We start from the raw sequence: 230,686 nt of genomic DNA, 5'->3' as shown, positions 1-230,686 counted from the left end.
GCTCGGTCCCTCCGGTTGCGGTAAAACAACACTTTTGCGAATTATTGCCGGCTTCGACTTTCCGAGCGCTGGAACCGTGCGGATTGAAGGGGCCGACAGCTCGGCATTGCCACCGCAAAAGCGCCCTGTGAACACGGTTTTCCAGAGCTATGCGCTATTCCCGCATATGACGGTGGCTGAGAACGTCGCCTTCGGACTGCAGATGCAGAAGGTGGTCAAATCCGATCGCCAGGCCCGTGTCGCCGAAGCATTGAGGCTGGTGCGGCTTGAAAGCATGGCCTCGCGACTGCCGGGCCAACTCTCGGGCGGACAGCAGCAGCGCGTCGCGCTCGCCCGGGCGCTTGCGCCGCGCCCGAAGGTTCTGCTCCTCGACGAACCGCTCAGCGCTCTCGATCTGAAATTGCGCCGGGAGATGCAGGGCGAACTGAAGCGACTGCAACAGGAAACCGGCATCACCTTCATCCTGGTGACGCATGACCAGGAAGAGGCGCTCGCCATGTCCGACCGTATCGCTGTCATGTCGGCGGGCCGTGTCCTGCAGATGGGCGCGCCGCGGGAAATCTACGACAATCCGAAAAGCCGCTTCGTTGCCGACTTCATCGGTGAATCCAATGTGTTGCCGGGGGCGACCGTCGGTCACGGCGCCGATATCATGGTTGCCGTGCGGCCGGAACGGATCGCGCTTTCAATGCTGGCCAGCGGTTTGCCCGGTAAGATCCGCGGCACTATCACCTCCATCACCTATCTTGGTCTGGATACGCTTTACGAGATCACGCTCGACAATGGCGAGCGTCTGCGAAGCCGAAGCCGGCAGTCCATCTCTGGCCTCGATGCCGGCCAGGCCGTCATCCTCGACTGGCCGAGCGATGCCGAACGGCATCTGGCGAACTAGGGGAGGGCAGCATGAATGCACAGCGCACCCTGACGCTCGCAGCTCCCGCTGTCCTGATGATCGGCATCTTCATGGTCGTGCCGCTCCTGGTTGCCGTCGCCTATTCCTTCATGACCGCCAATCCCTATGGGGGCGTCGACATGCCGGTGACGGCGGACGCCTATGTCCAATTCCTGTTCCAGCGGGATTTCGACGACACGCTCGTCTTTTCCTGGAGCTACGTCATAATCATCCTGCGTTCGGTTTACCTGGCCGGCCTGACGACGGCGATCTGCCTGATCCTCGGATTTCCTGTCGCCTGGTATCTTGTCTGCCAGGATGACAACCGCCGCCGCACACTGCTTTTTTTGGTCACCCTGCCGTTCTGGATCAATACGCTGATCAGAACCTATTGTTGGGTACTGATCCTGCGCGATGAAGGACTGGCAAACGGGCTCCTGAAAGCGGCGGGCGTGATCTCGACGCCATTGCCGCTGCTCTACAATGACGCCTCCATCCTGCTCGGGCTTGTCTACACGTTCCTGCCCTTCATGGTCCTGCCGATCTATTCGACGCTTGAACGCATCGATCCGCGCCTGATCGAGGCTGCCTACGATCTCTATGCCAACAGGGGCGCGGTCTTTGCCCGCGTCATCTGGCCGCTTGCAAGACCCGGGGCACTCGTCGGCGCAAGCCTCGTCTTTGCGCCCTCACTCGGCTCGTTCCTCGCGCCCGATCTGCTCGGCGGCGGCAAGAAGCTCCTGATCGGCAGCCTGGTGCAGATGCAGTTTACCTCCTCGCGCAACTGGCCGTTTGGCGCCGCACTTTCGATCCTGGTGACGATTGCCGTTCTGGCAATCTTCGTCAGCCGCTCGAAAAAAGCCGAGGAGGCACGGCTATGAGAGCGTCGCGACCGTTCGACTGGCGCCACACACCGGGCCTCGGCGCCTTTACGACCGTCATCCTGGTCTTTCTCTATCTGCCGCTGGTTATCCTTGTCGTCTACGCCTTCAATGCCAATCAACTAGTGACCGTCTGGTCCGGCTTCAGCTTGCGCTGGTTCGGCGAGGTAGCCGCCAACGAGGATATCAGGCGTGCCGCCTTCAACAGCATCATCATCGCCATTGCCGCGACAATCGCCTCCACAGTGATTGCAACGGCCGGGGCTATCGCCCTCGAGCGCGGTGACCTGAAGGGGGGGCGCGGTCTAGTTACCTCCTTGATCGCGCTCCCCCTGATCGTTCCCGAAATCATCGTCGCGATCATGACGCTGATCTTCTTTTCGGCGCTCGGCATGACCAACGGGCTTTTGAATCTCATCATCGCCCATACGGTCTTTTGTATTCCCTTCGCCCTGCTGCCGATCCAGGCGCGATTGCGCGATCTCGGCACGCGTCTCGAAGAGGCGGCGCGCGATCTCTACGCCAGCGAATGGCAGCTGTTCCGGTATGTCACCTTTCCGCTGCTGCTGCCGGCAATCTTCGCCGGCGCCCTGATGGCCTTCGTCGTCTCGCTGGATGACTTCCTGATCAGCCTGATGGTGTCCGGCGCCGGATCGACCACATTACCCGTCTATGTCTACGGCATGATGCGCCTCGGTGTGACGCCGGAGGTCAATGCCATTTCCACAATCCTGCTCGGCATCTCGCTCGTGCTCGTCACCGGCGCGCTACTGCTCGGGCGAAACAGCCAGAACAACAAACAATCATAACAAAGAGGGTGAACATGAAAAACGCAAAGAGGATGCTGGCAACGGCCAGTCTGCTTGCCATCGTCGTACCGGCTATCGCCCGCGCTGACGCCGGCGTCCTGCATATCTACAACTGGACGGATTACACGTCCGAAGAGATGGTCAAGAAGTTCGAGGCCGAAACCGGCATCAAGGTGACGATCGACACCTATGACTCCAACGAGACGGCGCTCGCCAAGATAAGCTCGGGGGCTGCTGGTTACGACGTGATGATCATTTCCAACGACTTCGTGCCGATCTTCGTCAAGCAGGGCCTGTTCGAGAAGGTCGATGTGGCCGGAATGCCGAACTTCAGGAATCTCGATCCGAAGTGGCAGAAGCGCCCCTGGGATCCGAGGGCCGAATACACCGTGCCCTGGGTCTGGGGGACGACCTCCTATTCCGTCGATACCGCCGCCTACAAGGGGCCGACCGACAGCCTGAAGGCGTTGTTTGAACCTTCCGACGACCTGAAGGGCAAGATCGGCATGTTCGGCTCGCCATCCGAAGTCATGTCGCTTGCGCTCCTCTATCTCGGCAAAGACCAGTGCAACAGCAATCCGGCCGACCTCAAGGCGGTCAATGCGCTGCTCGAAGCGCAGAAGCCCTTCGTGAAGGTCTATAATTCTGACGGCACGACCGAGCGGCAGGTCTCGGGCGAAACAATCATGCACGAGCAATGGTCGGGCAAGGCGCTGGCGTCGCGGCTGCAGAAGCCGACGGTCAAATATGTGTTCCCGAAGGAGGGCGTCATCGGCTGGATGGACAATGTCGCCGTGCCGAAGGGCGCGCCAAATGTCGAGAACGCCAAGAAGTTCCTGAACTTCCTGATGGATCCCGAAAACATCGCCCTGCAGCAGAAGTCGACCGGCTATCAGAGCGCCGTGACCGGCTCCGACAAGTTCCTGCCGAAGGAAACGGGTGAATCGCCGGAATTCAATCCGCCGGAGGACCTGAAGATCGTCTTTGCACCGGCCTGCGAAGAAAAGGCGACCCGTGCCTATGACCGCATCTGGACGACGCTGCGTCAGTAACCGGCGATGTTTGCGACAGGAGCGGGCCGCGGAGGCCCGCCACTTCCCGCTTGAGACCGACGGAGGCAGAGCCTCCGGGCCATGAATTCGAGGACAGAACGATGAATGAGACCGTCAATCCCGCCAGCCTGAAACCCGCTGCCGCGCCGCCGCCGCCGGAGCATCTGCAGGCGCTGAAACCGTTGAGCCCCGATGAGATCAATGTGGTTGTCGCGACCGTGAAGGCGGACCCCGAGCTTGGCCCTGGCGTTCTCTTCGAAAACATCGACCTTCGCGAGCCGACGCCGGCCGAATATCGTGCCTATCTCGATGGCGCGCCGCTGCCGCGCGAGGCCCGCGTCAACATCAACCATCTCGAGGTGCGCGGCGTCTGGCAACTGATCGTCTCGATTGCTCACAAGGCGATCATCCGCCGCAAGCATTTTCCGACCGCGCGCGCAGGCTTCATGGTCGAGCAGATGATGAGCGTGGAGGTCAACGTCAAGAACGATCCGCGCTTCATCGAAGCCTGCCGCAAGCGTGGCATCGCCGACATGACCGGCGTCATCGTCGATTCCTGGTCGGGCGGCAATTTCGGTCACGAGGATGAGGAGGGCCGGCTGATCTCGCATACCTTCTCTTGGCTGCGCGTCCATGAGTTCGGCAATTATTACGCCCATCCGATCGAAGGGCTGAATGCCGTCATCGATGTGAAGACCGGCGAGGTGCTGCGTGTCGACGATTATCCGGATCACCCGCCGATCCCGATGACGCGCTATGACTACGATCCGGAATTCCTCCCGGCTCCAGCCGCACCCCTGAAACCGCTCGACGTCGTCCAGCCCGATGGCGTGAGCTTCACCATCAAGGATCACGCGATCTCCTGGGACAACTGGACGCTTGCCATCGGCTTTACGCCGCGCGAAGGGCTGGTGCTTCACGATATCCGCTATGACGGACGCTCGGTCGTGCGCCGCGCTGCGGTGGCCGAACTCGTCGTTCCCTATGGATCGCCTCTCTACGGTCATGCCCGGCAGAATATTTTCGACGTTGGTGAATATGGCTTCGGCAAGCTCACCAATTCGCTTCGCCTTGGTTGCGACTGCCTCGGTCAGATCCAGTATCTCGATGCACATGTGAATGGCCTCAACGGCGAGGTCGTCACCATCGAGAAGGCGGTCTGCATTCACGAGGAGGACGCAGGCATTCTCTGGAAACACTGGGATTTCCGCACGGGCCGCACGGTCCTTCATCGCGGCCGCAAGCTCGTGATCTCGAGCATCTGCACCGTCGGCAATTATGAATATGCCCAATACTGGTATCTCGATCAGGCTGGCGAGATCGAATTCGAGATGAAGGCGACGGGCATCGTCAACACCAATGCCTGCCATCCCGGCCAGCCGGACAAATATTCCACGGAAATCCATCCCGGCCTCGGCGCGCCGATCCACCAGCATATTTTCTGCGCCCGGCTGGATATGGCGGTCGATGGCAGCGGCAACAGCGTCGTCGAAACCAATTCCTACATGGAGCCTTATAGCGAGAGCAATCCCTATGGAAACGCCTTCCATGCCGTCGACACGGTCCTGAAGACCGAGCTTGCTGCCGCTCGCAGGGCCGATCTGTCCACGCATCGCAGCTGGAAGGTGGTCAACCCAAACAAGCTGAACCATGTCGGCAAGCCCGTGGCCTACAAGCTGCATGCGCCGAACTGCGTCACACCGATGATACAGGAGGACGGCCCTTCGGGTATCCGCTCCAACTTTATCCGCAATCACATCTGGGTCACGCAGTTCAATGAGAACGAGCGCTATCCGGGAGGCGAATTCGTTGCCAATTCCGACGGGAGTGACGGTCTTGCCGAACTCGTGAAACAGGACCGTAATGTCGACAATACCGACATCGTGCTCTGGCACAGTTTCGGCCTGCACCATGTCGTGCGCGCGGAAGATTTCCCGGTTCAGCCCTGCATTTCCTGCGGCTTCTCGCTGGCGCCGGCAGGCTTCTTTCCGGTCAACCCCTCGAACAATCTGCCGCCCGTCGTCAACAAGGCGAGCGTGCTGGCTGGGCAGGGCGGGGGAAGCTGCTGCTGCTGAGACCAGGTGAAGGCCGGCGATATCCCCTGCCGGCCTCCCGCCCCAAGACCCTCAAGATGTCAGGGATTACGGCAATGACAAGACAGGAGACAAGCCGGACCGCTGCCAATTACGGCATGCTGCTATCAGGTCTCTCCGCCTGGGCCGTCCTCTCCTACATGCCGCAAACATTCGGCGAGATCATCTGTCGAGCCGGCAGACTGTCCCCCGACGTTGCCGGCAGCCTAGCGGAGCTCGCGCTTTCATGGCTGGCCATGATGGTCGCGATGACGGCGCCCGCCGCCTTTCTGGCCCGCGCGCTGAACCGTGAGCGGTTTGCGGTTGGCGAGAAACGGATCGAGACGGGTGTGTTCTCGTCGATCCCTATGCTTGTGGCCGTCGCGCTTGCAGGTGCATTCGGCGAATGGATGTTTCGATCGGCACGCCTTGTCGATGATAGCGGCCGTTTCATCGCGCCGGTTTTTGTGCCGGCCGTGCTTGCGTGCGCGGTCCTGCTCCTGCTGCGCGGTCTCTCGCGAAACCGGGCGGCCTGTCGCACGGCCTGCTGTCTCGCCATGGTCCTCCTGCAGCTTGTCGGAGGCGCCACCAACATGGTCTGGATGGCCGCATTGGCTGCCTGGATGGCGCTTGAAAGCGTGTTTCCCTGGCGCCGCGAACTCGCCGTCTTCGGCGCTTTGACACTTTGCTTCGCCGCCAGTTTTTCCCTGCTTCGAGGAAGCGGCTGATGCTCCCACGACCCCAATACCTGCCTGCTAAACAAGAGGAGATTTAGATGGGCTTCCTGTCCTACAATCCGAACGATGGACAATTGATCGGCACCTATGAGGAGCATAGCGAGCGCGAGGTCGAGGAGATCCTGCAGCGCTCGCATGAAACCTGGAGACAGTGGTCCGCCACGTCCCTACAGGAACGAGCGGCATTCCTGAACCGGCTTGCCGACCTTCTGGAGCAGCGTGTCGATGAATATGCTGCCCTGATCGTCGCGGAAATGGGCAAGCCTTTTGCCGAAGCGCAGGGCGAAATCAAGAAATCGGCCTTTGGCGCAAGGCATTTCGCAAGCGATGGTCTTGCCTATGTCAGTGACGAGCCGATCGCCGGCACGCCGGCCAAGATCGTCTACCAGTCGATCGGTCCGATCTTCGGCATCATGCCGTGGAACCTGCCTTTCTGGCAGGTGCTGCGCTTCTTCATTCCGGCGGCATTGATCGGCAATACCGTTATCGTCAAGCACGCGGAAACGGTGCAGGGATCCGCAGCGGCAATCGAGAAGCTGATCCTCGATGCCGGCGCGCCGCGCGGCCTCTATTCGAACCTTGTGATCGACCGCAAGCGTGCCCCGGCTGTAATCGCCGATCCCAGGATCGCCGCTGTCACAGTCACCGGCAGCACGGCAGCCGGCCGGGCTGTGGCCGAGCAGGCGGGCTCGCTCGGAAAGAAGGTCGTGCTGGAACTTGGCGGTTCGGATCCCTTCGTTGTCTTCGATGATGCGGATTTCGACAAGGCCGTGCAGATGGCGGTGGTGTCGCGCTATTCGAACAATGCGCAAAGCTGCATCGCCGCAAAGCGGATCTTCGTTCATGCGCCGATCGCCGAGCGTTTCACCGCCGCCTTCGTCGATGCGGTCAGGCGCATTCAGGTTGGCGACCCCATGAAGGCGGAAACCAAGCTTGGGCCGCTCGCCCGTTCCGATATTCGCGACAATGTTCAGCGGCAGGTCGAGGATGCCGTCAAGGCGGGCGCGCAAGTGCTGACCGGCGGCAAGCCGATCGGCGGTCCCGGCTTTTTCTACGAGCCGACCGTTATTGTCGGTCTTCCGAAGGATGCCGCGGTTGCCCGCGAAGAATTTTTCGGACCGGTCGCCATGCTCTACACCTTCAAGGACGAGGATGAGGCGGTCGCGCTGGCAAACGACACCGAGTACGGCCTCGGCGCAGCCGTATGGAGCGGCAATCCGGACCGCGCCGAGCGCGTCGCGTCTCGGATCGAAGCCGGCGCCGTGTTTATCAATGATTTCGTGCGCTCCGATCCGCGCGCGCCTTTCGGCGGCGTCAAAGGCTCGGGTTTCGGGCGGGAATTGGGCAGCCTTGGCGCGCGTGAACTAGCCAATGCCAAGCTTGTCTGGAAGGGCGCATAATCAAAACTGAAGAGGCCAGCCGGATTGGCCGGCTGGCCTCTCGATCGTCGGTTGGACGATATGACCGGTTGGACTTATTGGGCCGCAGGCTTCAGCGCGGCACGCGCAAGAAACAGGGCGCCCTCGACCGGAGAAACTGTCAGTCTATGGACCGCGAGCCGGGGATGCTCTTGACGCAGCGCCACCTTGAACGCTTCGAAGAGTCGTGACTGATTGACGATGACGCTTCCCGCGACCACCACGTCATTGCCGGTGGCGCCGCGATTTCTGAGTTGGCCGACAAGTGCAGCAAGATCGGCGGCGCCCTGAGCTATGACCTTTGCTGCAAGCAGCGATCCCCGGTCCGCCGCATCGAAGATGGCAGCGCAGTGCGGCGCCCAGTTCTCGGCCGTCGGGTCGTCATTGACCTTGCGGGTCAGCCGCTCGGCATCCTCGACGTCGAAATCCTGGATCAGGGCGGAGAGCAGTCCGTCATCAGGCCGACCTTCGTCATGCGCCTTGAGCGCCGCGCGTGTCGCCTCGCGCACGAGGGCGGCTGCCCCGCCTTCGTCACCGATCACGCATCCCCAGCCGCCTGCCGACAGCGGCTGTCCGTCAGGATCCGTTCCAACCGCGATCGCGCCTGTGCCGGCGATGACGCCGATGCCGGTCGCAAAGCCGGCAGCGGGCACGATGAGCGCTGCGTCATTGACGGCATGAACGCGGTAGCCGCGATCGAGCAGGGCCGCTTCGAGCGCCCGCGCGGTATCCGCACGGTTGATGCCTTGCGCACCGAAGGCGATCGAGGCGGCGGCAATATCTGAAGGCAGATTGGCTTTCAGCCGTGCGGCCAGCCAATCGGCGCCATGGGCCGCGGGTTCTGCATCCCAGTCATGGCTGCTGATGACCGTATCGAGGATGCGATCGCCCGCCAGCGTCTCGACGACCAGATGCGTCTTGGTTCCGCCGACATCGAGCGCGACGAGGCATGTTTTGCCAGTCATGGTCAGGCCACCTTGGTGTCGTTGTGGTGGAAGACGAAAGCGTCGGGATCGAGCCTTCGCGCAATGGCCGTCTCCACTGCAATGGTCTGCATGATGAGCGCCTCAAGGATCGGTCGCTGGGTCACCGACACGCGCGGCAGCGCAATATAGGTCAGCCATTCGTTCGCCTCAGCCTGCACTGGGCCGGCGAGGATCGTATGATGGCCGGCCTTTGTCAGTGTCGTCGCCAGTACTGCCTCCCGCTCGTCGCCGAAGAGAATATGCACGCCCTTTCCGGCCGATTCCATGGCGCCATGAAGATATTGGCGGGTCGACATGCCGGTCGAGGGGATGCGGGCAATCTCGCGCAGCAGAAGCGAGCCGACTTCCGCCGAACCGGCGGAAGACGCGATCGCCGCGCAGTCGACATAGGCGGCGCTTTCCATGCGCGAAAGAATCGCGCTGATCTGTTCCGAAAGCTCGCTTTCCAGCTGGCGGAAGGCGGCCGGAAGATCAGCCCAGCTCGGATCGGCTGCGCCGCCATCCCAGGCTTCGGCAATCATGCCGAGGGCTGCGATCGTGGCGGTATAGCCAATCGTCGAGGCATAGCTGTCTGGAATGGCGCCGAGCGATATATTGGTCGATGAGGCGGTGGCGACCGGCGAGCCCTTGGCATTGACCACCGACATGCGAAGGCTGCGGTCGATCGAATCGAGAACCGCAAGCGTCTCGGTGCTCTTGCCGCTCTGCGAGACGGCGATGACGGGATGGCTCGAGGCCGGGAAGGGGACCGGATATTCGCCGCCGTTGAGGCGCCACGAGTGGATGCCGCGCGAACGCAGCGCCCAGACCGCGGCCGAGCAGGCCGCAAAGCTTGCGCCGATGCCCATGAAGATGGGGCCAGGGCCTTTGAATGCCTCGGATGCGGTTGTGACTTCTTCACCGATTTCGGCAATTGCTCTTTCGAGCGCGCTCGCCTGCGAAGCGCGCGCTTTGGCAAGCGAAATATAACCTTTGACCATTCCGGTCTTCTCCCTGGTCCTGAATTCATCCGCCGGCGCAACATATTGCCGGCTGTCATGCACCTTGAAAGGCGGCCTCAGCCGCCCGCTTTACCGGTGCGTGAAAAGGAGGTGCGCAGGCGATAGCGGTCGCCGGCATAACGGATCGTCGAGGCCATGACCGGACGCCCATTGCCGTCTTCGACCAGCTGGCGCATGGCAAGGATCGGCATGCCCTGTTCGATGCCGAGATGCCGGGCGAGCGTCTTGTCCGCCGCCTGCGCCTCGATTGTCGATTCTGCGCGGGCAAGGTCGAAGCCCGCTCCGCTCAGGAGGCGAAACAGCGACGCCGTCTTGAAGTCGATCGCGGACATGTCGAGCCCGCGGATTGACGGAAAGAACGACTGATCGACTGCCACAGGTACGCCGTCGAGCATCCGGACACGATCGAGATGAAAGACCGGCCCACCGGGTGCGATGCCGAGTTCTTCCGCCTCGTCGAGGCTCGCCGGCGCCTCTTCGGCCCGCAGCACCTCCGATGACGGTGCAAGGCCAAGGCGGGCAGCCGTTTCGCTGAAGGATTCCAGCGTCTGCGGGAATTCCTGATGCGCTTCCGTCGCAATATACCAGCCGCGGCCGTGCGAAGAGACCAGCACGCCGTCCGTCACCAGGCTCTGCAACGCGCGTCGCAGCGTCACGCGGCTGATCGAAAGCCGCGTCAGGAGATCGCGCTCCGGCGGCAACCGGCTTCCCGAGACCAGTTTGCCCGCAGCGATTTCCTTCATGATCGCCTTTGCAGCCTGCTGCCACAACGGTTCCGGAGAATCCGACTGCAAGGGAGCCGCCTGGCCTTCAATTCCGATCATGGGCCTACCGCAACCTTTTCCCACTGCCTGTTTTTCATGGATCGATAGCAGGCATCGATGATCCTGTTGACGATCACGCCGTCTTCATAGGTTTCGGACGGGGTTCTGCCGGCCGCAAAACAATCGATGAAATGGCGCATCTGCTGGGAGAAACCATAGGCGCGGGTCTCCTCGGGCACGGGATAGACCCACCCGGTTTCGGCATCCGCCTTTTCAACCGTGTAGCCCACCGGCTTTCCGACGAAGCCCCAGACGGGGCCGACGGAGCTGTCCGTCACGATGCGGCCTTCAGAGCCGACGAGTTCGTGGCGCAACTGCATGCCGCCCTTTTCGATCCAGGACGATTCGATGGTCGCCAACTCTCCGCCTGCAAACTTCAGGAGGGCGATCGCCGCGTCCTCGCCGGTCGTCTTGTCGCCGTGCACCATCGTCGAACCCCAGGCCATGACTTCGGTTACGGGATTATCCTTGCCGAAGAAGTGTCTTGCTGATTCTACAGTGTGGCATCCCATGTCAAGCAAGGCGCCACCGCCCGCCGTTTCGGCGTCCCAGAAATGCGGAGCATGCGGGCCGGAATGGGCTTCGCGGGCGCGCATCGTCAAAAGCCTGCCGATGCCGCCGGCCTTCACCATCTCGTAGGCCTTGGCGGTATTGGGAGAAAAGACCGAGCTTTCGGCATATCCGTGCCAGATGCCCGCTTCGATCACCACCTTGAGCATGACTGCCGCCTCGGCCTCCGTGCGGGCGAGCGGCTTGGTGCAGATGACCGCCTTCCCGTGCCTGGCGGCGGTTCTCGTCGCTTCGAGATGGATTTCGTTCGGGAGCGCGATGATCACGATGTCGACGGCCGGATCGGCGCAGAGACCATCCATGTCGGAATGAGCAGTCACGTTCCATTTTTGCGCAAATTCACTAGCGCGGGCGGTGCTGCGGGAAAAGCAGGCGCGCAACTCCGCATTGCGCACATCAAGCAGCGCGTCGGCATAACATTCGCCGATAAACCCCGACCCCAGCAGTCCGACACCAATCATGTTTCATCCCTCGATCTATCGCGATGGATCGCGCCATCCTTTTCGATCGAATACCACATAAGACAAAAACTGGAAATAAAAAATATAACTTGTCACAACTGGTATTGAGAGGTATCGTCCGTCATCAATCCCCGGACGATCCTGTAATGAGCCGGGACGGGAGCAGTTTCAAGCGACGAGAATGGGAGATTATCAAATGCTTTCAAAGCATGAATTGCTGAACGGCGCCTTGGTGTCAGTCGCGGCCCTGATGATGGCCGGCAGTGCGCTGGCAGAAGATGTCACGATCAAGCTCGGCAGCTGGCGGACGGAAGACATTGCTGTCTGGCAAGACAAGATCATACCCGCCTTCGAAGCCAAAAATCCCGGCATCAAAGTCGAGTTCGCGCCGGTCAACACCAATGAATATAACGCAGCAATGCAATCCCAGATTGAGGCTGGCGCCGGCCCGGATCTCCTGACCTGCCGTCCCTTCGACGTCAATCGCGAATGGATCGGTCGCGGTTATTTCGACTCGCTTGCCGATTTCGATGCGATCAAGAATTTCGACGAGACATCGAAAGCCGCCTGGACGGATGCAAAGGGTGCGCCCTATTGCCTGCCCGTCGCCGCGGTGCTCGCCGGCTTCTACTATAATATCGATATTTTCAAGGAACTGGGCCTCGAGGTGCCGAAGACGGCTGATGAGTTCGTCAAGGTGCTGCAGAAGATCAAGGACAGCGGCAAGTACGAACCGCTTGCCTACGGTTCCGCCGAATCCTGGCAGCTCGCCTATAACGGCCTCTACAATATCGGCCCGTCCTACTGGAATGGTGAAGAGGGCCGGCTCGGCTTGATCGATGGTACGAAGAAGCTGACCGATCCGGAATTCGTCGAAGCCTTCAAGGCCTTCGCGGCCTGGAAGCCTTTCCTGCCGAAAGGCCAGGCGAGTCTGCAATATGCCGACATGACGCAGCTCTTCACGATCGGTCGCGCGGCGATCCTTCCCGATGGCTCATGGAACATCAATCAGGTGACCTCGACGGGCCTCAATGTCGGCGTCTTCGGTCCGCCGGCTGCTAAAGAGGGTGGCCAGCGCTACCTGCAGGAAATGCCTGACATGGCGATCGGCATCAATGCGGCCGGCAAGCACAAGGATGCCGCAAAGACTTTCCTCGCCTGGCTTGGGACGCCAGAGTTCCAGGAACTCTACGTCAACGCCGCGCCCGGCTTCTTTGCCATGAGCAGCACCCCTGTCACCTATACCAATGCGCTGGCGCAGAAATTCGCCGACCTGAAGACGGGCGCCAAGCTGACCCCGCGCCTGGCGCTGGACCGTCTGAGCGCAGGCAACCCGCCGCTCGATGACGAAATCTGGCGCGTGCTGCAGACGATGATGATCGGTGACGACGTTACACCGGAAAAGGCGGCAGCCGAACTGCAGGCCGGTCTTGCATCCTGGTACGCACCGCAGAAGAAGTAAGAAAGAGCCCCTCGCGTACCGGCTGTCCCGGTATGCGAGGCTTCCGATACCCGCCGGCCTACCCCGGCGCCGAGACTACGGAGATACCGGGTGACACGTCCTGCGACGGCTCGCTGGAGCCTTTTTCTGTTTGTGCTGCCAGCGCTCGCAATCTATCTCGCCTTCGCCGTTCTGCCGCTCGCGGCATCGATCGTCATGAGCTTCTTCGATACGGATAGCCCCGGTGGTCGCGTGTTCGTGGGGCTGGCAAACTACTATTATCTCTTCACGCATCCGGTCACGAGCGCCCGTTTCTGGAACGCGCTCATGAACAATTGCGAATTCTTCCTCATTCACCTGATCGTCGAAGTGCCGATCGGCCTGTTGATGGCCGGGCTTCTGACATCGGGGCTTCTCGGTCGTTCCGAGGGCATCTACCGTACGCTGCTCTTCGTACCGGCCACACTTTCGGTCGTCATCGTCGGCTTCATCTGGCGGCTGATCATCAATCCGCTCTGGGGCCTCGTCGGCTTCCCGCTGCTCGGCAACGAGATGACGGCCCTGCCGACGATCTCGCTGATGTCGGTCTGGCAATATGTCGGCATACCCATGCTCTTTCTCTACAGCGCGCTTCTTGCCGTCCCCGAAGATATCATCGAGGCCGCCCGTCTCGACGGCGCAGGAAACTGGCGGATCTTCTGGAAGATCAAGTTCCCGCTGATTGCTCCGCAGTTCGGACTGATCGTCATCCTGACCTATATCTGGACCTTCAACGGGTTCGACCTGATCTTTGCGCTCAACGGATCCGCCCCCGGTCCGAACTACAGCACCGATATTCTCGGGACGCTGTTTTACCGAACCTTCTTCGGATCGAGCGGCCAGGTCGCCGATCTCGATCTCGGCGCGACGGTGGCAACAGTCATTTTCGTCATCATTCTTCTCGTGACCGGCGCCTATTTCTGGCTGGTCCAGCGCCGCCTCCAGGCCCATCAGATCTAGGGAGCGGAACAGATGCTATCCTCCAGCAAGGTCAGTTCCACCTTCTACGGCACGAGCCGCCACCGCATGTTGCTCGACCGGCTCATCGTCCACGGGCTCCTCATCTTCTTCGTGCTTCTGGCGCTCGGCCCGATCTGCGTCGTCATTCTGAATTCGTTCAAGACGACACCCGCCATTTTCGGCGGTCCCTTCGACCTGCCGACGGCGGCGACCTTCGGCGTCGACGGCTATATTCGTGTCTTCACCCGTGGCAATTTCTTGCTGAACTATCGCAACAGCCTGATCGTTACGGTCTCGACGATCGTGTTGACTGTGGTCCTTTCGGCGCTCGCCGCCTACGGCCTGACGGAATACCGTCTGAAGATCACGCCAGTGATCGCCGCGCTTTTCGTTGTCGGCATCATGCTGCCGATACGCCTCGGCACCGTACCGATCCTGAAGATCATGATCACATGGGGCCTCGTCGATACGCTGACGGCGCTGATCCTGGTCTATACGGCGATGAGCATACCGATCGCGGTCACCCTGATGATGGCTTATTTCCGCACCGTGCCGACGGAGATCAAGGAAGCGGCGCGCATGGATGGCGCGGGCGAATTCCGCACCTTCCGCATCGTGCTGCCAGTGGTCAAGCCCGGCCTTGCTGCAGTCGCGACGCTGACCATGCTGCCGGTCTGGAACGACCTCTGGTTCCCGCTGATCCTGGCGCCTGGCAAGGCCAACCAGACTGTGACGCTCGGTGTTCAGCAGTTTGTCGGTCAGTTTCTCAGCGACTATCCGGCCCTTCTTGCCGCATTGACGCTTGGCGTCGTGCCGCTCGTCGCCCTCTACGTGATTTTCTCGCGGCAGTTCATCAGAGGGCTCAGCCAAGGCGTCGGCAAATAGCGAGGCAAATGGCTGATTGTTTGCGGTTGCGTATCTGTGACTGCTCCTTCTGTCGCTCGTCTCAATCGGGCTCGTACCTGAATGGGCGCAGATCCGCCGAACCGCGGTTTCGCTCGGAAGAAGTGGGGGCGATTTCAAGATCGATCCCGGTGGCGCTTGGAATAGGGAAGATCGGGCCGCGGACGAACGTCGGCCCTGAAGGGACCACTCGGGTGTGGGCGGTCTGACCGGTTCTGCGTCCTGAACTGCGACTATCCGCCATTTGCGTGATCTGAGCTCCGGCACACCTCTTTGTCACCGGCCAATCGTTACGAATCGGCGCGCGGCTTGCGTTCCCGACCGGTTAGGCAGCTCGAAACGGCGAGCGGCGCATCCTGCCATTTCGATATCTGCCATATGTTCATTCGAACGTCTGTCTTTTTGTCAAGGTTCATCCATGTCGGCAAGATGTGTGAGATCGTGCGAAAATGCACGAAGCCCACCGCGATTTTCCCGAATCTCCCTAATTTTGCCGAGCCCGTCGAAGCGTTACTTTGACACGGATGTTCATTTGAACATTAATTGATTGCAATATGAATGTCAGCTGGTAGGGTTTGCGTCGCATTCGGAGCGGGAGGCTCCACGGATCAACATTGGGAGTGAGAGATGAATAAGGCTGCTTGTTATCTATCCGCGGGCCTGCTGAGCCTGTCCTTGAGCGCGCCGGCCATGGCGGCAACCAAGATTCAATGGTGGCATGCGATGGGTGGCGAGAACGGTGCAAAACTGGAGGAGATCGCCAAGGGGTTCAACGCATCGCAAAGCGACTACGAGATCGTTCCCGTCTTCAAGGGCACCTATGACGAAACCCTGACCGGCGCCATTGCTGCTTTTCGCGCCAACCAGCAGCCGGCGATCGTCCAGGTCTACGAAGTTGGAACAGGAACGATGATGGCCGCGCAAGGCGCGATCTATCCCGTGTATCAGCTCATGAAAGACGAAGGCGAGGCTTGGGACCAGAGCCAGTTCATCGCCCCGGTCGTCGGATACTATTCGGACACGAACGGCAACGTCCTGTCCCTGCCGTTCAATTCTTCGACCCCGATCATGTATTATAACAAGGATATCTTCAAAAAGGCGGGCCTTGATCCGGAAACGCCGCCAAAGACCTGGGCCGATGTCGAGGCATTTTCTCGCAAGATCATGCAGTCGGGTGCGGCCAAATGCGGTTTCACCAGCGCCTGGATCTCCTGGATTCAGACTGAGAACCTCAATGCGCTGCACGACAAGCCCTATTCGACCAAGGCCAACGGCTTTGGCGGCCTCGATGCAGAGTTCACCTTCAACAATGACCTGACGGTGCGTCATTGGGACAATTTGAAGAAGTGGCAGGACGAAGGCCTGTTCAAGTTCGGCGGTCCTGGCGGCGGCGACAATGCCCCGCCGATGTTCTATTCGCAGGAATGCGCCATGTACATGAACTCATCGGCCGGTCGAGCTGGCGTCGTGAACAATGCCAAGGGTTTCGAAGTCGGTTTTGCCCCTCTGCCCTACTATAATGATGTCATCCAGCAGCCTCTGAATTCCATCATCGGCGGCGCCACGCTGTGGACGCTGAAGGGACGGCCAGAGGAAGAATATAAGGGTGTCGCGAAGTTCTACACCTATCTGCAAAAGCCTGAGGTTCAGGCCGACTGGCATCAGTTCTCCGGCTACCTGCCGATCACCGAAGCGGCCTACAAGCTCGGCCAGGATCAAGGCTACTACGCAAAGAACCCTGGTTCGGACATCGGCATCAAACAGCTGACGCGCGTGACCCCGACGGAGAATTCCAAGGGTATCCGTTTTGGCAATTACGTTCAGGTTCGCGGCATCATCGATGATGAATTCGCTGCCCTTCTGTCAGGCAAGAAGACGGCCAAGGAAGCGCTCGATTCCGTCGTCACACGCGGCAACGAACAGCTGCGCGATTTTCAGTCCGCCAATCAGTAGTCCCTACCGAAGGGCCGGTTCATACCGGCCCTTCGCCCATCAACCCATCGGGACGTGAGGGCTCATGCAAACCAAACGGACTGTCTTTCCGGGCAAGCTTCTCCCTTATCTGCTAATTGCCCCGCAGATCCTTGTGACAATAGTTTTTTTTCTCTGGCCGGCCGCAACCGCGTTCTGGCAGTCATTCCTGCGCCAGGACGCCTTCGGCTTCAAAACGAGCTTCGTGTGGCTTGATAACTACCGTCGCCTGTTCGCCGATCCGCTCTATCTCGATGCCTTTGGCCACACGCTGCTCTTCGCCGTTCTGGTGACGGGCTTGTCGACGTCGATCGCCTTGATACTGGCGGCTGCCGCCGGCCGCGTGTTGCGCACCTCGCGCCTTTACTCGACGCTCCTGATCTGGCCCTACGCGGTTGCGCCGGCGATTGCGGGCATCCTCTGGTGGTTCATGTTCAATCCGTCGATCGGCATTGTCGCCTATCTCCTGCGATCAATGGGCGTCAACTGGAACCATCTGATAAATCCCAACGATGCGATGGCGCTCATCGTCATCGCTGCGACCTGGAAACAGATATCCTATAATTTTCTGTTTTTCCTGGCAGCACTCCAATCCGTGCCGCAGTCCCTGCAGGAGGCGGGCGCCATTGACGGCGCGGGCCCCGTCAAGCGCTTCTGGACGATCGTCTTCCCGCTGATCTCGCCTACGACCTTCTATCTCGTCGTGATCAACATCGTCTACGCGATGTTCGACACCTTCGGCATCATCCATGCAACAACGCAAGGCGGTCCCGCGCGAGCGACCGAGATCCTCGTCTACAAAGTCTATTTCGACGGCTTTATCGGACTTAACCTAGGCTCTTCGGCCGCCCAATCGGTGATCCTGATGCTGATTGTCGTCGCCCTGACAGCAATCCAGTTCCGATTCATCGAGCGGCGCGTACAGTATTGAGGATAATGACGATGGTCGAAAATCGCCCCTTCCTAACTCTTCTTGCGCATCTGGTTCTGATCGTCGGCGTCGTCGTCGTGGTCTTCCCCGTCTATGTCGCCTTCATCGCATCGACACACGGACCTAACGACTTTCTGTCCGGGGTCGTGCCGCTGACGCCGAGCACGCATATGTTCGAGAACTATTCCACGATGCTGACGGCCGGCATGACGAATGCCGGCGCGCCGCCCATCGGCCCGATGATGCTCAATTCCCTGATCATGGCGATCGGTGTTGCAGTCGGCAAGATTGCGATCTCGATCCTGTCGGCCTTCGCCATCGTCTATTTCAGGTTCCCCTTCAGGACATTGGCGTTCTGGATGATCTTCATCACCCTGATGTTGCCGGTCGAAGTGCGTATCGTGCCGACCTACAAGGTCGTCGCCGACCTCGGCATGCTCAACAATTATGGCGGGCTGATCATCCCGCTGATCGCGTCGGCAACAGCGACATTCCTGTTCCGCCAGTTTTTTCTCACCGTACCGGATGAGTTGATGGAAGCGGCGCGGGTCGATGGGGCAGGACCGATGAAATTCTTCTGGGATATCCTCCTGCCGCTATCGATCACCAATATCGCGGCGCTCTTCATCATCCTCTTTGTACTCGGCTGGAACCAGTATCTCTGGCCACTGATCATCACGACCGATCAGAGCCTTTACACTGTGGTGATGGGAATTCAGCGCATGGCGGCTGTGGCCGACGCCGAGCCGCGTTGGAACCTTGTCATGTCAGCCGTCATCCTGGCAGCACTTCCCCCTGTCCTCGTCATCGTCGCCATGCAGCGCCTTTTCGTTAAGGGCTTGGTCGAAACGGAGAAATAAAAAATGGCAGCGATCAATATAATTGACATCAAGAAGAACTATGGTTCGGTCCCCGCGGTCAGAGGTATCGACCTTTCAGTCGCGGACGGCGAATTCATTGTCTTGGTCGGCCCCTCGGGCTGTGGAAAATCAACCTTGTTGCGAATGATAGCAGGCCTTGAAACAGTCAGCGACGGCGAGATCCAGATCGCCGGACGCAACGTCAACAAGGCGGAACCTGCCGAACGGGACATCGCCATGGTTTTCCAGAACTATGCGCTTTATCCACATATGAGTGTTCGCAAGAACCTTGAATACGGTCTGAAGAATCGAGGCACGCCGAGGACCGAGATCGATCGCCGGATTGCCGAGGTTGCCGAGATCCTCGAGATCGGTCCGATGCTCGAGCGCAAACCGCGTCAGCTGTCCGGCGGTCAGCGCCAGCGTGTCGCAATGGGACGTGCAATCGTCCGCGAGCCTGCTGCCTTTCTGTTCGACGAACCGCTCTCCAACCTCGATGCCAAGCTGCGCGTACAGATGCGCGTGGAAATTCGCCGTTTACAACGTCGGCTGAAGACGACCAGCATCTATGTCACGCACGATCAGCTGGAGGCCATGACATTGGCCGATCGCCTCGTGGTGATGAATGGCGGTCTCGTCGAACAGGTCGGCACGCCGGTCGACGTCTATGATCGTCCCGCTAGCCTCTTTGTCGCGAGCTTCATCGGTTCGCCGCCGATGAACATTCTGCCACTCGAACTGGTCAGGCGAGCGGACGGCGATGGTCTGCTCACGCTGCCGGACGCGACGGATACGCTCGGTATTCGACCCGATGACATATTCACGGAGAAGCCGAGCGAACCGTCTATCCGTCTCGATGCAATAGTCGAACTCCTTGAGCCGATCGGTGGCGAAAGCCATTTGCACATCCGCCTGGAGGAAAGCAATCAGACCGCCATTGTTACCGTTCCGGGAAGACCTGATTTTAGCGAAGCCGCCAAAATCCCGGTTTATATTCGCCTTGCATCCATCCATCCCTTCAATCGCCAGACAGGCAGGCGAACGGACGATCTCTGATCCGAAGCCGCGCAAGCACGACTTCGACAATACTGAACTTTATTTTGAGAAGTGAACATGATGACACAGCATATATTGGCTTCGGACTTGGCCAAAAATGAAATTCAGGCTCATCGCGGCGCATCCGCTGTCGCGCCCGAAAACACGATCGCCGGATTCAAGGCGGCAGCCGACCAGGGCGCAGAGTGGGTCGAACTGGATGTGGCGCTACTTGGCGACGGAACCGCCGTCGTCATTCATGACGTAACGGTCGATCGCTGCTCCTCTTCGAAGGGACACCTCAAGCATATGACAGCCGCCGATCTCTCCGGGATCGATGCAGGGTCGTGGTTCGGCGAGGAATTCAAGGGAGAAAAGATCCCGCTGCTTGCCGATGTCGTACCGGAACTGGGCCGCCTTGGTCTCAACATCAATGTCGAAATCAAGCAGCATCCGCATCAGACGTCGCTCGAGCAGCTGACGAGAACGGTCCACGAGCATCTCCAAATGCGCGCAGCGCATACGCAAGTGATGATCTCGAGCTTCGATCCTGCGGCATTGCGGGCGATGCACAAGCTGGATGCGAACTATGATCTTGCCATGCTCTGGAGCAAGCTTCCCGAGGACTGGGTGGACCGACTTGCAGCTGTGCCGGCGCAGACCATCCATCTCCTTTACAAATCGCTGAGCATCGGATTCCTGGAAGAGGCCGCAAGTCGCGGCATCAAAGTTCGCGCATGGACATGCAACGACCCCCGCCTGCTGACGTCCTTCTGGCCGGCAGGGCTGACAGGTGTGATAACCGATGATCCGAGCCTCTTTCTAAAGTAGGGACAGTCGATGGCGCAGCGCATGATCTCGGCGCGACAGCGTGAAATCCTGGCGTTGATCGAGAGTGAAGGGACCCAGTTTATCGAGGAGCTTGCGCGTCGATACGACCTGACGACGCAGACGATACGCCGCGACATCAATACGCTGTGCGACCTTGGTTTTGCACGGCGATTTCACGGTGGAGTGGATCTTCCGATCGAGGGCAGCAATATCTCGCTCAATGCACGAGCGCAGTTGAACAAGCGCGCCAAACGGGCGATCGCCAGACGCTTGGCAAGTGATATCGGTCCGGATTCGACCGTCTTTCTCGGGGTCGGCAGCACCGTCCAGTTCGTGGCCGAGGCGCTGCGCGACCACAAGGGGCTGACCGTCGTAACCAACAATATCCATGTGGCGCTTACGCTCTGCGACGCGCCGAGCGTCGAAGTGCATTTGACGGGCGGCTTGCTACGTCACGACGACCGCGACGTGGTTGGCGCTGACGTCATCAAGTTCATCGAGAAATTCTACGCCAATTATGCGGTCTTTGGCGCCGGTGCACTGAGCGTGACTAACGGTATCATGGATTTCAGTTACGGTGAGGCGCAGATAACCAATGCTCTGATCGAGAATTCGCAGACGCGCTTTCTCGCGGCCGACGTCAGCAAATGGGAGCGCACGGCGGCTGTTCGCGTTGCTCCATTCAAACAACTCAACCGCTTCTACACGGATCGCTTGCCGGGCGAACCGCAGATCCGGCAAGCGCTTGCCGCAAGCGGCGTCGAAATCGTCACAAGCGGCGAGGAAAATTGATGACTTTTGTTGATCGAACTCCATCTGCTGACGAGCTTCGGGGCGTGCGTTACCTCTTCACCGATATTGACGACACGCTGACGACCGACGGACAGTTGCTCCCGGAGACCTATCAGGTGCTTTGGGACCTGAACGATGCCGGTATTGCGGTTATTCCGGTCACTGGCGGTTCTGCCGGTTGGTGTGAGCACATTGTTCGCGCCTGGCCCGTCAAGGCGGTCATAGGAGAAAGCGGCGCCTATGCAGTTTTCCGCCGAGGGCGCGACGTCGTCTTCGACTATTGGGAGGGACAGGCGATCCAGACCGAGCGTCAACGGCGCCATCTCCAGACGGTCGTCGACATTATCGCACGTGAGGGCTTGGGCTTTCAGATTGCACATGATCAAGCCTTTCGGCTGGCGGACGTCGCCGTCGATATCGTTGGCCATCCACCGGCCGAGGTAGACCGCTTGGCGGCGTGTCTGCGTGACCGTGGGGCAACCGTCGCCATCAGTTCGATCCATATCAACACATGGATCGGCAATTACGACAAACGCTCGATGAGCGAACGTCTCTTGATCGAGGAATTTGGCCTCAGCCCGCAGGCAGTTCCGCTGGCGACGGCTTTTGTCGGCGATTCCCGCAACGATGCACCGATGTTCGGCTACATCGTCAATTCTTTCGGCGTGAACAATGTCCTGTCGATTTTGCCGCAGCTCTCACATGCCCCTCGGTGGATCTCGACCCGGCCAGCCGGCCTCGGCTTTGCCGATATCGGGGAGACCATTCTTGCTGCAGCCAAGCATAGAGAGGCTTAGCGCCGGGGCCAGCCGCTAGGATGGTATCGGTTCCGCTACTGGATCTGGAAAGATTGCCGAGGGAACAGCCGGCGTCCTCACGTCCAGGAGGTAGGTCGTGCGAGCGGGATCGGCAGCCCAGGTCCCTGTTGTTGCGATATCGATTTCAGGGAAATGACCGCCGCTGCTCAAGATGCCGATCTGCCGGCGCGTAAATTCGACCGCCCTCTCGCTGGCCTCTCCGTAACTGCGCGCGTTGCATTTCTCATGACTGAGGCCGGCTGCGGTCCAAGCGCACAAACAAGCCTCAATAGCAGAGTGTACGCAACATCCCTTCAAAATTAAGCTTGCTTTCACAGCTTGGCGCTTGGGGAAGGTGTGATGCGTGACGGCTTTGAGGGCGCACCGCTCGGGACACGGTGGGTGGCTCGGTCGAACAGCCCGAACAGACAATCGCAATCAGGGGCAGGAGCAGAAACAATTTCACTTCTGAATCCTCTTAGCCGAAGCGCGTCATCTAGGTCGTGCTCCAGGCCTCGAACTCTTCGACGAAGTCTGCCTCAATACGGACGAGACGACCAGTTCGGTAAGCTTCGACTCGCTCGTCCTGAACCCCTCAACGCTCGCGACCAGGGACGAGGAGACCTCTTACGAGGCGAACGAACGCATTGTTGCGAGAATTCGAGCCTGCTTGCCAACTTCATCCCGACAAGCGACAGCATAGACTGAGTTTCCACAATCGAAAATCAAATTGAGCATGTACTAAAGGACGCCGCAAGACAGGGCCTGCAGGCTCGTCTCGTCATTGCGATGTGATATCCGGTAGACTTCTATCGATTCCACTAGCGATTGAATCAGAAATACCATGGACCTTCGCGGGCGCTCACAGCCGCTTGAAGGAGTTCAGGATAAAGCACCCGATTTTTGCTCTTGTGGTGCACAGGCTTCAAGGGCGATTTCAATTGGATGAAGCTTGACGGTGCGCTCGATGCAGAGGGGCAGCCTATCCACGAGGATGGCGTGGCCGCCCGGCCTCTATTTCGCCGGGCTGGATTTCGCCTCTATCCGCTAGTCAGGCATAATATTGGTGACCGCCGAGGAGGCACCCCGCCTTGTGGACCGCATCGCAGGACCTTCGTGACAGCCCCCATCGCCAAGCGGTCGTAGCGAAGCGCTGCTGGCATCGGCTACCGACGTTGAGCTGGCCCTATTGCCCGCCCAGTTTCCAACTGTCCCCGGACGGGCAGGCTACGCCATTGAAGCGCGTCATGCCGTCGAGCGATTGCCGGCTGGTTACAAAACGGCGACATCCGTCCGGTCCATCGGTACTGGCATCGATCTGTTCGATAACCCCCGCGCTGCCTGTCGACGGGTTGGCCCAGGCGAGCGCGTTTGCGCCGACAGGACTGCGACCGACAGTATCTGCGATCACTGCTTGATCCGTCAAAGGCGCCTCGTGCGGGATTGCTGACTGGGCGAGGGGCGTCTCAAGAGGCTCGATATGTGAGCATGCCGTCAAAGCTGCAATGCTCATGGCCGTGATGAAGTGCTTCGAGTTCATCGGCTGCATAAAGCCTTTCGCCTTTAATATTTCAAGTTACCAAGCGTTCACATTCTGGGGAGACCCGATTGCGGCCGATGAGATTTATCATCGGCCGGCGACGAACAGGGAGATCCACCGTCGCCGCTTTAATCACTCATCGAAGCAAAAGGTTCCGTTGCGCAGGACGGTCTTGCCGCACGGATCGCGCTGTCAATCGCCTGAAATTCGTGCCAGCGCCTGCGTGTCGATGTATTCGCTGATGGCCGCCACTTTCCCGTTCTCGACGATAATTGTGAGCCGGTCATTCATGAACGGCTTGTTTGTGGCGTTGACACCTGAGTGTCTGTGATGGCGTTCCCGGGAACGATCCACTCGATGTCTTCGGCCGATAGCGGCAGCAACCCTTCCTTGTCGCCGCTGCTCATTGGATTCTCCGGCTTCTCTTGGGTCTGCGAAAACGAGATCAGTTGAATTTGACCAAGTCCTTGAAGATCAGATGACCCCATTTATTCCCGCGCGCCTGCACGAGCAGTCCGCCTTCGGAAAGTCGGCCGAGGTTGATCGGCGCAAAACCGAGATTTTCCGCAAGCGTGCCGATCTGCCTTGACGCGTCCTCGTCGTCGCTCGCCAGGAACACAACCCTCTTGCCGCCGTGGATATCCGGATCTTGTTCAAGGATCCCGGCGACCAGATGGTTGAACCCTTTGACCACCTTGGCGCCTGCAAACGCGTTCGCAATTACTCTAGCGGAAGGCTGCTCTCCCAGTATCTCAAGGGGCAACCCATAGGCATTGGTAACGTCGACGATGATCTTCCCTTTCCAGTCCGACAGCGCCTTTGCGACACCTGCGTGAGCCTCGAAACGGACTGCCAGAAAGATGACGTCCGCCTTGATTGCGTCCGTCAGTGTCTTCGGGATGATCCCAGGCCCAATCGCGGCGGCCTCAGATGCAAAGCTTTCCGGATCGCGAGTGGTGGCAACGGATACTTCAATGCCGCTTCGGGCGAACGCCTTGGCGAGAGCCTGGCCGATCTTGCCGAAGCCGATGATTGCATAGGTCATAATCTTCTCCCTTGGTTCATGAAATTCCCAGGCGCCCCGCTCGTTTTTCGAAGGCGCAAGCAGGCTGAGCGTCAGAGCTGGGCCAGGCCGCCATCAACGGCGACTTCGCTGGCGGTCATGAAGCTGCTGTCCGGCGACGCGAGGAAAGCGGCCACAGCTGCGATTTCTGACGGATCCGCCATACGCTGGAGCGGGGTGATCGACGCGAAAGCCTTCTGCCCTTCCTCGCCAAGCGCATCCTTCGCGAGTTCGGTCGCCGTTGCACCGGGCGAGAGCACGTTGACACGGATGCCTGTGCCCTTCAGGTCCTCGGCCCAAGTCCGGGCGAGGTTGCGCACCGCCGCCTTGCTGGCACTGTAGACGGTGAATGCCGGGGCGCCCGTGGTGCCTGCGCTCGATCCGGTCAGTATGATTGACCCTCCTTGTCCCATGAGCGGAAGCGCTTTCTGCACCGTGAAGATCGTGCCCTTCACATTGGTGTCGAAGGTGTCGTCGATATGCTCTGCGGTGATTTTGCCAAGAGGAAGCGGACTTCCCGCTCCTGCGTTGGCAAAGACGATGTCGAGTGTGCCGCGCTCGGCCTTCACTGCCGCATAAAGACGATCCAGGTCCGCCTCGTCGGAGACCGAGCCTTGCACAGAGAGGGCATTTGGCCCTAGATCGGCCAGGGCCGCGTCAAGCGCTTCCTGCCTGCGACCGAAGATGAAGACGAAGGCGCCTTCCTCGATGAAGCGCTTCGCCGCGGCACGGCCGATGCCAGTGGCACCACCGGTGATAATGGCAGTCTTTCCGTCTAGTCTGTTCATGTTGTGCATCCTTCGGTCTGTTCCGCGGGTATGGAGAAGTGCCCTGCCAAACCCTGAGAACACCAACATAGGGCCACCGGATTCCGGGTGTCAGTGCGCAAGCACGCACAAGGGTGGTGCAAAATCGATCCGGCTTAGTTGGTTAGCCGATTTGATTTCTGTGCATACAGCGGTAGTTTGGACTGCAGAATGGCTACGAGGGCGCACCGCTGCGGTGCCGGAATGCACCATGATTGACTGGGATGACGTTCGCTATTTTCTTGCCGTAGCGCGAGCCGGATCAGTCCGGGCGGCTGCCCTGGTTCTCGGCGTGAACCATTCCACTGTCCTTCGGCGTATCGGCCAGCTTGAGGAGCGTCTTGGAGCGCGGATGTTCGAGAAGCTGCCTTCCGGTTATCACATAACGGCGGCGGGGGAAGAGGTACGCGAGCTCGCGGAGCAGATGGAAGCCTCGTCGCATCAGTTGGAGACCCGCGTCCTCGGTCGCGACCAAAGCGTGCGCGGGCTACTGCGGGTGACGCTGGCCCCGACACTTGCGACACACCTCCTCATGCCTGATTTCGCTGACTTCGCGCGCTCGCATCCGGACATCGAGATGGACATCATGTCATCCGGCGACCTGGCGAACCTGACAAACCGAGAGGCCGACGTCGCGATCCGCGTCGTCTATGACCGCAAGACTCTGCCGCCCAATCTTCACGGACTGAAGGGACCGGATGTGTTCGGCGCAATCTATATGTCTCGCGATCTGCTGCCCGCATGGAATGCCGGCGGGCCTGATCCTGTCCGGTGGATCGTCATAAGCGCTCACGGTATTCCCGAATGGGTCCGCCATGGTGAGACCCGTAATTCAGGCGTGCCGTTCAGGGTCACTGATGCCGAGGCGCAGATCGTCGCGGTGCAGCAGGGGCTGGGAATGACGACGCTGCCTTGCTTCGTCGGAGATGCCGATCCAACGCTGGTGAGGGTACCTGGAACTGACCTGCACATGTACGGCACGCTCTGGCTTCTCACGCAGGGTGAGACACGCAAGACGAAGCGTGTGCGGCTCTTCACCGAGTTCGCCGCTCGCAAGCTTGCCGAGCACGCGTCACTTCTGGCGGGATCGGGTTAGGTGTCACGATCGCTTCGAACTGATATGGCCCGCCGGACGATCCATGGCGGGCGCCCATCGCTCAATGAAGTACGGCAACCGCGGCCACACCAGCTTCATTAGCGGCCCGGAGGATCGCGCTTCTCAGCTCCCAGCTACTGGCCTTTCCGGTCATCACGTCGACACACGCTTTCACCGCAGATAAAAACTCCTCGCCATCGTCCGATGGCCAGTCTTTCAGCAAAGCGTTGGCAGCCTCCTGCACGGTCCGAACGATCAGCCGTCGGCCGGGATCTTTGAAGATGAGGATGACTTGATCAAATTCGGTAGAGGTGTCGAATTTCATGACGCAATACCCCACGGCGATACGATCGGCCAACACGTTTTGAGCGAGAGAGTTAATCGTATGGTTGCAAATTGTCGCGTGAAAAACGCGTGACAGTGCAATTGAGCCGAAGTGCTTGGTCGGACCGCGCGGAGAGTTTAGTGCACGATTGTATCCCGGTTCGCTCGTCAATGCCTCCGGTACGTGCCGAATTTGAAATATGGCCCGAAGAGAGGGTAGTTGTCCTTCCTCTTCAGGGGTCGCGCCGATATTGCCTCTGACCGATACTTCCCCCTGGGTCAATGAGATCCAGCATTACCAGCATATTCACCATAAAGTCGGAGATCGACGCAATCGACTTTATTCGGGTGTTGGTTGACTCGGAATAATAACGTCACTTTTGTAGAGGTCGCGACCGGTGCCGGAACCTGCCGGCAAGCGGAACACCGCCTCGTTGACAAGCCGGTCCGGTGTCTCCTTTCCGGGCGTGGCGCGATCACGCGCGCGTGGAGCAAGGTGCCGTATTTCAAAGCAATCGCAGCCAGGCAGTTCTGCTACCGAAGGCCGTTTCCGTTCCTGATGGTGCAAAATGCGTCGACATCATTGCTAGCGGACGCACACCAACCGTCGTCCGATTATGGTAGGGTTGATAAGCAACCCGCGCGACTGTGGATCGCAACAACCGAATCCCGAAGGCAGCCCCAAGTGAGAACCGCAATCGTCAGCCTTGTTTCTGTGACGATGTTGTTGAGCAGCGGGGACGAAGCGGACGCTCGCCGGAAGGATCGGGATGATAATCGCCCACGCAAAACCTGCGAACAAATGCAGGATCGCTTGTCGCGAACGACAGGCGGCAAGAGACCCGGTGATGAAGTAGAGAAAAAAGCGAAAATCCTAAAGCGGATGCAGAAACGCGGCTGCTCCTAGTCATTGCGACCGGTTTGCGCGCGGCTGTTTCGGTGACTGCCTTGAGCTTCACTCCCGGTCAGACAGGGCGATGTGACGAAATGGAGACCAGGTTCCTGCCATCTGTATTCGGCTGATATCCATCGATCAGTTCTTACGGTGGGCAGGAACTTAAGTCTTCGTCGCGAGCAAGACGCGCGGACCGTACAGCCGGGGACCCAAGCCCTATAGTCCCGCTAAAGCCGGCTGTGCGGTCCGCCTGCATCTGCAATCTGCCTCTTAGAAATTAGATCGGCGGGATGAGTATCCAGAACGGGCGGGCGGACTCGGCCGCCGACGCATCACGCTAGCCCTGACGTCCCGAGTAAAGCTGAAGAATCGTACTCGGTCCCCGATTGGCGATCTGAAGTGCCTGGACGGACAGCTGTTGCTGGGTTTGTTGGGCCGTCAGCCTCGCGGATACTTCTTCCATGTCTGCATCGACCAAGCGTCCGATACCGGATGTCATGCTGGCCTGAAGATGGCTGACGAAATCCGACTGCATGCCCAGGCGCTTGTCGAGGGAGCCAAGGACGCTGCCGCTGGTCGTCGATCGATGGAGCATATATTCGACGCCAACCAGGTATTCGTCGACAGTGAAGCTTGATGTCGTCACATCGACTTCGGCGAGATCGAATTCCAAAGCCCAGGTCGGATTGGACGTGACATTCCCGACCATGACGCGGGCGGCGCGATTGCCTGCTTCCGGAAACATTGTCCGATCCGCGGAAAACGTCAGTTGGTTGCCGGACGTGGTCACCGAAAGGCCCATCCCGGTCGTGACGTATTCTATGACGGTCGCGAGGTCCGCGGCACTTCCAACTGTGCCGTCGGTCGTGCCGAGTGCCGCATCGACGGTCGCACGGTCGATGGTGAAGGATTGAGGCGCGCCAGGACCGACCTGAGCGTCGAAGAAAATCTGCGACGTCGGCGATACGGTGAACGGCTTGGTGAAATCGAACCACGCTTCCGGATACATATTGTCGTGGTTCTGCCTCGGCGGGTTTTCCAGGCCCATGGCGAAGCCTGCGGGATACGAGCTTCCGAGATTGGATACGACATTGGAGATATCGATGCTGGAACCTGGATGACCGGAAGTCTCAAGGGAACCGATCTCAAAGACATCCGTTGCTGTCGTCGAGCCTGTGAACATTGTCTCGTTGGCGGTCGCTTTGACAGCGTTGTCGGCGAATACTTTCTGGAGCACTTTTCGCATCTCTGCACCGTCATGGATCGTGCCGTCGCTCGTGCCTAGCGCGGAGTCGATGACCGTCTTGTCGATCCTCAGCCCGGAATAGGTGATACCTCCCGAAAGTGTACCTGCATCCACGACCAGATCGAATGTGATGTAGTCCGTGGTGCCGAAAGTCGCCGGGCCGGTGAAACTGTGGCTTTCGTGGCCTTCGTGCGCCACGGAATTGATGCCCGTGCTTCGGAAGCCGCCGATGTCGCCGACACCGCCGAGCTCCTTCTGCAGGATGCCGCCGCCTCCGGCGTTCAGCATGCTGGTGTTCTTGAGGTTCACCTTCGTCGTCGTGACGGCCACCGCTCCATTCTCCGAACGGACGAAGGAAGAGGCCACATCGGTTGCAAGTTCGGTGGTTTCCATCAGGTGCGTCGAAGCGTTGGTACTCAGCCAGTTCTGGCCGCTGAAGCTCGCCGATATCACGGCTGCCTGCGCCTGCGCGCTAAGCTGGTTGAGTTCGTCCTGAATTTTCGATTTGTCGACGCCTTTTTCCTTGGCCGCAACGAGTTTGGCTTTGAATTCACCAAGGATGTCGATGATGGACGACGTCGCGGCATAAGCCGTGTCGACCGTCGCTGCCCCCAATTCGATGGCGTCGGATACAGCCGAGAATGCCCTGTTGTCCGACCTCATCGTTGTCGAGATCGCCCAATAAGCCGCGTTGTCTGATGCCTTTTGAATCCGAAGGCCGGAGCTGACTTGATGCTGTGTTTTCTCAAGTCCCGCGTTGACGCTTCGAAGCGTCTGAAGTGCGGCGATGGCGGATGTGTTCGTCAGAATGCTGGTCACGTTAAAGCCCCGTGGGAATAGGCTAGCCCCCGGACTTCAGCCGGTCCGGCGCAGGCTGCTAGCGATGTCGGAACACTTCAACGGTTAACCACTGGGGGTGCTCGTCATCATGGCGAGACCGTTACGCATAGACCTTGAGGGTCGAAACTCATTACTGTGGGTTGCGATTTCAATCGTCCCGCGAATTATCGTTAACGCATTTGCACCCGAGAAGGTTAACGGCAAGCTAACGGGAGATAGTGGTTTCTTAAATGGGGAACTGCGGGATGACGTTTGCGACAAAATCGAATTCTGGTTCGAATTCAACAAGGAGATGGCGCATTTTCTGTTCGACCTCATGCTCGTTGTAAGAATCATCGAGCGAAACCGAGCTTTTCTGCAAAAACCGGGAGTATAGGCGTCCGTTGTCGGCCGCTCCGGCAGAAAACCCGATCCGTTTCAGGCCTTTCGCGGATGCTTCCGCTGCGAGAGTAGCGATAATTCCTTTTCGAAGCCGGTGGTCCGAAAGCGGGCCCAGCTCGATATTGAGATGCAGCTCGCCGTCAGCACCGTTCTTGCCGGACCTTGTCGACAGATAGGTGATGAGCGGGTATCCAAGCCACCAGTTCTCACAGCCTGTCCAAATGCTTTGCATGTTGTCCAGTTTGTCCTTCCAGGCAGCCGGTAGGAAGGTTACCTGGTTCTTTTCCATTCGACAGTAGACGAATTGACCGGCAACAGTTGCGAGCACCTGCTTTCGCTCGGGCTTTTTGCCGAACAATCTTTGAGCCGCGACATCAAAGCCAAGCGCAGGGCTCGGTTTCGCAAGCAGATCAAGAACCTTCTTATGATCCCGATAAAATTGATGTGCCAGATCATTGATGCTGGGAATTTCTTTGCTCAAAGATGTTCGTCCTGATCAAGTTGTATCTGAACAAAATGAATATTTCTCAGATTGAATACTTTCCAACGGATTACCCGGATCGCGGGAAATTACAACTTTTCGCATAGTTTGTTCACAGGCAAATTCGCGCCAGACACCCGGCTCGAGATTGCCAAGATCGGTGCTCCGTTTCTCAAACTGCCTTTCGTTCCGGACCGGACGATTACTTCGCTGTCGGGACGCTTGGCTGCCACGAGAAGTGATCGCCGTCGGCTGCGATGTGACCGACGCCCGGGAAGGGGAAGTGCGGCGTGAAGACGAGTTCCTTGTCCTTCGCTAGTTTCTTCAATGTGTCGATGCGGTTCTTCTCGCCGCCCTTTTCGTCATTGTCGAACCCAACGAGCCATTCCGGTTTTACAAGCGAGATGATCGAGCTGTGCACCGTGTCACCAATGTCCAGCAGCTTCTCCTTGCCGGATACGATTTCATAACCGACATGGCCCGGTGTGTGGCCTTTCAAGCCGACCGAAGTTATCTGCGGCACGACCTCCACGCCCGGATTGAACGTCTTCACATTTCCTTCGATCACCTTGACGACGTCCGCAAGCTGGGCGTTCTTCCTGGCAAACTCCCATTCCGCCGACGACATGCGGATCGTTGCCTTGGGGAAGGCCAGCTTGCCGTCCTTAACGAGGCCGCCCATGTGATCGGGATGTGAATGGGTGATCAGAATGTCGGTAACCTCTTCCGGTTTGGTGCCTGCCTGAGCGAGGGACTGCTGCAGCGCTCCACCGACCCCGGTATCGATCAGGATCACGCGCTCTGGCTCTTTCACCAACAACGCATCTACGCTCAGCGTCACGGTATCGGTCGGCGCACCTGACGCCTTTAGTACTTCACCAATTTCCTCCGGGGAGTGTCCAATACCGAAGATCTTGCCGTCATTGGGCAGTACGAACTGGGCGTCGTGCAACGAAACCAGATCGAGGGAGCCAATCTTGAAGGCTTTCGAGTCCGGCTGCTGCGGAGGCATTTGCGCGGAGGCGGATCCCGTGATCGCCAACGCCAGAGACGAAGCCACGAACAATGTTTTGGAATTCAGCATGACGAGATCCTCTCACTTCGGGAGCGATGAAGTCATTTAGGCTCCATCATCAAGCCAGGCTCCTCGCAGTCTCGCCAAGATATCACCGTTGCGAACCCGGCGGATATAGTTCAAGGAGCTAGGGCAGGAGTAGGGTATCTATCAAATTTCCAACTGTCACCAGACGGACAGGCTCAGACGTTGTCCCGGCAGAGTTTTAATTCGCATCCAGCCCGGATCTTGCATTCGTAAGCTGCAGGCTACGTACTGCGCTCGATGACACTCACGGCAATTGGCGGTTCTTGGCCTCGCTCGGCGCATAGCCGAAATGGGCCTTGAACGCACGGCTGAACGCCGCATCCGACGCATATCCGCAGCGATAGGCCGCCTCGGTTACTTTCAATCCGCCGCTGCGGAGCAAGTCGGCGGCTATTGTGAGACGCCATCGCGACAGGTAACGCAGAGGCGGCTCGCCGACCGCGGCGGTAAATCGCTCTGCAAAAATGGAGCGGGACATTCTTGCGATCTCGGCAAGCGACTGCACGGTCCAGCGCCGGAAGGGATCAGCGTGCATGGCGTTGAGGACCCGTCCAATTCGCTCCTCGCCCAACCCTCCAAGCCATCCCATGTGGTTGGCCTCGATTGCTGCCCAACTGCGCAAGGTACGAATGACCAGGAGGTCGATCAGGCGGGAAATCATCAGGGACGAGCCTGGATCAGGTTGCCGTGCCTCCGCGACCAGGAAACGCGATATGGCTGCGAGCCATGGCGGTGTTCCGGCGTCGCCGCGAGGGATGTGAATCAAGGCCGGAAGCGCGGACATGACCGCGGGAAGCTGGCTTCCCTCGAAGCTGAAAAAGCCTCCGACCAGTTGGCTGACTGGCCCGTCACCGCCATGTCGCAGTACCAACTCGTCTCGATCGAAATGTTCGGCCGCGACCAAGCCGATATTCTCCGCCGGTGAACCCAGGGCGTCGGTGATCACGTGGCCTTTTCCCAATGGCAACAAGACAAGATCGCCCTGATTGACCCGCGTTGGCCTCTCGCCGGCCGGTGTTACCAAGACCTGACCCGTCTCAATGAAATAAAAGTGTGCGGGTCCGGGCTGAAACTGCAGCCCCCACGGTTCTCCGAGAAAAGCGCTGTAAACCAACTCACCGCGTAGACGGATCAGCTTCAACACCTCTGACAGCACGTCATTGCGTGCCGCCGACATCCCAAAGTCCTGCGTCATTCCGGACGATCCATCATGTATTTCGGAAGCAGTGGCATATCCCGACCTCCGGCTTTCCCCTAGTTTTTGCCTGCCGACTGCCGCTGAAATTACCAGCAAAAATGCGAAGGAACAATGAAATGACCGCCGGAAACTCCGTACCAAACTCTACTTCAAACGCCTCCGCCATGGCTGCAGAAAAGCCGCCCGTCATTCTCGTTCACGGCGCTTTCGCCAGCGGCTTTGTTTGGGGGCATGTCGCAGCCAAGCTGCAGGCCGCCGGTCATGAGGTTCTGACAATCGATTTGCCCGGCCGACCGTCAAACCCGATGACCCCCGACGCGGTCAGTCTCGATCTATACCGCGATACGGTGCTCATTGCGCTTGCCAATGCCAATCGTCCCGTGATTTTGGTCGGCCACAGTTTCGCCGGCATCGTCATCGCTGCTGCCGCCGAGCGGGCGTCAGAGAAGATCAAGACACTGGTCTTTGTCGCCGCTTACCTCCCGCATGACGGGGACTCGCTCCTGTCGCTGGCCCAGCAGGATCACGACGCCAAGATCGGGCCGCATCTGAGGATCGACCAGGAAAAGGGGATTGCCGTGGTCGAATACTCGGCGCGTGCCGAACTGTTTGCCAATGACGGTCCGGCGCCTCTGAAGGAGAAGCTGCCGGGCCTCATCCTCGACGAGCCCGTGGTTCCGTTGGTGACCCCCGTGCGCCTCACGAACAGCCGGTTCGGGAAGGTCGATAAGGTCTACGTCCATACCAGCGCGGATCAGGTTATCAGTCCCGCCTTCCAGGCCAGGATGGTTGGCAGCATGCCGGTGCGCCGCACGGTGACGCTGCAAGCGGGCCACCTGCCGTTCCTGACTGACGCTGATGGACTCGCTGCGGCGATCGAGAGCGCGACTGAGTAAACAGGATCGAGAACATTGCTGCGCTCGCGCGGGGCGGATGACGTTCGCCTCCGCACTTCCTACTGACCCTTTGCTCGTGTTCTATATCTCGTCTCGGGCTGGAAAGATCGTTCAATCGGTAATTATGCCTAACCTCTCCGGAATTTAATCAACGGATTGCAGCTGCCGAGCCACATCAGTGATGTCGGCTGCGGTTAAGAAAAGGAAGGAACGAACCTTGATCGTGATCGGCCCCGAAGAAGTGGCAAACAGATTAGGACGCCAGAACTGCATTTCTCTCATGCGAGAGGCCATGATCAGACTGTCGACGGGACAATCCCGGCAGCCTCTTCGCAACGTCATCGATCTCGGCGCCGGTGACCTATTCGGCGTTATGCCAGGTGTCCTGGATGGCGCGGGGTTCGGTGCGAAACTCGTCAGCGTCTTCCCATCCGCGGCAGCACATGGTCGATCGCATCAAGGAGCAATCCTGCTCTTCGACAGAAGCACTGGGGCGCCGACCTGTTTAGTCGATGCAGGTGCGGTCACCGCGATAAGAACCGCCTGCGCTTCCGCTGCGGCAACGGACATATTGGCTCGCGCAGACGCCAAACGGCTTGCGATCCTCGGCACGGGAGAGCAAGCGTGGCAGCACGCTCTCGCAATCCCGCATGTTCGTGAACTTGAGCACATTGCGATATGGGGACGATCGCGGGAAAAGGCGCAATATCTTTGTGAACGTATTCGCCGGGAACTTGCCATTTCTATAGAAGTCGCAACAAGCCCGAGGGCCGCGGTTGAAACGGCGGATATAATCTGCACGACAACATCGGCCCGGGATCCGATCCTCTTTTCTGCAGATGTTCGTGATGGGGCGCATGTCAATGTTGTTGGATCCAGCTACGCTGGACCGGCCGAGATCGACGAAATGCTTGTCAAGCGAGCACGGTTTTTTCCTGACCATCGAGAAGGCGTCATCGCGCAAGGCGCTGAATTCCTGAGGGCGAAGGCGGCCGGACTTGTTTCCGAAATCGATGTTCTTGCGGAGATAGGAGCAGTGTTCGCCGGCGCGTCCGAGGGCAGGGTAAGCAAGGCCGATGTGACAATCTACAAATCACTCGGGTCCATAGTCCAGGACCTCGCATGTGCTGCTTTTCTTCATCACACATACACGAAGGGTGTCGACCCAAAGAGCACCATCAGCGAAGCTTGAGACGCGTTATCAATGTCCTCGAGCGGCGGATCGCTGTAAGGGCTGCTCCCGCCGCAACGACGCAGAGACCGATGGTCAGAATCTGGTTCTGCCAACCCCATAATGGCTCGAGAAGGGATGCCAATCCCGCCACCGTGATCGTTGCCATCCGATGCTGCTTTGCCATCGGGCCGGAGAAGTCGCTGGGATTGCCGGTGGCGCGGCCGAGTTCCCGGACATAGGCCGTCAGCACGGAGAAAGCGCCGGCGGCCCAGCCCAATCCCGGCATCTCGATGCCATAGCCAACGCCGGCGAATATCATCAGGTCGGCGATGCGATCCGGGAATTCGTTCCAGAAAGGACCGTCAGCCTCTCCCTTTCCGCCTTCGACCGCCACCATGCCGTCGAACAGGTTGCAAAGGAGGCGCGCCTGGCAGAATAGAACAGCAAGAAGCAGGTAGCCCGCACGCGGCAAGCCTGTTGTCTGTCCCGCCAGATAGAAAGTGCTGCCGGCAATTGCCGCAGCGAGCATGCTGGCTTGCGAGATCTGATTCGGCGTGATTGCGCGTGCGGCCATCCATCGGGCAATGGCGCCCGCCCATCGGGTATTGCGGCTTGCCAGGGGCCTCCTGTCTGCTGTCTCCATCATGTGTCGAAACCTCGTCTTGCGGAGATCGAATAATTGTAGATCGCGGCATAAGTCGTCGATACAAGCAACGGCAGCGCGATGGTCCGAAGTATTTCCGGCGTACCGCTCGCCGCATGGATCGCCACCAGAATGCTGGCAGAGCCAAGGCAGGCAATTAGCGGCGGGGCCCAAAATCGTGCTGGACCGCTGAAGCGGACGGAAAGCCAGTCGATCACCGATTTCAGGAAAAGCGTCAGGGCGGCGGAAATCGTCCCCTGCACGAGACCGGCATAGAGCGGCGCCGGCATGGCGTGGGCGCGATTGGCGAAGACGGCCCAGCTGCCCATCGCCAGAAAGGCAAACAGGACGTGCACCACTCCGCTGCGCAGAAGACGTTGCAGCAAAACAGGCATCAGAGCGACCACCAGTAGCGGGTAAGATGGAAGAAGATGGGTGCAGAGAAGACGACGGAATCAAGCCTGTCGATCAATCCGCCGTGGCCTTCGATGAGATTGCCCCAATCCTTGACACCGCGGTCGCGCTTGATCGCCGACATCACCAGGCCGCCGAAGAAGCCCATCAGCGTGATGACCAGGGCGAGAAGACCGGCCTGAAGCGGTGCAAATGGAGTAATCCACCAGAGGCCCGTTCCAATCAGCGTCGCACTGATGACACCGCCCACAAAGCCCTCGACCGTTTTCGACGGCGACAGTCTTGGCGCAATCTTTGTGCGTCCGAACAGTTTGCCCCAGACATATTGCAGGACATCGCTGAGCTGGACGACGATCACCAGGAAGGCGATCAACAGCACATTGCGGCCCTCATATCCCGGTATCTTCAAGGTCAGCAGAGCTGGCACATGGGACGCGCAGAAGACACAGATCATCAAGGCCCACTGGACTTCCGCGATGCGGACGAGAAAGCGCTCCGTATCGCCTCGCAATACCGAGATGATCGGCATCAGCAGGAAGGCGTAGACCGGGATGAAGATTGAAAATATGCCGTATTGCTCGGCCCAGAGCAGAAAATACTGGATCGGAACGACAACGAAAAAGGCTGCCGCAAGCGCCCAGTGATCCGCCCTTTTTGTATTGATGAGGGTTACGAATTCGCGAAGTGCTGCGAACGAACAAAAGCCAAACAGGATCAATACGCCGATACGGCCCGCCATGAAAGCGATGCCGATCAGGATGACCATGACCCACCACGCCTTGATCCGCGCGTTTAGGTTTTCGACAGCCGCATTCGAGCCGTTCGGCGAGAAGCGTTGCTGCAATATGTAACCGATGACTGACGCAACAATGAGCACGCCGAAGATCCCGGCTACAAGCGTCATAAGATCGGAGTTCGCGCCACTCATTCCCCACCGCCTACAGTGTTCGGACACAGGGCCAGGAGAGCGGCCTGCATCCGTTCAAGAAAAACATCCTTCTCTTCTCCCGGTGCGATCCTCAAAGCGCTGCCGAAAGTAACCGTGCAGATCAGCGGTATCGGAACGATCTCGCCTTTCGGCATGACGCGGTTGAGATTGCTGATCCAGACCGGCACGAGATCGACATCAGGGCGCGCCATCGCCAGATGGAAGATGCCGCTTTTGAAAGGGAGGAGCCGTGCGTCGGACTGGTTTCGCGTACCTTCCGGGAAGAGAATGAGGGACGAACCGGCATCGATGGCCGAGGCCATCTGCGTAACGGGATCTTCCGTTCGCTTGTCCCGATCCCTCGCAATAAGCACCGCATTGAAGACATCGCTGCCGATGAAGCGATTGAGCCAGGACTTCAGCCAGTATTCGGCCCCTGCGACCGGACGGGCTCGATGCCGCAGCCTTGGCGGCAATACCGTCCAGACCAGAACGAAATCGCCGTGGCTGGAGTGGTTGGCATAATAAACACAAGGGCGGGAGGGCAGCCCTCCCTCAGGCCACACGGCGCGGACCGCCGTGACAGCGCGTGCGAACAGTACGATGACCGTCGCCGCGGCCTTTGTAAGCAAAGCCTTCATTCACCACTCTGCTGATGTTAGCCGGGTCACCAACCGAAACTCTAGCATTGTCATCGGCAGAAGGAAGGAGCTTCGCGGGTTTTCAACCGAAAGGCGTAGACATACTTCGACGGAGGCCGATAGAGCCGAACGCCATCGATGTCCCGGTCGCCTCGCGATCGACGGTCAGTCTTAGACGTGGCCACCATTCGAGGGTTTAAGGGAGAGGCATCACGCCTGCGAAATCGCGCGTCGCCTGATACTGGCGGCGGCGACGTCCTGGCCATCACAACCCCGGCGCACTTCAAAAGCGACAATCAGTGATCCCTGATGACTGGTCCCCGGCCCTCGGCCTGCTCTAGAACTTGGGGAGTGGCTCGCAGATCGATCGTATTCGGCTTCTGGCCTGGCTGCCAGGAAAACCAGATCGCGATCGGGCGCCGGTAATGCCTGTTGAGAGCTTCGGCCGCTTCCTTTTCGAAACGAGTCCGTTCTTTTTGGCTGTCGGTAACATTCCGCTTTTCGTAGATCACAGTATTTCATCCCCCAGACCTAGATATAACTCCGGATCATGCACAGAAAAATCTTGTCGAAAACGGACCAAAGTCCGACGTGAGGCGGATTGTGGTGAAAATTGGAAGGCCGCGTGGAGTTCAATGTGCCTAGAAGCGTGATCATAGACTTGCGTGGCAGAGATTATAGGCGCAGGATTTTCGATGTCCCCGGTTAAATCCTTAATTTAAAGGCATTTGTTCTGGAGATGACGATCGGATCCGGCCACTTATCCTTCGTCGCCTGCCCGTCGACGCAACGACAATTAATCGAGCCGCTCATTTCATCGCTTGATCGTTCTTGTCACCGTAGGAAACAACGCAGTTCCGGCCTTTTTCCTTAGCGAGGTAGAGAGCCGCGTCAGCCCGGCGCTGAAGGTCCTCCGCCGACGCACGGTCACCATCTCGCGACGCCGTTGCCACTCCGATGCTCACGGTGATGTAGGGCATGACGCGAGATGTCGGGTTGGGGAGAGAGGCAGCTTCCACGCGGCTTCGGATTGTCGCAGCAATCGATCTGGCGATGCGGTCATCGGCCCCTGGAAGAAGAACCAGAAATTCTTCGCCCCCGTAGCGAGCGACCTGATCCTGTTCATCTCTCATGCTGCTCTGAATGATGCCGGCAACCTTGACCAGACAGCGATCACCCTCGGCGTGACCAAGGGTGTCGTTGAGCCTCTTGAAGTCGTCGACATCGCACATCAGCATCGCAATGGTATTTGCGCCCTGTTCGTCCTTCCAGCAACGCTGCAGGGCATCCATCATCGAACGTCTGTTCGCGACGCCTGTCAGCGGGTCGGTTCGTGCAAGCAGTTCGAGGCGGGCATTTGCATCCGTCAGATCCGCCAGCCGATTTCGGTCCCGCAACTCGAGCAGGAAGGTCTTCTGGGCAAGGATAATCGCGGTACGGCGCGCCACCACCGTTGCCGCGACGCCTCCTGTGAAAAACAGCGTCCCCGCGATCGCGCTTCCCACAGCGATATCAGGGTTTCGAAGCTGAAACGTGAGATAGATCCCGAGGGCATAAGCAGCAATGGCAATCGCCCAGCTTAACGGCATGGGAAATATGACGATGGCGGTAACGGCCACAAAGAGCATGATGGTGAGGTGCCGTTCATAAAATTCGCCGCCAGTGTTGACGCCTACCAAGGCCACAGAGAGCAGAATCAGAAAAACCCCGGAAAGAAGGAATACGCCGTGTTGCCAAGGCGCCAGGGGCTTTCGAAAAGCGATCTCCGTCACGATGGCAGCGGGGGGAAGGATGGCTGCTGGAAGCAGCATTGGCTCGACGGTTTCGATTGGAAGCAGGATTGCGTTGAGGCCGAGCGCCAGGACATCGAGTACGACAACCCAGGCCATCCAGGCGCGGATGATTTTTGAAGCCTGCGGCCAGGAGCGTTCGCGAAAAAGATAAGCGAGTTCTCCATTGAGGCGAATATCACGCGTGCGCCCGCCCAACTGGCGCTCGACTTCCTCTATAATCGTGGCGCTCAGCCGCTGCAGAAGCTTGCGCGGGTGTGCTCCTACCGATTTGCCATCGGTTTTTGTTTGCTTGGCGTCCATCTGGTGGATCTAGGCAGGAGGCGTCTACCGACAAGACGACGTGCCCCTAGGGTCGGGGAGGACGGCGTTGGCTGCCTAAAGAAGTCCTCTCTCAGGATACAGGGACTGAAAGAGCCTGTATCAGATTGGGGCAGCGGAATCTCGCAAGTTCTCCGCTGCCAGGATGGGCGTGTTGCGCGAACAATAGTGATGCGAGTCCGTAACGGCCCGCTTCGGGATTGTTCCGACAAGTGGACATTCGATAGAATTCATGGCACTGGTTCAATCATGAATTATAGCGCCGCCCATATCCTGCTCCTAGGCACCTTCGCTTGACGAGGGTGGGTTAGCGTGCGCGCTTTTATGATGCAACCCGCCGAAGAGGCGGGTTTTTTATTGCTCTCTTCGGCCAGATCAACCGATAGAGGCAATTGTGGCTTACGATCCAAAGCGTATTGAGCCCAAGTGGCAGAACTACTGGCACACAAACTCAACATTCCGAACCGGCGAAGATCGCTCCAAGCCGAAATACTACGTACTCGACATGTTTCCGTACCCCTCTGGCGAAGGCCTGCATGTCGGGCATCCGGAGGGCTATACCGCGACCGATATCGTCGCGCGCTACAAGCGGATGGCAGGTTTCAACGTGCTGCATCCGATGGGCTGGGATGCCTATGGGTTGCCGGCGGAGCGCTATGCAGTGCGCACGGGTGTACACCCCGCCGTTACCACCAGGACCAATATCGCCAACTTCAAAAGCCAGGTGCAGCGACTGGGCTTTTCCTACGACTGGAGCCGCGAACTCTCCACCACTGATCCCGACTTCGTCCGCTGGACACAGTGGATCTTCCTCAAGCTCTACGAACGTGGCCTTGCCTATCAGGCAGAGGTGCCGGTCAACTGGTGTCCGGCACAAGGGACGGTTTTGGCCAATGAAGAGGTCAAGGACGGCAGATATGTGGAGACGGGGGAGCCTGTCGAGCGCCGCCTCATGCGCCAATGGATGCTCAAGATCACCGACTATGCCGACCGTCTGCTGGAAGACCTGGACGGGCTCGACTGGCCCGAGGGCATCAAAACCATGCAGCGCAACTGGATCGGTCGTTCGGAAGGAGCAGAGATTGCCTTTGCCATTGGAGGGCGCGGAGAGCGCATCAGTGTCTACACCACTCGGCCCGAGACGATCTGGGGAGCGACCTTCCTCGTGCTGTCGCCCCAGCATGCAGCGGTAGCGGCGATCACGACGCCAGCGCAGCGAGAGGCGGTGCAGGCCTATCTCGCCCGCGCTGCGACGCAGAGTGATGTCGAAAAATCGCAGGAGCGCGACAAGACCGGCGTATTCACCGGCGCATATGCCATCAATCCTGCCTCCGGCACACCAATGCCGGTATGGATCGCCGATTACGTGCTGACGGGCTTTGGTACCGGCGCAATCATGGCGGTGCCAGCCCACGATAGTCGCGACCACGCATTTGCACGTGCTTTCGGCCTGCCGATCGTTGAAGTTGTCGCAGCCTCGGCGGAAACCGATATCGAGGAAGAGGCGTGGGAAGGTGAGGGCAGGCTGGTCAATTCGGGCCTCTGGACCGGTCTCGACACACCAACGGCAAAGCGGGCCGCTATTGTCTGGGTTGAAGAGCAGGGCGTAGGGCGAGGCCGCAAGCAATATCGCCTGCGCGACTGGCTGTTTTCGCGCCAACGCTATTGGGGCGAGCCTTTCCCGATCCTGCACCGGGCGGATGGCGCTATTGTACCCCTGCCAGCGGATGCGCTTCCGTTGTTGGCACCGGAGCTCGACGACTACAAGCCTACCGAAACAGGCGAACCTCCACTGGCGCGGGCCGAGGGCTGGATGCGCACGAGTGATCCCGCGACCGGTCTGGCAGCGCTGCGGGAAACCAATACGATGCCCCAATGGGCGGGCTCTTGCTGGTACTATCTGCGCTTTGCCGATCCGAGAAACGCCCTGGCTCCGATCGATCCGGCGGTGGAGAAATATTGGCTGCCCGTCGATCTCTACGTTGGCGGCGCCGAGCATGCCGTGCTGCATCTGCTTTATGCCCGCTTCTGGCACAAGGTGCTCTTCGATATAGGGGTCGTATCAACCAAAGAGCCGTTCCAGAAACTGTTTAATCAGGGCATGATCCTGGCCTTTTCCTACCGCGACGCCACCGGCAAGTATTACCGTCCCGAGGATGTCCGCGAGCGCAATGGCCAATGGTTCGCCGGCGAGATGCCGGTGAGCCAGCAGGTGGAGAAGATGTCCAAGTCCAAGGTCAATGTGGTCAATCCGGACGAGGTGATCGATCTCTACGGTGCCGATTCCATGCGGCTCTACGAGATGTTCATGGGGCCGCTCGACGTTGCCAAGCCGTGGCAGATGTCGGGCGTCGCCGGCGTCAGTCGCTTCCTGCACCGGGTCTGGCGCATGATCGCCAACGAAGCCGACAGCCTGAGCGACCAGATCAGCGATACCCCGCCCACAGGCGATATCGTTCGCCTGATGCACAAGAGCGTGCGCGCGGTCAGTGGGGATATCGACGCGATGCGGTTCAACACAGCGATTTCCAAGCTGATGGAGATGTCGAACACATTGATCGCGCTGGATCAAAGGCCGCGGGCGGCGGTGGAAACTTTCGTGTTGCTGCTGGCTCCTTTCGCGCCCCATATCTGCGAGGAATTATGGTGCATGCTGGGTCACAAGACCTCACTTGCCTACGCCCCGTGGCCGTCATTCGATGAAACTCTGGCTGAAGACGAGCGTCGCGAGTACGCTGTTCAAATTAACGGTAAGCTGCGTCACAAAGTGTTCGCCGCTCCCGGTCTGTCTGCCGACGCGCTTCTGATTGTCGTCAAGAACGATCCGCGCGTAAGTGCGCTGCTCGAGGGCAAGCAAATTAGAAAAGAAATCGCGGTACCAGACCGCCTTGTTAATTTTGTCGTGGGAGATTGATTGCCGCGAACATCTTGGCTTTTGCGCGTTCGGAACCCGGCTTCTGGCTAGCGCTATCGCGTTCTGTGGGCTTCCAGTTCAGCCGACCACCATTTCGCTGAACAGCCAGTCGCGGAATGCTCTGACTTTCCGCTGACGCAGGGCGCCGTCCGGGTAGACGACATAGTAGTTCCATCTGGATTTCAGCGCGAGGTCAAAAGGCCGCACAAGTCGGCCAGCCGCCAGGTCGGCAGAGACGAGCGCGCTCCTGCCCAGGAGCACGCCTTCGCCATGCACCGCCGCTTCTACGGCATAGGCCGCAGACTCGTACCTTACCCCGTTATTGGGGTTGATATCGTCCAGACCCGCGGCCCGGAGCCAGGTCGCCCAGTCGATGCGGAAGTTGTCGTGGATGAGTCTGTGATGCTTGAGGTCGTTGGGTGTTCGCAGCGCATGCTCCCCCTGCAGCAGCTCCGGACTGCAGACAGGCGAAACCTCTTCCTCAGCCAGGAACTCCGATATCACGCCCTCATATCCTCCGGCGCCGTAGCGGATCGCGATGTCAATTCCGTCTCTGATGAAATCCGAAAACGTGCCGGACGTCGACAGACGCACATCGATGTCACGGTTGGCGCGATGGAAGCGATGGAGCCGCGGCACAAGCCACCGGCCGGCAAAGCCGTCCGACGTGCTGACATTGAGGACGCCTGCTGATTTGGGCGCGCTTGCGACGATTGTCGCAGCACCTATCCGATCCAGCGCTGCGCCGATCTCCGCAGCATAGGCGGCACCTTCCGACGTCAGTTGGACGGAGCGGGTTCCCCGTTCAAAAAGCCGGGTGCCGAGCTGTTCCTCCAAGTTGCGGATGGCACGACTGACAGCTCCATGCGTCACATGGAGTTCTGCCGCTGCTTTGGTGAAGCTCAGATGACGGGCCGCAGAGTCGAAGGCCGGAAGGGTGGTGAGAGGCGGAAGTCGTCTCGGCATCGGTTCACCTGTGACTATTGCTCACAAATCCTGCACGAATATTCGTTTGTCGTCCAGCCAGGAGCAGCGCACTCTCGGCCATCGACAACGCCTTTCCCGATCTCGCGAATGGCAACGTCAGGTTCTAGAAATGGAGATTGCTGTGACTATTACTCTCGCTCAAAATGGAAGTTGCGGTCTCAATACCGCTGAGCCCGCCCCGCTATCCATGGCGGCGCTCGAACCGCTTCGTACAGCGACCATCCAACAGGTGGTTCGCTTGGTCGCTCCAATCAGGCACCGCTGGACGATGGGATATCTTGCACGCCTTTCCAACCACCGACTGCAGGACATCGGCTTTGAGCGTGATTGGGATGGGTCATTGATCCAGGCCGGCAATGGCCGGACTGCCGGTCGCCTCGACTGAAGGAGAAGCCGTATGAAAATCTATCCCCATCTCTGGTTCGCGTCTCGGGCCGAGGAGGCCATGGAGTTCTACACGTCGGTCTTCAAGGGATCGAGAATACTCGGGCGCATCGATCTGCCTGATCCTGAGTTGTCGGTTGTCCGCTTCGAACTGGAGGGCCTGCCGATAGCCGCTCTGAACGCTCACTCTCATGTGCCATACAATGAGGCGTTTTCCTTCCTAGTCGAAACCGACGACCAGGCGGAAACCGACTATTACTGGAACGCGTTGACGTCTGGAGGCGGCAAGGAACAGCCTTGTGGCTGGCTGACGGATAAGTTCGGCGTCTACTGGCAGGTCTCGCCATCGATCCTGCTGCGGATGGTCTCCGACCCCGACAAGGAGAAGGCAGGACGGGTATTACAGGCAATGTACAAGATGAAGAAGATCGTCATCACCGATCTCGAGCGGGCCTATCGAGGCTAGGAAGGAGGGCGAGGCCGATTACTTCGACTGTCGGCTGCCCATCACAAGACACGCCGACGCTTCGTCAGATTCCCGGTTATGATCTCGATCGATCACGTGACTTCCGGGAATAGCGCTGGGCTCTGGCAATCTCGCCGGAGGGACCGGAGCACTGCTACTAAGTCACAGCGTTTCGGTTCCCATCAAATGAGGCGCTCCGGCGAGGAAGCACGACCATCTTGCGGTCGCCCGCGGAACGTCATGGGCGGGGCGCCGATGATGCGTTTGAACGCCCGGCTGAATGACGCCTCCGATTCATAGCCAAGACGTTCGGCAATCGTAGCCACGCGCTGCCCTTCCCGCAGCCATTGATGCGCCTGGTGCATGCGCATGCGGGCGACGTACCGAGCGGGTGTCTCGCCAACGATTTTGGCGAAGCGCTCTGCAAACCCGGAACGGGAGGCGCCCATCTTGCGAGCGAGTTCGTCGACCGTCCAGTCATGGGACGGATCGAGATGGATCGCTGCCAGGACCCGGCCCACATCGGGATTGCGAACGGCGGTCAACCATCCAGAGGAGTCGCCGCAGCCGTGCTCCACCCAAGCGCGGATGATCGTCGCGGTCAGAACATCCGCAAGCCGGGCGAGGATTCCGCCAGCCCCGACGCGGTTCATATCGACCTCGCGCATCATCGCATCGAGCAGGGCCGGAATCGAAGGTTCACTGGCCGCAAGATCGCTTGTGCGCATCACATCGGGCATCAGTTGCAGCAACGGATGGCGCTTGTCGACATTGAAACGCATGACCGCGAAGAACAGCAGGTTCTTGCTATCTGCACAGGGGCATTGCAGATCGACGATGCCATCGCAGACCGCCTTGCGCGGCAGGGCTTCGACGGGCGTCGGCACTATGCCTGGCGCACTTGCAAGGACATGGGCATCGCCCCGCGGCAGCAGGACCGCATCACCCGGGTGCATTTCCATCCATTCTCCGTCCGGCGTCTGCACGAATGCCTGTCCGGCCGCAAGAAAATGAAACTGCGCTTCACCCTTTGTCGGAAACGCGGTCGCCCATGGGGCCGACGGCTGGCAGCGGCCGTAGTCGACGCCGTCAAGACGAAGCCCCCGCATCATTTCCGTCAATGCGTCACTCATCGTGTCCTCGTTATTTGGACGAATGGTCATGTCTTGTAGATTTTCTAGCATAGAAACACCAGCGCGAGCCGTCTAGCCTTGTCAGCACAATTTCTGGAGACGGCAATGAACATCAATCCCGAAGCCAACGGCTTCCATACCAGCAACAAGGAGGCCAGTCCGGCCTGGGCAGGCGTCGTATCGCTCTCGCTCGGCGTCTTCGGCCTCGTGACGGCCGAGTTTCTTCCGGCCAGCCTGCTCACACCGATTTCACAAGATCTTCACGTCAGTATCGGCGCTGCCGGCCAGTCGGTGACCATGACCGCTGTGATCGGCGCGATAGCAGGCCCTGCAATTGTCATTGGCACCAGCCGGTTTGACCGTCGTCTCACTCTGCTCGGATTGACCGCCCTGCTCATCATTTCCAGTCTCCTGGCGGCATTCGCCGATGGGCTCGCGACGCTTCTCGTTGCTCGAGGGTTGCTGGGGATCGCGCTCGGCGGCTTCTGGGCCTTGTCGCTGGCGCTCGCCATGCGGCTTGTTCCCGAGCGGCTGATGCCCCGGGCGATGGCGATCATCATGACCGGCGTATCCGTTGCAACAGTTTGCGCTGCACCCGTCGGCGCCTGGGTCGGAGAGGTCTATGGCTGGCGTTTTGCATTTGTCATCGCGGCTGCGGTCGGCGGTCTTGCCTTCATGACCCAACTCCTAACCCTGCCTGCGATGCCGTCGGTCGGCGCTGCAGGATTGGGCACGATGGCCACGGTGCTACGCCGCCCGGCAATCAGACTGGGCCTTCTGACCGTCTTGCTGGTGGTCGCCGGTCATTTCGCCGGCTTCACCTTCATTCGGCCCTTCCTTGAAACCGTGCCACATTTTGGGGTCGAGGGGATATCGGCGGTTCTGCTGGCCTTCGGGATCGGCGGTTTCATCGGCAATCTGTTCGGCGGTTTTGTTTCCGAGCGCAACACGGCACTGTCCATCGTCATCGCGGCTACCGGGATCGCTGCAACAACATTGGCGCTAGCGCTGGCCGGCAGCCTTCCAAGCGTTGCTTTCGTCGCGACCGCACTGTGGGGGTTTGCCTTCGGTGCTCTGCCGGTGAGCGTTCAGAGCTTCGTCACACAGGCAGCATCCGACGAAGCAGAAAGCGCAGGTGCGTTGATGTTGACCACCTTCCAGGTCGCCATTTCGAGTGGGGCGGCTATTGGAGGCCTCACTGTCGAAGCACAGGGGTTGCCCGGGGTGTTCGGCTTTGCAGCTATTGCCGCGCTGTGCGGCGCCCTCGTGATCGGCATCCTCAGCCGGAAAACGGTAGCGGCGGCGTCTTAGCGAAATCTCCACCGTGAACCGTTCTTGCCAGCCTGGAACGGCCTGACTCATCAAGCGTAATTGGAAATGTTCACGGTAGAGATCCTTGATCTGCTGCAATTGATGGCTCCGGCCAATCCGGTCGGCCGGCGATCAGTACGTCAGCCGGCCTGACTTGAAAACTCTATCGGTGCCCTAGGTCGCCTCAATGCGCTAACGCTGTCTGCGGGCCGCCACGCAGGATCAGCGCGAACACTGCTAAGCCCAAGAGTGTGAGACAGAACCCGGCCCATACTGCCGACAGTAAGCCGAAGCCGTTGCCGATGGCCACCCCACCCGCCCAAGCGCCGATGGCGTTCGCAACATTGAGCGCGGCCAGGTTCATGGCGCCCATCAAGGTCGGGGCTTCCGGCGCAAGTCTTGTAAGGCGGACCTGGATTGTCGGTATCGCGGTCATCATTGTTGCTCCCACGCAGAAAAGCCCGACGAAGAGCGTGGGGATGTTCGAGCCGAAGCTGGCCAAAATCGCAAGCACGATGAGGGCGCTTCCAAAGCCGACTACAATGCCGCGCGCCGGGTGCACGTCGGCAATCCTGCCCCCCACCAGGTTCCCCACCGTCATGCCGATGCCAAACAGGGCAAGGGCAACGGGAATCCATTCCGCGCCTATGGCAACGACGTCGGTCACGAAAACACCGATGAATGTATAGACCGCAAAGATGCTCGCTACGCCGAGCGCGGCCACCATCATCATCAACCAGACTGACGATCTGCCGAGAGAAGCGAGCTCCCGGGCGACGGAGCCGCCATCCAAGGAGCTTGTCTTTGGGACCCAGAACCACAGCGTCAGCGTTGACAAGACGCCGAGAGACGCGACGGCGAGGTAGGTGTTGCGCCATCCGAGATTTTGGCCAAGGAAGGTGGCGAGGGGTGATCCGACGATCGTGGCGATCGTCAGGCCGCTCATGACGAGCGCAAATGCCTTGCCTCCGTGTCCGGGCCCGACAATGTACGACGCAACCACCGCTCCTGCCCCAAAATAGGCTCCTTGAGGTACGCCGCTGATGAAACGAGCCACCGCAAACATCCGGAGGTCTGTCGCCAAAGCTGAGAGGATGTTTCCGCACACGAAGAGGGTCATGAGCAATAGAAGCAGCGTTCGTCGGTTCAGGCGAGCGGCGGCTAGAGTGACAAGTGGCGCGCCGATAACGACACCGAAGGCGTATGCCGTAATCGCATTCGTGGCCGCGGGCAGATCGATCCCCAGGCTTGCCGCAAACAGCTGCAAGATTCCCATGCTTGCGAATTCTGATGTGCCGATGCAGAAGCTTCCCAGGGCGAGCGCGAAAAGCGTCAAACCGGCTTTCCGCTGTTGCGCCGCATCGGTGCAGTGCACCTTTACGGCAGAGCATTGGGCGTCAAAGGCTTTATTGAGCATGCTGGCCTCCATCGTTAAAGACGACTGCCTGCCTCCGTCGTGGGATGCGGTTTAGTATCTACTTCACATGGTTTTGGGGCTCGGCGTCTCCCGGATCTTAGGAGGCCGGACGTAGGCCGACAGTTAAGTTTGGTGAAAACCTGAGAATCCGTACATGCGGCAATCAATTGGGCGGCATCAAGCTGCCGCCGTTGCAATCTTTCGGGCGGCTGGTCTTCAACATAGCGATCCTGTGGAGCCTTACGCACGTCCCGCTTGATCGGTAAGTCCAATCCGTCTCAGCCCTTGGAGACGTCCACCGGCTTCGGGGCAACCATAATCCGGGGTCGTGGACGTCGCTTCTTCGCATGCATCGACCGTCACGTCCCGCGCCCGGCTATTCCTGGCATGATCGACCTCTATCGATTACTCGATGCAAAGGGTCTCGGTGTTCCAGCCGTTTGGCAGAGGTTCCGGACGCTGGATTTCGATGTTCTCGAACGTGAGCCCGGCGATATTGTGCGCGAAGAGCGCCGGCATGCCCGCTGGGTAATCGACGAGGCCGACAATTTTTCCGTCGGCCCCCCGGAGCCAGGCATTGCCACGACCCTCGTGATCCTTGGGCGGGGATAGGTCGGCACTCGTGGGGCGCAGGTCATATTGCCTCGCTGTCCCCAGGGAGCCTTCCTCAATCGTCAACTTGATGTTGCTGAGGCTCATTCCCGTAATTCCGCCGCTTCGCTCTGCAAAGAGGTTGATCGGACCCTGGCAGTTCCCCGTCACGTTCTCGATGCGGACGTTGCTCACGACGCCAGCAGGCGTCTCCGGCCGGCGATCGAGCTGCGTAATTGTGAGCGGCTCACCCGAGCCCCAGAAACCATCGGACGTTTCGTGGCAATCGATATCTATGTCCGAGAAGGCAATATCTTCAATAGCTCCGCCATCACGCGAGAAAATGCCGAGGGCGCGATTGGAATCGTGGACCTCGCAACGCGTGAAGGCGACATGGCGGATGTCACCAAAACTCTCCGTTCCGATCTTCAATGCGCAACTGTTGCTCTCGACATGGCAGTCCGAAACTTCGACCTCCTCGCAGCGTGCGATGCCCTTGCCGCTGCGGCTCGTCTTGAGGCAGACGCCATCGTCCGCCGTTTTGATGATGACACGTCGCACGGCGACCTTTGCACAGCTGTCGATGACGATCCCGTCCGTATTCGGGAGTTGTCGATTGTTGAGCACCGTGATGCTCTCGACAACCACATCACGGCAGCGCACGAGGTGGACCGTCCACATCGGCGAATCTTCGATGACAAAGCCTTCCAGCCTGATCTTGCTGCAGTCCTCGAACACCAGGACTCGTGGGCGTTTTTCGCTCGGCGTATAGGTGCCGACCGTCTGGTCAAAGCCGGTGCTGAAGGCGGCGCCCGAGGCGAGGATCTTGCCGTCGCCGACGATCGCGACATCATGGGCCTCCTGCGCAACGATATAGGCGCGATCGGACTTCTCGGCGATGACGCTCACCGAATTTCCTGCATAAAGCTCGTAATCAGGGACGAACTCGAGTGTAGCGCCCAGCCCGATTGACAGTGTCACACCGCTGAACAGGCGAATTGGCCCCGTAATGTGCCGACCCGGCTGCAGCAGAAGCGTTCCCCCGCCAGCGCGCACCAGACTGTCGATGGATTGCTGCAGGTCAGCGCCATCGGGCTCGATTGAAATATCCATTGGCGATCCTCGTTACTCTGGGGATGATTAAGCCACGTCATTTTATTCGTCAACAGGACGAACTAATTCATCCTGTCAATCTTGTTTGTGTTGACACCGCCGAAAACTCGTATTTAATTCGTCATGGTTACGAACAAACGATCGGCCAAAGGGAGATTTGGAGGCTGGTCGTTGCCAGAGTTTGAGGAGCAAAAAGGGGAACCCTATGAAACCGCTCAAGACATTGATGATGACGGCAGGCGCCCTGGCGATGACGATTTCGCTTGCGGCAGCATCCGAACTGAAGATCGTCTGGTATGTCGACAACGACCAGGAAGAGGCGAACACGCGCGCCTTGCTCGATCAGTACACAAAACTCCACCCGGACACGACCTTCGACCTCGAGATCACCCCTTATGATGGGATGGTCCAGAAATTCCAGCAATATGCCGCCTCCGGCATCATGCCGGATCTGTCGCTCACCTCATCGATGGAGCCGGTCATCCGTCCGTTCCTCGTCGACCTCAAAAAGGAGATCGGCCCTGAATGGATCAACGACTTCGTCAAAGGTTGGGGTGATGGCGCCAAGCTCGACGACAAGGTCATCGCCGCGCCGTTGCGTGTGACCTCGACGGGCATCTTCCTGAACGTCGACGCCTTCAAGAAGGCCGGCGTTGCCGTCCCGGACCACGCGACCGGTTGGACGTGGGATGAGTTCGTTCCCAAGATCAAGGAAGTCGCAGAAAAGTCCGGTACTCGCTATCCGCTCGTCTGGGACGTTTCGGCAAGCCGCTGGATCGTTCATGAATATCAGTACGGAAACCACATCTACACGGAAAAGGAACCCGTAAAGGTCGTCATGGACGAGGCAGCGTGGACGAGCACGCTCGACAAGTTCATCGACATCACGAAGGCAGCAATGCCGCCCGGTCTCTGGTCCGGCGCGAGCTCCGACAATCCGAAGGAAATCTTCACAGCCGGTCAGGCCGTAGCCTATATGTCCGGAAGCTGGCAAATCGCCGGATTGGCGGATAACGCGCATTTTGCGTGGCAGGCTGGCCCGACGCCGCGGGGCACGGTCGCCTCGTCGATCTACGGAGGCGACTATATCGTGGCCTTCAACACGAGCCAGCATCTTCCGGAAGCGATCGATTTCATCAAATGGATCACCTCGCCGGAGATCCAGGGACAGTATGCCAAGACCTTCGGCATGATCCCGGCCAATATGAAGGCAGCAGCCGTCAAGTACGACAATCCGGCCGCGACCGAAGCGATCACGGCAATGCAGGCCGAGTTGAACGCCAGCCCTGCCTACGCTGCGACCGACCAGGCCTGGCCGCAGATGCAGGCCGTCTGGGGGACCGTGAAGACAGCCGTCACGCAGGCTGTTGCCGGTCAGGTCACCTCCGCCGAAGCCATATCGCAGATCAAGAAGGCAGCCGATGCCTCGCTTGAGGCTAGCAAGTGACGACGGGCATATTGGAAGACAGCCGTTCGGCACTGGGTCCCCACCCGGTGCCGAAAGGCCTGCGCGGCAGCCTGGCAAGCCTCGGGTGGCCCTACCTGCTCATGGTGCCGACAATGGCGCTCCTCGTTACCTTCACGCTCTATCCGCTGGTCCAGGGCCTCTTCATGGCCTTCTTCAAGCGGGGTGTGGTCGTCGTTCCGCAGGTGCCCAACACGCTGCCGCAATATGTCGGCCTGGATAACTTTATCGGGCTTCTGAGCAATGCCGATTTTCAGGTTTCATTGCTCAAGACCGTTCTTTTCGTGATCATCGCGGTTCCGCTGAACATTGTCGTCTCGTTGGCGCTGGCTCTGCTGCTGGCGCCACAGACCAGGCTGTTTGCCTTCGTCCGTACGATCGTCTTCTTCCCGTCAATGATCAGCCTGTTGATCATCGGCGTTGCCTGGCGATGGCTCTTCGGCCTCAATAACGGCCTTGTGAACTACCTGCTCTCACTGATCGGCTTCGCCCCGGTCCCATGGCTCGAACAGGACACGATGGCTCAGATCGCCGTCGTCATCGCTTGGGTGTGGGCGCAAGCCGGCTTTAATATGATGATCTTCATTGCGGGCCTGACCGCGATTTCCACTGATTACTACGAGGCGGCCTCGATCGACGGCACCAGCAAGTGGCGGCAATTCACCCATATCACCTTGCCGCTCTTAAAGCCGACGCTCGCTGTCGTCCTGGTCCTCTCCTCTATCGAGGCCTTCAAGGTCTACGAGCTCGTCGTATCGCTGACGGGCGGCGGGCCGGGCAAGGCAACGGTCTATCTCATACAGACGATCTACGACACCGCGTTCCAAAAGCCGATGCAGGCTGGCGTTGCGGCCGCCCAATCCGTGGTGCTGTTCATCATCCTGCTTTTCCTCACGATCTTCCAGTTGCGCGTATCGCGGAGCGAGAAATGACACGCATCTATTCTCCCTGGCGACTGGCCTTCGTCGTGCTGACCTTGTTCGTCTTCCTGATGCCGCCGATCTGGCTTTTCCTGTCTTCGTTGAAATCACAACAGGAGATCTTCCAGTGGCCGCCAACCATTTTGCCGGCCCAGCCGACCTTGCAGAATTTTGTCGACACGGTGTCGCGCGCGAAGTTCCTCATCTTCTTCCGCAATTCGGCCATTGTCTCCGTGCTCTCGGCGCTACTGTCCGTCACCATCAGCGTCATGGCTGGCTACGCGCTCGCGAAATTTCGGTTCAAGGGAGACACACTTTTCTTCCTGCTCATCATGTCGTCGTTGATGGTGCCGTTGCAGATCATCATGATCCCGGTCTTTCTGGTGCTGCGGGATCTCAATCTTCTCGACACGCTGGCAGGCATCATTATTGCGCCGGCGGCAACCCCGACCGGGGTCTTCCTCATGCGCCAATACATCACCAATATTCCTGACAGTCTTCTGGAGGCGGCACGACTCGACGGTACGCCGGAATGGCGGATCCTGTGGCGGATCATTGTTCCGCTCGCCATACCTGCGATCGGCACGCTGCTCGCCTTCAATCTCGTATGGCGCTGGAACGATTATCTTTGGCCGTTCCTGATCATCAGTGACCAGGACAAATGGACAGTCCAGGTCGCGCTTGCCAATACGGTCGGGCGCTTCGGTATCAACTGGCCGAGGCTGCTGTCGATGTCGGTGCTTTCGGTGCTGCCCGTGCTCGTCATGTTTACAGCCCTGCAGCGCATGTTGATGAGCGGCCTGATGGCGGGCGCAACGAAGGAATAGGGCCTGCTATATTCCATACTTCAAGGGCCGCCTTTCGGGCGGCCCTTTGGCATTTGCTCTTTCAAAAAAACCGCCTCGGTGGCGATCGGTCGCAAACCTCTAGCGGATCGCGTCCGGCAGCCTATCCTTGTAGGCAAGCGCGGCGGCGGCCGGCATGCTGCTCCATCCCTGAAGCAGCGAGCCGCGTCCCCAGGGGGGCGAGAAATATTCGACCGCTCCCATCCAGCCCTCTTCGAGGCAGGTCTCCCACCAGCGCAGGAGCGGGTAATCCGCGCCGTCCAGACCGTAGGCAAGCCGTTGCTCGGCATAGAGCCCGGAAAGATAGGGCCAGTCTGAGCCATTGTGGTAGCGATAGGCGAAATAGGATTTCTCACGCGTATCCTTGGGGCGCTTGAACGGCGGATAGGCGCAAAGCACGCCCCAGTCTCCGTAAGGCTGTTCGCCATTGTTGCGACTTTCCAGGATCTCCTGGACCTTGGCGAGAACGCCTTTCGCCCGCTCGGGAGAAACCGCCTTGAAGCGAAGCAGCGTCAGGCTGTCGAGCGTCAGATGGTCTTCGACGAAATCTGCCTTTGTCCCGTAGTCCGCGTAAGTGCCGCCCGGTTGCAGAAGCGCCTCGTCCAGCGAAGCACGCGCCTTTTGCGCCACGGCTGCCGCCTTCGACGCAAAGGCTTTGTCGAGCGCGGCGCCGTGCTTTGCGATGACGTCGAGGGCGCCGATCCACAGGCCGAGATCATAGGCGACATAACCGTGACGATAAACGTTGTCGGCCCAATCGCGGTCGTGCCGCGGCTTGATCGGCAAGCCTGTTCCGGTTTCGTCGAAGCTGCAGTAACGATTGAAGATCGCCACAACCTTATCCCAGTAGAGGGAAAGTGGCGAGCTGTCGCCGGTCGCATTGATGTAATCGCCGATCGTCAGAATGAAGAAGAGCGGGCTGTCGAAATGGTCGCTCCACCAATCGCCGGGTCGAAGGTGCTCCTCCTTGATCCGTGGATCTGTCACGCGTACCTTTTCCCATTCCTCGGCCTGTCCTCGTCCTGTCAGGATGACGCCGCTCGGCGCTTCGCCGTTGTCCTGCACCCCTCGTGCCAGAAGATCGATCTGGGCGCGGACGGCGCCCGGTTCCCGATCCAGGAGAGCCTGGAGTGTCCAATAGCCGTCCCGGTAATAGGTGCGAGCCGGCGCGCTGTAGGCCTGTCCGGCGGCAAGGCCGGCAAAGGCGCCGTGCTCGTCCTGTCTTATGCTCGAAAAGGCGGCGTGCAGGCTTTGCGAGATCATGCTGCGCATCAGAGCAGGCGCCTCGGGCATCGCGTCGCAACGCGTGACATAGGCATTGGCCTCGGCAATCAGTTTCGTCTGGTCGAGCTCAAGAGCTGCAAGCGCTTCCCCGATCGTCGCACCGGCCGTCACGAAGATGCCGTCAGGCCTTTGCTCCGCGATGGCGACGCCCCAGCCGGTGCGGGCAATGCGGCGACCCTCTTGCCGTTCGATGGGTTCGCGCTTCGTCGTCGTGCCCCACCATGCGCAGCGCCGGGCAGGGATGAAGGTCCGCAGCTTTGCACCTTTCAAGAAGAGCGCCGGTGCCGACTGCGCCACATAGAGCCCTCCACCATGCGCTTCCACGCGGTTCGGTGCATAAGTGAAAGGGGCGCTCCAGCCGGTGAACGTCAGATTGACGAGCTTGCCCGCGCCCCATAGCGAAAGCTCGATCCTACCTTCCGGTCGACAATCACCCTGCAGGCGCGGGGCCATGAACGGGACGAGCACCGGCGTCGACGAGCGAAGCTGTCCGTCGTCAAGCGGTGTCAGAACCTGTGATTTTGATTGTGCTGCACTCATCGGACGGCTTCCTGTTTTTCTACATTCTCAATTGCCGCATGGTCGGTCAGGCCGAGCATGAGCGCCCCGAGCATGCCGGCTTCAGGGCCGATCCCGGTTGCCTCGATACGTGTTTCAAACGGCAGCAACATCGGCATGTGACGCCTGACGGCATCGACAAACTCGCGACGCGAGCCTATGCCTCCGCCCAGCACGATGAGGGCGGGATCGAAGAGGGCCTGTACGGCGGCAAGGCCGACCGAGGCCGATTTCGCGAGCGTTTCGATGGCGGCGACAGCTTGCCCGTCTCCAGCCAAAGCGCGAGCGAATATCTCGGCGACCGGCAGGGTGCCATCGCCATAGAGGCTGCGCACTGCAGGCGAATCAACCTGATCCTCGAAGAGACCGGCGCGTGCCTGCGGCGCCGCCTGATGAGGATTGGGACCTAGCGGAAGAAAACCAAGTTCTCCTGCTCGTCCATGCCGGCCGCGGAAGAGTTTTCCACCGACGACCAGCCCCATGCCGACGCCGGTTCCGAAGGCGATAAATGCAAGCGAATCCTGATCCTGTCCTTTGCCGAGCGTGGCTTCGGCAAACGCCGCGAGGTTCACGTCGTTCTCAACCACGACCGGGCACGGGAGGGCACGTGCGAGCAACGCAGCGAGCGGCTGATCGGCCGGTATGGCCAAGTGAGGGGAAAGCGAAGCAAGCCCCGTTTCCGGCGAGACCGCCCCGGGTACGCCGACGACAGCCTTAAGCAACGGACCGCGTTCGCGATTTTCCTGCAGCAGCGACAAAATCATCCGTGGAATTTGCCGCAATACAGGAGCGTCCGCGCCATGTTCGGTCGGCTCTTCGGCCCTTGCTAGAATACGTCCCTGCAGATCGGCAAGCCCTACCAGGATCTTGGTGCCGCCGAGGTCGACGCCGGCGACCATGCCTTGAGATCCGCCCGCTTCGTCCGCGCGACGAGTGATTTTTGCCCGTCGCAAGCCAGATGCAATGGTTGAAATATTTGACAATTGCAGTCCTTTTGCGATATTTGTTCGGCAGGTTGACGAATTTATTATGGCCGCGCTTGCGGGCTGTCAACAAGCAGTTTGAAATCGGCGGGCTTTCATGGAAAAAGCAGAACACCGATACAACGATGAAGACGGATCTGGCGGGGTAGCTAGACGATGGTATTGACCGAAAACGCGCCGCCCGTGCTGCGACAGATTTCCGTGCGCGCGGTTATGGACGTGCTGCTCCATGCAGGCCCCACGTCGCGAGCCGAACTTTCAAAGATCACCGGCCTTTCAAAGCAGACGATGTCCGAGGTCATCAGGGCGCTGGAGGAAGCTGGCTGGGTTCGAGAAAAGGGCGTCACGAGCGGGCGCATTGGCCGCACAGCCATCACCTATGAGGTCAATGGGGATGCCGGCTATGCTGTCGGTATCGACATGGGCGCGACGACGACACGCATCGTGCTCGGCAATATCGTTGGGACCGTTGTCGGCGAAATCGAATATCCATCCGACCGTCGCGGCGGCTATCATCTGATTGACCAGGTGGAGGCGATGCTGTCGGACATGCTTGCAAAGATGGGCATTGCCAGGGACTTCGTCCTCGTGGCGGCGATAGCAACGCCGGGTGTCGTCGATCCCGCGACGGGCGCGCTCTCGATGGCACCGAACCTCGCCGATATCACCGATATCGATATTGGCAGGACGCTCAGCGAGAGGCTTGGCTGTCCCGTTGTTCTGGAAAACGACGTCAACGCCGCCGTCATCGGCGAGTCCTGGCAGGGATGCGCGACCGCAATCGATACTGTGGCCTTCATTTCGCTCGGGACCGGTATCGGGCTTGGCGTGCTTCAGGACGGCAAGCTGATGCGCGGCGCGAACGGAGCGGGTGGCGAGATTTCCTATATGCCGTTTGGCGCCGATCCCTATACGAAGGACAGCCTTGAACGAGGCGCGCTGGAATGCGCGATAGCGGCTAGGGGAATTAGCGAGCTCTACGAGCGTTCCGGGGGCAAGAAGGATACCTCCGTCCGGGACATCCTGGCCCTTGCCGAAGAGAACAATCCTGTCGCGGTCGAGGTGATCGGGAAAGTCTCGGACATTGCTGCGCTGCTGGTCGTCTCGGTCAATGCGATCGTCGATCCGAAGATAGTCGTTCTCGGTGGCAGCATCGGCCGCCATCCTCTCATTGCCGAAGGCGTCCGGCGCGGGATTGTCAAGGCGAGCCGTCGTGCCATCGATGTCGAGGCAAGTGTTCTTGGCGGGCGGGCAACGCTGGTTGGGGCCCTCGCAATCGGGCTGAACCACGTTCACAACCTGCTTTTCTCTCCCCAGACCCTGCCGGAGCAGCGGCGCTTGCCGCCGCCGCCGCTTTGATTGTCACGTAGATTTGTTCAACGCGACAACGCTGGCGGCACCGACGTGGTGGGCAAAAATGAGGGTTCCACCACCGATCAAGGTGATATTGTAGGGTCGGATATCCGAGAGGGACCCCGCTGGAAACCCGCGCCGGCGCGAGCTCTGATGAGATCAATTTATTGAAAATCCCGCCTGCAGGCGGAGAAAACCGACAATCGCTGCAACAGAAAATTACGTTCGTCATCTTGACGAACTAATTAGTTCCACGCAGACTATAGGGAACATGAGGGAGGATATCCGACTGCCGGTGCGCTCGCGGCTGCCTTCGGAAGGAACTCAAAAGGAATGGATTCATGGCCGGTCTGAAGTTGAACGATGTCAGGAAGAGCTTCGGCCATCATTCGATTCTCCATGGTGTCGATCTCGATGTGGACGAGGGCGAATTCGTCGTTCTGGTCGGCCCTTCAGGATGCGGCAAGTCCACATTGCTTCGTTTGATCGCCGGCCTTGAAAGCGTGAGCGGCGGGAAGATCATTATCGGCGACGATGACGTGACGGCATCGCCGCCGGGGGATCGCGGGATCGCGATGGTGTTCCAGTCCTATGCGTTGTATCCCCATATGACCGTTGCCAAGAATCTGTCCTTCGGCCTCGAAAACCTCACGATGAGTCGGGCCGAAATCGATCGGCGCGTGACGGAGGCGGCAAGAATGCTCGCCATCGAGCCGCTCCTCGACCGACGCCCGAAACAGCTCTCTGGCGGCCAGCGGCAACGCGTGGCGATCGGTCGCGCGATTGTCAGGAACCCCAAGCTCTTTCTGTTCGATGAACCGCTGTCCAATCTGGATGCTGCACTTCGCGTTCAGACACGTGGCGAGATCAGCCGTCTCCACAAACGGCTCGGCGCCACTATGGTCTATGTGACGCATGATCAGGTTGAGGCCATGACGATGGCGGACCGCATCGTCGTCCTCAATGCCGGACATGTCGAGCAGGTCGGTACACCGTTGGAACTGTTCGAGGCCCCCGCCAATAAGTTTGTCGCCGGCTTCATTGGCTCGCCGCAGATGAACTTCTTCGATGGCGTGCTTTCCGGGGCCGGTCCGGGTCATGTTGTCGTCGACGTGCCGGGTTTCGGCCGCCTGGACATTCCGGCACAGCAGGGAGAGGCGAGCGTCGGCGAACCTGTGATCCTCGGCGTCCGGCCGAGCCATTTCGAACTCGCCAAGGGCAGTGGCGGCGACGGTTATCCGATCGGCTTCGAAGTCGATTACGCCGAAAGCATCGGCACGGATACCTATGTCTATGGCACGGTGGAGGGCAGCGGGACTGCAACGATCGTCCACCTGCCTGATCATGTCGCGATCAAGGATCGAGCAGTCCTGCAGCTTGTGGTCCGACCTGCACGCCTTCATCTCTTTCGAGCCCAAACCGGCAATTCCATTACAAAACCGCCTGTCGCCGCCGCGACTGTCGTGAGCGCCGGAAATGTCGAGGCCTGAAACGCCCCGCCGTTCATAAGGCTGTTGCGATGAGGCGATCCGTCAGGAACAAAGCCTGCCGGTCTGCCGCCGACTGATCACACAATCCGGTTCGGTCTTGAAGTATCCGCACCAGCGTAGAGGGGTTTCCGACAGCATGCGGAAATCTTCGCCGGATTTCGGCCTCAATCGAGACCGAAGAAGCATGGTGAGAATTTAAATCGCAAGGATGCGGACGTGCGCATACTCCTGGTCGAAGATGATTACATTCTCGGCTCCTCGCTGAAACGTGCACTCGAGAAACACGCCTATGGCTTAGATTGGTTCCGCGATGCCGAGACGGCGCTCGACGCGCTGCGCGACAGCCAATTTGGATGCGTGATCCTCGACGTCAATCTTCCCAAGGCGAGCGGCTTTGATGTGGCCCGTTCGCTCAGGAGGGGAGGCAACGACGTTCCGATCCTGATGCTGACAGCGCTCGACAGCGTGCGCGACCGCGTCGCCGGCCTGGACGAAGGCGCGGACGATTACCTCGTCAAACCCTTCGACCTTGACGAACTGCTCGCCCGACTGCGTGCGCTGATCCGGCGACGGCAGGGCCGCACCGAAACAATCATTCGATGCGCCGACGTCGAGCTCGACCCTTCGGCCATGGTGGCCCGCCGAAATGGCGTACAGCTTCACATCCCCGCCAAGGAGTTCCATCTCCTGAGGCTCCTCATGGAGAGGAGCGGACGTTACGTCACGAAGAACGATATCGAGTATGCGCTCTACGACACGGATGTTTCGGTTGAGAGCAACACGATAGAAGTAACGGTCTATAACCTGCGCAAGAAGCTCGGTACTGATTTCATCCGATCGATCCGCGGCGTCGGTTACATGGTCGAGCGGCAGCAGTGACACTTAGCCAACGCCTTTTTCTCCGCATTCTCCCGACGCTCATCATCACGATCGCCATCGTTGGTATCTTCGCCTATCGCAGTGCTACGCGCGAGATCGACAATATCTACGATGCGCAGTTGATCAATGACGCCAACGTACTTTGGTCGTTGATGAAGCATCCCCTCACAAGATTGACGGCAAGACCGACGGTGCAGGTCCCGGATCTTGATTTCACCATGGACAACCAGCTTGCTCTCAACGAGGACGCGGACGACTATGCCGACGCCCATTCGTTTCGCGCCTGGAGGGGGTCAGCGTTGGCCTTTGCCAGCAGCAACGCCTTTCCTGATGAGGTCAAGCGGTTCTCGGCCGGTTTCACCGATGTGACCTATCAGAACGAGCTCTGGCGGGTCTATGCTCTGCCCATCCCGAATAGTGACGTGACGATCGAGGTCGCCGAAAAGATCATCCTTCGGGAAGGCCTCGTCGATAACATCCTTCTCAATCTCGCCTTTCCGCTGCTCATTCTTGTGCCGGTCAGTGCGATCATTATCTGGCTCGCCATCAATAACGGGCTTGCCAATGTCCGGGAGCTGGTCTCGCAGATCCGTGCCCGTACGCCGGATGACCTGTCGATGATCGCCACGAAAGCCCTGCCGCGGGATCTGGCGCCGCTTGTCCACTCGCTCAACAATCTTTTGCGAAAGCTTGGCCGCTCGCTGACGATGGAGCGGCGCTTTTCCGATCTTGCGGCCCATCAATTGCGAACGCCGCAGGCCGGCATCAAATTGCTCTTGCAAATGTTTGATCGTGCCGATTCCGATGAGGAGCGCGCGGCCCTGCTGAAGGACCTCGTGGTCAGCAACGAGCGCGCCATGCATCTCATAGAGCAGTTGCTGCGGCTTGCACGCGTCAGCCATCAACCGGTACAGCTGGAGGCGCTGCCGCTCCGCCAGATTGCGGCGGCAGCCCTGGCGGATTTCGGGGTCATCCTCAATCGCCGGGGTTTCCACGTCGGGCTCGTCGCAACCCAAGACCCGCAAGTCTTGACCGACCGTGCTCTGCTGCGTGTCATGATCGATAATGTCCTCGACAATGCGATCAAATATTCGCCCGCCGGCGGTCGGATCGAGGTCCGCATCGAACCCGGCTCGCGCGGATTTCGGCTCTGCATCGAAGACAGCGGCCCCGGTATCCCGCTCGAGCAGCGGGAGGCCGCCTTTCAGCGGTTCAACCGCCTCGACGCGCAAGCCGGGGAGGGTGCGGGACTGGGATTGCCGATCGTTGCCGATATCGGCAACCGTCTCGACATCGGGATCAGCCTCAGCACGCCTGCCTGGGGCTCCGGCCTGAAGGTGGACCTCGATATTCCTGCCGCATAAGCGGTCAATTCAGTTTCGCTTCATATTCGCCTCATCTCGCCTTCAGTTCGCGAGGCTAAATGCTTCTTCACAGTGAAGGAGCATGCGATGCAGGTGTTTTGCGATTTCGACGGGACCATATCCAAAGAGGACGTGACGGATCTCGTTCTGGACCGGTTTGCGCGCGCGGAGTGGCGCGAGATCGAAGATCAGTGGACCAACGGCAGGATCACATCCGCCCAGTGCATGCGCCGCCAGATCCAGCTGCTTCAGGCAAGACGCGAAGACATCGACGCATTTCTGGACACGATCGAAATCGACAATGCCTTTGGGGCTTTCAAGGCCTTCTGTGAGAAGAACGGGCTCGAACTCGTCATCGTCAGCGATGGTGTCGATCATTTTATCAGGCGGGTCCTTGCCAGGCATGGCCTGGATGACATTCGGATCATCGCAAACAGGCTGGTTTCTCGCCCGCACGTCGGCATGCCTGAATTCGATTTGGGCTTTCCATTCAAGGGCGCGAGCTGCACCGCCGGTGCCGGCGTGTGCAAGTGCGCCCAGGTGAGGCCGTCCGGCAACCATGTCTATATCGGCGACGGCCGCAGCGACTTCTGCGTCTCCCACGAGGGGCTGCTTGTCTTCGCCAAGGCCAAGCTTGCGGACTACTGCCGCGCGAATTGCCTTCCTTTCATCCCCTACAGCGGCTTCGCCGAAATCCAGGCGAGTGTCGCAACCATCCTTTCCAGCCCGTCACGGCAGCCTGTTGTACAGGCCGTGGCAAAAACTGCGTGAGAAGAGGACTTCATGCGTTCCAACCTGAAACTTGCTGCCAATGTGCACCCCACCGCCTCTGAAGACGAGCTGCGACAGCTCGAAGAGACCTATTGCTCCCACGGCGATACGGTTCATTACTCGCAGAAGCCGAAATTCTTCGAAAGCTGCGATGGTTCATTCGTCTTTGACGCGGCCGAAACACCATTTCTCGATCTCCAGATGTGGTATTCCGCCGTCAATTTCGGCTATCGCAACGAGCGTTTGAACAATGCCGCGCATCGGCAGCTGGATCGGTTGCCGCAGGTTGCTTCGCAATATCTCCATCGCGAAAAGGTCGAGCTCGCAGCGCTGATCGCTCGGGATGCCGAACATAAATTCGGTTCGAAAGGTCGCGTTCACTTCAATGTCGGCGGCTCGCAGGCAGTCGAGGATTCCTTGAAGCTCGTTCGCAACTATACCGGCGGCAAGAGCCTGATGTTCGCCTTCGAGGGCGGATACCACGGACGAACGCTCGGCGCGACGTCGATCACCTCGAGCTACCGCTATCGCCGGCGTTACGGCCATTTCGGCGAACGGGCCCAATTCATCGAATTCCCGTATCACTTTCGCGGACCGAAGGGCATGTCGAAGGAGGAATACGGGCACTATTGCGTCCAGAAATTCGCGCGGCTGTTTGAAAGTGAGTACAACGGCGTCTGGGATCCGAAGGCTGGAAAATCGGAATATGCCGCCTTCTACATCGAACCTATCCAGGGCACTGGCGGCTATGTCATTCCGCCGATGAATTTCTTCAAGGAGCTCAAGAAGGTCCTCGACGATCATGGCATCCTGCTTGTCGTCGACGAGATTCAGATGGGCGTCTATCGGACCGGAAAGCTCTGGTCGATCGAACATTTCGGCGTGTCGCCGGATGTGCTCGTCTTCGGCAAGGCAATCACCAATGGTCTTAACCCGCTTTCGGGCATCTGGGCCAAAGAAGAGATGATCAACCCGACGATCTTCCCGCCGGGCTCCACGCATTCGACCTTCGCCAGCAACCCGATGGGCACGGCCGTCGCTCTCGAAACGCTGAAGATGGTGTCTGAAACCGACTTCGGCGCGAGCGTGGTGGAAAAAGGCGCGCTCTTCCTCGAAGGCCTGAAGGAGCTGCAGTCGCGGCATCCTATCGTCGGTGATGTCGACGGCCTCGGCCTTGCCCTTCGGATGGAAATCTGCGGGCCTGACGGGTTCACTCCCGACAAGGCGACGCTCGACTGGATGTCCGACGAAGGCATGAAGGGTGATCTTGCGGTCGATGGCAGGAAATATGGATTGGTGCTCGACGTTGGCGGATACCACAAGAACGTCATCACCCTTGCGCCGAACCTGATGATCAGCCGCGAGGAGATCGAGCTTGCTATCTCGCTGCTCGATCAGCTTCTGACGCGCGCCGAGCGGAGATAGGACCTTGCAGCTCCTCCTTCTCCATCTTGATGATGCGTTGGAGTTGCAGCCAGACTTCGTGCATTCTTGCCAGATGGCCGGGGCGCACGAAGTCGACGACAAGGATAGCGGCCGCGCCATCAGGCTGTGGGGGCGCCGGCCGGACCTTGATACCGTCTGGCGCAACCTGGCGAAGGCCCGGCCCTCAACCGGTGAAGGCGCCCGCCTTTGTTTCATGGGATCGGGCGACTTCCATCATGTGACGGCTCTTCTTCTGTCACAGGCCCTCGAGAATAGCCGCAAAGCCGTCACCGTCATCCATATCGACAATCACCCCGACTGGGTGCATTTCGATCCCGGCATGCATTGCGGTTCGTGGGTCAACAAAGCGCTTGAACAGCCCCTGGTCAAAAAGGTGATAACCCTCGGCGTTTGCAGCCACGACCTCAGGTCACCGGAGCGCAAGGGCGCCAATCTGGTGCCGCTAGCCGACGGACGCCTTGAACTTTATCCCTATAAGCATCCGCCGAGCAAAGTGAAATCGCATTACGGTTCCGGCCCGAGTTTCAGCCAGATCGACGGAGCCCTGCACTGGCAATCGATATCGGAACTCGGCGAGAGCAATTTCCTCGACCGGCTTCTCGGCCGCATCCAAACCGAAGCGGTCTACGTCACGATCGACAAGGACGCTCTCTCCGACGCCGATGCCGTGACCAATTGGGATCAGGGCCGTATGCGGTTACCCTATGTCCTTTGGCTGCTCAGCGAGATCGGTGAACGGTACCATCTCATCGGAGCGGACGTGACCGGCGATTATTCGACGCCGTATTACGGCGGCGATCTCTACACGCGGACGATCAAGAAGGCAGAGGTGCTGATCGACCAGCCCTTCCGTCATCACGACATGAAGGCTGCCCGCAACATCAACAGTGCGGCAAACCACGCGCTGCTCGAAGTCCTGTCGGAGCTTATGGCATGACAACGGGACTGACAGCATGGACGTTCGCCATCATTGCCTTTTGCGTTCTTGCCGAAACCGGCCGTGAGTTGTGCTTCAAGCACGGCGCTGCAAGCGCGCTGCTCGAAACCCTGCAGAAACCGGTCATCTGGCTCGGGATCGTGTTCTGGGCGGTCGAACTGGTGATGTGGACGCGCGTGCTGGAACAGGTGGCGTTGTCGGTGGCCTTTCCACTGATGGCGCTGAGCTATGCGGCGATCGCTTTTGCAGGCGCCGTCATCTTCAAGGAAACCATCAACCTTCGCCACGCTCTCGGCATCGTCCTGGTGACGGCCGGCGTGGTCTGTGTCGGAGCGACGGGACTATGAAAATCTTCGCGCACACGAAATGGGATGTCATGCCGGTGCTTGCCGCGACAGCGCATCTGGCATTCAACATCTATCTGATTGCCGGCTTCTCAAGCCGGCCACTCTGGCTGTCGGCTGTGCTCGGCGCGGTCTATGCCGTGTCGATATCGTGGAACATCAACAGCATCTCGCACAACTTCATCCACACGCCGTATTTCAAGCCGAAGTGGATGAACTATGCATTCAGCCTGCTCGAATCCGTAACGATCGGCTTTTCGCAGGTCTATTATCACTGGGTGCATATGCGCCATCATTCCGGCAACAGCGACCGTCCCAATGAAAACGGCGAGACGGTCGACCTCCTGTCGATCTACAAGCACGGCAAGAACGGCGAGCCGGAAAACGTCTTCTCCTACACCTTTCTCAGCTTCTTCCGCGATGATCTCGGTGACATCCATCGGGCGATTGCGAAGAAAAGGCCGTTCGATGCGAGATGGGGGCGCATTGAACTCGTATCGTTCTTCGCCTTCGTCTTCCTCGCTCTTGTCTATGACTGGAGAGCGACGTTCTTTTTCCTGCCGTTTTATTATTTGGGGAACTGCCTGTCCTCCCTCAACGGCTACTATGAGCATCTGAACGGCGACCCCGATGTTCCAATTGCCTGGGGTGTCAGCAGCCATAACGGCTTCTATAACTGGCTCTGGTTCGGTAACGGCTACCACGCCGAGCATCACTACCGCCCTAAGATGCACTGGACGAAGCTCAGTACCTTTCATGAGCAGATCAAGCAGGAGCAGGAGGCGGCAGGCACGCATGTGATCAGCACCTGCCACGCGCTGGGTTTCATGGCGAAGGAAAACCGCCAGCAGGGAGAATTCCCGCATGTCGGCTGACAGTCTCTCCTTCTTTCTCGAGGGCACGAACGGCAAGGGCGTCATCCTTGTTCATGGGCTGACGGGAGCGCCGGCAGAAATGCGGCTTGTGGCAAGGCAATTCCATCGCCGCGGCTTCAGCGTCTATGCTCCCCTGCTGGCCGGCCACGGCGAAAACGAAGCGACGCTCCGCCGCTCGCGCTGGGAGGACTGGCTCGACAGCGTCGAAGCCGCGGCTGGCTGGCTTAGCGAACGCAGCGACACGGTCTTTGCCGCCGGAATATGCGTTGGCGGCAAGCTGGCGATGATGGCAGCCGATCGCAATCCCCTGTCGATCCGCGCCGTCGCTGTCTATTCGCCCTGCTTCCACTACGATGGATGGGACGTGCCCCGCTATTATTCGCTGTTTTCGCCGCACATTCGCTGGATCTCGCTTATCCCATTCATCGACCGGCTGAATTTTCGGGAGACGACGTCCCTCGGCATCAAGGACGAGCGCATGCGCCGCATGGTGGCCGGCATGACGGGCGAGGGCATGCTTGAAACCTTTCCGGGGCGTGGCCTGATCGAAATGCATGAGCTTGGCCGGACGCTGAAAGCCCGGCTTCCCGAGATCAAGACACCGACCTTGATCCTCCATTCGCGCGAAGACGATCTCAGTGGCCCCTCGCATGCCCTGTATATCGCATCGCACATCGGCGGCCGGCGGGAACTGCGCTGGCTCGACGACAGCTATCACATGATCCATCTCGATCGGCAGCACAGGCGGGTAGCTGACATGACGGCGGAATTCTTCGAGGCAGAATATGCAGCAGCAAGCGCTTAAAGTGCGGTCACCTGAAACGCAGGTCTCAAGCGATCCGACATCGGCAGTTGCGATGATCGTCCCGAGCATTCGCATGCTCGACCGCGATGCCTGGGATGCCTGCTTCCCTGGGGAGATCGAGACCTACGACTATCTGCTTGCGGTCGAGGAAGCCGGTATCGACGGATTCGAGTGGCGCTACGCGATCATGCGCGAAGGCGACGAGATTGTCGCCGCCATGCCGGCATTCCTTTGCCGCTATGCCCTTGAGACGACCCTGGAAGCTGGCAGGTTCCGCAGAACGGTGGAAGGTATCCGCCGCATCTTCAGCGGGTTCCTGACGCTCCGTCTTGCTTGCCTTGGCTCGCCCTGCACGGAGACTGCCTCCATCGGCTTTCATCCTGATATCGCGCAAGCCCGCCGGCCAAAGCTCTTTGCCGAACTTCTCAATGCTTTTGAGGCGCATGCGCGCATGGAAGGCTGCTCGCTTACAGCGCTTAAGGATCTGCCCCACCCCATCCCGTCCGGTCTGGAGCCGGTCCTGGCGGCAAGAGGGTACGCCGAGATCGGTGGACTGCCGACGGCATGTCTGGACATCGGATTCGACACGATCGACGCCTATTTCGCCGCACTGTCCTCGGCGACCCGCAAGGATATGCGGCGGAAGCTGCGGAGCCGGCAGGAGGTACGGATCGAGTATCGCAAGGATTTCAATGATCTTCTGCCGCGCGTTATGCAGCTCTATCGCGAGACTCGCGAGCGGAGCGGATTACAGTTCGAAGAACTGACGCCGGCCTATTTCGATGGTGTACTGAAGGGTATGCCGGGGCGGTCCTTCTGCGCGATGTATTTTGTGGGGGACGACCTGCTTGCTGCCAATTTGCTGATCCATGACAAGGACAGGTTGATCGACAAATTCTTCTGCATGGATGGCCAGAAGGGCAGGTCCCACAACCTCTATTATCTCAGCTGGTGCACCAATCTCGAATATTGTCTCAATCACGGGATTGGCCGCTATCAGAGCGGGCAGGCCTACTATCGCAACAAGGTTCGGCTCGGAAGCCGCTTGACGGCAAATGCGATGTATTTTCGCCATTCCAATCCACTGCTGCAATTCGCTCTCAAAATGATGTCGCCGCTGTTTGCGGCCGATGATGGCGGCGAGGTGACGGCGTGAGAGCGTTGCGGCCGATCTGGCTAATGGTGCCGCTTCTAAACATGGCGCAACAGATATTGCTGAAGCAGAGCGCTATCGATGCAGACAGAGCCGGCGGAACCTGGCTGATCGACATTTTGTCGTCACACTGGTTCCTGGCGGCGATTGGCGCTGAGATCGTTTGCTTTGCCATCTGGATGACCGTTCTCTCCGAGCTCGATCTCAGCAAGGCCTTCCCGCTCTCGGCCATCAGCTATGTCCTCATCATGGGCGTTGCCTGGATCGTCTTCGACGAGCCATTGCCGCTGCTTCGGCTCGCAGGCAGCCTTCTGGTCCTGGCCGGCGTCTGGCTGATCGCAACAGCGTCGAGACCTGCCGGCTGAGCGGTTGAGCTGCGGAATTCAGAAGCTGACGCTGAACGCCTTGGCGAGGGAGATGCCGATTACATTCTGGTTCTCGCTGCCGAGCTTCGAGGTGATCGGGCTGTCGGCAGCATCTCCCGTGAGGCGATCGAAGCGATCATAAATCTGCAGCGTTATGGTCGGGGTCACATCATAGGCGGCGGAGACCGTGAAGCCTACCGACTTCAAGCCGCCCTTGGCATCGAAGGAGGATAGAGAGCCATTCTGCAATGCTTCACTTGACGAAATACCGAAATACTCTCGCATATAGGCGCCGTTGCCGAACGAGGCGCGGGGGCCTGCAGAGAGCAGCCATCTGTCACCGAGCCGCTGGAACCAATCGGCGCCGATATCGATGACGAGACCGCTGCCGTTCGATATGGCCTGCCGGATTTCGGAGCGGAATCGAAGCTGATTGGGGATCGCCCAATATTGTACAAAAACACCGGCATCGATGTCCCAATCCACCGAGTGGATGCCTTTCAAGCGGCTATCATCGGATTGCGAACGGCTGTCGCGAATGCCGACCACCGGACCCGCTTCGAAGCGGCCGAGATCGATAAGGCCATAATCGATATTGTCGTCCGGCGCGCTATTTTCGTCCGGCTCGTCGAAGCGCCTGATGTCGAAAGAGGGTAATGCGCTGAAGCTATCATGCTTCGAGCCCGGAAATTTGGGGCCATACTCGACACTCGCGCCCAAAGTCACGATCCAGGTGCCGGAATCAGGCTGGTTGGATGCGTCTTTCCTGTCAGCGGCAGTCGCCAGTGACGCGGTTGACAGCACGCCCAAGGCCGCAGAAAAAAGCGTAAGCCTCTTGGCTTTCGTTCTCAACGAGATTGATCTCCGGGTAAAGCATCGCCCCCAAGGCGCCGTTACGTGATCGAAAATGGCCGGCTATGCGGGGCTAGTCAAGGTTGACTGTTCGATGGGAGGCTGGGTTCGCGTTCACAATGCAACTCCCGTGTCATCGGTGCAACAGCACGTGCCATGCCGAGGATAGATCGGTTTGGCTTCCCGGGTTCATCAACCAGCGGAGAAATATTCCTTATTGACGTCGCAAAAGGCGGGAAGCTTGCTGACCAAATGCAGGTTGCAGGTCTCTGAATTGTGTCGTTTTCGCATCACTTTCTACAAGGTTGTAAAAAGCCGGTTGGCAACGGCGAATTGGTTCGCTACAAGACGCTAGCCGCTTCAGATCGAACATAGGGAGGCATTGCATGACACCAGCATTCATCCAAACCTTCCCGCGTGGAATGTCCCGACGCTAGGTCATATCCATTCGCGGTCCGCCTTGAGCGCTCGCGACATGCGGTTTTCTCTTTCTCCATAGCCCGATTGATCCGACGGGATCATTTCGTCTCCCGCTCGGGCTGTGCCATTCAACTCTCGATTTTGAGGAACCGGTTGCCGAAACACGGGCCGGGCTGGTTAAAATGACTCGCAAGAAGCTCGATTTCCGCGCCGACGCGTATCGCCACGTGCTCGGCTTTGTCTTTCATCATTGGAGCCATCGGCCGGCATTGGTCGGCATCATCGTAGTGCTGGTGATATCAAGCACGCTTGCTGAAGTCATGGTGCCGGTGTTTTCCGGCCAGATCGTCGATGCCATTGCAGCCGGCAATGAGGCTGATCGCGCCCTGCGCGCCTTTGTCATCGTCGTGGCTCTGGGCCTGACGAGCGTGGCCCTGCGATGGTTCATCTTCAATGGCATTATCCGGCTGACGCTGCGCATTATGGCGGATGTCGTCAATAACGGCTTCCACAAGGTGCAGCGGTTCTCGACCGACTGGCACGCCAACAGCTTCGCCGGCTCGACGGTGCGCAAGATTACCCGCGGGATGTGGGCGCTCGACTCGCTCAATGACCTGCTGCTGATAGCCCTGTTGCCGTCCATCGTCATGCTTGCCGGTGCCAGTATCGTGCTCGGAAGCTACTGGCCGGTCATGGGCCTCATCGTGATTGTCGGGTCGGTCATCTATATCGGTGTGACCGTGGCGCTTTCCATGGGTTTTGTCTCGCCTGCTGCAAGGCTTGCCAATGCCTGGGATACCAAGCTGGGCGGCGCGCTGGCGGATGCCATCAGTTGCAACTCGGTGGTCAAGGCATTCGGCGCCGAGAGCCGCGAAGAGACGCGGCTGGGTCATGTGCTGGCCAAATGGGACAGCCGCACGCGGCGGACATGGAAGCGCGGCACGTCGAGCGGCACGATCCAGGGCTTCATGATGGTTTTCATGCAGGCGGGTATTTTGGGAACGGGCCTGGTCATGTGGCAGCGGGGATTGGCGACGCCCGGCGATATCACCTTAGTGCTGGCGATGTTCTTCGTCCTGCAGGGCTATCTGCGAAATGTCGGCCAGGACATCCGCAATCTGCAACGGGCCGTCAACGACATGGAAGAACTGGTGCTGCTCGACAAGATGCCGCTCGGCATCGAGGACAAGCCCCATGCCGTGCCGATCGAGATCGGCAGGGGCGAGATCGTCTTCGATCGCGTCACCTTCCAATACGGCGCTCATCCCAATCCGCTTTATGAGGACTTTTCGGTCACCATCAAGCCGGGCGAGCGTGTGGGACTGGTGGGGCATTCGGGCTCGGGCAAGACGACATTCGTCAAGCTCATCCAGCGCCTTCATGACGTGAAATCCGGTTCAATCCGCATCGACGGGCAGGATATCGCTGAGGTCAGGCAGGCAAGCCTGCGCGGCCAGATCGCCATCGTGCAACAGGAACCCATCCTGTTCCACCGCACGTTGGCGGAAAACATCGCTTATAGTCGCCCGAACGCATCGCGGCGTGAAATCGAGCAGGCGGCGAAACAGGCCAATGCGCACGACTTCATCATCGGCCTTCCCAAGGGCTATGAGACGATGGTGGGGGAACGTGGTGTCAAGCTATCGGGCGGGGAGCGGCAGCGTGTTGCCATCGCCCGGGCCTTCCTGGCTGATGCGCCGGTGCTGATCCTGGACGAGGCGACGTCGAGCCTCGACAGCGAGAGCGAGGTACAGATCCAGCAGGCCATGGAGCGCCTGATGGACGGCCGCACGACGTTGGTGATCGCACATCGGCTGTCCACTGTGCGGGCGCTGGACCGGCTGCTGGTCTTCGACAAAGGCAAGATTGTCGAAGAGGGCGACCACCAGGCGCTGATCCGGCTCAACGAAGGCATCTATCGCCGGTTATTCGAGCGGCAGGCGCTGGAACTGACCAAGGGTCTGGTGGCCTGACGGAAACACAGGCGGCGGCGCAATCGGGGCCGCCAATCCACTGTTGTCTCAGGAAGCTCTCTTGCCGGGTGTACCCCCGGCAAGAGACAAGATCGTACAAGACGCGAGCCAGTGGCTATTCCGTGCCTAAGTGCCGATGGTGCTGCACGATGTCGCCGGATGCCCTGCCGGCAATTGACCCAACTATTTCTGTGGACCGGATGGGTCCGATGCATTCAAAGTTCTGTCGTTCTACCAATTGGGGGAGGGGAGCCGTCAGCGATGAAGCAGATTTACACGACTCTGGGGCCAAAGCGTCGCGAAGAACTCGGGATGATTCTCCCGCACGAGCATGTGTTCGTCGATCTTAGAACACCTGACCAGCCCGGCTACGGCGAGGCGGGGATAGCCGAAGTTGTGGCACTTATGGTCCCACAGATTGAGGCGATCAAAAGACAAGGCGTTACGCTGCTCGTCGAGTGCACGACGGGTGGCGTCGGAAGACGTGCTGACATTGACCTCGCTGTGTCGAAGGCAGCCGACTTCCCGATTGTCGTCCCGACCGGCAACTATCGGGAACCATGGATACCCGCCTGGATAGCCGAGGCCAGTGAGAGTGATCTCGAACAGTGGATGGTAATCGAGCTCACCGAGGGAATGGAGGACACCGGTGTGCTGGCGGGATGGATCAAGCTCAGCGCTGGCGACGACGGGATTACGCCGCTCGAAGCCCGTATCCTGCGCGCAGCGGCAAGAGCGTCCGTGCGGACCAATGCGGTCATCGGCTCGCATACGATCCGGGGACGCGTTGTGATGGATCAGTTGGACATTCTTCAGTCAGAGGGCTGCGCAGCGGAGCGCTTCATATCCATTCACACCCAGGAGGAAAAAGACTTCGGGCTTCACCGGGCACTGGTGGAGCGCGGTGCGTGGATCGAATACGATCATGTGGGAAGGGCTCCAGACCAAGAATTGGTAGCAATGATAATGCGCGCCCTTGAAACCGAGCTGGGCGAGCACCTGCTCATAAGCCACGATCTCGGCTGGTATGATCCCGCGCTGCCCGGTGGTGGAATCCCGCGACCTTATACGCACCTTGTCGAGAACCTGCTGCCAGCGCTCACAATCGCGGGCGCAAGCCAGGATGCGATCCGCCAACTCACCGAGATCAATCCCTTCGAGGCATTCGCGCGCTGAAGAAAGGCGCAATTCTCGCTTCTGGATGCCGTTGCGGACCAATGAGGGACGGGGCTTTAAGAAATAGGTTTTCTTCCTGCCCCACGGATCAGCGTGTCTCTGCTGACCGGGATCATCAGGCATTTGGCGTGCCCGGTGAAGGCTGTCGTCTCAATGCCTCGCTCCCGCGCAACCGGCGATCACGGGTGCTACGGGTCGTGGTGAGAACATGTGACAAGATGTGAGCAAGATCCCTGAATTGTGGCAGGCGTTCGCCAATTTCGATGAACACATATGGTTAGTGGCTACACAGAGCCGCCTTTTTAGGAACACCACCATGTCTGTATTTCGCAAAATCGCCTTAACAGGTCTTATCTCCCTGACCCTCGCAGTTGGCTCCATCGCAACGCCCGCTTTTGCTCACGGTGGAGGCGGAGGCCACGGAGGCGGAGGCCACGAGGGAGGGGGGCACATGGGAGCGGAGCACATGGGGGGATTCGGTATGGGCCATTTCGACAGGGAAGGAAACCGCGGTGCGTTTTTCGCCCACGACCGCTTCAGGGATCGCGGGCCGTTCTTCCTGGGTAGCAACGACGACTATGATCGCTGCTATTGGCAATGGGACGCCGAGCACCCCGGGCGTCCGTTCAGGACCGAGGTATGCTACTAGTCGATGCGAAACGTAAGGTCCTTCTGACCAGCCGATGACTGGGACGAACCAAAACCAGCAGTCCACCGTGCTTGGCACTCCAGCTCAAACCTTGCCGCAGCGTTCTTCCTATAATGCTGCGGCAACGGCGATCGGCGGAGTCTAGGGCAAGTGTGTCGTGCGCCTCGAAGCGTGCGGCGTCCCTTACAGGTTCGCGGTGACACCAATGTGTCCGTCCATGGCTCTCGGAACTCAATCCATTTCTCTGGCGCGGTGCAACGACGGCCGTGCTTTTCAAGCGATATAAGGTCCAATCGATGTCAATGCGAAATAGCCTCAATCCCGGACATCATGTCGTCGATATCGACGGAATTCAGCAAAGCTTTCATGTCGCGGGCCAGGGGCCGGTCATGGTCGTTCACCCTGGCGGCCCAGGGATCCACTGGCAATATCTTCGCATGGGTTTTTTGGAGCACCATTTTACCATGCTCTACCTTGAGCCGATCGGCACCGGTGGCTCCGGCCGGTTGGCGGAGCACCCCCATGGCTATACCGTCGAACGCTTCGCCAAACAGCTTGGCAGGTTCCTCGAAACACTCGACCTTTCAAACGTCGTGCTTCTTGGTCATTCCCACGGAGGCTTCGTCGTCCAGCAATATACGATCGAGCACCCGGATCGCGTATCGGCGATGATCCTGTATTCCTCGTCGGCCGTGACAGGGAGTGATTTCATGGTGGCGGCAGCAGACGGTGTTCGGAGTTTTGCTGATCGCCACCAGGTGGAGGGGCGGGCGGTGCTGAGAGCGTGGCAGTCGGTTCCGAAAATGTCGAGCGACGAAGACTATACCGAGATCATGCGCGACCTGCTTCCCGCCTATTTTGCCGACGATGTCCACGAGAAGCTTGATCTCGGAGTATTCCGCTTGCGGATAAAGGCGACAATTCTCATCGGCAACAATGAGCCGTTTGACGTCCGCTCAAGACTTCAGGACCTCTCCGTACCGGCGCTTGTTCTGGTCGGAGCGCACGATTTCATATGCGGCCCGAAATGGGCAAGAACCCTGGATGACAGCTGCTCGAATTCGGAGCTGGTGCACTTCGCCCAAAGCGGTCATTTCGCGCACTTGGAACAGCCGGAAGAATTCTTGAACGCCGTCCTCGCATTTTCTGAAGCTCACAGGCTGATCCCGTGATGAAGTTCTGCCTGATCTGCTCTGTCAGCGCGAGAAAATTCATTCAAAAGTAGCTCTCGGAAATTATAGACATCGGCATCCCGGTTGTTTTTCGGTTTGACGATGGATCTTGCTACAGTTCTTCTTCTTCACAAGTGCTCGTTTATAGTCGGCGCTATCTGCTGTTTCTACGTCAGGTGGCGCTCCAGAGAGCCAGGTCTCGATTTTCTGGCGATCGGCGACGGCCTCCTTGCCGTTGCATCCACGCTTGCCGGGGTCGGAGAGCAAGGCATACTGCCATATGAGATCTGGACTCTGGCAAGTTTTTCCATCGGTGTCACAGGTTATGCGTTGATGACGACGGGACTGATCCAGTTGAGCCGTCGCGGGCGAAAGCGTTCGGATTGCCTTCTGGTGGGGTTCGCCCTCATCTTGTCCGTCGTTGTTGGTTTTATGCATTGGTATGCGGATAACCAAACGCGCGCCGCAATATTCAATGCGAACACCGCGGCTTTCCTTGGCATCTCCTGTGTTGTCATCTTGCGGGATTTCTTCCTCGACCGCCTGCCGGCGAGATTGGGTCTGCTTGCGTCACTCGCCGCTGCCATGGGCTTTTCGACGCTGGTCACTGTCGGAATGATCTTTCCGCAGTATGGGCCGGTCGAACCCCGCTATGCGTTTTTCATGCTCATCATTTGCCATTTCTCCGTCGCGCTTTTCGTGGTTGTCCTGGTGCAGGAACGCGCAGAAACTCAGCTCAGACGTCTGGCAAATACCGACGCGTTGACGGGAATCCCAAACCGGCAGCACTTCCTGGCATCCCTTCCGAGCGAGCTCAGGGACGGTGACGCTTTCATCATGATAGACATCGACCACTTCAAGAGCATCAACGATCGCTACGGCCATGAGACGGGGGATGTGGTTCTCGTCGGCGTAGCGCAAGCCATCGCCAATACCGCTGGACCCAACGTCACGTTCGGCCGCCTTGGCGGCGAGGAATTCGCGCTGTTTCTGCGCGGCCAAACGGAAGATGCCGCTGCTGCAGAGGCGGATCAAATCCGCATTGCGGTCAACGGCTTGGCATTTGCGTCCGGTGCGGAAACGATAGTGCCGACTGTGAGCGCAGGCGTCGCCATCTGGAGAGGCGATTGCGATGCACAGAAACTGCGGGATCGAGCAGACCAGGCGCTCTACCTCGCGAAGCGAGGCGGCCGTGACAGGGTCGAGATATATCCAGATCCGGCAAGCATGGAAGAATGTTCTTCAAGCGCGACAACAGCCGCAGACCAGCATTCGACCGAACCCGGGCATCCCCGTCCAGGGGAGCTTGCCGCCTAACTGCAATTGTCAGTCAAGCCGGCTCAATCAGCCCCGCTCCCATATCCTCGTCTCTCACTGGATATAAGCTCACGTTTCAAGCAAGCCGAATGGGGATCGGGCATTCGATGCATCGAGACGATTATGTCGTCAGCGATAACAATGTGCGCCTGACAACCCTGCGGTCGCGCGGCTATCCCGGAGACGTCAATGCTCGCCAAGCGCCGCGGCCTCTCTAGTTATTTGGGTGCGCGTCACAGCATGCGCGGAAGGATGTTGTTGCCCTTGCTCCGATTGAGGAAGCGATGCTTCGGGACCGCGAGCACGTGTAGCGCGATCATGGCAAGTAATGTGGGAGCCAGAAGCCGATGCGGCAGCTGCAACGTCTTGAGGCGCGTATCGTCTTTGGGCAGAAGTTCCGGCACCCAATTCGAAAGAAGACGGCGCCGTCGGCTGGCAGTCTCAGAAAAGAACGAGCGACAGCAAGGACAAGATCAGTGCCGGAAACATGACGACAGTTCCGAGCTTGAGAAACTGCCACGCACCGATGTGCAGCCCTTCGCGGCGAAGGACGGTCAACCACAATATTGTTGCCAGGGATCCCGTGACGGAAAGGTTAGGGCCGAGATCGACGGCGATCAGCACCGCTCCGGCAATCTTGTCTGAGACATGCGCCGCCTGGACCGCGCTTCCCGCAACCAGGCCTGCCGGGAGATTGTTGACGAGGTTGCAGACAACCGCGACAACCACGCCCGCAATGCCGGCCGCCTGTGTTTCCGATGCCGCCGCGAGCAGGGCCAATTGATCGGAGAGCATGGTCGTCAGACCGGTACGATCCAGCGCCTCCACGACGACGAACAGGCCTGCGACCAGAGGCAGGACGCTCCAGCTTACACCCTTGAAGGTCTCGATCGGGCTTTGCCGGGTCAGTGCCAGCACCAGCCCGGTGGCAATCGTGCCGGCGAGAAAAGTCAGCATACCCAAATCGATGTGCATAGCTGATGCCACGATAAGAATGACGGCCGTCAGGACAATTCCCCACCCGGCCAGCCGAGCGCTCGCGGAAAGGATCGGCCGCGGCACGTTTTCAGCAACGCTGTCCTGGGCAAGAGCCTGGCGCTGAGTCCAGTAAAGGCAGCCGAATGTAACAACGATCGAAACGATCGATGGAAGCATGAACGTCGACAACCAGCGCGCCAGGGGCGGCATTTCGCCACCCGCAAAGATCACCAGATTGGCGGGATTGGAGATGGGAAGGACAAAGCTCGCGGCATTGGCAATGAAGGCGCAGATCAGCAGATAGGGCATCGGATCCCGGACGCGGGCCGCCCGGCAGGCCGCGCAGACGGCTGGGGTAAGGACGACGGCCGTCGCATCATTTGAGAGAAAGACCGTCACGACAACGCCAACCAGATAGACAAGCACGAACAGGCGTCGAGAGGAGCCACGGGAGTGTGTTGTGGCGATCGCTGCAATCCAGTCGAACAGGCCTTCCCGGCGGGCGAGTTCCGATAGCAGCATCATCCCGATCAGAAAGAGATATACGTCGCTGCCTTTTAAGACGCCCGTGATGACGTCCTGTGGTCCGATCAGGCGAAAGGCAAAGAGCAGCAAGGCACCGAACATGGCCCATACCGCTTCCGGCCATCGAAACGGACGAACGACCACGCCCATGGCGGTCAGGCCGGCAATGCTCCAGGTAATGGCGTGTTCGGTCATTCAGTCGCTGTTTTCAGTTGACGGGTCGGCTTTTATCAGCCGAGACGGCAGGCGCAAGACAATTATCTCGGCGGTCCTTTGCGTGAGCCAACCGCGAACGCCGAGCAAGACGCCGATTTCACTTGAAGATCGACCTTTGGATATCACCCGACAGATGCGATCATTTCACTGAGGATTCGACCGATAGCCGTTTCGGGGAGTCCAAGGTCGCGAACACTGCTCATGTGATTGGAGCCTTCGAGCCTTTCGCTCCTGACCGACAGTCCTTGCTGTCGCAGGCGCAATGAAAAGGCGTCCGCCTGCTGATGAAACGGCGGCGTTTCTTCAGCGCCGACCGCGATAATGGCGCGACAGCCCTGGTCAAAGGAGTGCAGCATCGGGGAAAGGTCGGCAACCTCTCTGTCGGTAATGGCGATTTCCGAGCGCAGAAATGATGATTGCAGGGGTTTCAGGTCGTAAAGGCCCCCCAGCAGGAGGGCTGCCGACACGCCCGAGAAAGCCTCCTGTCGATGAAACAGGAAGCTCGCAAGATGCGCACCGGCGGAATGACCGCTGACCGTAAAGCGCGAGGCGTCGCCGCCGTGGCTCGCGATGTGTTGGAATACCCATTGCTTGGCTCGCCGAACCTGATCGACGAGCGCCTCCATCCTCACATGCGGCATGAGGGCGTAATCGACAATGACCGCGATTGCCCCTGAGCCGGTAATGGTGTCGGCGACATAGGAGTAGTCGCACTTGGAAAACATCCGCCAGTAGCCGCCGTGGATGAACATGTGCACCGGTCGTCGGTCGCTTATACCGTCGGGGTAAAAGACGTCCACGGTTTCACTCGCGCCTTCTCCGTAAGCGATTTCCCGCATACGCAGCCTTGCTCGCGTCGAAGCACTCCTTGCCTTGATCTCCGACACGATGGCGTCGAATTCCGGCACATGTCCCCGTATGCGGAACGGATCGGTTTCCAAATATTCTTCCTCTCAGCCGTCAGAAACTCGCCGCGATATACTTGGCTTCCATAAATTCGGCGATGCCGTGATGCTGTCCGCCCTCACGGCCGAGACCACTCTGCTTGACGCCACCGAACGGTGCTGCCGGATCGGAAACCAGACCCCGGTTGAGCGCGATCATGCCTGATTCCAGAGCGGAGGAAACGCGCAATCCCCGTGCTATGTCGCGTGTGAAGACGTAAGCGGCAAGACCGTATTCGGTGTCGTTGGCGCGCCCGATTACCTCGTCCTCGGTCTCGAACCTGTAAAGAGGTGCGACCGGTCCGAAGATTTCCTCATGCGCCATCTCGACCTCGTCGGGCATGTCCACGAGAACTGTCGGCGGGTAGAAATAACCCGGCCCGGCGGAGGGCTCGCCGCCGCAGGTGACGCGGGCGCCCTTTGCTTTCGCATCAACGACGAGGCGGTCGATCTTCTCCACGGCTTTCGTCGTGATCATCGGCCCGCATTCGGTAAGGGCATCGACGCCCGGACCGACGTTGAGATCAGACATCCTTTTGGCCAGCCCCTCTGCGAAGGACTGGTAGATCCCCGACTGGACATACAGACGGTTTGCTGCGGTGCAGGCTTCGCCCGCATTGCGCATCTTGGCAACCATCGCGCCGTCGAGTGCCGCATCCAGATCGGCGTCGTCGAAAACGATGAATGGAGCGTTGCCGCCGAGTTCCATGGAACATGAGACGACATGCTTGGCCGCTTCGGCGAGAAGCAGGCGGCCAACGCCTGTCGAGCCCGTAAACGAAAGTTTTCTGACGCGCGGATCCGCGAGAATGGTAGCGCTGAACGTGGCTGGAGTGCTCGTTGTCAGAACGTTGACGACGCCTGCCGGTACGCCGGCCTCCTCATAGATCGAGGCCAGCGCATAGGCCGTTAGCGGCGTCTCGCTTGCCGGCTTCAGAATGACGGTGCAGCCAGCGGCGAGGGCCGGAGCGATCTTTCGCGTCGCCATCGCAGCCGGGAAATTCCATGGCGTGATCAGCAGGCAGATGCCGATCGGCTGGTAATCGACAATGATGCGGTTGGCGCCCGACGGAGCGATGCCGAATTCTCCCGTAATGCGGACGGCTTCTTCCGCATTCCAGCGGAAGAACTCGGCGGCATACGCGACCTCGCCGCGCGCGTCGCGCAGCGCCTTGCCATTCTCCAGGGAGATCAAGGTGGCAAGCATTTCGGAGCGCTCGATCATCAGTTCGAAACAGCGTCGCAAGATCTCCGAACGCTTGCGCGGCGGCGTCGACCGCCAGCCCGGCGCAGCCCGGGATGCGGCCTCTATGCTTGCCTGCGCATCCTCGATGGTGGCGTCCGCAACAGCCGCAAGAAGCGCCCCGGTCGAGGGGTCGGTCACATCGATCTTGCGCCCGCTTTTCGATTGCCGCCAGTTCCCATCGATATAGAGGCCGCGGGCCGTGGCCTCAATGTCTGGCAGGTGGCGGTCGGCCTGTGGCATTTGCTGGGCAATAGTCATTTTGGTCCTCGAATGTTTAGAGGGCAGCGGCGGCAAGATCGCCGTCATAGGCTGCACGAACGAGACGCTTCATGGCGTCGATGTCGAAAGGCCTCGGGTTATTCTTGATCAATCTGTCGATGCTGAGCGCCTGTTCGGCGGTCCAGTCGAGCTTGTCGGCGGTAAGTCCGAGATCGGCCAGTGTCGGTGTGATGCCGATGGCTTGAAAGAGCCTGCGGATCTCCTCGATGGCTGCTTCGGCCATTTCCTGCTTCGTCCTGCTCGTTGAATCCAGACCGAGCGCTTGCCCGATCTCAGCCATTTCGGTCATCGAGGCGGAGCGGTTGTAATTCATGACGTAGGGCATCATCGTCGCGACGCCAAGCCCATGGGCCGTATGGGTCAACGCGCCCGCGGGATACTGGACGGCATGCGCCGCTGCGGTACCGGCCGTGCCGAATGCGCAGCCGGCAGCCAGCGCACCCATCATTACGTCGGCGCGAGCGTCTTCGTTCGATCCGTCCTTGCAAGCCGTTTCCAGGCTGCGTCCCAGGAGCTTGATGGCGAGGAGCGCGAAATAGTCTGTAAGTTCACTCTTGCCGATGAAGACATGGTTTTGTGGCAACAAGGGGTCGGCGCCGCGCCGGGCGGCCGTGAATGCCTCGATCGCATGCGTCAACGCGTCCGCGCCCGCGACAGCGGTCAGGCCCGGCGGGCAGGACATTGTCAGCTCCGGATCGCAGATAGCCGCTGCGGCAATGAGATAAGGGCTCGATATGCCGACTTTCAGCGTCCGATCCGGGTCGGAGATGACGGCAACCGGCGTCACTTCCGAGCCGGTACCCGCCGTGGTCGGCACAGCGATGATCGGGATTGTCGGACCGGGAACCTTGAACTCGCCATAGTAGTCCGAGAGGCTTCCGCCATGGCTCAAAAGCAGGGCGGCGCATTTCGCCATGTCGAGGCAACTCCCCCCGCCTATCCCTATCACCATGTCGGGCTTGAAGCTCAGCGCCTCCTCAACGCATAGCGCAACGGTGTCGCGCGGGACATCCGGCAGGACCCGGTCATGGACCAGTGTCTCGATCGATGCCGCGTTCAATGCGGCGACAAGATCGGCGAATATGGAAGTCCCTGCGAAGCGCTCATCGGTGCAGATCAGCGCCTTTTGGCCAAGCCTCCTGGCGACGGATGGCAGCGCAAACCGTTGGCCCTTGCCGAACAGGATTTCTTTCGGGAGCCGGATAGCCGCAAAGAGGGTCATTGTACTGGCCCTTTCACCAGTTGGGGAATGAAGAAAGACCTTGAGGAAGCGTCGTAAAATTGGCGCGCGATTTCCTTCGCGCTTATCCAAATGACCCTCATGAAACCTCCGATATAAAATCCTATAGGATATGGGATTGCATATCGCCGAGCATCGTGTTAGCGATTGTTCCTGTCAAGAGGCAAAAGAAATACAGGGCCGGAATACGATGATGCTCAATGCCACGCCTGATCCGAGTGGTTTCATACAGCGCAGCAACAGTCTCGCGGACAGCGTCTACGAGGTGATTTTTGCGCAGCTCATGTCTCTTAAGATTGCTCCGGGTGCGCGCATCACCGTCGATAATCTGGTCAAGGAATTCAATGTTTCCCAGACCCCGATCCGCGAGGCGCTCGGCCGCCTCGAGGGAGAGGGGCTCGTCGTCAAGACGCATCTTATCGGTTACAGCGCTGCTCCGCAGATTACCCATCGTCGCTTCGATGAGCTCTATCACTTGCGGTTGCTTCTCGAGCCCGACGGTGCTGCGAGGGCGGCAAGGGCAATGGACGATGAAAAGCTCGCTATCCTCAGGGAGGCGGCCGGCGTCATGGGACGCCGGGAGGGGGCTGATGAACGGCTGCGCTATTCCACCTTCGCGCGGCAGGACGCCGTTTTCCATGACAGGATCATGGAATTTGCCGGCAACGAGCTCATTCGCCAAACTCTCAGCCACCAGCACACGCATTTTCACATCTTTCGACTGATGTTCCATTCCCGCGTCACCGAAGAGGCGTTGGACGAGCACGAGGCGCTTCTCTCCGCATTTGCTGCGGGTGACCCATCGGCTGCCGAGAAGGCAATGAGAACCCATCTCGAACATTCACGGGACCGGCTCGTGCCGGCCTTCGATTGAGAGGCGGGCAATGTCGAGCGTCATGACCATGGAGAGGAAGGGGAGGAGCGTGGTGTCCGAGAAAGACGGCCTCGTCTCTCATCCGGTCCTTCGTGCAGAGGGCATGTCGAAGCAGTACGGACCTGTCACCGTACTCTCGGAAGTCACGCTCGATATCTTGCCCGGCGAGATCCATGCCATCATCGGCGAGAATGGCGCCGGCAAGTCGACATTCATGCGGCTCCTTTCCGGTTACGCCGAGCCCACTGCAGGAACGCTGTCGATGGGCGGCCGCAAGGTCGGGTTCTCAAAGCCTGAGCAGGCGCAGGAAGCGGGTATTGTTCTGGTGCACCAGGAGATCCTGCTTGCCGACGCCCTGACTGTCGCCGAAAATCTTTTCCTCGGCCGCGAACTGATGCGTCATGGCCTGGTCGATGATCGGACGATGCGGCGTCTGGCCGTCGAAAAACTTCACGACCTTGGATGTCACGTATCGCCAAATGCTTTGGTGCGCGACATTTCGCTTGCGGATCGCCAGCTCGTGCAGATCGCACGTGCGCTCCTCGACGACTACAAGCTTGTCATTTTCGACGAACCGACTGCAGTCCTGACGGGCGAGGAGGTCGAGCGCCTGCTTGCCATCATCCTTCAGCTGAAGGAGCAGGGTGCTGCCGTACTCTACATCAGCCATCGCCTCGATGAAGTCCAGCGGCTTGCCGACAAGGTGACGGTGCTTAGAGACGGCAAGATGGTCGGCACATATCCCGGTCATAGCCTGACGCAGATGGACATGGCGCGGCTGATGGTTGGGCGCGATCTCGCCGCGCTTTATCCCGAGAAGACCGTAAAGCCAGCCCTGCAGGCGATGCTGGAAGTCCGAGACCTCGGCGTTCCCGGCTACGCAAGCGACATCTCGTTTACCGCCCATAGAGGCGAAGTCCTCGGATTCGCCGGCATGATCGGTGCCGGCCGCACCGAGGTGTTCGAGGGCATCATGGGCCTGCGCCCTGCCACCGGAACCGTAAAACTGCAGGGCAGGGCGATTGATATCAGGCGTCCCCGGGCAGCGATGGATGCCGGCATCGGCTACCTGACCGAGGATCGCAAAGGCAAGGGCCTGCTGCTGCAGGAGCGGCTTGCGCCGAACCTCACGCTGTCCGCCCTCGGCAGATTTCATCCCGGCCTTCTGATGCGCCGCCGTCGTGAGCAGAGCGCGCTCGTCGAAGCCGTCAACACCTACGACATCCGCCTGAAAAGTTATGCCGTCAAGGCGGGTCAGCTCTCCGGAGGCAACCAGCAGAAGCTTCTGCTCGCCAAGGTGCTTCTCACCGACCCTTCGGTCGTCGTCATCGACGAGCCGACGCGCGGGATCGACATCGCGAACAAGGCCCAGATCTACGCCTTCATCGAGCGCCTCGTCGCAGAAGGCAGGACCTGCATCGTCATCTCGTCCGAAATGCAGGAGCTGATCGGAATCTGCGACCGGATTCTTGTGATGCGGGAGGGGCGCATCACGGGAGAGGTGACGGGCGACAGAATGACGGAACATGAGATTGCGCTTCTTGCCACCAGCGAGACGAAGGTTGCGGCGAAGCAGGGAGGAAGACAATGAGTGTGATTACAGGTTCGACGCCGGTTCGGCCGGAGCGGGAATGGAACATCGGCTGGTCGGATGTCGGCCCGTTCCTTGCGCTTGTGGCGCTGCTGCTGATCGGTTTTTCGATCAACCAGGATTTCCTCTCGGCGACCAATCTCGGCAATGTGATCACGCGAAGCGCCTTCATCGCGATCATCGCTGTCGGTGCGACCTTCGTCATCTCATCCGGCGGACTGGATCTTTCGGTCGGTTCGATGGCCGCATTCATCACGGGCATAACCATCATGTTCATGAACAGGATGGCTGCCGACTGGGGTGTCCTGGCAATACCCGCCGGCATGGCTATCGCGCTTGTCGTCGGGCTCATCTGCGGGCTGATGAACGGGCTGATCGTTACCGTCGGAAAGATAGAGCCCTTTATCGCGACACTCGGTACCATGGGGATCTTCCGCGCCCTCATCACCTATATGTCGGATGGCGGAACGATCCCGATCGATCGCAGCCTCCGCGATGCCTATCGGCCTGTCTACTTCGGCACCTTTGGCGGTATTCCCTTTCCGATCCTCATTTCGATTGCCGTTGCCGCTATCGCTTCCTTCATCCTCTACAAGATGAAGTACGGCCGGAAATGCGCTGCCGTTGGCGCGAATGAGGACGTGGCCCGCTACTCAGGAATTTCCATCATCAAGACGCGCACGATCGCCTACGCGATGCAGGGCGTATGTGTTGCGATCGCTGCGATCTGCTATGTGCCGCGCCTCGGAGCGGCGACGCCGACCACCGGCGTGTTATGGGAATTGCAGGTCATCACTGCGGTCGTCATCGGCGGAACTGCCCTGCGCGGTGGCAAGGGCCATGTTTGGGGCACGGTCGCCGGAGCGGTGATCCTCGAACTCATCGCCAACCTGATGGTGCTCTCGGATTTCGTATCCGAATATCTCGTCGCCGGCGTTCAGGGTGTCATCATCATCATCGCCATGCTCATTCAAAGGTTCTCGAAGTAACCGCGTCCGGACCGCGCGGATTGATGTTTGTGGTCCGATTCTGGGAGGAATGAATGTCTAGAAAATGGATTGCGGCCCTGGCCGTCAGTACGGTGCTGCTCGCCGGTCAGGCCCTTTCGGCAGACAAGAAGGTTGTCGCCGTGTCGATCCCGGCAGCTGACCATGGCTGGACGGCGGGCATCGTCTATCATGCACAGGCTGCCGCCAAGGAAGTCAATGCCGCCTTTCCAAATGTCGAGGTCGTCGTGAAGACCTCGCCTTCGGCAACGGCGCAGGTGAGTGCGCTTGAAGATCTGTCCGCAGGACGCAAGCTCGATGCGCTGGTCATCCTGCCCTATACGTCGGAGGAACTGACGACACCGGTCAAGGCGGTCAAGGATGCCGGCACCTTCATCACCGTCGTGGACCGTGGCCTGAACGACCAGTCCATCCAGGACCTCTACCTTGCCGGCGACAACATCGCGGTTGGCCGCAATACGGCGAAATTCATGATCGACAAGCTGGGCGGCAAAGGCAACCTCGTCGTCTTGCGCGGCATTCCGACCGTCATCGACGATGAACGCATCCAGGGCTTTCAGGATGCCATCAAGGGAACCGATCTCAAGATTCTGGACATCCAGTACGCGAACTGGAACAGTGATGACGCCTTCAAGCTGATGCAGGACTATCTTGCCAAATACCCGCAGATCGATGCTGTCTGGGCAAATGATGACGACATGCTTCTCGGTGTGCTCGAGGCTGTCAAGGAATCGGGTCGCAAGGACATCAAGCTTGCCCTCGGCGGCAATGGCATGAAGGACATCGTCAAGAAGGTTATCGACGGCGATCCGATGACGCCGGTCGAGACACCCTATCCGCCGTCCATGATCAAGACCGCCATCTACATGACCGTTGCCAATATTGTCGGCCAGGCGCCGGTGCGAGGCACTGTCAAGCTGGATGCGCCGCTGATCACGCAGGAGAATGCCAAGGAATACTATTTCCCCGACTCTCCGTTCTGATGAGACCGAAACCGGGGGCGGCCGCAGCCGCCGCCCCATTGCATGAAGAAGAGGAGTAAATCATGCCTGGTAAGAAGATACTGATGCTGACCGGTGAATTCACCGAGGAATATGAAATCTATGTCTATCAGCAGGCGATGGAGGCAGTCGGCCATACGGTCCACGTGATCTGCCCCGACAAGAAGGCTGGCGATCTGATCAAGACCTCGCTCCACGATTTCGAGGGCGATCAGACATATACAGAAAAGCTCGGGCACTTCTTCACGATCAACAAGACCTTCTCTGAGGCCGAGGCGCAGCTCGATCAATATCATGCGGTCTACTGCGCAGGCGGTCGCGGCCCCGAATATATCCGCACCGATAAACGCGTCCAGGCAATCGTGCGGCATTTTCACGAGAAGCAGAAGCCGATCTTTACGATTTGCCACGGCGTCCAGATTCTGATTGCCGTCGACGGTGTGGTTCGCGGCAAGAAGGTCGGTGCCCTCGGGGCTTGCGAGCCGGAGGTCACGCTTGCAGGCGGTACCTATATCGATCTGTCGCCGACCGAAGCCTATGTCGATGGCACCATGGTTTCCGCGAAGGGATGGACCGCACTTGCGGCATTCATCCGCGAATGCCTGAAGGTGCTCGGCACGGAAATCCGCCACAGCGACGATATCGCCAAGGCAGCCTGAGCCTGCACTCACGGCACGGCTTGTTCTTTTGGTTTGATGATCAGGCAATCCTCGCAGAATGCGGGGGTTGCCTTTCCAGGGGCGGTCCTTTCCTGCCTGCAGATGGCATCACGGCGGTGCCTGAGAGCGCCCACCGCAATCTTCCGAACGTCGCTTCAATCTAAATTTTAAGTCCCAACCAGCGGATTTCGGCGGGCGGGTTGCGATGCTCATCGATGGTTTGAGTAATGCAAGCGAATGCACTCACGATCTGAGGCAGGGTTCCACAGGTGAAGCACTTCCGTCACCGCTCGCGCGCTAGGGCGCCTCAGCGAAATCGGCGCTCAGCACGGCTTCCTTCAATGCACGCGAGTAGGAGTGCTGGGGATTGTCTAGGACCTTGCGTGCCTCGCCCTGCTCGACGATCTCGCCCTTGCGCATGATGATAATCCGGTCGCTGATATAGTAGGCGGTGGCGAGATCATGCGTGATGTAGACGATCGAAAGTCCAAGCTCGCGTTTCAATTGATCGAAGAGATTGACGATTGCCATGCGCAGGGACGCGTCAACCATCGATACCGGCTCGTCGGCGATGAGCAGACGTGGCTGCGGGATCAGGGCACGGGCAATTGCGACGCGCTGTAGCTGTCCTCCGGACAGTTCATGCGGAAACCGGCCCTTCACTTCCGCAAGACTGAGCCCCACATGGCCGAGAGCCTCATCGGCCAATCGTTCGATCTGTTGGCGATCCGACTTGCCGGCGCCGGCCGAGAAGTTCCGCGCTGTTTCGAAGAGGTAGCGATCCACGCGCTTGAGCGGATTAAAGGCTTCGAAGGGGTTCTGCAGGACTGGCTGCACTTCCCTCATGAAGGCGCGACGCTCCGCCTTGCCGTGCAGGGCCACCGCTTTCCCACGAAAATGAAGTATGCCTTGCGTGGGTGCCGTCTGGCCGAGGATCATTGCTGCAATCGTCGATTTTCCCGAACCCGATTCTCCGACGATGGAGAGAATCGCCGGTTCGCTGCCGATCTCGAAGCTGACATCCTTGACCGCCACGATCTGCCGGCGGCCTAGCATGCCGCCCTGACGGTAGATTTTCGTGACATGAGAGAGAGTGAGAAGAGCGTTCAAGCCTGATCTCCCGTAACCGCAAAGCAAGCCACTCGCCGGTCCGGCTCAACCGTGATCATCGGCGGGACCTTTTGCGAACAGATCTCCATCCGCTTCGGGCAGCGCGGATGGAACCGACAGCCTTCAGGCGGCATGGCAAGGTTCGGCGGACGCCCCTCGAGCGAAGGCCGGGCCTTCGCATCGCCGATTCGCGGCAGGCTGCCGACCAGATGCTGCGTATAAGGATGCAGCGGCAGCGCAAAGAGCTTGCGGGTCGGCGCTTCCTCGACGAGACGCCCGGCATAGACGATGCCGATACGGTCAGAAACCGTCGCATGCACACCCATGTCATGGGTGACGAACAAGAAGGAGGAGCCTATTTCATGCTGGATTTCGCGGATCATCGACAGCACGTCGCGCTGTACGATGACGTCGAGCGCCGTTGTCGGCTCGTCGGCAATGATGAACTCGGGCGTCAGGATCGTCGCGAGCGCGATCGTCATGCGTTGGCGCATGCCCCCGGAGAGTTCATGCGGATAGGCCTGGAGCAGATGCGGATCGAGTTTCAATCTCTGGAGATGCGAGCCGACTTTCGCGAAGAACTCACTCTTGCCGACTTTCATGTGACGCAAGGCGAAATCGGTGAAGGAGTGATGGATGCGCCGAACCGGGTTCAGCACATTCATTGAGCCCTGCATGATGTAGGACAGATGCAGCCAGCGAAGCGCCATCCGTTCGTCCGGCGTCATGGCGTATATGTCCTGCGTACCGCCGGCAAAATGGAAGACGACTTTGCCCGATACGACCTTGAGCGGTGGCCGGATCGCACCGGCAATCGTCTTGATCAGCGTCGTCTTGCCGCTGCTGGATTCGCCGGCGACCCCATAGATTTCACCGCGACCGATCGTAAGGGTAATGTCGTCGACTGCGCGCACTTCGCGATCGACGCCAAAAAGGAAGGCACGGTAATAGGCTTTCAGGTTCTGGACTTCGACCAGGGCATCCATGGCTAACCTCCCATCCGGTCCAGCCGGCTGCGCGGATCGTTGTATTCGTTCATCGACATGGACAGGAGAAACAGTGCCAGGAAGAGAACGACGATGACGGCAACGGGTGCAGCCACCCACCACCAGGTGCCGGCGATGAGCGCCGAATGGGCGTTGGCCCAATAGATCATCATGCCCATGGTCGGGGTCTCGATGTCGGTGAAGCCGAGAACCGACAATGTGATCTCCATCCCGATAGACCAGATCATGTTGTTCATCGTCGTGGCAAAGACGATCGGCAGGACATAGGGCAAATGCTCCTCGACGAGGATCTTGCGCATGCTCATGCCGGAATAGACGCTCTGAGTGGTAAAGGGCCGCGTTTTAAGGCTGATCGCAACAGAACGGATGAGCCTCGCATCATAGGACCAGCCGAGAGCCGCCATGATGACGATGAGGGCTGTCCAGGTCATGCTGTCCTTCAGCACAAAATAGAACAGGATCAGCAGCGGAAATTGCGGGATGACCATGACGCTGTCGTTGATCGCCATGAGGACCCGGTCAACCACGCCGCCGGCATAACCAGCGACCAGGCCAACGACGAGCGATATGATGCGAGACAGGAAGGCGACGCCGATACCGAAATAGAGCGTGTTGCGCAGCGCAGTCGTCAGCTGCCAGAAGACGTCCTGGCCGCGCGACGTAGTGCCCAGCCAATAGTCTCCGTCCGGCGGCATATCGGGCGGCAGGAGATAGATGTCCGTGGCGCCATAGGGCGAGAAATAGGACAGGATGACCAGGCCCACGATGACGGCAAAGAGTGCCAGGCCGCTCAGGAATTCCATGTTGTGGCGCGTCAGGTCGCGCAGGATCGTGAACATGGCCTACTCCACCTTGATGCGCGGATCGATGAGCGGGCTCAGGATGTCGATGATGAAGACGGCGGCCGCGACGCCGACGATCGACAAGGCGCTGAGGCCGAGCACGAGGCTGTAGTCGCCGGCATGGACGGCTGATATCAGCAGGTTTCCGATGCCGGGATAGCCGAAGACGATCTCGGTAATGACCGTGCCGTTGAAGATAGCGCCGAGCGACATCGCCAAGCCCGTAAACTGCGGCACCATGGCGTTGCGGGCGATATAGGAGCGCAGGATGCGCCGCTTCGGCACGCCGCCGAGCTCGGCAAAGACCACATAATCCTCCGTGATGATGTTGGAGACCAGAGCACGCATCCCGATCAACCAGCTGCCGGTGCCGACGAGGATCAGCGAGAATGCGGGCAGGATGGAATGCTCGAGAATGTCGATAACAAGGGAGAAAGACAGGTCGAGATTGGCGTTCATCTCATAGCCGCCATTGATCGGCAGGATCGGCCAGACATAACCGAAGACAATGAGCAGAACGAAGGCAAGAATGTAATAGGGGATCGGCAGCATCGCGATGAAGACGAGACTGATCCCTTTCAGGATCATGTTCTTCCGGTGGTAACCGGCAAGCGCACCGATCGCGTTGCCGAGCACGAAGGTAATCAGCGTCGAGACCGTCATCAGACCGATCGTCCAGGGCAGGGAACGCATGATGATGGTCGAGACTGGTGTGGGGAAGGCCGAGAGCGAGGGACCGAGGTCACCTGTCGCGAGCCGAAGCCAGAAATGCAGGTATTGCTGCCAGATCGAGCCATTCAGTCCGTAAAGCTCCCGAAGCGACTGGCGCATCAGTTCGATCGCGTTTGGATCGGATTGCCCCATCTGCGTTATGGAGCCTATGCTCTCTTCGACCGGATCGATCGGGGTCAGGTGGGTGACGAAGAATGTTATGGTCACGCCAAGAAATACGACGAGCAGAAACTGACCGAACCGCTTCAGCACAAAGATCAGATAGGACGTCATAGGGTGGTGGTTCCTCTCTGGGTCCCTTCATCGAAAGGATCGACGGGCAGATTGCCCGCCGATAAGGGGGCCGGCGCGAAAGGGCCGCGCCGGCGGTGGGAGGATTATTTCGGTTGTGCCGGTTTCAATTTGACCATCATCAACCGGGAATTCGCCCAGTTCGGTACCGGATCGGTATAAGGGTCTGATATCGTCGGGTAACCGGTCCAATAGGTCGTGTCCATCGAGGTGAAGACGTTATAGGACATCAGCGGTATCGTCGGCATTTCGCGGGCGACCAGCTTGAGATAATCCTTGCCGAGCTCAAGGCCCTTCGGATCGTCGGCGCCGATGCCGCGAATGCTTTCGATGATCTTGTCGAGTTCCGGATTGCTCCAGCGCTGCCAGTTGCGTGGCGGCTGGTTCTCACCCTTCTTTGCCACGAACTGTGAGTGCCAGCTGTCGAGGAAGAACGACAGATCGGGATCGCCGCCCCAGGTTTCCACGCTCCAGGCAATCGCTACCTGATAGTCGCCGGGCTGCAGCGCAACCTGCCAGAGTTTCGTGACCGGTACGGCTTTGGCGTCGATGCCGAAAGAGGCCCATTGCTGTGCGATGAGCGTTCCGGCCCGGGTGAAGACGGAGCGGGTGTCGCCCTCGACGGTCATCCGGATCTTGAACGGCTGGCCGTCCGGGGTCATCCATTTGCCGCCGGTCTTCTTGAAGCCTGCTTTTTCCAGCAGTTCGGCAGCTGCCTGCGGATCCGGTTTCCACCAGCCATAGCCGAACGCGCTATTGATGGCGGCCGGGTCCGTCGGGATCTGATCCTTGTATTTCGGCTGCTTACGCAGGATATCGGCGATCTGCTGGCCAACTGTCGGATCGTAAGGCTTGATCTTGCGCTTGCCCGTATCGATCTCGAAGTCCTTCAGCCAATCCTGCAGAGGAGCCTGATAGTCCGTCATGGCAATGGCCGTTGGCGGTACACCGAGTGCCGATAGCGTGGCCGCACCGCGATAGCTCGCCATGTCCACGGCCTTGATATCGATCAGCAGCGCCAATGCCCAGCGGACATCCGGGTTCTGGAAGGTCGGATCCTGCGTATTGAAAATGACAGCCGGAAGCGTCGGGTCCGGATGAGCAAAGGGGAAGCCCGGGAACCAGCTATCGACGCTCTTCGACTTTTCCTTGAGCGTGAACATGCCTTCCGGCGTATTGTCGTGGATGATATCGAGATTGTGCTCGAGCTGGGCGATGGTGCGTTTATCCGGCGGGCCTGGGTCGACATAGGTTACATATTTTGGAGCAGGCTCGCCGAACCGGCCAAGCGAAGTCCGCTGCCAGTCGTCGCGCTTCTCCCATGTGTACCATTTGCCCTGGGGGTCATAGGTCTTCAGCTTGTAGGCGCCCAGTGAGACGGGGTTGGCGAAGTCATAGCGAACCGGATCGGCGATCTTTTCGAAGACGTGCTTCGGCATGATCCAGGCACCGTTCCAACGCACGGTGAAGATCGCATGAAAACGGGAGTTGGGCTTTTTCAGCTTGAAGACGACCGTATAGGGATCGGTCGCTTCGACGCTCGCCACCTGCACGGAAAAGGCAGCACTCCAGACCATGCCGGGATGGTCCATCTGCGTCTTGACCGTGTAGACCAGGTCGTCAGCGGTGAATTCCACGCCGTCGCTCCAGTAGAGCCCCTTGCGCAGTTTCACCGTCATCTCGGTGAAGTCGGCATTGTATTGCGGTTTGTCGGCGGCAAGGGAATTGTCCCAGGTCGAGCCGCCGAGGCCTTTTTCCGGATCGATGTACCAGAGCGTGTCCATGGTCAACTGCTGCAGGCCGGTCGAAACACCGCCGCCGCCGTTGACCCAAATATTGAACCAGCCGGGGTTCTTGATGGTGCCTTCCGGGTTTTCGACGATGAGAGTGTCCTTGCGAGGCAAGGATTTATAGTCATCCGCCTTAGCCGCGGCCATAAGGCCGAGCGTCGCCAAGGCGACGCCGAATGCAAGCTTCTTCCAATGCTGCATTATCTCCTCCCTTTGAATGCGACGAGAGCGCGGCCGCAATGGACGCATGGGACGTCGCGGTTTTAGGGTTCGCAGTGGCATCGGGACTTGCACTTGTCAGGTCAGGTGCTTCTGCGAACCATTTCTCCGGCTCGGCTGCCTCCTCGCAGCGAGCGGATATTCTCCAGGCCAGCACGAGAGTGATGGCCGGAATGGCGTCAGACCGAAAGCCGGATGACGCTGTAGGACTGAGGCTTCAGGCTCGCGCGCAATCTGCCGTCCTCGACTTTCGCGTTCTCGACCTTGATTGGAGCAACCGTCTCCGGCTGCCGTGCCGTGTTGACCGCCTGCAGGTCAGGATGCGTCATCTCCAGCTGCTCGAGCACACGGGCATTGGCAAAGCCGTCCAGCCGGGCGTCGAGATCAAGCGCGCTTTGCGGATGACGGTTGACGATAAAGAAGGCCAGCGTCTTGCCATCGTCGGAAAGGACTGCGGATGTGTCCAGATAGGGCACATCGTCCGCTTCGTCGCAATCGTAGGTCGGCGCGTCAGTGATGATTTGCAGGGCTGATCCCCGGCCGTATTTCGACGCGAAGTAGAAGGGATAATAGATCGTCTGACGCCAGGCCGGACCACCATTCTCGGTCATGATCGGAGCGATGACATTGACGAGCTGGGCGATGCAGGCGATGCGCACGCGATCCGAACGGCGGATGAAGGTGTTGAGAATCCCGCCGACCTGCAACACGTCCTCGAAATTATAGACGTCCTCGAGAAGGTGTGGGGCATCGGGCCATTCGTTTTTGGCTAGGATATCCTTGTCCTGCTGGTTGGAATGATACCAGACATTCCATTCGTCGAAGGAAATCCCGATCGTCTTCTTTGACCGCTTCTTCGCCTTGATGTAGTCGATCACACCGCCGATCGTGGTAATGTAACGGTCAAGCTTTGTCGTGCGGGCAAGGTAGTTGAGCGTATTTTTCTCGCGGTTTGCGAAATACATATGCAGGGAAATATAGTCGGCGCTGTCATAGCACTCGTTGAGGACCTCTGCTTCCCAATCCGGATAGGTCTTCATATCGGAATGTGAGGAGCCGCAGACCACGAGTTCGAGCGACTTGTCGAAATTCCGCATGGCCTTTGCCGTTTCGTCGGCGAGCCGGCCATATTCGTGCGCTGACTTGTGTCCTACCTGCCAGGGGCCATCCATTTCGTTGCCGAGGCACCACAATTTGACGTTATGGGGTGCTTCCCAACCATGCTTGCGACGCAGGTCCGACCAATAGGTGCCGCTGGGATGGTTGCAATATTCGAGGAAGTTGCGGGCCGAATCCAGCCCGCGTGAGCCGAGGTTGACGGCGAGCATGGGCTCCGTCTTCGCCTTCTTGCACCAGTCGACGAATTCATTGACGCCGATTTGGTTGCTTTCACGGGTACGCCAGGCAAGATCCAGCCGGACAGGACGTTCGGAACGCGGACCAACGCCGTCTTGCCAATCATAGGCGGAAACGAAATTGCCGCCAGGGTAACGACAGTAGGGCGTATCGAGTTGCTGGACGAGATCGATAACGTCTTGCCGGAAGCCGTCCGCGTCTGCTGTCGGATGCCCTGGCTCGTATATGCCGCCGTAAACGGCTCTCCCGAGGTGCTCAAGGAACGAACTGTAAAGTCTGGGATCAATGCTCGCGACCCGAAAATCGCGATGAACAACAACATTCGCTTTCAACGAACCCTCCCGTAAATATCGATTTCTTCGTTCTTGTGCAGCTATTTTGATAGCTTGATGAGTGCGAGTCAATCGAACAGCGTGTGAGTTGTTGGCAGCCCGCCAGTGAAAAATAATAGTTATTTAACAATAATTTAGGGAACAATTTCCATTGTCCGGAGAAAAATTTCTCGCGACTTTAAAATCAGGATTTTCGATATTGTTCGTTAAATATAGAGGCGCATAACAATGTCGCGGCCATGATTCCCAAATCCACGGCCAAATATGTTGACGCCACCGGTATGGCTGGCGTTCTCGGCAATGCCGATCCGCAGGCGGATCGAGGAATGCTGCGCGAGAGCAAGGTCTTCCACCGTGACATTGGAGGTTGAGATGCCGTCGATGAATGTGCCTCGTGTGGAGATACGCCAGGTCTTCAACTTGCCGTACTGAGAGCCTTCCAGCTTCCACCAGGCAGGTGTGTGAGCACCGCGCTTGTCACCGTAATCGCCCGGAGAAGTCCAGGTGCCGACCGGTATTCCATTGACCCAGATCGTGATGTCCGAGGGCCAATCGGGATTGGTCCCAGGCACTTCAGAAGACAGTTCCATCGAGAATTCAATGGCGCGCACGTCCTTGTTCAAAACCTTGGCATTGTTCGGGAATTTGTATTCGACATAACCCCTCCCGAACCACACAAGACCGGCCTGCATGCGCTGTGGATCAAGGAAATAATCAGGAACATCGAGCAAGCCGATTACACTGTCACTGGAGCAAAGGCCGCATGGGGCGTGGATATCGCAGCTCGTGTAGAGCCCAACCGGCATCTCGACCTCGATGACGTCATCCGCCTTGTTGACGGACTTGTCCTCAAAGCTGATGAGTATTTCGTCATAAACCGCGGAGCAGATCTTCTGATTGCCCTTCCGGCCTTTGGCGAGGCGGGATTCGACCAGTCCTACCTCTTCCAGAATTTGAATTCCGGTTGCGACGGTCGACTGCGGCAGCGACAGAGCCCGGGCCATGTCGTTGACGTTCATGGGACCCTTTGAACACAAAAGTTTAAGGAGTTGCAGGCGCCCAGGCGCCGAGAGAGCTTTGATTACGGTGTCATTGACTCCGGCATCGATCGTCAAAAACGAGCGTTCCATGGCTTCTCCATGCTGCATCACATATCGATTTATATCGACAATGCTGATATAGCAAGCCGCGCGTGGATATAGATCGACTTCCCTGATTTAAATCTCAGCATTCGTTGAAATTGACAAGCGCGTCTCTCCGCAAAACCACGTCGGTTGGCAAACCGGAGTTACGAACCGGAGTTGCCCGGTACAATACCCGTAATCTCGGGAACGAAGGCGGTGATCTTGCCGCTCGACGGAATATCCGGCGCCATGGAGCCGCATGCCAGACGTGCTGCGACTTCACCGATCATACGCCGCGGCGATTTGGATGTAGCGATCCTCACGGGAAGCGCAGCCGCGAGTTCAAGGCCGTTGAAACCCGCCATCAGAATGTCGTCAGTCCGTGAAGCCTCGATGCCGGCAAATGCGCCCCCCGCGGCCATGTCATCATTGGAATAATAGATGCAGTCGAGGTTCGGCTCGTCACGCAGCAACTGCTGTGTCAGATATTTGCCGAGACTGACGGAGGAAAGGGTGTCACCCAGCCTTTGCCCGATGAAGGCGAGACCGCTTTCGTGCAGGGCGCGCTCGAAGCCGGCCTTGCGTTTTGCGGCACGCAGGTCCCGCTCCAGCGCACTGCCGATATAGCCGAAACGCTTTCGGCCGGAGGCAATCAGCGCTCTCGCCATTTCCTCGCCTGCCTTTCCGTGCGACAGGCCGACATTGAAATCGATCGGCGTACCATCGAGATCCATGATCTGAATGACGGGAATATCCGCGCTTTTCAGTATTCTCACCGTATCTTCGGGCTGGTCGAGGCCGGTGACGATAATGGCGCTCGGCCGCCAGGACAGCATGTCCCTGATAACGTCACGTTCCTTGCGCGTATCGTAGTCTGAGAGCCCGAAGACCGCCTGCATTCCGGACCCTTCGAGCCCGGTCGAAATGCCTGTGAGCACCTCGGGAAAGACGATATTGGACATGCTCGGGACTACGACGGCGACGAGATTGGTTTTCTGTGACGACAATGAAAGGGCAAGCCGATTGCCGACGTAACCGAGTTGTTCCGTCGCCGTCAGCACTCTCTGGCGAGTTTGCGCGGAGACGTCAGGTGCACCACGCAGCGCTCGGGATACAGTCATCTTGCTCACGCCGGCCGCAGCGGCAACCTCTTCCAGAGTGGATTTGCGTATCCCCAAGGGGTCCCCCGATCAGTGCCGACACCAGCACACGCGCATAAATCATAAGCCGATTTCGCAAAAAGAGGAATTGCCGACGCTTGACATATGTTACGAAATTGAGGCTTGTTATCGATACCGGTATCGATAACACCGTACTCAACGCTGGCATTCCACGTTGGAGGAGGAGCTGTGCAGGACATACGGACAGCAGCGGTCATCGGCCTTGGATCGATGGGATGGGGCGCTGCCCTGTCGCTTCTGAGGGCGGGTTTTATCGTCCACGGATGTGATGTCCGATCGGATGTGTTGCAGCGCTTTTCGGAAGCGGGCGGCAAAACCTGCGAGACACCGTCCAAAGCGACAGCGGAAGCCGATGTGGTGTTCGTGTTCGTCGTCAACAGCAGTCAGGCCGAGGATGTGTTGTTCGGGCCGGGCGGTGCGCTGGAGACGGCTCGCGCCGGCACCGTCTTTCTGCTTTGCGCCACCATGGCGCCGAGCGCCACAGTCGCGATTGCCGACCGACTGGAAGCTGCCGGCATGCTTGTCGTCGATGCGCCGGTTTCGGGCGGCCACGCCAAGGCGCTTTCCGGCGAGATGGTCGTTATGGGCTCTGGCTCGCCGGAGGCTTTTGCGCGCGCACAACCGGCGCTCGATGCGGTCTCCGGCAAGGTCTTCCGGCTCGGGGACAGGCCCGGCCCCGGTTCGCAGGTGAAGATGATCAACCAACTGCTGGCCGGGGTGCATATCGCCGTGACGGCCGAGGCGATGACGTTTGCAGCCAAGACCGGGATCGACCTGAAGACGCTTTACGAGGTCCTGCGGGTTTCGGCAGGCTCCTCCTGGATGTTCGAGAACCGGGGCGAACATATCGTCTCGGGAGACTATACACCGCGCTCGGCGGTGGACATCTTCGTCAAGGATCTCGGCATCGTCGCCTCCGAGGCAGAGCGGGCAGGCGCCGCCACTCCGCTCGCTTCGACTGCGCTCTCGCTGTTCCAGCAGGCAGCCGAAGCCGGTCTCGGCAAGGAGGATGATGCCGCCGTGGCAAAGGTCCTTGCCGAAAAGAGCGGCGTCGTCCTGCCGGGCATGACTGTTATTCGCTGACAGGCACTGGGCAAAGGAGACATGAGACTTATGTTCGATTGCTACCACCCGCAGATCATGCAAGGTAAGTTGACCTGCAGGTTGCAGTTTTGTTTGATTTTATCTGGTCGGTAACGTTCCTGCGTATCGGTCCGGACTTTGGAAAACTTGAAGGAATAGATGGCGTTGCGCTTGGTGTGACGCGCGGAATCCAACCGGGGAGAACGGGTTCCGATCTGACACGAGGTCGTCTCGAAGAACGAGATCGGCGGCGCTGGGAGGTAAGCAGACATGCATGTGATGATTTTGGGTGCGGCAGGCATGGTCGGCCGCAAGCTGGTCGAAAGAATTGCCCGCGAACCCGACGCGCTCGGCACTACGATCAGTCGATTGACGCTGGTCGATGCATTTCAGCCGCCGGTACCCGAAGCCCTTCAGTCCCTGTCAAACGCCATGACGTTCGATCTTGCCCGGGCGGGTGTTGCCGACAAGCTGATCGAGGCCCGGCCGGATCTGATCTTTCATCTGGCGGCGATCGTTTCAGGCGAGGCGGAAGCGGATTTCGATAAGGGCTATGCCGTCAATCTCGATGGGACGCGCGCACTGTTCGACGCAATCCGCCAAGAGGGTCTGAAATCCGACTATATGCCGCGTGTCGTGTTTGCTTCATCCATCGCCGTGTTCGGCACGCCTTTCCCTGATGTCATTCCGGACGAGTTCTTCTCCACGCCCCTGACAAGTTACGGAACCCAGAAAGCCATCGCCGAGTTGCTGCTTGCAGACTACTCGCGTCGCGGGATTTTCGATGGCGTCGGCATTCGCCTGCCGACGATCTGCGTGCGCCCTGGCGCACCGAACAAGGCCGCATCCGGTTTCTTCTCCAATATTCTGCGTGAGCCGCTCGCCGGCAAGCCGGCCGTGCTGCCGGTCGGCGATGGCGTTCGGCACTGGTTCGCAAGTCCGAGGGCGGCGGTTGGTTTCTTCGTCCATGCTGCAAAAATCGATACGGCAAAGGTGGGGTCGCGGCGCAATCTGACCATGCCGGGTCTCTCGGCGCTGGTTTCGGAGGAAATCGATGCCCTGCGCCGGGTTGCAGGCGACAAGGCGGTTGCCTTGATCAAGCGCGAGCGTGACCCGGTGATCGAACGGATCGTCGCCGGCTGGCCGACCCAATTCGATGCGAAGCGAGCGTCCGAGCTCGGCTTTACGGCGGAGACGAGCTTCGACGAGATCCTGCAGGTGCATATCGAGGACGAACTCGGCGGGAGGGTTGCATGAGCGGGAGTTCCGGCGAGCAGTCAAAGATTGCCCTTGTGACTGGCGGAGGCACCGGCGTTGGCCGCGCAATCGCAAAAGGACTGGGGACTGCGGGCTACAAACTGGTCATTTCGGGGCGACGCGCCGAGATTCTCGAAAAAGCCGCCGCCGAACTCGCCAGCGAGACAGGTGCAGAAGTTACCGCAATCCGCGCCGATGTCGGCGATCCGCTTTCAGTCAGAGCATTGTTCGATGCGATCGAAAATCGGTATGGCCGCCTCGATCTCCTAGTCAACAATGCCGGTGTCTCGGCGCCGGGGATATCGTTGGAGGACGTATCTTTCGAAGACTGGAGCGCCGTCGTATCGGCCAATCTGACGGGCGCCTTTCTCTGCACGCAGCAGGCGTTCAGGCTGATGAAGGGTCAGATGCCGCGTGGCGGCCGCATCATCAACAACGGCTCGGTTTCGGCAACGACGCCACGTCCGAATTCCGCGCCCTATACGGCGACCAAGCATGCAATCACCGGACTGACGAAATCGGCCGCTCTCGACGGTCGCGAATTCGATATTGCGTGCGGCCAGATCGATATCGGCAATGCGGCAAGCGACATGACGAAAAGAATGGCCACCGGCGTTCTTCAGGCCAATGGCACGACTGCCGTGGAGGAGACGATTGATCCCAAACATATCGCCGATGCGGTCGTCTATATGGCGGGCCTGCCGCTCAGCGCCAACGTGCTGACGATGACCGTGATGGCGACCAAGATGCCCTTCGTCGGGCGCGGGTGACCAGCGGTCCTGCGCCAGCGAAAAGCATGAGAATACGAATACATATCATGTGATGCTCGATATCTGGGAGGAGGGAGTATGGCAGGTGTTCAATTCGCGGAAGTGCGCAAATCATTCGGCGCATTTCCGGTCATCAAAGGCGTGAACATCGATATTGCCGATGGTGAATTCGTCATTCTCGTCGGCCCGTCAGGCTGCGGCAAGTCCACGCTGCTGCGCATGCTGGCGGGGCTGGAAAACATCTCCGCGGGCGAAATCCGGATCGGCGGGCGGGTGGTGAACACCTTGCCGCCGAAGGATCGCGACATCGCCATGGTCTTCCAGAACTACGCGCTCTATCCGCACATGACGGTGCAGCAGAACATGGGCTTTTCGCTGATGCTCAACAAGGCGCCGAAGGCCGAAGCCGAAAAGCGGGTGAAATATGCCGCCGGCATTCTCGGGCTCGATGCGCTGCTCGACCGTTATCCACGCCAGCTTTCCGGCGGCCAGCGCCAGCGTGTCGCCATGGGCCGCGCCATCGTGCGCGATCCGGAAGTCTTCCTTTTCGATGAGCCGCTCTCCAATCTGGATGCGAAGCTGCGCGTCGCCATGCGAGCCGAGATCAAGGAGCTGCACCAGCGGTTGAAGACCACTACCGTCTACGTCACCCACGACCAAATCGAAGCGATGACCATGGCCGACAAGATCGTCGTCATGCATGACGGGATCGTCGAGCAGGTCGGTTCGCCTTTGGAACTCTACGACAAGCCGGCCAATCTCTTCGTCGGCGGCTTCATAGGCTCGCCTGCAATGAACATGATCAAGGGCAGGCTCGATCCCGAGAATGCAGCGCGTTTTATCACCGCTGACGGCACGGCGCTTCCGGTCGCCAATGCGCCGGAAAGCGCTAAAGGACGTGACCTCGTCTATGGGCTTCGGCCTGAATATATCGTGCTCGATGCCGGCGGCCTGCCAGGTGAGATCGTCGTCATAGAGCCGACCGGTTACGAAACACATCTCACTTTGAAGCTTGGCGGCACAGATCTCAACTGTGTCTTTCGCGAACGCGTCAATGCACGGCCGGGCGAAAGCCTGCATGTGATGATCGACGCCTCGCATGTTCATCTCTTCGATGCAGAAGGCGGCCAGAGATTGACCAATTAAGCCTTCAGGCGGGGCGCGGCAGAGGAGGAGTCTTCCCGCCCATTCGCCAGATGGCTGGCATCCCATTTTCAGGATGCAGGTACCGTCGTTCATCAAGCGGGAGATGAATGTCGGAGAATTCTCTCCCGCTTTTTCCAGGAGGAGGAATATAATGACGATCAAGAGACGTGAATTTCTTGCCGCTTCGGCAGCAGCGGCCGGCGTCGCCGGTCTCGGCATCAGGCCGTCTTTCGCACAGGCAGAGCCGACCTACACGCCGGAAAGTGGAGCGAGCCTGCGCCTGCTTCGCTGGACACCCTTCGTGAAAGGCGATGAGGAGGCCTGGCTTGCAAATACCAAGAAATTCACGGAGGCAACCGGTGTCGAGGTCCGTATCGACAAGGAGAGCTGGGAGGACATTCGCCCGAAGGCTGCTGTTGCGGCCAATGTCGGTTCCGGGCCTGACCTCATCATGTGCTGGTTCGATGATGCTCACCAATATCCGGACAAACTCGTCGACCTGACCGAACTCGCCAACTATCTCGGCAACAAATATGGCGGCTGGTACGATGGGGTCAAAGGTTATGCCTCACGCGGCGATACGTTCATTGCCATGCCGCTGACGGCGATCGGCAATGCCGTCGTCTATCGCGACAGCCATGTGAAGGCGGCTGGCTTCAGCGAATTTCCCAAGGACACTGCCGGCTTCCTGGAGCTTTGCAAGGCCATGAAGGCAAAGGGCACGCCTGCCGGCTTCCCGCATGGCAAGGCCGTTGGTGACGGCAACAACTATGCCCATTGGCTGCTCTGGAGCCACGGCGGCAAGATGGTCGACGAAGGCGGCAAGGTGACGATCAACAGCCCGGAAACGCTGGCGTCGATCAACTACGCCAAGGAACTCTATGCGACCTTCATTCCGGGCACGGAAAGCTGGCAGGACGTCAACAACAACCGCGCCTTCCTTGCCGGCCAGGTTTCGCTGATCGCCAATGGTGTGTCGGTCTATTACACCGCCAAGAACGATCCCAAGCTCGCAGAAATCACCAAGGACATTCGCACGACGAACTTCCCGATCGGCCCGGTTGGCCAGAGCGTCGAGCTTTGCCAGACGAGTTCATTGCTTCTGTTCAAGCACAGCAAATATCCGGAAGCCGCGAAGGCCTACATCAAGTTCATGATGGAAGCCGATCAGATGAATGCCTGGATCCAGGGTTCCAGCGCCTATTGCTGCCAGCCGCTCAAGGAATTCGCCAAGAACCCGATCTGGACTGCCGATCCGATCCATGCGCCTTACGCACGCGCCTCGGAAAAGCTGCGTCCGAACGGCTATGCCGGCCCGCTCGGCTATGCCTCGGCTGCCACCATGGCCGACTATGTTCTGGTCGACATGTATGCCGCCGCGGTTACCGGCCAGATGTCGCCGGAAGATGCGATGAAAGAGGCCGAGCGCCGGGCGAACCGCTACTACCGCGTCTGATCCCGCATTTTCCAAGACAAGCGGCATGCCGGAAACCGGCGTGCCGCAAGCCTGAAATCTACAGCAATCTGGAGATAAGCAATGTCGACGGTGAATTCCGGGGATGCGCGCGCGCCGACGTCCGCGCTCCTGCAGAACAATAACGTGCTCGGATTCCTGTTCATGCTGCCGGCGGCGGTCTTCCTGGTCTGCTTCCTGACCTATCCGCTGGGGCTTGGTGTCTGGCTTGGCTTCACCGATACGCGCATTGGCCGCGACGGTATCTTCATCGGGCTGGAGAACTATCAATACCTGATGGACGACAACGTCTTCTGGCTGTCGGTCTTCAACACCGTCCTCTATACCTTCATCGCATCGCTGCTGAAGTTTGCCCTTGGCCTCTGGCTGGCGCTGCTCCTGAACCAGCATCTGCCGTTCAAGAGTTTTTTCCGCGCGATCGTGCTTCTGCCCTGGGTCGTGCCTACCGTGCTGTCGGCCCTTGCCTTCTGGTGGATCTACGATTCCCAGTTTTCGATCATATCGTGGTCGCTGATGCAGCTTGGCCTGATCGATGCGCCGATCAACTTCCTTGGTGATCCCACCAATGCGCGCATTTCCGTCATTATTGCCAACGTGTGGCGCGGCATTCCCTTCGTGGCTATTTCGCTGCTTGCCGGCCTGCAGACCATCCCAGCGTCTCTGCAGGAGGCTGCCTCACTTGACGGGGCGACCAGCTGGCAGCGTTTCCGCTACGTGACGCTGCCGATGTTGACGCCGATCATCGCGGTCGTGATGACATTCTCGGTGCTTTTCACTTTCACCGATTTCCAGCTCATCTACGTGCTGACCAAGGGTGGCCCGGTCAACGCCACGCATCTGATGGCGACATTGTCCTTCCAACGCGGCATTCCCGGCGGCCAGCTCGGCGAGGGTGCTGCGATCGCCGTCGCCATGATCCCGTTCCTGCTTGGAGCGATCATGTTCAGCTTCTTCGGTCTGCAACGCCGCAAATGGCAGCAGGGCGGCCAGGACTAGGGAGAAAAACAATGTCGACCAATTCCAATACCGCCAACGTCGTCCTGACCGATAATGCCGAGGGCATGAGCTATCTGAACCGCCTGCCGCGGCGGGTGGTGATGCTCTATCTGCCGATGGCGGTTTTCGTCTTCGTGCTGCTCTTCCCGTTCTACTGGATGGCGATCACCGCGGTGAAGCCAAACGAACAGCTGACAGACTATAGCAATTACAGCCCGTTCTGGGTGGTCGGGCCGACGCTCGATCATATCAAATATCTGTTCTTCGAAACGTCCTATCCGGGCTGGATGTGGAACACGATCCTTGTCGCCGTCTGCTCGACCTTCCTGTCGCTTGTGGCGTCGGTCTTCGGCGCCTATGCGATCGAGCGCGTGCGCTTTACCGGCTCCCGTTCCATCGGCCTCGTCATCTTCCTTGCCTATCTCGTACCGCCATCGATCCTGTTCATTCCGCTTGCCTTCATCGTTTTCAAGCTCGGCATCTATGACTCGCGGCTCGCGCTGATCTTCACCTATCCGACCTTCCTCATTCCCTTCTGCACATGGCTTCTGATGGGTTACTTCCGCTCGATCCCGTTCGAGCTCGAGGAAAGCGCACTGGTGGACGGCGCCAATCGCTGGCAGATCCTGACGAAGATCATCCTGCCATTGGCAGTGCCCGGCCTGATCTCGGCCGGCATTTTCGCCTTCACCCTGTCGTGGAACGAATTCATCTACGCCCTGACGTTCATCCAGTCGTCCGAGAACAAGACGATCCCCGTTGGTGTGCTGACGGAGCTGGTGCGTGGCGACGTGTTCGAATGGGGATCGCTGATGGCGGGAGCCCTGTTCGGTTCGCTGCCCGTCGTCATCCTCTATTCGTTCTTCGTGGACTATTACGTCTCGTCGATGACCGGGGCGGTCAAGGAATGAAAGGGCAGAAGCTGCCCCTTGCCGAGTCTACCGATTATTCCTCTTCCGCCACTCGGCGAACTTTGCGCGCGGCGCTTCGCTGGTTGCCGGATAGAGCCCGATGATGGTCGCGCCGGCGAGCACTTCCTCGGTGACGAAATCCTCGTAGGCCGTCATCTCGACGGCCTCGTCGGCGATCTCCTCGGCAAGATGCAGGGGGATGACCACCACGCCCTCATTGTCGCCGACCACCACGTCGCCCGGGAAGACAGGAACATCGCCGCAGCCGATCGGCACATCGATCTCGATTGCCTGATGCAGGGTCAGGTTTGTTGGCGCTGACGGCCGGTGGTGATAGGCAGGGATATCGAGCCCGGCGATCTCAGGACTGTCACGGAAGCCACCGTCGGTCACGACACCGGCAACGCCGCGAACCTGCAGGCGCGAGACGAGAATCGAGCCGGCGGAGGCCGCACGCGCGTCCCGCCGGCTGTCCATGAGCAGCACTGCGCCCGGCGGGCAGCGTTCCACGGCTGCGCGCTGGGGATGTTCCGGATTGCGGAAAACATCGAGCGTGTTCAGGTCTTCGCGCGCCGGAATATAGCGCAGCGTGAAAGCCTGGCCGACCATATTGGTCTTCTTCGGCGAGAGCGGGCGCACGTCCTGGATGAACTGGTTGCGCAGGCCGCGTTTGAAAAGAGCGGTACAAAGCGTTGCGGTCGAAACGCTTTTCAGCTTCTCACGCGTTTGCTCGCTCAAAGTGGTGGTCATATCTTGTCCTCCTGAAATCAATAGATATCCGGCTCGCCGGGGGCGGGGCCAAAACCGGTTTCCAGAAAATCGAAATCGCAGCCCGTATCGGCCTGGGCGATGTGGCGGGCAAACATCCAGCCATAACCGCGGCCGAATTTCTCTGGCGGCTTGACCCAGGCGGCACGGCGGCGCGCCAGTTCTTCATCGTCGACAAGCATGTCGATGCGGCGGGCTTCGAGATCGAGGCGAACGATATCGCCGGTTTTCAACAAAGCGAGCGGGCCGCCGACATACGATTCCGGTGAAATATGCAATATGCATGCGCCGTAGCTCGTGCCGCTCATACGCGCATCCGAGAGGCGCAGCATGTCGCGATAACCCTTCTTCAGCAGCGCCTTAGGCATTGGCAACATGCCCCATTCCGGCATGCCAGGGCCGCCCTGCGGACCGGCGCCACGCAACACCATGACGTGATCCGGTGTGATGTTGAGGTTCTCATCGTCGACAGCCTTCTTCATATCCGGATAGCTGTCGAAGACGAGGGCTAGGCCCTCATGCTTGTGGAAGCGCGGATCGCAGGCCGCGGGTTTGATGACGGCGCCGGTCGGTGCAAGATTGCCTTTCAGCACTGCGAGCGACCCTTCATGGTAGAGCGGATTGTCGAGAGAGCGGATGACATCGTCATTGTAGCATCTGGCACCCTCAAGCGTTTCGCCGAGTGTTACGCCGGTGACCGTCATCGTCGAGAGATCGAGCTTGGAGGAGAGCTTCGCCATCAGCGCCCTCAAACCGCCGGCATAATAAAAGTCCTCCATCAGATAGGTCTTGCCGGTCGGGCGGATATTGGCAAGCACAGGCGTCGTGCGGCCCGCGTGGTCGAGATCGTCAAGTGTCAGCGGTATGCCGGCCCGGCGTGCCATCGCGACCAGATGCACGATCGCGTTGGTGGAACAGCCCGTCGCCATGGCTACCGTCACTGCGTTATTCACTGCCGTCCGGGTGACGATCTTCGTCGGCACAAGATCCTCCCACACCATCTCGACGATGCGACGGCCGACTGCCGACGACATGCGGATATGGTTGGAATCGGCAGCGGGAATGGAACTTGCACCCGGCAGCGTCAGCCCAAGCGCTTCGGCGATCGCCGTCATCGTGCTTGCCGTGCCCATGGTCATGCAATGGCCATAGGAGCGGGCGATCCCGGCCTCCACTTCGACCCATTCGGTTTCGGAAATCGTGCCGGCCCGCCGCTCGTCCCAGAATTTCCATGCATCCGAACCGGAGCCCAGATATTCACCGCGATAGTTGCCGCGCAGCATCGGGCCTGCTGGCAAATAGATCATCGGCAGCCCCATGCTGAGCGCACCCATGATAAGCCCGGGCGTCGTCTTGTCGCAGCCACCCATCAGCACTGTGCCATCGACCGGATGTGAGCGCAGCAGTTCTTCTGCCTCCATGGCGAGCATGTTGCGATAGAGCATGGTCGTCGGCTTGACGTAGCTTTCCGACAGCGACAGCGCCGGCAGTTCGAGCGGGAATCCGCCCGCCTGGAAGATGCCACGCTTCACATCCTCGACGCGATGCTTGAAATGCGCATGGCATGGGTTGGCGTCTGACCAGGTATTGAGGATGGCGATGACGGGCTTGCCCGACCATTCCTCCGGCGCATATCCCATCTGCATGGTGCGGGAGCGGTGCCCCGAACTTCTGAGGTCGTCGGGCGCGAACCATCTGGCGCTGCGCAGCGTGGAAGGGCTTCTCCTGACATTCATCGTGAAGTCCTGTCTCGGATTAAAGAAAATGCCGTCCCAATCCCGGCGCGACCTTGGGCGAATGAACTGAAGCACTAATGCATCAGTGCATCAAGCCAGAAAATATGTTTAAACGGTCGGCAGTGTTTCGAGGGTGGGACAGGCAGGCGTGAAAGTTAATCGGACAGAATTTCCTCTCGACCGAACGCGTCAGGTCGCACCGCAAATTCTTGAAATCCTTCGCTCCCGTATTCTCTCCATGGATCTGACGCCGACGACGGTTCTGTCACGCGTGTCGCTGCAGAGCGAGTTTAATGTCAGTCAGACGCCTGTGCGGGATGCCTTGATGCGGCTGGAAGAGGAGGGACTGGTCGAGGTCTATCCGCAATATGCCACTGTCGTTGCCAAGATCGACATCGAGCATGCCAAGCGGGCGCATTTTCTCAGGCTGTCGATCGAACTCGAAGCGGTTCACAGGCTGACGCTCGCAAGCCCGACCGAGACGGCGCAGGTATTGGAGCGGGTACTTCGTATGCAGGAGGCAGTGGCCTCGCCAGTTCAGTTTGACCAGTTCGATTCACTCGACAGGGAGTTCCATCGCACGCTCTTCGAGCGCAACGGCATTCTGGGTCTCTGGACAACGGTGCGGCGTCAAAGCGTCCATCTCGACCGGCTGCGCCGCCTCAACCTGCCGATGCCCGGCAAGTTGGAGACAGTGCTTGCCGATCATCGTGCCATCGTTGAAGCTGTTCGCTCCGGCGAACCCGAAAAGGCGGTCGCGGCGATGCGCAAGCACCTGTCGGGCACGCTGTCGATCACGGATATCATCTGCGCGCAATATCCCGATTTCGTCCGGCGTTAAGGACAGGCTCAGGCAAGAAAGCAGCGCAGGAGGTGGCCGGAGGCGTCGCTCTGATCGGCATCGGCCATGCGGCGGGTGGTGACGAAAATCGTGCGCGGCATTGCGCGGTTCATCACAAGCTTGGTCGGATGGGTTGTCGGCAGTTCGACAGGCGTGAGCGGCTCACCCGATGGCGCAAAGCGCAACAGTTGCGAGCCGCCGACGCCGGCAATCCAGTAGATCCCGTCCTCGTCGATGAACGCCCCATCGGGCCTTCCGGCAAAAGCATGCGTGGTCGCAAAGACCCGACGGTTGGACGGCGTGCCGGTGGCAAGGTCATAGTCGCAGACCCAGATGGTTTGAACAGAAGGATGGGAATCGGAAAAATACATTCTTTGCCGTATTGGATCGAAGGCCAGGCCGTTCGGCGTCCAGAAATCTTCGAAAACCCGTCGGTGGCTGAAATCGGGCTCGATGCAGAAGATCGCTCCGGCCGGCGCTGCCATCTCCCGCTGCATCGTGCCGGCCCAGAATCGTCCGGCGGGATCGAGCGTGCCATCGTTGAAGCGGACATCCGGGCGGCTTTCCGGTGTGCAGACCCGTTGGAACAGGCCTGCCGACGGTTCAAAGAGGAAAATGCCGGTCGCAAGCCCGGCAATCAGCGTTCCATCTGTCCGCAACGCAATGCAGCCGACTGCTTCGGGCGCATCCCATGCCGAGGTCTTGCCGGTTTCTGGATCGGTACGCAGCAGCTTGCGGCCGTCGGTATCGACCCACCAGATGCAATTTTCAGTCTCCGACCAGACCGGGCTCTCGCCAAGATGCGCCCAGCGGTTGGAGAACACTTCGAATGTAATCGCCATTTCGCTCTCAGCTTGTCTCACTATATCAATACGACATGCATAGCTTAGCCGCAGCCTCTCGGGAATCGTGGGGTCGCGACCTGTGCGAATTGTGGTCCTGATGCGGAACACGAAATCGTGGGCAGTCGATCCCACTTTCCTACGAACCGCTACGCGGAAGCTCCTGCGACCGCCCAGTCACGACCTCGTGGACCGTAAATTCATGCTTTTCCAAGGCTTTCGGGCGGCGTTATGTGGAAGGTCCCAGCACACTTCATTGTTTTCCGGCCGGTTGTTGAGAATGGTTTTTCGCGGCTTTGCAAACCACACGGTTTACTACCGGTTGCCAAAAAACCATAATTACCTCACCTAGATCGCACATCGACAACAGGCATTACGAATTGGATCAACGCTTGCGCATATCACACATCGTCCTTGGTGCATTTCTTGCAATCGCGCAGTCCGCCTATGCTGAAGTCGCATCACCGCCCGTTTTGGCGCCGCTAAAGCAGCAGGCGCAAGCCGCTCAGTTAAGCGCACAACTCCTCACGCGATACAGCTACAGGCCTGTTGCGCTCGATGACGCCTTGTCGGCCAAGATCATGGATCAGTTCATCAAATCGCTGGATCCGGATCACATGCTCTTCCTGCAAGCGGACATCGACAAATTCATGTCTAACCGCAGCGAGATCGACGATGCCGTCGAACGGAAGGATTTGAAGATCCCGTTTGCGATCTTCAACGCCTATGAACAGCGTATTGTCGATCGTATGACCTACGCGCGTAATTTGCTTAAGCAGGGCTTTGATTTCGGCGTACAGGAAAATTATTCCGTTGTGCGTGACAAAGCGCCGTGGCCGCAATCGGAGGCCGAAAGCAATGAGCTCTGGCGCAAGCGTGTCAAAAGCGACTGGCTGCTGTTGAAACTCGCCGGCAAGACCGATGCAGCCATTCGGGAGACGCTCGACAAGCGCTATGCGAACGTTCTGGAGCGGGCCTACCAATATAAAAGCGAGGACGTATTCCAGTCGTTCATGGAGGCCTACGCAACGTCGGTCGATCCGCATACGGACTATTTCGGCGCGGCTGCCTCGGCAGATTTCAATATCTCGATGAAGCTTTCGCTCGTTGGTATCGGTGCGGTCCTGCAAGAGCGCGACGACTACACGACGATCCGTGAGCTCGTGCCCGGCGGCCCTGCCCAGTTGTCGGGCAAGCTCGTGGTCGGAGATCGCATTACGGGCGTTGGTCAAGGCAAGGATGGCGCGATAAAAGAAGTGGTCGGCACGCGCCTCGATGAAGTCGTGCAATTGATACGCGGGAAAAAAGGCTCCGTCGTGCGCTTGGACATCCTGCCCGCGGATGCCGGGCCAGATGGCACGCATCGTGTTGTCAGCCTCGTGCGCGATAAAATCAGCCTTGAAAAACAGGCTGCAAGGAAGACCGTTCTCTCCGTGAATGACGGGGGTGTCACACGCAAAATCGGGGTGATCACCCTGCCGACATTCTATGAGGACTTTGAAGCCCGGCACAAAGGGGACAAGGACTATAAAAGTGCGAGCCGCGACGTCGCCAAGCTTCTCGACGAATTGAAGCAGGAAAAGGTCGACAGCGTTCTCATAGACGTGCGCAACAATGGCGGCGGTTCATTGGATGAGGCAGTTGATTTGACGGGCCTGTTCATCGGCAATGGCCCGGTCGTTCAGCAACGGAGTAGCGACGGCAAGGTCGCGGTCAGAAGTGCGGATTTTGCGGCACCTGTCTGGACAGGCCCGATGGGCGTCCTCATCAATCGTGGGTCGGCATCGGCTTCAGAGATTTTTGCCGCGGCAATCCAGGATTACGGTCGCGGCGTGATCATCGGCGAACCGAGTTTCGGCAAGGGCACCGTTCAGACCGTCGTTGATCTCGACCAGATCGTGCGCAACAGCAAACCCGAACTCGGCGAGCTGAAGGTGACGATTGCCCAGTTTTTCCGGATCAATGGCGGTACGACGCAGCTGCGTGGTGTGACGCCCGATATCAGCTTGCCCGGGCTTTCCGACCCGGCGAGCTTCGGCGAGACGAGTTATGACAACGCTTTGCCGTGGGCGCAGATCAAACCCGCGAATTACGCACCCGCCGACACGGTCGCAAAGTTGCTGCCGACCTTGCAAAGCCGCCATGATGCGCGGGTTGGAAGCGATCCGGCCTTCCAGGGACTCGTGAAGGATATTGCCGACCTCAAGGCGCTGCGCGATAAAGGCGTCGTTTCCCTCAATGAAGCCGAGCGTCGCAAGGAAGCAACTGCTCGAGAGGAGCGCCGGAAGTCCCGAGCACAGTTGCTCGGTGGCGAAGATACCGGCGCGGATGATGGGCTGGAGTCGAACGAACGCAGCCTGAGTGCCGATATTGCCATTGAAGATGCTCGCAAGAAAGCAAAGGACGTGCTTCTGGACGAGGCAGCCGCCATCCTTGCCGACGAGGCGGATTTGCAGCAAGGCGTGTCGAAGACAATCACCAAGCAGTAGACACAGGCGGAAAGTAGTCAGACCGGAGCGTCTCGTCGCGGCCTATCGGGCCGGCCGAAGCGATCCCAGCTTCGTCCGGCCAGCGAAAGGATTGATTACCGCCAGTCGCGGTCGCGATCCCAGCGGTCGTAGCGTCTGTATTCGCGCCAGTCGCGATGCGGACGACCCCAACCGTAGGAGCGATCCCAACCGTAGTAGCGTGGCGGCGGCGGTGCCCATCGATTGGGCCGGCAAAAGCCGCGCGGGCTCAAATGATAACCGCGGCCACAGGCGTAGTCGACCGTTACGACGTTCGAGGCTGCCGGAGCCGTGACCCTGCCAGAGGGCATGGCATTTGCAGCTCCAGCTGTCATTCCGGCTGCGAGAAGGGCTATGGTGACGAGAAGTTTTCGCATCTTCGTTTCTCCGATTATTGGGCGATTTAACGCCTGTCCCGGTGAACCGAGGCTGAAAACGCCGTTCACCTGGGCGACAGCTTCAGCCGCTAGTCGCGTTCCCAGCGATCACGCCGGTCATCGCCGCGCCGATCGTTGTTGCCGGAGTTGGATGCCTGCAAATGCTCCAGCACCTGCAGAACAGCGTCGGCGCAGTCCTTTGTGGAGTCGCCGTCGGCGCATCTGAGATCGATCCTGGTCTGGCCGTTCTCGATGTGGAACCGGGCACCGCGCTCCCTCGGCTGCGAACGCCAATCATCATCAGCACGCTCCTCGTTCTTGCTGGAAGAATTCGGTGGCGGCGGTGGATTTTGCCTGCTGGATTCTGGTGGTGGAGGCGGCGACGGTTCGGCTGGCGCCTGCGCAAGGGCGCAAGTGGAGATCAGTCCAAAGACAGCCGCCGTTGACAGTCCTATGATTTTGTTCATGACGTTACCTCGCTTCTGTGCCGAGGTAACGAAGGGTTGAGGCGATAGTTCCTGTCGGGCGATTGCGGCTGATACCTAGCCATGCCGGGGCCAGTATCGTTCAGTCCGATCCTGCCTGTCACGGGCAGATCGTCTGGTCCTGTCTTGCGGACGGGATTGAATCTCGCACAGGAGATCGCTTGCTTCCTGTATGTCCGGTCGATGCCTAGTGGAGGCCCTGCAGCCGATTCCGCCGTTCACTCAACAATTCATGTTGCACCAGGTCTCGCGCTTCGGCTGAAAGGCCGTTCGGCCCGGATAGTCCGAGCGCGACTAACCTCGCTTCGATCGCCTGTGGAACACTATCTGCTTCGTGCTGGCAGAGCCGCACAAGCCACTTCCATTCGTCGCTTGTCATGTCCCTTCGCGCGACCATCAACTGCCTCCAGCCCAAGGATAACCGTGATTTCGAGAATATCACAATTCTCGTCGAAAGGCAGTGAGGCACGCCGTTTTGCAATTCGTCGGTCATGACGACACAGTCTTCGGATCTCCTGCGCCGGGCCCCCGGGCCAGTAGTCGCGGCAAGCGTGTGCTGGTTCCCCGAATTGGGCGGCGGGAGAATGGGAGGATCGAGGAGGCCGCAACCTATCCTTGACTCTGATAGCCTGCTATCCGACAGTGTCGCCTGCTAAATCCATGGGGATTCAATGGGCCTCACGAAAGGCTTCACGATCGTCGGCAGAGCTGCGATAGCCGCCATCGTGTTAATGTTCCTTGCGCTCTCGCTTGTCTTGGGCTTTTGGCTGCATTCGAGCTACATGTCCGCCGTCAGGCGTGGAGAGGATCAGGTCACAGCCACAGCCAAGATAGTTGCTGCCAACGCGATCTGGATCAATTCTCTGGCGCGCCAGACCCTTTACCGCATGGACGACGCCTTCGGAGCGGCTGAGGCATTGCCGGACGACGCGCGTATTCGAAGGCTCAACGCCGCGACGGCTGCATTGCCGACCACGGCAACGGCTTACGTGGTCGCCGCGGATGGGACGCTGCTCTATTCCACTGATCGCGAAAGCAGCCCCGCAGACATCGTCGATCAAACCTATTTCCGCCGCCTGGCCAATGGCGCAGAGGACCATACGTCGGCGATGACCGTCATGCGCAATACGGATCGCCACGTCTTCCTATCGGCTGCGCGCATCGAGAGGAACGATAAGTTCGAGGGCGTAGCGATCCTGGCGTTTGATGTCGGAATGCTGCGATCGATCTGGGACGCCGCCTCGCTCGGACCAGGCTCGACGGTGAGCTTCTTGAGACGTGACGGAAAGCTGATCGCCAGATATCCCGAACCGAAAGAGGCCGTCGATCTCGGTAACTATATCCTGTTCACCGACTATATGCGCAAGGCGACATCGGGCTCCTATGTGTCTGTCTCCCCTGTCGACCAAGTCGAAAGGCTGGTGGCATACCGCATCGTCGAGCGGACACCATTCGTCGCCATCGCATCGGTCGACACCGGCGCAATTCTCAAGCCGTTCTGGACCGACGTCTCGATTGCCGCGCTGATCGTTCTTCTGGCGCTTTGCGCCGCCGTGGTCGGCGGGTTGAAGATCCTGAACCTGGCGCATGCGGACGCGCGCCACACCGCCGAACTTGCCGAGGCGCTGCGAACCAATCAGGTTGCTGATGCGGGAAATTCATCACCGGGTGAAAAATAACCTGCAGACCGTGATGGCGCTCATCCGGCTGCAGGGCCTGCGGCCTGAAACCGTCCAGAGGGTGAACGAGCGGATCGTCGCCATGTCGGCGGTGCACGAGCAAATGTATGGCTTCGATCAGTTCAGTAGCGTCACTGCGCGGCAGTTCGTTCCCAACCTGGTGCGCACGCTGGTCGGGTTGCATGATCGCGACATCAAGCTGACCTTCGAGATCGACGATATCAGGATCGATGCGGACAAGGCGACGCCATTTGCATTGTTGCTGAACGAGCTTCTGACAAACAGCATGAAATACGCCTTCGTCGACCGGACCGACGGTCATATCCGCATCAGGCTGCTCAAGCATCCCGATGGCAAGGTCCTGCTTGAAGTGGCTGATGACGGCGTTGGCTATGAGCCGGTTGCAACGGAAACCGGCATGGGAAGCCGGTTGATCAAATCCTTCGTCAGCCAGATGGATGGAACCTACGGCACCGAACGGGCACGCGGTACCGTCTTCACCGCCCTGTTGTCTATCGCTGCGCGATGATGCTTGGATCGGCGGTGGCGTCGGCGATTTTGGCTCTCCGTGCAAAAAAATCCCTGAAGCAATCTCCGGCTGTACTGACGCTGGCGAGGAACTCCCTCCGGACCGGCGGCAATTGGCGAAACCGCCCGCACGCCGCCGTCGTTTGATGTCCATCACGACTGAGGCGTTTCGGATTTCCTAGGGCCAGCAAGCCGCCTTCTCAGCTCCTAACCTGGCCGCCACCGCGGCCCGACGGGTCGAAGCGCACCCGTTCGGAGGTCGAGTAGAGATACAGGCTCTGCTGTCGTCGCTTATCTAGGGGAAAGGTCAGTCTTATTCCAACTTGGCATTGCAAGTTTCCCGCCCTGGATTATTTGATAGGGTTCGAAGAACACACCCGGAGTGTCCGTTGAATAAAACCCGGCCAGCGCTCCTTCTCATCACGGCGTCGCTCATTCCGGTCATCATACTGGCGGCGCTGATGGGAAGGTTCTTCATCAAGGAGCAGCAGGCTGCTCTCGACGATGACATTCGCGGCCGGGCAGCGACGTTGGCCGCCACTCTTCAACGCGAACTCGCGAGCCAGATCCAGCTGCTTTCGATCGTCGCCGATTCCCCTCGGCTCGATCCCCCCATACCGCGCGCCGCTTTTGCCGAGACTGCGCGGCGTCTGCGCGATCGGGTGCCTGAATGGGAGCAGATCCGGATTTCCAACGAGAAGGGAGAAGTGGTTCTGTCATTTCCGCCGCTCGACCCTTCCGCCGATACGCATGTTGTGGACATGGAAAGCCATGACGCCCTGGTTCGCACGGGTGTCGCGGTGGTCGGCAATATCGCCATCGGGCCGAAAGGCCAGGCGGCCTTTGCCTTGCGCGCTCCGATCCAGAGGAGCGATCGTCTGAAAGCCGTCCTTTCGGTGGTGATCCGTCCGACGATCGTGACGAAACTGCTTTATGCCAATGGACTTCCAGGATCATGGTCGGCCTGGATCGTCGATGGGCAGGATCGTCTGGTTGCGTCGACCGGCGATCCCGCGCTTGCCGGCAATCCGGCGAGCGAATTCGCAAGCTTTTCCGGCAATGACTTCGGGACAGCCACCGTCAAGAGCGGATTGGAGCTTCGTGTCGCCGAAGTCGCGCTTGCCGACACGCCTTGGCGGGTAAGGGTTGGCCTGCCGGTTTCCGATTATGAGAGGCTGGCGCGCAGGGCCACCATGCTGCTTGTGACGGCGAGCTGTTTCACACTTCTGTTGTCCGGCTCGGCCGTGTTTCTCTTCTACAGGGAGGCGCGCGCCCGGAACCGGGAGCGCGAGAGCATGGCCAACTGGCAGCGGATGGATGCGCTTGGCAAGCTGACGGGGCAGGCCGCTCACGATTTCAACAATCTCCTGATGGTCTTCCAGTCAGGGGTTGAGGGCATCAAGAGACGGCGAAACGACGAACAGCGCGTGACGCAGCTTCTGATGCACATGAGCGATGGCGTGGCACGAGGAAAGGCGATCACGCAAAGGCTGCTGTCGTTTTCAAGGCGCTCCAACCAAGGTGCCTCCCAGATCGAACTGGACGTCAGGCTTGCCGACCTGTCTCCACTGTTGCGTCAAGCGATCAACGACACGATTGTGATGGAGATCAGGATACCGGAAGATACCTGGCCGGTTCATGTCGATCCTGCCGGGCTTGAAATTGCCCTGATCAACATCCTGACGAATGCGCGCGAAGCCATGACGGGAGGTGGAAAGGTGACGATTTCCGCCCGCAATGTGCTCAACGCAGCCACAGAGGATCCCGGGCTGCAAGGCCCGTTCGTCGCGCTGACGATTTCCGACACCGGGACAGGCGTTGCCCCGGAAAATCTCGCGCGGGTGTTCGAGCCATTCTTTTCCACCAAGAAGAACGGTGGCTCAGGCCTTGGCCTGACGCAGGTCCACAGTTTCGCCACCGGCAGCGGCGGTGCGGTCAAGGTCGCAAGCCTGGCCGGTCACGGCAGCGCCTTTACCTTGCTTTTACCACGATCGAGCGAGCCGCGTGCGGCACGTCCGGATCCAGCGCCCCCCGCGAATCTTCCCCATGCGATCATGATCGTCGACGACACACCGACATCGCTTGAATCCGTGCGACTGGCGCTCGAGGGCATCGTGCCGTCGATCTTCCTGGCCGCAGGTGGACCTGAGGCAATCGAGATCCTGGGCCGCCATCCTGAAATCGAAGCGATCGTCAGTGACATCATGATGCCGGGCATGTCGGGCATTGAGCTTGCCGAGGAGATCCGCCGCAGAAACGCATCTCTACCCGTCGTGCTGATGACCGGCTACAGCGACAGGCTTGAGGCCGGTACGGAGGTCGGCTGTCCGGTTGTCCCGAAGCCCTTCAAGATCGAGGATCTGGCCGCCAGCCTCGAAAAGGCGAAAACCTCGGTAGTCCAATCGGCAAATGTCGTGCGCCTGGAAATTCCGACGAAGGGCTGACCAGCTTCGAGGTCTTTGCGAGGTTCATTTTTCGCGCGACTGCGGCAAACGAGTTTCGGCAACGATCTGCTTCCCTCCACCAGCCGATACCGCCGATCTTATCGCCGCTGCTCCTTTCGAGGGGAACCCTGGCCAATCTTTGCCGTTTTGCGCTTTGCAAAGATAAAAGGAATATGTCGATGGTTGGAACAAGCGCCAAGCGGGGCACGGCGACCTTCATGGAAGCGATATTCGTCCTCGGACCGGTCAATCCTCCGTCAGACGTTCGCCTGGAGCACGCGGTGCTATGATTACGAGCGAACAGCTGCGCGCAGCGCGCGCGCTATTGCGATGGGAGCAGAAGGACCTTGCCGATGCCGCACGGGTTTCATTGCCTCTGATCCAGGAGCTTGAAGCCGTGCCCGGGCAGTTGAAGACGCAAGGGCGGGCAATTGACGCAATCATCAACGCCGTCCATTCGGCAGGTGTTTCGTTTTTCGACGGAGACTATTCAAGCCCGGGCGGACCCGGTGTCCGCTTCAGCCGGCCTTCCGGCTCGAGCCTGGATACCAATGAGGACGAAACGATCCAGTACCGGGAGTTCTTCGAGAACGATGCGCCGCCTGGTGCGGGTGGTTGAGACGACGCGCACCTTCTAGCGAAGGTCCGGACACACTGGCTGCCGGGGCATTAAGGGACGCCGTTTTGCCGCGTCCCGGCTGTCTCATTTTGTCGGCGGTGAAGCCTTGCCAAGCTTGACGGAGGGTTCCCGGCCCCAGACACGCAGCTTGCCGAGTTCGGTGACGAACGTGGCAATGCCCTCTTCTCCAGGCAAGCTCAGGACGCCCTCGTCGATGCTTTCGGAAATTCCCGCCTTTTCTAGCAGCGGCAGCGCCGACGGATCATAGCCGGCGTCTTGGTGGTGCTATCGGGCGCGGACGCATTCCCAATGTCTGCGCGGCGTCATTGTTCCCAATCGTACCGAAGGTCCCAGGTCGGCGCTCGCTCAGCCGTCTGTGCATATTGAGGTGGACCTTCGAACGAGCACGAGCGTCGAAGAATGGTATTCACGCCCCCGCCGACAGTGCAGGCCGCAATGCCCGAGCTCACAAGATCGGTTTGCCGCCTGTCACCGCAATCGTTGCTCCCGAAACATAGCTCGACAGCGGATCGGCAAGCATCACATAGGTGGTTGCAAGCTCGGCGGGCTGCCCAGGTCGCTGCATCGGCACCTGTTTGCCGAAATTCCTGACGGCTTCGTCCGGCATCGTCGAGGGAATGAGCGGCGTCCAGATTGGGCCTGGCGCGACCGCATTGGCGCGGATGCCCTTTTCCGCAAGCATTTGGGCCAGACCCGCCGTGAAGTTCTGGATCGCCCCCTTGGTTGTCGCATAGGCAAGCAGGTGCGGGCTCGGACTGTCGGCATTGATCGACGCCGTATTGATGATCGCGCTGCCCGCTTTCATATGCGGGACCGCTGCCTTGGTCAGGTAGAACATCGCATGGATATTGACCTTGAAGGTCAGTTCCCACTCGTCATCGCTGATTTCGCCGATATCCTTGAAGCTTGCCTGATGGGCCGCGTTGTTGACGAGGATGTCGATACCGCCAAGTTTGCTGCGCGCTGTTTCGATGATGTGGCGGCAATGTTCGGGATGCTGCAGGTCCCCGGAGACGAGAATGGCCTTCCGCCCTGCTTCTTCGACCCATTTCTGGGTTTCGCGTGCGTCTTCGTCCTCGTCGAGATAGGCGATGAGAACATCTGCGCCCTCACGGGCATAGGCAATCGCAACGGCTCGTCCGATACCACTGTCGCCGCCGGTAATAATCGCTTTCCTGCCGGTCAGTCGGCCAGATCCTCGATAGGTCCGCTCGCCGTGGTCCGGTACCGGCGACATCGCGTCGGTCGTGCCCGGCATCGGTTGGCGCGGCGTATCAAAGGGTGGGGTCGGGTAATTGGCCATTTTCTGTTCCTCCAGTTTTGACGATGTGCCGGCATCAGGCGACGGCAACTCAGGACTTTTGGCTTTCGCGTCGCAGATGCGCTCGGAGTTTCGGTACACAACTCGTCGGTCGGCCAGCAGTTCCCGGTGAGTTTGCGGAGATAATCCGGATTGAGCGCCGTGTTTGCGGAGCTCGTTCCGGCCGGCCACCTCAAGACGGAAGGCATTGGTCTTGTTCTTGCCGGGAGCTAACCAACTGATTTAACGAACCCTTCGACCGGCGGTCGAAGCGGTATCCGAAGCGACGTACCCCGTGGGCAATTGAGTCAGCCTTCCAAACCAGATCTTCCGCAGCTGATAACGGCTCTTGACAGGCAATCTCTTGTCATGGAGTGTAAGTAAAGCGTTTTACTAAAGCGGTTTACAAGCTGATGGCGCAAGCGAGAACTCCAGGGTTGAAGGATGTCGCGAAAGCGGCGGGCGTGTCGGTGACGACGGTCTCGCGCATGCTGAACGGCTCGCTGGATTTGCCTGCCCTCACCAAGCAGCGCATCGAAAACGCTATCGCTTCCCTCAAATACCAGCCGAACCCTCACGCGCGGCGGCTGAGCCGCGGCCGCTCCGACATGATCGGGCTGGTCGTGCCCGATATCGCCAACCCGTTCTTCGCGACCATGGTGGCGGCGGTCGAAGAGGAGGCAAACGATCGGGGGCTGGCCGTTTCGCTCTACGCGACTCTCAACCGGACCGGCCGTGAGGTCACCTATCTCCGGCTGCTTGAGCACAATCATGTCGACGGCCTGGTTTTCGTCACCAACCATCCCGACAACGGCGATCTCGCGGCTCTCATCAATCGAACAGGCAAGGTGATCGTCGTCGACGAAGACGTTCCGCTTGCCAGTGTCCCTAAGCTCTTCTGTGACAACTTTCAGGGCGGCCATCTGGCGGGGCGCCATCTGGCGGAGTTTGGCCATCGAAGCGTGCTCTATGTGGGCGGTCCCGATGCCATGATCAGCACGCAGCGCCGTTTCAACGGATTGCATAGGGGCCTGCAGGAGCATTTCGGTGGTGATGCCTCGATCCGGCGCTACAGCGGCGAATATACGGTCGCCTGCGGGCGGGACATGGCACGCCGCTTCCTTGAAGAAGGCAAGCCAGCGACCGCAATCTTCGCGAGCTCCGACGAAATCGCCATCGGCATGATCGAAGTCTTCAGAGAGAAGGGAATATCGATCCCTGAAGACCTGTCGATCATCGGCTTTGACGATGTCAGTCCGCTACACCTTTTTGCGCCGCCTTTAACGGCGATCCGTCAGCCGGTGCGCGCCATCGGCCGGCGTGCCCTGTCCCTTCTTCTTGAAACAAACTGGCAGGAGAGCAAATCGCTCGCCACCGAGGAACTCGTGCCAGTCGAAATCGTCGTGCGGAACTCCGTTGCGCCGCCGTCGACCCATAATAAGCAACGATAACGAAACCAGAGGATGAGAACATGAAACAGATCAGACGTCGGGCGTTCAGCGCCGCTCTTGCCTTCACCGCGCTTGCCAGCGCCACGCTTGGAGCTTCGCTTGCTCACGCTGCGGGCAAGACCTATGCGCTGGTGCAGATCAATCAGCAGGCCCTTTTCTTCAACCAGATCAATGAAGGCGCGCAGAAGGCGGCTGATGCCTCCGGTGACAAGCTTGTCATCTTCAACGCCAACAATGAAGCGGCCGCACAGAACAGCGCCATCGAAAACTACATCCAGCAGAAGGTTGATGGCCTGATCGTCGTCGCAATTGACGTGAATGGCATCATGCCGGCGGTCAAACAGGCTTCGGACGCCGGCATTCCCGTTGTCGCCATTGATGCAATCCTTCCCGATGGACCGCAGAAATCGCAGATCGGCGTCGATAACGGCAAGGCCGGCGCCGATATGGGCGCCTACTTCCTCGACTACGTGAAGAAGAACATGGGCGGCAAGGCCAAGGTCGGCATCGTCGGCGCCTTGAACTCCTATATTCAGAACGTCCGCCAGAAGGGCTTCGAGGACGCCATCAAGGGCGAGGGCATCGAGACCTCGGGCGTCGTCGACGGCCAGAACATCCAGGACAATGCACTTGCTGCTGCCGAGAACCTGATTACCGGCAATCCCGACATGACGGCGATCTACGCAACTGGCGAACCGGCCCTGCTCGGCGCCATCGCCGCTGTCCAGAGCCAGGGCAAGCAGGACAGTATCAAGGTCTTCGGATGGGATCTGACCGCTCAGGCGATTTCGGGTCTCGACGACGGCTACGTCGTTGCTGTCGTCCAGCAGGATCCTGCCGGCGAAGGCAAGGCCGCGGTCGAAGCTCTTGCCAAGCTGACAGCAGGTCAGAGCGTCGAAAAGAGCATTTCCGTTCCGATCACGATCGTGACGAAGGAAAATGTCGAGCCATACCGGGCCGTCTCCAAATGATGACGGACAATCGGCCTGTTTATGCCGGGGCTGGGGAGGCGCAAGCCTCCCCGCACTCCTCCGGCTCGTCCGCCCGGACACCTGCTGTCTCACTGCGCGGGATCCGCAAGACGTTCGGTTCGCATCAGGCGTTGCGTGGCGTCGACCTCGACCTCTTTCCAGGCGAGTGCCTTGGTCTTGTCGGTGACAATGCGGCCGGTAAGTCAACGCTTACCAAAATCATCTCCGGAACCTATCTGCCGGATGAGGGGACGATTTCGCTGAATGGCGAAGAGGTCCACCTGTCCGGGCCTGCTGATGCTCGCAACCGCCATATCGAAATGGTCTTCCAGGATTTGAGCCTCTGCGACCATATCGATGTCGTCGGCAATCTGTTTCTTGGACGCGAACTCACCAGGGGTCCGTTCCTTGATCGTCAAAAGATGATGAGCGAAGCGCGCAAGATGCTGGATGCGTTGGAAATCCGCATTCCGCGTCTCTCCGCCAAGGTCGAGAAGCTGTCTGGGGGCCAGCGCCAGGCGATTGCGATCGCACGCGCGGCTTCCTTCCAGCCCAAGGTTCTGATCATGGACGAGCCGACATCGGCATTGGCGGTCGCCGAGGTCGAGGCTGTGCTTGCACTGATCAATCGCGTCAAGGCAAAGGGTGTATCCGTCGTCCTCATCACCCATCGTCTGCAGGATCTGTTCCGCGTCTGCGACAGGATCGCCGTCATGTATGAAGGCACCAAGGTTGCCGAGCGGGACATCGGCAAGACCAATCTCGAAGATCTCGTCAAGCTCATCGTCGGGGGAGAAAGACATTGACCGTCTACACCGAACGCGCCAAGGGCTCGCCGATGGCCGACTTTCTGGGTGAGAACGCTCAGGTTCTGTCGATCGCCTTTTTCTTTCTGGCATGCCTCGTCTTCTTTTCGCTGACGACGACGACCTTCATGACGACGGGCAACATCCTGAACATCGTACGCCAGGCAGCTCCCATCCTCGTCGTCGCCATCGCCATGACCCTCGTCATCGTCACCGGCGGGATCGATCTGTCGGTCGGTTCGATGCTGGCCCTGATCAACGCCGTTGCCGCCATTACACTGGCGACAGGCATACCTTGGCCCATCGTCTCGATCGGCATGCTCGCCTTCGGCGGCATTGTCGGCCTGCTTCAGGGCTGGTTCATCGCCTATCAGAACATCCCAGCCTTCATCGTCACCCTTGCCGGGCTTTCCATCCTGCGTGGCGTAGCCCTCTACCTGACACAGGGCTATTCCATTCCGATCAATAACGAGCCCGGCTTCTTCTACCTGGGGCGTGGCGAACTGGCGGGCTTTCCTGTCCCGGCGCTCATTGCGATCCTGGTTGCGATCGCAGGCTACGTCATAATGGCGGTCACCAAGTACGGACGGCAGATCGTGGCGGTAGGATCCAACATGGAAGCCGCACGCCGCGTCGGCATGCCGGCGAAATGGATCGTCGCCTCGGTCTACCTCGTATCAGGCGCCGCCTCGGCACTCGCCGGTCTTTTGATCGCGGCTCGCCTCGGCTCCGGCTCGTCGAATGCCGCTGTCGGCTTCGAACTGCAGGTTATCGCGGCGGTCGTGCTCGGCGGTACCTCGCTGATGGGCGGGCGCGGCACGATGATCGGCACGGTCCTTGGGACGATGACCATTGCCGTCATCGGCAACGGGCTGATCCTGATGCATATCTCGCCCTTCTTCACCCAGATCGTCACCGGCGCGATCATCCTTGTCGCCATCTGGCTGAACACTCGCATCTTCACAACCAACTTCCGCTTGGCGGGCAGGAGGAAGAGCTGATGGCGGCGAATGAGCTTTCGCCGGGTCAGGTGCGATCCGGCAATGTGATGACGGTCTCCGGGCCGGTTCCAGCGGCGGAGATCGGCATCACGCTGATGCACGAACACATCCTCAACGATTGCCGCTGCTGGTGGCATGCGCCGAAGACGCCTGAGCGGCAATATCTTGCCGAGGGATTTGTCTGCATGGAGATTCTCGGCGAATTGAGGCAGGACCCCTTCGTCAACAAGCACAATATCACGCTCGACGACGAGAACCTTGCCGTCACCGAACTTGGGGACTTTGCCAGTCTCGGCGGACGTACGGTCGTCGAGCCCACGTGTCAGGGCATTGGTCGCGATCCTCTCGCCTTGCGGCGGATTTCTGAAGCGACAGGGCTGAACATCGTCATGGGTGCCGGCTTCTATCTAGGCTCCTCGCATCCGGCCAAGGTTGCCGGCATGTCCGTCTCAGAGATCGCCGACGAAATTGTCTTCGAAGCGACGGTCGGGGCGGATGGTACCGATGTGAAGATCGGCCTGATCGGCGAAATCGGCGTATCCGCTGATTTCACCGCTGCCGAGGAAAAATCGCTGCGGGGTGCGGCGCAGGCACAGCTACGCACCGGTCTGCCGTTGATGGTCCATCTTCCCGGCTGGTTTCGGCTGGGCCATAAGGTCCTTGATATCGTCGGTTCCGAAGGCGCGGATCTGAGACACACCGTGCTCTGCCACATGAACCCGTCACATGACGATCTCACCTATCAGTCGGAATTGGCCGCCCGCGGCGCGTTTCTCGAATATGACATGATCGGCATGGATTTCTTTTACGCCGATCAGCAGGTGCAATGCCCGAGTGACGAGGAGGCGGCGCGCGCGCTCGTCAAACTCGTCGAGATGGGATATGCGGATCGCCTCCTGCTCTCCCACGACGTCTTCCTGAAGATGATGCTCAAGCATTATGGGGGCAACGGCTACGCCTATATCCTGCGCCACTTTCTGCCTCGCCTGAAGCGTCACGGTCTCGATGATGCGATGCTCGACATCTTCATGCGCGCCAATCCAAGGTCGGTTTTTCAGGCCAGCGCCTGACCGCCACATAAAAAGAAATGGAAACATCATGACAAAGAAGGTTCTTCTCGTCGGCGAAAGCTGGGTCAGTTCCGCCACGCATTATAAGGGTTTCGACCAGTTCGGGAGCGTCACGTTTCACCTCGGCGCCGAGCCGCTCGTTGCGGCACTCAAGGATAGTGCATTCGAGCTCACCTATATGCCGGCCCATGAAGCAGTCGAAAAATTCCCCTTCGACATGGCAGGGCTCGACGCTTTTGACGCGATCATTCTCTCCGATATCGGCGCCAACTCCCTGCTGCTTCCCCCGGCGGTCTGGCTGCATTCCAAGACTGTTCCGAACCGGCTGAAACTGCTCAAGGCCTGGGTCGAAAAGGGCGGCGGGCTGCTGATGGTCGGCGGTTATTTCTCGTTCCAGGGCATAGACGGCAAGGCGCGCTGGCGTCGCACGCCGGTCGAGGATGTCCTGCCGGTCACGTGCCTGCCCTATGACGACCGGGTGGAGATTCCGGAGGGGACAACGCCTGTCCTCGTCAAGCCCGGTCACGAGACCGTCGCCGGTCTGTCAGGCGAATGGCCATTGCTGCTCGGCGTTAACGAAGTCGAGGTGCGCGAGCGAGCCGATGTCGAAGTCATTGCCCGGCTACCGGAGGCGGAAGGTGGCCATCCATTGCTGGTCACAGGCCGCTTCGGCAAAGGCCGAACTGCCGCCTGGACCTCGGATATCGGTCCGCATTGGCTCTCGCCGGCCTTCTGCGAATGGGAGGGCTACGGGCGTCTTTGGAAGAATATTCTCGGCTGGCTGACGGAGTCAGAATAGCCTCATTCGCCGGCGAGAATGCCGGCGAGTTCTAACCTGGTTGGGAAGGCCGAACGCGTCCCGCGGCGGCTGACGGTAATGGCCGCAGCCGCAGTTGCGTGATGGATCGCCTTCGCATCGAGCCTGGTCGATCGGAGGGCCGCAGAGGCAAGGGCGACCGCCATGAAAGTGTCGCCGGCGCCGGTCGTATCGACGACCTCTGTGACACGGGCAGGAACGGTTGCCAGTACCTGATTTCCGCTGGCAAGGATTGCCCCGTCGCCGCCGAGGGTCAGCACGGTCTGCGTCACGCCGGCTTCGGCGAGGCGCTGGATCGCGGCCTCGCCGAACGATCCGGTCAGACTTTCGGCCTCGCCCCTGTTGAGGAAGGCGATGTCGATGAACGGCCATAGCTCGGCGAAATATGGCCTGAGCGGCGAGGGATTGAAGGCGGTCGTCAGGCCGCGGCGTCTGGCTTCAGCCAGAATGCCGCGGGTCACGTTTTCGCTGAGGTTGCCCTGGAGCACGACGAGGTCGCCGACCGCTGCATCGTCGAGCGGGGTAAGCGCCTCGGACAGGGTCAAGGCTTCGGCCGAGTCCGTCGTCGTGACGATGGCGTTTTCGCCGTCGGGCGTCGTGAAGATGATGGAGAAATCGCTGGAGCGATGAGGACTGCCCAGCAATCGGGCGTCCAGCGCTTCACCAGCGAGCTGGTCGCGGATCGTCTGGGCGCGAAAATCCTCGCCGACGGCCGTGACAAGCGTCGTGGGAAGGCCTGTGCGGCCCATCACGACGGCCTGATTGGCACCCTTGCCACCGAGGTCGCGGGTTTCCTCCCGACCGAGGATCGAGGCACCGGCTTCGGGCATGGACATTACGGAAATGGTTTCGTCGACGGCGACGTTACCGATGACATAGGCACGCATGGCTGGCTTTCAGAAGGGAAAGAAAAATGCAGCAGATATCGGATAAGGCCACAAGCGCCATACGGGAAATATTCGGCACTGACAAGGCGCTGATTGGCATGATCCATTGCCCGCCTTTCCCGGGGGCTCCACGTTACCGCAGCGTGGCAATGGATGTGATCTATGACGCCTGCATGCGCGATGCGGAGGCGCTTGTCAAAGGCGGCATACACGGATTGATCGTCGAAAATCATGGCGACATCCCGTTTTCCAAGCCGGAGGATATTGGCCACGAGACCGCAGCCTTCATGTCGGTTGTAACGGACCGCATCTCTCGTGCCGTCGGGGTACCGCTCGGCATCAATGTGCTTGCCAATGCGCCGATCCCCGCTTTCGCGATCGCGGCAGCCGGTGGGGCGCGCTTCATCCGTGTCAACCAATGGGCCAACGCCTATGTTGCCAATGAAGGCTTCATGGAAGGCCGTGCAGCCGAGGCCATGCGCTATCGCTCGGCCCTGCGTGCGGAACATATCAAGGTGTTTGCCGACAGCCATGTCAAGCATGGCGCACACGCCATCACCGCCGACCGGACGATCGACGAACTGACCCGTGACCTGGCGTTCTTCGATGCCGATGTGGTGATCGCCACCGGCCAGCGAACGGGCAACAGCGCGACAATGGAGGAGATAGAGGAAATCGGTGCTGCGACCCATCTTCCATTGCTCGTCGGCTCGGGCGTGACCAAGGATAATATCGTCGAGATCCTCAAGCGCACCAACGGCGTCATCGTCGCCTCGTCGCTGAAGGAGGGCGGCGTCTGGTGGAACCCTGTCGAACCGGCTCGTGTCGCAGCCTTCGTCGAAGCCGCAAAACCCGGTCTGGAGTCGTGACGATCATGGTATCTCTCTCCGAACAGATGCTCGACGAGAACCGTGACGTCTTCGAAGCCATGGTGCACCACCGCTTCGTCGAAGACATCAAGGCTGACCGCCTCCCGAAGGAGGCCTTCGAACGATATCTCGTCTTCGAGGGTGCCTTCGTTGAAACGGCGATTGCGATCTTCTCCTATGCCACGGCAAAGGCCGGGACCATCGAAGAGAAACGTTGGCTGATCGGCGTCCTGGATGCGCTTGCAAACCAGCAGATCGGCTATTTTGAGAAGACCTTCGCAGCCCGCGCCATCGATCCCGCCCGCTATGATACCGGCCGGGCTGATGTTGCTGCGTTCCGCGAGGGAATGCTGGCAATTGCCCGTGACGGCGGCTTTCTCGACACGATTGCCGCGATGTTTGCGGCCGAATGGATGTACTGGACCTGGTCGACCGAGGCCGACCGGACTGATATCAGCGATCCGCTTCTCAAGGCATGGGTCAAGCTTCATGCCGAACCGGAGTTCGAAGCGCAGGCGCGCTGGTTGAAGGCGGTGCTGGACGAGGCCGGTGAGACGATGGATCCTGCCGAACGCAAACGATTGAGCGCCATTTTCGGCCGTGCTCAACGCCTTGAGATCGATTTCCACGAAGCAGCCTATTCCTGAGAGCCTGCGCAATGACCGGCAATCCCGAGATCAATGGAGAACGCCTGCTGGAACGACTGGACCGGTTTGCCGGGATCGGCGCGACCGCGGGCGGCGGTGTCAATCGTCAGGCCCTGACGGAGTTGGACCGAAAAGCCCGGTTGCTGCTGGCAGAGTTGGCAGAGGCGCGCGGTTTCGGCGTATTCCAGGATCGCGCCGCCAATCTTTTCGTCCGCCGGCCGGGCAGGGACGGGGAGGCGCCGCCGCTCCTGATCGGCAGCCACCTCGACAGCCAGCCGTCCGGAGGGCGCTTTGATGGTGCGCTCGGGACACTGTCGGCCTTCGAGGTCCTGGAAAGTCTTGAGGATGCGGACATTAAAACTCAAAGGCCGATCGAAGTGGTTGCCTGGACGAACGAGGAGGGATGTCGCTTCGCACCGGGCTGCATGGGATCCTCGGCATTCTCGGCAGGCGAGATTCCGCTTGCCTGGTCCGATCTGGTCGCAACCGACGGTGCACGGTTTGGCGACGAGCTGAACGCAACCATTGCCAGTCTTCCGAAGGCCGCGATCCGCGATCTCGGCTTTCCTGCTTACGCATATCTCGAACTGCACATAGAGCAGGGGCCGTCTCTCGAGAAAGAGCACATCCCCATTGGTATCGTCACCGGCATCCAGGGGACGCGGTGGCTGGAAGTGACGGTGTCGGGCCAGACCGCCCATGCCGGGACCACTGCGCTCAACTATCGTCGGGATCCGCTTCGCGCGATGATCGCGGCCCTCAACGGGCTTTACGCCAGTATCATGCCTCAGGACGAGCGTGCCCGATTTACCGTCGGACGTATCGCCGTAGACCCCGGTGCCATCAATGCCATCCCGCAGACGGCGCGATGCACCATCGACATCCGTCATCCGGATTCATCGGAGATCGATCGTTTGAGCGCGACCATCGAGCAAGTCTTCAGCGACCGCGCGGGGGCGGAACATTGTCAGGTCGCGATCAGGCAAGCCTTCGATATGCCTCCGGCCAACTTTCCTCAAACGGTGCTGGAAGCATTGGACCGGGCCGCGATAAAAGGCGGGCTGGCAACCAGGAAAATGCTGTCAGGTGCCTTCCATGACGCATTGTTCGTCAACCGGGTCGCACCCGCCGCAATGATCTTCGTGCCTTGTCGCGATGGCCTCAGCCATAATGAAGCCGAATATACCGCACCGGATCACGTTGTCTCCGGGGCACGCATGCTGCTGCTGTCGACAATCGAAATTCTGGAAGCCGCGCTTTGAAGCCTATGGCTCGGAATTGATGATCGTAAGTGCTGTCGGGGCCGGCCCGTCGCGAAGATCGCTGCGCTCGTGAGTCGTGCCTTCGGATATTTGTCGTGCTCAGTGATGCCCGAAGATTATTCGCCCCGGGGAAACCGCTGGTTCTCCTCGAGCACATTCAGATCCATATGATTGCGCATGTAGCGCTCGGCGGCTTTCTGCAGAGGTTGATAGTCCCAAGGGTAGTAGGCTCCCTCGCGCAATGCCGGATAGACGACCCAGCGCCGTGCCTGGCTTTCTCGAACTGCCGCGTCAAACGCTGCAAGGTTCCAGCGAAGCTTTGCCTGATCGAGAAGCGTGGCAAGCGTATTCGCATGGGCCGGATCTCCGGCCAGATTGATGAGCTCGCGAGGATCGGCCTGAAGGTCAAACAGCAGCAGCGGATCCTTCTCGCAGACCGTCAGCTTGAAGCGCCCGGAGCGAATGCCCACCAGCGGCGCGATCGATCCTTCGGCCGCATATTCCATCAAAACCGGACTGCGGGTTTTCGTGCCGTTCACCAGCTGTGCCAGGTCCTCGCCATCCGTCCAATTGGCGATTGCCGAAATATCGAGGCCGGCGAGGCCGGCAAGCGTCGGCGTGACATCGAGAGTGGATACCGGCTGATCGACTAGGGCGGGCTGCCAATCCGGTGCCGATATCATCAGCGGCACGCGTGCGGAACCGTCGAAGAAGCACATCTTGAACCATAGGCCGCGCTCCCCCAACATGTCGCCGTGGTCGGAGACAAACAGGATGACAGTATCGTCCTGCATCCGTGTGCGCTCCAGCACGTCGAGGATCTCTCCGATCTTCTCGTCGACATAGGAGATATTCGCAAAGTAGCCGCGCCTTGCCCTGCGAATCTGTTCGGCAGTGATATCGAAGGCCTTGTAGTCACAGGCCTCGAGCAGGCGCTTCGAATGCGCGTCCATCTCGTCAAAGGGCAGTGGCGGGACCATCGGGTCAAGTGCCGGGCAGTCCTCGTAGAGATCCCAGAATTTGCGCCTCGCGACATAGGGATCGTGCGGATGGGTGAAGCTGACGGTCAGGCACCAGGGACGCTCGTCTTGACGGCGCGAGAGATCGTAGAGCTTTCGAGTGGCATTGTAGGCGACTTCGTCGTCGTATTCGAGCTGGTTGGTGATCTCAGCGATGCCCGCGCCGGTGACGGATCCAAGATTATGATACCACCAGTCGATCCGCTCGCCAGGCTTGCGGTAATCGGGCGTCCAGCCGAAATCTGCCGGATAGATATCCGTCGTCAGGCGCTCCTCGAAGCCGTGCAACTGGTCGGGCCCGACGAAATGCATCTTGCCCGACAGGCTGGTGTGATAGCCGGCGGCCCGGAGATGGTGCGCATAGGTCGGAATGTCGGAGGCAAATTCGGCTGCATTGTCGTAGACGCGCGTTCGGCTCGGCAACTGGCCCGACATGAAGGAGGCGCGCGCCGGCGCGCAGAGGGGGCTTGCCGTGTAGCTGTTGGCAAAACGGACCGAACGGGCCGCCAGTGCCTTGAGATGCGGCGCATGCAGGAAATCGGCCGGCCCGTCCGGAAACAGCGTGCCGTTCAGTTGGTCGACCATGATGATGAGAATATTGGGACGGGCCATTGTATATCGACGCTGCTCACATTCAGGGGCTTTTCGGGGGAAGGGGTCTACGGATGCGTCAGCCACCAGTTCGCCTGACGGAACCGGCTGTCGCCGGCGGGTACCGGTCTCGATCGGCGAGCGCCGATCAGGTCCGTTATACTCTTCAGAAGCGGCACTGGTCGTCGCATGAGTGGTCCTCTCGGCGGCGTGGGTCGCAGTTGTCATTTCACGATAACCAACTTGATGATTGCACACTATCGCCTTGCCGACATCCGGTGTTCCGGGCGCTCGCGCCTGCCTCTTTTACAGGGGGCGCACTTGCCGGCGACACCGGGGGTCGCAGCAAGACAGGCGTCGTGGCCGAGCGCGTGCATGATGCAACATCGGCTAGCTGGCTGCCGCCTGACAGCATCTTGCGAGCACGCGGAAGGATCTTCATGTCGATCGACCGACCGATGCCCACCGAAGAGAGCATTCTGGAATTCCTCGATGTCTGCGACGGCTTTTATCCACCGGACGCGGTCGAGGCATCGATCGAGCAGCAACGTCAATGGTATGACGCACTCTGTGCGCGGTTTGACCACGCTCTGCCGCAGGGGATGGTCTATGCGGATGGCATGGTGCTGCGGATACCGATCCGCCGGTATCGGCCGCGGACAATAACCACATCAACCGTTCTCCTCTATCTTCACGGCGGAGGTTTCGTTGTCGGCTCGCTCGAAAGCCATCACTCGATCTGCGCTGAAATCGCCGATTTCGCCGGCGCCGAACTTGTTTCCGTCGACTACCGGCTGGCGCCCGAGTACCGCTGGCCGACGCAGAGCGAGGATTGCTTCCTCGTCCTGAAGCATCTGCTGTCGTCCACCGGTAGCAAGGTCGTCATCATCGGCGATAGTGCCGGTGCCAACCTGGCGGCAGGGCTCGCCATCAGGGCGCTGGGGGAGGCCCTGCCCGGTATCGCCGGTCAGGTTCTCGTCTATCCGGCGCTGGGCGGCGACCTGCAGAAGGGCTCCTATGTTGAAATGGCAAATGCACCGGGCCTGACCACCGCCGATGTCGCCTACTATCGCTGCGTTCTGCAGGCGCCGCTGCGCCATCCTGTCGCCGCGCCGCTTCACGCGGTATCGGTCGAAGGGCTTGCACCGGCCTTCATCACGGTTGCGCGGTTCGATCCGTTGCGAGACGACGGTCGAGCCTACGCTGCCCGGCTTGCGGAGGCCGGCGTCGAAGTCTGGTTCCGGGAGGAACCGCAGATGGTGCATGCGTGGCTGCGCGCGCGCCACATGAGCGAGGGTGCCCGGGCAGGCTTCAAGGCGGTATGCGAGGCGGTGCGGCTCTTCGCTTCGCGCTAACGGCTACATCAGATCGCGGGCGATTGCCGTCTCGGCAAAATCCTTCTCGAAGATTTTTATCCCGCCGTCATGGGCAATGACCGTGGCGGTGATGATCCAGTGCGTTGCCGTGCAGGCGATCGATGCGGTCGCAACCGTCGTCACGGACCAGCCGGGACGCTGCATGTCGCAGGTCCAGGTGGACCGCCCCGTCATCGAGAGTGGATCGCCCGGCCTAATCGACCATATTTCATCGCGTACCTGACGGGTGCTGAGCCCGGTGTCGGGATGCTCGAAAAGCCCGGTATCCTCGTAAATACAGTATTCGGTTCGATCGGCGGAAAGCTGCCTGATGACCTGCCTTCTGGTCTCAGCCGGCGCATGCTCGATATATTTCGGCAGCGGATCGGGATTATCCGGCTCCTTCACGGCGACGAGGCGGTGATCGGCAAGTATCGGCAGCGCAAGTTCGATCGAGGCCGTATCGATGACGAGGCCGGCATCCGTCGGCGGCGGCAGGATCATCGGCCAATAGGCCGTCGAAAGCGAAAGGCGAATGCGATGGCCGGTGCGGAAGCGATAGCCGCAGGCATCGAGCAGCAGGCGCACCGTCGTCCACTCTCCGCCCTTCATGGGTTTGGGATCGGCATTGCCATCACGATGAGCAAGATTGAGAACGCCGAAGGAAACGCGTGTGGCCGTGCCGTCCTCATGCACGTCGACGAGCCGCGCGCAGAGATTTGCGGTCTCTGCCTCGCAGCGTAGCGCCAGAGTAACAATAGGCTGGCCGAGATATTCGTGATCTTCGACAAGTGGCGGGGTCTCGAATATGAGCGAACCGGCATCGTCCCCGCGCTGGTCGATGGCCATTTCAGCATCCGGTTTCAGCGTGAAATATTCCCCCGATGCCGTGCCGGTATCGAGGGGCGAGCGCACATAGACCTCTTGCGCTGATGTCTGGGGCTCGGCCGCTCCTTCCTCGAGCCGGCTGGACGATCCGACATGGAAAAACTGCATTGCCGGTTCGCGCCATGCGTCCATGGCGACCCAAAAACCGGGATCGGCATCGCGGCGCGGGGCCGGGCGCACGGCGTCGAGAATATAGGCGCGAAGCTGGGGCGTATTTTCCGCACCATTCTCTTCGCCACGCAGCCAGCGGTTCCACCAGGCGATCGCTTCGCCATGGAAATCGGCGCGCGGCTTTGGAAAGGCGAAATGCGGATATTTGTGAACCCAGGGGCCGATCAGCGCCTTAGCCTCTGTGCCAAGCCCGGCGATCGCCTTCAGCGGCGTGTTGCGATAGCCGTCGGCCCAGCCAGCAATCACCAAAGCAGGGATCTCGACGCGTGAAAAATCCTCGCAGATCGAACCATGTTTCCAGAAGGCGTCGCGTCGCTGGTGGACAAGCCATTCCTCCATGAAGAGCGGTTCGTTTTCCAGCCGTTCAAGCCACATATCCTTCCAGCGATCGCCGGCGATAGCGGGATCGGGCGGGCGAGACTGATAGCCGAGCATCGTCGCGGCCCACGAGAGCTGGGCCGAAAGATGACAGCCGTTCTTGTAATGGATGTCGTCATTGTAACGGTCGACGGTCGAGGCAATCGAGATGACGGCCTTCAATGCCGGAGGGCGAAGGGCCGCGACCTGCAGGCTGTTAAACCCGCCCCAGGAAATGCCCATCATGCCGACCGAGCCATTGCACCAGTGCTGATCGGCGATCCAGGCGATCAGTTCGCAGGCATTGGCAAGCTCGAGTTCGGTATATTCGCCGTCGATAACCCCGTCGGATTCGCCCGAGCCGCGGATATCGACACGCACGCCCGCGATGCCGGCGGCGGCAAGGACCGGATAGGTCGATTCATCACGCAGGCTCGTTCCATCGCGCTTGCGATAGGGCAGGAATTCGAAGACGGCCGGCACCGGATCTGCATCCGTACCATCAGGCATCCAGATCCGCGCGGCAAGTCGCGTTCCGTCGCTGAGCGTGATCCACTGGTTTTCGATCGTCGTGAAGGAGCGTTGGCTCATGGTTTTCCCTGGAAGCAATCACTAAGCCGGCCAAGAGCGGCCGCCCGCCTTGATGTTCAGTTGCCGGCGCTTTCCATCCGCCGAGTGGTCAGCACCTTTTCCAGCCAGCCGATCTCCATCTCCGGGACGGATTTCAGGAGCAGGTCGGTATAGTCGTCGAAAGGCGGTGAGAGCGCCTTCGATTTCGGGCCGAAGCGCACGAGCCTGCCGCGATGCATGACCGCGACGCTGTCGGCAATGGCCCTGACGATGGCGATGTCATGGGTGATGAAGATGTAGGAGAGCTTTTCCTCTTCCTGTAGGCGCAGCAGCAGCTTCAGGATGCCTTCAGCCACTAGAGGGTCGAGAGCCGAGGTCGGCTCGTCGCAGAGGATGAGTTCCGGTTTTGCGGCGAGCGCTCGCGCAATCGCCACACGCTGCTTCTGGCCCCCCGAGAGCTCTGCCGGGTAGCGGTTCAGAAAGCCGTTGCCCATCTCGATCTGGTCGAGCAATTCCTTCACGCGGTCGGTCTTTGAGACTCCCCTGAGGCCGTAATAGAAGGTCAGCGGCCGGCCGATGATGTCGCGCACGGTCTGACGCGGGTTCATCGCCGTGTCGGCCATCTGGTAGATGAGCTGGATGCGGCGGAGATCGTCGCGTGGCCTGTGTCGGACCTCGGGCGTCAATGGTTTACCGGCAAAAGAAATCGACCCGGCGCTGGGTGACAAGAGCCCGGTGACGACGCGGGCGAGCGTCGATTTTCCCGAGCCCGATTCACCGACAATCGCCAATGTCTGCCCCTTCGGCACATGCAGACTGACATCGCTCAGGACCTTGAAACCATTGGAATATTCTGCGCTGACGTTTTCGATCTTCAGCAGAGCATCGGACTGGTCGACAGCTTCGTCCCTGAGCGTCTGCCGGACGTTGACGAGCGCGCGAGTATAATCCTCCCGTGGCTCTTCGATGATCTGCCGTACACTGCCGTATTCCACGGTCTTTCCATGGCGCAGCACCATGATGTCGTCGGAGATCTGTGCGACGACGGCGAGATCATGAGTGATGTAAAGGGCCGCCGTATGGGTAGCTTCGATCGCATGCTTGATTGCAGCGAGCACGTCGATCTGGGTGGTGACGTCAAGTGCAGTCGTCGGTTCGTCGAAGACGATCAGTTCGGGGTTTGAGCAAAGCGCCATGGCCGTCATGGCGCGCTGCAGCTGGCCGCCCGAGACCTGGTGCGGGAAACGCTCGCCGAAACTTTCGGGATGGGGAAGGCCAAGCACCTGAAACAGGTAGAGCGCTCTGTTCTTCGCCTCCTGTTTGTTCATGAGCCCGTGTTTGACGGAAGCCTCGATCACCTGGTCGCCGAGTCGGTGGGCGGGATTGAAGGCTGCCGCGGCCGACTGTGCGACGTAGCAGACGCGGGCGCCGCGGATCTGTCTGATGCCATTCTTGCCAAGGGCAAGGATATTGTCGCCGTCGAGCCGCACCTCTCCGCCGGTGATCTCGGCACCGCCTCGGCCATAGGCAAGTGCCGATAATCCGATCGTCGACTTGCCTGCCCCGGATTCACCGATCAGCCCGAGTACCCGGCCTTTCTGCAAATCAAAGGAAACGCCGTCGACGATGGTCACGCGTTTCGGTGCTTCACCCGGCGGATAGCTGGTGGCTTCGATCTTGAGATTGCGGACGGAAAGAAGATCAGGCATCGCCACGCCCTCCCTTGAGGCTCGAGGTTCGTTTTAGAAGCCAGTCGACAACGAGGTTGACGCAGACTGCGAGGATGGCGATCGCGCTACCCGGCACGAGCGCTGCCGAAATGCCGAAAATGATCCCGTCCTTGTTGTCCTTGACCATGCCGCCCCAGTCAGCCGATGGCGGCTGGATGCCGAGGCCGAGAAAGGACAATGTCGAGAGGAACAGGATCGAGAAGGCAAACCGCAGGCCGAATTCGGCAAGCAGCGGGGTCAGCGTGTTCGGCAGGATCTCCCTGAAGATGATCCAGAGTTTTCCTTCGCCGCGAAGTTTGGCCGCCTCGACGAATTCCATGACGGCGACATCGAGTGCCACGGCGCGGCCGAGACGATAGACGCGGGTGGAATCGAGGATCGCCATGACGAGGATCAGCACGATGATGTTCTGTGGCAGGACGGCCAGAACCACGAGCGCGAAGATCAGCGTCGGGATCGACATCATCAGGTCGTTGAACCGCGAGAAGACCATGTCGATCAGCCCGCGCGAGACGGCTGCCGTAAAGCTCAGGATGACGCCGAGCGAAAAGGAGATGACGGTCGCTGCAAGCGCCACGAAAAGCGTCGTGCGCGCGCCGTAGATCAGCCGCGAGAGGATGTCGCGGCCGAGATTGTCGAGGCCGAAGACATATTGTGCGTCCGGCATTTGCCAGACGCTGCCGACGACCTGGGTCTCGCCGTATGGCGCGATCAGAGGCGCAAAGAACGCGAAGATGAAGGCGACGGCGATGCCGATCATGCCGATCCAGGCGGTGATGGGGATGTCTCTCAATCTCATCTTGGATGCCTCAGCCGGGGGTTGGCAATAATGGCGAGAATGTCGGCCAGCATGTTGAGGAAGATATAGACGGCGGCAAAGATCAGGCCGCAGGCCTGCACCACCGGCATGTCGCGCACCGTCACGGCATCGACCATGTACTGGCCCATGCCGGGATAGACGAAGACCACCTCGACGACGACCACTCCCACCACCAGATAGGCAAGATTCAACGCCACGACGTTGATGATCGGCGCAAGCGCGTTCGGCGCGGCATGCTTGACGATCGAGCGAAACGCCGAAAGGCCCTTCAGCTCTGCCGTCTCCATATAGGCCGACGACATGACCGAGAGGATTGCAGCACGCGTCATACGCATCATGTGGGCCAGCACGACGAGTACGAGGGTCGCCGTCGGCAGGGCGATCGCCTTCAGGCGGTCGGCAAAGCCCATGCTCTCATAGACAGTTGCGGGAAAGGTGGCGACGCCGAACTTCACCGCGAAAAACATGATCAGCAGGTAGCCGATGAAGAACTCCGGCAACGAAATCGCAGCCAGCGAAATGATGTTGATGATCTTGTCGGGTAGGCGGCCCCGAAAATGCACCGAAACCATGCCGAGCCCGACGGCAAGCGGCACGGAGATCAGTGCGGCAAAGCCCGCCAGAAACAGCGAATTGCCGAGCCGCTTGCCGATCTGCTCGCTGACGGAGTTCTTGCTGGCCCAGGATGTGCCGAAATCGCCTTGCACGGCATTACCGAGCCACTCCACGTATCGCGTCGTCACCGGCCGGTCGAGGCCGAGATCCTTGCGGATATTGGCAACCGCCTGCGGCGTTGCCGACTGGCCGAGATAAGTCGTGGCGAAATCGCCGGGGAGAGCTTCCAGGCCGCCGAAAATCAGGATTGAGACGGCAAAGAGCAGGATGATGCTGAGCACGAAGCGCTCGAGAACAAGGGCAAGCAGCGGAAAACGCTGCCGGAACCTGAGACCGGGCAGGATATTGCCGGAGGTCGGACTGGACATGGTGATGGCCTCGCGCTGAAACGTCAGGAGGACCGCGGGTTTTGTCCCACGGTCCCGGCTTCGGTGGAGATCGGACAGAAGACCGGCGTCAGGCCTCCAGCCAGACGCGGGTTGCGACGTAGCCGTTCGACATGTCGTTGCCGATGTCGTGGACGTAGCCCTTCACCTGCTTGGTGGAGGCGTTCACGAAGTCGTTGAACATCGGCAGGATGACGCCGCCTTCGTCGCGGACCATCATGGCCATGGCGCGATAGAGCTCCTTGCGCTTGGCCTCGTCGAGTTCGGAACGGGCCTGAAGCAACAGCTTGTCGAAATCCGGACGCTTGAAGCGGGTGTCGTTCCAGTCTGCCGTCGAAAGATAGGCGGTGGAGTACATCTGGTCCTGTGTCGGTCGTCCGCCCCAATAGGAGGTGGAGAAGGGCTGGACGTTCCAGACGTTGGTCCAGTAGCCGTCGCCCGGCTCGCGCTTGACCTCGATCTCGATGCCGGCCTTCTTGCAGCTTTCCTGATAGAGGACGGCCGCGTCGACACCGCCGGGGAAAGCGACTTCGGAAGTGCGCAGCAGGACCGAGCCGCTATGGCCTGATTTCTTGTAGTGGAAGGCCGCCTTGTCCGGATCATAGGTGCGCTGTTCGATGCCCTCGGGAAAGAGCGCGTAGGTACTGTTGATCGGGAAATCGTTGCCGACCTTGCCGTAACCGCCGAGGATCTTCTCCACCATGGTCTCGCGGTCCATGGCGTATTTAAGCGCGAGGCGCAGGTCGTTATTGTCGAACGGCGCCTTGTCGCAATGCATGATGAAGACATAGTGGCCGCGTCCGGCGGTCGAAAGGATCTCGACATTCGGAGCACGCTTCAGGAGATTGACGGTCTTCGGATCGACGCGGTTGATGTAATGCACCTGGCCGGACGAGAGCGCGGCGATACGCGCCGTGGCGTCGTTCATGCCGATGATTTCGATGGAATCGACATAGCCGCGATCAGTGCGCCAGTCGTCCTTGTTCTTTTCAAAGGTGGCGCGCACGCCCGCCTCGAAGTTCGTCAACTTATAGGGCCCCGTGCCGATCGAGGCGAGCGGATCGTCCACACCGCCATTTGGCTGAATGACCAGATGATAGTCGGTCAACAGCAGCGGCATATCGGCATTGCCTTCCGAAAGCGTCAGGACGAGGTTGCCGCCGTCCGCCTTGATTTCCTTGATCGAGCCGAGAACGCCGAGTGCGCCCGATTCCGACGCCTTGTCGGTATGACGCTTGAGTGTGGCGACCACGTCATCGATCGTCAGTTCCTTGCCATTGTGGAACTTGACGCCCTTGCGGATCTTGAAGGTCCAGGTTGCCGCATCCTTCGACGGTTCCCAGGATTCGGCGAGCGCCGGTACGGCGGCACCGGTGAGCGGATCGGATTCTACCAGCATGTCGCCCCAGCAGCGGCCGACGCAGAACATGAATTGCGAGAGAAATTTCGCCGGGTCCTTGGAGTCGGTTGCAGCCCCGCCCTCCAGGCCAAGCTTCAGATGACCGCCGCGTTTCGGTTCGGCGGCTTCGGCACTTTCGGTAAAGAGCTTGTCGGCAACGGCAAGTGTCAGGCCGGCTGCCATGGCGCGCCCCAGGAATTCGCGGCGGCTGAGACCACCGGCGGTTACCCGGCTTGCGAGATATTTCGTGTAGTCGTTCATTCCCCTTCTCCTTCTTATGGTGCGTTGACTTCGATTTTTGGGCATGATTCCCGAACGGTTTCCTCTTCCGTTCGTGATGCCCGCACGCTTGCGGGAAGATGAGCGGTTGCTGCCGCCTTGTTACCGTCCTTTCCATTCAGGGCTTCGTTTTTCGGCGAAAGCCCGTGCGCCTTCCAATTGGTCCTCGCTCGAATAAAGCCGGTCCACTGTAGCAAACTGCCGTTTGGTGATTTTGTTCATGGCAGTCTGGAAGGTGGAACCCTCCGATTCACGCACGATTTCCTTGATTGCCGCGTAGACGAGCGGCGGCCCGCTTTCGAGCAGGCGGGCGAGATCCCAGGTCCGCTCCATCAGCTTGTCTGCCGCCAGGATTTCGTTGACGAAACCCCAGCGATGCGCCTCCTGGACGTCAAGCCAGCGGCCGGTCAAAAGCATGTCCATGGCGATATGATAGGGGATGCGCTTCGGCAGCTTCACCGAGGCGGCATCGGCAACCGTGCCGGAGCGGATTTCCGGAAGAGCGAAAGTTGCATGTTCTGCTGCGAGGATCAGGTCGGCGGAGAGCGCGATCTCCAGCCCGCCTCCGCAACAGATGCCGTTGACCGCACAGATGACAGGCTTGTTGAGATCGCGCAGCTCCTGCAGCCCGCCGAAACCGCCGACACCATAATCTCCGTCGACCGCGTCGCCTGCCGCGGCGGCCTTCAGGTCCCATCCGGCACAGAAGAATTTCTCGCCTGCGCCGGAGATGATCGCCACGCGCAGCGATGGATCGTCGCGGAAATCACGGAATATCAGTCCCATGGTGCGGCTTGTTGCAAGGTCGATGGCGTTCGCCTTCGGCCGGTCGATGATGACTTCCAGCACTGCGCCGACCTGTCGGGTGCGAATGGGGTTGCTCAACCTATGCTACCTCCTCCGCCGGATCAGGGCATCGACTGCGGCCACGCCGTGACCTTCGGGAAGAACCATCAACGGATTAATGTCCAGTTCCTCCAGCCGTGCCGCATTCATTACGACATAATCTGCCGCCCGCGCGACAGCCGTCACTGTCGCTTCGAGGTCTCCCTTCGGGCGCCCGCGATATCCCTCGATCAGTTTTGCGATCTTCAGGCGCGAAATTGCCTCGGAAATTTCCGATCTCGTCGTCGGCAACGGCAAAATAACGGAATCCTGCAGCAATTCGACGAAAATTCCGCCGGCGCCGAGCGTTAGCGATAATCCGAAGACCGGGTCGCGGGAAGCGCCGACGATCAGCTCGGCGACAGGCCGGTCGATCATCTTCTCGACCAGAAAACCGTCTGTCGCAGCCATCTTTGATGCGGCATCCGATACGGCCTTGGCATCCTTCAGGTTGAGTGCGACGGCGCCTGCTTCGGTCTTGTGCGCGACGCCGAGAGCTTTCAGGACAACAGGAAAACCGAGCCGCTCGGCATAATCCGCCGCCTGAAGCGGCGAACTTGCAACCCTGCCTTTGGGAGTCCGAAGGCCGGCGAGATCGAGTTCGGTCTTCGCATCGGCCTCCGTCAGCGTTTCGATTGCGCCTTCGACGGACGCCACATCGAGAAGCGGCAGGGAAGGCGGTTTGCGCCAGGCATCGCCGATGCCGGCTGCGACTTCCGCGGCAATCAGGGTTTCATCAATACCGCAGAAGGGAACGACGCCTTCGGCGACCAGTCGGCCGGCGACAGCCTCCGGCATATTTTCGGGCAGTGTCGCCAGGATCCCGGCAAGCGCGCCTGTCGCAGATACCGCAGCGGTGACCGCGTCGGCCGTCGTCACCCAGTCTGCCGCCTCGCATCGATCGGCGCGGGGAAAATCGAGGACGACGAGATTGAGGTCGTAGCCACCTTCGAACATGGCGGTGAAAGCCTCTGTCTGACGCGCACGATCGCCCCACACGAACGTGTGGTAATCGAGCGGATTGGAGAGCGTCACCATGTCGCCGAGAACGCCTCTCAGGCACGGCAATTGCTTTGGTTCGAGATCTCGGAACGTCACAGCGCGTCCGATGGCAGCATCCGACATCAGCGAGGCCTCGCCACCCGAGCAGCTCATCGAAGAGATCGCGGCACCTTGCAGCGGGCCTGCGACGTGCAGGAGTTTCAGCGCTTCGAGTAGCGCCGGCAGCGTTTCGACGCGGCCAAGACCGAGGCGGGCAAGCACTGCATCGGCCACCGCATCGCCGCCGGCAAGGGATGCGGTATGGGAGAGCGTTGCCTGTCTCGCCTGTTCAGACTTGCCGACTTTCAAAACAACAACGGGCTTTTTCGTCAGGCGGGCTGTGGCGGCAAGGCGCTCGAGCGCGGCCTTGTCTCCAAAGCCTTCGACATGGAGGCCAAGCGCCGTCACGCGCGGGTCGGAAAGCAGGCCACAGGCGATATCGGACAGCGAGGTTTGCGCCTGATTGCCTGATGTCACGACATAGGCGATCGGCAGGCCGCGCGTCTGCATGGTCAGGTTGAGCGCTATGTTCGACGATTGGGTCAGGATCGCCACGCCGCGTTCGACGCGCGTCATGCCGTGTTGATCGGGCCAGAGAAGCGCGCCGTCGAGGCCGTTTATGAAGCCATAGCAGTTTGGCCCGAGGATCGGCATGTCGCCTGCGGCGGCAATCAGCGCCTGTTGCAGGTCGGCGCCGTCGGCTAGTTCTGCCACGGCCTCGCTGAAGCCCGAGGCATAACAGACCGCACCGCCGGCACCCGCTGCCGACAGACTGCGCACGATCTCGACGGTCGATATCCTGTTGACCCCGACAAAGGCCGCGTCGGGCGGCGACGGCAGGTCGGAAACGCTTCTGTAGCAGCGCCGTCCGAGGACCTCGGCGAGCGTCGGGTGAACGGGCCAGAGCTCGCCCGCAAACCCCATCCGATCGCACTGCTCGATCACCCGACGCGCTTCGCGGCCGCCGAAGACGGCGATCGTTTGCGGTCTGAACAGGCGGTCGAGCGCGCGTGCTGTCATCGGCTACGCTCCCAGAGGCCGCAGGAGATCGCGGCTGATGATGTGGCGCTGGATTTCCGACGTGCCGTCCCAGATGCGTTCGACGCGCGCATCCCGCCAAAAGCGGGAAAGCGGCAGATCGTCCATCAGGCCCATGCCGCCGTAGATCTGGATCGCCTCATCGGTGACGCGGGCAAGCATTTCGGAGGCGTAAAGCTTGGCCGAAGCGATTTCGCGATCGGAAGTCAGGCCTGCATCCAGTCGCCATGCCGCCGAAAGTGTCAGCCAGTCGGCTGCGTCGATCTCGGTGATCATGTCGGCAAGCTTGAAGGATACCCCCTGGTTGGCACCGATCGGCCTGCCGAACTGCTTGCGCTCGGCAGCATAGGAAAGCGCCATGTCGAAGACGCGCCGCGCCCGACCGACGCAGGTGGCAGCGACCGTCAGCCGGGTGCCGTAGAGCCATTGGTTGGCAAGTTCGAAACCGCGATGCACCTCGCCCAGCACTTGGGAGGCCGGAATGCGACAATCGGCAAAGCTCAAGGTGCAATTGTGATAACCGCGATGGGAGACGGAATCGTAACCCTTGAGGATTTCGAAGCCTGGCGTGCCGCGATCGACCAGAAACGCGGTGATCTTCTTCTTGAGGCCTCTCGGTGTTTCCTCCTCGCCGGTCGCGGCAAAGACGATGATGAAATCGGCGACATCGGCATGCGAGATGAAATGCTTGGTGCCATTGAGCACGAAATCGCTGCCGTTGCTGCGAGCGGTGCATTTCATGCCGCGCATGTCGGAACCGGCATCGGGCTCGGTGATCGCCAGCGCGTCGATCTTTTCTCCGCGGACGGCAGGAAGCAAATACCGTTCACGCTGCTCGCCCTCGCAGGCCATCAGGATGCCAGAGGGACGACCGAAAAAGACCGTCAGGGCCATGGAGCCCCGGCCGAGTTCCCGCTCGACAAGCGTGAAGGTGACATGATCGAGGCCGGCGCCGCCCGCCTCTTCGGGGAAATTGCAGGCGTAGAAGCCGAGGTCGATGCATTTGCGCCGGATCTCAGCTGCTAGATCCGGCGGAACGAAACCCGTGCGCTCGACTTCGTTCTCATGCGGAAAGATTTCGGTTTCGACGAAGCCGCGGACCGTCTTGACGATCATTTCCTGTTCTTCGCTGAGGCCGAAATCCATGTCGATCTCCCTATCGTTTCTGGCCGACATGGCGGCCAACCCCATCGGGGGGAGGCAGCTTTGCATGGGCCGCGGCGATCAGATTTGCCTTGTCGAGGACTGCGACTGGCGCCGGTGTCGCCTTGCCGGCTTCAGTATCGACATGCAGCAGCATCTGCTCGGCAGTGGCGAGCACGGCGCCGCTCTCAGTGTCGTGGATCGTGTGGAAGAGGTGCAGCCGCTTCTCGTCAATTGCGAGGATCTGGCAGGTCGAATGGATCGCCTGCCCGAGCTTGGCCTCGCCAAGATGGCGGATATGGGTTTCGACCGTATAGTAGCTCTGCCCGGCCTCGACATAGGCAAGATCGACCCCGATCAGCCGGAGAAGCGCGTCGGACGTATCGCCGAAAACCTGCAGGTAGCGATGCTCCGTCATATGGCCGTTATAGTCGACCCAGGCGGGGCTCACCTTGGTCTCGACGAGCTTCAGGGGGCCAGAAGGATCGGCAGTAGTGGTTTTCCCGCCGCCTGCTGCCCACAGGGACCGTTCGAAATCCTTCAGCAATTGGCCGGCGCCCCAGCCCTTGCCATCGTTTCCGGCCTTCAGCGCCTGCAGGATGCCGACGAGATTTTCGTCGCGGATGCGCTCCAGTGCACGGATCGAAAGGCCGGCGGCCTGTTCGTCCGACTGTTTTCCGATCTTTTCGATCAGCGCGTCGTCGAGGTCGACGACGTCGGTCAGTTTCGTCCAGGGCCAGGCTAGGCAGGGTCCGAACTGCGCGAGGAAATGGCGCATTCCGGCCTCGCCGCCGGCAATGCGATAGGTCTGGAACAGACCCATCTGCGCCCAGCGCAGTCCGAAAGAATAGCGGATGACGTCGTCGAGCGTCTCGACGGTGCAGATATCGTCATGGATAAGCCAGAGCGCCTCGCGCCAGAGCGCTTCGAGCAGCCGGTCGCCGACGAAGGCCTCGATCTCCTTGGCGATATGAACGCCCTTCATGCCGATTGGAGCGAGCCGCTCCATCGCTGCCTCGATGGTCGCTTTCGAGGTCTTCTCGCCGCCGACGATTTCGACTAGTGGCAGCAGGTAGACGGGGTTGTAGGGATGGGCGACGAAAAGGCGCTCGGGATGTTTCATGTCGCGCTGCAGGTCGCTCGGCAGCAGGCCTGATGTGGACGAGCCGATCAGCGCGTCCGGTCGTGCCGCAGCATCGATTTCCGTCAATACGCGGCGCTTGAGGTCGAGCCGTTCGGGCACGCTTTCCTGGATCCAGTCTGTACCGGAGACGGCCGCTTGCAGCGACGTTTCAAAGGTAAGCCGGCCGCGCGGCGGCAGCGGTGCCCCGGTCAGCATCGCATAGGCTTTTTCCGCATTGGCAAGGACCTCGCCGACGATGCGGCTTGCTTCCGGATGCGGATCGAAGACGCTGACATCGATGCCGGCAAGCAGAAAACGTGCAATCCATCCGCCGCCGATGACGCCGCCGCCGATACAGGCCGCTTTGGTGATCCCTGTCATGTCGTCCTCAGCGTTTCGTCAGATTGAGTTTCTTGCGGACGTCCTCAGGACCAATGATCCGCGCACCCATGCCTTCGACCACCTGCACGGCCTTTTCGACGAGCTGCGCATTGGTGGCGAGCGCGCCCTTGCCGATATAGAGATTATCCTCCAGTCCAACGCGGACATTGCCGCCCGCCAGAACCGCGGCAGCCGGATAGGCCATGGCGTTGCGACCGATCGAAAAGGCCGAGAAGGTCCAGCTATCGGGCACGTTGTTGACCATGGCCATGAAGGTGTTGAGATCGTCAGGGGCACCCCAGGGAATGCCCATGCAGAGCTGGATGAGCACTGGATCTTCGATCAGGCCTTCTTCGGCGAGCTGCTTTGCAAACCAGAGATGGCCGGTGTCGAAGGCCTCGATCTCGGGGCGCACGCCGAGATCGGTCATTTTCTTCGCCATTGCCCGCAGCATGGCGGGCGTGTTGGTCATGACGTAATCGCCGAGATTGAAGTTCATCGTGCCGCAGTCGAGCGTGCAGATTTCCGGCAGGCATTCGGCGACATGGCTGACGCGCTCGGTTGCCCCTGCCATATCCGTTCCCGACGCCTTCAGGGGAAGGGGGCTTTCGACATCGCCGAAAATCAGATCTCCGCCCATGCCGGCCGTCAGGTTCAGCACCACGTCGACATCGGCAGAACGGATGCGGTCGGTGACCTCTCTGTAGAGGTCGTTGCGGCGGCTTGCGGCACCGGTTTCCGGATCGCGGACATGGCAGTGAACGACTGCCGCCCCAGCCTTGGCGGCGTCGATCGCGGAATCCGCGATCTGCTTGGGAGTAATGGGAACGTGGCTGGATTTCGAAACCGTATCGCCGGCACCGGTGACGGCGCACGTGATGAAAACATCGCGGTTCATCGCAAGAGGCATGTTTGTTGTTCTCCCTCGTCTTGAGGGCATTACGCGCCAGGATGGGAGAGGATGCTTTGCATTTTCGGAATCGACCGATACATTATCGGAACACCAGGGAGGGGACTGTGCTGGAGCGATCAACGGAACGGCTCGACATCGATCTTCTCGTCCTGCCGGACACCAATCTCATCCTCATTGCCTCCGTCATCGAACCGTTGCGCGGGGCAAACCGCATTTCCGGCAGCGAGCTCTACCGCTGGCGCATCTTCACGCCAGATGGAGAAGCTGTGCCGACAACCAGCCACATTGCCATACCGACGCAGGGAACGTTCCAGATCACGGCATCGGATACACCGCTCTTCGTGCTGGCGAGCTACAACTGGCGGCAAAGCGCGACAGCGGGCCTAAAAATGCAGCTATCGCAGGCGGCACGCCACCGGACCATAATCGCCGGCATCGAATCCGGCACCTGGCTGCTCGCGGAAGCCTGCCTGCTCGACGGCTTGTCGGCGACCGTCCATTGGGAGGACTACGAGGATTTCGCGCTCGCCTATCCGCAGGTGTCGGCCGTCAAGGACCGGTTCGTCATCGACGGCAGGCGGCTGACGACATCAGGCTCGCTGCCGACCGTGGACCTGATGCTGGAAATCATCCGGCGGCGCCAGAGCTATTCGCTGGCGCTCGAGGTCAGCCGGCTGTTCCGCTACGAGCAGCCATCCTTTCATGCCGACGAGGCGCTGTCGGCAGGTTTGCGCATGGATGACCCGCGGGTGGCCCACGCTGTGCGGCTGATGGAGGACAATATCGAGCAGCCGATCGTACTTGCGCGTCTTGCCCGCAGGGTCGGGATCAGCGCCCGGCACCTGCAGGATCTCTTCCAGGCCTCGATCGGTGCGCCGCCCCATATTCATTATCTTGCCCTGAGATTGAACGCGGCGCGGCGCAAGGTGATAGAGACGACGGCGTCCTTCGCCGACATTGCCGCCGCAACCGGCTTCAATTCGGCCTCTGCCTTCGCGCGAAGCTATCGCGCAAGCTATTCCGAAAGCCCCTCGGAAACGCGGCGACGGCTGCGGCGTCCGATCAGGCCATCGGAGGTCCGGCCATAGGCTGGAAGGCATCGCGTACCATCTCGGCCAGCTCGCGAACCGCTTCGCTGGACCGAAAGGTATTGCGACGAAGCACGACCCTTGAGGAATCGACCGGCGGGAAGCCGTCCTCGGTCGTCAGTTCCCGGCAGCCGGGCGGGATGTTGCTGCGCGACAGCGTGGTGACGGCAAGGCCGGCAGTCACGGCGTTCTTCAGTCCGGAGCTGGTATCGGCAATGAATGCGACCCGGTAGTTGCGACCGAGCTGGTGCAGCGACTTCAATGCAAAATCGCGACACCAGCTCGAGTCTCTGTAGGTTGCGATCGGCAGCGGGTCGATGTCGTGCAGCCGGTGGACGATCGAGGTCACCCAGACAGTCGGATCGATGCAGAGCACCTCGCCACTCATCTGGTCGCTCCAGTCAAAGACGACGGCGAGATCGAGTTCGTCGCGTTCCAGGGCGGCGATGTTGCGGACTGTATAGTCGCAGGAGATCGTGACCTCGACAGCCGGATGACGCACGGCGAAGGCCGCAAGTGCTGCGGGCAGTACGGTCTGGCTATATTCCTCGGGAATGCCGATGCGAACCGGTCCGCCGAGCGGTTTGCTGCGGATCGTCGCCGCCGCCTCGCTCAGGAGATCGATGACACGGCGGGCATAGGGAACAAGCTGGACGCCCTGACGTGTCAGCACCACCCCTCGGGCGCCGCGTTCGAACAGTGCTTCGCCGATCGTGTCTTCCAGCTTCTTGATCGCCGCGCTGATCGCAGACTGTGTTCTGCCGACGCGCTGTGCGGCCGCAGAGAAATTGGTGGTCTCGACGACGACGAGGAAGGTCCGGAGAAGATCACTCTCAATGGGCTCGCGCATGGACAGCCATAGAAAAAATCGATGACATCCATCTCTACTATTCGTTTGTCTGATGTCAATTGCGGGTGCAGAAAGGAGGTGCGTTCGACTTTTCCTCCTTCGAGACTAACTTGCGTGACCATTGACCATCCGGCCAGGCACCTCGGTGCCGGCGAGCGCGAGAAGGGCATCCTTCTCGTCATCGCGGCGACACTTGCCTGGAGTGCCAGCGGGGTCTACTCGCGGCTCCTGACGACAGACGTCTGGACGGCGATCGCCTGGCGTTCGCTGTTCGGCGGGCTGTTCCTGCTGATCCCCTGCCTGTTCCTCGAAGGCGGGATATCACGAAAGCAATGGCGTTCGGTCCTGCATCCGTCCGGCCTGGCGATGATTGTCTGCCAGACAGTCAGCCAGGGCTGCTTCATCGGCGCGCTATATATGACCAGCGTCGCGAATGTGACGATGATCTATTCGACCGCACCCTTTATCGCCGCCCTGTTTGGATGGATCATCCTGAAAGAGGGTGTCGGAAGGCGCACGCTGATTGCCGGGGGCATTTCTCTTCTGGGTGTCGTGGTCATCGTCGCCTCGTCGATCGGCGGTGGCACCGGGGTCGGCGACCTGTTGGCACTTGGCATGACGGTCTCCTTCGCGCTCGTCATCATCATCCCGCGCATTAATCCTGAAGTGCCGAGCCTGCCGCCGACTGTTGTCAGCGCCTTCCTCACACTCGTCATCTTCGCTCCATTCGGCTCGGTCGGCTCGCTTGATCTTCACAACTGGATCGTGCTTGCTGCTTTCGGTGCGACCAATTTTTCGCTGGCGCTTGTGCTCTTCCTGGCCGGGGCCAGGCGAATGCCGCCGGCCGAAGCTGCGTTGATCGGGACGATGGAGATCGTGCTGACCCCGTTCTGGGTCTGGCTTCTGTTCTCCGAGCAACCGCCTGTCGCCACCTTCTTCGGCGGCGCCATCATCTTCGCAGCCGTTCTCTGGCATACCGCCGTCGACCTCAGCCGCAGCCGGCGGACGCATGCCGGCTAGAAAGCGACGCCGATCGGATCGTCATTTCAGGCGGCATGGGTCAGAATAGCGGTTCGATTGCCACTCCCACCAAGCAACGAGTGCGGACATGTCCTCCAAAGACCCCCTGCTGCAGCCGTTTCAGCTCAAGCAGCTGACGCTTAAAAACCGCGTCATGTCGACCGCTCACGAGCCGGCTTATTCGGAAAACGGCATGCCGACGGATCGCTATCGGCTCTATCACAGGGAAAAGGCAAGAGGCGGCATTGCACTGACCATGACGGCGGGATCGGCGGTCGTCTCGCCTGACTCCCCGCCGTCCTTCGGCAATCTCCACGCCTATCGCGACGAGATCGTGCCCTGGTTGAAGGGACTTGCCGACGACTGTCACGAGTTCGGTGCGGCAGTCATGATCCAACTCACGCATCTCGGCCGCCGTACAAGCTGGAACAAGGGCGACTGGCTGCCCGTTCTGGCGGCCTCGCCAATCCGCGAGCCGGCGCACCGGGCCTTCCCGAAAGAGGTGGAAGACTGGGACATCGAGCGTATCGTGGCCGATTATGCAAGCGCCGCGCAGCGCATGCAGGAAGCCGGCCTCGATGGTATCGAGATCGAAGCTTACGGCCATCTGCTCGATGGTTTCTGGTCGCCGGCAACCAACCGGCGTGAAGATGAATTCGGCGGATCGCTCGACAACCGCATGCGTTTTTCTGTCATGGTCACGCAGGCGGTTCGCGAAGCGGTCGGGCCGGATTTCATCGTCGGCATGCGTCTCGTCGCCGACGAGGACTGGGAGAAGGGACTATCGCGGGAGGAAGGCATAGAGATCGCATCACGGTTTGCCCGATCCGGCGACATCGATTTTCTCAACATCATTCGCGGCCATATCGACAGCGATGTCGCGCTCAACGAGGTCATCCCGATCCAGGGCATGGCATCTGCCCCGCATCTCGATTTTGCCGGCGAAGTGAGGGCGATAACCAAGTTCCCCGTATTCCACGCCGCACGCATCGGTGACGTAGCAACAGCCCGTCATGCGATCGCCGAGGGTAAGCTCGACATGGTCGGCATGACGCGCGCCCATATCGCCGACCCGCATATAGTGCGAAAGATCGAGAGCGGCGAGGAGGCACGCATCCGGCCCTGTGTCGGCGCTACCTACTGTCTCGACCGGATCTATGAAGGCGGGGAGGCACTCTGTATCCACAATGCCGCGACCGGTCGTGAAGGGGAAATTCCGCACGAGATCCCCAAGGCGGAGATCCGCCGCAAGGCCGTCGTGGTCGGTGCGGGGCCGGCCGGCCTCGAGGCCGCTCGCGTGCTTGCGGAGCGTGGTCATCAGGTGAATGTTCTGGAAGCGACGGGAAAGGCCGGCGGACAGGTCAATCTGCTCATCCGAAATCCCCGGCGCAAGGAGATGGTAGGCATTATCGACTGGCGGCTGGCGGAACTCGAGCGGCTGGGTGTTCGCATGCACTATGACGTCTACGCCGAGGCAGGTGATATCCTTGCTCTTGAACCCAATCTCGTTGTCATCGCGACCGGTGGCATTGCGCAGCAACCCGAACTGGATGCCGGCGACGAGCTAGTGACTTCTTCCTGGGAAATCCTCGCCGGCGGCGCCAGGATCGCCGACACGGTACTGCTCTTCGATGACAATGGCGGGCATCCGGGAATGTCGGCGGCTGAGGTGATTGCCAGAAGCGGTGCTGAACTCGAGCTCGTCTCCCCCGAACGCTTCTTCGCGCCTGATATGGGCGGCATGAATCATGTGCCTTATGCCCGTGCCTTCGCCGAACGCAACGTGAGGGTTACCATCAACACGCGGCTCAAATCCGTTCGCCGCGACGGCAATGCCCTTGTCGCCATGCTCGGATCGGATTTCGCAGACGGCGCACAGTGGGAGCGGCGCGTGTCCCAGGTCGTTGTCGAACATGGCACGCTTGCCAATGACGGGCTCTATCTCGAACTGAAGCCGATTTCGCGAAATCTTGGTGCCGTGGATTATTCTGCCCTGATCAATCGTCGGCCACCGCTGCCACAACGCAACAGCGAGGGACGTTTTGACCTCGTGCGGATCGGCGACGCGGTTTCCAGCCGCAACATCCATGCGGCCATCTATGATGCTCTGAGGTTATGTTCGTTGTCTTAAGCTCTTAACCGTGGGCCTGGCTTTTGTGAGTCTACATGACCTAAGGGCTTGCGCTCAGGCTGCTGCGGCATGTTCGAGCATCTCGTAGAGATCTTCTGCAAAGCTGCGCAGCACTGTGAGCTCGAAGCGCGTCGTCTGCGTGCGCGTCAGGTGGACGGAGACATGCCCGAAAAGCGCGACGGCAAATAGGGAACGGGGCGGCATCGAGATCGACTGCCGTTCCCTCAGCGAGCAGGTCTGCAGCGCGGGGACCGGAAAGAGCGATGCGGATGCGGCCATGGCTCTGGTCGCTGACGAAGCCCCTGCCTTTCAGATGATCGGCAATGTGCGCGACGGTGGTAAGTTCCCGCCCGGCGCCATGGACGACCTTGACCTCGTGGGCCAGGACGTCGGCGTCAAAAAGGCCGGGATACTGCCGCATCTCGCGCTTGCCGGCGGCCTCGCCATTGTATTGACCGCCAACTGGATCTTCCAATTGCCGGCTTGAGGAATTCTGCCTGGGCATCTGGTAGGTTTGTCCGGCGCTTGGGCTCAGGCAGAAAACCATGCAGTCGCGGCAGAAGCGTCAGTTGGAAACGGCTGACGCTTCTGCCGCGAAGTGCCGCCCTGAGGTTCTCCTGAACGAGCGACTTCCGGAACAAAAGCCGGTCGACGTTGGTTGAGTGATTCCGAACCAAGAAATCTCCGCGTCGATGCGCGCGTGATGCGACGACACCCATTGCCGCAGGTCCGCTATTGCCGGACCACAGGGAACCAATAGATGTTCGAGCGGTTTGGTGATCTCCAAGGAGTCTGAGCGGCCGAGAGGTGTGCGTGCAACAAACGACCCATCGATATGTGAGCATCAACGGCATTGATATCTTTTATCGCGAGGCAGGGCCTGAAAACGCACCCGTGGTACTGCTGCCGCACGGCTACCCGTGCTCGTCGTATGAATTCCGCAATCTCATGCCGAGACTGGCAGATAACTGGCGGCTACTCGCGCCCGACTTTCCCGGCGCCGGCTACAGTGCAACTCCTGATAATTTCGAGTACAGCTTCGACGGCTATGCCAACTTCCTGGACAGCTTCGTGACGACGCTTGGCGTGAAACGCTTTGCGCTCTATCTGCACGACTTCGGATCGCCCATCGGCGCGCGGTTGGCTATCAAGGCACCGGAGCGCATTGCCGCACTTATCATTCAAAATGGCGATATCCCCTACGAGGATGCGCTGGGATCGAAATATGCCGAAATCGAGGAGACCTGGCAGCTACCTCGAGCCGACATGAGGCTGAAAGTCGCGGAGGCGATCAACGAGGAGACATTCAGGCAGGAGTTCCTCAACCATGTGAGGCCTGAGCTCGCTCAACAAATTCCTCCCGACCTCTGGAAGCTGCATTGGTCGCTGATGACGCCGAAGCGCAGGGAGGTTGCGATTGATCTGATCTCGGGCCTGAAGGAGAACCGCGCCTGGTTTCCGCAACACCGAAACTACCTCGCCACGCACCGTCCGCCAACGCTGATCGTATGGGGACCTCAGGACGGGTACATGCCGGAGAAGTCGGCGCGTGCCTATCTCCGCCACCTCCCTGACGCCGAACTGCATCTTTTGGACGGCGGCCATTGGCTTCTGGAGACCAACCTAGATGAGGTGGTCTCACTCGTCCGTAACTTTCTTGGCCGGGTTCACACGCCCGGCAAGGCAAAAGACGCGACGCAATCCGACACTTGAACGGAGGGTATGATATGTTGTGAGGGGCATCAAACGGCCGATGTGATCACAACACGATGCTCTCAGGCATCAACTCCGACATCCAGATCAAGCATCAGGCCAAAGTGGGCGTTGGCCCACCGGATTGTCGAATGCAAGCGTTGTGGATTGTATCACGGCCGTCACAGTCTAGGCGCGCAGATGCCGGTTCGGCTGGCTGTGGCACGCACGCAGCAAAAGTGGTTGTAATGCGGCGCGTTCTTACTTGCTGAGCATGAACTTCGTACAGACGCGAGACGTGATCGGTCCGAGATCGCGGGCGATAGTCGCTGCACAGTCTTCGTCTCCGGCGATGTCTCCGGCTCGCGCGCAGGTCGTGCCGCACCCTGAATCGTCCTCTTCGGACCGAGCGATCAGGGCATGCATCATGTTGGCGTGATCTGTCCCCTATCTGTCCGCAATCGGCATTTCGCAGTATGCTCCTCTCGATAGAATGTCTTCATGCCCATCCTTGGAGATAACCAAATGTCCGCAGATACCGTACTCCTAGTCATCGATGCCCAGGAATCCTTCCGTCATCGACCCTATTTTCGTGAAGATGAGGTCGGGGTTTATATCGCGTCCCAGCAAGCGCTGATCGATGGCGCGAAAAGGGCCGATCTTCCGGTCGTCCAGATATTTCACGTCGAGGAGGCAGGCGTTTTCTCTGAAGGTTCGGGCTTCGTCCGCCCGCTGGCGCCGCTTCGGATTGAGGCTGATGCGGTGTTTCGCAAGCGCCGCCACAGCGCGCTTGTCGGCAGTGGCCTGGACGTCTGGCTGACTGAAAACCATATCCGGCGTGTCATTATCTCCGGCATCCGCACCGAGCAGTGCTGCGAGACGACGGCAAGGCACGCCTCCGATCTCGGTTACGAGGTCGACTATGTCGGCGAGGCAACATTGACCTTTCCGATGACCGATAGGTCGGGTCGCGAATGGAGTGCCGCCGAGATCAGGGCGCGCACGGAATTGGTCCTTGCCGATCGTTTTGCCCGCATCGTTACCGTAGAGCAGGTGCTCAACGGACTTTCAGCACGAGCGGTCGCGTAATGGTGGATGGCCCCCGGCGCATCATCCCGGTTTTCGTGGTCGTGCCGCCGCGGGCGCTCCTGCTCGATATCGCAGGTCCCATGGAAGTCTTGCGCAGAGCCAACCTCGAGCAGGGATCGACAGAGTTCGTGCCGAGCTACATCGGACCTGCCGCTGAGGTGCGAAGTTCGACCGGCCTCGACCTCGCCAAGATTTCTCCGCTTCCGGTACGTTTGCCCGACGACGCGCTTCTTATTGTTTCCGGTGCGGTGGATGAACCGCTTGCCGGGTCGGTCGAAAGTGGACCGGGAGATGCGGCCCTTGAGGCAGAGATCGTTGAATGGCTAAGTCGGACCGTTCGGCCTGGCATCCGCCTCGCGACGATCTGTTCCGGTGCCTTGCTTGCGGCGCGGGCGGGACTGCTCGAGGGCTATGAATGCACGACCCACCATTCCATGCTCCAGGAACTCGTCCGACTTGCTCCGACCGCCCGCGTCCGCGAGAACCGGCTCTATGTCGAGGATGGTGAGCGGCTGACCAGTGCGGGCGTCACCGCGGGGATCGATCTCATGCTTGCGGTGGTCGCAAAAGAGGTCGGTCATGCTGTGTCGCTTGCCGTAGCACGCACTCTGGTCATCTATCTCCGGCGGGCCGGCGGTGATCCTCAGTTGTCGCCGTGGCTGGAAGGGCGAAATCATCTCCATCCGGCAATCCACAGAGCCCAGGATGCCGTCGGCGCCGACCCCTCGCAAAACTGGTCCGTTGAGACGCTCGCCAAGATCGCCGCGACGAGCCCGCGCAATCTGTCACGGCTTTTCAACGAGCACACCGGCATGAGTGTGACCGACTATGTCAACCGCATGCGAATTGCGCTCGCAAGAGAACTCATCACCGGCTCGAGGCTCGATATGGAAAACGTCGCTGAACGCATCGGCTTTTCGTCAGCTCGCCAGTTTCGACGGGCCTGGAGACGACTTCACGATACGCCGCCGGGCCACGTTCGAGGGCCGACCAGAAGCTGACAGGATTGATCAAACCCTAACGGGGGCTGTCGCCTTGTGAGCAAAAAAAGAGGCCGCGAGCGTAAGGCCGGGCCTTTAGGTGTGAAGGTCAAAAAACCTCCAGAGGGGAACAGCTGACGTAGCGGGCCGGGAGGAATGGACCGCGGTGGATCGCCAACTGTCGCGATGATGACCGAAGGTCGTTTTTCATGCCAAGTATAAGGCACTCAAAACGAGGCGCTCTTTGACAAATTCTACCGCAGGCGCTCCTGGAGTCCTGCAATCAGCCGGCGAATATTGAAAGACATTGTCGGCGAGTGGCTGCCGCTGCGCATCGAGAATGACGGTTGCGCTCTTGGCGCGATGCCCGGGAAGCGTCCGACGGAGGCCGGGCAGCCAGTCCGTAAAGTGGAATCCAATGCTGGCGATCCTTGGCCGACAGCTGTATGCAGCTTGCGGAAGACGAACGAAGGTCACCGATGAGAATAGAATTTCTGCTTTGGCTCGCTGGCGCGATGGCAACATTTCTGGGCGCGGCGACCGCTTCGCGCACCTATATCGCGACCAACAGCATTCTTGTGTTGATCCTGTCTCTCGCCCTTTATTGCGTGGGTAATCTCATCATGGTGCGGCTCATGAGAGAGGGCGGAATGGGGCTTGCAATATCGGTTTCCGCCGTTGCTCAGCTGTTGCTCATCAACGTGATTGCATATTTTGTTTTTGACGAGCGGCTTGCTCCGTCACAGATGCTAGGCGCGGGGCTAGGTCTGGTCGCAATGATGCTTTTGTTATTCCCAATTGGGGAAAGATAGCAGTCCCGAAGCGGCTGGTTTCGAAGATGCGAAGCCAGAGCGCAGAGAAGGGTAGTATCCTCTTTTGTGCCCCCAAGGGGATAGCGCGACTGCGAAAGCCTGCATCGAATGATGTATACCGGAATCCGCATCCCCTAGAACGGTCGCGCACGTCGCTGGCGGTGTCCCGGTCGGCTACTGATATCCGATGTTCAGGGCGAGCCCGGACATATCGGTTGAAGACCTGGAAGGAAATTCCTCCAGGCCGTGAAGTCGCGCCTGATTGTCAAAATCCCTAAAAGCGCGATCCCGTTTTTGCAACAGCATGCAGCCCGCGACGGGAGATTAAGATCTCGTTTTGTCATCGCTCGCCTATAGCGCGATCTCTCCTGTCGCCGAGCGCATGATTTTTTTAAATTAATATCTATCGCACCGATTGAAAAGGAGTATCGTAACGCTAGTTTAAATTGTTAAGACGTTGGCGTCGATGCGTCTGGTCGTGATACGCATGCGGCCAGCTCTGCTCCGACTGAGGGACAGGAAATGCCTGAAAACCCCCTAAATTATTGTATTCTGAGAAATGAACCTCTCCGGAAACATCCTGGAAATAAGGACCGCGACCGAGAGCCCAGCCGTCGAATGACATGCCCAAAAGGGCTTCATCACCGCTGGTCGTACCTCATCATTGTTCGATGAATTGCCACACGGAGAGGTAGACGATGTGGAAGCGTGAAGTGGTTGTCGTAGCGACGCTTGTATCCCTGTTTACCGTTCAGGCTGCCCGCGCGGACGGTCCTGCCGGTGCAGCCCGCGGGCTGAAGACGGCGCCGGTGTTCAGCTATATTTCTGAAAAGCGCCGAACTGCAGCACCTTTCGCGCATGTGATGTTTTGCGCTCGAAATCCGGATGAATGTACGGTTCGCGGCGATGTTTCCGAAGTTCCCTTGAGCCCCGTTGCGGAGAAGCAACTTGGCGATATCAACGCGTCGGTCAACCGCTCGATCCATCCGACGGACGAACGGCAGGGCGATGTCTGGCAGGTGAACGTCAAGGCAGGCGATTGTGAGGATTTCGCGTTGACGAAACGCGACCACCTCATCGCCATGGGCTGGTCGTCGAAAGCACTGCGGATCGCCGTGACCAAGACGCCTGCCGGTAAAGGTCACGCGGTTCTGGTCGTCAAGACCGATCGCGGCGATCTGGTGCTCGACAACCGCACGAATGCGATCAAGGGCTGGAAGGATACGGATCTTCGCTGGCTGATGATCCAGTCAGGCGATGATCCGAAGATATGGTACGAACTCTAGATATGCAGACATGTTGCGGGTTCGAACCCATATGCGGCGACCGAATGTCGATGGCAGGGAAGGCGGCGTTCTGAGCCCGCAGAATGTCCGCGCCGAAATCCGCCGCCTCGGTTGCGATCGGCACCATTGAACACGCGTTGATGGAACCTTCGTCATCTAATCGATCTTATCGAAAAGAATCCATTGACCTGACGCCCTGCTTGCATCTTCTATCCGCCCCCACATGAGGAAGGCTGGCAGGAGGGCATAATGCAAGTCCTATCGAGCATTAAGGCGATGCGCGTAGCACTGGCATCAGCAAAGGCAAACGGCGGAGACGTCGGTTTCGTGCCTACGATGGGCTATCTTCATGCAGGACATATGGAACTTGTCGCGCAAGCCCGCGCTCAGAACCGGATCGTCGTTGCCTCGATCTTCGTCAATCCGCTCCAGTTCGGGCCGACGGAGGACCTCAGTCGGTATCCGCGCGATCTGGAACGTGACCAGGCGATGCTGGACGAGGCCGGCGTCGATATTCTCTTTGCGCCCGGCGTCGAGGATATGTATCCGCACCCGATGAAAACCGTCGTTGATGTGCCCGAGCTTGGCTGCGAGCTGGAAGGTGCCGTTCGACCAGGGCATTTTGCCGGCGTGACTACTGTCGTCAGCAAGCTTTTTAACATCGTACAGCCAGACAACGCCTATTTCGGCGAGAAGGATTACCAGCAGGTTGCCATCATCAAACGGATGGCAGACGATTTGGCGCTGCCCTTGCGCATCGTTTCCGTGCCGACGGTGCGGGATGCCGATGGTCTCGCTCTCTCTTCTCGCAATGTCTACCTCAGCGAAGAGCAGCGACGCGCTGCAGTCATCGTCCCTTGCGCGCTGGACGAGGCGGAGCGCCTTGTCAACCAAGGCCTGACCGACCCGCAGCTTCTTGAAGCAAAGCTCGTCGACTTCATCGGGCGTGAACCGTTGGCAAAGCCTGAGGTCGTCGCTGTAAGGGATGCCTCGACGTTGAAGCACGTCGCGAAAATCGACGATCCGGTGGTTGTCGCACTGTTCGTGCGGATTGGCACGACCAAGCTTCTGGACAACCGGGTGATTGCGAAAAAAGGTTCGTCTGGAACGGGAGAGAAATCATGAGCGCTGTGAGTTCCGCTAAGCGCCTGACGCCATCACGGATCCGGGCGATGAAGGGCGGCACGCCGATCGTGTGTTTGACGGCCTACACGACGCCGATGGCACGGCTCCTGGACGAACACTGTGATCTCCTGCTTGTCGGAGATTCGCTCGGCATGGTCCTCTATGGCATGGACAGCACCGTTGCGGTGACGCTCGACATGATGATCGCCCATGGCAAGGCGGTGATGCGTGGTGTCGCGAGAGCCTGCGTGGTCGTCGACATGCCCTTCGGCAGCTACCAGGAGTCGAAGGAGCTTGCCTACCGCAATGCCGTGCGCGTTCTGCAGGAAACCGGGTGTGACGCGGTCAAGCTCGAAGGCGGCCAGGAGATGGCCGAGACAATTTCCTTCCTCGCTGCGCGCGGCATTCCGGTGCTGGGCCATATCGGGCTCATGCCGCAGCAGGTTCATACCGCGGGCGGCTACCGATCTGTCGGCCATTCCGAGGAGGAGGTTGCCAAGATCCGGCGTGACGCCGACGCGATCGGCAATTCGGGGGCCTTTGCCGTCGTCATCGAGGGTACGGTGGAGACATTTGCGCGTGAGGTCACAACGGCAATTCCTGTTCCGACCATCGGGATTGGAGCTTCGGTTGCCTGCGACGGCCAGATCCTCGTCTCGGACGACATGCTTGGACTATTCAACGACTTCACGCCGCGCTTCGTCAAACGGTACGATGAACTTGGAAAAAGGGCAGCGGTGGCGATTGCCGCCTATGCAGACGAGGTGCGTTCCCGCGCATTCCCCACCGACAAACATACATTCAAACGTCGGTCTTGATTGTGAGGCCCTTTCGATTGGGAGCCGGTGATGAACCGCATCGCTCTTTTGATCACCAGTGCAGAATTGGCTCCATCAGAGGCCGAATTGCAGAATCGGGAGCAAAAATCTTAAAACTGCGTACCGATCCGCGCAAAACTGGGCTGTAATCGTCGCCCTCCATACGATAAATGCTTTTTCAGCGACCGCCGCTGACAATTCACTTCCCAAGCCCCGATCGCCTCATAAACAGCCCGCACGAAAACCGACGACGGCCCGATATGATTCCGGCCGCTCAGGAGGAAGATCCATGGCATCCGTTGCCGAGAGCGCCCCCCGCTTTGAAAAGACCGCAATGTCCATTCTGGTGGCAGTCAGCTTCTGCCACATGCTCAACGACATCATGCAGTCGCTGCTTGCCTCGCTCTATCCGCTCTTCAAGGCGAACTACAACCTCGATTTCGTGCAGATCGGCCTTCTGACGATGACCTTCCAGGTTACGGCCTCGCTGCTTCAGCCGCTCGTCGGCATCGTCACCGACCGTTGGCCGATGCCCTATTCGCTGCCGATCGGCATGGCGAGCACATTCTGCGGTCTGATCCTGCTCGGCAATGCCGGCAGCTTTGAGTTGCTCCTGGTCGCCGCCAGCCTGATTGGCTTCGGCTCGGCCGTCTTCCATCCGGAATCCTCGCGCGTCGCGCGTCTTGCTTCCGGCGGCCGCCACGGCTTTGCCCAGTCCTTCTTTCAGGTCGGCGGCAATGCAGGCCAGGCGATCGGTCCGCTGCTGGCCGCCTTCATCGTGTTGCCGAACGGTCAGCACAGCGTGTCCTGGCTTTCCGGCATCGCCATGGTTGGCATTGTGGTCCTGAGCTGGGTCGGCAGCTGGTACGTGAGCCACCGTCGTCAGAACGCCAGCAAGGCGGCCCCGAGTCGCACGCTGCCGCTACCTCAGAGCAAGGTCGTCACGGCGCTGCTCATCCTCGTGCTGCTGACGGCGACGAAGAATGTCTACATGGCAAGCGTCTCGAGCTACTTTACCTTCTATGTCATCGATCGTTTCCAGCTCGATGTGCAGCAGGCGCAGCTCATGCTCTTCCTGTTCCTGGGGTCCGTTGCGACCGGTACCTTCCTCGGCGGCCCGATCGGGGATCGTTTTGGTGCCCGTTTCGTCATCTGGTTCTCGATCCTCGGCGTGATCCCCTTCGCGCTGCTGCTGCCCTATGCGAACCTGTTCTGGACGGGCGTGCTCAGCGTTGTCATCGGCCTGATCTTCGCCTCCGCCTTTTCAGCCATCGTCGTCTTCGCGCAGGAACTGGTGCCAGGTCGCGTCGGGCTGATCGCCGGCGTTTTCTTCGGCTTCGCCTTCGGTGCGGGCGGTCTCGGTGCGGCCTTGCTCGGCGGTTTTGCCGACTCGCACGGTATCGCCTTCGTATATCGTATCTGCTCCTACCTGCCGCTCCTCGGCCTGTTCACCATCTTCCTGCCGCGCATCCCAAAACATCGAGCGGTTTAAGTTTCGCACTCGGAAAGAGGCACCGAAATGCTTTCGGTGCCTCTTTGGTATCCCGGCAAGCGCACGGCGCGGCGTCGCGGTGAAACGAACATTTTTTCCCCGGCCTTCAGCGAAGACGGATCGTCATTTCTTTAATCTACTATTTTGATGGATAATATCTGCCTGATGATGGAGCCATCGACGGCGCGATAGTGGAAGGAAATGATATGTCTGCACCCAAACTGGTCGGTCTTGCCGGCAGCTTCAATCGTCCCTCGAAGACCTTTGCTCTGGTCGAGAATATCGCCGGCCTCGCCGCGGAAAAATATGGCTTCCGCAATACGATTTACGACCTGACGGATGTTGGCCCCTCGCTTGGTCAGGCGTTGCGCCGTGACGACCTCGACAATCGCGCCAAGGAAGTCATCGCCGATATCATTTCTGCGGATGCGATCGTCATCGGCGCGCCGACCTATAAGGGCAGCTATCCGGGCCTTTTCAAGCACCTGGTCGATCTCATCGATCCGCATGAATTGCGCGCAAAGCCGATTGTCATCACGGCGACGGGCGGCGGCGATCGCCACGCGCTCATGGTCGAACATCAGCTTCGCCCGCTCTTCGGCTTCTTCATGGCCCATACCTTGCCGACGGCCGTCTACGGCTCAGATCGCGATTTCACTGACTATCGCGTCTCCTCCGAACAGCTTTCCAAGCGTATCGGGGAGGTCATCGGCGAGCTTTCCGCTTTCTTTCCGGCCAGAAGTTCCGCGCTGATCGCGGCGGAATGAATCTTATCCCAAGACTGACTTTCGCGGCGCCCATTGGGCGCCGTTTTCGTTTGACGGCTATTTTTACGCTGACATTAATCCATAAATTTGATAGAATTTTATCCTGCCGGCATCGACAAGGGGGCAAGAGTTTTTCTGGCATTAACAAGACATCGGACGTTCTTGCTTCGCTCGCAATGACCGCATTTGCAATTATCCGCCTGCTCGGGGCTCGGCCTCATTCAGTCAGACGGGATAAAAAATGACCAAGAACAAGAATATCGGCACCATTTCGATTTCGCGCCGCGCGGCGCTCACTGTTGCCGCCTCTGCGGCTGCGCTCATCGCCTTTGCTGCGCCGGCTCCTTCCTTTGCGGAAGACAAGTCGATCAAGGTCGGCATCATGAGCGGCGAGGACGAGGATGTCTGGCGTGTCGTGACCACCGAAGCCGCCAAGAAGGGCCTTAAGATCGAGACGATCACCTTCAACGATTATACCCAGCCGAACGAAGCGCTGGAGCGCGGCGAAATCGACGCGAACGCCTTCCAGCACCAGCCCTACCTCGACAATCAGATCAAGCAGAACGGCTACCACATCGTCCGTGTCGGCTATACCGGAGTGTGGCCGATCGGTCTCTACAGCAAGAAGCACAAGTCTGTCGCCGAGCTGCCGGAAGGCGCCGTGATCGGCGTGCCGAACGATCCGTCCAACGAAGGTCGTGCGCTGCGCGTTCTGCAGAGTGAAGGCCTGATCAAGCTGAAGGACGGCACGGGCATTCTTGCGACGATCGCCGACGTCGCTGAAAATCCGAAGAATATCGAGATCAAGGAACTGGATGCCGGCATTGTCGGCCGTTCGATCGATGACCTCGACGCCGGTGTCGTCAACACCGACTGGGCGTTGAAGAGCGGCCTTTCGCCGGCAGAGCGCGTCGCGCAGGAGCCGATCGTCGACAACCCCTACCGCAACTTCATTGCCGTGAAGGAAGAAAACAAGGATGCCGATTGGGTGAAGACCCTGGTATCTTCCTATCAGAACGATACCGTGAAGGCCGAGTTCGACAAGGTCTATAAGGGTACGGGCCTCAGCGCCTACTGATCGGCCGCCCTTCCGAGGGCGCCAATGACCGAGGCGGCCCGGGCCTTTGCCGGGGCCGCCTTCGGCTTTTGTGAAGGAATGAGCATGAATTCAATTGTCTCCGCTTCAGGGATCGAGACGCGCCCCGCTGACGCCGAAGAGGTCGTCCGGCTGACGGATGTCAGGCGTAAATTCGGTGCGACGCCGGCGCTTGACGGCATCTCGTTGAGTGTGAAGAAGGGCGAGGTTCTCGGCATTATCGGACGCAGCGGCGCCGGAAAGTCGACACTGATCCGCTGCCTGAACGGTCTTGAGCGCGCTGACAGCGGCGAGATCGTCATCGAGGGCCGTAACATTACAGGCCTTGCCGAGAAGGACCTGCAGCCGTTGCGCCGCCGCATCGGCATGATTTTTCAGCACTTCAATCTGCTTTCGGCCAAGACGGTCGAAGAGAACGTCGCGCTGCCATTGAAGATCGAAGGTATCGGCAAGGCAGAGCGACTGAAGCGGGCGCATGAGCTTCTGGATCTCGTCGGCCTTTCCGACAAGGCTAAGGCTTATCCGTCTTCCCTTTCAGGCGGCCAGAAGCAGCGTGTCGGTATCGCCCGCGCACTTGCCGCACGCCCGGCCCTGCTACTTTCCGACGAGGCGACCTCAGCACTCGATCCGGAAACGACGCGCTCGATCCTCGTTCTGCTGAAGGATATCAATCGTAAGCTTGGACTTACTATCCTGTTGATCACCCATGAGATGGAGGTGGTGCGTGGCATTGCCGATCGCGTCGCCGTCATCGATGCTGGCAGGATCGTGGAAGAGGGACAGGTCTGGTCGATCTTCGGCAATCCGCAGACGGCGATCACCAAGAGCCTGCTCGGCGGCATCCGCCCGCAACTACCCGAACATATTGCCGCTCGCCTGTCGCAGTCAGGTGGCACGGAAGCGATCGTCAGTGTCGATCTCTCCGGTCCGGAAGCCCAGGGCGCGCTCTTTGCCGACCTTTCGGCGGTATTGCCGCATTCCTTCCGCCTCGTGCATGGCGGCATCGATCACATCCAGAACCAGCCCGTTGCGCGGTTCTTCATTGCCGTTCCGGCGCGCGATCCTGCGCTTGCCGGAAAGGTCGAACAATTTCTGAAGGCCCGGTCCGCCCGGGTGGAGGTGCTTGGTTATGTCACCGATCATGATTAATCTGCTTTTGCGCTCCCTCTGGGAGACGGTGTTGATGACGGCGGCGTCCGGCGTGATCTCGCTCATTGCCGGGCTGCCGCTCGGACTGGCACTGGTGCTGACGAACCGAGGCGGCATTGCGGAAAATGCCTGGGTCAACCGCGTTCTCGGCGGTGTCATCAACGGCTTCCGCTCCGTGCCTTTCATCATCCTCCTGGTGGCGCTGATCCCACTGACCCGCCTGATCGTCGGCACGGCGATCGGCACTTGGGCGGCCATCGTTCCGCTCGCTATTGCGGCCACGCCCTACTATGCCCGTATTGCAGAGGTCTCGCTGCGCGAGGTCGATCGTGGGTTGATCGACGCCGTGCGTGCCATGGGTGGCAACCGCTGGACGATCATTCGCGAGGTTCTGGTACCGGAAGCCCTGCCAGGAATCGTTGCTGGTTTTACAGTTACGCTGGTAACGCTGATCGGCGCATCGGCGATGGCCGGAGCCATCGGTGCCGGCGGTCTCGGCGACCTCGCCATCCGCTATGGCTACCAGCGTTTCGAGACCAATGTGATGATCGCGGTCGTCGTCGTGCTCATCGTTCTCGTCTGCGGCATCCAGTGGCTGGGCGACCGGCTGGTCGCCCGCCTCGATCATCGCTAGAGCAATTCCAGCGTAAGTTTGCCGCGCGAACACGACGAGGTAGAGCATTTTCGTATTTCGAAGAAAGCGAAAAGACTCTACCGCCTGAACTGCGCGGCGGGATGGCTGGCCGATAGCCGGCCATTGCCGCCGAACAATTTCTGGCGCAGCGGTCCTTCCGCGTAATCGGCCTTGAACAGGCCGCGCTCCTGCAGCACGGGCACAACGAGATCGACGAAATCGTTGAGGCTTTCGGGTGTCACGGTGCGCGCCAGATTGAAGCCGTCGATGCCGCCTTCCTCGATCCAGCGCTGCAGCGTGTCGGCGACCTGCTCCGGTGAGCCGACGATCGGCTTCATGCGGCTGCCGAGCACCATCTGGTCGATGATCTGCCGCTTGGTGACAGGTTTTGCCGCCTGCTTGGTGATTGCCGCCAGCGCAGACTGATTGGCGTTGGTCGAGCTCTGGTCAATTACATCATCGAGCTCGTATTTCGAAAAATCAACGCCGACAGAGGCGGAATAATGGGCGAGCGACGCCTCGACGCTTGCATGCCGGCGATAGTCCTCAAGCTTTTCCTGTGCCTCGTTTTCGGTCCTGCCGACGACGACGGTGATCAGGCTCAGGACCTTGATCGCGTCCTCACCGCGGCCGTTCGCCAGCGTCTTGGCGCGAAGCGCATCGACAGTCGGACGCGCCGACTGCGGCGTCGGTCCGGCAATGAAGACGCATTCGGCATGGCGGGCGGCGAAATCCTGTCCGCGGGCCGATGCACCGGCCTGGAAGAGCAGGGGCGTGCGCTGCGGCGACGGTTCGGTAAGATGAATGCCCTCCATCTTGTAATACCGGCCCTGGTGACTGACCGCGCGCACCTTTGAGGCATCGGCGAAGATGCCGCGCTCGCGGTCACGTAGCAGCGCATCATCGTCCCAACTGCCTTCCCAGAGCTTGTAGAGGATTTCGAGATATTCCTCGGCGGCGTCGTAACGGGCATCATGCTCCGGCAGCTTCTCGAAACCCATGCTGCGGGCAGCACTGTCGAGATAGCCCGTCACGATGTTCCAGCCGATGCGGCCCTTGGTCAGGTGATCGAGCGTCGACATGCGCCGCGCCAGCAGGAAGGGCGGCTCATAGGTCGTGTTGACGGTGACGCCGAAACCCAGATGCTTCGTGACATAAGCCATGGCCGAAATTGGCATCAGCGGATCGTTGACCGGGATCTGCGCACCCGTCTCGATGACCGGGGCTGGGCTGTTTTTGTAGACATCATAGACACCGACGATGTCGGCCAGAAAAATGCCGTCTAGCCTACCGCGTTCGGCCGTGCGCGCAAAATCGACCCAGTAGTCAAGATCGGTGTAATTGACCGAGCGATCGCGTGGATGCGTCCACATGCCGTGGTTTATGTGCCCGACGCAGTTCATGTCGAAGGCGTAGATCTGCATTTTCTTCATTGAATATTGTCCTGAGATTTCGTCGGCCACGGGGCAGGAATTGTCGAGCGGATCGGGAAATCACCGCTTCTTCCCTCCAAATTAGAAGCAAATTGTCCCTCATCGCTGATTCCTGAAATTTTCTATCTCTATAAAATCTATGAATTTTACAATGATCTATCGACATTCCCGAGGCGGAATGATTTTTAACATTGCTGGAGAGGGATATGAAAATCAACCGACGCAACCTGCTGGGCACGGCCGCTGCCGCTGTCCTCACCTTGACCACCTATGCAGCCCACGCTGCCGACGTCACGCTCAATATCGGCTACCAGCCGATCGTCGAGCCGTCGCGCGTGCCGCAGGCCGATGGCACCTATGAAAAGGAGACCAAGGCCAAGATCAACTGGCAGAAATTCGATGGCGGCGCCGACGTCATCGCTGCCATCGCTTCCGGTTCTATCGATATCGGTTATGTCGGCTCGTCGCCGCTTGCCGCGGCCGCCAGCCGCGAACTGCCCATCGAGACGATCTATGTCGTCGGCCTCATTAGCGACGCTGAAGCGCTTGCGGTCAAGAACATCACCAAGCCAGAAGACTTGAAGGGTAAGAAGATTGCCACGCCCTTCGTTTCGACAGCGCATTACAGCCTGCTGACGGCGCTGAAGCACTGGAAGGTCGATCCGAAGTCGGTGCAGATCCTCAATCTGCGTCCGCCGGAAATCGCTGCTGCCTGGGAGCGCGGTGACATCGACGGCGCCTATGTCTGGGATCCCGTCCTGGCGCAGTTGAAAAAGAGCGGCAGCGTGCTTGCCACCTCCGCCGATGTCGCCAAGTGGGGCGGCCCGACCTTCGATGCCTGGATCGTCAGCAGGAAATTTGCCGAGGCCCATCCTGAAGTCGTCACCGGCTTCGTGAAGGTCACGGGTGCGGCTTACGCCTCCTACCTCGCCAATCCGGATAGCTGGAATACGAAATCACCGGAAGCCGAAAAGATTGCCAAACTCACCGGCGCCAAGACCGATGAAGTGCCGGCTCTTCTCAAGGGCTATACTTTCCCGAGCCTGAAGGACCAGGCCAGCGCCGATCTCCTCGGTGGCGGTACGGTCAAGGCCGTTGCCGAAACCTCGGCCTTCCTTCTGGAGCAGGGCAAGATCCCCGGCGTTCTGAAGGACTACAGCCCCTATGTTTCCGACCGCTGGGTCAAGGAAGCCGCCAAGGCCGGTCTCTGATCCTCCCAAGGGTCCCGGCGCGGCTTCGCCGCGCCGGTTTTTCTTAAACAGGTGGTGTCCATGAGCATACTTTCACTACAGTCCCTGTCGCTCGATTATGCCGAGGCAGGCACTCGCCGGAAGAGACGTGTGCTCGACGGCGTCAATCTGCATATCGCCTCCGACGAGTTCGTGGTGGTTATCGGCCGTTCGGGTTCCGGCAAGACGAGCCTTCTCAATATTGCTGCCGGTTTTACCGAGCCGAGCGAGGGACGCGTGCTGGTCGACGGCAAAGAGATCGACGGGCCTGATGTAGACCGAGCTGTCGTGTTTCAGGACGACGCGCTCTATCCATGGCTGACGGCCGCCGGCAACGTCGCCTTTCCGCTGAAGCTTCAGGGCATCCCGAAAGGCGAGAGGCAGCGCCGCGCGGAAGACCTGCTCGTGAAGGTCGGCCTCGATGGCGCGGGCAAGAAGAATATCTGGGAACTCTCCGGTGGCATGCGTCAGCGCGTCGGCATTGCCCGCGCTTTGGCCGCCAGCCCTCGCTTTTTGTTGCTCGATGAGCCGCTCGGCGCGCTCGATGCTTTGACGCGCAGCCGCATGCAAAAATTCCTGCTCGACGTCTGGGCCGAGAGCAAGACCGGCGCGTTGCTGATTACCCACAGCATCGACGAGGCCTTGCTGCTTGCCACGCGCGTCATCGTGCTTGCGCCCAACCCGGGTCGCATCGTTGCCGATATCAAGACGGAGTTCGGCAGGGCAGTGCTCGAAGGAAAAAGTATAAAGGATATCAAGGTGCTGCCGGCATTCAAGGACTTGAATGACGAGCTGACCACGCTCATCCACGCGGATGAAGAGGAGATTGCCGCATGAGCGTCGAGGCTGAAGCACTCACGACCGCAGTCTCGGATCAGCCGGTGGAAGCGCGGCCGAAACGCCGCGGTACGCTACCGATCTCGCTTGCGACCATTGCCGTCATCATCGCCGGCTGGAGCCTTGCTTCGGCTTATGGCGCCATCTCACCGGTCTTCCTGCCGTCGCCGTTTGTCGTGGCGCAATCGCTTGCCAATGTCGCGGTCAACGGCTTCGTCGATTCCACGCTCGCCGAGCATACGTTGGCAAGTCTGCTGCGCATCTTTGCAGCGCTCGCCGCCTCGCTCCTCATCGGCGTGCCCGCTGGTCTTGCCATCGCCACCAGCCGCATCGGCAAGGGCATCCTCGATCCGATCGTCGAATTCCTGCGCCCTCTGCCACCGCTTGCGTATCTGCCGCTGATCATCATCTGGGTCGGCATCGGCGAGGCGTCGAAGGTTACGGTGATCTCGCTCGCCATGCTGCCCCCAATCATCCTGTCGACGGCATCAGGCGTCAAATCCGCTCCGGCTGATTTCGTCAACGCCGCCCGCTCCTTTGGCGCGAGCCGGCTGCAGGTGCTGCTGCATGTCATTCTTCCAGGCGCCATTCCGTCGATTTTGACAGGCACACGCATCGCGCTCGGCGCCGGCTGGTCGACGCTGGTCGCTGCCGAGCTGGTGGCGGCAAGCCAGGGCCTTGGTTTCATGATCCAGTCCGCGGCGCAGTTCCTAGTGACCGATATCGTCATCGGTGGAATCGTCGTCATCGCCGCCATCGCCTTCCTGCTGGAGATACTGGCGCGGCTGATCGAACGGGTCCTCGTGCCCTGGGCCGCTCATCGCTGAACGTCTATCATCGCCTTGCCGATCAAATTATCCTAAGGCTGTATCGCGCCGCGCGACCGCATGATGGTAGCGTGGTGCGCAGATAATGCCGGAGGATGATATGACGAAGAAGACGCTGTCGGACTGGGAGGCGCTGGCGGAGAAGGAGCTGCGCGCAGCACCGGAGACGCTGACCTGGCAAACACCCGAAGGCATAGACGTCAAACCGCTTTACACCGCAGCCGATCTCGACAGCACTGACGTCGACAGCCTGCCCGGATTTGCGCCCTTCACGCGCGGTCCACGCGCCACCATGTATGCCGGCCGGCCCTGGACGATCCGGCAATATGCCGGCTTCTCGACCGCCGAGGAATCCAATGCCTTCTACCGCCGCAATCTCTCCGCAGGTCAGAAGGGCCTCTCCGTGGCCTTCGACCTGGCTACCCATCGCGGCTATGACAGCGATCACCCACGGGTCGTCGGCGATGTCGGCAAGGCGGGGGTAGCCATCGACAGCGTCGAGGACATGAAGATCCTGTTCGACGGCATTCCGTTGCAGGACATGTCCGTCTCCATGACTATGAATGGCGCCGTCATCCCAATTCTGGCGAATTTCATTGTCGCCGGCGAGGAGCAGGGCGTCTCGAAGGCGGAGCTTTCAGGGACCATCCAGAACGATATCCTCAAGGAGTTCATGGTCCGCAACACTTACATCTACCCGCCGGAACCCTCGATGCGCATCGTTGCCGATATCATCGAATATACGGCAAAGGAGATGCCGAAATTCAATTCGATCTCAATCTCCGGCTATCACATGCAGGAGGCGGGCGCGACGCTGGTGCAGGAGTTGGCCTTCACGCTTGCCGACGGGCGCGAATATGTGCGTGCGGCTATCGCCAAGGGCCTTGATGTCGATGATTTCGCCGGGCGGCTCTCCTTCTTCTTCGCGATCGGCATGAATTTCTTCATGGAAGCCGCAAAGCTTCGCGCAGCCCGCCTGCTCTGGACCCGTATCATGGAGGAGTTCGAGCCGAAGAAAGCGTCTTCGCTGATGCTGCGAACTCATTGCCAGACATCGGGTGTGTCGCTGCAGGAGCAGGATCCCTACAACAACATCATCCGCACGGCTTTCGAGGCGATGTCGGCCGTGCTCGGCGGCACGCAGTCGCTGCACACCAATTCCTTCGACGAGGCGATTGCCCTGCCGACGGAATTTTCCGCCCGCATCGCCCGCAACACCCAGCTCATTCTGCAGCACGAGACCGGCGTCACCAAGGTGGTCGACCCGCTTGCCGGCTCCTACTACGTCGAGAGCCTGACGAAGGAACTTGCCGACAAGGCCTGGACGCTGATCGAAGAAGTCGAGGCGCTCGGTGGCATGACGAAGGCCGTCAATGAGGGTTTGCCGAAGCGGCTGATCGAGGAGGCTGCCGCCCGTCGCCAGGCCGCGGTCGACAAGGGCGACGAGGTCATCGTCGGCGTCAACAAGTACCGGCTGGAGACCGAACAGCCGATCGACATTCTCGAGATCGACAACAGCGCGGTGCGCGCAGCGCAGATCCGCCGGATCGAGGAAACCAAGCGTCGCCGTGACGGCGCGAAGGTCAAGGAGGCGCTAGCCGCGCTTTCGGACATTGCCCGCAGCGGCAACGGCAATCTGCTTGCCGCCGCTGTCGAAGCGGCGCGTGCGCGAGCGACCGTCGGCGAGATTTCCGATGCGATGCGTGAGATCTTCGGCGATCATTTCGCCACGCCCAAGGTCATCCGCGGCGTCTATGGAACCGCCTATCGCGACGAACCGGAGCTGGATGTTCTGAAAGCCCGCATGGCCGAGGTAACCGAGGCGATGGGCCGCAAGCCGAAGATCATGGTCGCCAAGCTCGGCCAGGACGGGCACGACCGCGGCGCCAAGGTGATTGCCTCGGCGTTCGGTGATGTCGGTTTCGACGTGCTCGCCGGCCCGCTATTCCAGACGCCGGATGAGGCGGCCGGCATGGCGCTCGGCGAGAGGGTCAATGTGATCGGTGTTTCGTCGCTGGCGGCCGGTCATCGGACGCTGCTGCCGCAGTTGATCGACCGGCTTAAGGAACAGGGTGGCGGTGACATCATCGTCGTCTGCGGCGGCGTCATCCCGCGGCAGGACTATGAATTCCTGCACGAACACGGCGTCGCCGCCGTGTTCGGCCCGGGTACCAATGTGCTGGAGGCCGCGAATTCCGTTCTCGACCTCCTGCAGGGGATCAGGCGAAACCAGTAGCTCAGAGCAGCCCGCGCTTTGCGAGATTGCTCATCAGCGCCGAGATGCCGAAGGTCCACGGCGGGCATTCCGTCGACAGCCGGACGGTATTGACCAGTGCGCCGAGGCCGGCGGACGAGATTTCCACGACATCGCCGACCTTGTGGGTAAAGCCCTGGTTCTTGGCGTCGCGGTCCTGCGTTGGCGCAAAGAGCGTGCCGAGGAACAGCATGAAGCCATCGGGATACTGATGGTGACTGCCGACGGTCTGCTTGACGAGATCGGTCGGGTCGCGGCTGATCTGCGACATGGAACTCTTGCCGTGCAGCACGAAACCGTCCTGGCCGGTGACCTTGAGATCGAGTTCGGCCTTGCGGACGTCGTCGAGGCTGTAGCTCTGATCGAAGAGGCGGATGAAGGGGCCGATCGAGCAGGAGGCGTTGTTGTCCTTCGCCTTGCCGAGCAGCAGCGCCGAGCGGCCTTCGACATCGCGCAGGTTCACGTCATTGCCGAGCGTGGCGCCCTTGATCTCGCCACGGCTGTTGACGGCCAGCACGATTTCCGGCTCCGGATTGTTCCAGGTCGAGATCGGGTGGAGGCCGACATCCGAACCCCAGCCGACCGATGAAAGCACCGGCGACTTGGTGAAGACTTCTGCATCCGGGCCGATGCCGACTTCGAGATATTGCGACCAGATGCCTTCCTCGATCAGCGCCTTCTTGACCTCGGCGGCTTCCGGCGAGCCGGCCTTGATGTTGGTCAGGCTGCCGCCAATCAGCGTGCTGACGCGCTCGCGAATGGACGCTGCCCGATCCGGATTGCCGGCGGCTTTCTCCTCGATGACGCGTTCGATCATCGACTGGGCGAAGGTCACGCCGCAGGCTTTGATTGCCTGCAGGTCGGCCGGTGCCAGCAGATAGGCTTTGCTCGTATCTGGTTTGCCAGTGCTGTTGGCGGCAATCGCCTCAAGGGTGCCAAGCGCCTTGCCGCTGGCGGTACGGACGAAGTCTGCCGCATCGGCTCGCTCCAGCAGAGCGCTCAGCGTCGGCGCTTCAGCGGAGGTGATATCGACGAGGCTGCCATCGCGCAGCGTTACGATGCTCGGCCCGGCAACATCGGGGTTCCAGGCACGGCCGACAAAGAGACCGCCCGAAGCGGCACCGTCGAGGGGGGATTGGGACATGGTGATCTTCCGTCACAGGGCGGAGCGGGGAGCGCTCCTGCAGAATGGGATAGCTGCCGTCCTCCTACCCGACGGCCTTCAAAATCGAGCATATTCATCGGCCAAGAGCAAGCCTCAAAGGGCTGGAGCGGTTCGTAGCGGTGCAGCACGATGGCGCGGTCAAGAGGCATTTCGTCTTAACTTATAACTATTTAGATACAAAATAATCTTTCTATTTCATATATTTACAAAAGAGGCAAAAGAGTTTTGCCATCAATCCCGCCTTGACAGGCCTTTGCTTTCGCTGTCTGGTTTGCACCACGAAGGAGGGTCGGCGTAAGCCGGCCCGGATAATTCCCCGGGAGGATAATATTGCGATGCTAAGATTTGCCGTCGTCGGAATCGATCATGGGCACACTTTCGATCATGTGAAGGGATTGTTGGCCGCCGGCGCCGAATTCGTCGGCTATTGCCCGCAGACATCAGTGCCGGCTATCCGCGAAATGTTCGAGAAAACCTATCCGGACGCGCCGCAGATCGACCGTGAGAAGATCTTCGCTGATCCCTCCATCGACATCATCTGCATTGCCGCGATCCCGCGTGACCGCGCCGGCCTTGCCATCCGCGCGATGAAAGCCGGCAAGGATGTCATGACCGACAAGCCCGGCGTGACGACCTTCGCCCAGCTGGAAGAGGTCAAACGTACCGTTGCCGAGACCGGCAAGATCTTCTCCATCTGCTTTTCCGAGCGCCATTGTGTGCGCTCTGCCGTCAAGGCCGGCAAGCTGGTGAAGGAAGGGGCGATCGGCAAGGTCATCCAGACGCTGGGCATGGGGCCGCACCGACTGCAGCTGCCGACACGGCCGGACTGGTTCTTCGATCCGGAAGCCTTCGGCGGCATCATCGTCGATATCGCCTCGCATCAGGTCGACCAGTTCCTGTTCTATACAGGCTCGACGACGGGTGAGGTGGTCGCAAGCTCTGTTGGTAATTTCGGCATGCCGGAAAAACCGGCCTTCCAGGATTTCGGCGAAGTACTGCTGCGTTCCGACAAGGCAAGCGGTTATATCCGGGTCGATTGGTTCACGCCGGAAGCCCTGCCCACCTGGGGCGACGGTCGACTGACCATCCTCGGCACCGAGGGTTATATCGAGCTGCGCAAGTATATCGATATCGCCGGCCGTCCCGGCAAGGATCATCTCTTCCTCGTCAATGGCAAGGAGATGACGCATATCGATTGCAGCGGCGAGAAGCTTGATTATTTCGACGCCTTTGTCGCCGACGTGCGTGACCGCAGCGAAACGGCGATGACGCACAACCACGTGTACGAGGTTTGCCGTCTGTCGCTTGAAGCGCAGTCGAAAGCCGCCCGTATCGGTAATCGCTGAGGAAGACACCATGACACGAAAACTGCGCGTCGGCGTCATCGGTGCAGGCATCGCTGAGCGGCACCTGACAGGTTTCGCCTGGAACAGCGATCTCTTCGAGATTCCCGTTCTCTGCTCTCTCGATGCCGATCGCGGCCAGCCGCTCTGCGAGCAGCACAAGATCCCCGAATATACGCAGGATACGAATTCGCTCTTCACGCGCGACGATCTCGATATCATCGATATCGCCACGCCGCCGAGCTCGCATTTCGAACTGTGCAAGAAGGCGATCGAGAGCGGCAAGCATGTGATCTGCGAAAAGCCGCTGTTCGGTTCGATTGCCGAAGTCGATGAGATGGCAGAGATCCTTGCGAGTTCGAACGGGCGCAAGCTGATGCCGATCTTCCAGTATCGCTATGGCAGCGGCCTGCAGAAGCTGAAATTGCTGATCGAGCGCGGCCTGGCCGGCAAGCCCTTCCTGACCACGATCGAAACGCATTGGTGGCGCGGCCCGGATTATTATGCGGTGCCTTGGCGTGGCAAGTGGGCGACGGAACTCGGCGGCGGCCTGCTCGGTCATGCCATCCATGCTCATGACATGCTGAATTATGTCCACGGCCCCTGTGCCGAGGTGTTTTCCTATGGTGCGACGCTCGTCAATCCGATCGAGGTCGAGGATACCGCGTCACTGTCGGTGAAGATGCAGAACGGCTCGCTTGCGACGCTTTCCATGACCCTCGGCTCTCGCAAGGAAATCTCCCGGCTGCGCTTCTGCTTCAGCGATCTCGTCGCAGAAAGCATTCTGGAACCGTATACGATGGGCCGCGATCCCTGGACCTTCATCGCCGGAAGCGAACAGCATCAGGCGCGCATCGATGCCGCCCTTGCCGGCTACGAAGCCAGGGAGGACGGGTATACGCGCCAATTCCAGCTTTTCCATCAGGCAATCATGGATGACCGCGATCCGCCGGTTACCCTGCAGGATGCCCGCAATTCGCTTGAGCTGGTAACGGCCGCTTATTATTCGCAGCGCACCGGCCGACCGACGCCGATGCCGATTACGGCCGACCATCCCCTATACGGTTCCTGGCTGCCGGAAGAAGAACGGCGCCCAGCCGCCAGCGTCTGAGGAAAAGACGGTGCTGAAATCATTCGAGCATATCGGCATGACGGTCGGCAATATGGATCGCGCCATTGAATTCTATTGCGGACTGCTGGGGTTGAAGCTGCATCTGCGCAAGCAGATGCCTGACGGCATGCAGGTCGCCTTTCTCGATGCCGGCGGCGGCATGCTGGAGGTTTTCGGACCACCCGGCGGTGCTGCGAGGGCGGTCGATCTCCCGGAGGGAACGGCCGGCGTCAAGCACATCACCTTCCATTTCGAGAATGTCGAAGAAACCTTCGCGCGGCTGGAAGCGGCGGGCGTCGAAATCAAGGAACGTCCGCGCTTTGCCGTCCATTCCGAGATGCTGAACAAGATCGCCTTTGTTCGCGATCCCGACGGTATCATCGTCGAGCTTGCGGAGCGCTCACAGAACCGGCTTGGCTGACAGCTGCCACGCGCCCGGTCGAAAGAAAAAGGGCGCGGTGTGAACCGCGCCCTTCGAATTTATCGGCGTTCGCCCGAAGTCTTCTTCTTGGCTTCGTCATCCGTGAGCTCGTACCACATGGCGTTGAGGACGGCGAAGGCGGCTGCCAGCGGCAGACCGAGTATCCATGCGAAATACCACATCGTTTCGTCTCCTCAATAGGCGTGGCTGTTCTTGTCTGTGACGCTCTTCTCGTCGACCTTGCCCCACAGAACCTTGTAGACCCAGGCGGTGTAGGCAATGATGATCGGCAGGAAGATGACCGTGACCACCAGCATGATGAAAAGCGTCTGGTGGCTCGACGATGCATCCCAGACCGTCAGGCTCGACTTCGGATCGAGCGAGGAGGGCAGGATGAATGGGAACATCGACAGCCCGACCGTCGAGATGATGCCCAGGATCGAGAGCTTGCTGAAGAGCAGAGTCACGACCTCGCGCCGGGCCTGCATCGCGATGAAGGCAGCCGCAGCACCGAGGAAGCCGAGGATCGGAGCAACGATCATCCAGGGATGGGTGCCGTAGTTGGCAAGCCAGGCCCCGCCTTCCTGCGACACCGTTTTCAGAAGCGGATTTGACGGGCCGACCGGGCTGATATCGCTGGTGATGCGATAGCCGCTGACGCCGGCCCAAAGCCACAGGCCGCCAAGCGCAAAGAGCACGATGACCACAAGCGCTGCGATGCTGCCGAAGCGGCGGGCGCGATCGGCGACCGGCCCCGTTGCCTTGAGCACCAGCCATGCGCTTCCGTGCATGATGAGCATGGCGACGGAGAGCAGGCCGCAGAGAAGGGCATAGGGGTTCAGAAGCGCGAAGAACGAGCCTTCATAGAAGATGCGCATGTCATCCGCGAAGCGGAAGGGTACGCCTTGTAGCACATTGCCGACGGCAACGCCGAAGATCAGCGACGGTACGAAGCCGCCGATGAACAGCGCCCAGTCCCAGCCATTGCGCCAGTTGGCGCTGTCCCGCTTGGAACGGTACTTGAATCCGACAGGGCGCAGGATGAGCGCAAAGAGGATCGCAAACATCGCCAGGTAAAAGCCCGAGAAGGAGACCGCGTAGAGCGGCGGCCAGGCGGCGAAGATCGCGCCGCCGGCGAGGATCAACCAGACCTGGTTGCCTTCCCAGGTGGCACCGATCGTATTGATGGCGATACGGCGTTCCGCATCGGTCTTTGCGACGAAGGGCAGCAGTGTGCCGACGCCGAGGTCGAAGCCGTCGGTCGCGGCAAAGGCGATCAGGAGCACTCCGAGCAGGACCCACCAGATGAGGCGCAAGGTTTGATAGTCGATGAGTTCGTACAGGATCATGACAGGTCACTCCGCGGCTGGAACGAGGGTTTCGGAGATCAGCTTGGCTTCCGGCTCGTGGTCCGGTTCCGGCCCCTGACGGATCGCCTTCAGCATCAGGCTCATCTCGATGATGATCAGCGTCGTATAGAGCGCGGCAAAGCCGATGATGGTGAGCAGCACCGCCCAGGCGCCGTGGTTGGAAACGGCGACCGCCGTCGGCAGTACGCCTTCGATCACCCAGGGCTGACGGCCGATTTCGGCAACCACCCAGCCTGCCTCGATGGCAATCCAGGGCAGCGGGATGGCAAAGACCGCGATGCGCAATAGCAGCGGGTACTTGTCGAGATGCCGGCGAGCCGACAGCCAGAAGAAGGTTGCCGTGAGCACGATGAAGAACATGCCGAGACCAACCATGATGCGGAACGACCAGAAGAGCGTCGGCACGTGCGGGATCGTGTCACGCGCGGCCTGGGCGATCTGCTCGTCGCTCGCCTGACGTGGATCATCGACATAGCGCTTCAGGAGCAGGGCATAGCCGAGGTCGTGGCCTAGATCCTCGAACGAGGAGCGCACCTCCTGGGCAACCTGATCCTGCGTCGGCGCGGAGCGGATCTGCATCAGCGCATCATAGGCCTTGATGCCGTCGCGGATGCGGGCCTCGGCCTGCTGTTCCAGCTTGTCGATGCCGGGTATTTCCGTCGTCAGCGAACGCGTGCCGATGAGGCCCATGACCCAGGGGATATGGACGGCAAAATGGGTTTCGCGCGCCTCCTGATCGGGGAAGCCGAAGGCGGTAAAGGCAGCCGGAGCCGGCTCCGTCTTCCACATGGCCTCGATTGCGGCGAGCTTCATCTTCTGGTTTTCGGTAGCGAGATAGCCGCTTTCGTCACCAAGCACGACGACCGAGAGTGCCGAGGCGAGGCCGAAGGATGCGGCAACGGTCATCGAGCGCTTTGCAAGCTCGATATGCCGGCCCTTCAGCATGTACCAGGCCGAGACGCCGAGCACGAAGATCGAGGCACAGACGTAGCCGGCCGAGACCGTATGGACGAACTTTGCCTGCGCGACGGGATTGAAGACCACGTCGAAGAAGCTCACGATCTCCATACGCATCGTCTGCGGATTGAGCGCGGAACCGACCGGGTTCTGCATCCAGCCGTTGGCAATGAGAATCCATAGCGCGGAGAAATTCGAGCCGAGCGCCACCGCCCAGGTTGCGACCAGATGGCCGACCTTCGACAGCTTGTCCCAGCCGAAGAAGAAGAGGCCGACGAAGGTCGCTTCGAGGAAGAAGGCCATCAGGCCTTCGATCGCCAGCGGCGCACCGAAAATATCGCCGACGTAATAGCTGTAATAGCTCCAGTTCATGCCGAACTGGAATTCCATGACGATACCGGTGGCGACGCCCAGCACGAAATTGATGCCGAACAGAGTGCCCCAGAATTTCGTCATCTGCCGCCAGATTTGGCGACCGGTCATAACGTAGGTCGTCTCCATGATGGCAAGCAGCACGGAAAGGCCGAGCGTCAGGGGTACGAACAGAAAGTGATAAAGCGCTGTCAGCGCAAATTGGAAGCGCGATAGCGCTACGATGTCTAGTTCCATTATCTTTCTCCCACGGTCCCACGCGGTATCAAGAGTTTCCGCGTGGCCGGCCGGCCACGCGGGGTAGGCCTGTTCGCTCAATCCGGCCGAAGCCGATCGAGCGCCTTTTCGAACGCCGCCTCTCCACGGCGCGAAACTTCTGTGATGCGGCCGCCGTCAACGACGACGATGCGGTCTGCGAGCGCCGCTTCGCGGCGAATATGAGTTGCGATGAGCAGCGCCCGGCCTTCCACCTCGACTGCGAGCCGATGCAGTACGTCGCGCGCCGTGCGCCCATCGAGACCTTCGGTCGGTTCGTCGAGAAGCCAGAGCGGCGTGTCACGCAGAAAGAGACGGGCGAGCGCCAGCCGACGCGACTGGCCGCCGGAAAGCCCCATGCCGCCTTCGCCGAGCAGTGTATCGAGGCCCGATGGCAACGCATCGACATCGGCAATCAGGCCGGCAGCGGCAAGCGCATCGCGCAACCGGTCGTCATCGGCATCTGGCGCTGCGAGCACGAGGTTGCCGCGCAGCGTATCCTGGAAAAGTTCCGTCCGCTGGGTCAGCAGCGTGCCGTCGAGTGCGGCGGCCATGCCGGAGGCCGGTGACAATTCGCCTGCAAGCAGCGATAGCAGGGTCGATTTGCCGGCTCCGCTCGAGCCGATCACGGCGATATGTTCGCCGCGGCTTACTTCCAGGGTCACATTCCGTAAGGCCGGAAGAGCCGCGGCATCGTGGATAACGGTCACGTTCTGCAGTGCGAAGGCGAGTTCGTGGGCAGGCGCCTCGGGCGCGAAATCCGCCTCGACTGCGGAAAGGCGCGGTGCGAGGCGTCCGGCGGCAAGCAGCGTCCGTCCGAATTCCAGGGCACCCCGGCGCAATGCTGCGAAGGGTTCTGCGGCGGCGAAGGCAACGAGCACGCCCAGTGCTGCGACAGGAGCGCTGATCGCCCCTGCCTGCATCAGCACCGCTACGGAGAGCAGTGTCGCGACCAGCAGGGCGGTCGAAAAGAGCCCGAAGCCGAAGGCCACGCCGGTCTCTATCCGGTTCAACCGGTCGTCGGCGTTTGCCACATAGGCGTCTGCGGCTGATATCGCGTGCTCCTGGGCTGCAAGCCGATTTGCCATCAGCAGATCGGCCTGTCCGGCGACGAGATCGATCGTCCGCGCCCGCAGTGTCTCGATGCCATAAGCGCGCCGCCGTGCAAATTTGCGGGCTGCCTGACCCGCAGCGAGCGGCAGACCAAGTCCAACCAGTATAAGGCAAAGGCCGAAGAGCAGCCCAAACAGCGGATGCATCAGTCCGAGCGTGACGCTGGCGACGAGTGCTGCACCGATCGCCACGGTCGCCGGCACGAGAACACGCAGGTAAAGCGAATCCAGCGCGTCGATATCTGCTGTCAGCCGGAAGAGCAGTCGAGCCGGTCGGTTGAGAAGCGTGCGCGCAGCACCCGCCGATGCCCAGCCTCGGAACAGCCGCTCGCGCAGGGCAGCCAAGACGGCAAGCGTGGCATTATGAGTTGTCAGCCGTTCGCCATAGCGGGCTGCTGTACGCAGAATGGCGAGGAAGCGAATGCTTGCCGATGGTGCAAACACGTCGAAGGTCGCGGCAACCGTGATCGAAAGCCCGGCAAGCGCGGTCGCCGTGATGAACCAACCCGACAGGCCGAGCAGAGCAATGCCGGCGATGACAGTCGCGGCCGACAGCACCGCGCCGAGCAGCAGTTCCCTACGGCGTGTCTCGAGGAAGAGATGCAGGACCGGTTTGATATCCTTGAGGAAAAAGGTCATTCGGCTGCCTCCCGAAGGGTTTCGCTGTCAAGGCGGATGGTGCGTTGCATGCGCGCGGCCAGCAGCGGGTCATGCGTGGCCACGATCAGCGTGCGATCTTCGGCGAGGGCGAGTAGGCTGGCGGTGATCTCAGCGGCAGTCTCGGCATCGAGATGGGCGGTCGGCTCGTCGGCAAGGATAATGCGGATATCGGGATCGCAGGCCGCCCGTGCGATCGCCAGCCGCAGCGCCTCGCCACCGGAAAGGCCGATGCCGCCTTCGCCGAGCGGGCGATGGCCGTAGGCTTGCGCGACGCCGGCAAGCATTGCCAGTTCGAGTGCATCGGCGACCTTGTCTCTTGTCATTCCGGGCCGGCCGAGCGCGATATTGGCCGATATCGTGCCAGCAAAGATATGCGGCTTCTGGCCGATCCAGGCCATCCCGCCGCGCCTCGCCGTCGCGCCTCCGATCAGAACCATACCTTCTCCGCAGGGTGCCAGGCCGGCGATCAGCGAAAGTATGGTCGACTTGCCGCTGCCGCTCGCGCCGAGCAGCGCCAGATGTTCGCCAGCGGCGATATCGAGGTTGAAGCCTTCAAGCACCGGCTCCTGATCGGGCTGGTAGCGAAAGCCAACGTTTACCAGACGGATGTCGCGGGCTCCTGCGGCGGCGACATTCTCCCGTTCGGGAAGCGTCATGCCTCCGGCAGCTAATCCATCCAGTGCCTTCAGCGCGGCTTCGCCCGAGGCACGGTCATGCCAGACAGCGGAGAGTTCACGCAGTGGCTCGAAGAAGGCCGGTGCCAGCAGCAGGATGAACAGGCCCTCAGAGAGGCTGAGGCCGGCCGACCAGGCGCCGAAGCGGATTTCGCCGAGCAGGCTGAAGCCGATATAGACGGCGGTCATCGCCACGCCCAGTGCCGAAAAGAGTTCGAGCACTGCCGAAGACAGAAAGGCGATCTTCAGCACTGCCATAGTGCGCGTGCGAAGCGATTCTGCTTCCGCGCGGAGCCGGTGCGCAGTGGCATCGACCGCGCCGAGAGAGCGGATCGTTGCAAGACCGCGCAGGCGATCAAGCAGGAAAGCGTTGAGGCCACCCGTTGCGATAAGCTGTTTTTCGCTTGCAGCCTGCGCGCGCCAGCCAATCAGCGCCATGAAGATCGGAATGAGCGGCGCAGCGAACATCAGCACGAGTGCTGCAATCCAGGAGATGGGGAAAATGCAGCCGAGAATGATGAACGGCACAAGGCTTGCCTTCATCCGCGTCGGCTGGAACCGGGAGAGAAAGGGTACGATCAGCTCAGCCTGTTCGCCGAGAATGCTCGCTGCTTCGCCGGAAGCTGGACGGCCGATATCGACGGGCGAGAGCCGTGCGAGCAGGCGGACGGCTGTTGCGCGCTTTTCGCTGAGTTCAGCGCGGGCCGCGCGAAAGGCGAGGCGGGTGCCGACTGCATCAAGACAGCTTTTGACGATGCCGAGCAGCAGGACAGAGACAGCCGGCCATAGGACATCATTAAGACCGCCACCATCGGCAAGCCTGCCGACAGACCAGGCAAGCAGGCCCGCCTGCGGAATCCAGAGCGCGGCCGCGAAGGCCTGGAGCATTGCGGCGCCGCGCAAGTGGCGTCTGTTTGCGGCGGGCTTGCGTGTCCCCGCCTCTCGCCGGTTTCTCGCGTCGAAGAAAGCACGGGTCATGGCGCTAACTCTTGTTCGCGGGATTGGGACGGCGGCGACCAAGCGAAACGACCCTGTCCTTGGCCTCCAGCAATTTGGTCACTTTCGCGCCTAACGAGAGTAACGTTGCAAGTCTCTCTGTTTCAAGTTGCTTTACGTCTTCGTACCAATGCGTCAGCTGCTCGATCAGCGTGTGCATCTCGCTCATGCGCTCCTGCGCATGGCGTTCGGCCTCGCTTGCGGGGCGCTGCATGAGAATCTCGCGCAGCACGGAAAGCGTCGGATCGACCTCACGCTTCTTACGCTCTTCGGCAAGCGTTCGGAGGATGACCCAGATGTCGTCGGGCGTCGTGAAGAAGTCGCGCCGGTCATCCGGCTTGTGGCGTAGCAGCACCAGGTTCCAGGCCTGCAACTCGCGAAGGCTCATGGAAACATTCGAGCGCGATATACCGAGGGCATCGACGATTTCCTCTGCGCAGAGCGGCGCTGGCGAGACGTAGAGCAGAGCATAGATCTGGCCGACTGTACGGTTGATTCCCCAGCGGGAACCCATTTCACCGAAGTGCAGGACGAAGGACTGAACGAGAGGCGGAAGGTTCATTGTCGTTTCCGTTGCGTCTGTGATTTCAGAAATTTCTGAAATCACTATACAGGCTTTCGCGTTTGTGCCGCAATTGGCGAGCTTGACCTGCGTCAATTTGGAAGCATTCTTCGGTGATCGGCTTCTTCATAGACCGGCGCTGAGCGCCCGGAATTGACTTGAATCAAATCCTGCAAACATAAAACGCCCGGCAGACTGGTGTCTGCCGGGCGCCAGATGCTGTTTGAATTTGAACTTGTCGGTGAGGCGTAAGCCTCAGATGAGGCCAGTCAGGAGGCCGACGCCGGCGATAGCTGCAAGGCCGCCTGTCGTACGCATGACAAAGACACCCCGCCGTTCGCCGAAGCGAGCGATAAGGAAACCAACGCCGAGCCCGACTGCATGCAGCAGGGCCGTTGCGAACATGAAGCCTGCGGCATAGGCGACACCACCCGCATTTTCAGGCATTTCGACCCCATGCGCATGGCCGTGGAAGACTGCAAACAGGCCGACAACAGCCATTGCGGCTGCCGTGGAGGCGCGCATGTTCAGAGCGACGACAGCACCGAGCACGATGACGGAAAGCGCGATGCCGGTTTCAACGAAAGGTACGTTGATACCGGCCATGCCGAGCGCGCCGCCGAAGGCCATGACAAGCACGAAGGTCGCTGGCACGGCCCAGACGGCGCGGCCGCCAAGCTGGAAGGCGAGCACGCCGACCATGACCATGGCCAGGATGTGATCGAGGCCGGACACCGGATGGCTGAAACCATGGACAAGGCCTGCCGTCTCGCCGACGCCGGTATGGGCATAGGCAGCTGCCGGAAGCGCTGCGGCAGCAAGCGCAAGGACGCCGCTCTTGAAGACTGATTTCATGATGGAATTCCCTCTGTTTTATAGATCCTGCGGCCGCCGATCGCTCAGTCCCGGTTGCAAGTCGCTTCCACAAGCTAATCCAGCGAAATTTCATCGTCAACGGAAAGCAAAAGAATAGGTAGGAATTTCAAGTGCTTATATCGTAGGCAATTGCCGTTTTGAAAGGCGTCTTCACAAGCGCCCGCCAACGGTACTATCAATCACGTTGCGGCGGTGAGAGCCGTCGCATCTTGAGGAGGATTCCATGACGAATACCGAAAAGCCGCTGGCAATCAGTGCGCCGGAACCGCGCACGCTCGACCTGATCTTCAGCGACAAGGCGCGTGTCGAACTCAATGCCAAATATGAGATTGTCGAGGCCGATGCCGAAAACATCGCCGGCCTCGGAGAGGATATTCTGGGCAAGGCGCGCTACATCATCGGCCAACCGCCGCTTTCGGCGGAAACACTCGGCCGCATGCCGCAGCTTCGCTCGATCCTCAACGTCGAGAGCAACCTCCTCAATAACATGCCCTATGAGATCCTCTTCCAGCGCGGCATCCACGTGGTGACGACCGGGCAGGTTTTTGCAGAGCCCGTGGCGGAGATCGGCCTCGGCTTTGCGTTGAGCCTTGCCCGTGGCATCGTCGACGCCGATGTGGCCTTCCGGGAGGGCAAGGAACTCTGGGGCGGTGAGGGCAATACAAGCGCGCGGCTGATGGCGGGTTCGGAGATTGGGATTATCGGTTTCGGCGATCTCGGCAAGGCGTTGCGCCGCGTCCTGTCAGGCTTTCGCGCCAGAATCAGGGTTTTCGATCCCTGGATGCCTCGCTCGATCCTGGAAGAAAATGGCGTAGAGCCAGCCAGCCTGAACGACGTGTTGACACAGAGCGATTTCGTCTTCGTGGTTGCCTCCGTCACCAGCGAAAACAGGGGCTTCCTCGGCGCGGATGCTTTCGCCAGCATGCGCAAGGGTGCGGCCTTCATCTTGCTCAGCCGTGCCGATGTCGTGGATTTCGAAGCGCTGATGGCGGCCGTCGCGTCAGGCCATATCGTGGCGGCAAGCGATGTCTATCCTCAGGAACCGCTGCCGCTCGACCATCCCGTCCGCAGCCTCAAAGGCTTCCTCCGCTCGGCCCATCGGGCAGGTGCGCTCGATATCGCCTTTAAGAAGATGGGCGACATGGTGCTCGAAGACATGGATCTGATGGATCGTGGCCTGCCGCCGATGCGCTGCAAGCGGGCGGAGCGCGAAACGGTGTCCCGAATGCGCTCCAAACCCGTGTCGGTCAATTAGGCTGCGCGCTGGCCGGTGCCCTGGATAGCGGCAAGCTTCCAATCGGCGCCGGGCTTGCGCACGAAGGTCCAGACCTCTGTGCTTTCGCTCGGGCGGCGATCGTCACCCGAGACGACACGGCCGCTCGCGCGCTCGACCATGGCGTCGATCGAGGAATAACGCATCGCGAGTGTTGCATATTCCTGACCGTTCTCACGCCAGGCTTCGGCAATATCGCCCTGCAGAAGCTTCACGTCGGAGACCTGGTTGCGCACGCCATTGGTGGCGTTCTCGCCAAGCTCTTCGGCAAGATAGGACATGGCTTCCGGTGTCGTCAGACGGCGCAGCGCGGCGTAGTCTTCTGCGCCATAAGCGGTCTGAACCTTTGTCAGCAATTCCTCGAATTGGTCGAGGTCCGCCTGGGCAAGGCCGATCTCATCGCTCGGGCGGGCATTGCGCTGCTGGCTGCCGGAACCCGAGCCGATCGCTGGAATATGGAAGGACGAACCGCCATTGGCCGGCGTCATGTTATGGGCCTGCGGTCCACCATAGCTCTGGCCGCCTGTTCCATACGAGGGTTGGCGGCGATTGGCGAAGAAACGCATGGCGAGCGTAATCGCTCCGAAGATCAGCGCGATCTGCAAGAGCATGCCAAGGAAACCGAAGCCGCCACCGAAACCATGGCCGAGCAGCATGCCGAGAAGGCCGCCGGCAATCAGGCCACCGATCATCGAACGACCGAAGCCGTTGAAGAGGCCGGGGCGCTGCTGAGCATAACCGGGCTGCTGGGTGCCGTAAGGCGCAGTCGTCTGCGGGCGCGGCGTCATCGAGCGTTCGATGGGCGCGGCCGGGGCCGGGGCAGTCTGTGTGATCGGAGGCGCGTTGAAGGTGCGCGTGCCACGGCTTCCGAATCCGCCAAAGCCGCCGGCGCGGCGCGCATCGGCGTCTCCGATCGAAGCAAAGACGGTGGCGCTCGCAAGTACAGCGATAGCCGCAATCCTGGCAAAACGCGAAACGGCACTGGGCATTCTTCATCTCCTATCATGCGCTGAATGGCATGCTCGGAGATAATATAGGTATTCTTTCTGTCCTGTGAAGTTGTGGGATGCTACTGACAGACGTCGACCCATTCTGCGCGGGTGATTTCCACCAGTCGTTCGGTCGGAATATGCACGGCGGAATTGGTCGAACCGGCGGCCGGAACGACCTCGCCGAACTGCTTCAGCGATACGTCGCAATAGATCGGCAGCGGTGCAGGCAGGCCAAAGGGGCAGACACCGCCGACCGGGTGGCTCGTCACTGCCAGCACCTCTTCGGCATCGAGCATGCGCCCCTTTCCACCGAACGTGTCCTTGAACTTCCTGTTGTCGAGACGCGCGGTACCGCTTGCCACGATCAGCATGGTGCGGTCGCCCACACGAAGGCAGATCGTCTTGGCGATCTGCGCAGGCTCGACGCCATGCGCTTCGGCAGCGAGAGTGACTGTCGACGAACTGCCGACCGTTTCGACGATGGCGATATCGGGGGCATTGGCGGCGAAGAAGGCGCGAACGGATTCAAGGCTCATAGGATAGGATACTTCTGGATCGACAATCGACAGGGAGGCCGCGAAGCGGCGGTGAATTCCGCACTTGCGGGCCAACTTAATATTTAAATTTTAGAGAATTCAATTGCTTAGTTGCCGCAATATCGTTTTCGGTCGTCCTTTTGAGTGGCGCGGATTGTTCCGAAATTCTAAGTCATGGATATTGCTGGAAAAATTGGCAGCTGCGCAATAGGGACTCCAGAGTGAGCAAGCCGAATTATCGCGATATCGCCCGCCAGGCGGGCGTGGGAACCGCGACCGTCGAGCGCGTGCTCAACGGGCGCGGTGGTGTGCGGCCCGAACTCGTCGAGAAGGTGATCATTGCCGCGCGCAGCCTGGACTACCCACGAACACTCCCCGATACGCATCGCGGCCTTTTGCGCATCGAAGTGCTGATGGTTCGCCCTGAGACCACATTCTATCAGCGGCTCTCCAAGGCATTCGAGAGGATCGCGGCGACGCTCGATCCTCTCGTCGTCGTACATCGCAGCTTCACCGAGGAAATGAAGCCCGAGGAGATCGCCAGGCGCATTTTGTCGACCGACCTGCCGCGCGCGGGCCTCATCCTCGCGGTGCCGAGCAACCCTGTCATCAAGGCGGCGGTGGACAAGGTTGTCGCCCAAGGGTTGCCTGTGGTTCATGTCGTGACCCGCGCTTCCGATCGCTCGGGCGAATTCGTCGCCATCGACAACTATGCTGCCGGACGCACTGCAGCACTCTTCATCGGTCGAATGGCCCGCCGGCAGGGCTCTGTCGTGGCGATCTGCCATCCGATCTATCAGGTCCATCGCGATCGTATCCGGGGATTTTCCGAATATTTTCTGGAGCATGCCGGTGCCAGCAGCTTCCAGTGGCTGGGCTTCGGTCTTGATGAAGAGCATATCAGCGCCGAGCTTCTCGCGTCAGCTCTGAAGACCTATCCGGACTTGGCCGGTCTTTATAATGCCGGCGGCGCCAATTCCGCTCTCATTGATGTGCTTCGACGCCAAGCCGCCAAGCGCGATATCTTTTTCGTCGGCCACGAACTGACGGACTACACCCGCAAGGCACTTCAGGATGGCATCATGGATGTGGTTCTCGATCAGGCGCCGGAAGCGCAAGCCAGGCGATCGCTTGATCTCATCCTGCGCCGCATTGGCCTGACCGATATCGAGCCGGATCAGGCACCCATCCGTTTCATCACCATCACTAAGGAAGCGCTTTGATCTGATTTGATCAAGAATGGCTTCGGCTCCGACGCGCTCCCCTGTTACTTTTGCGTCAGGGGGAGAGCCGGAGCGTCGCGAGGAGCGACACCGGACAGGGCGCAGAAGGCGCTCTCCTTCATCAGATCTGCGCGGACCGATATCGGATCCACCTGAAGGAGAGTGCAATGGACGATCTGAAATTCGGCACGCGCAACAAGCGCGGCGACTGGGCGCCGAACCAGCCGGTCGAGACCGCGCCGTTATTTGCGTTTCCGCCGCGGCTGATGGCCATCGTGAAATGGCTGCCGCATTATTTCTTTCCGTGGAATGCGATTTTCGCCGCTTCGGCCGTTGCCTATTGGGCCTGGGTCATTCCGCCCGTCGAAACAATGCGGACGCCGGGCATTGGCTGGATTGCTTGGCTATATGCCGTCAATGCGGTCTGCGTACTCCTGTTCTACGGCGCATTCGAGCTGCATCTCTATGTGCTGAAGCGGCAGGAAAGCCGCTTCAAGTACAATGGCAAATTTCCCTCCGAGCAGAAGAACAAGGCCTTCTGGTTCGAAAGCCAGAACCTCGACAATATATTGCGCACGTTTCTGTCGGGGGTAGCGATCTGGACGGCGATCGAAGCAGGCATGTTATGGGCCTATGCCAATGGTTATGCGCCGTGGCTGAGCTTTGCCGAACATCCCTGGACGCTGGCATTGGTCGCGCTGGCGGTGCCGATCATTCACGAGTTCCATTTCTTCTGCATCCACCGGCTCATTCACACGCCCTTCCTCTATAAGTGGGTGCATTCGGTTCATCATAACTCTGTCAATCCGTCGCCCTGGTCGTCGCTATCCATGCATCCGGTCGAACATCTGCTCTATCTCGGAACGGCCTTCTACCACCTGATCCTGCCGTCCAATCCGATCCTGATGCTCTACCAGCTGCACTATGCGGGCTTCGGCGCCATCCCCGGCCATGTCGGCTTCGACAAGGTCGAGGTCGGCGAGGACACGCTGGTCGATAGCCACGCCTATGCGCATTACCTGCATCACAAATATTTCGAGGTGAATTATGGCGATGCATTGATCCCGCTCGATAAGTGGTTCGGCACCTGGCACGACGGTTCGTCCGAAGGCGAGGCGCGCATGCAGGAGCGTTACCGCCGCCGCAAGGAAAGGCTCGCCGCCCGCAAGGCTGGCATGCAAGTGAAGGGAGCAGCCGAATGAGCTGGATCACTGCCTGTAAACTCGAAGACATCGAACAGGAAGGCGCTATGCGTTTCGATCACGGCAGCCGCACCTATGCGATCTATCGCGGTCCCGATGACAGCGTCTATTGCACTGCCGGACTCTGCACCCACGAGGCCATCCATCTCGCCGAAGGTCTGGTCATGGATTTCGAAGTGGAATGTCCCAAACATTCCGGCGCCTTCGACTATCGCACCGGCGAGGCGCTGCGGCTTCCGGCCTGCGAGAATTTGAAGACCTATCCCGCCGAGGTGATCGACGGGGAGGTGCGCGTGGCTCTCGCCTGAGCCTGCATCTTTTGCAGGCCTGAGTGGCCTCCGGAATGCGTGGGGTGGCCCGGCACCCATGGGAGGAAATCATGAAGTCATTTTGTGTGGCGACCATCCTGGTCGCCCTGACGGCAAGTGCTGCCTCGGCCGAGACCATCGGCGTGTCGATGCAGAGCTTCGACAACAACTTTCAGACGTTGCTGCGAGAAGGTCTGAGCGCAAGGGCATCTGAAGTGGGTGGCGTCACCCTGCAGATCGAGGACGCTCAGACCGATGTCTCCAAGCAGCTCAATCAGGTGAACAATTTCATCGCTGCAGGCGTCGATGCGATCATCGTGACACTTGCGGATACATCCGCAGCGCCTGGCATCAGCGCGGCGGCCGAAAAGGCTGGTATTCCTCTCGTCTATCTCAACCTTGAGCCGGGAAATCTCGCTCAGCTACCCCAAAAGCAGGCCTATGTCGGCTCCAAGGAAACCGACTCCGGGCGTCTCGGTGCGGAAGCCGCCTGTCAGATCCTGAAGAAGAATGGCAAGGCAAGCAGTGCCCAGGCCTATATCCTGATGGGAGATCTCGCACATCAGGCCTCGCGCGATCGCACATCGTCCGTCAAGGAAACGCTTGCGGCGAGCGACTGCAAAGACGTGAGCATCGCCGACGAGCAATCGGCAGCGTGGACGCGCACGAACGCCATGGATCTGACGACCAACTGGATCACCGCCGGCCGGCCGATCGACGCGGTCTTTGCCAATAACGACGAAATGGCAATCGGTGCGATCCAGGCACTCAAGGCCACCGGCGTCTCGATGGACAGCGTCGTGGTCGTCGGCATCGATGCGACGCAGGATGCCCTTGTTGCGATGGCCGCGGGCGATCTGGACGTGACGGTATTCCAGAACGCCAAGGGACAGTCGGCGAGCGCCGTCGATGCAGCCGTTGCGCTCGCTCAAGGAAAGGGCATTGAAAAGGAGGTCTGGGTTCCTTTCGAACTGGTCACTCCCGAAAACATGGACCAATACCGGCAAAAGAACTGATCCTCCCCGGCCGGCGTCTCTTCCTCACGAGCGCCGGCCTCCTTTCATGGAGAGCTTTATGAGCGGCATTGTCATCATCGGCGCAGGAGAATGCGGAACACGCGCGGCGTTCGCCCTGCGCGAGACCGGATATTCCGGATCGATAACCCTGCTTGGTGCCGAGCCGCATCTGCCTTACGAACGGCCGCCCTTGTCGAAACCGATGGATGGCGCCGTCCAGATGAAGCTGATCTGCGCGGAAGATGCGCTAGCTGCAGCCCAGATCGAATATCTCCGGGGCGTGTCGGTCTCGGAATTGGATGCCGATGCTGCTGCAGTCACCTTGGACAACGGGCAGGTCCTGACCTATGAAAAGCTGTTACTCGCCACCGGCGCGCGCCCAAGAAGGCTTGGCTGTCCGGGTGCCGGGCGTGCGCTCGATTTTCGCACTCATGCCGATGCCGAAGCAATATTCTCCAAGGCGGGGATCACGCGTAGCGTTGCCATTATCGGCGGCGGCCTGATCGGCATGGAGCTCGCCTCCGCCCTTCGCGGAAAAGATATCGCGGTCAGCGTCATCGAAGCGGCACCCAAGCCGCTGGGACGCGCGGTCCCGCCGCGCTTTGCCGACAAGCTTCATGCCAGGCACAGCTCGGAAGGCGTCATTTTCCACCTCGACCGGGGCGTTGTCGCCATCGATGACGATGGCGTTCTGCTGAGTGATGGAAGCTTGGTGCGCGCCGATCTGGTCGTCAGTGCTATCGGTGTCACGCCGGAAATTACACTCGCTGAGCAAGCCGGACTGGCGATCGGGAACGGTATCCTGACCGATCGCCATCTTCACACCAGCGCACCTGATATCTTTGCAGCGGGTGATTGTGCGGCGGTGAGCCAGCAGGGCGGAATTCATACCCGGTTCGAGAGCTGGCGGAATGCAAGAGCGCAGGCAGAAACTGCTGCGCGCAACATGATCGGAATCGCTGAGCCTTTTACCGCGATCCCCTGGTTCTGGTCCGATCAGTATGACCTCGGCCTGCAGGTGGTGGGGCTGCCGCAGCCGACGCACGAGCGCGTGATCCGTTCGCTCGGCGATAACGAGCTCGAATTCTATCTGGACGATGGGCGCCTTGTGGCCGCAGCCGGCCTCGGTATCGGCAATTCCCTGGCCAGGGATATCAAGCTCGCAGAAATGCTGATTGCAGCTGGTATCCATCCTGATCCGGCCGCACTTGCCGATCCCGGCCTGAACCTAAAGGCCCTTCTGAAAAGGGAGAAGGCGGCGTGATGCAGAGACTGCTGATCTTCCAGTCACTCTGGGCCATGGAGCGCCGGCACACCGACGGGTACGAGCGCAGCCTCAGCGAGAATATCGCGATGATCATCGAGGCTGGTTTCGATGGCATAAGCGCCCACTATACCAACCGGGCCGATGTCGTCACGCTGAATGACGCGATCCGCGGCACCGGGCTGAAGATCGAAGCTGTCTGCTTCCCTCGCACCGTCGAGGATCTGCGCCTGCCGCTCGAACTGGCTTCGGAGTTTCCCGTCAACCATATCAACCTGCAGCCCGATATCCGCCTGCGGCGGGTCGAAGACTGCCTGCCGATCCTCGATGGCTGGATGCGGCTTTCCGAGGAAGCCCGCATTCCCGTCTTCATAGAGACCCACCGCGACCGGATGACGACGGACCTCTTATTCACGCTGGATCTCCTGGACACGCGGCCGGATCTGCCGCTGCTTGCCGATCTCTCGCACTTCATGGTCGCCCGCGAGTTCGCCTTTCCTGTCGATGCCGAGAACCATGCCATGATCCACCGCATTCTCCGCAATGCTCACGCCTTTCATGGCCGGGTCGCATCGCGCGAGCAGGTGCAGATCGAAATCTCGTTTCCGCACCACCGGCCCTGGGTCGAGCTCTTCCTGCAATGGTGGGACCACGGCATGCGCGATTGGCGTGGTCGCGCCGCTTCAGACGCGGAACTCGTCTTTACCTGCGAGCTGGGTCCGAAGCCCTATGCGATTTCCGGCCGAGACGGTAACGACAGTACCGATCGGTGGGCGGAAGCGCTCCTGCTCCGCCAGATGCTTCTCGATCTCTGGGCCGCGATCTGATCGCCATAACGTCCGGGATACCGGCAGGAATGCTACCATCCCTGCCGGACAGCCCCCGGCATATGCGTCGCGGGGCCCTCTAGTCATCGAACAGGGCAAGGTCATGGCGCAACCATGCAGGCAGACTGCTGGTGCTGTTTGCCATGCGCTGACGCCTCCATCGGGCTATGATGGTTGCGAGCAGAATTTCCCTGAAGCTGAATCGCGAGCAAAGCTCGCGCATGGATGCCGCCAGGCTGTCGCCGGCGTGTTGAGTGGTCATAATGATGATCTGCGGCCAGAAGTCTGAACCGCCCTCTTTCAAGCTGAGTATGCATAGCGCAATGCCGAGCGGACGTTGCCGTAATCGGACGCTGCGCGCGAAAAAGACGCCATCTCTGGATGGTGAAGCTTGAAAGTTTCGGACTTGGCCGAGTTTGGAGCTTCGAGGACCTATGCCAAAGAGGCGCGGGACGAAGAAATATCTGTCATTGCACGCCTCCATTGTTGATGAACTCCGACGCAATCATTAGCCGATCGGGGATGAGCAGGCAAGGGCACTCGTTCGGATGTGGGGCCTATCGCCAGCCTGGGACGGCGCTCCGCCGCCGTCTGATCGTGATTTCCACCGGCAACTGACTGGGTCTTTTCATCGGCAATTGACCGCGCCCAGAACATCGTCATAATAATTTTGCACACGTGCTCAATTTTGTCATTTGGTCGTTACGTTCGCCCCCTAGAGCGGGACATGCCACGTTTTCGTGGGGCGATTGGAACGGCCATCAACACCAGTGATGACCCGTCAAGAGGCCTCACACTGTTCTTCCAGGGAGATGAAGAAGATGACCATTTTGCCGACACTGAAATCCCTCACCATTGCGGCCGCAATCCTGGCCTCGACTTCCGCATTTGCACTTGCCAAGGACGTTCACATCAGCGTCTGGGCCGGCGGTACCGGTCCGAACGACGTTTACCGCCTCGATGCCATCGAGATCGCTGCTCAGCAGCTTCAGCGCGAAGCTGCGCTGAAGGGCGAAGATCTGAAGATCATCGTCGAAAAGACCCCTTATTCGGGTTGGGACGACTTCAAGCAGGCGCTGACGCTTGCTGCCGAAGCCAAGAAGGCTCCGAACATCGTCGTCAGCGGCCATGAAGACATCGCTCCCTGGTCGCAGGCCGGCCTCATCGTTCCGATCGAGGACTATGTCGATCTCGACTCCTGGCCGCTCAACGACATCTATGAAAACCTGATGCAGATCGCCTCCTACAATGGCTCGGTCTACGGCATCCCGCAGGATGCTGAATCCCGCCCGATGCTGTTCTGGAAGCCGCATATGAAGGCGATCGGCTACAGCGATGCTGACCTCGACGCGCTGCCGCAGAACGTCCAGGACGGCAAGTACACGATGAAGAACCTGCTCGAAGACGCCAAGAAGATGCAGGACAAGGGCCTCGTACAGCCCGGTTACGGCTTCTATCCGCGCACCAGCAACGGTCCTGACTACTGGCAGTTCTACACCTCCTTCGGCGGCGTCATGGAAGAGAACGGCAAGCTCGTTTTCGACAAGGCTGCGATGAAGCGCACGTACCAGTTCTTTGCTGATGCCGTTGCTTCCGGCGTCACCAAGAAGAACCACATCGGCATGCCGGGCGACCAGTGGTGGAAGGAAGTCTCCAGCGGCAAGGCCGGCATCTGGGACGCCGGCACCTGGCACTATGCCCGCATGGTCAACCAGGAAGGCCTGAAAGACTTCTTCGGCAACATCGCCTTCACGCTGATTCCGGCTGGCGAAGGCGGCAAGGCCAACACGCTGACGCACCCTCTCGTTTACCTGCTGACATCGGGTCATAGCGACGAGGACACGCAGATCGCAGCCCAGCTGATCACGATCGCTTCGGAGCCGCGCACCAATGCGCTGCACGCTATCAAATCGGCGCATCTCGGTGTCTCCAAGTCCGAATCGGCCGTTGATTTCTACGCCGCCAATCGCTGGGCCCGCGAGGCGACGGAGCGACTGCTGCCCCACGCCAACGCGATGCCGAACAATTCCGATTTCGGCACCTACTGGAACATCATGTGGAAGAACCTTGAAGCATCCTGGACCGGCGCCAAGACTGTCGACGCCGCCGTCAACGATGCCGAGAGCGAGCTGAAGAGCACGCTCGGCGACAAGATCGTCATCCGCTAAGATCGACGCACTCTGCCGGAAGGCGGTGGTTAAACACCGCCTTCCGGAGCGTCGTCCATGAGGGGACTTCCATGAAATCGTCCAGAACGCTTGGGCTGGTGATGATCACACCTGCAGCGATCATGATCCTTCTGTTCTTCCTGCTGCCGGTCGTTCTGACGGCCGTCTTCTCGATGACGAACATGACGACGGCGACCGGCATTTCCGGTGGCGTCTATCAAGTCGCGCCGAATTCGCTGATCACGCTCAAATCGACCATGCCCGATATTGCCGATCAGCTCGGCGAGCCGCGCTACACGATCGACGAGGCAGGCCTTAAGGCCCTCGAAGGCCTCAATCTCTCCGCCGGCATCGTCTCGGAGCTGCGTGAAAAGCATATGAACGAGGTCTTTCCTTCGCGCCGCGAGATCGAGCGCATGATCAAGGACCTGAACGAGCGCCCCTCGACGCGCGAGGTCAAGCAGATCTCCGACCAGTTCAACCGCTCGGTCGTCAACGCGCGTTTCGACAGCAAGGATCAGCTCTTTTCCGCCCTCGATGCGCTCGGCTTCAAGCTGACGCCGGAGCAGAAGGAGGCTGTCGCCAAGGCCACCTATACCGGCTGGATCTGGACGTCAGACAATTTCTCACGCATGGCCTCATCGCCGGATATGGCCCGCGTTCTTCTCAACACCGTGCTCTATGTCGCGCTGGTGCTGACGATCTTCAACGTTGGTTATGCACTGCTGCTTGCCATCTGGACGCATTATATGCCAGCGGCACCGGCTTCCTTCTTCCGTGGCGTATGGCTGTTGCCGCGTATCACGCCTGTCGTCATCTATGTCATGCTTTGGAAGTGGCTTGCCTGGGACACGGGCTTCATTTCCACGCTGATGGGCAATTTCGGCTACCCACCCAAGAATTACCTGCTCGACAACGCCTATAACGCCTGGATCTTCGTTGTCATGATCAACGGCTTCATCGGCGCCTCCATGGGCATGCTGGTTTTCTCCTCTGCGATGAAGGCCATTCCGAAGAGCCAGTTCTATGCGAGCGAGGTCGACGGCGCGTCGCGCTGGCAGCAGATCCGCTACATCATCCTGCCGCAGATGCGCTGGCCGATCCTCTTCGTCACCTGCTACCAGACCCTCTCGCTGCTTGCCTCCTTCAACGAAATCCTGCTTTCGACGAACGGCGGACCCGGCAGGGCGACTGAGATCTGGGCGCTCGCCGCCTATCATACGGCGCTCAGCAACTACGCCGGCAACCTGGAATACGGTCTCGGTGCTGCCATGGCCCTCGTGCTTGTGGTCATCGGCGTGACATTGTCGCTGATCTATCTGCGCATCTTCAACTACGGCACGCTTGTCTCCAAGCCGCTGATCGAGGACTAACCCATGGCCGAAAAAGCGCAACCTTCCGCGAATTTCAGCAGTTGGCCGGTTATTGCCGTGCTCGCCGTCGTCAGCCTGCCGCTGCTTTTGATGTACGCCTATTTCTTCATCGACACGGTAACGGTGAAAGAGGCCGGTTCGCTCATACCCTCCAGCTTCACCATCGAGCACTGGCGCTTCCTGTGGCAGACGACCGAAGGCAAACCGAACATCTGGATCGTCACGCTCAATACGCTGCTTTTCGCCAGTTCCACGACCAGCGTGGTCGTCATCGTCTCGTCGATGGCAGGCTATGTGCTCTCGCGGCTCAATGTACCTGCACGCGGCTTCTTCCTTGCCGGTGTCATGGTGCTGCACGCCTTCCCGTCGGTGACGCTCATCATTGCCATCTTCATCGTGCTGCAGATGATCGGCCTTTATAATTCCCTGATCGGCGTCATCTTGGTCAAGGCCGCGATCGACCTGCCGCTTGGCATCTGGCTGATGAAGGGCTTTTACGACACCGTTCCCTGGGAAATCGAGATGGCTGGTGTCGTCGACGGCGCTTCGCGCTTCCGTGTCTGGCGCAGCCTCGTTCTGCCGCAGGTCGGCCCGGGTATCATGGCGCTCGGCCTCTTCTCGTTCCTGTCGGGCTGGGGCGAATTCATCCTGCCGCAGGTCCTCGCCCCGGGCAATCAGGTGCAGGTGCTCTCGGTCTATCTCGCCGGCTTCCTCGGTGACGATAACAATTATGATTTCAACATGTTCAAGGCGGTCGGCGTCTTCTACGTCATCCCGGTTCTGATCGCCTACGCACTCTTCCACAAATATCTCATGAACATCTACGGCGGCGGGAGCAAAGGCTGATGCGTATCCTCCTCGACAATTTTTCGAAGAGCTTCGGCTCCACCAAGGTCATCGAGAACATGACGCTCCAAGTGGGCAGCGGCGAAATGCTGGCGCTGCTCGGACCCTCGGGCTGCGGCAAGTCGACGACGCTTTTTGCCATCTGCGGCATCCATCGCCCGACTGGCGGCCGTATTCTCTTCGGCGATCGTGACGTCACCAACCTGCCGAGTCAGATGCGCAATGTTGGCGTCGTCTTCCAGTCCTATGCGCTCTATCCGCATATGACGGTTGCCGAGAACATCGGCTTTCCCTTGAAGGTCAAGGGTGTCAACGGATCTGAGATCCGCAAGGAGGTCGAGCGCATTTCCGGCCTCGTGCAGATCGGCAATCTGATGGAGCGCCGGCCGGCACAGCTTTCCGGCGGCCAGCAGCAGCGTGTGGCGCTCGCCCGTGCGCTCATCCGCAAGCCGGATGTCCTGCTGCTCGACGAACCTCTTGCCAATCTCGACGCAAAGCTTCGCCTCGAAATGCGCTCGGAAATCCGCCGCATCCAGCGCGAGACTGGTATCACCGCCGTTCTTGTGACCCATGATCAGGTGGAAGCGATGAGCATGTGCGACCGCATCGCGATCATGAAGGAAGGCGAGATCGTGCAGATCGCCACACCCTCCGAAATGTATCACGACCCGCGCACCTCCTTTGTCGCCGGCTTCCTCGGCAATCCGCCGATCACCTTCCTGCGCGGCGTCATGAAGGACGGCGCTTTCGCTATGCCGGAGAGCGAAATCCGTGTGCCGGTATCGGTCAAGGCTGCGGAGGGCACCAAGCTGACGCTCGGCGTGCGCCCCGAACATTTCAGCCCGGCCGGCGATGTCGCCGTTCCAGGTAAGGTCACTTTCGCCGAAACGCAGGGTCGCGAGAACCTCTACGACGTCCGGCTTGCCGGCGGTTCGCTGCTACGTTCCATTCAGCCTGTGCGCAATGACATCACTGTCGGCGATGAGGTGAAATGGGCAATCGATAGCCGAGGCGTTTTCGTTTTCGACGAGGAAGGCCGGAGGCTTTGAGCGATGCGTGATTTCTCGTCTTTCTTCGAGCGCTATGGCTGGCCGTCAAACAAGGGAAGCCTGCCATTCTGTATCGGCCATCGCGGTGCCAGCGGCCATGAGCGGGAAAATACACTGGAAGCCTTCCAGCGTGCCGCCGAACTCGGCGCGGAAATGTGGGAGCTCGATACCCAGCTCACCAAGGATGGCGTGGTCGTGGTCTCCCACGACGATCACCTCGAACGTGTCTTCGGCATCGACAGGCGCATTTCGGAGATGACGGCTGCCGAGCTTGCCACCCTCGAAGGTGTCAACGTTCCGACTTTCGAGGCGGTCGCGGCCCTCGGTCGGCGGACCAATACCGGCCTTTACATCGAGCTCAAGGCGCCGGGCACGGGACCTTTGTGCTGGAAGCATCTCAAGGAAAAGAACCAGCGCTTCGCCTGTCTCGGTTCCTTCGACGCCGCACAGGTGCGCGAACTCCGCGAAGCCGGCTGCGACTATCCTCTCTCTGTCCTGATCCGCGTCGGCCATGACCCGCATGCGGCTGGCGACGAGGCAGGCGCAGATATTCTGCACCTCTGCTGGGAAAGGGCCGGCGAACGGCCGCAGGACCTGGTTACCGATGAGCTGACGCAGAGAGCCTTCGGCGAAGGCCGCGAGATCGTGCTCTGGCACGAGGAGCGGCCGGCCATCCTGGCGGACATCATGAAGCTTCCGGTGCTCGGCATCTGTACGGATCTGCCCGATCTGATGCGCCCGGCCGCCAGGGACGAGAAGCATGGCCGACAGGGATAACAAGGGACCGAGAAAGGTCACGTCCTTTGATGTGGCGCGTGTGGCAGGCGTCTCACGCGCTGCCGTTTCGCGCGCCTTCACGCCGGACGCAAGCGTTTCGCCGAAGACTCGCGAGAAGGTCTATCAGGCGGCCAAGGAACTCGGCTATCGGGTAAATTATCTTGCCCGCAGCCTTACCAACAAGCGCTCCGATCTCGTTGGTCTCGTTGCCGCAGGCCTCGACAATCCGTTCCGCACGATGCAGATCGAGCATCTGGCGCGTGTATTGATCGCCCGCAATTTCCGCCCGATCCTGTTGCCGACGTCGAAGGAAGCAGACACCTCAACGGTCATCGGCCAGCTTCTGCATTATGCAGTCTCAGGCGTTATCGTCACGTCGGATGCGCCGCCGACGGAGATTTGCGAGCAATGTGCCGCCGAAGGTGTGCCGATCGTCCTTATCAACAAGGGCGACGATATCCCGTTCGTCGACCGCATCATCTCCGATGACCGGATGGCTGGCCACCTTGCCGCGACGCATTTGCTGGAAAGCGGCGTCAGGGCGCCGGCGGTCATGGCCGCACCCGCTATCTCCTATACGGCGCGACGGCGCAGTGAAGCCTTCATGACCACCTGTCGGCAGGCTGGCCTCGAGCCGCGTATGATCGAATTGAAAATCAACGATTATCGGAGTGGCTATGACGCAGCCGCCGACCTTCTGTCGCTCGGTATCGACGGCCTGTTCTGCGCCAACGACTATATGGCCTGCGGTGTGATCGACAGCGTCATGAAGGGGCTTGGTCGTGAGGACCAGCCGCCATTCCGCGTCGTCGGCCACGATGACATTCCGCAGGCCGGCTGGTCGGCCTATGACCTTACGACCATCCGCCAGCCGTGCGATTTGCAGGCCGAACAGACCGTCGATCTGCTGATGAGCAGGATGGCCGAACCGGATATGACCGCCCGCGTCGAATTTACCCCCGTGACGCTGATAAAAAGAAGGACTGCTTGATGAAATCCGCATTCGATACCTCCGCTCTGACCGCGCGGGCGGAGGTCGCAATCGACGTGGCTCGCAAGGTTGGACGCGAGGCTGCGCGCTTCAGGCGTGAAGGAAACCCCGGCGCGTTGCATGTCGAAAACAAGGGCTTGCAGGATTTCGTTACCGTCGCAGACAGACAGGCAGAACAGGCTATCCGCGAAGGGCTGCTGGCGCGCTTTCCCGATGACACATTCATGGGCGAGGAAACCGGCGGCAAATCCGGCTCTGCCGGCACCTGGGTCGTCGATCCCATCGACGGCACGACCAACTATATCCGTGGTTTCCGCCATTGGGGTGTTTCAATCGCCTTCGTTGTTGGTGGCAAGGTAGAGATCGGCGTGGTCTACGACGCGGCCAACGATCAGGTTTTCTCCGCGATCCGCGGCCGCGGCGCCCTCAAGGAAGGCCAGCCGATCCACGCCGCTCCGACGACCGATCCCGCCAATGCGATCGTTGTGCTCGGCCATTCGCGCAAGACGAGCTTCGATGACTATGCGGCGCTTTCCAAGCGGCTCTACGAACGTGGAATGGATTATCGCCGGATGGGTGCGGCTGCAGTCGATCTCGTACGCGTGGCGGAAGGTGTTTCCGACCTCTTCTACGAACGGCATCTGAATGCCTGGGACATGCTGGCCGGCGCGCTGATCGCCGCGGAGGCTGGTGCGAAGGTCGCCATTCCGCCTGTCGCCATGCTGCTGGAGGACGGCGGTCCTGTTATCGCCCATTCACCTGGACTGGCAGAAGAGTTCGCCTTCCTCCTCGAGTTCGAAGGTCTGGCTCTCTAGACCGCCATGCGCTTCAACCACGCCCGTTCGGTTGCCGGGGCTTCGTCTGTGGTGATCTGATCCGGCTTCAAGGCGACGAGGGCCGAGAAGTTCGTCCATTCCGTATCGCTGAAGCCGCCGTCGGGATCCTTCAGCGTGAAGGTCCATGCGTCGACCCGCTTGGCTTCGTCGTGGCAGAGCGCGATCATATCGAGGCCAGCCTGTGCCGCATCGAGCAGCATCGGCCAGTAAAGGTAGATTGTTTCTGGCTCCGTTGGCCCACGCAGATCGGCGAGCAATTCTTTTTCGACCGCTTTCCAGCCTTCGGCCTTGTAGATATTGCCGAGCTTGTCGGTGGGATCGATCCCGCGGCGCAGATGCGGCAGCTTCTCCTTGACGGCCAGCATCAGCTCCAGACTTCCGGCACTGACGATAACGGAGGCGGAAATCTGCTGCAGGTGTTCAGCAAGATGGGCGATGCCCTTTTCGCCGATCACCTCGTAATCGTCCTTCATGTCGAACTGCAGCAATGCGTCCGGATGGGCCGATTGCAACATGGCTGCCAGATCCTCGCTGGTGAGGATCGGACGATTGCCGTCCTTCATACGCAGGTCGCGTAGATCGGTAAGGCTCTTTTGGGCAATGATGCCGTGCCCCGAAGTCTCGCCTTCCAGCTCCCTGTCATGCAGCACGACGAAACCGCCATCGGCGCGCACTCTCAGATCAAGCTCCATCGAGGCGCCGGCCTTGAAGCCGTCTGCCATCACTTCTGCCGAAAACAACGGGTCTGCCATGCGCCGGCGCAGCCGGTGCCATTTCAGCAGGGTCACATGGTTCTCGAACACTATATGAAGCCCGCGTGCGTCCGCCATTCCATCATCCTCGGCCTGTTCGTTTCTGCCTCTTCGTGCATCGGAAAGGTCCGATTCTCAAGGGCCTGCGGCAGATTAAGCCCGATCTCCCGGCAACCGCTTCTCTTGCACCGAACATGGTCTTTTTCGTGAGTCGGTCTTCCGATGGTGTCCGCATGCAGCGTAACAGCGCAAATTAGAATACTAATTTTGTAGACAATATTTTCTGCGCCGGCGATCCGTGCGAGAATCCAGGCTCGGTTTTCCAGGAGGTGACGTATGTTTGCAGCATTCAAAACTTTCCTAGCGAAGCTTCTCCGGGGCCGTGACCACATGGCGCTCGAAACCCCTGGCCGCGCTGCGGGAGGGGATGCCGAAAGCCGTCTGCGCAGCCTGCGGGAGGAAGAACTGTTCTTCTGGCAGCCAACGCCGAACTCCTGGTACTGAGGAGCAATCAGCCGCCATAGCTCTTCGTGACAGCTTCCGAAGCGGCGCCGATATTCGCCGGGATGCCGGCCTGCCGAAGTGCAGCGCCATAAGCCACGACATTTGCAAGCACAGTCGGAAAGCTTGCCCGCACGCCTGTGTGGTTGATACGCATGAGGTGAGACAAGCCCGCGCCGACACCGGGCGTCAGTTCGACGCCTAATCCTGCGGCAAAGGCGATCACAGAGGCAGATCCAAGTCCTGACGGCAGCGAGACCGTCGTCACGAGGCTCGATCCCTGTCCGGCCGGCACCCAAAGGCTCGTGCCCAGCGCTGTCAGGCCGGCTCGGCTCGCCGAAGCGGCTTTCTCATGGCGGGCAATGATCTGCGCCAGCCCTTCGGCCTCGACCTGGTCGAGGCAGGCTTCCAGCGCAAAGAATTCCAACGGTGCCGGCGTTCCTGGCAGCACGCCACGGCCGGCATCCACCCAGGCCTTCAGGTCGGCCAGCGACAGGATGGAATCCCGCGGTGCGCCGTCATGAAGCATCAGTTCCCAGGCATGCCGGCTGACCGACAGCGCGGAAACGCCTACCGGCCCGCCCAGTGCTTTCTGTGGACCGATCACGGCGATATCGATACCCAACGCATCGACATCGAGCGAGTGACCGCCGACGGAGGCAACCGCATCGACTATCGTTACAATGCTTCGCGCCTTTGCGAGAGCGATGATCTCCGGCAATGGATTGAGGATGCCGCTTGCCGATTCTGCGTGGACAAGCGCCATTACGCTGACATTGGGGTTGATATCGAGCGCGACTGTGATCGCGTCGAGCTCGATCGGCAGGCCGGGGCGAGCGACGATATCGACGACGTGAGTGCCGCCCCGTCGCAGCCATTGTCCAAACCAGTTGCCATAAGGGCTGGTGACGATGTTGAGTACAGAGAGGCCAGGTCTGGCAAGGCTGGTTGCAACAGCTTCGAGCGCGACCACGGCCTCGGCCTGCACCAGCAGGACGTCGTTGTTCGTCTTCAGGATCCCGCCGATGCGGCGAGTGAGGGCGGCGTAGCGTTCAGCCGGATAGACCGGCGCACCATAGAGCGGGTTCCAGGCGACTTCGGTCATGGTCAGCTCCATCAAACGGGTTCGGTTACAAGGCGTGGCACCGCCGCGACGAGCCGGCGCGCCGAATCGGATCGCGGCGCATTGACGACATCTGCCGCCAGCCCTTCCTCGACGATCCGGCCGGAATCCATGACCGCGATGCGATGCGAGATCGCGCGCACGACCGCAAGGTCATGGGATATGAAGAGATAGGCAAGGCCATGCTCGCGTTGCAGTTCGACCAGCAATTCGAGAATGTGGCCACGGACCGTCACGTCGAGCGCGGAAACGGCTTCATCCAGCACCAACAGTGAAGGCCGCGTCGCGATAGCGCGGGCAATAGCAACGCGCTGTCGTTGACCGCCCGACAGCGTGCGAACCGGGCGGGAAGCGAGGGTTGCAGGCAGGCCGACGCGTTCCAGCAGGGCGGTGATTTCCGCCGGCCGTTGCTTCCTGTCCGCAATGGCGTGGATCCGCAGCGGATCGTCGAGAACGGAGGCGACGGACGACAATGGGTTGAAGGCTGCGAGTGGATCCTGAAACACCATTTGCATGCGCGCCCGCCTGCGTCGCAGCTCGGCTCCGTGTAGCGCAAGCCAGTCCTGTCCCTCGAAGCTGATGGAGCCGGAATCAGGTTCCAGCAGGCGCAGAAGGACGCGCGACAGGGTTGATTTTCCACTGCCGGATGCTCCAACCAGCCCCAGGGTTTCGCCGGCTGCGATTGTCAGCGAAACAGTGTCGAGGGCCGCAACCTGCCGACCGGAACTGGAGTAGGCCTTGGAAAGTGCAGTTACGGTCAGAAGCCCGGTCACGACACTACCTCGGCAATCAGTGGCGGCGTGGAGAGATCGCGATGACTGGCGATCAGGGCAGCCGTATAGCTATCAGCTGGCGATGACAGCACCGACCGGGCGGGGCCGGCCTCCAGCAACGCTCCACCGCGGAAGACGGCGACGCGATCAACGAAGCCGGAAGCGAGCGCGATATCATGTGTGATGAAGAGAAGCGTCATGCCCTCCTCGCGCACCAGGCTGTCGAGAAGTCCGACGATCTCGGCCTGCACCACGACATCGAGCGCACTGGTCGCCTCATCGGCGATGAGCAGGGCGGGTCTGGCTGCAATCGCTGCCGCAATCGCCACGCGCTGCCGCTGGCCACCCGAGAGCTGGTGCGGGAACGCGCGCATGATGTTTGTCGGCTGTGGTAGGCTTACGCGCTCCAGCAGTTCCTCGGCACGTGCATAGGCTTGCCGCCAGCCGAGGCCGAGGTGTCGTCGGGCACCCTCCGCAACCTGCTCGCCGATCGTCAGCACTGGATTGAGACTGGTGCCGGGGTCCTGAAAAACAAAACCGAAATCATGGCCGGGAAGCGGAGCATGGCCGAGCGCCGGCCAGATTATGTTGCCTTCGATCCTTGCCTGTACCGGCAGAAGGCCGGCGAGCGCCCGCGCAAACGTACTTTTGCCGGACCCGCTTTCGCCAATGATTGCCAGCCTCTCGCCCTCGATGAGATCGAGGTCGATGGAAATCAGCGCTGCCTCCCGTTCATAATGGACCGAAAGCCCTTTCACGCAGCAGAAGAGAGCGGTCATCGCGGCTCTCCGCCACTGTCGAGCGCCTTGGTCAGGCCCTCGCTGAAAAGGTGAACGCCAAGCACCGTGATCGCCAACGCCAGACCGGGCAGCACAGAAAGATAGGCGGCCGAGCGCAGCACGCTGCGGCCTTCGGCGATCATCGAGCCCCAGGTGGCAAGGTTGGGATTGCCGAGACCGAGGAAGGAAAGTGCCGCTTCCGTGAGGATTGCGCCGGCAACGATTGTGGCCGACAGCGCCAGCACCGGCGGCAGGGCATTCGGCAGGATTTCCTTGAAGGCGATCTCGGCCGGATGCATGCCGATCACGCGTGCAGCAGCCACATAATCCCGTTCGCGGATGGACAGGACCTGCGCTCGAGCCAGCCGCGCAGGGTCGGCCCAGGCTCCGAGCGCAATGGCAAAGACGACGACAGGCGTTGAAACCCCGATGACGCTGACGAAGGCAAGCGCCAGCAGGAAGCCCGGAACGATCTGGAAAGCATCGACAATACGCATGAGCGCCTCGTCGATGACACCGCCGGCAAAACCCGCGGCCATGCCCACAAGGAGCCCGAGCACCATGGCGGAAAAAGCTGCTGCAATGCCGACGGCCAATGAAGTCCGCGCACCGTAGAGCAGGCCTGCCAGGACGTCGCGCCCCAGTCTGTCGGTTCCGAGCGGCAGGCTCATGTCGGCGAATGGTGTGAGCATCGCCCGCCCGGCAATCCGCAGCGGATCTCCTGGCGACAGGACCGGAGCCAGCAAGCCGGCGACGAGAAGGGCTGCCAGGATGGCAAGCCCGATTGTACCTTCAGAGGTTCGAATGAGACGGCGCAGCAGGGTCATGCCCGGCCCTCCGACGCGCCGATACGCGGATCGAGGGCGGCGTAGGCCAGATCGACGACAAAATTGACACAAATGACCAGGACGGCGCTCGTGACGATGATGCCCATCAGCAGCGGCGCATCCCGGCCGTTGACCGCCTCCTGCGCCAGCCTGCCGAAGCCCGGAATGGCAAAGACACTTTCGATGACGACACTGCCGCCTAGCATGGCAGCGGACTGCAGTCCGAGCATGGTGACGAGCGGCAGCAGCGCATTGCGCGCGACATGACGAAGCACGATGCGGCTGCGCGACAGGCCCTTGGCCCGGGCGAAGAGCACGAAATCGAGCTTCCAGGCTTCCGCCATGCCAGAGCGCATGACGCGCAGAAACAATGCGAGATAGATGAAGGCGAGCGCGCCGACCGGCAGGACAAGATGCTCCGCTATATCCAGCACCTGCGAGAGTCCTGATTTGCCGGAGGCGATGGTCTCGATGCCGGCAATCGGCAGCCAGCGCAACTTGACCGAAAAGAGGATGCTGAGCACCAGCCCCAGCCAGAAGCTCGGTATGGCATAGATGATCAGCGAGCCGATCGAGAGGAGACGATCGCGCAGGCTGCCCGGCTTTGCGCCGGCGACGATGCCGAGCGCCGAACCGAGGCCGAAGGAAAGCACCGTAGCACTTCCCATCAGGAGCAGCGTGTTCGGTAGCCGCTCGGCGATCAGATCCCGTACTGGTCGGTTGAAAGCCACCGACCAGCCAAGATCGAGGCGAACGAGCGACGACAGATAGAGCCAGAGGCGGGAAAAGACCGATTGGTCCAGGCCGTAGCTTTCCCGCAGCGATTTGATGAGTGCGGCATCGCCGCCGCCGATCGAGCCGAGATAGGCATCGACGGCGTCACCGGAGGCGGATTCCAGCAGGAAGAATGTGAAGATCACGACGATCAGCAGCACCGGGATGCTGCTGATGATCCTGCGTCTCAGGAGGAGAAGTGCACGTTTCACGCCGGATGAGGCCTCTGCCGCAATTGCGCCTTCGACCCTATCACGACTGCAGCGCGGTATCGCCCCAGTTCGAAACTGCCCATCGCGGATTGTCCGAAACGTTCAGCACCGTATCGCGGGCAACCGTGATGAACCCCCATTCGGCGACATTGATCAAAGGCAGTTCGGCCACCACAAGCTGCTGGAACTTGTAATAGAGGTCGGTGCGCGCGGCGGTGTCCACGGTCACTGCTGCTTGCGCGATGATCTTGTCGAGCTCGGCGCTGACATAGCCGCCCTGGTTTGAGAAGGGCACGCCATCAGGCGTTCCGGACTGGACGAGAATGGTAGTCGAGATGGCCGGATCGCCACGGAAGACCGGCGGACCGACGGCGATATCGAAGTCGTGGTCGGTATAGACAGCCTTCTGATGTGCGGCGGCATCGGCATTGACGATGACCGCATCGATGCCGACGGCTGCGAGCGCCTGGCGCAGATAATCGCCGAACTGGCGCGTCTCGTTGAAATAGGGTGCCGGCCGCAGCTTGAGCTGGAATCGATTGCCGTCGGAGCCCTTGGTATAGCCGCCCTGGTCCAGCAGCTCGTTTGCCGCCTTCACGTCGAAATTATAGTTGGCGACATCGGCCGTGTAGAACTCTTTCGAATTCTTCGGAACAGGGCCGGTGGATTCCGTCGCATAGCCGAGGAAGATCGTATCGACGACGAATTTCTTGTCGATCGCGTGGGCAATCGCCTGACGCACCCGAAGATCGGAGAGCTCCTTGCGGCGATGATTGATCTCGACGACGAGCTGATAGGTGAGCGCCTCATAGCCCTTGGAGATCACCTTGATGCCGTCAACTTTGGAGATACGGTCGAGATCGGCAAGCGGCACGGCTGAGAAGGCGGCGAGATGGATTTCCTCGGCCTCCAGTGCGGCGCCGGCCGATTCACGATCAGGCAGCACGCGGTAGACAATTTCGTTGAGCTTCGGCTCGCCCTTCTGCCAGTAATTCTCGTTACGCGTCAGCCGGTAATATTCGCCGGGCTTGTATTCGGCGAACTTGAACGGGCCGGTGCCGACAAGCGTATTGTTGGCCGGGTTCTTGGCGATATCGGTACCTTCAAAAATATGCTTGGGAACGACGCTGGTGACGGCTGGAAGCGCATTGCGGATGAGCTGGAAGGGCGTCGGCTTCGCGAAACGGAAGATCGCCGTGTGATCGTCGGGTGTATCGACTGCTTGCAGATTGGCGAAGACCAGGCGACCGAGGTTCTGGAGCGGTTTCCAGACGTTGAGCGCCGAGAAGGCGACGTCGGCCGAGGTGAATGGCTTGCCGTCATGCCAGGTGGCGTTGTCGCGCAGCTTGAAGGTGACGGAGAGCCCGTCGGCTGAGCCTTCCCAGGACGTGGCGAGACGCGGCGCAAGACCGTCCGAGCCTTCGTAGGAAGCCTCCGCGAGCGGCTCGATCACCTTGCTAGCGATAAAGAAGACCCCGTTCGAGGCGACGATTGCCGGGTTGAGGTTCTTCGGCTCGGAATCGGCTGCAACGATCAGGCGCCCGCCGGCCGGCACGTCCTGCGCCAGCGCAATACGCGACAACGCTGTCGTTCCGAGAAGCAACGCCGTGCCCTTCAGCAGGCCGCGCCGAGAGATATCTGCAATAGTCATGCCCGCTCCTGATATCCAAGAAATTCAATGATCTATATTCGAGTTGAAACGTTAATTGTGACAGGAATTAAATTCGAACAGGATGGCCAGGCGAGATATTTTTTGTCACCCAGCCATTATTTTTCAGCGGTTGCCAACAACGAGCCGCGGCGCGTCAATGCCGAGGTTGCGATAGGACGCTCCCGGATGCGGCGCAACCAGCCGCGGTCCCGCGCCACCAAGCTTTTCGCGCAGCGTACCCTGCCGGTATTCGGTCTTGTAGATGCCGCGCTTCTGCAGTTCAGGCACCAACAGGTTGACGGTGTCTTCGAAGCTCTCGGGCGTCACCGCATAGGCGAGGTTGAAACCATCGACGTCGGTTTCCTCGACCCATTCCTGCATCAGATCGGCGACTGTCGACGGTGAGCCGACGAAGACTGGGCCGAAGCCGCCGATGCCCACCCAATCGGCCATTTCGCGTACGGTCCATTCCTTATCCGGATCAATGGTCGTGAAGGTTTCGACAGCCGATTGGACGGCATTCGTATAGCGATGGCGCAGAATCTCATCCGGACCGAACTGGCCGAAATCGATACCTGTCCAGCCTGATATCAGCGTCAGCGCACCCTCGAAGGAGGCGTATTGGCGATATTCGTTGAACTTGCGCTGTGCCTCGGCATCGGTCTCGCCGAGGACGACGGTCTGCAGGTTGAAGGCGAGGATTTCGCGCGGATTGCGTCCGAGCCGCTCGGCCGCCTGGCGGACATTGGCGACGTAGCGCTTCAAAACCGGCTTGGAGGGCGCCGCAACAAAGATGCATTCGGCATGCGCGCCGGCAAAATCCTTGCCGCGGCTCGAGGCGCCGGCCTGGTAGAGCACCGGCGTGCGCTGTGGCGAGGGCTCGCTCAGGTGAATGCCGGGAACGTTGAAATATTTGCCCGAATGATTGATCGGATGGACCTTTTCCGGATGGGTGAAAATGCCGGTTTCGCGGTCGCGCACGACGGCATCGTCCTCCCAGCTTCCCTCCCAGAGCTTGTAGCAGACCTCGAGATATTCGTCGGCGAGGTCGTAGCGGTCGTCATGGTTGGTCTGCGCGGCCTGGCCGATATTGAGCGCACCGCTGTTCAGATAGGAGGTGACGATATTCCAGCCGACGCGACCCTTGGTCAGATGATCGAGCGTGGAGATGCGCCGGGCAAAAGTATAAGGGTGTTCGAAAGAGAGCGAAGCTGTCAGGCCAAAGCCGAGATGTTCGGTCTCATACGCCATGGTCGGGATGAGCTGCAGCGGATCGTTGACCGGCACCTGCGCCGAATGGCGAAGCGCTGCATCGACATTGCCGTTCAAGACGTCATAGACGCCGAGCACGTCGGCGATGAAGAGACCGTCGAACTTGCCGCGCTCCAGCGTCTTTGCCAGATGCACCCAATAATCGAGATCCTTGTAGGTCCAGGATTTGTCGCGCGGATGTCGCCAGAGCCCCGGCGACTGGTGTCCGACGCAATTCATGTCGAAGGCGTTGAGCCTGATTTCACGGGTCATGTCATTCTTCCTGCGTTGTCGGCGAGGTGCGCTTCAGGCGCCGACGGTTTTTCTGTTGATGAAGCTGAGGGCGAGCACGGCAAAGATGAGCGTGCCGGTGCCGACCTGCTGCCAGTAGAAGTTCAGGCCGGTCAGCAGCAGGCCGTTGGCGACGATGCTGAGGAGCAGGACGCCGAGAACGGTGCCAAGCACATTGGGCCGGCCGAGCGGCGATAGCGTCGTGCCGATGAAGGTGGCGCCGATGGCGTTCAGCAGGAACGCATTGCCGGAGGAGGGGATGTAGACGGTTACCGTCGCCGTCAGGATGAGACCGGCAACGGCGGCAATCAGCCCAGCGAGAATGAAGGTGGCGGCAACAGGCGCGCCGAGACCGATGCCGGAATAGCGCACGACGCTCGGCTGGATGCCGATCGAGACGACTACGCGCCCGAAACGGGTCCGAGCGAAGACTGCGGCTGCGCCCGCGATGACGATGGCAGCGATCACCAATGGCACCGGAACGTTGGCAATCGTGCCATGGCCGAGAAAGCGAAAGGCTTCCGGCACTCCCGAGGGCGGAAGATAAACCGGGTTGCCGCCATTGGTCAGCAATTGCTGGACGCTGCGGCCGATAAAGAGGGTGCCGAGTGTCGCGAGAAACGGTGCGACGCCGATCACGGATACGAGGACAGCGTTGAACGCGCCGACCAGCGCGCCGGCTGCAAGCCCGGCGATGAGCGCGAGCGGCACCGGCTGGCCCGCCAGAACGAAGGAGACGAAGGCAAAGCTTGCAAAATCGACGGCCGTGCCGACCGAGAGATCGATGCCGCCTGCGGAGACCGCGAAGGTCATGGCGATCGAGACGATGGCAAGCAGCGTGAAATTGTTGACGAGAATGCTCTGCAGGTTACCGGGTGTCAGGAAGGTGGGCGCGAGGACGGAGAAGACAGAGAAAACCACGATCAGCGCTATGATCAGGCCAAAGCGTGCGAGGCCGGCGAGCGAGCGTCCGGCTGAAGTTGAGGCGGACATATCAGATCTCCCGCTTGCGCAACAATGTCGTGGCCGACACGACGATCAGGATGAGAAGCCCCTGCACGCCGCTGACGAGCGTGCTCGGCAGGTTCAGGAGCTGGAAGCCGTTGGTGAGGAAGCCGATGAACAGCGCCGATATCAGCGTTCCCGGAATGGTCGGCACCAGCCGCCGCGAAAAGACCGAGCCGAGCAGTGCAATGACGACGACAGGCAGCAGCGCCTCGCCCGAACCGGTCGTGCTGCCGCTGAGATAGGAGACCGAGAGAATGCCGGCAAAACCGCCGCAGAGCCCGCTGGCGATGAACGCGCCGGCAAGCAGCCGCTTGAGCGGCAGGCCGGCGGCGCGTGCCGCGTCCGGAAACTCGCCGACGGCATAAAGCCTGAGCCCGATCGGCGTATATTGCACGATCGCCGCGGCAATTGCAGTGAAGCCGAGCAGCACGTAGGCGAGAATGGGGATGCCGAAACTATCGGAGGCCGAAACAGCCGTCAGAAAATCGGTCGACGCAGGCACGACGGTGTTCTGCGTCAGGACAAGTTCGAGGCCGGCGACAACATTCATCACTGCGAGCGTTGCTAGCAGCGGGACGATTCCCGCGAGTACGATGGCGACAGCGTTGACCGCGCCGATCGCAACACCGGTCAGCAAAGCCGCCGCCGCCGCTGTTGCGTCACCATAGCCAAGCTGGATCAGGGTCGCATAGACTGCAGCGCTCAGGCCCATATTGGCCGCCAACGACAGGTCGATGCCGCCGGTGACCACATTCGAGCCTCCGGCGATCAGCACGACTGTCAGTCCGATCGCCAATATACCGGAAATGGCGGACTGGCCGAGAACATTGCCGATATTGCCGACAGACAGAAAATAAGGCGCCGTCAAAGAGAACACGACAAGGATGGCCGCGAAGGCAAGCAGCGAGCCGAAGCGGAGCACCGCGACCGCCGCTGCGCCCCTGGCTTGCGACACGGGGTCCGTGGACGCGGTGGGAAGAGGCCCGAAATGAACGTCAGCCGACATGGCGCAATCCTTCCGAAGCGCCGGTCGAGATCGACAGGACTTCATCCGTTGTGGTTTTCGAGGAATCGAGCTCGCGGATCAGCCGGCCGCGGAAAAATACCAGGATCCTGTCCGTAATTCCGACGAGCTCCGGCAGGTCGGAGGAGAGAACGATAACGCCGGCCCCACGTGCGGCCAGTTCGCCGATCAGCGTATAGATTTCGACCTTTGAGCCGATATCGACACCGACGGTCGGTTCATCCAGCAGGTAGATTTCCGACTGGCGGCTCAGCCATTTGGCGATCGCCACCTTCTGCTGATTGCCGCCCGAGAGTGTGCGGACCAACGCATCGCGCCCGGCCGTTTTGATCTGCAGCCGCTCGATCAGGTCCTCCGTGTCGGAGCGCTCACGCTTGCGATTGAGGAAACCGAAACGGCTGTAACGGGCGAGGCTCGGAAGGGTGATATTTTCGGTCACACTGAGATCGAGGCCGACGCCATGTCCGCGTCGGTCCTCGGGAACAAGCGCAAGCCGGCGGTCGACCGCTTTTGCGGGGTCGCCGGGCCATGCTGTTCGTCCCTCGATTTCAATCTCGCCGCTTGCGGCCTGTTCCAGACCGAAAAGCGTGCGGATCAGGTCCTTTGCGCCGGAGCCGAGGAGGCCGGTGATGCCGAGCACCTCGCCGCGGCGCAGGCTGAAACTGACGTCGTCAAATCGGTTGGGTGCCGAAAGCCCCCGGATATTCAGGATCGCTTCGCCGAGTTCGACCCGGCGCTTGGGGAACATTTCGGCGATGTCGCGCTCGATCATCAGACCGGCGATCGCCTTGGCCGAGGTCTCGCTTGTCGGCAGCGAGGCCACATCCCGGCCGTTGCGCAGTACGGTGACGTGATCGCAGAGTTCTTCGATCTCGTTGAGATAATGCGAGATGTAGATAATCGTGACACCTTCGTCGCGCAGCCGGCGGATCAGGCGGAAGAGGATTTCAGCCTCGCGCCGTACCAATGCAGCGGTCGGCTCATCGAAGACGAGAACTTTCGGCTGATGGAGCAATGCCCGCGTGATCTGGACGATCTGCTTTTCGGCGGTCGAGAGCTCGCCGATAAGGGCGTTCTTCGGCAGAGTGATCCCAAAATAATTGGCAAGGATCTCGCCGGCGCGTTTCTGCATTGCCCGGCGATCAAGGAAGGGTGTTCCCGCACGCCGCGTCTCGCGGCCGAGAAACAGTGCCTCGCCGACCGTGAATGTCGGAACCAGCAGCCTGTCCTGATGGATGAAATGAATGCCGAGCTCTTCGTTCAGATGCGGTGTCAGCCGATCATAGGCTTTGCCTTCGATTTCGATCGTACCTTCGTCCGCGACATGCAGCCCGGCAAGCAGCTTGATCAGCGTCGACTTGCCGGCTCCGTTCTGGCCGACGAGGCCGTGGACGGTGCCGCGACGTATGGCGAGTGATGCGCTGGCCAGTGCCTGGGCGCCGCCGAAGCGCTTGACGATATGATCGAAGCGAATGATGACATTATCGTCGGCTGTCGCTTGCGTCGGGACGGGTACAGTCATGATGCCGCTTTCCAGGGACATGCGGACCCTGCGGCATCAGCCGCAAGGCCCGCCTTGATATCAGCCGATACCGAGCTTCTTGATGATCTCGGAGACGTTTTCCTTGTTGGCCAGCAGCGCCGGTACGTAGGTCTCGCGCGGCAGCGTCTGGCCGGCGAGCAGCCTGGCAACGTTGCGGACTGCGACACGGCCGATCTCCGCCGGCTGCTGGGCAGCATCGGCGCCAGCCGGCGAATTCTTGTCGGCAACGAGCTGGAGAACCTCCGGGCTGCCGTCGACGCCATAGGTGCGGATTTCGTTGCGGCCGGCGGCGGCGATCGCCTGCGTTGCGCCGAGCTGCGGAATATCCCAGGCCGACCAGACGGCCTTGATCGAGCCCTTGTCCGGATATTTGTTGAGGATCGCAGTGATCTGCGTGAAGGCGTCCTGGACCGTATTCGGGATGACGTCGCGCAATTCCGGCTGCAGGATCTTCACCTTCGGGAAATACTTGACGACGTTGACGAGCTGGTCGTAGCGGATGGCGCAGGGCGTGACACCGTAGAAGCCGTTGAAGACGACGATATTGCCTTCTCCGCCGATATCGGAAACGAGCTGCAGGGCGAGGTCCTTGCCGATGCCCCAATTGTCCGACGTCGTGTTGTTGATTGAATTGGTCGAGCCGACATCGACGGTCAGTACCGGAATGCCAGCGTCACGGGCCTTCTTCAGCCAGGGATCGATCACGCTGAGCGTACCGAGGATCTGTACCAGCGCATCCGGCTTCTGGGCGACGAGTGTCTGCAACTGGGCGATCAACTTGCCGTCGTTGCGGCCGGCATCGACTGCGATCGGTTCGCCGCCGAGCCGCTTCACCTCTTCGATCTGGGCATTATAGACCTGCAGATCGAAATAGTGGTCCGTGCCGGTAGCGCTGATGGCGATGCGCTTGCCTTTCAGGGAAAGCCCTTCGTCGTCGGCCCTTGCAGCCGGTGCGGTCAGCATGCTGGCGCCTGCAAAGGTGGCACTTGCGACGGCAGCAAGTTTCAAGATTTCACGGCGTCCGAAGCCGCCTCCAAGTCCTACATTCATGACGATACCCTCTCAATTTGATAGACTATAAATTATATAGATTTAAGGCGTATAAGAGGTACGTTATTCCAAAAGCATGCGGTCACAGGAAATTTTCTGAAGCTAAAGCTGGCTTCAGCGATCGCTGTTGCGACCGAGCCCATAGGTCAGGGCAAGGGCTCCGACGAGCACGGCGCCCTTGACGAAATCCTGCGTGTAGTAGGGAGCGTTCAGCATCGTCAGGCCGTTGAGCAGCACGCCGACAAAGACGGCACCGACGACGGTGCCAAGCACGTTGGGTCGGCGCAGGTTGAGGACGGCAAAGCCGATGAGGGCGGCAGCGACCGAGTCCATTAGCAGCGATCCGCCGGAGGAGACATCGCCGCGGCCCACACGGGCCGCGATCACGATACCGCCAAGGGATGCCAGGGTCCCAGAGATGACATAGGCGAGCGTCTTCAACCGTGTGGTGGAGGCGCCGGCAAGCCGTGTCGCCACCTCGTTGCCGCCGGTGGCAAAGAGCAGCCGGCCAATGCGAGTGCGCTCGGTCAACACGAACAGGACGACTGCAACGATGGCCATCAGCACCACGGAGACGGGCAGCGTGGCAAAGAGGCTGTAGCGGCCGATCAGCAGGAAAGCCGGATCATAGGCGCCGGTCGCCTTGGAACCGTCTGGCAGGACAAGGCCTGCCGAGATCGACCGGCCGGCCGTCGGAATAAGCTGCAGGCCCGAGAGCAGGAACATCATGGCAAGGGTGGCCAGAAGGTCGGGGACGCGAAGCCGCACGATAAGCAAGGAGTTGACGAACCCAACCGCCGCGCCGAAGGCAAGGACGAGCGGCACTGTGGCGAAAACATCGAGATGCCAGACGATCATCGCATAGCTCGCGGCCATGACGCTGGAGGCGGCGACCGCTCCGATCGAGAGATCAAAACCGCCGACGGCCAGCGTCACCGTCACCCCGGCACCGAGGATCGCAACGACAGATACGGCCTGGAGGATGCTCATCAGGTTGCCGATATTGACGAAGGCCGGTTGCGCGATCGTGAAGCCGATCATCATCAGTCCGAGCAGGATGAACACCGCGCCGGCGCGCAGAAAGTTGCCGAGCGCTGGGACGCGGTCACCCTGGCCGTGGTTCTGTGCGGTGGAGCCTGCCTTTGGCAAGGCCTCCTCATCGATGGTTGTCATGCGGAAAGTTCCTGTCGGGATGAAGAAGAGGCATCGTCGATAAGATCGCGCAGCAAGGTGTGGTGCTCGATTGTCAGGATGCGGTCGGCGACCTCGTAGGCCTCTTCGGGATCGGATGTCGCGATCAGCGTCGCGCGGTCGGTGCGCGCCCGGATTGCCTGGATGATGTCGTGGCGAGCGCCGACATCGACGCCCTGGAACGGCTCGTCGAGCAGCAGCAGCCGGCTTGGCTCCGCCTCCCAGCGGGCGATGACAGTCTTCTGCTGATTGCCGCCCGACAGTGACCAGATCGAAGCGAGCGGACCGGCGGCCTTGATGCCGAGCCGGGAAATGGCCTGTTCCGCCTCGCGCCGCTCGCGGCCGCCGAAAAGCAGGCCGCTCGGATACCATTTGGCAAGATGCGGAAGGCTGATGGTGGCTGCGAGCGAATTGCCGGGCCACGCCGCCGGCATCAGCGAGGAGCGATGGCGATCCTCGGCTGCCATAGCGACGCCTGCAGCAATCGCCTCGGCCGGCGATTTCGGCCGATAGGGCTTGCCATCGAGTTGCATCGCGCCGTCAGCCATGTCTCGAATGCCGAAGATCGACGACAACAGGCGGCTTTTGCCGGCCCCCAGCACGCCTGTGATGGCAACGACCTCGCCTTCATGCAGGGTCAGGTCGAAGGGCTTGCTTGACGGCAGAAGGCGAATGCCATGCATTTCGAAAATGGCTGAGCCCGTGGCCGGGCGGGCGTCTGGCCGCGCTGCTTCAAGCCTGCGACCGATCATCGTTTCGATGGCGCTGGAAAAGTCGATCGGTCGGTTGAAGCTGCCGACGATGCGGCCGCCACGCATGACGAGCGCCCGGTCTGCGATGGCCTCGAGATCGGCGGTCCGATGGGAGATGTAGAGGGTGGAAAGGCCTTGCGCTCGCAAGGTGAGCAGGATGTCGAACAGGCGCCGGCTTTCTTCCGCCGAAAGGCTTGCGGTTGGCTCGTCGAGGATCAGCAGCTCGGCCTTGTCGGCAAGCGCGCGGGCGATCGCAACGAGCTGACGGTCGGCGGCGGTCAGATCGCCGAAATCCCGGTCGAGCGGCAGCGAGAAGCCGGCCGCGTCGAGCATGGCAAGCGCTTCACGGCGCACGCTTGCCCGGGAAAGAAAAAAGGGTGTGCTGCCCTCCGCAAAGCGATGCAGCAGCAGGGCGTCGGCAACGGTCAGTCCTGCCGCTCCGACAAGATCTGTCGACTGGTGCACGGTGACGACGCCGGCCTTTGCCGCCTCGGATGGTGTTTTGGGTGAGAAGGGCCGGCCATTCAGACTGATCGTGCCGCCGTCAGCCGCAAGCACGCCCGAAACGATTTTCACCAGCGTCGATTTGCCGGCGCCATTGGCGCCCATCAGCGCGACGATTTCGCCCCGCTCGATAGAGAAATGGGCGCCGGAAAGCGCGCGGGTGGACCCGAAACTGCGGGTGATATTGTCAACGTGAAGGAGCGGCATCGGGCATATCCGGGTCTGCTTTCGAGCCGCAATATTGGCCCGACGAATGCCTGAACTGCGAGGCAAGCCTTTGCCGCGGTCACGCAGCGACGGGAACAAAGATTCTCCTGAACCGCCAAAAATCGGATCATTAAATCTACTAAAAACATAGAGTTTATATCTAATAATTCATGCGTCGCGGGGAGCTGCCAACCTGTCAGACGACGCTCTCGATTGACTAGAGGATCGCGACGATGAAATCCCTCGCACGGCTGGCGCTCTCTGCAGCCGCAATTTCTTTCACTCTCTATCAGACCTCCTTTGCCGCCGGTCTCAACGGCGCACCGGCCCCCTTCGACAAGGGCGGCGTCAAGGTGGCGCTGATCAGCTACATCTCGGCGGGTGACTTCTTTCAGGCCTATCAGGCCGGTGCGGAAGCCCAGGCCAAGGCGCTCGATATCGATCTGCGTGTGTTTCCCGGCCGGCAGGATGCCGCCGAGCAGCGTGAGCAGATCCTGCAGGCGATCAATCTCGGCGTAGCCGGTATCGTCGTCGATCACGGCCTGCCAGAATCGCTCGGCGATGTCGTCCAGCAGGCGCTGGACAAGGGCATCAAGGTTGTCGCTTTCGACGTCAACCTCAACAATCCCAAGGTGCCGCAGGTGGAGCAGAGCGACCATGAACTCGCTCGGCTCGGCCTCGACCAGGTCGTCAAGGACAATGGCAAGAGCTTCAAGGCCGGTTATGTCTATGTCGCAGGCTTCGCGCCGCTCGACCGCCGTAACGAGGTCTGGGAGAAGTTCAAGTCGGAGAATTCCGGCGTCGTCGAGAAGGCCCGTTTCGGCAATGTGAGCGATACGACGGCGACCTCGACGGCCGATCAGGCGAAGGCCGCGCTGACCGCCAACCCCGATATCAGTGTCGTCTTCGCCCCCTATGACGAGTTTGCTCGTGGCGTGAAGCTCGCCGCCAATGACCTTGGCATCGCGAGCAAGGTGAAGATCTATTCGGCAGATGTCTCCACTGCCGACATTCAGGAGATCACCGAAGAGGGCAGCCCCTGGGTTGCAACCGTCGCCACCAATCCGGCTGTTGTCGGTGCCGTCTCCGTTCGTGCCGCCGCTCTTCAGATCGCCGGGCAGGAAATCCCGCATCAGATCACAGTGAAGCCGACGCTCCTGACGCAGGAAAGCCTGCGTGCCGCCGGCGTCAAGACGATCGAGGATTTGGCGCAGAAAATCCCGGCCTTCAGCACAAGCGACGCGGCAACCGCGAGCTGGATCCCGGACAAGCTTTTCTAAGCTGCCTGCCTCGATCTTCCGGCGGGGGTTGTGCGGCCCCCGCCGGCCCCATTTCTAGAAACCGGAGTTTCATTCCATGAGCCAGTCCAATGTCGTCTTCGCGACCAACCGTAGCGCGACGCGAGCGGACCTCTTTGCCCGCGCTGAGGACATCTCGGCCGATCTTTCCAGGCGCGCCGCCGAACTCGACCGTGAAGGTCGTCCACCGCTTGCCGAGATCGTCAAGCTGAAGAATGCCGGTCTGCTGAATGCCCTACATGATCAAAAGATCGGTGGCGGTGGCCTTGATTGGGTGGATGGCTTGCGGCTCGTGCGCATCCTGGCGCGCGGCGAAAGCTCGATCGGCCAGCTTCTCGGCTATCACTTCGTCAATAGCCAGTATGTCTATTGGGCGCTTGAGGAAGCCCGCGCTCATGCGCTAGGTGCCGAAACCGTGGCGAAAAACCTCTATTGGGGTGCTGCTGTCAATCCGCGCGATCCAGGTCTTGTTCTCACCCGTCGCGGTAACGGTTATGTGCTGAGCGGGCGTAAGTCCTTCTCTACCGCCGCTCATGTCTCCGACTACATCAATGCCAACGCCACGCTCGGCGACAAGATCGTCGGCTTCGCCGTGCCGACCAATCGGCCCGGCTATCAGGCCAATGACGACTGGGACAATTTCGGTCAGCGGCTCTCTGACAGCGGCAGCGTCGAGTTCCACGATTTCCCTGTTTATGAGGAGGATTTCGTTGGCGTCCCGGTTGCTCCCGATGCCGCCCCGCAGGTACTTTCCACCTTCAACACGCCGCTCATCCAGCTCGTCTTCGTCAACTTCTATCTCGGCAGCGCCGAAGGCGCGCTCCAGACTGCCATCGACTATGTGCGCACGACGACGCGTCCCTGGGTCACTTCGGGCGTCGAGCGGGCTGCGGACGATCCCTATATCCTGGAGCGGGTCGGTGAGTTCACCGCCGCGCTGAAAGCCTCCGCCGCCCTGGCCGATGCGGCAGCGGCGACTGTCCAGGCAGGACTTGCAAAGGGCCATGCTGTCACCGCCCGTGAGCGCGGCGAGGCGGCGGCGGAAGCCTATGCCGCCAAGGTGCACGCCACCCATGTCTCGCTCGATATCACGTCTCGCGTCTTCGAACTAACTGGCGCGCGCTCCACGGCGGAGAAATATCGCTTCGACCGTTTCTGGCGCAATGTGCGCACCCACACGCTGCACGATCCGGTCTTCTACAAGGCCAAGGAAGTCGGCGAATTCGTGCTGAACGACAAGATCCCCGAAGTCAGCCTCTATAGCTGAGACGGGGAGTGGTCGCGAAAAGAACCCCATTTCCGGTGACAGAAATGGGGTTTTAGTTGAGGAGAGAGTTAGAGTGCGCCGTTCTTCGGTGGGATCACGCCGTTCAGGTGATAATTGCCGACGACGTGGTACTTCCAGCGCACGGGATCGTGCAGCGTGTGGGTGCGTGCATTGCGCCAGTGCCGGTCGAGATTGAGTTCGGCCTTGACGGCGGAGGTGCCCGCAAGCTCGAAGAGCGTATTGGTCGCTTCGATGGCGATCTCGGTCGTCAGTACCTTGGCTGCGGCGACAGCAAGCGTGGCTTCAACGACGGTTGCTTCCGTCGTCTCGATCTGGGCCGCATCGACTTTCTGACCGGCACGTTCGAGGAGTGCTGCAGCAGCTTCCAGCCGGATGGCGATCTGTCCGACCTTCGAGATCGTCAGCGGATCCTCTGCGGCGCGTTCGACGCCGCTGTCCATCCAGGGGCGGGATTTGGTGCGCACGAATTCGAGTGTCTCAGCGAAAGCGGCCCGCGCGATGCCGAGATCGATGCCCGCATGGACGATCTGGCCGACCGAGCCGATGGTCGTCGGCCGCTCGAAGCCCTTGTGGTGACGAACGACGGAATCGGCGTGGACATAGACATTGTTGAGGATCGTCGTGCCGCTGCCCGTTGCGCGCTGGCCGAAACCGTCCCAGTCGTCGATGATCTCGACGCCCTCGGTTCCCTTCGGCACGAAGGCCATGACAAGCCGGTCTTCCTCATCGAGCGCGAACACGGTGACCCAGTCAGCGAACAACACGCCCGTCGAGTAGTATTTCTGGCCGTTGATGCGATAGCCGGGTCCGTCCCTGACAATGCGGGTATTGTAGTGGCCGACGGTTTTCGTGCCGCGCTCCGAAAGCGCATTGCCGAAACGATCGCCGGCAAGCGCCCTGCCGAAGAAATACCGCTTCTGCTCCTCGCTGCCATCCACCCGCAAAGCTTCCAGGATGTAGAAATGGTTCTGCGGGATCTGGCCGATCGAGCCATCTGCTTCCGCCAGGATCGCGGTCACTTCGGCCAGAACGGCATTCGAGACATCAAGCCCGCCATATTGCGCGGGAACCGCAATCGCCAGCAGGCCGGATTGTGCAAGCGCGTCGAGTTCGGCGAAAGGTAACCGGCGTTCAGCATCGCGCCCGACGGCGGTGGCGGCGAATTGGGTGGCAAGCGCGCGCGCCGTCTCAAGTGCCTCCTCGTCGCTGGCAATGCGGGCGGCCACGGGCCGGATCTGGTCTTGTTGCCTGAGCACGGTCGTCATCGATTTCTCCAGTTCTGACAGTCGTATGGGTGAAAGAAATCGACACGAGAGGTAAGATTATAAATTCTATAGATGCGCTAGAAAATGGAAAGTGCTTGCTTATCCTGGGCTCGGGTCGGCGGCTAGCCTATCCCTCCGTCCATATCACCGCGAGTTGACCGCTTTGCCGATGAAATCACTGCCGGAAAAACGCGAACCAATCTCGAATAACGGCGCGCGAACCCCTACGTAAACGCAGGCATACGTCATTCCGGCATCCGCGTTCAGCAGAGGGCAGGCGGTCGCTTCGCTCCGATCCACGAGGAAAAACATGACCCGTTCACGGCAGTTGCGCCTCGGCGCCTTCATGCGTCCCGTCAGCCTGCATACCGGCGCATGGCGCTATCCGGGTTCCTATCCAGACGCCAATTTCAATTTCGCTCACATCAAATCCTTCGCGCAGAAGCTCGAAGCCGCGAAATTCGACGCCTTCTTCATGGCGGATCATCTGGCTGTGCTCAACATGCCGGTTGAGGCGCTGAAGCGCAGCCACACCGTGACTTCTTTCGAGCCCTTCACGCTGCTTTCGGCGCTCGCCGCCGTTACCGAAAGAATCGGGCTTGCGGCAACGGCATCCACCACTTTTGACGAGCCCTATCATGTCGCCCGCCGTTTTGCTTCGCTCGATCATCTGAGCAATGGTCGCGCCGCCTGGAATATCGTCACCACGTCCAATCCTGATGCGGCGCTCAACTTCGGTCTCGACGAGCATGTGGAACATGGCGAGCGCTACAAACGGGCGCGCGAATTCTACGATGTCGTCACCGGTCTCTGGGACAGCTTTGCCGACGACGCCTTTGTCCGTGACCGCGAGAGCGGAATTTATTTTGATCCCGAAAAAATGCACGTGCTCAACCATAAGGGCGACGAACTGAGCGTGCGCGGGCCACTGAACATTGCCCGCCCGGTTCAGGGCTGGCCCGTCATTGTGCAGGCCGGCCAGTCTGATCCCGGCCGCCAGCTCGCTGCCGAAACTGCCGAGGTGGTCTTCTGTTCGCCGCGCGACCTCGACGGCGGCAAGGCACTCTACGCTGACATCAAGGGCCGGATGCAGGCTATTGGCCGTAATCGCGATCACCTGAAATTGTTGCCCGCCGCCTTCGTCGTCATCGGCGACAGTATCGAGGAGGCGCGCGCCAAACGTCTTTCCCTCGACAGCCTCGTTCACTACGACAGCGCCATCGCCTCGCTTTCGATCGCGCTTGGCCATGATGCCTCCGGCTTTGATCCGGATGCGCCGCTGCCCAGTGATATTCCCGACACCAACGCCAGCAAGACGGGCCGCGCCCAGGTCATCAAGCTGGCCCAGGAGGAAAACCTCACCGTCCGCCAGCTCGCCCAGCGTTACGGCGGCTATTCCGGCCTTGCCTTTGTCGGCACGCCGGGGAGCATTGCCGATGAGATGGAGCGCTGGCTGGATGAAGAGGGATCCGATGGCTTCAACGTCGTCTTCCCTTATCTGCCGCAGGGGCTCGACGACGTCACAATGCGCCTGGTGCCTGAGTTGCAGCGCCGTGGCCTGTTCCGCAGGGAATACGAGGGCACGACGTTGCGCGAGCATCTCGGCCTGCCGCGACCGGAGAACCGGTTCTTTAGCTGAGGCCGTCAGGGGCGGGCGACGATCAGGCGCAGCGACCCTTCGAAGAAGGGCTGCGTGCGCAGATATCCATAGCGCGCATCCCACTTGCCGTCCTGAAGATCGCGGCCGAGCTCGGCTGCGAAACGCTTGCCGACCGATGGATCGACAAAGCTCCAGGCCGAATTTGCGAGCCGGGAGCCGGGATCGAGCATACGCTCCGGCCGCCCATAATAGGCCTCACCGAAACCATCGATGCAGGCAAGCGGGATCGGCACGGGCAATATCTCGACAGTACCGCCGAGATAGTCAGCAACAGTCTGCATGGCTGGATAACGGCTCGCCTCGACAGAGATCATCTCCGGCGCATAGTCGAACAGCCATGAGCGTTCCAGCTCATTGGGATCGCAGCTCAGGACCAGCACCGGACCGCGCGAAACGCGCCGCATTTCCGAAAGACCGGCCTTGAGGTCGGACCATTGATGCACGGTGAACGTCGCCATGCTCGCATCGAAGGACTGATCGGCGAAGGGCAACTTTTCCGCCGTCGCATCGACCGCCTCGGGCAGATGTGCCGGGCGCTGCGCGCGCATGGAGGCAGACGGTTCGACTGGCGTCACCTTCCGGTCGATCGGTTCGTAGGAGCCGGCGCCCGCGCCGACATTCAGAACGGTCTCGGCATTGTCAAGTGCTGTACGAATGAACTCTGCGATATACGGGTCGGGTTGCCGATACCTTGAGTAGTTGGTGCCGATCACGCCGTAATTGGCGTCGCCCGCACTTCCGTCACTGTGTCTGCTGTTCACGATCACTCTCCATAAATTGCTTCGAAAGCAAAGCTTCGCCATTGCCGGCACGCGTTGCAGTCCAGCATCCTTTGTTCCTGAAAAGGTATTCGGTAGTTCGCGAGCCATAATAAACACCATGGAATTCCGTGTGAAAACCGATATGATTGAACAGATATTGTTCGGAAAACGCACATGGTTCGCCGCATTCCATCGCTCAATGCGCTTCGCGCTTTCGAAGCCGCCGGTCGTCTCGGCCGCATGACGCTTGCTGCCGATGAACTTAATGTCACCCATAGTGCCGTCAGCCGTCAGATCCAGCATCTCGAAAATGTGCTCGGCGTTCCCCTCTTCGAGGGTCCGAAGAACAGGCTGCGCCTGACTGAAGCCGGTAAGACGCTGCTGTCGGGGCTGAACGTTGCCTTCGACCAGATCGATAACTCCGTTCGCGCGGTCGCCGATACCGAGGATGGCGCGCTCGATGTGTCCTGCCCCGGCACCTTCACCATGCGCTGGCTCATCCCGAGGCTTTACCGGTTTCAGGCGGAATATCCCGATATCGACGTGCGCTTGACCGCCTCCTCGCGCCCGGTGGATTTTGCTCGCGACAGTTTCGATGTCGCGATCCGCGTCGGAACCGCACCCTGGCCCGCCGGCGCAGATGTTATCCCGCTCTTTCCGGAGCAGACCGGCCCTGTACTATCACCATCGCTGGCCGAGACCGTAGGTAAGCGCTTCACTGGTGCTGCGCGGCTTCACACGCGTAGCCGGCTGCGTGCCTGGGGCGACTGGCTTGCGCGCTCCGGTGTTGTCTTGGAAGCAGGTGGTCGCGTCGAATACGAGCATTTCTATTTCATGCTGGAGGCGGCTAATGCCGGGCTCGGTGTCTGCGTCGTGCCCTGGCCCTATGTGACGGATGATATCCGCTTCGGCCGGCTGGCAGCGCCGCATGGATTTCTCGAAAGCGGCCATGAATATGTGGCGCTGCGCCGGGCGAGGCGAAACCGCAAATCCACGCTCTTCTGCGAATGGCTGGAAAAGGAGGCGCGCGCATTCCCGCTCTCGCATCCGGCGCCACCGACACAGAGCCAGACCGCCGCTATTTCCTGACGACGCCAACTCGTGCCAGTACCTCACCAGGGATGCCGTATCGCTGGACAATATCCTTGTTGTTCCGCAGCCCGCAAATCTCGCGTTGGACAAAGAGCGCCCAAACGGCGTCCGAGGCGTCGTTGACCAGCGTTTCGCGTTGCTCAGCGGTGTGGCGATCGGGATTCCAAGCCTTCAGGGCAGAGAGAGCCGATTCGACTTTAAGGCCGTTGCGCCCGAGTGAACTGGCGCGCTCCGACATGAGCTCGTATTCGAGTACATTCACCCCGCCTTCGGCCGAAAAGGACTGCCTGAAGGATTGCGGCGGGCGAACGCTCATCGGACTATCCCTCGCTGGATTATTGCGGCGGCACGCCGGTGACCTGGACATAGATCCAGGCCAATGCAAACACGACGATGACCGCAGCGATGATCATGAGCTTGCGGAGCAGGGGATTGGGAGCTTTCGGCGGGGGCTTCGGCTTGCGAAACTTGATAACGTTGTCGCTCATGGTCTTGCTGTCTGGTTCGTTCTTCCTACAGCAGTAACGCATATCGACGGGTTTGGCACCCGTGTCATGCCCAAATATGCGCTTTTCATGTGGGCCGCCGGCGAGAAGCCGGCAGCCCTGATATCAGGCGATCAACGAGCTGCCCAATTGGCGCCGCGACGGAAGATCGTCCTCATCTGCGGCACGTCGAATTCCTTGGCGACATGGCCGAGCGAGGAATAGAAGACGCGGCCCTTGCCGTATTTGCGCTTCCAGACCACCGGCATCGTCACGCCGTCGATCCAATAGGCATGTTCGCCGGTGAAGGTCGTCGTCGCCAGCACCTCGTTCGAGGGATCGACATGCATGTAATACTGCTCGGAATTATAGGGGAAATCAGTGATCCCCTCCATCAAGGGATCGTCCGGCCGGGTGATGTTGACGGTGTAGTTGATGATGTTGCCGGGATGGGCAACCCACTGGCCGCCGATGATGAACTGGTAGTCGGTCGACTCACGGAAGCTGTCGCCGGCGCCGCCGTGATAACCCGCGATGCCGACGCCGCTTTCGATCGCGGCAGCGAGGTTCTTCACTTCTTCCTTCTCGATCTTCGACATGGTGATAACGGGGACGATCAGGCTGAGATCGTGGATCGACGGATCGGCGAAGGCCTCTGTGCTGTGCTCCACATAGACCTTGAAGCCGTCTTCCTCGAGAATGTCCTTGATGATTGCGGCGCATTGTTCCGGTTCGTGGCCGGCCCAGCCGCCCCAGACGATCAGTGCTTCACGCATCGTGTATTCCTCCTGAAAATTACTTGCCGAGCAGTCCGTCGACGAGGGATTGAGAAAGCGGAGCAGGGCGCTCCGTTGTCGTGGTAAGGGTTACGGTGCCGCCCGTGTCGGACGCCTTCTGGAAGGCTTCCATGACTTCCAGCACATGCAGCGCCAGATCACCGTTTGCGCGATGCGGCCGGTTCGACCGGATGGCATGGGCGAGATCGGCCACACCGAGAGAGCGATAGTTGCCGTCGGCATAGGGCAGGGTCACCGGCTGGTCCTCAAGCTCGCCGCCCTTCTTCAGATATTCGACCGGGCCGGCGAAGCGGTTGGGGTCCGGCACGATCAGCGTGCCTTCGGTGCCGTAGACTTCAAGCGGCACGTGCTTGTGGCCGGCGACATCGAAGCTCATGCCGATCTGCACGACAGCACCGTTGGCGAAAGCCATGACGCCGGCGACATGCGTCGGAATATGAACCGGAATGCGTTCGCCGTTGCGCGGCTCACTGGTAATGATGCGCTCTTTGCGCGGGGTCACCGCAAAGCCGGCGACTTTGGCGACCGGTCCGAGCAGGTTGACGAGATCGGTGATGTAATAGGGACCCATGTCGAGCATCGGGCCGCCGCCAACTTCATAGTAGAAGGCCGGGTTGGGGTGCCAGCGCTCATGGCCGGGGCACATGAAGGTCGCGGTCCCGCCGACCGGGATGCCGATCACGCCCTCGTCGATCAGTGCGCGGGCAGTCTGATGGCCGCCACCAAGGAACGTGTCGGGGGCTGCACCGATGCGCAGGCCCTTGGCCTTTGCGGCATCCGCCAATTTTTTCCCTTCCGCGAAATTAATCCCCAGCGGCTTTTCCGAATAGGTGTGCTTGCCAGCATCTAATGCCTGCAGCCCGACCGCGACATGGGCCTTCGGAATGGTCAGGTTGACGATGATCTCGACCTTAGGATCAGCGAGAAGCTCATCGACCGTGCGGGCTTGAAGGTTGAATTCCGAGGCCTTTGCCTCTGCAAGTTCGCGATTGAGGTCGGCCAGTCCGCGGATCTCGAGGATCGGAAATGCCGACGTCATCGCCTTCAGATAGGCGCCCGAAATATTACCGCATCCAATGATGCCGATACCGACTTTTTCCATCATGTCCTCCATAAATACTGGTTTTTGCGCGTCAAAGCGCAGGCCCCGTTGTGCTCCAGGGCGATTCGTAGAGTTCGTAAAGGGCGACAGCGGCTGCACCCTGCGCCCAGAAATCGTCGGTCGAATCGTCGAAGACGAGTTCGCTGACGCCTTTGAGCGACGGCGGAATTGCCAACGCATAGGCATCCCGCAAGCTGTTGAGGAAGGGCTCACCCAGCGCAAGCGAGGAGCCGACGAGAATGACTCGTGGCGGCGCAAACAGCGTGACGATATTGGCGATTGTCAGCCCCACCGCCTCGCCGGCGCGCACGGCCGCGGCAATGAGCCGGTCGTCGTCGGCCTGGATCAGCGCCTGCACATGCGTCATGCCGCGGCCGAGGCGTACCGCTTCAGCAAAGCGCCCATCGGCCTGCTGTTCGCCGAGAATGGCACTTTCGCCGGCCTGGCTGGAAAGTCTGACCACGCCTTGCTGGCCCATGCCGAGAACCAGGTCGCCCAGATTGTGGCTGAGGCCGCCGGCGCCGCGAAAAAGCTGATTGTCGTGCAGCACGCCGAGACCGAGCGTCTGCTCCAGCGAGATCAGCACCATGTCTTCGAGATCGCGGGCCTTGCCGAACCAATGATGGCCAAGAGTTATGGCATGTGCGTCGCTCTCTATGATGGTCGGTGTCGACAGGCGGGCGGACATTTCCGCAGCAAAATCAATGTTGGCTTCACGGAATATGGGGCTCGAACGGATGTGGCCGGTACGGTGTTCGATGACGCCGGGAAGGGCCAGGCAGATGCTGTCTATATCATCGAGCGAGAGGCCGATATCGACGACGCAGCGTCGCACACCATCCTCGATGAGATCGGCAATCACGGCAATCGGCTGTCGATCAATGCGGATCGGCAAGGTGAGCTTGGAGAGCACGTCGCCGCGGAAATTGGTCACGACGAATATCATGCGGCTGGCGGCGATCTTGGCGCCGACGACCCGGGCAGCATCCGGATTGACCTCAAGCATGACGCGCGGCCTGCCACGCACCGCCTCGTTGCGGATATCGCCCTCGTGGATCGGCAAAATGAGCCCGTCATCGAGAAGCGAGGCGGTAATGGCCGAAACTGTCGTCGTGGACAATTCAGTGCGTTCGCTGATCTGGATGCGGGAGATCGGGCCGTGGCGCCGGATCGTATCCAGCACGTTCAAGCGGTTGATGGCACGCATCAATTCAGGATCGGCAGTCTTCATCGTCTCGTGCGCACCTAAACTGTCATAGGGCCTCGCGATTTTTTTCGAGAGGCAAATTAAATTCGCCTTGTTGTAGATCTGATTTTCGCAATCGCGCAATAGAAATTTCCGTAATTGCATCATTTTGCGCATCCTTTGCCGCTTTTTCAGGCAGGGTATTGACAGAGAGGCAAAGGCTGCGATTATTTAATCCGGATACAGAAATAAAGCGCCTCGGGAGGAGTGCCACGTGCTGACCACCAAAACTCATCGCATCAACATGCTGTCGGCGATCGCAATTGCTGTTGCCGGCTATTGTGCATCGACGGCTACGGCTGCCGCCGATACGACCATCCGCTGGCTCCACCTGGAGCAGGTTCCAGGCACCATCGAAGTGTGGAACAAGCTCGCCAAAGACTTCGAAGCGAGCCATCCTGGCGTCAAGATCGAACTGCAGTTCCTTGAAAATCAGGCCTTCAAGGCGAAGCTGCCGACGCTGCTGCAGTCAAACGAGGCGCCGAGCTTTTTTTACACCTGGGGCGGCGGCGTGCTGAAGGCGCAGGCCGAGACCGGAATGCTGCGGCCGATCGATGCCGCGCTTGATGCCGATGGAGGCGCATGGCGCAACGGCACCAGCGCCGCGACGATCGATGGCATGACTTTCGACGGCAAGGTCTGGGCAGCGCCCTACAAGACCGGCCTCGTCTCCTTCTTCTACAACAAGGAACTGTTCAAGAAGGCCAATGTCGACGCCACCCAAATCAAGACCTGGGGTGACTTCCTTAACGCTGTGAAGACGCTCAAGGCCGCAGGCATCGTGCCGATCGCCGGCGGCGGTGGCGACAAGTGGCCGATCCATTTCTACTGGGGTTATCTCGCCATGCGCGAAGCCGGCCACGACGGTTTCGAAAAGGCCAAGGCCGGCGAGGGTGATGGTTTCGCCGGTGAGGCCTTCGTGAAGGCCGGCGAGCATCTTGCCGAGCTTGGCAAGCTCGAACCCTTCCAGAACGGTTATCTCGGTGCCACCTGGAACGACGCGCTCGCTGCCTTCGGCGATGGCCGCGCGGCGATGCTGCTCGGCTTTGAAAACACCAACGACACCTCGCGCGCCAGCTCGACCAGCGGCAAGGGTCAGACGGACGACAATATCGGCCGCTTCCCGTTCCCGGTCGTTGAAGGTGCTCCCGGTGTGGCAACCGACTACCTCGGCCGTCTGAACGGTTGGGTTGTCACCAAGAATGCGCCCCCGGAAACCGAAGAATTCCTGAAATTCCTCGGCAACCCGGAAAATCAGAAACTGCTGGCCCAGAAGACCGGCATCATTCCTGTCGCCAAGGGCTCGGCCGATGGCGTTCAGAATGTGCTTCTGAAGGACAGCGCCGTGGCTCTCGATCAGGAAACCTGGCACCAGAACTTCCTCGATCAGGATCTCGGTCCGAATGTCGGCGGTGTCGTCAACGACATGACGATGGACATCGTCTCCGGTTCGACGTCGCCGGCCGACGCCGCCCAGCAGATCCAGGACGCCTACTCGCTCGAAGCGAAGTAAAAATCCGCCGGCGCTCAAGCAGGGCGCCGGCTTCTTCTCACTCGCGGCGCAGTCGCGAATTCGCCCGAGGAGTCCTAGAGACCAATGAGTGATACTTTCATGTCAGCAAATGTGGCAGGGACGAGCGCCAAAGTTGCGCCGCGCCGGCACAAGCGTTCGCTGGCTCACAGCAAATGGCCGGTACTGATCCTTTTCCTGCCGCCCGCATTGATGCTTTTCACCCTGCTCGTCATCGTGCCGATGGGCGAAGCCGCCTGGTATTCCTTCTACAACTGGAACGGCTACGGCGACCCGACGCAATGGATCGGTCTCCGCAACTACCAGCTCATCTTCCGCAACGGTGCCTTCACCCAGGCGCTTGTCAATAATGGCCTGATCGTCCTTATCTCGCTCTGTGTGCAGATTCCGCTGGCGCTATGGCTTGCGACAATGGTTTCCAGCAAGATCAAGGGCGCGCTGTTCTTCCGGCTGATCTTCTTCCTGCCCTATGTTCTCGCGGACGTTGCCGCCGGCATGATCTGGCGCTTCGTCTATGATGGCGATTTTGGCCTCGTTGCGGGCATTTCGCACATGATCGGCGTCGAGCCGCCCTTCTGGCTGGCCGATCGCAACGTTGCCATGTATGCCATTCTCGGCGTTATCGTCTGGAAGTATTTCGGCTTTCACATGATGCTCTTCATTGCCGGCCTTCAAGCGATCGATAAAAGCGTGCTGGAAGCTGCCGATATCGATGGTGCGACCGGCTGGCAGAAATTCCGGCACGTAACCCTGCCGCTACTCGGCTCCACGGTTCGCCTCTCGGTCTTCTTCGGTGTCGTCGGCTCCCTGCAGCTCTTCGACATGATCATGCCGCTGACCGGCGGTGGTCCGTCGAACTCGACGCAGACCATGGTGACCTTCCTTTACAATTTCGGGGTGACCCGCATGCAGGTCGGTTTCGGCAGCGCCGTTGGTGTCGTGCTGTTCGTGATCTGCGTCACGCTCGCCTTCAGCTACAAGCGGATTTTCATGCGCAATGACTGATATCTCGACCGCACCACCCATCGACGCCACCACGGCAAACAGCGCCGGCCGCAAGGTCCGTACCGGCACGCAGATCTACATGTATGTCTCGCTGCTGATCGTTGCCGGCCTCGTCGTCATCCCGTTGATCAGCACCGCGCTCGGCGGCTTCAAGACACTGTCCGACCTTCGCGGCAATCCCTTCGGTCTGCCGACGGTATGGCAGTGGAGCAACTACATCGACATCATCGTCAGCCAGCGCTATTGGCTGCAGATGGGCAATTCGCTGCTGATCGCCCTGCTCACAGTCTTCCTGACGCTGACTCTGGGCGCCATGGCCGCTTTCTGCTTTGCCCATATCCGTTTCTTCGGCTCGACCTATCTGGTCAACTACTTCCTGATCGGGCTGATGTTCCCGGCGGCCACCGCGATCCTGCCGCTTTACATCCGCATCCGCGATCTCGGGCTTCTCAATACCTATTGGGGCGTGGTGCTGCCGCAGGTGGCCTTCGGGCTCGGCATGAGTATCATGCTCTTCCGCAATTATTTTAGGAACCTGCCGTCAGAGCTCTTCGATGCGGCTTTTGTCGATGGTTGCGGCTATATGCGCTTCTTCTGGCACATATCGCTGCCGCTCTCGCGCCCGATCATCGCCACCGTCGGCATCATCTCCTTCGTTGGCAGCTGGAACAGCTATATCGTGCCGCTGATCATGCTCAATTCCGAGAGCCTCTATCCCTGGCCGCTCGGCATCATGGTCTATAGAGGCGAGTTCGCCACCGATTGGCATCTCATCCTGGCGTTCATAACGCTGACCATCCTGCCGACCATCATCGTCTTTTTCCTCGCCCAGAAGCACATCATCGCCGGCCTGACCGCTGGTGCGGTGAAGTCCTGAGCCCGCATAGGAGACACGCACATGGCGTCCGTCGAACTCAAGAATATCCGCAAGGCCTATGGATCGCTCGATGTGATCCACAATATCTCGCTGTCGATCGAGGATGGGCAGTTCGTCGCCCTCGTCGGCCCGTCCGGCTGCGGCAAGTCCACGCTGCTGCGCATGATCGCCGGCCTTGAGGAAATCACCAGCGGCGAGATCATGATCGATGACGCCGTCGTCAACGAGCTGACGCCGCGCGAGCGCAACATTGCCATGGTGTTCCAGTCCTATGCCCTCTATCCGCATATGACGGTCGCCGAAAACATGGGCTTCAATTTGAAACTATCAGGTCTTCCCAAGCCGCAGATCGAGCAGCGTGTGGCCGAGGCCGCCCGCATGCTCGATCTGACGAAACTGATGGATCGCAAGCCCGCACAGCTTTCCGGTGGCCAGCGCCAGCGAGTCGCCATGGGCCGCGCCATCGTGCGCAATCCGGCCGTTTTCCTGTTCGATGAGCCGCTCTCCAACCTCGATGCGAAGCTGCGCGTGCAGATGCGCTCGGAAATCAAGACGCTGCACCAGAAGGTCAACACGACCTCGATCTACGTCACGCACGACCAGATCGAAGCGATGACGCTTGCCGACCGCATCGTCGTCCTGAACCAGGGCAAGATCGAGCAGGAGGGCACGCCCCTCGAACTCTACAAGAAGCCGGCCAATCTCTTCGTCGCCGCCTTTATCGGCTCTCCGGCGATGAACCTCATCGAAGGCGTCGTCGAAGGTGAGGGTGGCCGGCCGGCCGCACGCCTTTCGGACGGGACTGCGATCCGTATCGCGCCTGACCGCAAGGTTCGCCCCGGCCAGGCAGTGACCGTCGGCCTTCGTCCTGAACATTTGACACCCGGCGGCAGGGAGGGAAATGCGCTTGCCGGCCAGACCTTGCTGGTCGAGCCGACGGGCGCCCAGACGCATGTCGTCTTCGATCTCGCCGGTCAGCCGGTCACCGCTGTGGTGGATGGGGATTATGCTGCCCGCTACGGTGCGCGTTTCGAAGCCAATATTTCCAGCGAGCAGGTCCATATTTTCGACCGGGGTACGGGTCTGGCGCTCTAAGTTTAAGAGATAGCGAGCGGGCTTCGTTGGCCCGCCCAATCGATCTCAAATGAAATGCGCCGCCAATCGTCTGACTGGCGGCGGATTTTTTGTCTCGCTGTTTACTCGGCGGGCACTGCCACCGGGGCAAGCAGGTCGCTCTCATCGCGCAGATTGCCGGCCATCGCCGCGGCAAAACGGGTCTGGTCGAGTTCGTTTTCCCAGCGGGCGACGACGATGGTGGCAACCGCATTGCCGACGAGGTTGGTCAGCGCGCGGCATTCCGACATGAAGCGGTCGATGCCGAGGATGAGCGCCATGCCGGCGATCGGAACCGAGGGAACGACCGAGAGCGTGGCGGCAAGCGTGATGAAGCCGGCACCGGTAATGCCGGCGGCACCCTTGGAGCTGAGCATCGCCACGAGCAGCAGCAGGATCTGGTCGCCGAAGCTCAGATGCGTATCCGTCGCCTGGGCGATGAAGAGTGCCGCCAGCGTCATATAGATGTTGGTGCCGTCGAGATTGAAGGAATAGCCGGTCGGAATGACGAGACCGACAACCGAGCGCTTGCAGCCGGCGCGTTCCATCTTGTTCATCAGACCGGGCAGGGCGGCTTCAGACGACGAGGTGCCGAGCACCAACAGCAGCTCTTCCTTGATATAGCGCAGCAGCGCCAGGATGGAGAAGCCGTTATAGCGGGCGACCGCGCCGAGTACGACCAGCACGAAGAGCAGCGAGGTCAGATAGAAGGTACCGATCAGGAAGGCGAGGTTGGCGATCGCGCCGATGCCATATTTACCGATCGTGAAGGCCATGGCGCCAAAGGCGCCGATCGGGGCGAACTTCATCAGGATCGCGACGAGGCGGAAGACTGGAGCTGTCAGAACCTGGAAGAAGTCGAGAACCGGCTTGCCGCGTTCGCCGACAGAGCCGAGCGCGATGCCGAAGACGACGGAGAAGAACAGCACCTGCAGGATGTCGCCTTTGGCGAAAGCGCCGACGATCGTGTCCGGGATGATGTTCATCAGGAAGCCGACGATTGTCGCGTCATGGGCCTGAGCGGCGTAGTTGTTGACGGCCTTCGTATCCAGCGTCGCCGGATCGATATGCATGCCGGCGCCTGGCTGCAGCACATTGGAAACGACAAGGCCGACGACGAGCGCCAGCGTCGAGAAGACGAGAAAGTAGCCAAGCGCCTTACCGACCACGCGACCGAACTTCTTGAGATCGGCCATGCCGGCAATGCCGGTCGTGACCGTCA

206 protein-coding genes and 1 pseudogene (2 of these 207 cut by a window edge) are annotated in these 230,686 nt (G+C 60.0%); 117 read left to right on the top strand and 90 right to left on the bottom strand.

Annotation, left to right across the window (positions count from 1 at the left end; translation table 11 throughout):
* The 7 genes from FHX06_RS20090 to FHX06_RS20060 form a co-directional block, all read left to right on the top strand.
* Positions 1-892: the 3' portion of an ABC transporter ATP-binding protein gene (locus FHX06_RS20090; RefSeq protein WP_183880699.1), read on the top strand. It extends 110 nt beyond the left edge of the window; 892 of the gene's 1,002 nt are visible here — the last part of the coding sequence; its start codon lies off the left edge, out of view; the stop codon is at positions 890-892.
* Positions 893-903: 11 nt separating this feature from the next.
* Positions 904-1,773: an ABC transporter permease gene (locus FHX06_RS20085; protein WP_113118002.1), complete on the top strand. Its 870-nt coding sequence runs from the start codon at positions 904-906 to the stop codon at positions 1,771-1,773.
* Complete coding sequence (locus tag FHX06_RS20080) at positions 1,770-2,582, top strand: ABC transporter permease (protein ID WP_113206558.1); 813 nt, start codon at positions 1,770-1,772, stop codon at positions 2,580-2,582. The genes FHX06_RS20085 and FHX06_RS20080 overlap by 4 nt, the downstream gene beginning before the upstream one ends.
* A gap of 14 nt (positions 2,583-2,596) precedes the next feature.
* Positions 2,597-3,634: an extracellular solute-binding protein gene (locus tag FHX06_RS20075; protein WP_183880603.1), complete on the top strand. Its 1,038-nt coding sequence runs from the start codon at positions 2,597-2,599 to the stop codon at positions 3,632-3,634.
* 101 nt (positions 3,635-3,735) lie between these two features.
* Complete coding sequence (locus tag FHX06_RS20070) at positions 3,736-5,709, top strand: primary-amine oxidase (protein ID WP_183880601.1); 1,974 nt, start codon at positions 3,736-3,738, stop codon at positions 5,707-5,709.
* 74 nt (positions 5,710-5,783) lie between these two features.
* Positions 5,784-6,434 (top strand): DUF2182 domain-containing protein, encoded by a 651-nt coding sequence (locus FHX06_RS20065; protein WP_183880599.1) that lies wholly within the window; start codon positions 5,784-5,786, stop codon positions 6,432-6,434.
* Positions 6,435-6,481: 47 nt separating this feature from the next.
* A complete protein-coding gene (locus tag FHX06_RS20060; protein WP_183880597.1) occupies positions 6,482-7,843 on the top strand; it encodes an NAD-dependent succinate-semialdehyde dehydrogenase in 1,362 nt (453 codons plus the stop codon).
* Positions 7,844-7,917: 74 nt separating this feature from the next.
* Here the strand turns inward: FHX06_RS20060 and FHX06_RS20055 are convergent, their stop codons facing one another.
* The 4 genes from FHX06_RS20055 to FHX06_RS20040 form a co-directional block, all read right to left on the bottom strand.
* Positions 7,918-8,826, bottom strand: coding sequence for an N-acetylglucosamine kinase (locus tag FHX06_RS20055; RefSeq protein ID WP_018114295.1), 909 nt, complete (start codon positions 8,824-8,826; stop codon positions 7,918-7,920).
* A 2-nt stretch (positions 8,827-8,828) separates the two neighbouring features.
* Complete coding sequence (locus FHX06_RS20050; protein ID WP_183880595.1) at positions 8,829-9,827, bottom strand: SIS domain-containing protein; 999 nt, start codon at positions 9,825-9,827, stop codon at positions 8,829-8,831.
* 77 nt (positions 9,828-9,904) lie between these two features.
* Positions 9,905-10,672, bottom strand: a complete 768-nt coding sequence (locus FHX06_RS20045) for a GntR family transcriptional regulator (RefSeq protein WP_113015132.1) — start codon at positions 10,670-10,672, stop codon at positions 9,905-9,907.
* Positions 10,669-11,703 (bottom strand): Gfo/Idh/MocA family protein, encoded by a 1,035-nt coding sequence (locus FHX06_RS20040; protein ID WP_183880593.1) that lies wholly within the window; start codon positions 11,701-11,703, stop codon positions 10,669-10,671. The genes FHX06_RS20045 and FHX06_RS20040 overlap by 4 nt, the downstream gene beginning before the upstream one ends.
* Positions 11,704-11,899: 196 nt before the next feature.
* On the opposite strand from FHX06_RS20040, the gene FHX06_RS20035 reads away from it, so the two are divergent.
* The 10 genes from FHX06_RS20035 (at position 11,900) to FHX06_RS19990 (ending at position 22,263) form a co-directional block, all read left to right on the top strand.
* On the top strand, positions 11,900-13,165 hold the full coding sequence (locus tag FHX06_RS20035; RefSeq protein WP_162733380.1) for an ABC transporter substrate-binding protein: 1,266 nt from the start codon (positions 11,900-11,902) through the stop codon (positions 13,163-13,165).
* 90 nt (positions 13,166-13,255) lie between these two features.
* Positions 13,256-14,143, top strand: coding sequence for a carbohydrate ABC transporter permease (locus FHX06_RS20030; RefSeq protein ID WP_112542603.1), 888 nt, complete (start codon positions 13,256-13,258; stop codon positions 14,141-14,143).
* A 12-nt stretch (positions 14,144-14,155) separates the two neighbouring features.
* Positions 14,156-15,028, top strand: coding sequence for a carbohydrate ABC transporter permease (locus tag FHX06_RS20025; protein WP_246715595.1), 873 nt, complete (start codon positions 14,156-14,158; stop codon positions 15,026-15,028).
* A 645-nt stretch (positions 15,029-15,673) separates the two neighbouring features.
* On the top strand, positions 15,674-16,999 hold the full coding sequence (gene ugpB, locus FHX06_RS20020; protein ID WP_113147726.1) for a sn-glycerol-3-phosphate ABC transporter substrate-binding protein UgpB: 1,326 nt from the start codon (positions 15,674-15,676) through the stop codon (positions 16,997-16,999).
* Positions 17,000-17,063: 64 nt separating this feature from the next.
* Entirely contained in the window at positions 17,064-17,948 is an 885-nt protein-coding gene (gene ugpA, locus FHX06_RS20015) for a sn-glycerol-3-phosphate ABC transporter permease UgpA (RefSeq protein ID WP_113147727.1), read from the top strand.
* Positions 17,949-17,959: 11 nt separating this feature from the next.
* Positions 17,960-18,808: a sn-glycerol-3-phosphate ABC transporter permease UgpE gene (gene ugpE, locus FHX06_RS20010; protein WP_183880590.1), complete on the top strand. Its 849-nt coding sequence runs from the start codon at positions 17,960-17,962 to the stop codon at positions 18,806-18,808.
* 3 nt (positions 18,809-18,811) lie between these two features.
* Positions 18,812-19,864 (top strand): sn-glycerol-3-phosphate import ATP-binding protein UgpC, encoded by a 1,053-nt coding sequence (locus FHX06_RS20005; protein WP_183880588.1) that lies wholly within the window; start codon positions 18,812-18,814, stop codon positions 19,862-19,864.
* Positions 19,865-19,951: 87 nt separating this feature from the next.
* Complete coding sequence (locus FHX06_RS20000) at positions 19,952-20,674, top strand: glycerophosphodiester phosphodiesterase family protein (protein WP_246715594.1); 723 nt, start codon at positions 19,952-19,954, stop codon at positions 20,672-20,674.
* A gap of 9 nt (positions 20,675-20,683) precedes the next feature.
* On the top strand, positions 20,684-21,466 hold the full coding sequence (locus tag FHX06_RS19995; protein ID WP_183848799.1) for a DeoR/GlpR family DNA-binding transcription regulator: 783 nt from the start codon (positions 20,684-20,686) through the stop codon (positions 21,464-21,466).
* Positions 21,466-22,263 (top strand): HAD-IIB family hydrolase, encoded by a 798-nt coding sequence (locus tag FHX06_RS19990; protein WP_183880586.1) that lies wholly within the window; start codon positions 21,466-21,468, stop codon positions 22,261-22,263. The genes FHX06_RS19995 and FHX06_RS19990 overlap by 1 nt, the downstream gene beginning before the upstream one ends.
* Positions 22,264-23,449: 1,186 nt before the next feature.
* Here the strand turns inward: FHX06_RS19990 and FHX06_RS19985 are convergent.
* A complete protein-coding gene (locus FHX06_RS19985; protein ID WP_312866588.1) occupies positions 23,450-23,674 on the bottom strand; it encodes an RT0821/Lpp0805 family surface protein in 225 nt (74 codons plus the stop codon).
* 100 nt (positions 23,675-23,774) lie between these two features.
* On the opposite strand from FHX06_RS19985, the gene FHX06_RS19980 reads away from it, so the two are divergent.
* A complete protein-coding gene (locus FHX06_RS19980) occupies positions 23,775-24,134 on the top strand; it encodes a hypothetical protein (RefSeq protein ID WP_183880707.1) in 360 nt (119 codons plus the stop codon).
* A gap of 114 nt (positions 24,135-24,248) precedes the next feature.
* Here FHX06_RS19980 and FHX06_RS19975 read toward each other — a convergent pair whose 3' ends face one another.
* Positions 24,249-24,848 (bottom strand): NADPH-dependent F420 reductase, encoded by a 600-nt coding sequence (locus tag FHX06_RS19975; protein ID WP_113206570.1) that lies wholly within the window; start codon positions 24,846-24,848, stop codon positions 24,249-24,251.
* Between the two features lie 71 nt (positions 24,849-24,919).
* The gene (locus FHX06_RS19970) at positions 24,920-25,654 is read right to left on the bottom strand and encodes an SDR family NAD(P)-dependent oxidoreductase (protein ID WP_183880584.1); all 735 of its coding nucleotides are present in this window, start codon (positions 25,652-25,654) and stop codon (positions 24,920-24,922) included.
* 229 nt (positions 25,655-25,883) lie between these two features.
* On the opposite strand from FHX06_RS19970, the gene FHX06_RS19965 reads away from it, so the two are divergent.
* Entirely contained in the window at positions 25,884-26,768 is an 885-nt protein-coding gene (locus FHX06_RS19965) for a LysR family transcriptional regulator (protein ID WP_113015140.1), read from the top strand.
* 61 nt (positions 26,769-26,829) lie between these two features.
* Here FHX06_RS19965 and FHX06_RS19960 read toward each other — a convergent pair whose 3' ends face one another.
* From FHX06_RS19960 to FHX06_RS19940, 5 genes are all read right to left on the bottom strand, one after another.
* Positions 26,830-27,093, bottom strand: a complete 264-nt coding sequence (locus FHX06_RS19960) for a DUF982 domain-containing protein (RefSeq protein WP_029616346.1) — start codon at positions 27,091-27,093, stop codon at positions 26,830-26,832.
* Positions 27,094-28,324: 1,231 nt separating this feature from the next.
* Complete coding sequence (locus FHX06_RS19955; protein WP_183880582.1) at positions 28,325-30,052, bottom strand: flagellin; 1,728 nt, start codon at positions 30,050-30,052, stop codon at positions 28,325-28,327.
* Positions 30,053-30,299: 247 nt separating this feature from the next.
* Positions 30,300-30,935: a hypothetical protein gene (locus FHX06_RS19950; protein WP_183880581.1), complete on the bottom strand. Its 636-nt coding sequence runs from the start codon at positions 30,933-30,935 to the stop codon at positions 30,300-30,302.
* A gap of 202 nt (positions 30,936-31,137) precedes the next feature.
* Positions 31,138-32,019 (bottom strand): MBL fold metallo-hydrolase, encoded by an 882-nt coding sequence (locus tag FHX06_RS19945; protein WP_018114432.1) that lies wholly within the window; start codon positions 32,017-32,019, stop codon positions 31,138-31,140.
* 262 nt (positions 32,020-32,281) lie between these two features.
* Positions 32,282-33,232, bottom strand: a complete 951-nt coding sequence (locus FHX06_RS19940; RefSeq protein ID WP_210299325.1) for an AraC family transcriptional regulator — start codon at positions 33,230-33,232, stop codon at positions 32,282-32,284.
* Between the two features lie 119 nt (positions 33,233-33,351).
* Here FHX06_RS19940 and FHX06_RS19935 point away from each other — a divergent pair, with 119 nt between their 5' ends.
* Complete coding sequence (locus FHX06_RS19935; protein WP_183880579.1) at positions 33,352-34,131, top strand: alpha/beta fold hydrolase; 780 nt, start codon at positions 33,352-33,354, stop codon at positions 34,129-34,131.
* 223 nt (positions 34,132-34,354) lie between these two features.
* Positions 34,355-35,323, top strand: coding sequence for an ornithine cyclodeaminase family protein (locus tag FHX06_RS19930; RefSeq protein WP_312866589.1), 969 nt, complete (start codon positions 34,355-34,357; stop codon positions 35,321-35,323).
* Here FHX06_RS19930 and FHX06_RS19925 read toward each other — a convergent pair.
* The 5 genes from FHX06_RS19925 to FHX06_RS19905 all read right to left on the bottom strand — a co-directional run bounded on the left by FHX06_RS19925 (position 35,310) and on the right by FHX06_RS19905 (position 40,024).
* The gene (locus tag FHX06_RS19925) at positions 35,310-35,951 is read right to left on the bottom strand and encodes a CDP-alcohol phosphatidyltransferase family protein (protein WP_112970473.1); all 642 of its coding nucleotides are present in this window, start codon (positions 35,949-35,951) and stop codon (positions 35,310-35,312) included. The genes FHX06_RS19930 and FHX06_RS19925 overlap by 14 nt on opposite strands.
* Complete coding sequence (locus tag FHX06_RS19920) at positions 35,948-36,343, bottom strand: hypothetical protein (RefSeq protein WP_112970472.1); 396 nt, start codon at positions 36,341-36,343, stop codon at positions 35,948-35,950. Before FHX06_RS19920 ends, FHX06_RS19925 begins: the two co-directional genes overlap by 4 nt.
* A complete protein-coding gene (locus FHX06_RS19915) occupies positions 36,343-37,290 on the bottom strand; it encodes a phosphatidate cytidylyltransferase (RefSeq protein ID WP_112542588.1) in 948 nt (315 codons plus the stop codon). Before FHX06_RS19915 ends, FHX06_RS19920 begins: the two co-directional genes overlap by 1 nt.
* The gene (locus FHX06_RS19910; protein ID WP_018114117.1) at positions 37,287-37,931 is read right to left on the bottom strand and encodes a lysophospholipid acyltransferase family protein; all 645 of its coding nucleotides are present in this window, start codon (positions 37,929-37,931) and stop codon (positions 37,287-37,289) included. The genes FHX06_RS19915 and FHX06_RS19910 overlap by 4 nt, the downstream gene beginning before the upstream one ends.
* 809 nt (positions 37,932-38,740) lie before the next feature.
* The gene (locus FHX06_RS19905; protein ID WP_183880575.1) at positions 38,741-40,024 is read right to left on the bottom strand and encodes a GGDEF domain-containing protein; all 1,284 of its coding nucleotides are present in this window, start codon (positions 40,022-40,024) and stop codon (positions 38,741-38,743) included.
* Between the two features lie 412 nt (positions 40,025-40,436).
* Between FHX06_RS19905 and leuS the strand changes: the two genes are divergently transcribed.
* Positions 40,437-42,956 (top strand): leucine--tRNA ligase, encoded by a 2,520-nt coding sequence (gene leuS / locus FHX06_RS19900; protein WP_183880573.1) that lies wholly within the window; start codon positions 40,437-40,439, stop codon positions 42,954-42,956.
* 78 nt (positions 42,957-43,034) lie between these two features.
* Here leuS and gcvA read toward each other — a convergent pair whose 3' ends face one another.
* Positions 43,035-43,922, bottom strand: a complete 888-nt coding sequence (gene gcvA / locus FHX06_RS19895) for a transcriptional regulator GcvA (protein WP_183880571.1) — start codon at positions 43,920-43,922, stop codon at positions 43,035-43,037.
* 418 nt (positions 43,923-44,340) lie between these two features.
* On the opposite strand from gcvA, the gene FHX06_RS19890 reads away from it, so the two are divergent.
* Positions 44,341-44,793 (top strand): VOC family protein, encoded by a 453-nt coding sequence (locus FHX06_RS19890; protein ID WP_113202405.1) that lies wholly within the window; start codon positions 44,341-44,343, stop codon positions 44,791-44,793.
* A gap of 182 nt (positions 44,794-44,975) precedes the next feature.
* On the opposite strand, the gene FHX06_RS19885 is transcribed toward FHX06_RS19890, so the two are convergent.
* Entirely contained in the window at positions 44,976-45,926 is a 951-nt protein-coding gene (locus FHX06_RS19885) for an AraC family transcriptional regulator (RefSeq protein ID WP_183880569.1), read from the bottom strand.
* A gap of 105 nt (positions 45,927-46,031) precedes the next feature.
* Here FHX06_RS19885 and FHX06_RS19880 point away from each other — a divergent pair, with 105 nt between their 5' ends.
* A complete protein-coding gene (locus FHX06_RS19880; protein WP_112542581.1) occupies positions 46,032-47,237 on the top strand; it encodes an MFS transporter in 1,206 nt (401 codons plus the stop codon).
* A 184-nt stretch (positions 47,238-47,421) separates the two neighbouring features.
* Here FHX06_RS19880 and FHX06_RS19875 read toward each other — a convergent pair whose 3' ends face one another.
* Complete coding sequence (locus tag FHX06_RS19875; RefSeq protein ID WP_183880567.1) at positions 47,422-48,654, bottom strand: MFS transporter; 1,233 nt, start codon at positions 48,652-48,654, stop codon at positions 47,422-47,424.
* 405 nt (positions 48,655-49,059) lie between these two features.
* The gene (locus FHX06_RS19870) at positions 49,060-50,358 is read right to left on the bottom strand and encodes a glycoside hydrolase family 28 protein (RefSeq protein ID WP_183880565.1); all 1,299 of its coding nucleotides are present in this window, start codon (positions 50,356-50,358) and stop codon (positions 49,060-49,062) included.
* A 205-nt stretch (positions 50,359-50,563) separates the two neighbouring features.
* Here FHX06_RS19870 and FHX06_RS19865 point away from each other — a divergent pair, with 205 nt between their 5' ends.
* From FHX06_RS19865 to FHX06_RS19855, 3 genes are read left to right on the top strand one after another with little or no spacing between them, the layout of a single operon-like run.
* Positions 50,564-51,805 (top strand): ABC transporter substrate-binding protein, encoded by a 1,242-nt coding sequence (locus tag FHX06_RS19865; protein WP_018114659.1) that lies wholly within the window; start codon positions 50,564-50,566, stop codon positions 51,803-51,805.
* Positions 51,802-52,755: a carbohydrate ABC transporter permease gene (locus tag FHX06_RS19860; protein WP_183880563.1), complete on the top strand. Its 954-nt coding sequence runs from the start codon at positions 51,802-51,804 to the stop codon at positions 52,753-52,755. Before FHX06_RS19865 ends, FHX06_RS19860 begins: the two co-directional genes overlap by 4 nt.
* On the top strand, positions 52,752-53,570 hold the full coding sequence (locus tag FHX06_RS19855) for a carbohydrate ABC transporter permease (protein ID WP_018114657.1): 819 nt from the start codon (positions 52,752-52,754) through the stop codon (positions 53,568-53,570). Before FHX06_RS19860 ends, FHX06_RS19855 begins: the two co-directional genes overlap by 4 nt.
* A 99-nt stretch (positions 53,571-53,669) precedes the next feature.
* On the opposite strand, the gene FHX06_RS19850 is transcribed toward FHX06_RS19855, so the two are convergent.
* A complete protein-coding gene (locus tag FHX06_RS19850) occupies positions 53,670-55,412 on the bottom strand; it encodes a GH116 family glycosyl hydrolase (RefSeq protein ID WP_183880561.1) in 1,743 nt (580 codons plus the stop codon).
* Positions 55,409-56,329 (bottom strand): ROK family protein, encoded by a 921-nt coding sequence (locus FHX06_RS19845; protein WP_113147751.1) that lies wholly within the window; start codon positions 56,327-56,329, stop codon positions 55,409-55,411. The genes FHX06_RS19850 and FHX06_RS19845 overlap by 4 nt, the downstream gene beginning before the upstream one ends.
* 240 nt (positions 56,330-56,569) lie before the next feature.
* On the opposite strand from FHX06_RS19845, the gene FHX06_RS19840 reads away from it, so the two are divergent.
* The 12 genes from FHX06_RS19840 (at position 56,570) to FHX06_RS19785 (ending at position 68,195) form a co-directional block, all read left to right on the top strand.
* A complete protein-coding gene (locus tag FHX06_RS19840; RefSeq protein ID WP_113147752.1) occupies positions 56,570-57,772 on the top strand; it encodes an ROK family transcriptional regulator in 1,203 nt (400 codons plus the stop codon).
* A gap of 335 nt (positions 57,773-58,107) precedes the next feature.
* Positions 58,108-59,256, top strand: a complete 1,149-nt coding sequence (locus FHX06_RS19835) for an ABC transporter ATP-binding protein (protein ID WP_183880559.1) — start codon at positions 58,108-58,110, stop codon at positions 59,254-59,256.
* Between the two features lie 216 nt (positions 59,257-59,472).
* Positions 59,473-60,135, top strand: a complete 663-nt coding sequence (locus FHX06_RS19830) for a response regulator transcription factor (RefSeq protein ID WP_112542573.1) — start codon at positions 59,473-59,475, stop codon at positions 60,133-60,135.
* Positions 60,132-61,499: an ATP-binding protein gene (locus FHX06_RS19825; RefSeq protein ID WP_018114651.1), complete on the top strand. Its 1,368-nt coding sequence runs from the start codon at positions 60,132-60,134 to the stop codon at positions 61,497-61,499. Before FHX06_RS19830 ends, FHX06_RS19825 begins: the two co-directional genes overlap by 4 nt.
* Positions 61,500-61,586: 87 nt before the next feature.
* On the top strand, positions 61,587-62,270 hold the full coding sequence (locus FHX06_RS19820; protein WP_113212830.1) for an MtnX-like HAD-IB family phosphatase: 684 nt from the start codon (positions 61,587-61,589) through the stop codon (positions 62,268-62,270).
* A 12-nt stretch (positions 62,271-62,282) separates the two neighbouring features.
* Positions 62,283-63,695, top strand: coding sequence for an aspartate aminotransferase family protein (locus FHX06_RS19815; RefSeq protein WP_113116508.1), 1,413 nt, complete (start codon positions 62,283-62,285; stop codon positions 63,693-63,695).
* 4 nt (positions 63,696-63,699) lie between these two features.
* The gene (locus tag FHX06_RS19810) at positions 63,700-64,653 is read left to right on the top strand and encodes an arginase family protein (protein WP_112542570.1); all 954 of its coding nucleotides are present in this window, start codon (positions 63,700-63,702) and stop codon (positions 64,651-64,653) included.
* On the top strand, positions 64,650-65,000 hold the full coding sequence (locus tag FHX06_RS19805; protein ID WP_112542569.1) for an EamA family transporter: 351 nt from the start codon (positions 64,650-64,652) through the stop codon (positions 64,998-65,000). Before FHX06_RS19810 ends, FHX06_RS19805 begins: the two co-directional genes overlap by 4 nt.
* Positions 64,997-65,872, top strand: a complete 876-nt coding sequence (locus FHX06_RS19800) for a fatty acid desaturase family protein (RefSeq protein ID WP_113212829.1) — start codon at positions 64,997-64,999, stop codon at positions 65,870-65,872. The genes FHX06_RS19805 and FHX06_RS19800 overlap by 4 nt, the downstream gene beginning before the upstream one ends.
* Positions 65,862-66,677 carry an alpha/beta hydrolase gene (locus FHX06_RS19795; protein ID WP_112542567.1) on the top strand — a complete coding sequence of 272 codons (816 nt, stop codon included), beginning with the start codon at positions 65,862-65,864 and terminating at the stop codon, positions 66,675-66,677. The genes FHX06_RS19800 and FHX06_RS19795 overlap by 11 nt, the downstream gene beginning before the upstream one ends.
* Positions 66,658-67,833 (top strand): GNAT family N-acetyltransferase, encoded by a 1,176-nt coding sequence (locus FHX06_RS19790; protein ID WP_113213255.1) that lies wholly within the window; start codon positions 66,658-66,660, stop codon positions 67,831-67,833. The genes FHX06_RS19795 and FHX06_RS19790 overlap by 20 nt, the downstream gene beginning before the upstream one ends.
* Positions 67,830-68,195 (top strand): EamA family transporter, encoded by a 366-nt coding sequence (locus FHX06_RS19785; protein ID WP_409564427.1) that lies wholly within the window; start codon positions 67,830-67,832, stop codon positions 68,193-68,195. The genes FHX06_RS19790 and FHX06_RS19785 overlap by 4 nt, the downstream gene beginning before the upstream one ends.
* A gap of 18 nt (positions 68,196-68,213) precedes the next feature.
* On the opposite strand, the gene FHX06_RS19780 is transcribed toward FHX06_RS19785, so the two are convergent.
* A complete protein-coding gene (locus tag FHX06_RS19780) occupies positions 68,214-69,047 on the bottom strand; it encodes a MipA/OmpV family protein (RefSeq protein WP_183880557.1) in 834 nt (277 codons plus the stop codon).
* A 602-nt stretch (positions 69,048-69,649) separates the two neighbouring features.
* Between FHX06_RS19780 and FHX06_RS19775 the strand changes: the two genes are divergently transcribed.
* From FHX06_RS19775 to FHX06_RS19760, 4 genes are all read left to right on the top strand, one after another.
* Positions 69,650-71,440, top strand: coding sequence for an ABC transporter ATP-binding protein (locus FHX06_RS19775; protein WP_113213258.1), 1,791 nt, complete (start codon positions 69,650-69,652; stop codon positions 71,438-71,440).
* 261 nt (positions 71,441-71,701) lie between these two features.
* Positions 71,702-72,616, top strand: coding sequence for a phosphotriesterase (locus FHX06_RS19770; RefSeq protein WP_113213259.1), 915 nt, complete (start codon positions 71,702-71,704; stop codon positions 72,614-72,616).
* A 945-nt stretch (positions 72,617-73,561) separates the two neighbouring features.
* Entirely contained in the window at positions 73,562-74,437 is an 876-nt protein-coding gene (locus tag FHX06_RS19765) for an alpha/beta fold hydrolase (RefSeq protein WP_246715593.1), read from the top strand.
* Positions 74,438-74,539: 102 nt separating this feature from the next.
* Positions 74,540-75,754 carry a GGDEF domain-containing protein gene (locus tag FHX06_RS19760; protein WP_246715605.1) on the top strand — a complete coding sequence of 405 codons (1,215 nt, stop codon included), beginning with the start codon at positions 74,540-74,542 and terminating at the stop codon, positions 75,752-75,754.
* A 441-nt stretch (positions 75,755-76,195) separates the two neighbouring features.
* On the opposite strand, the gene FHX06_RS19755 is transcribed toward FHX06_RS19760, so the two are convergent.
* The 4 genes from FHX06_RS19755 to FHX06_RS19740 form a co-directional block, all read right to left on the bottom strand.
* Positions 76,196-77,452 carry an arsenic transporter gene (locus FHX06_RS19755; RefSeq protein ID WP_183880553.1) on the bottom strand — a complete coding sequence of 419 codons (1,257 nt, stop codon included), beginning with the start codon at positions 77,450-77,452 and terminating at the stop codon, positions 76,196-76,198.
* Between the two features lie 143 nt (positions 77,453-77,595).
* Positions 77,596-78,414, bottom strand: a complete 819-nt coding sequence (locus FHX06_RS19750; RefSeq protein ID WP_018114630.1) for an alpha/beta hydrolase — start codon at positions 78,412-78,414, stop codon at positions 77,596-77,598.
* Between the two features lie 19 nt (positions 78,415-78,433).
* Positions 78,434-79,903 carry an aldehyde dehydrogenase family protein gene (locus tag FHX06_RS19745; protein WP_029616385.1) on the bottom strand — a complete coding sequence of 490 codons (1,470 nt, stop codon included), beginning with the start codon at positions 79,901-79,903 and terminating at the stop codon, positions 78,434-78,436.
* Between the two features lie 34 nt (positions 79,904-79,937).
* Entirely contained in the window at positions 79,938-81,164 is a 1,227-nt protein-coding gene (locus FHX06_RS19740) for an iron-containing alcohol dehydrogenase (RefSeq protein WP_018114632.1), read from the bottom strand.
* 211 nt (positions 81,165-81,375) lie between these two features.
* Between FHX06_RS19740 and FHX06_RS19735 the strand changes: the two genes are divergently transcribed.
* From FHX06_RS19735 to FHX06_RS19715, 5 genes are all read left to right on the top strand, one after another.
* On the top strand, positions 81,376-82,056 hold the full coding sequence (locus tag FHX06_RS19735; RefSeq protein ID WP_018114633.1) for a GntR family transcriptional regulator: 681 nt from the start codon (positions 81,376-81,378) through the stop codon (positions 82,054-82,056).
* A 103-nt stretch (positions 82,057-82,159) separates the two neighbouring features.
* Positions 82,160-83,647, top strand: coding sequence for a sugar ABC transporter ATP-binding protein (locus FHX06_RS19730; protein ID WP_409564429.1), 1,488 nt, complete (start codon positions 82,160-82,162; stop codon positions 83,645-83,647).
* The gene (locus tag FHX06_RS19725; protein ID WP_183880551.1) at positions 83,644-84,636 is read left to right on the top strand and encodes an ABC transporter permease; all 993 of its coding nucleotides are present in this window, start codon (positions 83,644-83,646) and stop codon (positions 84,634-84,636) included. The genes FHX06_RS19730 and FHX06_RS19725 overlap by 4 nt, the downstream gene beginning before the upstream one ends.
* A gap of 53 nt (positions 84,637-84,689) precedes the next feature.
* Positions 84,690-85,637, top strand: a complete 948-nt coding sequence (locus tag FHX06_RS19720; RefSeq protein WP_018114636.1) for a substrate-binding domain-containing protein — start codon at positions 84,690-84,692, stop codon at positions 85,635-85,637.
* A 62-nt stretch (positions 85,638-85,699) separates the two neighbouring features.
* Positions 85,700-86,314 carry a DJ-1/PfpI family protein gene (locus FHX06_RS19715; RefSeq protein ID WP_112972442.1) on the top strand — a complete coding sequence of 205 codons (615 nt, stop codon included), beginning with the start codon at positions 85,700-85,702 and terminating at the stop codon, positions 86,312-86,314.
* 297 nt (positions 86,315-86,611) lie between these two features.
* On the opposite strand, the gene FHX06_RS19710 is transcribed toward FHX06_RS19715, so the two are convergent.
* From FHX06_RS19710 to FHX06_RS19675, 8 genes are all read right to left on the bottom strand, one after another.
* Positions 86,612-87,424, bottom strand: a complete 813-nt coding sequence (locus tag FHX06_RS19710) for an ABC transporter ATP-binding protein (RefSeq protein WP_113116496.1) — start codon at positions 87,422-87,424, stop codon at positions 86,612-86,614.
* Complete coding sequence (locus FHX06_RS19705; protein WP_113116495.1) at positions 87,421-88,410, bottom strand: ABC transporter ATP-binding protein; 990 nt, start codon at positions 88,408-88,410, stop codon at positions 87,421-87,423. The genes FHX06_RS19710 and FHX06_RS19705 overlap by 4 nt, the downstream gene beginning before the upstream one ends.
* 2 nt (positions 88,411-88,412) lie before the next feature.
* Positions 88,413-89,270 (bottom strand): ABC transporter permease, encoded by an 858-nt coding sequence (locus FHX06_RS19700; RefSeq protein ID WP_183880549.1) that lies wholly within the window; start codon positions 89,268-89,270, stop codon positions 88,413-88,415.
* 3 nt (positions 89,271-89,273) lie between these two features.
* The gene (locus FHX06_RS19695; RefSeq protein WP_113116494.1) at positions 89,274-90,278 is read right to left on the bottom strand and encodes an ABC transporter permease; all 1,005 of its coding nucleotides are present in this window, start codon (positions 90,276-90,278) and stop codon (positions 89,274-89,276) included.
* A gap of 104 nt (positions 90,279-90,382) precedes the next feature.
* Positions 90,383-92,287, bottom strand: a complete 1,905-nt coding sequence (locus FHX06_RS19690) for an ABC transporter substrate-binding protein (RefSeq protein ID WP_113212248.1) — start codon at positions 92,285-92,287, stop codon at positions 90,383-90,385.
* Positions 92,288-92,484: 197 nt separating this feature from the next.
* A complete protein-coding gene (locus FHX06_RS19685) occupies positions 92,485-93,993 on the bottom strand; it encodes an alpha-N-arabinofuranosidase (RefSeq protein WP_183880547.1) in 1,509 nt (502 codons plus the stop codon).
* 206 nt (positions 93,994-94,199) lie between these two features.
* Positions 94,200-95,123 (bottom strand): ArsR/SmtB family transcription factor, encoded by a 924-nt coding sequence (locus tag FHX06_RS19680; RefSeq protein WP_018114644.1) that lies wholly within the window; start codon positions 95,121-95,123, stop codon positions 94,200-94,202.
* Positions 95,124-95,281: 158 nt separating this feature from the next.
* Positions 95,282-96,238, bottom strand: coding sequence for a LacI family DNA-binding transcriptional regulator (locus FHX06_RS19675; protein ID WP_246715604.1), 957 nt, complete (start codon positions 96,236-96,238; stop codon positions 95,282-95,284).
* 228 nt (positions 96,239-96,466) lie between these two features.
* Here FHX06_RS19675 and ltnD point away from each other — a divergent pair, with 228 nt between their 5' ends.
* The 7 genes from ltnD (at position 96,467) to FHX06_RS19640 (ending at position 103,935) form a co-directional block, all read left to right on the top strand.
* On the top strand, positions 96,467-97,381 hold the full coding sequence (gene ltnD, locus FHX06_RS19670; protein ID WP_113212251.1) for an L-threonate dehydrogenase: 915 nt from the start codon (positions 96,467-96,469) through the stop codon (positions 97,379-97,381).
* Between the two features lie 270 nt (positions 97,382-97,651).
* Entirely contained in the window at positions 97,652-98,638 is a 987-nt protein-coding gene (denD, locus tag FHX06_RS19665) for a D-erythronate dehydrogenase (protein ID WP_113212252.1), read from the top strand.
* Entirely contained in the window at positions 98,635-99,408 is a 774-nt protein-coding gene (locus tag FHX06_RS19660) for an SDR family oxidoreductase (protein ID WP_183880545.1), read from the top strand. The genes denD and FHX06_RS19660 overlap by 4 nt, the downstream gene beginning before the upstream one ends.
* Positions 99,409-99,486: 78 nt before the next feature.
* Positions 99,487-100,554, top strand: coding sequence for an ABC transporter ATP-binding protein (locus tag FHX06_RS19655; RefSeq protein WP_112542545.1), 1,068 nt, complete (start codon positions 99,487-99,489; stop codon positions 100,552-100,554).
* A 151-nt stretch (positions 100,555-100,705) separates the two neighbouring features.
* A complete protein-coding gene (locus FHX06_RS19650; RefSeq protein WP_113017089.1) occupies positions 100,706-102,010 on the top strand; it encodes an ABC transporter substrate-binding protein in 1,305 nt (434 codons plus the stop codon).
* An 81-nt stretch (positions 102,011-102,091) separates the two neighbouring features.
* On the top strand, positions 102,092-103,024 hold the full coding sequence (locus FHX06_RS19645; RefSeq protein WP_112972434.1) for a carbohydrate ABC transporter permease: 933 nt from the start codon (positions 102,092-102,094) through the stop codon (positions 103,022-103,024).
* An 11-nt stretch (positions 103,025-103,035) separates the two neighbouring features.
* Positions 103,036-103,935, top strand: a complete 900-nt coding sequence (locus tag FHX06_RS19640) for a carbohydrate ABC transporter permease (protein ID WP_112542542.1) — start codon at positions 103,036-103,038, stop codon at positions 103,933-103,935.
* 27 nt (positions 103,936-103,962) lie between these two features.
* Here the strand turns inward: FHX06_RS19640 and FHX06_RS19635 are convergent, their stop codons facing one another.
* Together FHX06_RS19635 and araD are read right to left on the bottom strand one after the other, a co-directional pair.
* Positions 103,963-104,685, bottom strand: a complete 723-nt coding sequence (locus tag FHX06_RS19635) for a ribonuclease activity regulator RraA (RefSeq protein ID WP_113212255.1) — start codon at positions 104,683-104,685, stop codon at positions 103,963-103,965.
* A 17-nt stretch (positions 104,686-104,702) separates the two neighbouring features.
* Positions 104,703-106,439, bottom strand: coding sequence for an L-arabinonate dehydratase (araD, locus tag FHX06_RS19630; RefSeq protein ID WP_183880543.1), 1,737 nt, complete (start codon positions 106,437-106,439; stop codon positions 104,703-104,705).
* A 148-nt stretch (positions 106,440-106,587) separates the two neighbouring features.
* Here araD and FHX06_RS19625 point away from each other — a divergent pair, with 148 nt between their 5' ends.
* The gene (locus FHX06_RS19625) at positions 106,588-107,280 is read left to right on the top strand and encodes a GntR family transcriptional regulator (protein WP_183880541.1); all 693 of its coding nucleotides are present in this window, start codon (positions 106,588-106,590) and stop codon (positions 107,278-107,280) included.
* A gap of 8 nt (positions 107,281-107,288) precedes the next feature.
* Here the strand turns inward: FHX06_RS19625 and FHX06_RS19620 are convergent, their stop codons facing one another.
* A complete protein-coding gene (locus FHX06_RS19620) occupies positions 107,289-108,122 on the bottom strand; it encodes an SMP-30/gluconolactonase/LRE family protein (protein ID WP_183880539.1) in 834 nt (277 codons plus the stop codon).
* Positions 108,123-108,514: 392 nt separating this feature from the next.
* On the opposite strand from FHX06_RS19620, the gene FHX06_RS19615 reads away from it, so the two are divergent.
* Positions 108,515-110,611 (top strand): carboxy terminal-processing peptidase, encoded by a 2,097-nt coding sequence (locus FHX06_RS19615; RefSeq protein ID WP_183848923.1) that lies wholly within the window; start codon positions 108,515-108,517, stop codon positions 110,609-110,611.
* 95 nt (positions 110,612-110,706) lie between these two features.
* Here the strand turns inward: FHX06_RS19615 and FHX06_RS19610 are convergent, their stop codons facing one another.
* The gene (locus tag FHX06_RS19610; RefSeq protein WP_112542536.1) at positions 110,707-111,006 is read right to left on the bottom strand and encodes a GCG_CRPN prefix-to-repeats domain-containing protein; all 300 of its coding nucleotides are present in this window, start codon (positions 111,004-111,006) and stop codon (positions 110,707-110,709) included.
* Positions 111,007-111,095: 89 nt separating this feature from the next.
* The gene (locus FHX06_RS19605) at positions 111,096-111,473 is read right to left on the bottom strand and encodes a hypothetical protein (RefSeq protein WP_112542535.1); all 378 of its coding nucleotides are present in this window, start codon (positions 111,471-111,473) and stop codon (positions 111,096-111,098) included.
* A 689-nt stretch (positions 111,474-112,162) separates the two neighbouring features.
* Here FHX06_RS19605 and FHX06_RS19600 point away from each other — a divergent pair.
* The 4 genes from FHX06_RS19600 (at position 112,163) to FHX06_RS19590 (ending at position 116,761) form a co-directional block, all read left to right on the top strand.
* A complete protein-coding gene (locus tag FHX06_RS19600) occupies positions 112,163-113,170 on the top strand; it encodes a hypothetical protein (RefSeq protein WP_246715592.1) in 1,008 nt (335 codons plus the stop codon).
* Positions 113,160-113,699: a sensor histidine kinase gene (locus tag FHX06_RS35640; protein ID WP_312866587.1), complete on the top strand. Its 540-nt coding sequence runs from the start codon at positions 113,160-113,162 to the stop codon at positions 113,697-113,699. Before FHX06_RS19600 ends, FHX06_RS35640 begins: the two co-directional genes overlap by 11 nt.
* 388 nt (positions 113,700-114,087) lie before the next feature.
* Positions 114,088-116,142, top strand: coding sequence for an ATP-binding protein (locus tag FHX06_RS19595; RefSeq protein WP_112542533.1), 2,055 nt, complete (start codon positions 114,088-114,090; stop codon positions 116,140-116,142).
* Positions 116,143-116,428: 286 nt separating this feature from the next.
* A complete protein-coding gene (locus FHX06_RS19590) occupies positions 116,429-116,761 on the top strand; it encodes a hypothetical protein (RefSeq protein ID WP_183880537.1) in 333 nt (110 codons plus the stop codon).
* Positions 116,762-116,845: 84 nt separating this feature from the next.
* Here the strand turns inward: FHX06_RS19590 and FHX06_RS19585 are convergent.
* A pseudogene (locus tag FHX06_RS19585) lies at positions 116,846-117,046 on the bottom strand (hypothetical protein); the annotation flags it as partial.
* Between the two features lie 181 nt (positions 117,047-117,227).
* On the bottom strand, positions 117,228-118,085 hold the full coding sequence (locus tag FHX06_RS19580; protein ID WP_112542531.1) for an SDR family oxidoreductase: 858 nt from the start codon (positions 118,083-118,085) through the stop codon (positions 117,228-117,230).
* A gap of 410 nt (positions 118,086-118,495) precedes the next feature.
* Between FHX06_RS19580 and FHX06_RS19575 the strand changes: the two genes are divergently transcribed.
* From FHX06_RS19575 to FHX06_RS19550, 6 genes are read left to right on the top strand one after another with little or no spacing between them, the layout of a single operon-like run.
* Positions 118,496-119,533, top strand: coding sequence for a LacI family DNA-binding transcriptional regulator (locus FHX06_RS19575; RefSeq protein WP_113116482.1), 1,038 nt, complete (start codon positions 118,496-118,498; stop codon positions 119,531-119,533).
* A gap of 20 nt (positions 119,534-119,553) precedes the next feature.
* Positions 119,554-120,504 carry a substrate-binding domain-containing protein gene (locus FHX06_RS19570; RefSeq protein WP_183880535.1) on the top strand — a complete coding sequence of 317 codons (951 nt, stop codon included), beginning with the start codon at positions 119,554-119,556 and terminating at the stop codon, positions 120,502-120,504.
* On the top strand, positions 120,501-121,310 hold the full coding sequence (locus FHX06_RS19565; RefSeq protein ID WP_113017081.1) for an ATP-binding cassette domain-containing protein: 810 nt from the start codon (positions 120,501-120,503) through the stop codon (positions 121,308-121,310). Before FHX06_RS19570 ends, FHX06_RS19565 begins: the two co-directional genes overlap by 4 nt.
* Positions 121,307-122,311 (top strand): ABC transporter permease, encoded by a 1,005-nt coding sequence (locus FHX06_RS19560; protein ID WP_112542527.1) that lies wholly within the window; start codon positions 121,307-121,309, stop codon positions 122,309-122,311. The genes FHX06_RS19565 and FHX06_RS19560 overlap by 4 nt, the downstream gene beginning before the upstream one ends.
* Entirely contained in the window at positions 122,311-123,381 is a 1,071-nt protein-coding gene (locus tag FHX06_RS19555) for a phosphotriesterase (RefSeq protein WP_183880533.1), read from the top strand. The genes FHX06_RS19560 and FHX06_RS19555 overlap by 1 nt, the downstream gene beginning before the upstream one ends.
* A 28-nt stretch (positions 123,382-123,409) precedes the next feature.
* Positions 123,410-124,180 (top strand): glutamine amidotransferase, encoded by a 771-nt coding sequence (locus FHX06_RS19550; protein WP_183880531.1) that lies wholly within the window; start codon positions 123,410-123,412, stop codon positions 124,178-124,180.
* A 2-nt stretch (positions 124,181-124,182) separates the two neighbouring features.
* Here FHX06_RS19550 and FHX06_RS19545 read toward each other — a convergent pair whose 3' ends face one another.
* Positions 124,183-125,085 (bottom strand): PfkB family carbohydrate kinase, encoded by a 903-nt coding sequence (locus FHX06_RS19545; RefSeq protein ID WP_183880529.1) that lies wholly within the window; start codon positions 125,083-125,085, stop codon positions 124,183-124,185.
* A gap of 26 nt (positions 125,086-125,111) precedes the next feature.
* On the opposite strand from FHX06_RS19545, the gene FHX06_RS19540 reads away from it, so the two are divergent.
* Genes FHX06_RS19540 through FHX06_RS19530 form a run of 3 tightly spaced genes read left to right on the top strand, consistent with a single transcriptional unit; the run spans position 125,112 to position 127,863 of the window.
* Positions 125,112-125,954, top strand: coding sequence for a BtpA/SgcQ family protein (locus tag FHX06_RS19540; protein ID WP_113147784.1), 843 nt, complete (start codon positions 125,112-125,114; stop codon positions 125,952-125,954).
* Positions 125,955-125,959: 5 nt separating this feature from the next.
* A complete protein-coding gene (locus FHX06_RS19535) occupies positions 125,960-126,601 on the top strand; it encodes a TenA family protein (RefSeq protein ID WP_113147894.1) in 642 nt (213 codons plus the stop codon).
* An 11-nt stretch (positions 126,602-126,612) separates the two neighbouring features.
* Positions 126,613-127,863 (top strand): Zn-dependent hydrolase, encoded by a 1,251-nt coding sequence (locus tag FHX06_RS19530; protein ID WP_183880526.1) that lies wholly within the window; start codon positions 126,613-126,615, stop codon positions 127,861-127,863.
* A gap of 116 nt (positions 127,864-127,979) precedes the next feature.
* Here FHX06_RS19530 and betC read toward each other — a convergent pair whose 3' ends face one another.
* Positions 127,980-129,494 (bottom strand): choline-sulfatase, encoded by a 1,515-nt coding sequence (gene betC, locus FHX06_RS19525; protein ID WP_183880524.1) that lies wholly within the window; start codon positions 129,492-129,494, stop codon positions 127,980-127,982.
* Positions 129,495-129,913: 419 nt separating this feature from the next.
* On the opposite strand from betC, the gene FHX06_RS19520 reads away from it, so the two are divergent.
* Positions 129,914-130,828, top strand: coding sequence for an alpha/beta hydrolase (locus FHX06_RS19520; protein ID WP_183880522.1), 915 nt, complete (start codon positions 129,914-129,916; stop codon positions 130,826-130,828).
* A 3-nt stretch (positions 130,829-130,831) separates the two neighbouring features.
* Here the strand turns inward: FHX06_RS19520 and FHX06_RS19515 are convergent, their stop codons facing one another.
* The 10 genes from FHX06_RS19515 to FHX06_RS19470 all read right to left on the bottom strand — a co-directional run bounded on the left by FHX06_RS19515 (position 130,832) and on the right by FHX06_RS19470 (position 144,564).
* Positions 130,832-132,835 carry a CocE/NonD family hydrolase gene (locus FHX06_RS19515; protein WP_183880520.1) on the bottom strand — a complete coding sequence of 668 codons (2,004 nt, stop codon included), beginning with the start codon at positions 132,833-132,835 and terminating at the stop codon, positions 130,832-130,834.
* Between the two features lie 56 nt (positions 132,836-132,891).
* Positions 132,892-134,523, bottom strand: coding sequence for an ABC transporter ATP-binding protein (locus FHX06_RS19510; RefSeq protein WP_183880518.1), 1,632 nt, complete (start codon positions 134,521-134,523; stop codon positions 132,892-132,894).
* Positions 134,516-135,343 carry an ABC transporter permease gene (locus tag FHX06_RS19505; RefSeq protein ID WP_113147789.1) on the bottom strand — a complete coding sequence of 276 codons (828 nt, stop codon included), beginning with the start codon at positions 135,341-135,343 and terminating at the stop codon, positions 134,516-134,518. Before FHX06_RS19505 ends, FHX06_RS19510 begins: the two co-directional genes overlap by 8 nt.
* On the bottom strand, positions 135,340-136,347 hold the full coding sequence (locus tag FHX06_RS19500) for an ABC transporter permease (RefSeq protein ID WP_112972413.1): 1,008 nt from the start codon (positions 136,345-136,347) through the stop codon (positions 135,340-135,342). The genes FHX06_RS19505 and FHX06_RS19500 overlap by 4 nt, the downstream gene beginning before the upstream one ends.
* An 88-nt stretch (positions 136,348-136,435) precedes the next feature.
* Positions 136,436-138,025 carry an ABC transporter substrate-binding protein gene (locus tag FHX06_RS19495; RefSeq protein WP_112542515.1) on the bottom strand — a complete coding sequence of 530 codons (1,590 nt, stop codon included), beginning with the start codon at positions 138,023-138,025 and terminating at the stop codon, positions 136,436-136,438.
* Between the two features lie 120 nt (positions 138,026-138,145).
* Complete coding sequence (locus FHX06_RS19490; RefSeq protein ID WP_183880516.1) at positions 138,146-138,928, bottom strand: carnitinyl-CoA dehydratase; 783 nt, start codon at positions 138,926-138,928, stop codon at positions 138,146-138,148.
* A gap of 6 nt (positions 138,929-138,934) precedes the next feature.
* The gene (locus FHX06_RS19485) at positions 138,935-140,989 is read right to left on the bottom strand and encodes an acetate--CoA ligase family protein (protein WP_183880514.1); all 2,055 of its coding nucleotides are present in this window, start codon (positions 140,987-140,989) and stop codon (positions 138,935-138,937) included.
* Positions 140,990-140,992: 3 nt separating this feature from the next.
* Positions 140,993-142,153, bottom strand: coding sequence for an acyl-CoA dehydrogenase family protein (locus tag FHX06_RS19480; RefSeq protein WP_183880689.1), 1,161 nt, complete (start codon positions 142,151-142,153; stop codon positions 140,993-140,995).
* A 10-nt stretch (positions 142,154-142,163) separates the two neighbouring features.
* Complete coding sequence (locus FHX06_RS19475) at positions 142,164-143,654, bottom strand: carnitine 3-dehydrogenase (protein ID WP_183880512.1); 1,491 nt, start codon at positions 143,652-143,654, stop codon at positions 142,164-142,166.
* A gap of 7 nt (positions 143,655-143,661) precedes the next feature.
* Positions 143,662-144,564 (bottom strand): 3-keto-5-aminohexanoate cleavage protein, encoded by a 903-nt coding sequence (locus FHX06_RS19470; RefSeq protein ID WP_183880510.1) that lies wholly within the window; start codon positions 144,562-144,564, stop codon positions 143,662-143,664.
* Positions 144,565-144,605: 41 nt separating this feature from the next.
* Between FHX06_RS19470 and FHX06_RS19465 the strand changes: the two genes are divergently transcribed.
* Complete coding sequence (locus FHX06_RS19465) at positions 144,606-145,655, top strand: GlxA family transcriptional regulator (RefSeq protein ID WP_183880687.1); 1,050 nt, start codon at positions 144,606-144,608, stop codon at positions 145,653-145,655.
* Here FHX06_RS19465 and FHX06_RS19460 read toward each other — a convergent pair.
* Entirely contained in the window at positions 145,630-146,505 is an 876-nt protein-coding gene (locus tag FHX06_RS19460) for a LysR family transcriptional regulator (protein ID WP_007822164.1), read from the bottom strand. The genes FHX06_RS19465 and FHX06_RS19460 overlap by 26 nt on opposite strands.
* A 114-nt stretch (positions 146,506-146,619) precedes the next feature.
* On the opposite strand from FHX06_RS19460, the gene FHX06_RS19455 reads away from it, so the two are divergent.
* Together FHX06_RS19455 and FHX06_RS19450 are read left to right on the top strand one after the other, a co-directional pair.
* Complete coding sequence (locus FHX06_RS19455; protein ID WP_113116468.1) at positions 146,620-147,525, top strand: DMT family transporter; 906 nt, start codon at positions 146,620-146,622, stop codon at positions 147,523-147,525.
* Positions 147,526-147,613: 88 nt separating this feature from the next.
* Positions 147,614-149,656, top strand: coding sequence for an NADH:flavin oxidoreductase (locus FHX06_RS19450; RefSeq protein ID WP_113212277.1), 2,043 nt, complete (start codon positions 147,614-147,616; stop codon positions 149,654-149,656).
* 54 nt (positions 149,657-149,710) lie between these two features.
* Here the strand turns inward: FHX06_RS19450 and FHX06_RS19445 are convergent, their stop codons facing one another.
* Positions 149,711-149,935, bottom strand: a complete 225-nt coding sequence (locus tag FHX06_RS19445) for a hypothetical protein (RefSeq protein WP_312866586.1) — start codon at positions 149,933-149,935, stop codon at positions 149,711-149,713.
* Here FHX06_RS19445 and FHX06_RS19440 point away from each other — a divergent pair.
* The 13 genes from FHX06_RS19440 to FHX06_RS19380 all read left to right on the top strand — a co-directional run bounded on the left by FHX06_RS19440 (position 149,934) and on the right by FHX06_RS19380 (position 162,596).
* Positions 149,934-150,143, top strand: coding sequence for a hypothetical protein (locus tag FHX06_RS19440; protein WP_210300593.1), 210 nt, complete (start codon positions 149,934-149,936; stop codon positions 150,141-150,143). The genes FHX06_RS19445 and FHX06_RS19440 overlap by 2 nt on opposite strands.
* A 326-nt stretch (positions 150,144-150,469) precedes the next feature.
* Positions 150,470-151,369 carry an alpha/beta fold hydrolase gene (locus FHX06_RS19435; protein ID WP_183880508.1) on the top strand — a complete coding sequence of 300 codons (900 nt, stop codon included), beginning with the start codon at positions 150,470-150,472 and terminating at the stop codon, positions 151,367-151,369.
* A 504-nt stretch (positions 151,370-151,873) separates the two neighbouring features.
* Positions 151,874-152,437 carry an isochorismatase family protein gene (locus FHX06_RS19430; protein WP_183880505.1) on the top strand — a complete coding sequence of 188 codons (564 nt, stop codon included), beginning with the start codon at positions 151,874-151,876 and terminating at the stop codon, positions 152,435-152,437.
* Positions 152,437-153,438 (top strand): GlxA family transcriptional regulator, encoded by a 1,002-nt coding sequence (locus FHX06_RS19425; RefSeq protein WP_183880503.1) that lies wholly within the window; start codon positions 152,437-152,439, stop codon positions 153,436-153,438. Before FHX06_RS19430 ends, FHX06_RS19425 begins: the two co-directional genes overlap by 1 nt.
* A 458-nt stretch (positions 153,439-153,896) precedes the next feature.
* Entirely contained in the window at positions 153,897-154,229 is a 333-nt protein-coding gene (locus FHX06_RS19420) for a hypothetical protein (protein WP_112972402.1), read from the top strand.
* A 698-nt stretch (positions 154,230-154,927) separates the two neighbouring features.
* Positions 154,928-155,515 (top strand): transglutaminase-like cysteine peptidase, encoded by a 588-nt coding sequence (locus tag FHX06_RS19415; RefSeq protein WP_183880502.1) that lies wholly within the window; start codon positions 154,928-154,930, stop codon positions 155,513-155,515.
* A gap of 249 nt (positions 155,516-155,764) precedes the next feature.
* Positions 155,765-156,640, top strand: coding sequence for a pantoate--beta-alanine ligase (gene panC, locus FHX06_RS19410; RefSeq protein ID WP_183880500.1), 876 nt, complete (start codon positions 155,765-155,767; stop codon positions 156,638-156,640).
* Positions 156,637-157,458: a 3-methyl-2-oxobutanoate hydroxymethyltransferase gene (gene panB / locus FHX06_RS19405; protein WP_112542500.1), complete on the top strand. Its 822-nt coding sequence runs from the start codon at positions 156,637-156,639 to the stop codon at positions 157,456-157,458. The genes panC and panB overlap by 4 nt, the downstream gene beginning before the upstream one ends.
* 289 nt (positions 157,459-157,747) lie before the next feature.
* Entirely contained in the window at positions 157,748-158,950 is a 1,203-nt protein-coding gene (locus FHX06_RS19400) for an MFS transporter (RefSeq protein ID WP_112542499.1), read from the top strand.
* A 206-nt stretch (positions 158,951-159,156) separates the two neighbouring features.
* A complete protein-coding gene (gene msuE / locus FHX06_RS19395) occupies positions 159,157-159,717 on the top strand; it encodes an FMN reductase (protein ID WP_183880498.1) in 561 nt (186 codons plus the stop codon).
* Positions 159,718-159,958: 241 nt separating this feature from the next.
* Positions 159,959-160,795, top strand: coding sequence for a MetQ/NlpA family lipoprotein (locus FHX06_RS19390; RefSeq protein ID WP_183880496.1), 837 nt, complete (start codon positions 159,959-159,961; stop codon positions 160,793-160,795).
* Between the two features lie 84 nt (positions 160,796-160,879).
* Positions 160,880-161,962, top strand: coding sequence for a methionine ABC transporter ATP-binding protein (locus FHX06_RS19385; protein ID WP_112542725.1), 1,083 nt, complete (start codon positions 160,880-160,882; stop codon positions 161,960-161,962).
* The gene (locus FHX06_RS19380; RefSeq protein WP_112542496.1) at positions 161,943-162,596 is read left to right on the top strand and encodes a methionine ABC transporter permease; all 654 of its coding nucleotides are present in this window, start codon (positions 161,943-161,945) and stop codon (positions 162,594-162,596) included. Before FHX06_RS19385 ends, FHX06_RS19380 begins: the two co-directional genes overlap by 20 nt.
* Before the next feature lie 77 nt (positions 162,597-162,673).
* Here the strand turns inward: FHX06_RS19380 and FHX06_RS19375 are convergent, their stop codons facing one another.
* Complete coding sequence (locus FHX06_RS19375; protein ID WP_112972397.1) at positions 162,674-164,029, bottom strand: LLM class flavin-dependent oxidoreductase; 1,356 nt, start codon at positions 164,027-164,029, stop codon at positions 162,674-162,676.
* A 206-nt stretch (positions 164,030-164,235) separates the two neighbouring features.
* Here FHX06_RS19375 and tauA point away from each other — a divergent pair, with 206 nt between their 5' ends.
* From tauA to scpA, 4 genes are all read left to right on the top strand, one after another.
* Complete coding sequence (gene tauA / locus FHX06_RS19370; RefSeq protein ID WP_183880494.1) at positions 164,236-165,240, top strand: taurine ABC transporter substrate-binding protein; 1,005 nt, start codon at positions 164,236-164,238, stop codon at positions 165,238-165,240.
* Between the two features lie 60 nt (positions 165,241-165,300).
* Positions 165,301-166,095 (top strand): taurine ABC transporter ATP-binding protein, encoded by a 795-nt coding sequence (locus FHX06_RS19365; RefSeq protein ID WP_113212287.1) that lies wholly within the window; start codon positions 165,301-165,303, stop codon positions 166,093-166,095.
* On the top strand, positions 166,092-166,922 hold the full coding sequence (locus FHX06_RS19360; RefSeq protein ID WP_113212288.1) for an ABC transporter permease subunit: 831 nt from the start codon (positions 166,092-166,094) through the stop codon (positions 166,920-166,922). Before FHX06_RS19365 ends, FHX06_RS19360 begins: the two co-directional genes overlap by 4 nt.
* A 100-nt stretch (positions 166,923-167,022) precedes the next feature.
* Positions 167,023-169,158: a methylmalonyl-CoA mutase gene (gene scpA, locus FHX06_RS19355; protein WP_113212289.1), complete on the top strand. Its 2,136-nt coding sequence runs from the start codon at positions 167,023-167,025 to the stop codon at positions 169,156-169,158.
* Between the two features lies 1 nt (position 169,159).
* Here the strand turns inward: scpA and FHX06_RS19350 are convergent, their stop codons facing one another.
* Positions 169,160-170,320 (bottom strand): fumarylacetoacetate hydrolase family protein, encoded by a 1,161-nt coding sequence (locus FHX06_RS19350; RefSeq protein ID WP_183880492.1) that lies wholly within the window; start codon positions 170,318-170,320, stop codon positions 169,160-169,162.
* 356 nt (positions 170,321-170,676) lie between these two features.
* Here FHX06_RS19350 and FHX06_RS19345 point away from each other — a divergent pair, with 356 nt between their 5' ends.
* Genes FHX06_RS19345 through FHX06_RS19335 form a run of 3 tightly spaced genes read left to right on the top strand, consistent with a single transcriptional unit; the run spans position 170,677 to position 173,216 of the window.
* Entirely contained in the window at positions 170,677-171,687 is a 1,011-nt protein-coding gene (locus FHX06_RS19345; RefSeq protein WP_113206646.1) for a Gfo/Idh/MocA family protein, read from the top strand.
* A gap of 10 nt (positions 171,688-171,697) precedes the next feature.
* A complete protein-coding gene (locus FHX06_RS19340) occupies positions 171,698-172,795 on the top strand; it encodes a Gfo/Idh/MocA family protein (protein ID WP_183880490.1) in 1,098 nt (365 codons plus the stop codon).
* Between the two features lie 10 nt (positions 172,796-172,805).
* Entirely contained in the window at positions 172,806-173,216 is a 411-nt protein-coding gene (locus FHX06_RS19335; protein ID WP_112972389.1) for a VOC family protein, read from the top strand.
* Positions 173,217-173,275: 59 nt separating this feature from the next.
* Here the strand turns inward: FHX06_RS19335 and cydX are convergent, their stop codons facing one another.
* The 7 genes from cydX to FHX06_RS19300 all read right to left on the bottom strand — a co-directional run bounded on the left by cydX (position 173,276) and on the right by FHX06_RS19300 (position 181,029).
* Positions 173,276-173,398, bottom strand: coding sequence for a cytochrome bd-I oxidase subunit CydX (cydX, locus tag FHX06_RS19330; protein WP_112542487.1), 123 nt, complete (start codon positions 173,396-173,398; stop codon positions 173,276-173,278).
* Positions 173,399-173,410: 12 nt separating this feature from the next.
* Positions 173,411-174,565 (bottom strand): cytochrome d ubiquinol oxidase subunit II, encoded by a 1,155-nt coding sequence (gene cydB / locus FHX06_RS19325; protein ID WP_183880488.1) that lies wholly within the window; start codon positions 174,563-174,565, stop codon positions 173,411-173,413.
* Positions 174,566-174,571: 6 nt separating this feature from the next.
* Positions 174,572-176,152 carry a cytochrome ubiquinol oxidase subunit I gene (locus FHX06_RS19320; protein WP_112542485.1) on the bottom strand — a complete coding sequence of 527 codons (1,581 nt, stop codon included), beginning with the start codon at positions 176,150-176,152 and terminating at the stop codon, positions 174,572-174,574.
* A gap of 77 nt (positions 176,153-176,229) precedes the next feature.
* Positions 176,230-177,921 (bottom strand): amino acid ABC transporter ATP-binding/permease protein, encoded by a 1,692-nt coding sequence (locus tag FHX06_RS19315; RefSeq protein WP_183880486.1) that lies wholly within the window; start codon positions 177,919-177,921, stop codon positions 176,230-176,232.
* On the bottom strand, positions 177,918-179,594 hold the full coding sequence (gene cydD / locus FHX06_RS19310; protein WP_183880484.1) for a thiol reductant ABC exporter subunit CydD: 1,677 nt from the start codon (positions 179,592-179,594) through the stop codon (positions 177,918-177,920). Before cydD ends, FHX06_RS19315 begins: the two co-directional genes overlap by 4 nt.
* Before the next feature lie 4 nt (positions 179,595-179,598).
* Positions 179,599-180,174: a GbsR/MarR family transcriptional regulator gene (locus FHX06_RS19305; RefSeq protein WP_113116450.1), complete on the bottom strand. Its 576-nt coding sequence runs from the start codon at positions 180,172-180,174 to the stop codon at positions 179,599-179,601.
* A 255-nt stretch (positions 180,175-180,429) separates the two neighbouring features.
* A complete protein-coding gene (locus tag FHX06_RS19300; RefSeq protein ID WP_113116449.1) occupies positions 180,430-181,029 on the bottom strand; it encodes a HupE/UreJ family protein in 600 nt (199 codons plus the stop codon).
* 244 nt (positions 181,030-181,273) lie between these two features.
* Between FHX06_RS19300 and FHX06_RS19295 the strand changes: the two genes are divergently transcribed.
* Positions 181,274-182,305 carry a hydroxyacid dehydrogenase gene (locus FHX06_RS19295; RefSeq protein WP_113116448.1) on the top strand — a complete coding sequence of 344 codons (1,032 nt, stop codon included), beginning with the start codon at positions 181,274-181,276 and terminating at the stop codon, positions 182,303-182,305.
* Here the strand turns inward: FHX06_RS19295 and FHX06_RS19290 are convergent.
* Both FHX06_RS19290 and FHX06_RS19285 read right to left on the bottom strand, forming a co-directional pair.
* Positions 182,302-183,312 (bottom strand): Tim44 domain-containing protein, encoded by a 1,011-nt coding sequence (locus FHX06_RS19290; protein WP_112542479.1) that lies wholly within the window; start codon positions 183,310-183,312, stop codon positions 182,302-182,304. The two genes, FHX06_RS19295 and FHX06_RS19290, sit on opposite strands and share 4 nt — an antisense overlap.
* 80 nt (positions 183,313-183,392) lie before the next feature.
* Positions 183,393-183,851, bottom strand: coding sequence for a YbaK/EbsC family protein (locus FHX06_RS19285; protein WP_112542478.1), 459 nt, complete (start codon positions 183,849-183,851; stop codon positions 183,393-183,395).
* A gap of 221 nt (positions 183,852-184,072) precedes the next feature.
* Here FHX06_RS19285 and FHX06_RS19280 point away from each other — a divergent pair, with 221 nt between their 5' ends.
* From FHX06_RS19280 to FHX06_RS19220, 13 genes are all read left to right on the top strand, one after another.
* Entirely contained in the window at positions 184,073-185,074 is a 1,002-nt protein-coding gene (locus FHX06_RS19280; RefSeq protein ID WP_113116446.1) for a LacI family DNA-binding transcriptional regulator, read from the top strand.
* A 167-nt stretch (positions 185,075-185,241) separates the two neighbouring features.
* Positions 185,242-186,276, top strand: coding sequence for a sterol desaturase family protein (locus FHX06_RS19275; protein ID WP_113116445.1), 1,035 nt, complete (start codon positions 185,242-185,244; stop codon positions 186,274-186,276).
* Complete coding sequence (locus FHX06_RS19270; RefSeq protein WP_112542475.1) at positions 186,273-186,584, top strand: MocE family 2Fe-2S type ferredoxin; 312 nt, start codon at positions 186,273-186,275, stop codon at positions 186,582-186,584. The genes FHX06_RS19275 and FHX06_RS19270 overlap by 4 nt, the downstream gene beginning before the upstream one ends.
* Before the next feature lie 71 nt (positions 186,585-186,655).
* Positions 186,656-187,600, top strand: a complete 945-nt coding sequence (locus tag FHX06_RS19265; RefSeq protein ID WP_183880482.1) for a substrate-binding domain-containing protein — start codon at positions 186,656-186,658, stop codon at positions 187,598-187,600.
* A gap of 58 nt (positions 187,601-187,658) precedes the next feature.
* Positions 187,659-188,864, top strand: coding sequence for an NAD(P)/FAD-dependent oxidoreductase (locus tag FHX06_RS19260; RefSeq protein WP_113212302.1), 1,206 nt, complete (start codon positions 187,659-187,661; stop codon positions 188,862-188,864).
* On the top strand, positions 188,864-189,691 hold the full coding sequence (locus FHX06_RS19255) for a sugar phosphate isomerase/epimerase (protein ID WP_183880685.1): 828 nt from the start codon (positions 188,864-188,866) through the stop codon (positions 189,689-189,691). The genes FHX06_RS19260 and FHX06_RS19255 overlap by 1 nt, the downstream gene beginning before the upstream one ends.
* Before the next feature lie 821 nt (positions 189,692-190,512).
* Positions 190,513-191,859: an extracellular solute-binding protein gene (locus tag FHX06_RS19250; RefSeq protein ID WP_112542470.1), complete on the top strand. Its 1,347-nt coding sequence runs from the start codon at positions 190,513-190,515 to the stop codon at positions 191,857-191,859.
* Positions 191,860-191,930: 71 nt separating this feature from the next.
* Complete coding sequence (locus tag FHX06_RS19245) at positions 191,931-193,232, top strand: carbohydrate ABC transporter permease (RefSeq protein ID WP_113212305.1); 1,302 nt, start codon at positions 191,931-191,933, stop codon at positions 193,230-193,232.
* A gap of 3 nt (positions 193,233-193,235) precedes the next feature.
* Positions 193,236-194,078, top strand: coding sequence for a carbohydrate ABC transporter permease (locus FHX06_RS19240; protein ID WP_112542468.1), 843 nt, complete (start codon positions 193,236-193,238; stop codon positions 194,076-194,078).
* A complete protein-coding gene (locus FHX06_RS19235) occupies positions 194,078-195,127 on the top strand; it encodes an ABC transporter ATP-binding protein (protein WP_112972373.1) in 1,050 nt (349 codons plus the stop codon). The genes FHX06_RS19240 and FHX06_RS19235 overlap by 1 nt, the downstream gene beginning before the upstream one ends.
* Before the next feature lie 3 nt (positions 195,128-195,130).
* Positions 195,131-195,904 (top strand): glycerophosphodiester phosphodiesterase, encoded by a 774-nt coding sequence (locus FHX06_RS19230; protein WP_113212306.1) that lies wholly within the window; start codon positions 195,131-195,133, stop codon positions 195,902-195,904.
* Positions 195,888-196,895 (top strand): LacI family DNA-binding transcriptional regulator, encoded by a 1,008-nt coding sequence (locus FHX06_RS19225; RefSeq protein ID WP_113212307.1) that lies wholly within the window; start codon positions 195,888-195,890, stop codon positions 196,893-196,895. Before FHX06_RS19230 ends, FHX06_RS19225 begins: the two co-directional genes overlap by 17 nt.
* A complete protein-coding gene (locus tag FHX06_RS19220) occupies positions 196,895-197,710 on the top strand; it encodes an inositol monophosphatase family protein (RefSeq protein WP_113116436.1) in 816 nt (271 codons plus the stop codon). Before FHX06_RS19225 ends, FHX06_RS19220 begins: the two co-directional genes overlap by 1 nt.
* Here the strand turns inward: FHX06_RS19220 and FHX06_RS19215 are convergent.
* Positions 197,707-198,561: a glycerophosphodiester phosphodiesterase gene (locus FHX06_RS19215; RefSeq protein WP_113212308.1), complete on the bottom strand. Its 855-nt coding sequence runs from the start codon at positions 198,559-198,561 to the stop codon at positions 197,707-197,709. The genes FHX06_RS19220 and FHX06_RS19215 overlap by 4 nt on opposite strands.
* A gap of 258 nt (positions 198,562-198,819) precedes the next feature.
* Here FHX06_RS19215 and FHX06_RS19210 point away from each other — a divergent pair, with 258 nt between their 5' ends.
* Entirely contained in the window at positions 198,820-198,987 is a 168-nt protein-coding gene (locus tag FHX06_RS19210) for a hypothetical protein (protein WP_162738729.1), read from the top strand.
* Positions 198,988-198,994: 7 nt separating this feature from the next.
* On the opposite strand, the gene FHX06_RS19205 is transcribed toward FHX06_RS19210, so the two are convergent.
* From FHX06_RS19205 to FHX06_RS19145, 13 genes are all read right to left on the bottom strand, one after another.
* Positions 198,995-200,089: a pyridoxal-phosphate-dependent aminotransferase family protein gene (locus FHX06_RS19205; RefSeq protein WP_183880480.1), complete on the bottom strand. Its 1,095-nt coding sequence runs from the start codon at positions 200,087-200,089 to the stop codon at positions 198,995-198,997.
* A gap of 11 nt (positions 200,090-200,100) precedes the next feature.
* The gene (locus tag FHX06_RS19200) at positions 200,101-200,880 is read right to left on the bottom strand and encodes an ABC transporter ATP-binding protein (protein ID WP_183880478.1); all 780 of its coding nucleotides are present in this window, start codon (positions 200,878-200,880) and stop codon (positions 200,101-200,103) included.
* On the bottom strand, positions 200,877-201,659 hold the full coding sequence (locus FHX06_RS19195; RefSeq protein WP_183880476.1) for an ABC transporter ATP-binding protein: 783 nt from the start codon (positions 201,657-201,659) through the stop codon (positions 200,877-200,879). Before FHX06_RS19195 ends, FHX06_RS19200 begins: the two co-directional genes overlap by 4 nt.
* Positions 201,656-202,486 carry an ABC transporter permease gene (locus tag FHX06_RS19190; RefSeq protein WP_183880474.1) on the bottom strand — a complete coding sequence of 277 codons (831 nt, stop codon included), beginning with the start codon at positions 202,484-202,486 and terminating at the stop codon, positions 201,656-201,658. The genes FHX06_RS19195 and FHX06_RS19190 overlap by 4 nt, the downstream gene beginning before the upstream one ends.
* Complete coding sequence (locus tag FHX06_RS19185; protein ID WP_113212312.1) at positions 202,483-203,472, bottom strand: ABC transporter permease; 990 nt, start codon at positions 203,470-203,472, stop codon at positions 202,483-202,485. The genes FHX06_RS19190 and FHX06_RS19185 overlap by 4 nt, the downstream gene beginning before the upstream one ends.
* A gap of 40 nt (positions 203,473-203,512) precedes the next feature.
* Positions 203,513-205,123: an ABC transporter substrate-binding protein gene (locus tag FHX06_RS19180; protein ID WP_113212313.1), complete on the bottom strand. Its 1,611-nt coding sequence runs from the start codon at positions 205,121-205,123 to the stop codon at positions 203,513-203,515.
* Positions 205,124-205,246: 123 nt separating this feature from the next.
* Positions 205,247-206,647, bottom strand: coding sequence for an LLM class flavin-dependent oxidoreductase (locus FHX06_RS19175; RefSeq protein WP_113212314.1), 1,401 nt, complete (start codon positions 206,645-206,647; stop codon positions 205,247-205,249).
* A gap of 33 nt (positions 206,648-206,680) precedes the next feature.
* Positions 206,681-207,658: an ABC transporter permease gene (locus tag FHX06_RS19170; RefSeq protein WP_113212315.1), complete on the bottom strand. Its 978-nt coding sequence runs from the start codon at positions 207,656-207,658 to the stop codon at positions 206,681-206,683.
* Position 207,659: 1 nt separating this feature from the next.
* Complete coding sequence (locus FHX06_RS19165; protein WP_113212316.1) at positions 207,660-208,679, bottom strand: ABC transporter permease; 1,020 nt, start codon at positions 208,677-208,679, stop codon at positions 207,660-207,662.
* Positions 208,669-210,219: a sugar ABC transporter ATP-binding protein gene (locus FHX06_RS19160; RefSeq protein WP_183880472.1), complete on the bottom strand. Its 1,551-nt coding sequence runs from the start codon at positions 210,217-210,219 to the stop codon at positions 208,669-208,671. The genes FHX06_RS19165 and FHX06_RS19160 overlap by 11 nt, the downstream gene beginning before the upstream one ends.
* A 60-nt stretch (positions 210,220-210,279) precedes the next feature.
* Positions 210,280-211,290, bottom strand: a complete 1,011-nt coding sequence (locus FHX06_RS19155) for a sugar ABC transporter substrate-binding protein (protein WP_113212317.1) — start codon at positions 211,288-211,290, stop codon at positions 210,280-210,282.
* A gap of 114 nt (positions 211,291-211,404) precedes the next feature.
* A complete protein-coding gene (locus tag FHX06_RS19150) occupies positions 211,405-212,463 on the bottom strand; it encodes an ABC transporter permease (protein ID WP_113212318.1) in 1,059 nt (352 codons plus the stop codon).
* Positions 212,460-213,944, bottom strand: coding sequence for a sugar ABC transporter ATP-binding protein (locus FHX06_RS19145; protein ID WP_113212319.1), 1,485 nt, complete (start codon positions 213,942-213,944; stop codon positions 212,460-212,462). Before FHX06_RS19145 ends, FHX06_RS19150 begins: the two co-directional genes overlap by 4 nt.
* A gap of 233 nt (positions 213,945-214,177) precedes the next feature.
* Here FHX06_RS19145 and FHX06_RS19140 point away from each other — a divergent pair, with 233 nt between their 5' ends.
* Together FHX06_RS19140 and FHX06_RS19135 are read left to right on the top strand one after the other, a co-directional pair.
* Positions 214,178-215,224 carry a substrate-binding domain-containing protein gene (locus FHX06_RS19140; RefSeq protein WP_113212320.1) on the top strand — a complete coding sequence of 349 codons (1,047 nt, stop codon included), beginning with the start codon at positions 214,178-214,180 and terminating at the stop codon, positions 215,222-215,224.
* Between the two features lie 76 nt (positions 215,225-215,300).
* The gene (locus FHX06_RS19135; protein WP_113212321.1) at positions 215,301-216,509 is read left to right on the top strand and encodes an acyl-CoA dehydrogenase family protein; all 1,209 of its coding nucleotides are present in this window, start codon (positions 215,301-215,303) and stop codon (positions 216,507-216,509) included.
* Positions 216,510-216,577: 68 nt separating this feature from the next.
* Here FHX06_RS19135 and FHX06_RS19130 read toward each other — a convergent pair whose 3' ends face one another.
* The gene (locus FHX06_RS19130; protein ID WP_113212322.1) at positions 216,578-217,795 is read right to left on the bottom strand and encodes an SfnB family sulfur acquisition oxidoreductase; all 1,218 of its coding nucleotides are present in this window, start codon (positions 217,793-217,795) and stop codon (positions 216,578-216,580) included.
* Between the two features lie 310 nt (positions 217,796-218,105).
* On the opposite strand from FHX06_RS19130, the gene FHX06_RS19125 reads away from it, so the two are divergent.
* A complete protein-coding gene (locus FHX06_RS19125) occupies positions 218,106-219,434 on the top strand; it encodes an LLM class flavin-dependent oxidoreductase (RefSeq protein WP_113212323.1) in 1,329 nt (442 codons plus the stop codon).
* 5 nt (positions 219,435-219,439) lie between these two features.
* Here the strand turns inward: FHX06_RS19125 and FHX06_RS19120 are convergent, their stop codons facing one another.
* Positions 219,440-220,216, bottom strand: coding sequence for a class I SAM-dependent methyltransferase (locus FHX06_RS19120; RefSeq protein ID WP_183880470.1), 777 nt, complete (start codon positions 220,214-220,216; stop codon positions 219,440-219,442).
* Positions 220,217-220,390: 174 nt separating this feature from the next.
* Between FHX06_RS19120 and FHX06_RS19115 the strand changes: the two genes are divergently transcribed.
* A complete protein-coding gene (locus tag FHX06_RS19115; RefSeq protein ID WP_112972351.1) occupies positions 220,391-221,305 on the top strand; it encodes a LysR family transcriptional regulator in 915 nt (304 codons plus the stop codon).
* On the opposite strand, the gene FHX06_RS19110 is transcribed toward FHX06_RS19115, so the two are convergent.
* The 5 genes from FHX06_RS19110 to FHX06_RS19090 form a co-directional block, all read right to left on the bottom strand.
* The gene (locus FHX06_RS19110) at positions 221,295-221,624 is read right to left on the bottom strand and encodes a DUF6665 family protein (RefSeq protein ID WP_018114815.1); all 330 of its coding nucleotides are present in this window, start codon (positions 221,622-221,624) and stop codon (positions 221,295-221,297) included. The two genes, FHX06_RS19115 and FHX06_RS19110, sit on opposite strands and share 11 nt — an antisense overlap.
* Positions 221,625-221,643: 19 nt before the next feature.
* Complete coding sequence (locus tag FHX06_RS19105; protein WP_183880468.1) at positions 221,644-221,796, bottom strand: hypothetical protein; 153 nt, start codon at positions 221,794-221,796, stop codon at positions 221,644-221,646.
* Between the two features lie 131 nt (positions 221,797-221,927).
* On the bottom strand, positions 221,928-222,569 hold the full coding sequence (locus FHX06_RS19100; protein WP_018114813.1) for a ThuA domain-containing protein: 642 nt from the start codon (positions 222,567-222,569) through the stop codon (positions 221,928-221,930).
* A gap of 19 nt (positions 222,570-222,588) precedes the next feature.
* Complete coding sequence (locus FHX06_RS19095) at positions 222,589-223,692, bottom strand: Gfo/Idh/MocA family protein (RefSeq protein ID WP_183880683.1); 1,104 nt, start codon at positions 223,690-223,692, stop codon at positions 222,589-222,591.
* 31 nt (positions 223,693-223,723) lie between these two features.
* The gene (locus FHX06_RS19090) at positions 223,724-224,923 is read right to left on the bottom strand and encodes an ROK family transcriptional regulator (protein WP_029616420.1); all 1,200 of its coding nucleotides are present in this window, start codon (positions 224,921-224,923) and stop codon (positions 223,724-223,726) included.
* A 259-nt stretch (positions 224,924-225,182) separates the two neighbouring features.
* Between FHX06_RS19090 and FHX06_RS19085 the strand changes: the two genes are divergently transcribed.
* From FHX06_RS19085 to FHX06_RS19070, 4 genes are all read left to right on the top strand, one after another.
* A complete protein-coding gene (locus tag FHX06_RS19085) occupies positions 225,183-226,451 on the top strand; it encodes an extracellular solute-binding protein (protein WP_162738560.1) in 1,269 nt (422 codons plus the stop codon).
* Between the two features lie 99 nt (positions 226,452-226,550).
* Positions 226,551-227,474, top strand: coding sequence for a carbohydrate ABC transporter permease (locus FHX06_RS19080; RefSeq protein ID WP_113212326.1), 924 nt, complete (start codon positions 226,551-226,553; stop codon positions 227,472-227,474).
* Positions 227,475-227,553: 79 nt separating this feature from the next.
* Positions 227,554-228,351 carry a carbohydrate ABC transporter permease gene (locus FHX06_RS19075; protein ID WP_112972453.1) on the top strand — a complete coding sequence of 266 codons (798 nt, stop codon included), beginning with the start codon at positions 227,554-227,556 and terminating at the stop codon, positions 228,349-228,351.
* 21 nt (positions 228,352-228,372) lie between these two features.
* Entirely contained in the window at positions 228,373-229,446 is a 1,074-nt protein-coding gene (locus FHX06_RS19070; protein ID WP_113212327.1) for an ABC transporter ATP-binding protein, read from the top strand.
* 101 nt (positions 229,447-229,547) lie between these two features.
* Here FHX06_RS19070 and FHX06_RS19065 read toward each other — a convergent pair whose 3' ends face one another.
* Positions 229,548-230,686 carry the 3' portion of a dicarboxylate/amino acid:cation symporter gene (locus FHX06_RS19065; RefSeq protein ID WP_113212328.1) on the bottom strand. 196 nt of this gene lie beyond the right edge of the window, so 1,139 of the gene's 1,335 nt are visible here — the last part of the coding sequence; its start codon lies off the right edge, out of view; the stop codon is at positions 229,548-229,550.

It is taken from the genome of Rhizobium sp. BK512 (assembly GCF_014194915.1).
GTDB lineage: Bacteria > Pseudomonadota > Alphaproteobacteria > Rhizobiales > Rhizobiaceae > Rhizobium.
The sequence above is the reverse complement of the archived record's forward strand: the minus strand, read 5'-3'. Positions and strand labels throughout refer to the sequence as shown.

Coding starts and splice junctions, on each gene's coding strand:
- FHX06_RS20080 (WP_113206558.1), top strand. CDS start 1,770: ATGAGAGCGTCGCGACCGTTCGACTGGCGCCACACACCGGGCCTCGGC.
- FHX06_RS19445 (WP_312866586.1), bottom strand. CDS start 149,935: ATGGCCGCATCCGCATCGCTCTTTCCGGTCCCCGCGCTGCAGACCTGC.
- FHX06_RS19865 (WP_018114659.1), top strand. CDS start 50,564: ATGAAACCGCTCAAGACATTGATGATGACGGCAGGCGCCCTGGCGATG.
- FHX06_RS19695 (WP_113116494.1), bottom strand. CDS start 90,278: ATGACGTCCTATCTGATCTTTGTGCTGAAGCGGTTCGGTCAGTTTCTG.
- FHX06_RS19425 (WP_183880503.1), top strand. CDS start 152,437: ATGGTGGATGGCCCCCGGCGCATCATCCCGGTTTTCGTGGTCGTGCCG.
- FHX06_RS20025 (WP_246715595.1), top strand. CDS start 14,156: ATGCTATCCTCCAGCAAGGTCAGTTCCACCTTCTACGGCACGAGCCGC.
- FHX06_RS19480 (WP_183880689.1), bottom strand. CDS start 142,153: ATGGATTTCGGCCTCAGCGAAGAACAGGAAATGATCGTCAAGACGGTC.
- FHX06_RS19535 (WP_113147894.1), top strand. CDS start 125,960: ATGGTATCTCTCTCCGAACAGATGCTCGACGAGAACCGTGACGTCTTC.
- FHX06_RS19965 (WP_113015140.1), top strand. CDS start 25,884: ATGATTGACTGGGATGACGTTCGCTATTTTCTTGCCGTAGCGCGAGCC.
- FHX06_RS19400 (WP_112542499.1), top strand. CDS start 157,748: ATGGCATCCGTTGCCGAGAGCGCCCCCCGCTTTGAAAAGACCGCAATG.
- FHX06_RS19600 (WP_246715592.1), top strand. CDS start 112,163: ATGGGCCTCACGAAAGGCTTCACGATCGTCGGCAGAGCTGCGATAGCC.
- tauA (WP_183880494.1), top strand. CDS start 164,236: ATGAAAATCAACCGACGCAACCTGCTGGGCACGGCCGCTGCCGCTGTC.
- denD (WP_113212252.1), top strand. CDS start 97,652: ATGCATGTGATGATTTTGGGTGCGGCAGGCATGGTCGGCCGCAAGCTG.
- FHX06_RS19850 (WP_183880561.1), bottom strand. CDS start 55,412: ATGAGTGCAGCACAATCAAAATCACAGGTTCTGACACCGCTTGACGAC.
- FHX06_RS19555 (WP_183880533.1), top strand. CDS start 122,311: ATGGCGGCGAATGAGCTTTCGCCGGGTCAGGTGCGATCCGGCAATGTG.
- FHX06_RS19205 (WP_183880480.1), bottom strand. CDS start 200,089: ATGACCGAAGTCGCCTGGAACCCGCTCTATGGTGCGCCGGTCTATCCG.
- FHX06_RS19260 (WP_113212302.1), top strand. CDS start 187,659: ATGAGCGGCATTGTCATCATCGGCGCAGGAGAATGCGGAACACGCGCG.
- scpA (WP_113212289.1), top strand. CDS start 167,023: ATGACGAAGAAGACGCTGTCGGACTGGGAGGCGCTGGCGGAGAAGGAG.
- araD (WP_183880543.1), bottom strand. CDS start 106,439: ATGAATGTCAGGAGAAGCCCTTCCACGCTGCGCAGCGCCAGATGGTTC.
- FHX06_RS19340 (WP_183880490.1), top strand. CDS start 171,698: ATGACACGAAAACTGCGCGTCGGCGTCATCGGTGCAGGCATCGCTGAG.
- FHX06_RS19565 (WP_113017081.1), top strand. CDS start 120,501: ATGATGACGGACAATCGGCCTGTTTATGCCGGGGCTGGGGAGGCGCAA.
- FHX06_RS20050 (WP_183880595.1), bottom strand. CDS start 9,827: ATGGTCAAAGGTTATATTTCGCTTGCCAAAGCGCGCGCTTCGCAGGCG.
- FHX06_RS19360 (WP_113212288.1), top strand. CDS start 166,092: ATGAGCGTCGAGGCTGAAGCACTCACGACCGCAGTCTCGGATCAGCCG.
- FHX06_RS19775 (WP_113213258.1), top strand. CDS start 69,650: ATGACTCGCAAGAAGCTCGATTTCCGCGCCGACGCGTATCGCCACGTG.
- FHX06_RS19095 (WP_183880683.1), bottom strand. CDS start 223,692: ATGGAAAAAGTCGGTATCGGCATCATTGGATGCGGTAATATTTCGGGC.
- FHX06_RS19375 (WP_112972397.1), bottom strand. CDS start 164,029: ATGAAGAAAATGCAGATCTACGCCTTCGACATGAACTGCGTCGGGCAC.
- FHX06_RS20065 (WP_183880599.1), top strand. CDS start 5,784: ATGACAAGACAGGAGACAAGCCGGACCGCTGCCAATTACGGCATGCTG.
- FHX06_RS19300 (WP_113116449.1), bottom strand. CDS start 181,029: ATGAAATCAGTCTTCAAGAGCGGCGTCCTTGCGCTTGCTGCCGCAGCG.
- FHX06_RS20055 (WP_018114295.1), bottom strand. CDS start 8,826: ATGACTGGCAAAACATGCCTCGTCGCGCTCGATGTCGGCGGAACCAAG.
- FHX06_RS19320 (WP_112542485.1), bottom strand. CDS start 176,152: ATGGAACTAGACATCGTAGCGCTATCGCGCTTCCAATTTGCGCTGACA.
- FHX06_RS19415 (WP_183880502.1), top strand. CDS start 154,928: ATGTGGAAGCGTGAAGTGGTTGTCGTAGCGACGCTTGTATCCCTGTTT.
- cydB (WP_183880488.1), bottom strand. CDS start 174,565: ATGATCCTGTACGAACTCATCGACTATCAAACCTTGCGCCTCATCTGG.
- FHX06_RS19815 (WP_113116508.1), top strand. CDS start 62,283: ATGCGTTCCAACCTGAAACTTGCTGCCAATGTGCACCCCACCGCCTCT.
- FHX06_RS19465 (WP_183880687.1), top strand. CDS start 144,606: ATGGGAGAGGATGCTTTGCATTTTCGGAATCGACCGATACATTATCGG.
- FHX06_RS19250 (WP_112542470.1), top strand. CDS start 190,513: ATGACCATTTTGCCGACACTGAAATCCCTCACCATTGCGGCCGCAATC.
- FHX06_RS19505 (WP_113147789.1), bottom strand. CDS start 135,343: ATGAGATTGAGAGACATCCCCATCACCGCCTGGATCGGCATGATCGGC.
- FHX06_RS19940 (WP_210299325.1), bottom strand. CDS start 33,232: ATGACGCAGGACTTTGGGATGTCGGCGGCACGCAATGACGTGCTGTCA.
- FHX06_RS19580 (WP_112542531.1), bottom strand. CDS start 118,085: ATGGCCAATTACCCGACCCCACCCTTTGATACGCCGCGCCAACCGATG.
- panB (WP_112542500.1), top strand. CDS start 156,637: ATGAGCGCTGTGAGTTCCGCTAAGCGCCTGACGCCATCACGGATCCGG.
- ugpA (WP_113147727.1), top strand. CDS start 17,064: ATGCAAACCAAACGGACTGTCTTTCCGGGCAAGCTTCTCCCTTATCTG.
- FHX06_RS19690 (WP_113212248.1), bottom strand. CDS start 92,287: ATGCAGCATTGGAAGAAGCTTGCATTCGGCGTCGCCTTGGCGACGCTC.
- FHX06_RS19915 (WP_112542588.1), bottom strand. CDS start 37,290: ATGAGTGGCGCGAACTCCGATCTTATGACGCTTGTAGCCGGGATCTTC.
- cydD (WP_183880484.1), bottom strand. CDS start 179,594: ATGACCCGTGCTTTCTTCGACGCGAGAAACCGGCGAGAGGCGGGGACA.
- FHX06_RS19470 (WP_183880510.1), bottom strand. CDS start 144,564: ATGCCTCTTGCGATGAACCGCGATGTTTTCATCACGTGCGCCGTCACC.
- FHX06_RS19475 (WP_183880512.1), bottom strand. CDS start 143,654: ATGACAGGGATCACCAAAGCGGCCTGTATCGGCGGCGGCGTCATCGGC.
- FHX06_RS19635 (WP_113212255.1), bottom strand. CDS start 104,685: ATGACCACCACTTTGAGCGAGCAAACGCGTGAGAAGCTGAAAAGCGTT.
- FHX06_RS19125 (WP_113212323.1), top strand. CDS start 218,106: ATGACCCGTTCACGGCAGTTGCGCCTCGGCGCCTTCATGCGTCCCGTC.
- FHX06_RS19735 (WP_018114633.1), top strand. CDS start 81,376: ATGCTCAATGCCACGCCTGATCCGAGTGGTTTCATACAGCGCAGCAAC.
- FHX06_RS19225 (WP_113212307.1), top strand. CDS start 195,888: ATGGCCGACAGGGATAACAAGGGACCGAGAAAGGTCACGTCCTTTGAT.
- FHX06_RS19075 (WP_112972453.1), top strand. CDS start 227,554: ATGTATGTCTCGCTGCTGATCGTTGCCGGCCTCGTCGTCATCCCGTTG.
- FHX06_RS19315 (WP_183880486.1), bottom strand. CDS start 177,921: ATGACCTTTTTCCTCAAGGATATCAAACCGGTCCTGCATCTCTTCCTC.
- FHX06_RS19270 (WP_112542475.1), top strand. CDS start 186,273: ATGAGCTGGATCACTGCCTGTAAACTCGAAGACATCGAACAGGAAGGC.
- FHX06_RS19530 (WP_183880526.1), top strand. CDS start 126,613: ATGACCGGCAATCCCGAGATCAATGGAGAACGCCTGCTGGAACGACTG.
- FHX06_RS19675 (WP_246715604.1), bottom strand. CDS start 96,238: ATGACTGTATCCCGAGCGCTGCGTGGTGCACCTGACGTCTCCGCGCAA.
- FHX06_RS19275 (WP_113116445.1), top strand. CDS start 185,242: ATGGACGATCTGAAATTCGGCACGCGCAACAAGCGCGGCGACTGGGCG.
- FHX06_RS19460 (WP_007822164.1), bottom strand. CDS start 146,505: ATGCGCGAGCCCATTGAGAGTGATCTTCTCCGGACCTTCCTCGTCGTC.
- FHX06_RS19845 (WP_113147751.1), bottom strand. CDS start 56,329: ATGGTCGCCGGCGTCGACCTCGGCGGCACCAAGATCCTGGTAGGGCTT.
- FHX06_RS19885 (WP_183880569.1), bottom strand. CDS start 45,926: ATGAGTGACGCATTGACGGAAATGATGCGGGGGCTTCGTCTTGACGGC.
- FHX06_RS20040 (WP_183880593.1), bottom strand. CDS start 11,703: ATGATTGGTGTCGGACTGCTGGGGTCGGGGTTTATCGGCGAATGTTAT.
- FHX06_RS19365 (WP_113212287.1), top strand. CDS start 165,301: ATGAGCATACTTTCACTACAGTCCCTGTCGCTCGATTATGCCGAGGCA.
- FHX06_RS19510 (WP_183880518.1), bottom strand. CDS start 134,523: ATGCCTGATCTTCTTTCCGTCCGCAATCTCAAGATCGAAGCCACCAGC.
- FHX06_RS19890 (WP_113202405.1), top strand. CDS start 44,341: ATGAAAATCTATCCCCATCTCTGGTTCGCGTCTCGGGCCGAGGAGGCC.
- FHX06_RS19115 (WP_112972351.1), top strand. CDS start 220,391: ATGGTTCGCCGCATTCCATCGCTCAATGCGCTTCGCGCTTTCGAAGCC.
- FHX06_RS19655 (WP_112542545.1), top strand. CDS start 99,487: ATGGCAGGTGTTCAATTCGCGGAAGTGCGCAAATCATTCGGCGCATTT.
- FHX06_RS19150 (WP_113212318.1), bottom strand. CDS start 212,463: ATGACAACCATCGATGAGGAGGCCTTGCCAAAGGCAGGCTCCACCGCA.
- FHX06_RS19285 (WP_112542478.1), bottom strand. CDS start 183,851: ATGAGCCTTGAATCCGTTCGCGCCTTCTTCGCCGCCAATGCCCCCGAT.
- FHX06_RS19545 (WP_183880529.1), bottom strand. CDS start 125,085: ATGCGTGCCTATGTCATCGGTAACGTCGCCGTCGACGAAACCATTTCC.
- FHX06_RS19540 (WP_113147784.1), top strand. CDS start 125,112: ATGCAGCAGATATCGGATAAGGCCACAAGCGCCATACGGGAAATATTC.
- FHX06_RS19140 (WP_113212320.1), top strand. CDS start 214,178: ATGAAATCCCTCGCACGGCTGGCGCTCTCTGCAGCCGCAATTTCTTTC.
- FHX06_RS19350 (WP_183880492.1), bottom strand. CDS start 170,320: ATGTCCCAATCCCCCCTCGACGGTGCCGCTTCGGGCGGTCTCTTTGTC.
- FHX06_RS19550 (WP_183880531.1), top strand. CDS start 123,410: ATGACAAAGAAGGTTCTTCTCGTCGGCGAAAGCTGGGTCAGTTCCGCC.
- FHX06_RS19610 (WP_112542536.1), bottom strand. CDS start 111,006: ATGCGAAAACTTCTCGTCACCATAGCCCTTCTCGCAGCCGGAATGACA.
- FHX06_RS19100 (WP_018114813.1), bottom strand. CDS start 222,569: ATGCGTGAAGCACTGATCGTCTGGGGCGGCTGGGCCGGCCACGAACCG.
- FHX06_RS19640 (WP_112542542.1), top strand. CDS start 103,036: ATGTCGACCAATTCCAATACCGCCAACGTCGTCCTGACCGATAATGCC.
- FHX06_RS19515 (WP_183880520.1), bottom strand. CDS start 132,835: ATGAGCCAACGCTCCTTCACGACGATCGAAAACCAGTGGATCACGCTC.
- FHX06_RS19450 (WP_113212277.1), top strand. CDS start 147,614: ATGTCCTCCAAAGACCCCCTGCTGCAGCCGTTTCAGCTCAAGCAGCTG.
- FHX06_RS19995 (WP_183848799.1), top strand. CDS start 20,684: ATGGCGCAGCGCATGATCTCGGCGCGACAGCGTGAAATCCTGGCGTTG.
- betC (WP_183880524.1), bottom strand. CDS start 129,494: ATGGCCCGTCCCAATATTCTCATCATCATGGTCGACCAACTGAACGGC.
- FHX06_RS19645 (WP_112972434.1), top strand. CDS start 102,092: ATGTCGACGGTGAATTCCGGGGATGCGCGCGCGCCGACGTCCGCGCTC.
- panC (WP_183880500.1), top strand. CDS start 155,765: ATGCAAGTCCTATCGAGCATTAAGGCGATGCGCGTAGCACTGGCATCA.
- FHX06_RS19660 (WP_183880545.1), top strand. CDS start 98,635: ATGAGCGGGAGTTCCGGCGAGCAGTCAAAGATTGCCCTTGTGACTGGC.
- FHX06_RS19605 (WP_112542535.1), bottom strand. CDS start 111,473: ATGAACAAAATCATAGGACTGTCAACGGCGGCTGTCTTTGGACTGATC.
- ugpB (WP_113147726.1), top strand. CDS start 15,674: ATGAATAAGGCTGCTTGTTATCTATCCGCGGGCCTGCTGAGCCTGTCC.
- FHX06_RS19795 (WP_112542567.1), top strand. CDS start 65,862: ATGTCGGCTGACAGTCTCTCCTTCTTTCTCGAGGGCACGAACGGCAAG.
- FHX06_RS19925 (WP_112970473.1), bottom strand. CDS start 35,951: ATGATGGAGACAGCAGACAGGAGGCCCCTGGCAAGCCGCAATACCCGA.
- FHX06_RS19180 (WP_113212313.1), bottom strand. CDS start 205,123: ATGACTATTGCAGATATCTCTCGGCGCGGCCTGCTGAAGGGCACGGCG.
- FHX06_RS19650 (WP_113017089.1), top strand. CDS start 100,706: ATGACGATCAAGAGACGTGAATTTCTTGCCGCTTCGGCAGCAGCGGCC.
- FHX06_RS19210 (WP_162738729.1), top strand. CDS start 198,820: ATGTTTGCAGCATTCAAAACTTTCCTAGCGAAGCTTCTCCGGGGCCGT.
- FHX06_RS19945 (WP_018114432.1), bottom strand. CDS start 32,019: ATGCTGAATTCCAAAACATTGTTCGTGGCTTCGTCTCTGGCGTTGGCG.
- FHX06_RS19160 (WP_183880472.1), bottom strand. CDS start 210,219: ATGACTGTACCCGTCCCGACGCAAGCGACAGCCGACGATAATGTCATC.
- FHX06_RS19620 (WP_183880539.1), bottom strand. CDS start 108,122: ATGGCGATTACATTCGAAGTGTTCTCCAACCGCTGGGCGCATCTTGGC.
- FHX06_RS19430 (WP_183880505.1), top strand. CDS start 151,874: ATGTCCGCAGATACCGTACTCCTAGTCATCGATGCCCAGGAATCCTTC.
- FHX06_RS19960 (WP_029616346.1), bottom strand. CDS start 27,093: ATGAAATTCGACACCTCTACCGAATTTGATCAAGTCATCCTCATCTTC.
- FHX06_RS19760 (WP_246715605.1), top strand. CDS start 74,540: ATGGATCTTGCTACAGTTCTTCTTCTTCACAAGTGCTCGTTTATAGTC.
- FHX06_RS19265 (WP_183880482.1), top strand. CDS start 186,656: ATGAAGTCATTTTGTGTGGCGACCATCCTGGTCGCCCTGACGGCAAGT.
- msuE (WP_183880498.1), top strand. CDS start 159,157: ATGTCTGCACCCAAACTGGTCGGTCTTGCCGGCAGCTTCAATCGTCCC.
- FHX06_RS19910 (WP_018114117.1), bottom strand. CDS start 37,931: ATGAAGGCTTTGCTTACAAAGGCCGCGGCGACGGTCATCGTACTGTTC.
- FHX06_RS19755 (WP_183880553.1), bottom strand. CDS start 77,452: ATGACCGAACACGCCATTACCTGGAGCATTGCCGGCCTGACCGCCATG.
- FHX06_RS20075 (WP_183880603.1), top strand. CDS start 2,597: ATGAAAAACGCAAAGAGGATGCTGGCAACGGCCAGTCTGCTTGCCATC.
- FHX06_RS20070 (WP_183880601.1), top strand. CDS start 3,736: ATGAATGAGACCGTCAATCCCGCCAGCCTGAAACCCGCTGCCGCGCCG.
- FHX06_RS19875 (WP_183880567.1), bottom strand. CDS start 48,654: ATGCTCAATAAAGCCTTTGACGCCCAATGCTCTGCCGTAAAGGTGCAC.
- FHX06_RS19105 (WP_183880468.1), bottom strand. CDS start 221,796: ATGAGCGACAACGTTATCAAGTTTCGCAAGCCGAAGCCCCCGCCGAAA.
- FHX06_RS19880 (WP_112542581.1), top strand. CDS start 46,032: ATGAACATCAATCCCGAAGCCAACGGCTTCCATACCAGCAACAAGGAG.
- FHX06_RS20035 (WP_162733380.1), top strand. CDS start 11,900: ATGCTTTCAAAGCATGAATTGCTGAACGGCGCCTTGGTGTCAGTCGCG.
- FHX06_RS19130 (WP_113212322.1), bottom strand. CDS start 217,795: ATGACGACCGTGCTCAGGCAACAAGACCAGATCCGGCCCGTGGCCGCC.
- FHX06_RS19980 (WP_183880707.1), top strand. CDS start 23,775: ATGGCCGTGATGAAGTGCTTCGAGTTCATCGGCTGCATAAAGCCTTTC.
- FHX06_RS19245 (WP_113212305.1), top strand. CDS start 191,931: ATGAAATCGTCCAGAACGCTTGGGCTGGTGATGATCACACCTGCAGCG.
- FHX06_RS19390 (WP_183880496.1), top strand. CDS start 159,959: ATGACCAAGAACAAGAATATCGGCACCATTTCGATTTCGCGCCGCGCG.
- FHX06_RS19740 (WP_018114632.1), bottom strand. CDS start 81,164: ATGACCCTCTTTGCGGCTATCCGGCTCCCGAAAGAAATCCTGTTCGGC.
- FHX06_RS19255 (WP_183880685.1), top strand. CDS start 188,864: ATGCAGAGACTGCTGATCTTCCAGTCACTCTGGGCCATGGAGCGCCGG.
- FHX06_RS19240 (WP_112542468.1), top strand. CDS start 193,236: ATGGCCGAAAAAGCGCAACCTTCCGCGAATTTCAGCAGTTGGCCGGTT.
- FHX06_RS19165 (WP_113212316.1), bottom strand. CDS start 208,679: ATGTCGGCTGACGTTCATTTCGGGCCTCTTCCCACCGCGTCCACGGAC.
- FHX06_RS19070 (WP_113212327.1), top strand. CDS start 228,373: ATGGCGTCCGTCGAACTCAAGAATATCCGCAAGGCCTATGGATCGCTC.
- FHX06_RS19720 (WP_018114636.1), top strand. CDS start 84,690: ATGTCTAGAAAATGGATTGCGGCCCTGGCCGTCAGTACGGTGCTGCTC.
- FHX06_RS19790 (WP_113213255.1), top strand. CDS start 66,658: ATGCAGCAGCAAGCGCTTAAAGTGCGGTCACCTGAAACGCAGGTCTCA.
- FHX06_RS19835 (WP_183880559.1), top strand. CDS start 58,108: ATGGCCGGTCTGAAGTTGAACGATGTCAGGAAGAGCTTCGGCCATCAT.
- FHX06_RS19765 (WP_246715593.1), top strand. CDS start 73,562: ATGTCAATGCGAAATAGCCTCAATCCCGGACATCATGTCGTCGATATC.
- FHX06_RS19680 (WP_018114644.1), bottom strand. CDS start 95,123: ATGGAACGCTCGTTTTTGACGATCGATGCCGGAGTCAATGACACCGTA.
- FHX06_RS20085 (WP_113118002.1), top strand. CDS start 904: ATGAATGCACAGCGCACCCTGACGCTCGCAGCTCCCGCTGTCCTGATG.
- ugpE (WP_183880590.1), top strand. CDS start 17,960: ATGGTCGAAAATCGCCCCTTCCTAACTCTTCTTGCGCATCTGGTTCTG.
- FHX06_RS19135 (WP_113212321.1), top strand. CDS start 215,301: ATGAGCCAGTCCAATGTCGTCTTCGCGACCAACCGTAGCGCGACGCGA.
- FHX06_RS19305 (WP_113116450.1), bottom strand. CDS start 180,174: ATGAACCTTCCGCCTCTCGTTCAGTCCTTCGTCCTGCACTTCGGTGAA.
- FHX06_RS19745 (WP_029616385.1), bottom strand. CDS start 79,903: ATGCCACAGGCCGACCGCCACCTGCCAGACATTGAGGCCACGGCCCGC.
- FHX06_RS19175 (WP_113212314.1), bottom strand. CDS start 206,647: ATGACCCGTGAAATCAGGCTCAACGCCTTCGACATGAATTGCGTCGGA.
- FHX06_RS19345 (WP_113206646.1), top strand. CDS start 170,677: ATGCTAAGATTTGCCGTCGTCGGAATCGATCATGGGCACACTTTCGAT.
- FHX06_RS20060 (WP_183880597.1), top strand. CDS start 6,482: ATGGGCTTCCTGTCCTACAATCCGAACGATGGACAATTGATCGGCACC.
- FHX06_RS19730 (WP_409564429.1), top strand. CDS start 82,160: ATGTCGAAGCAGTACGGACCTGTCACCGTACTCTCGGAAGTCACGCTC.
- FHX06_RS19215 (WP_113212308.1), bottom strand. CDS start 198,561: ATGGCGGACGCACGCGGGCTTCATATAGTGTTCGAGAACCATGTGACC.
- FHX06_RS19230 (WP_113212306.1), top strand. CDS start 195,131: ATGCGTGATTTCTCGTCTTTCTTCGAGCGCTATGGCTGGCCGTCAAAC.
- FHX06_RS19290 (WP_112542479.1), bottom strand. CDS start 183,312: ATGCCCAGTGCCGTTTCGCGTTTTGCCAGGATTGCGGCTATCGCTGTA.
- FHX06_RS19715 (WP_112972442.1), top strand. CDS start 85,700: ATGCCTGGTAAGAAGATACTGATGCTGACCGGTGAATTCACCGAGGAA.
- FHX06_RS19440 (WP_210300593.1), top strand. CDS start 149,934: ATGGCTCTGGTCGCTGACGAAGCCCCTGCCTTTCAGATGATCGGCAAT.
- FHX06_RS19090 (WP_029616420.1), bottom strand. CDS start 224,923: ATGAAGACTGCCGATCCTGAATTGATGCGTGCCATCAACCGCTTGAAC.
- cydX (WP_112542487.1), bottom strand. CDS start 173,398: ATGTGGTATTTCGCATGGATACTCGGTCTGCCGCTGGCAGCCGCCTTC.
- FHX06_RS19520 (WP_183880522.1), top strand. CDS start 129,914: ATGTCGATCGACCGACCGATGCCCACCGAAGAGAGCATTCTGGAATTC.
- FHX06_RS19805 (WP_112542569.1), top strand. CDS start 64,650: ATGACAACGGGACTGACAGCATGGACGTTCGCCATCATTGCCTTTTGC.
- FHX06_RS19190 (WP_183880474.1), bottom strand. CDS start 202,486: ATGACCCTGCTGCGCCGTCTCATTCGAACCTCTGAAGGTACAATCGGG.
- FHX06_RS19235 (WP_112972373.1), top strand. CDS start 194,078: ATGCGTATCCTCCTCGACAATTTTTCGAAGAGCTTCGGCTCCACCAAG.
- FHX06_RS19385 (WP_112542725.1), top strand. CDS start 160,880: ATGAATTCAATTGTCTCCGCTTCAGGGATCGAGACGCGCCCCGCTGAC.
- gcvA (WP_183880571.1), bottom strand. CDS start 43,922: ATGCCGAGACGACTTCCGCCTCTCACCACCCTTCCGGCCTTCGACTCT.
- FHX06_RS19380 (WP_112542496.1), top strand. CDS start 161,943: ATGTCACCGATCATGATTAATCTGCTTTTGCGCTCCCTCTGGGAGACG.
- FHX06_RS19920 (WP_112970472.1), bottom strand. CDS start 36,343: ATGCCTGTTTTGCTGCAACGTCTTCTGCGCAGCGGAGTGGTGCACGTC.
- FHX06_RS19935 (WP_183880579.1), top strand. CDS start 33,352: ATGACCGCCGGAAACTCCGTACCAAACTCTACTTCAAACGCCTCCGCC.
- FHX06_RS19700 (WP_183880549.1), bottom strand. CDS start 89,270: ATGTTCACGATCCTGCGCGACCTGACGCGCCACAACATGGAATTCCTG.
- FHX06_RS19170 (WP_113212315.1), bottom strand. CDS start 207,658: ATGTCCGCCTCAACTTCAGCCGGACGCTCGCTCGCCGGCCTCGCACGC.
- FHX06_RS19155 (WP_113212317.1), bottom strand. CDS start 211,290: ATGAATGTAGGACTTGGAGGCGGCTTCGGACGCCGTGAAATCTTGAAA.
- FHX06_RS19855 (WP_018114657.1), top strand. CDS start 52,752: ATGACACGCATCTATTCTCCCTGGCGACTGGCCTTCGTCGTGCTGACC.
- FHX06_RS19570 (WP_183880535.1), top strand. CDS start 119,554: ATGAAACAGATCAGACGTCGGGCGTTCAGCGCCGCTCTTGCCTTCACC.
- FHX06_RS19820 (WP_113212830.1), top strand. CDS start 61,587: ATGCAGGTGTTTTGCGATTTCGACGGGACCATATCCAAAGAGGACGTG.
- FHX06_RS19220 (WP_113116436.1), top strand. CDS start 196,895: ATGAAATCCGCATTCGATACCTCCGCTCTGACCGCGCGGGCGGAGGTC.
- FHX06_RS19840 (WP_113147752.1), top strand. CDS start 56,570: ATGGTATTGACCGAAAACGCGCCGCCCGTGCTGCGACAGATTTCCGTG.
- FHX06_RS19705 (WP_113116495.1), bottom strand. CDS start 88,410: ATGGATGCCCTGGTCGAAGTCCAGAACCTGAAAGCCTATTACCGTGCC.
- FHX06_RS19870 (WP_183880565.1), bottom strand. CDS start 50,358: ATGGATATTTCAATCGAGCCCGATGGCGCTGACCTGCAGCAATCCATC.
- FHX06_RS19770 (WP_113213259.1), top strand. CDS start 71,702: ATGAAGCAGATTTACACGACTCTGGGGCCAAAGCGTCGCGAAGAACTC.
- FHX06_RS19420 (WP_112972402.1), top strand. CDS start 153,897: ATGAGAATAGAATTTCTGCTTTGGCTCGCTGGCGCGATGGCAACATTT.
- FHX06_RS19970 (WP_183880584.1), bottom strand. CDS start 25,654: ATGAACAGACTAGACGGAAAGACTGCCATTATCACCGGTGGTGCCACT.
- FHX06_RS19990 (WP_183880586.1), top strand. CDS start 21,466: ATGACTTTTGTTGATCGAACTCCATCTGCTGACGAGCTTCGGGGCGTG.
- FHX06_RS19975 (WP_113206570.1), bottom strand. CDS start 24,848: ATGACCTATGCAATCATCGGCTTCGGCAAGATCGGCCAGGCTCTCGCC.
- FHX06_RS19495 (WP_112542515.1), bottom strand. CDS start 138,025: ATGAACGACTACACGAAATATCTCGCAAGCCGGGTAACCGCCGGTGGT.
- FHX06_RS19905 (WP_183880575.1), bottom strand. CDS start 40,024: ATGGACGCCAAGCAAACAAAAACCGATGGCAAATCGGTAGGAGCACAC.
- FHX06_RS19500 (WP_112972413.1), bottom strand. CDS start 136,347: ATGTCCAGTCCGACCTCCGGCAATATCCTGCCCGGTCTCAGGTTCCGG.
- FHX06_RS19590 (WP_183880537.1), top strand. CDS start 116,429: ATGATTACGAGCGAACAGCTGCGCGCAGCGCGCGCGCTATTGCGATGG.
- FHX06_RS19110 (WP_018114815.1), bottom strand. CDS start 221,624: ATGAGCGTTCGCCCGCCGCAATCCTTCAGGCAGTCCTTTTCGGCCGAA.
- FHX06_RS20005 (WP_183880588.1), top strand. CDS start 18,812: ATGGCAGCGATCAATATAATTGACATCAAGAAGAACTATGGTTCGGTC.
- FHX06_RS19145 (WP_113212319.1), bottom strand. CDS start 213,944: ATGCCGCTCCTTCACGTTGACAATATCACCCGCAGTTTCGGGTCCACC.
- FHX06_RS19195 (WP_183880476.1), bottom strand. CDS start 201,659: ATGACCGCTCTCTTCTGCTGCGTGAAAGGGCTTTCGGTCCATTATGAA.
- FHX06_RS19085 (WP_162738560.1), top strand. CDS start 225,183: ATGCTGTCGGCGATCGCAATTGCTGTTGCCGGCTATTGTGCATCGACG.
- FHX06_RS19800 (WP_113212829.1), top strand. CDS start 64,997: ATGAAAATCTTCGCGCACACGAAATGGGATGTCATGCCGGTGCTTGCC.
- FHX06_RS19485 (WP_183880514.1), bottom strand. CDS start 140,989: ATGACAGCACGCGCGCTCGACCGCCTGTTCAGACCGCAAACGATCGCC.
- FHX06_RS19725 (WP_183880551.1), top strand. CDS start 83,644: ATGAGTGTGATTACAGGTTCGACGCCGGTTCGGCCGGAGCGGGAATGG.
- FHX06_RS19575 (WP_113116482.1), top strand. CDS start 118,496: ATGGCGCAAGCGAGAACTCCAGGGTTGAAGGATGTCGCGAAAGCGGCG.
- FHX06_RS19295 (WP_113116448.1), top strand. CDS start 181,274: ATGACGAATACCGAAAAGCCGCTGGCAATCAGTGCGCCGGAACCGCGC.
- FHX06_RS20045 (WP_113015132.1), bottom strand. CDS start 10,672: ATGATCGGAATTGAAGGCCAGGCGGCTCCCTTGCAGTCGGATTCTCCG.
- FHX06_RS19080 (WP_113212326.1), top strand. CDS start 226,551: ATGTCAGCAAATGTGGCAGGGACGAGCGCCAAAGTTGCGCCGCGCCGG.